The organism is Ekhidna sp., assembly GCF_965212185.1.
Lineage (GTDB): Bacteria > Bacteroidota > Bacteroidia > Cytophagales > Cyclobacteriaceae > Ekhidna.
Genome location: NZ_OZ243102.1, coordinates 1,926,273 through 2,156,958, shown reverse-complemented (window position 1 = coordinate 2,156,958; position 230,686 = coordinate 1,926,273). Strand labels below are relative to the sequence as shown.

At 38.9% G+C, this 230,686-nt stretch carries 200 protein-coding genes (2 of these 200 only partly in view); 105 read left to right on the top strand and 95 right to left on the bottom strand.

Annotated features, from left to right (window positions below):
* A protein-coding gene (locus ACOMC3_RS09380) for an NAD-dependent succinate-semialdehyde dehydrogenase (RefSeq protein ID WP_420319287.1) crosses the window boundary here: on the top strand, positions 1–56 show its 3' end. Its footprint begins 1,306 nt before the window's first position; 56 of the gene's 1,362 nt are visible here — the last part of the coding sequence; its start codon lies off the left edge, out of view; its stop codon occupies positions 54–56.
* A 165-nt stretch (positions 57–221) separates the two neighbouring features.
* Here ACOMC3_RS09380 and ACOMC3_RS09375 read toward each other — a convergent pair whose 3' ends face one another.
* Positions 222–2,591 carry an ABC transporter permease gene (locus tag ACOMC3_RS09375; protein WP_420319286.1) on the bottom strand — a complete coding sequence of 790 codons (2,370 nt, stop codon included), beginning with the start codon at positions 2,589–2,591 and terminating at the stop codon, positions 222–224.
* Positions 2,592–2,729: 138 nt separating this feature from the next.
* On the opposite strand from ACOMC3_RS09375, the gene ACOMC3_RS09370 reads away from it, so the two are divergent.
* From ACOMC3_RS09370 to ACOMC3_RS09360, 3 genes are all read left to right on the top strand, one after another.
* Entirely contained in the window at positions 2,730–4,481 is a 1,752-nt protein-coding gene (locus tag ACOMC3_RS09370) for a sodium:solute symporter family protein (protein WP_420319285.1), read from the top strand.
* Positions 4,482–4,657: 176 nt separating this feature from the next.
* Positions 4,658–5,584 (top strand): SDR family oxidoreductase, encoded by a 927-nt coding sequence (locus ACOMC3_RS09365; RefSeq protein WP_420319284.1) that lies wholly within the window; start codon positions 4,658–4,660, stop codon positions 5,582–5,584.
* A gap of 49 nt (positions 5,585–5,633) precedes the next feature.
* Positions 5,634–6,350, top strand: a complete 717-nt coding sequence (locus ACOMC3_RS09360) for a transposase (protein ID WP_420319283.1) — start codon at positions 5,634–5,636, stop codon at positions 6,348–6,350.
* 151 nt (positions 6,351–6,501) lie between these two features.
* Here ACOMC3_RS09360 and ACOMC3_RS09355 read toward each other — a convergent pair whose 3' ends face one another.
* From ACOMC3_RS09355 to ACOMC3_RS09340, 4 genes are read right to left on the bottom strand one after another with little or no spacing between them, the layout of a single operon-like run.
* Positions 6,502–7,950 (bottom strand): TolC family protein, encoded by a 1,449-nt coding sequence (locus ACOMC3_RS09355; RefSeq protein WP_420319282.1) that lies wholly within the window; start codon positions 7,948–7,950, stop codon positions 6,502–6,504.
* Positions 7,943–9,325: an ABC transporter permease gene (locus tag ACOMC3_RS09350; RefSeq protein WP_420319281.1), complete on the bottom strand. Its 1,383-nt coding sequence runs from the start codon at positions 9,323–9,325 to the stop codon at positions 7,943–7,945. The genes ACOMC3_RS09355 and ACOMC3_RS09350 overlap by 8 nt, the downstream gene beginning before the upstream one ends.
* A gap of 3 nt (positions 9,326–9,328) precedes the next feature.
* The gene (locus ACOMC3_RS09345; protein ID WP_420319280.1) at positions 9,329–10,669 is read right to left on the bottom strand and encodes an efflux RND transporter periplasmic adaptor subunit; all 1,341 of its coding nucleotides are present in this window, start codon (positions 10,667–10,669) and stop codon (positions 9,329–9,331) included.
* Between the two features lie 43 nt (positions 10,670–10,712).
* Positions 10,713–12,557 (bottom strand): peptidase M61, encoded by a 1,845-nt coding sequence (locus ACOMC3_RS09340; protein WP_420319279.1) that lies wholly within the window; start codon positions 12,555–12,557, stop codon positions 10,713–10,715.
* 125 nt (positions 12,558–12,682) lie between these two features.
* Between ACOMC3_RS09340 and ACOMC3_RS09335 the strand changes: the two genes are divergently transcribed.
* Positions 12,683–13,525 (top strand): SUMF1/EgtB/PvdO family nonheme iron enzyme, encoded by an 843-nt coding sequence (locus tag ACOMC3_RS09335; protein WP_420319278.1) that lies wholly within the window; start codon positions 12,683–12,685, stop codon positions 13,523–13,525.
* Here ACOMC3_RS09335 and typA read toward each other — a convergent pair.
* Positions 13,515–15,332 carry a translational GTPase TypA gene (gene typA, locus ACOMC3_RS09330; protein ID WP_420319277.1) on the bottom strand — a complete coding sequence of 606 codons (1,818 nt, stop codon included), beginning with the start codon at positions 15,330–15,332 and terminating at the stop codon, positions 13,515–13,517. The genes ACOMC3_RS09335 and typA overlap by 11 nt on opposite strands.
* Positions 15,333–15,430: 98 nt before the next feature.
* Between typA and metG the strand changes: the two genes are divergently transcribed.
* Positions 15,431–17,485, top strand: coding sequence for a methionine--tRNA ligase (gene metG, locus ACOMC3_RS09325; protein ID WP_420319276.1), 2,055 nt, complete (start codon positions 15,431–15,433; stop codon positions 17,483–17,485).
* Positions 17,486–17,558: 73 nt separating this feature from the next.
* Positions 17,559–17,807 (top strand): DUF6899 family protein, encoded by a 249-nt coding sequence (locus tag ACOMC3_RS09320; protein WP_420319275.1) that lies wholly within the window; start codon positions 17,559–17,561, stop codon positions 17,805–17,807.
* Positions 17,808–17,861: 54 nt separating this feature from the next.
* Here ACOMC3_RS09320 and ACOMC3_RS09315 read toward each other — a convergent pair whose 3' ends face one another.
* From ACOMC3_RS09315 to apaG, 19 genes are all read right to left on the bottom strand, one after another.
* Entirely contained in the window at positions 17,862–18,929 is a 1,068-nt protein-coding gene (locus ACOMC3_RS09315) for a sensor histidine kinase (RefSeq protein ID WP_420319274.1), read from the bottom strand.
* A gap of 374 nt (positions 18,930–19,303) precedes the next feature.
* Entirely contained in the window at positions 19,304–19,735 is a 432-nt protein-coding gene (locus ACOMC3_RS09310) for an SRPBCC family protein (protein WP_420319273.1), read from the bottom strand.
* Positions 19,736–19,803: 68 nt separating this feature from the next.
* A complete protein-coding gene (locus ACOMC3_RS09305; protein WP_420319272.1) occupies positions 19,804–20,337 on the bottom strand; it encodes an NADPH-dependent FMN reductase in 534 nt (177 codons plus the stop codon).
* A gap of 113 nt (positions 20,338–20,450) precedes the next feature.
* Positions 20,451–20,888: a YybH family protein gene (locus ACOMC3_RS09300; RefSeq protein ID WP_420319271.1), complete on the bottom strand. Its 438-nt coding sequence runs from the start codon at positions 20,886–20,888 to the stop codon at positions 20,451–20,453.
* Positions 20,889–20,994: 106 nt separating this feature from the next.
* Positions 20,995–21,648, bottom strand: a complete 654-nt coding sequence (locus ACOMC3_RS09295) for a DUF6048 family protein (RefSeq protein ID WP_420319270.1) — start codon at positions 21,646–21,648, stop codon at positions 20,995–20,997.
* The gene (locus ACOMC3_RS09290; protein ID WP_420319269.1) at positions 21,620–22,237 is read right to left on the bottom strand and encodes a hypothetical protein; all 618 of its coding nucleotides are present in this window, start codon (positions 22,235–22,237) and stop codon (positions 21,620–21,622) included. The genes ACOMC3_RS09295 and ACOMC3_RS09290 overlap by 29 nt, the downstream gene beginning before the upstream one ends.
* Positions 22,238–22,248: 11 nt before the next feature.
* Positions 22,249–24,726 (bottom strand): replication restart helicase PriA, encoded by a 2,478-nt coding sequence (gene priA / locus ACOMC3_RS09285; protein WP_420319268.1) that lies wholly within the window; start codon positions 24,724–24,726, stop codon positions 22,249–22,251.
* 103 nt (positions 24,727–24,829) lie between these two features.
* Positions 24,830–25,801 (bottom strand): two-component regulator propeller domain-containing protein, encoded by a 972-nt coding sequence (locus ACOMC3_RS09280; RefSeq protein WP_420319310.1) that lies wholly within the window; start codon positions 25,799–25,801, stop codon positions 24,830–24,832.
* A gap of 12 nt (positions 25,802–25,813) precedes the next feature.
* Entirely contained in the window at positions 25,814–27,391 is a 1,578-nt protein-coding gene (locus tag ACOMC3_RS09275; protein ID WP_420319267.1) for a hypothetical protein, read from the bottom strand.
* A gap of 26 nt (positions 27,392–27,417) precedes the next feature.
* Positions 27,418–27,804: a response regulator gene (locus ACOMC3_RS09270; RefSeq protein ID WP_420319266.1), complete on the bottom strand. Its 387-nt coding sequence runs from the start codon at positions 27,802–27,804 to the stop codon at positions 27,418–27,420.
* 144 nt (positions 27,805–27,948) lie between these two features.
* Positions 27,949–30,030 (bottom strand): thioredoxin domain-containing protein, encoded by a 2,082-nt coding sequence (locus ACOMC3_RS09265; protein WP_420319265.1) that lies wholly within the window; start codon positions 30,028–30,030, stop codon positions 27,949–27,951.
* The gene (locus ACOMC3_RS09260) at positions 30,027–30,980 is read right to left on the bottom strand and encodes a GSCFA domain-containing protein (protein ID WP_420319264.1); all 954 of its coding nucleotides are present in this window, start codon (positions 30,978–30,980) and stop codon (positions 30,027–30,029) included. Before ACOMC3_RS09260 ends, ACOMC3_RS09265 begins: the two co-directional genes overlap by 4 nt.
* 30 nt (positions 30,981–31,010) lie before the next feature.
* Complete coding sequence (locus ACOMC3_RS09255; protein WP_420319263.1) at positions 31,011–31,940, bottom strand: endonuclease/exonuclease/phosphatase family protein; 930 nt, start codon at positions 31,938–31,940, stop codon at positions 31,011–31,013.
* 76 nt (positions 31,941–32,016) lie between these two features.
* Positions 32,017–32,460, bottom strand: coding sequence for a 50S ribosomal protein L9 (gene rplI, locus ACOMC3_RS09250; RefSeq protein WP_420319262.1), 444 nt, complete (start codon positions 32,458–32,460; stop codon positions 32,017–32,019).
* A gap of 8 nt (positions 32,461–32,468) precedes the next feature.
* Positions 32,469–32,720, bottom strand: coding sequence for a 30S ribosomal protein S18 (rpsR, locus tag ACOMC3_RS09245; RefSeq protein ID WP_420319261.1), 252 nt, complete (start codon positions 32,718–32,720; stop codon positions 32,469–32,471).
* Positions 32,717–33,079 (bottom strand): 30S ribosomal protein S6, encoded by a 363-nt coding sequence (rpsF, locus tag ACOMC3_RS09240; protein WP_420319260.1) that lies wholly within the window; start codon positions 33,077–33,079, stop codon positions 32,717–32,719. Before rpsF ends, rpsR begins: the two co-directional genes overlap by 4 nt.
* A 138-nt stretch (positions 33,080–33,217) precedes the next feature.
* Entirely contained in the window at positions 33,218–34,147 is a 930-nt protein-coding gene (locus ACOMC3_RS09235) for a coiled-coil domain-containing protein (RefSeq protein ID WP_420319259.1), read from the bottom strand.
* A 45-nt stretch (positions 34,148–34,192) separates the two neighbouring features.
* A complete protein-coding gene (locus ACOMC3_RS09230) occupies positions 34,193–34,963 on the bottom strand; it encodes a hypothetical protein (RefSeq protein WP_420319258.1) in 771 nt (256 codons plus the stop codon).
* 6 nt (positions 34,964–34,969) lie between these two features.
* Entirely contained in the window at positions 34,970–35,356 is a 387-nt protein-coding gene (gene apaG / locus ACOMC3_RS09225; protein WP_420319257.1) for a Co2+/Mg2+ efflux protein ApaG, read from the bottom strand.
* A 63-nt stretch (positions 35,357–35,419) separates the two neighbouring features.
* Between apaG and ung the strand changes: the two genes are divergently transcribed.
* Positions 35,420–36,082, top strand: coding sequence for a uracil-DNA glycosylase (ung, locus tag ACOMC3_RS09220; protein WP_420319256.1), 663 nt, complete (start codon positions 35,420–35,422; stop codon positions 36,080–36,082).
* Positions 36,083–36,156: 74 nt separating this feature from the next.
* The gene (locus tag ACOMC3_RS09215) at positions 36,157–37,629 is read left to right on the top strand and encodes a S41 family peptidase (protein WP_420319255.1); all 1,473 of its coding nucleotides are present in this window, start codon (positions 36,157–36,159) and stop codon (positions 37,627–37,629) included.
* Positions 37,630–37,769: 140 nt separating this feature from the next.
* On the opposite strand, the gene lepB is transcribed toward ACOMC3_RS09215, so the two are convergent.
* The 11 genes from lepB to ACOMC3_RS09160 all read right to left on the bottom strand — a co-directional run bounded on the left by lepB (position 37,770) and on the right by ACOMC3_RS09160 (position 48,539).
* Positions 37,770–39,224: a signal peptidase I gene (gene lepB, locus ACOMC3_RS09210; protein ID WP_420319254.1), complete on the bottom strand. Its 1,455-nt coding sequence runs from the start codon at positions 39,222–39,224 to the stop codon at positions 37,770–37,772.
* A 4-nt stretch (positions 39,225–39,228) separates the two neighbouring features.
* Entirely contained in the window at positions 39,229–39,939 is a 711-nt protein-coding gene (dapB, locus tag ACOMC3_RS09205) for a 4-hydroxy-tetrahydrodipicolinate reductase (RefSeq protein ID WP_420319253.1), read from the bottom strand.
* Between the two features lie 3 nt (positions 39,940–39,942).
* A complete protein-coding gene (locus tag ACOMC3_RS09200) occupies positions 39,943–40,524 on the bottom strand; it encodes a DUF5683 domain-containing protein (protein ID WP_420319252.1) in 582 nt (193 codons plus the stop codon).
* A 55-nt stretch (positions 40,525–40,579) separates the two neighbouring features.
* On the bottom strand, positions 40,580–41,473 hold the full coding sequence (locus tag ACOMC3_RS09195) for a ParB/RepB/Spo0J family partition protein (RefSeq protein WP_420319251.1): 894 nt from the start codon (positions 41,471–41,473) through the stop codon (positions 40,580–40,582).
* 7 nt (positions 41,474–41,480) lie between these two features.
* A complete protein-coding gene (locus tag ACOMC3_RS09190) occupies positions 41,481–42,257 on the bottom strand; it encodes a ParA family protein (RefSeq protein WP_420319250.1) in 777 nt (258 codons plus the stop codon).
* A 157-nt stretch (positions 42,258–42,414) separates the two neighbouring features.
* Positions 42,415–44,229, bottom strand: a complete 1,815-nt coding sequence (yidC, locus tag ACOMC3_RS09185) for a membrane protein insertase YidC (protein ID WP_420319249.1) — start codon at positions 44,227–44,229, stop codon at positions 42,415–42,417.
* Positions 44,230–44,239: 10 nt separating this feature from the next.
* Entirely contained in the window at positions 44,240–45,859 is a 1,620-nt protein-coding gene (locus ACOMC3_RS09180; RefSeq protein WP_420319248.1) for a CTP synthase, read from the bottom strand.
* Positions 45,860–45,925: 66 nt separating this feature from the next.
* Positions 45,926–47,023, bottom strand: coding sequence for a hypothetical protein (locus ACOMC3_RS09175; RefSeq protein WP_420319247.1), 1,098 nt, complete (start codon positions 47,021–47,023; stop codon positions 45,926–45,928).
* An 18-nt stretch (positions 47,024–47,041) separates the two neighbouring features.
* Complete coding sequence (locus tag ACOMC3_RS09170) at positions 47,042–47,518, bottom strand: hypothetical protein (RefSeq protein WP_420319246.1); 477 nt, start codon at positions 47,516–47,518, stop codon at positions 47,042–47,044.
* A 2-nt stretch (positions 47,519–47,520) separates the two neighbouring features.
* Complete coding sequence (locus ACOMC3_RS09165) at positions 47,521–47,946, bottom strand: hypothetical protein (protein ID WP_420319245.1); 426 nt, start codon at positions 47,944–47,946, stop codon at positions 47,521–47,523.
* A gap of 35 nt (positions 47,947–47,981) precedes the next feature.
* Positions 47,982–48,539 (bottom strand): RNA polymerase sigma factor, encoded by a 558-nt coding sequence (locus ACOMC3_RS09160; protein WP_420319244.1) that lies wholly within the window; start codon positions 48,537–48,539, stop codon positions 47,982–47,984.
* A 115-nt stretch (positions 48,540–48,654) separates the two neighbouring features.
* On the opposite strand from ACOMC3_RS09160, the gene ACOMC3_RS09155 reads away from it, so the two are divergent.
* Entirely contained in the window at positions 48,655–49,104 is a 450-nt protein-coding gene (locus ACOMC3_RS09155) for a MarR family winged helix-turn-helix transcriptional regulator (protein WP_420319243.1), read from the top strand.
* Position 49,105: 1 nt separating this feature from the next.
* On the opposite strand, the gene ACOMC3_RS09150 is transcribed toward ACOMC3_RS09155, so the two are convergent.
* The 4 genes from ACOMC3_RS09150 to serA form a co-directional block, all read right to left on the bottom strand.
* On the bottom strand, positions 49,106–50,014 hold the full coding sequence (locus ACOMC3_RS09150) for a universal stress protein (protein WP_420319242.1): 909 nt from the start codon (positions 50,012–50,014) through the stop codon (positions 49,106–49,108).
* A 149-nt stretch (positions 50,015–50,163) separates the two neighbouring features.
* The gene (locus ACOMC3_RS09145) at positions 50,164–51,234 is read right to left on the bottom strand and encodes an aminotransferase class V-fold PLP-dependent enzyme (RefSeq protein ID WP_420319241.1); all 1,071 of its coding nucleotides are present in this window, start codon (positions 51,232–51,234) and stop codon (positions 50,164–50,166) included.
* A gap of 56 nt (positions 51,235–51,290) precedes the next feature.
* A complete protein-coding gene (gene ytxJ, locus ACOMC3_RS09140) occupies positions 51,291–51,677 on the bottom strand; it encodes a bacillithiol system redox-active protein YtxJ (RefSeq protein WP_420319240.1) in 387 nt (128 codons plus the stop codon).
* Positions 51,678–51,751: 74 nt separating this feature from the next.
* A complete protein-coding gene (serA, locus tag ACOMC3_RS09135) occupies positions 51,752–53,644 on the bottom strand; it encodes a phosphoglycerate dehydrogenase (protein ID WP_420319239.1) in 1,893 nt (630 codons plus the stop codon).
* 32 nt (positions 53,645–53,676) lie between these two features.
* Here serA and ACOMC3_RS09130 point away from each other — a divergent pair, with 32 nt between their 5' ends.
* From ACOMC3_RS09130 to ACOMC3_RS09035, 20 genes are all read left to right on the top strand, one after another.
* Complete coding sequence (locus ACOMC3_RS09130) at positions 53,677–54,960, top strand: serine hydrolase domain-containing protein (RefSeq protein ID WP_420319238.1); 1,284 nt, start codon at positions 53,677–53,679, stop codon at positions 54,958–54,960.
* A 151-nt stretch (positions 54,961–55,111) separates the two neighbouring features.
* On the top strand, positions 55,112–56,428 hold the full coding sequence (locus ACOMC3_RS09125; RefSeq protein WP_420319237.1) for a cytochrome c3 family protein: 1,317 nt from the start codon (positions 55,112–55,114) through the stop codon (positions 56,426–56,428).
* A 28-nt stretch (positions 56,429–56,456) separates the two neighbouring features.
* A complete protein-coding gene (locus ACOMC3_RS09120) occupies positions 56,457–59,561 on the top strand; it encodes a TAT-variant-translocated molybdopterin oxidoreductase (RefSeq protein ID WP_420319236.1) in 3,105 nt (1,034 codons plus the stop codon).
* Positions 59,561–60,934: an NrfD/PsrC family molybdoenzyme membrane anchor subunit gene (nrfD, locus tag ACOMC3_RS09115; RefSeq protein ID WP_420319235.1), complete on the top strand. Its 1,374-nt coding sequence runs from the start codon at positions 59,561–59,563 to the stop codon at positions 60,932–60,934. Before ACOMC3_RS09120 ends, nrfD begins: the two co-directional genes overlap by 1 nt.
* An 11-nt stretch (positions 60,935–60,945) precedes the next feature.
* On the top strand, positions 60,946–61,473 hold the full coding sequence (locus tag ACOMC3_RS09110; RefSeq protein ID WP_420319234.1) for a DUF3341 domain-containing protein: 528 nt from the start codon (positions 60,946–60,948) through the stop codon (positions 61,471–61,473).
* Positions 61,474–61,475: 2 nt separating this feature from the next.
* Positions 61,476–62,102 carry a c-type cytochrome gene (locus ACOMC3_RS09105; protein WP_420319233.1) on the top strand — a complete coding sequence of 209 codons (627 nt, stop codon included), beginning with the start codon at positions 61,476–61,478 and terminating at the stop codon, positions 62,100–62,102.
* An 8-nt stretch (positions 62,103–62,110) separates the two neighbouring features.
* On the top strand, positions 62,111–63,466 hold the full coding sequence (locus tag ACOMC3_RS09100) for a quinol:cytochrome C oxidoreductase (protein ID WP_420319232.1): 1,356 nt from the start codon (positions 62,111–62,113) through the stop codon (positions 63,464–63,466).
* 17 nt (positions 63,467–63,483) lie between these two features.
* Entirely contained in the window at positions 63,484–64,572 is a 1,089-nt protein-coding gene (locus ACOMC3_RS09095; protein ID WP_420319231.1) for a cytochrome c oxidase subunit II, read from the top strand.
* 6 nt (positions 64,573–64,578) lie between these two features.
* Positions 64,579–66,441, top strand: a complete 1,863-nt coding sequence (locus ACOMC3_RS09090; protein ID WP_420319230.1) for a cytochrome c oxidase subunit I — start codon at positions 64,579–64,581, stop codon at positions 66,439–66,441.
* Positions 66,425–67,444 carry a COX15/CtaA family protein gene (locus tag ACOMC3_RS09085; RefSeq protein ID WP_420319229.1) on the top strand — a complete coding sequence of 340 codons (1,020 nt, stop codon included), beginning with the start codon at positions 66,425–66,427 and terminating at the stop codon, positions 67,442–67,444. The genes ACOMC3_RS09090 and ACOMC3_RS09085 overlap by 17 nt, the downstream gene beginning before the upstream one ends.
* A complete protein-coding gene (gene cyoE / locus ACOMC3_RS09080) occupies positions 67,441–68,331 on the top strand; it encodes a heme o synthase (RefSeq protein ID WP_420319228.1) in 891 nt (296 codons plus the stop codon). The genes ACOMC3_RS09085 and cyoE overlap by 4 nt, the downstream gene beginning before the upstream one ends.
* Positions 68,328–68,897: a cytochrome c oxidase subunit 3 gene (locus ACOMC3_RS09075; RefSeq protein ID WP_420319227.1), complete on the top strand. Its 570-nt coding sequence runs from the start codon at positions 68,328–68,330 to the stop codon at positions 68,895–68,897. The genes cyoE and ACOMC3_RS09075 overlap by 4 nt, the downstream gene beginning before the upstream one ends.
* Before the next feature lie 17 nt (positions 68,898–68,914).
* A complete protein-coding gene (locus ACOMC3_RS09070; RefSeq protein WP_420319226.1) occupies positions 68,915–69,667 on the top strand; it encodes a cytochrome c oxidase subunit 3 in 753 nt (250 codons plus the stop codon).
* 20 nt (positions 69,668–69,687) lie between these two features.
* Positions 69,688–70,017: a cytochrome C oxidase subunit IV family protein gene (locus ACOMC3_RS09065; RefSeq protein WP_420319225.1), complete on the top strand. Its 330-nt coding sequence runs from the start codon at positions 69,688–69,690 to the stop codon at positions 70,015–70,017.
* Between the two features lie 3 nt (positions 70,018–70,020).
* Positions 70,021–70,446 (top strand): hypothetical protein, encoded by a 426-nt coding sequence (locus ACOMC3_RS09060; protein WP_420319224.1) that lies wholly within the window; start codon positions 70,021–70,023, stop codon positions 70,444–70,446.
* A complete protein-coding gene (locus ACOMC3_RS09055; protein WP_420319223.1) occupies positions 70,424–71,005 on the top strand; it encodes a DUF420 domain-containing protein in 582 nt (193 codons plus the stop codon). The genes ACOMC3_RS09060 and ACOMC3_RS09055 overlap by 23 nt, the downstream gene beginning before the upstream one ends.
* Positions 71,006–71,009: 4 nt before the next feature.
* Positions 71,010–71,261, top strand: a complete 252-nt coding sequence (locus ACOMC3_RS09050) for a hypothetical protein (protein ID WP_420319222.1) — start codon at positions 71,010–71,012, stop codon at positions 71,259–71,261.
* A 58-nt stretch (positions 71,262–71,319) separates the two neighbouring features.
* Positions 71,320–71,580 (top strand): DUF983 domain-containing protein, encoded by a 261-nt coding sequence (locus tag ACOMC3_RS09045; protein WP_420319221.1) that lies wholly within the window; start codon positions 71,320–71,322, stop codon positions 71,578–71,580.
* Positions 71,581–71,616: 36 nt separating this feature from the next.
* The gene (locus ACOMC3_RS09040) at positions 71,617–75,033 is read left to right on the top strand and encodes an ATP-binding protein (protein ID WP_420319220.1); all 3,417 of its coding nucleotides are present in this window, start codon (positions 71,617–71,619) and stop codon (positions 75,031–75,033) included.
* Entirely contained in the window at positions 74,951–78,415 is a 3,465-nt protein-coding gene (locus tag ACOMC3_RS09035) for a hypothetical protein (RefSeq protein ID WP_420319219.1), read from the top strand. Before ACOMC3_RS09040 ends, ACOMC3_RS09035 begins: the two co-directional genes overlap by 83 nt.
* Here ACOMC3_RS09035 and ACOMC3_RS09030 read toward each other — a convergent pair.
* The 4 genes from ACOMC3_RS09030 to ACOMC3_RS09015 form a co-directional block, all read right to left on the bottom strand.
* Positions 78,412–79,443 carry a PorP/SprF family type IX secretion system membrane protein gene (locus tag ACOMC3_RS09030; protein ID WP_420319218.1) on the bottom strand — a complete coding sequence of 344 codons (1,032 nt, stop codon included), beginning with the start codon at positions 79,441–79,443 and terminating at the stop codon, positions 78,412–78,414. The genes ACOMC3_RS09035 and ACOMC3_RS09030 overlap by 4 nt on opposite strands.
* Positions 79,443–83,294 carry a PKD domain-containing protein gene (locus tag ACOMC3_RS09025; RefSeq protein WP_420319217.1) on the bottom strand — a complete coding sequence of 1,284 codons (3,852 nt, stop codon included), beginning with the start codon at positions 83,292–83,294 and terminating at the stop codon, positions 79,443–79,445. Before ACOMC3_RS09025 ends, ACOMC3_RS09030 begins: the two co-directional genes overlap by 1 nt.
* 146 nt (positions 83,295–83,440) lie before the next feature.
* Positions 83,441–84,190, bottom strand: a complete 750-nt coding sequence (locus ACOMC3_RS09020; RefSeq protein ID WP_420319216.1) for an ABC transporter ATP-binding protein — start codon at positions 84,188–84,190, stop codon at positions 83,441–83,443.
* Complete coding sequence (locus ACOMC3_RS09015) at positions 84,187–84,930, bottom strand: MlaE family ABC transporter permease (RefSeq protein ID WP_420319215.1); 744 nt, start codon at positions 84,928–84,930, stop codon at positions 84,187–84,189. Before ACOMC3_RS09015 ends, ACOMC3_RS09020 begins: the two co-directional genes overlap by 4 nt.
* A 70-nt stretch (positions 84,931–85,000) precedes the next feature.
* On the opposite strand from ACOMC3_RS09015, the gene ACOMC3_RS09010 reads away from it, so the two are divergent.
* The 3 genes from ACOMC3_RS09010 (at position 85,001) to ACOMC3_RS09000 (ending at position 88,631) form a co-directional block, all read left to right on the top strand.
* A complete protein-coding gene (locus ACOMC3_RS09010) occupies positions 85,001–85,714 on the top strand; it encodes an SDR family oxidoreductase (protein WP_420319214.1) in 714 nt (237 codons plus the stop codon).
* Positions 85,715–85,877: 163 nt separating this feature from the next.
* A complete protein-coding gene (gene ispG / locus ACOMC3_RS09005) occupies positions 85,878–87,824 on the top strand; it encodes a (E)-4-hydroxy-3-methylbut-2-enyl-diphosphate synthase (protein ID WP_420319213.1) in 1,947 nt (648 codons plus the stop codon).
* A 351-nt stretch (positions 87,825–88,175) separates the two neighbouring features.
* Entirely contained in the window at positions 88,176–88,631 is a 456-nt protein-coding gene (locus tag ACOMC3_RS09000) for a hypothetical protein (RefSeq protein ID WP_420319212.1), read from the top strand.
* A 9-nt stretch (positions 88,632–88,640) separates the two neighbouring features.
* On the opposite strand, the gene ACOMC3_RS08995 is transcribed toward ACOMC3_RS09000, so the two are convergent.
* Positions 88,641–90,485 (bottom strand): cystathionine beta-synthase, encoded by a 1,845-nt coding sequence (locus ACOMC3_RS08995; RefSeq protein ID WP_420319211.1) that lies wholly within the window; start codon positions 90,483–90,485, stop codon positions 88,641–88,643.
* Between the two features lie 216 nt (positions 90,486–90,701).
* On the opposite strand from ACOMC3_RS08995, the gene ACOMC3_RS08990 reads away from it, so the two are divergent.
* Positions 90,702–92,483, top strand: coding sequence for an acyl-CoA dehydrogenase (locus tag ACOMC3_RS08990; protein WP_420319210.1), 1,782 nt, complete (start codon positions 90,702–90,704; stop codon positions 92,481–92,483).
* On the opposite strand, the gene ACOMC3_RS08985 is transcribed toward ACOMC3_RS08990, so the two are convergent.
* A complete protein-coding gene (locus tag ACOMC3_RS08985; protein WP_420319209.1) occupies positions 92,480–93,091 on the bottom strand; it encodes a hypothetical protein in 612 nt (203 codons plus the stop codon). The genes ACOMC3_RS08990 and ACOMC3_RS08985 overlap by 4 nt on opposite strands.
* 260 nt (positions 93,092–93,351) lie before the next feature.
* On the opposite strand from ACOMC3_RS08985, the gene ACOMC3_RS08980 reads away from it, so the two are divergent.
* From ACOMC3_RS08980 to ACOMC3_RS08970, 3 genes are all read left to right on the top strand, one after another.
* Complete coding sequence (locus ACOMC3_RS08980; RefSeq protein WP_420319208.1) at positions 93,352–96,567, top strand: VPS10 domain-containing protein; 3,216 nt, start codon at positions 93,352–93,354, stop codon at positions 96,565–96,567.
* Positions 96,568–96,680: 113 nt separating this feature from the next.
* On the top strand, positions 96,681–97,769 hold the full coding sequence (locus ACOMC3_RS08975) for a helix-turn-helix domain-containing protein (protein ID WP_420319207.1): 1,089 nt from the start codon (positions 96,681–96,683) through the stop codon (positions 97,767–97,769).
* 102 nt (positions 97,770–97,871) lie between these two features.
* The gene (locus ACOMC3_RS08970; protein ID WP_420319206.1) at positions 97,872–98,921 is read left to right on the top strand and encodes a serine hydrolase domain-containing protein; all 1,050 of its coding nucleotides are present in this window, start codon (positions 97,872–97,874) and stop codon (positions 98,919–98,921) included.
* 21 nt (positions 98,922–98,942) lie between these two features.
* On the opposite strand, the gene ACOMC3_RS08965 is transcribed toward ACOMC3_RS08970, so the two are convergent.
* Positions 98,943–99,113 (bottom strand): hypothetical protein, encoded by a 171-nt coding sequence (locus ACOMC3_RS08965; protein ID WP_420319205.1) that lies wholly within the window; start codon positions 99,111–99,113, stop codon positions 98,943–98,945.
* Between the two features lie 214 nt (positions 99,114–99,327).
* On the opposite strand from ACOMC3_RS08965, the gene ACOMC3_RS08960 reads away from it, so the two are divergent.
* Together ACOMC3_RS08960 and ACOMC3_RS08955 are read left to right on the top strand one after the other, a co-directional pair.
* The gene (locus ACOMC3_RS08960) at positions 99,328–100,932 is read left to right on the top strand and encodes a tetratricopeptide repeat protein (protein WP_420319204.1); all 1,605 of its coding nucleotides are present in this window, start codon (positions 99,328–99,330) and stop codon (positions 100,930–100,932) included.
* A gap of 155 nt (positions 100,933–101,087) precedes the next feature.
* Entirely contained in the window at positions 101,088–101,639 is a 552-nt protein-coding gene (locus tag ACOMC3_RS08955) for a GNAT family N-acetyltransferase (RefSeq protein ID WP_420319203.1), read from the top strand.
* 55 nt (positions 101,640–101,694) lie between these two features.
* Here the strand turns inward: ACOMC3_RS08955 and ACOMC3_RS08950 are convergent, their stop codons facing one another.
* The 3 genes from ACOMC3_RS08950 to ACOMC3_RS08940 form a co-directional block, all read right to left on the bottom strand.
* Positions 101,695–102,252: a VanZ family protein gene (locus ACOMC3_RS08950; protein WP_420319202.1), complete on the bottom strand. Its 558-nt coding sequence runs from the start codon at positions 102,250–102,252 to the stop codon at positions 101,695–101,697.
* A complete protein-coding gene (locus tag ACOMC3_RS08945) occupies positions 102,249–103,550 on the bottom strand; it encodes a M24 family metallopeptidase (protein ID WP_420319201.1) in 1,302 nt (433 codons plus the stop codon). Before ACOMC3_RS08945 ends, ACOMC3_RS08950 begins: the two co-directional genes overlap by 4 nt.
* A 73-nt stretch (positions 103,551–103,623) precedes the next feature.
* Entirely contained in the window at positions 103,624–104,679 is a 1,056-nt protein-coding gene (locus ACOMC3_RS08940; RefSeq protein WP_420319200.1) for a bestrophin family protein, read from the bottom strand.
* Between the two features lie 141 nt (positions 104,680–104,820).
* Here ACOMC3_RS08940 and ACOMC3_RS08935 point away from each other — a divergent pair, with 141 nt between their 5' ends.
* A complete protein-coding gene (locus ACOMC3_RS08935; protein ID WP_420319199.1) occupies positions 104,821–106,476 on the top strand; it encodes an AMP-binding protein in 1,656 nt (551 codons plus the stop codon).
* A 53-nt stretch (positions 106,477–106,529) separates the two neighbouring features.
* On the opposite strand, the gene ACOMC3_RS08930 is transcribed toward ACOMC3_RS08935, so the two are convergent.
* The 3 genes from ACOMC3_RS08930 to ACOMC3_RS08920 form a co-directional block, all read right to left on the bottom strand.
* Entirely contained in the window at positions 106,530–107,123 is a 594-nt protein-coding gene (locus tag ACOMC3_RS08930; protein ID WP_420319198.1) for a hypothetical protein, read from the bottom strand.
* Positions 107,124–107,195: 72 nt separating this feature from the next.
* Complete coding sequence (locus tag ACOMC3_RS08925; RefSeq protein WP_420319197.1) at positions 107,196–109,568, bottom strand: TonB-dependent receptor; 2,373 nt, start codon at positions 109,566–109,568, stop codon at positions 107,196–107,198.
* 1 nt (position 109,569) lies between these two features.
* Positions 109,570–109,986, bottom strand: coding sequence for a Fur family transcriptional regulator (locus ACOMC3_RS08920; RefSeq protein ID WP_420319196.1), 417 nt, complete (start codon positions 109,984–109,986; stop codon positions 109,570–109,572).
* A 78-nt stretch (positions 109,987–110,064) separates the two neighbouring features.
* Here ACOMC3_RS08920 and ACOMC3_RS08915 point away from each other — a divergent pair, with 78 nt between their 5' ends.
* The gene (locus tag ACOMC3_RS08915; protein WP_420319195.1) at positions 110,065–110,271 is read left to right on the top strand and encodes a DUF6728 family protein; all 207 of its coding nucleotides are present in this window, start codon (positions 110,065–110,067) and stop codon (positions 110,269–110,271) included.
* A gap of 133 nt (positions 110,272–110,404) precedes the next feature.
* Entirely contained in the window at positions 110,405–111,139 is a 735-nt protein-coding gene (locus ACOMC3_RS08910) for a transporter (RefSeq protein WP_420319194.1), read from the top strand.
* On the opposite strand, the gene ACOMC3_RS08905 is transcribed toward ACOMC3_RS08910, so the two are convergent.
* Positions 111,136–113,388 carry a TonB-dependent receptor gene (locus tag ACOMC3_RS08905; protein WP_420319193.1) on the bottom strand — a complete coding sequence of 751 codons (2,253 nt, stop codon included), beginning with the start codon at positions 113,386–113,388 and terminating at the stop codon, positions 111,136–111,138. The two genes, ACOMC3_RS08910 and ACOMC3_RS08905, sit on opposite strands and share 4 nt — an antisense overlap.
* Positions 113,389–113,525: 137 nt before the next feature.
* Between ACOMC3_RS08905 and ACOMC3_RS08900 the strand changes: the two genes are divergently transcribed.
* The 9 genes from ACOMC3_RS08900 to ACOMC3_RS08860 all read left to right on the top strand — a co-directional run bounded on the left by ACOMC3_RS08900 (position 113,526) and on the right by ACOMC3_RS08860 (position 131,604).
* A complete protein-coding gene (locus tag ACOMC3_RS08900; protein ID WP_420319192.1) occupies positions 113,526–116,402 on the top strand; it encodes a histidine kinase in 2,877 nt (958 codons plus the stop codon).
* 7 nt (positions 116,403–116,409) lie between these two features.
* A complete protein-coding gene (locus ACOMC3_RS08895; RefSeq protein ID WP_420319191.1) occupies positions 116,410–117,141 on the top strand; it encodes a LytR/AlgR family response regulator transcription factor in 732 nt (243 codons plus the stop codon).
* 624 nt (positions 117,142–117,765) lie between these two features.
* Positions 117,766–119,499: a LamG-like jellyroll fold domain-containing protein gene (locus ACOMC3_RS08890; RefSeq protein ID WP_420319190.1), complete on the top strand. Its 1,734-nt coding sequence runs from the start codon at positions 117,766–117,768 to the stop codon at positions 119,497–119,499.
* The gene (locus tag ACOMC3_RS08885; RefSeq protein ID WP_420319189.1) at positions 119,499–120,896 is read left to right on the top strand and encodes a hypothetical protein; all 1,398 of its coding nucleotides are present in this window, start codon (positions 119,499–119,501) and stop codon (positions 120,894–120,896) included. The genes ACOMC3_RS08890 and ACOMC3_RS08885 overlap by 1 nt, the downstream gene beginning before the upstream one ends.
* Entirely contained in the window at positions 120,893–122,371 is a 1,479-nt protein-coding gene (locus ACOMC3_RS08880; RefSeq protein WP_420319188.1) for a hypothetical protein, read from the top strand. Before ACOMC3_RS08885 ends, ACOMC3_RS08880 begins: the two co-directional genes overlap by 4 nt.
* Positions 122,368–123,990 carry a hypothetical protein gene (locus tag ACOMC3_RS08875; protein ID WP_420319187.1) on the top strand — a complete coding sequence of 541 codons (1,623 nt, stop codon included), beginning with the start codon at positions 122,368–122,370 and terminating at the stop codon, positions 123,988–123,990. The genes ACOMC3_RS08880 and ACOMC3_RS08875 overlap by 4 nt, the downstream gene beginning before the upstream one ends.
* The gene (locus ACOMC3_RS08870) at positions 123,983–126,847 is read left to right on the top strand and encodes a hypothetical protein (protein WP_420319186.1); all 2,865 of its coding nucleotides are present in this window, start codon (positions 123,983–123,985) and stop codon (positions 126,845–126,847) included. Before ACOMC3_RS08875 ends, ACOMC3_RS08870 begins: the two co-directional genes overlap by 8 nt.
* Positions 126,848–126,858: 11 nt before the next feature.
* Positions 126,859–131,118 carry a DUF6443 domain-containing protein gene (locus ACOMC3_RS08865; protein WP_420319185.1) on the top strand — a complete coding sequence of 1,420 codons (4,260 nt, stop codon included), beginning with the start codon at positions 126,859–126,861 and terminating at the stop codon, positions 131,116–131,118.
* 9 nt (positions 131,119–131,127) lie between these two features.
* Positions 131,128–131,604 carry a hypothetical protein gene (locus ACOMC3_RS08860; protein ID WP_420319184.1) on the top strand — a complete coding sequence of 159 codons (477 nt, stop codon included), beginning with the start codon at positions 131,128–131,130 and terminating at the stop codon, positions 131,602–131,604.
* 115 nt (positions 131,605–131,719) lie between these two features.
* On the opposite strand, the gene ACOMC3_RS08855 is transcribed toward ACOMC3_RS08860, so the two are convergent.
* The gene (locus tag ACOMC3_RS08855) at positions 131,720–132,052 is read right to left on the bottom strand and encodes a helix-turn-helix domain-containing protein (RefSeq protein WP_420319183.1); all 333 of its coding nucleotides are present in this window, start codon (positions 132,050–132,052) and stop codon (positions 131,720–131,722) included.
* A gap of 215 nt (positions 132,053–132,267) precedes the next feature.
* Between ACOMC3_RS08855 and ACOMC3_RS08850 the strand changes: the two genes are divergently transcribed.
* The 12 genes from ACOMC3_RS08850 (at position 132,268) to ACOMC3_RS08795 (ending at position 139,979) form a co-directional block, all read left to right on the top strand.
* Positions 132,268–132,816 carry an REP-associated tyrosine transposase gene (locus tag ACOMC3_RS08850; protein WP_420319182.1) on the top strand — a complete coding sequence of 183 codons (549 nt, stop codon included), beginning with the start codon at positions 132,268–132,270 and terminating at the stop codon, positions 132,814–132,816.
* Positions 132,817–133,419: 603 nt separating this feature from the next.
* Positions 133,420–133,971: an REP-associated tyrosine transposase gene (locus tag ACOMC3_RS08845; RefSeq protein ID WP_420319181.1), complete on the top strand. Its 552-nt coding sequence runs from the start codon at positions 133,420–133,422 to the stop codon at positions 133,969–133,971.
* Between the two features lie 232 nt (positions 133,972–134,203).
* On the top strand, positions 134,204–134,431 hold the full coding sequence (locus ACOMC3_RS08840) for a hypothetical protein (RefSeq protein WP_420319180.1): 228 nt from the start codon (positions 134,204–134,206) through the stop codon (positions 134,429–134,431).
* Positions 134,428–134,697, top strand: a complete 270-nt coding sequence (locus tag ACOMC3_RS08835) for a hypothetical protein (protein ID WP_420319179.1) — start codon at positions 134,428–134,430, stop codon at positions 134,695–134,697. The genes ACOMC3_RS08840 and ACOMC3_RS08835 overlap by 4 nt, the downstream gene beginning before the upstream one ends.
* Before the next feature lie 454 nt (positions 134,698–135,151).
* Entirely contained in the window at positions 135,152–135,361 is a 210-nt protein-coding gene (locus ACOMC3_RS08830; protein WP_420319178.1) for a hypothetical protein, read from the top strand.
* Positions 135,361–135,654, top strand: a complete 294-nt coding sequence (locus ACOMC3_RS08825) for a type II toxin-antitoxin system RelE/ParE family toxin (protein ID WP_420319177.1) — start codon at positions 135,361–135,363, stop codon at positions 135,652–135,654. Before ACOMC3_RS08830 ends, ACOMC3_RS08825 begins: the two co-directional genes overlap by 1 nt.
* A 581-nt stretch (positions 135,655–136,235) precedes the next feature.
* Positions 136,236–137,429, top strand: coding sequence for a hypothetical protein (locus ACOMC3_RS08820; protein ID WP_420319176.1), 1,194 nt, complete (start codon positions 136,236–136,238; stop codon positions 137,427–137,429).
* 664 nt (positions 137,430–138,093) lie between these two features.
* A complete protein-coding gene (locus tag ACOMC3_RS08815; RefSeq protein WP_420319175.1) occupies positions 138,094–138,336 on the top strand; it encodes a type II toxin-antitoxin system HicA family toxin in 243 nt (80 codons plus the stop codon).
* A complete protein-coding gene (locus ACOMC3_RS08810) occupies positions 138,333–138,668 on the top strand; it encodes a type II toxin-antitoxin system HicB family antitoxin (RefSeq protein ID WP_420319174.1) in 336 nt (111 codons plus the stop codon). Before ACOMC3_RS08815 ends, ACOMC3_RS08810 begins: the two co-directional genes overlap by 4 nt.
* A complete protein-coding gene (locus tag ACOMC3_RS08805; RefSeq protein WP_420319173.1) occupies positions 138,665–139,126 on the top strand; it encodes a hypothetical protein in 462 nt (153 codons plus the stop codon). The genes ACOMC3_RS08810 and ACOMC3_RS08805 overlap by 4 nt, the downstream gene beginning before the upstream one ends.
* 324 nt (positions 139,127–139,450) lie before the next feature.
* Positions 139,451–139,678, top strand: coding sequence for a hypothetical protein (locus ACOMC3_RS08800; protein ID WP_420319172.1), 228 nt, complete (start codon positions 139,451–139,453; stop codon positions 139,676–139,678).
* Between the two features lie 121 nt (positions 139,679–139,799).
* Positions 139,800–139,979, top strand: a complete 180-nt coding sequence (locus tag ACOMC3_RS08795) for a type II toxin-antitoxin system RelE/ParE family toxin (RefSeq protein ID WP_420319309.1) — start codon at positions 139,800–139,802, stop codon at positions 139,977–139,979.
* A gap of 165 nt (positions 139,980–140,144) precedes the next feature.
* On the opposite strand, the gene dapA is transcribed toward ACOMC3_RS08795, so the two are convergent.
* The 3 genes from dapA to ligA form a co-directional block, all read right to left on the bottom strand.
* Positions 140,145–141,020 carry a 4-hydroxy-tetrahydrodipicolinate synthase gene (gene dapA, locus ACOMC3_RS08790; RefSeq protein WP_420319171.1) on the bottom strand — a complete coding sequence of 292 codons (876 nt, stop codon included), beginning with the start codon at positions 141,018–141,020 and terminating at the stop codon, positions 140,145–140,147.
* Positions 141,021–141,705: 685 nt separating this feature from the next.
* Positions 141,706–142,185: a DUF6913 domain-containing protein gene (locus ACOMC3_RS08785; RefSeq protein ID WP_420319170.1), complete on the bottom strand. Its 480-nt coding sequence runs from the start codon at positions 142,183–142,185 to the stop codon at positions 141,706–141,708.
* Complete coding sequence (ligA, locus tag ACOMC3_RS08780; protein WP_420319169.1) at positions 142,178–144,259, bottom strand: NAD-dependent DNA ligase LigA; 2,082 nt, start codon at positions 144,257–144,259, stop codon at positions 142,178–142,180. Before ligA ends, ACOMC3_RS08785 begins: the two co-directional genes overlap by 8 nt.
* Positions 144,260–144,354: 95 nt before the next feature.
* Here ligA and ACOMC3_RS08775 point away from each other — a divergent pair, with 95 nt between their 5' ends.
* From ACOMC3_RS08775 to ACOMC3_RS08765, 3 genes are read left to right on the top strand one after another with little or no spacing between them, the layout of a single operon-like run.
* Entirely contained in the window at positions 144,355–144,999 is a 645-nt protein-coding gene (locus ACOMC3_RS08775) for a TetR/AcrR family transcriptional regulator (protein WP_420319168.1), read from the top strand.
* Between the two features lie 21 nt (positions 145,000–145,020).
* Positions 145,021–146,469, top strand: coding sequence for a CCA tRNA nucleotidyltransferase (locus tag ACOMC3_RS08770; protein WP_420319167.1), 1,449 nt, complete (start codon positions 145,021–145,023; stop codon positions 146,467–146,469).
* 35 nt (positions 146,470–146,504) lie between these two features.
* Positions 146,505–147,218: a tetratricopeptide repeat protein gene (locus ACOMC3_RS08765; protein ID WP_420319166.1), complete on the top strand. Its 714-nt coding sequence runs from the start codon at positions 146,505–146,507 to the stop codon at positions 147,216–147,218.
* Position 147,219: 1 nt separating this feature from the next.
* Here ACOMC3_RS08765 and ACOMC3_RS08760 read toward each other — a convergent pair whose 3' ends face one another.
* Together ACOMC3_RS08760 and ACOMC3_RS08755 are read right to left on the bottom strand one after the other, a co-directional pair.
* Positions 147,220–147,675 carry an SRPBCC family protein gene (locus tag ACOMC3_RS08760; RefSeq protein WP_420319165.1) on the bottom strand — a complete coding sequence of 152 codons (456 nt, stop codon included), beginning with the start codon at positions 147,673–147,675 and terminating at the stop codon, positions 147,220–147,222.
* Between the two features lie 30 nt (positions 147,676–147,705).
* A complete protein-coding gene (locus ACOMC3_RS08755) occupies positions 147,706–148,926 on the bottom strand; it encodes a cation:proton antiporter (RefSeq protein ID WP_420319164.1) in 1,221 nt (406 codons plus the stop codon).
* 101 nt (positions 148,927–149,027) lie between these two features.
* On the opposite strand from ACOMC3_RS08755, the gene msrA reads away from it, so the two are divergent.
* A complete protein-coding gene (gene msrA, locus ACOMC3_RS08750; protein ID WP_420319163.1) occupies positions 149,028–149,555 on the top strand; it encodes a peptide-methionine (S)-S-oxide reductase MsrA in 528 nt (175 codons plus the stop codon).
* On the opposite strand, the gene ACOMC3_RS08745 is transcribed toward msrA, so the two are convergent.
* Positions 149,552–150,082 (bottom strand): hypothetical protein, encoded by a 531-nt coding sequence (locus ACOMC3_RS08745; RefSeq protein ID WP_420319162.1) that lies wholly within the window; start codon positions 150,080–150,082, stop codon positions 149,552–149,554. The genes msrA and ACOMC3_RS08745 overlap by 4 nt on opposite strands.
* Before the next feature lie 152 nt (positions 150,083–150,234).
* Here ACOMC3_RS08745 and ACOMC3_RS08740 point away from each other — a divergent pair, with 152 nt between their 5' ends.
* Together ACOMC3_RS08740 and ACOMC3_RS08735 are read left to right on the top strand one after the other, a co-directional pair.
* The gene (locus tag ACOMC3_RS08740; protein WP_420319161.1) at positions 150,235–150,612 is read left to right on the top strand and encodes a rhodanese-like domain-containing protein; all 378 of its coding nucleotides are present in this window, start codon (positions 150,235–150,237) and stop codon (positions 150,610–150,612) included.
* Positions 150,613–151,014: 402 nt separating this feature from the next.
* Positions 151,015–151,578, top strand: a complete 564-nt coding sequence (locus tag ACOMC3_RS08735; RefSeq protein WP_420319160.1) for a carbonic anhydrase — start codon at positions 151,015–151,017, stop codon at positions 151,576–151,578.
* A gap of 52 nt (positions 151,579–151,630) precedes the next feature.
* On the opposite strand, the gene ACOMC3_RS08730 is transcribed toward ACOMC3_RS08735, so the two are convergent.
* Positions 151,631–152,374 (bottom strand): hypothetical protein, encoded by a 744-nt coding sequence (locus ACOMC3_RS08730; protein WP_420319159.1) that lies wholly within the window; start codon positions 152,372–152,374, stop codon positions 151,631–151,633.
* 323 nt (positions 152,375–152,697) lie between these two features.
* Here ACOMC3_RS08730 and ACOMC3_RS08725 point away from each other — a divergent pair, with 323 nt between their 5' ends.
* Genes ACOMC3_RS08725 through ACOMC3_RS08700 form a run of 6 tightly spaced genes read left to right on the top strand, consistent with a single transcriptional unit; the run spans position 152,698 to position 158,532 of the window.
* On the top strand, positions 152,698–154,122 hold the full coding sequence (locus tag ACOMC3_RS08725) for a sodium:solute symporter family protein (protein WP_420319158.1): 1,425 nt from the start codon (positions 152,698–152,700) through the stop codon (positions 154,120–154,122).
* Position 154,123: 1 nt separating this feature from the next.
* Complete coding sequence (locus tag ACOMC3_RS08720) at positions 154,124–154,570, top strand: GNAT family N-acetyltransferase (RefSeq protein ID WP_420319157.1); 447 nt, start codon at positions 154,124–154,126, stop codon at positions 154,568–154,570.
* Positions 154,555–155,691 carry an amidohydrolase gene (locus ACOMC3_RS08715; RefSeq protein ID WP_420319156.1) on the top strand — a complete coding sequence of 379 codons (1,137 nt, stop codon included), beginning with the start codon at positions 154,555–154,557 and terminating at the stop codon, positions 155,689–155,691. Before ACOMC3_RS08720 ends, ACOMC3_RS08715 begins: the two co-directional genes overlap by 16 nt.
* Positions 155,684–156,838, top strand: a complete 1,155-nt coding sequence (gene alr / locus ACOMC3_RS08710; protein ID WP_420319155.1) for an alanine racemase — start codon at positions 155,684–155,686, stop codon at positions 156,836–156,838. The genes ACOMC3_RS08715 and alr overlap by 8 nt, the downstream gene beginning before the upstream one ends.
* Positions 156,838–157,908, top strand: coding sequence for an alanine racemase (locus ACOMC3_RS08705; RefSeq protein ID WP_420319154.1), 1,071 nt, complete (start codon positions 156,838–156,840; stop codon positions 157,906–157,908). The genes alr and ACOMC3_RS08705 overlap by 1 nt, the downstream gene beginning before the upstream one ends.
* A gap of 45 nt (positions 157,909–157,953) precedes the next feature.
* The gene (locus tag ACOMC3_RS08700) at positions 157,954–158,532 is read left to right on the top strand and encodes an EF-hand domain-containing protein (protein WP_420319153.1); all 579 of its coding nucleotides are present in this window, start codon (positions 157,954–157,956) and stop codon (positions 158,530–158,532) included.
* A 195-nt stretch (positions 158,533–158,727) separates the two neighbouring features.
* On the opposite strand, the gene ACOMC3_RS08695 is transcribed toward ACOMC3_RS08700, so the two are convergent.
* The 3 genes from ACOMC3_RS08695 to ACOMC3_RS08685 form a co-directional block, all read right to left on the bottom strand.
* Positions 158,728–160,728: a urocanate hydratase gene (locus ACOMC3_RS08695; protein WP_420319152.1), complete on the bottom strand. Its 2,001-nt coding sequence runs from the start codon at positions 160,726–160,728 to the stop codon at positions 158,728–158,730.
* 39 nt (positions 160,729–160,767) lie between these two features.
* Entirely contained in the window at positions 160,768–162,348 is a 1,581-nt protein-coding gene (gene hutH, locus ACOMC3_RS08690) for a histidine ammonia-lyase (protein WP_420319151.1), read from the bottom strand.
* Positions 162,349–162,634: 286 nt separating this feature from the next.
* Positions 162,635–163,537, bottom strand: coding sequence for a histone deacetylase (locus ACOMC3_RS08685; RefSeq protein ID WP_420319150.1), 903 nt, complete (start codon positions 163,535–163,537; stop codon positions 162,635–162,637).
* A 72-nt stretch (positions 163,538–163,609) separates the two neighbouring features.
* Between ACOMC3_RS08685 and ACOMC3_RS08680 the strand changes: the two genes are divergently transcribed.
* Positions 163,610–164,533 carry an SRPBCC family protein gene (locus tag ACOMC3_RS08680; protein WP_420319149.1) on the top strand — a complete coding sequence of 308 codons (924 nt, stop codon included), beginning with the start codon at positions 163,610–163,612 and terminating at the stop codon, positions 164,531–164,533.
* On the opposite strand, the gene ACOMC3_RS08675 is transcribed toward ACOMC3_RS08680, so the two are convergent.
* The 3 genes from ACOMC3_RS08675 to ACOMC3_RS08665 form a co-directional block, all read right to left on the bottom strand.
* A complete protein-coding gene (locus ACOMC3_RS08675) occupies positions 164,534–166,459 on the bottom strand; it encodes a hypothetical protein (RefSeq protein WP_420319148.1) in 1,926 nt (641 codons plus the stop codon).
* Positions 166,460–166,818: 359 nt separating this feature from the next.
* Positions 166,819–167,712, bottom strand: a complete 894-nt coding sequence (locus ACOMC3_RS08670) for a mechanosensitive ion channel family protein (RefSeq protein WP_420319147.1) — start codon at positions 167,710–167,712, stop codon at positions 166,819–166,821.
* A complete protein-coding gene (locus tag ACOMC3_RS08665; protein WP_420319146.1) occupies positions 167,712–170,627 on the bottom strand; it encodes a hypothetical protein in 2,916 nt (971 codons plus the stop codon). Before ACOMC3_RS08665 ends, ACOMC3_RS08670 begins: the two co-directional genes overlap by 1 nt.
* A 211-nt stretch (positions 170,628–170,838) precedes the next feature.
* On the opposite strand from ACOMC3_RS08665, the gene ACOMC3_RS08660 reads away from it, so the two are divergent.
* A complete protein-coding gene (locus ACOMC3_RS08660) occupies positions 170,839–171,201 on the top strand; it encodes a DoxX family protein (RefSeq protein ID WP_420319145.1) in 363 nt (120 codons plus the stop codon).
* Here ACOMC3_RS08660 and ACOMC3_RS08655 read toward each other — a convergent pair.
* Entirely contained in the window at positions 171,189–171,569 is a 381-nt protein-coding gene (locus ACOMC3_RS08655; RefSeq protein ID WP_420319144.1) for a DoxX family protein, read from the bottom strand. The two genes, ACOMC3_RS08660 and ACOMC3_RS08655, sit on opposite strands and share 13 nt — an antisense overlap.
* A gap of 58 nt (positions 171,570–171,627) precedes the next feature.
* Between ACOMC3_RS08655 and ACOMC3_RS08650 the strand changes: the two genes are divergently transcribed.
* Positions 171,628–173,001, top strand: a complete 1,374-nt coding sequence (locus ACOMC3_RS08650; protein ID WP_420319143.1) for a hypothetical protein — start codon at positions 171,628–171,630, stop codon at positions 172,999–173,001.
* 52 nt (positions 173,002–173,053) lie between these two features.
* Here the strand turns inward: ACOMC3_RS08650 and ACOMC3_RS08645 are convergent, their stop codons facing one another.
* Both ACOMC3_RS08645 and ACOMC3_RS08640 read right to left on the bottom strand, forming a co-directional pair.
* Complete coding sequence (locus ACOMC3_RS08645; protein ID WP_420319142.1) at positions 173,054–173,521, bottom strand: DUF4199 domain-containing protein; 468 nt, start codon at positions 173,519–173,521, stop codon at positions 173,054–173,056.
* A gap of 71 nt (positions 173,522–173,592) precedes the next feature.
* Positions 173,593–175,107: a tetratricopeptide repeat protein gene (locus ACOMC3_RS08640; protein WP_420319141.1), complete on the bottom strand. Its 1,515-nt coding sequence runs from the start codon at positions 175,105–175,107 to the stop codon at positions 173,593–173,595.
* Between the two features lie 243 nt (positions 175,108–175,350).
* Here ACOMC3_RS08640 and ACOMC3_RS08635 point away from each other — a divergent pair, with 243 nt between their 5' ends.
* Positions 175,351–175,875 (top strand): CIA30 family protein, encoded by a 525-nt coding sequence (locus ACOMC3_RS08635; protein ID WP_420319140.1) that lies wholly within the window; start codon positions 175,351–175,353, stop codon positions 175,873–175,875.
* On the opposite strand, the gene ACOMC3_RS08630 is transcribed toward ACOMC3_RS08635, so the two are convergent.
* Together ACOMC3_RS08630 and ACOMC3_RS08625 are read right to left on the bottom strand one after the other, a co-directional pair.
* Positions 175,876–176,664, bottom strand: a complete 789-nt coding sequence (locus tag ACOMC3_RS08630; RefSeq protein WP_420319139.1) for a sensor histidine kinase — start codon at positions 176,662–176,664, stop codon at positions 175,876–175,878.
* Between the two features lie 149 nt (positions 176,665–176,813).
* Complete coding sequence (locus ACOMC3_RS08625; RefSeq protein WP_420319138.1) at positions 176,814–177,713, bottom strand: hypothetical protein; 900 nt, start codon at positions 177,711–177,713, stop codon at positions 176,814–176,816.
* Between the two features lie 85 nt (positions 177,714–177,798).
* Here ACOMC3_RS08625 and ACOMC3_RS08620 point away from each other — a divergent pair, with 85 nt between their 5' ends.
* Entirely contained in the window at positions 177,799–178,176 is a 378-nt protein-coding gene (locus ACOMC3_RS08620; RefSeq protein WP_420319137.1) for a response regulator, read from the top strand.
* On the opposite strand, the gene ACOMC3_RS08615 is transcribed toward ACOMC3_RS08620, so the two are convergent.
* From ACOMC3_RS08615 to ACOMC3_RS08590, 6 genes are all read right to left on the bottom strand, one after another.
* A complete protein-coding gene (locus tag ACOMC3_RS08615; protein ID WP_420319136.1) occupies positions 178,168–179,307 on the bottom strand; it encodes a response regulator in 1,140 nt (379 codons plus the stop codon). The genes ACOMC3_RS08620 and ACOMC3_RS08615 overlap by 9 nt on opposite strands.
* Positions 179,304–179,681 (bottom strand): response regulator, encoded by a 378-nt coding sequence (locus ACOMC3_RS08610; RefSeq protein ID WP_420319135.1) that lies wholly within the window; start codon positions 179,679–179,681, stop codon positions 179,304–179,306. Before ACOMC3_RS08610 ends, ACOMC3_RS08615 begins: the two co-directional genes overlap by 4 nt.
* Before the next feature lie 64 nt (positions 179,682–179,745).
* Positions 179,746–181,704, bottom strand: a complete 1,959-nt coding sequence (locus tag ACOMC3_RS08605) for an ATP-binding protein (RefSeq protein ID WP_420319134.1) — start codon at positions 181,702–181,704, stop codon at positions 179,746–179,748.
* Positions 181,701–183,674 (bottom strand): ATP-binding protein, encoded by a 1,974-nt coding sequence (locus tag ACOMC3_RS08600; protein ID WP_420319133.1) that lies wholly within the window; start codon positions 183,672–183,674, stop codon positions 181,701–181,703. Before ACOMC3_RS08600 ends, ACOMC3_RS08605 begins: the two co-directional genes overlap by 4 nt.
* 46 nt (positions 183,675–183,720) lie before the next feature.
* Positions 183,721–185,886, bottom strand: coding sequence for a sensor histidine kinase (locus ACOMC3_RS08595; RefSeq protein ID WP_420319132.1), 2,166 nt, complete (start codon positions 185,884–185,886; stop codon positions 183,721–183,723).
* Entirely contained in the window at positions 185,876–190,180 is a 4,305-nt protein-coding gene (locus ACOMC3_RS08590) for a sensor histidine kinase (protein WP_420319131.1), read from the bottom strand. The genes ACOMC3_RS08595 and ACOMC3_RS08590 overlap by 11 nt, the downstream gene beginning before the upstream one ends.
* Positions 190,181–190,942: 762 nt before the next feature.
* Here ACOMC3_RS08590 and ACOMC3_RS08585 point away from each other — a divergent pair.
* On the top strand, positions 190,943–192,478 hold the full coding sequence (locus ACOMC3_RS08585; protein WP_420319130.1) for a M20/M25/M40 family metallo-hydrolase: 1,536 nt from the start codon (positions 190,943–190,945) through the stop codon (positions 192,476–192,478).
* Positions 192,479–192,622: 144 nt separating this feature from the next.
* Complete coding sequence (locus ACOMC3_RS08580; RefSeq protein WP_420319129.1) at positions 192,623–193,054, top strand: c-type cytochrome; 432 nt, start codon at positions 192,623–192,625, stop codon at positions 193,052–193,054.
* 230 nt (positions 193,055–193,284) lie between these two features.
* On the opposite strand, the gene ACOMC3_RS08575 is transcribed toward ACOMC3_RS08580, so the two are convergent.
* Positions 193,285–194,703: a hypothetical protein gene (locus ACOMC3_RS08575; RefSeq protein WP_420319128.1), complete on the bottom strand. Its 1,419-nt coding sequence runs from the start codon at positions 194,701–194,703 to the stop codon at positions 193,285–193,287.
* 13 nt (positions 194,704–194,716) lie between these two features.
* On the opposite strand from ACOMC3_RS08575, the gene ACOMC3_RS08570 reads away from it, so the two are divergent.
* The 3 genes from ACOMC3_RS08570 (at position 194,717) to ACOMC3_RS08560 (ending at position 196,338) form a co-directional block, all read left to right on the top strand.
* Positions 194,717–195,295 (top strand): hypothetical protein, encoded by a 579-nt coding sequence (locus ACOMC3_RS08570; protein WP_420319127.1) that lies wholly within the window; start codon positions 194,717–194,719, stop codon positions 195,293–195,295.
* Between the two features lie 113 nt (positions 195,296–195,408).
* The gene (maoP, locus tag ACOMC3_RS08565; RefSeq protein ID WP_420319126.1) at positions 195,409–195,777 is read left to right on the top strand and encodes a DUF413 domain-containing protein; all 369 of its coding nucleotides are present in this window, start codon (positions 195,409–195,411) and stop codon (positions 195,775–195,777) included.
* A 69-nt stretch (positions 195,778–195,846) separates the two neighbouring features.
* On the top strand, positions 195,847–196,338 hold the full coding sequence (locus ACOMC3_RS08560; RefSeq protein ID WP_420319125.1) for a flotillin-like FloA family protein: 492 nt from the start codon (positions 195,847–195,849) through the stop codon (positions 196,336–196,338).
* Positions 196,339–196,346: 8 nt separating this feature from the next.
* Here the strand turns inward: ACOMC3_RS08560 and mnmE are convergent, their stop codons facing one another.
* Positions 196,347–197,711 (bottom strand): tRNA uridine-5-carboxymethylaminomethyl(34) synthesis GTPase MnmE, encoded by a 1,365-nt coding sequence (gene mnmE / locus ACOMC3_RS08555; protein ID WP_420319124.1) that lies wholly within the window; start codon positions 197,709–197,711, stop codon positions 196,347–196,349.
* A 1,027-nt stretch (positions 197,712–198,738) separates the two neighbouring features.
* Here mnmE and ACOMC3_RS08550 point away from each other — a divergent pair.
* The 4 genes from ACOMC3_RS08550 (at position 198,739) to ACOMC3_RS08535 (ending at position 202,660) form a co-directional block, all read left to right on the top strand.
* Entirely contained in the window at positions 198,739–199,065 is a 327-nt protein-coding gene (locus ACOMC3_RS08550; RefSeq protein WP_420319123.1) for a PadR family transcriptional regulator, read from the top strand.
* Positions 199,062–201,701 carry an ABC transporter permease gene (locus tag ACOMC3_RS08545; RefSeq protein ID WP_420319122.1) on the top strand — a complete coding sequence of 880 codons (2,640 nt, stop codon included), beginning with the start codon at positions 199,062–199,064 and terminating at the stop codon, positions 201,699–201,701. The genes ACOMC3_RS08550 and ACOMC3_RS08545 overlap by 4 nt, the downstream gene beginning before the upstream one ends.
* A gap of 113 nt (positions 201,702–201,814) precedes the next feature.
* Positions 201,815–202,126, top strand: a complete 312-nt coding sequence (locus ACOMC3_RS08540) for an ArsR/SmtB family transcription factor (RefSeq protein WP_420319121.1) — start codon at positions 201,815–201,817, stop codon at positions 202,124–202,126.
* Positions 202,127–202,138: 12 nt separating this feature from the next.
* A complete protein-coding gene (locus tag ACOMC3_RS08535; RefSeq protein ID WP_420319120.1) occupies positions 202,139–202,660 on the top strand; it encodes an SRPBCC family protein in 522 nt (173 codons plus the stop codon).
* Between the two features lie 357 nt (positions 202,661–203,017).
* Here the strand turns inward: ACOMC3_RS08535 and ACOMC3_RS08530 are convergent, their stop codons facing one another.
* Entirely contained in the window at positions 203,018–204,226 is a 1,209-nt protein-coding gene (locus tag ACOMC3_RS08530; RefSeq protein WP_420319119.1) for a sterol desaturase family protein, read from the bottom strand.
* An 11-nt stretch (positions 204,227–204,237) separates the two neighbouring features.
* Here ACOMC3_RS08530 and ACOMC3_RS08525 point away from each other — a divergent pair, with 11 nt between their 5' ends.
* The 8 genes from ACOMC3_RS08525 to ACOMC3_RS08490 all read left to right on the top strand — a co-directional run bounded on the left by ACOMC3_RS08525 (position 204,238) and on the right by ACOMC3_RS08490 (position 212,193).
* On the top strand, positions 204,238–204,702 hold the full coding sequence (locus ACOMC3_RS08525) for a hypothetical protein (protein WP_420319118.1): 465 nt from the start codon (positions 204,238–204,240) through the stop codon (positions 204,700–204,702).
* Positions 204,703–204,917: 215 nt separating this feature from the next.
* Complete coding sequence (locus ACOMC3_RS08520) at positions 204,918–206,795, top strand: DNA topoisomerase IV subunit B (protein ID WP_420319117.1); 1,878 nt, start codon at positions 204,918–204,920, stop codon at positions 206,793–206,795.
* Positions 206,795–207,295 carry a hypothetical protein gene (locus ACOMC3_RS08515; protein ID WP_420319116.1) on the top strand — a complete coding sequence of 167 codons (501 nt, stop codon included), beginning with the start codon at positions 206,795–206,797 and terminating at the stop codon, positions 207,293–207,295. The genes ACOMC3_RS08520 and ACOMC3_RS08515 overlap by 1 nt, the downstream gene beginning before the upstream one ends.
* Before the next feature lie 63 nt (positions 207,296–207,358).
* Positions 207,359–207,985: a SatD family protein gene (locus tag ACOMC3_RS08510; RefSeq protein ID WP_420319115.1), complete on the top strand. Its 627-nt coding sequence runs from the start codon at positions 207,359–207,361 to the stop codon at positions 207,983–207,985.
* Complete coding sequence (locus ACOMC3_RS08505) at positions 207,978–208,295, top strand: hypothetical protein (RefSeq protein WP_420319114.1); 318 nt, start codon at positions 207,978–207,980, stop codon at positions 208,293–208,295. Before ACOMC3_RS08510 ends, ACOMC3_RS08505 begins: the two co-directional genes overlap by 8 nt.
* Positions 208,296–210,884, top strand: coding sequence for a DNA gyrase/topoisomerase IV subunit A (locus ACOMC3_RS08500; RefSeq protein ID WP_420319113.1), 2,589 nt, complete (start codon positions 208,296–208,298; stop codon positions 210,882–210,884).
* Positions 210,884–211,543 carry a TrmH family RNA methyltransferase gene (locus ACOMC3_RS08495; RefSeq protein ID WP_420319112.1) on the top strand — a complete coding sequence of 220 codons (660 nt, stop codon included), beginning with the start codon at positions 210,884–210,886 and terminating at the stop codon, positions 211,541–211,543. The genes ACOMC3_RS08500 and ACOMC3_RS08495 overlap by 1 nt, the downstream gene beginning before the upstream one ends.
* The gene (locus ACOMC3_RS08490; protein WP_420319111.1) at positions 211,540–212,193 is read left to right on the top strand and encodes a SanA/YdcF family protein; all 654 of its coding nucleotides are present in this window, start codon (positions 211,540–211,542) and stop codon (positions 212,191–212,193) included. The genes ACOMC3_RS08495 and ACOMC3_RS08490 overlap by 4 nt, the downstream gene beginning before the upstream one ends.
* Here ACOMC3_RS08490 and ACOMC3_RS08485 read toward each other — a convergent pair whose 3' ends face one another.
* Complete coding sequence (locus ACOMC3_RS08485; protein ID WP_420319110.1) at positions 212,194–212,562, bottom strand: hypothetical protein; 369 nt, start codon at positions 212,560–212,562, stop codon at positions 212,194–212,196.
* A gap of 97 nt (positions 212,563–212,659) precedes the next feature.
* On the opposite strand from ACOMC3_RS08485, the gene ACOMC3_RS08480 reads away from it, so the two are divergent.
* Both ACOMC3_RS08480 and ACOMC3_RS08475 read left to right on the top strand, forming a co-directional pair.
* A complete protein-coding gene (locus ACOMC3_RS08480; protein WP_420319109.1) occupies positions 212,660–213,121 on the top strand; it encodes a hypothetical protein in 462 nt (153 codons plus the stop codon).
* Positions 213,122–213,191: 70 nt separating this feature from the next.
* Complete coding sequence (locus tag ACOMC3_RS08475) at positions 213,192–213,749, top strand: rhomboid family intramembrane serine protease (protein WP_420319108.1); 558 nt, start codon at positions 213,192–213,194, stop codon at positions 213,747–213,749.
* Here the strand turns inward: ACOMC3_RS08475 and ACOMC3_RS08470 are convergent.
* A complete protein-coding gene (locus ACOMC3_RS08470) occupies positions 213,737–213,907 on the bottom strand; it encodes a hypothetical protein (RefSeq protein WP_420319107.1) in 171 nt (56 codons plus the stop codon). The two genes, ACOMC3_RS08475 and ACOMC3_RS08470, sit on opposite strands and share 13 nt — an antisense overlap.
* 29 nt (positions 213,908–213,936) lie before the next feature.
* Between ACOMC3_RS08470 and ACOMC3_RS08465 the strand changes: the two genes are divergently transcribed.
* On the top strand, positions 213,937–214,986 hold the full coding sequence (locus ACOMC3_RS08465; RefSeq protein ID WP_420319106.1) for a PA0069 family radical SAM protein: 1,050 nt from the start codon (positions 213,937–213,939) through the stop codon (positions 214,984–214,986).
* Positions 214,987–215,057: 71 nt separating this feature from the next.
* Here the strand turns inward: ACOMC3_RS08465 and ACOMC3_RS08460 are convergent, their stop codons facing one another.
* The 3 genes from ACOMC3_RS08460 to ACOMC3_RS08450 form a co-directional block, all read right to left on the bottom strand.
* On the bottom strand, positions 215,058–215,414 hold the full coding sequence (locus ACOMC3_RS08460; protein ID WP_420319105.1) for a DoxX family protein: 357 nt from the start codon (positions 215,412–215,414) through the stop codon (positions 215,058–215,060).
* A 96-nt stretch (positions 215,415–215,510) separates the two neighbouring features.
* Complete coding sequence (locus tag ACOMC3_RS08455; protein ID WP_420319104.1) at positions 215,511–216,167, bottom strand: hypothetical protein; 657 nt, start codon at positions 216,165–216,167, stop codon at positions 215,511–215,513.
* Positions 216,164–217,084 carry an AMP-binding protein gene (locus tag ACOMC3_RS08450; protein ID WP_420319103.1) on the bottom strand — a complete coding sequence of 307 codons (921 nt, stop codon included), beginning with the start codon at positions 217,082–217,084 and terminating at the stop codon, positions 216,164–216,166. The genes ACOMC3_RS08455 and ACOMC3_RS08450 overlap by 4 nt, the downstream gene beginning before the upstream one ends.
* A gap of 101 nt (positions 217,085–217,185) precedes the next feature.
* Here ACOMC3_RS08450 and ACOMC3_RS08445 point away from each other — a divergent pair, with 101 nt between their 5' ends.
* The 3 genes from ACOMC3_RS08445 to ACOMC3_RS08435 are packed head-to-tail and all read left to right on the top strand — an operon-like array spanning position 217,186 to position 220,120.
* Positions 217,186–217,743 (top strand): RNA polymerase sigma-70 factor, encoded by a 558-nt coding sequence (locus ACOMC3_RS08445; RefSeq protein WP_420319102.1) that lies wholly within the window; start codon positions 217,186–217,188, stop codon positions 217,741–217,743.
* The gene (locus ACOMC3_RS08440) at positions 217,733–219,136 is read left to right on the top strand and encodes a carboxypeptidase-like regulatory domain-containing protein (protein WP_420319101.1); all 1,404 of its coding nucleotides are present in this window, start codon (positions 217,733–217,735) and stop codon (positions 219,134–219,136) included. Before ACOMC3_RS08445 ends, ACOMC3_RS08440 begins: the two co-directional genes overlap by 11 nt.
* A 57-nt stretch (positions 219,137–219,193) precedes the next feature.
* Entirely contained in the window at positions 219,194–220,120 is a 927-nt protein-coding gene (locus ACOMC3_RS08435) for a FecR family protein (RefSeq protein ID WP_420319100.1), read from the top strand.
* A 54-nt stretch (positions 220,121–220,174) separates the two neighbouring features.
* On the opposite strand, the gene ACOMC3_RS08430 is transcribed toward ACOMC3_RS08435, so the two are convergent.
* From ACOMC3_RS08430 to ACOMC3_RS08410, 5 genes are read right to left on the bottom strand one after another with little or no spacing between them, the layout of a single operon-like run.
* Complete coding sequence (locus ACOMC3_RS08430; protein WP_420319099.1) at positions 220,175–221,023, bottom strand: 1,4-dihydroxy-2-naphthoyl-CoA synthase; 849 nt, start codon at positions 221,021–221,023, stop codon at positions 220,175–220,177.
* Positions 221,004–222,641 (bottom strand): 2-succinyl-5-enolpyruvyl-6-hydroxy-3-cyclohexene-1-carboxylic-acid synthase, encoded by a 1,638-nt coding sequence (menD, locus tag ACOMC3_RS08425; RefSeq protein ID WP_420319098.1) that lies wholly within the window; start codon positions 222,639–222,641, stop codon positions 221,004–221,006. The genes ACOMC3_RS08430 and menD overlap by 20 nt, the downstream gene beginning before the upstream one ends.
* Positions 222,641–222,892: a PLDc N-terminal domain-containing protein gene (locus ACOMC3_RS08420; RefSeq protein WP_420319097.1), complete on the bottom strand. Its 252-nt coding sequence runs from the start codon at positions 222,890–222,892 to the stop codon at positions 222,641–222,643. The genes menD and ACOMC3_RS08420 overlap by 1 nt, the downstream gene beginning before the upstream one ends.
* A gap of 1 nt (position 222,893) precedes the next feature.
* Entirely contained in the window at positions 222,894–224,054 is a 1,161-nt protein-coding gene (locus ACOMC3_RS08415) for an isochorismate synthase (RefSeq protein WP_420319096.1), read from the bottom strand.
* Positions 224,055–224,492, bottom strand: coding sequence for a hotdog fold thioesterase (locus ACOMC3_RS08410; RefSeq protein WP_420319095.1), 438 nt, complete (start codon positions 224,490–224,492; stop codon positions 224,055–224,057).
* 28 nt (positions 224,493–224,520) lie between these two features.
* On the opposite strand from ACOMC3_RS08410, the gene ACOMC3_RS08405 reads away from it, so the two are divergent.
* Positions 224,521–225,132, top strand: coding sequence for a histidine phosphatase family protein (locus tag ACOMC3_RS08405; protein ID WP_420319094.1), 612 nt, complete (start codon positions 224,521–224,523; stop codon positions 225,130–225,132).
* A 50-nt stretch (positions 225,133–225,182) separates the two neighbouring features.
* On the opposite strand, the gene ACOMC3_RS08400 is transcribed toward ACOMC3_RS08405, so the two are convergent.
* Positions 225,183–225,644 carry a hypothetical protein gene (locus ACOMC3_RS08400; protein ID WP_420319093.1) on the bottom strand — a complete coding sequence of 154 codons (462 nt, stop codon included), beginning with the start codon at positions 225,642–225,644 and terminating at the stop codon, positions 225,183–225,185.
* Positions 225,645–225,884: 240 nt separating this feature from the next.
* Entirely contained in the window at positions 225,885–228,068 is a 2,184-nt protein-coding gene (locus tag ACOMC3_RS08395; RefSeq protein WP_420319092.1) for a helix-turn-helix domain-containing protein, read from the bottom strand.
* Between the two features lie 143 nt (positions 228,069–228,211).
* Between ACOMC3_RS08395 and ligD the strand changes: the two genes are divergently transcribed.
* The gene (ligD, locus tag ACOMC3_RS08390; RefSeq protein WP_420319091.1) at positions 228,212–230,518 is read left to right on the top strand and encodes a non-homologous end-joining DNA ligase; all 2,307 of its coding nucleotides are present in this window, start codon (positions 228,212–228,214) and stop codon (positions 230,516–230,518) included.
* A gap of 163 nt (positions 230,519–230,681) precedes the next feature.
* Here ligD and ACOMC3_RS08385 read toward each other — a convergent pair whose 3' ends face one another.
* Positions 230,682–230,686, bottom strand: partial view of a hypothetical protein gene (locus ACOMC3_RS08385; protein ID WP_420319090.1) — the 3' end only. It continues 3,070 nt past the right edge of the window; 5 of the gene's 3,075 nt are visible here — the last part of the coding sequence; its start codon lies beyond the right edge, outside the window; its stop codon occupies positions 230,682–230,684.

Here is a 230,686-nt window from a genome sequence, read left to right as displayed (position 1 = left end):
TATCACATCACGGCATTAAAGAGTTTGTGAACGTAAAAACGGTTTATATAAAGTGAAGACTGAAAAATTCATTTTGAAATGACCTTTAAATCTCCTCCTTGGAGGAGAAATAGAGGTGGGTTGAAAAATAAGACATTTACAAAATGAATTTGGTTCATCAAACCCACCCCAGCCCCTCCTAGGAGGGGATTAATACTGCTTATCAATTTCAGATCGTTTATCTACTCATTCCTTAATGACTGCACCGGATTGGCTTTAGCCGCTCTTCTGGCCTGGTCAGAGACAATGGCAATGGCAAATCCGAGTACAACCAAACCAACAAGCGGGAAAACCCACCAGGCAATGTTCACTCGAATGGTGTATCGGTCCAAATATTGATCCAATAGGTACCATGCTACTGGTGCAGCAAGAACAAATGAAATCATAACGAGTTTGGCGAAATCTTTAGAAAGTAATCCCATGAGACTTGAGATAGTGGCTCCTAATACTTTTCTAATACCAATTTCCTTAATTCGCTGCTCGGCAGTAAATGATGCAAGACCAAATAATCCCAATCCTGTGATGATAATGGCTAGAATTGAAAAGATACTAGCCAGTTTTCTAGTGAGTGTAATGGTGGTGAATTTTCTTTCGAACTGAACATCAGCAAAGTTGTACTCAAATGGATATTCAGGATTATGTTTCTCAAAAATGGGCTGAATGGCTTTCAGGGAAGCCTGAAGGTCATCCGTTTTTTTGAGTCGCACTGAAATGTATCCACCCCAGTTTTCGAGTATAACAAACATGGGCTTGACTGGCTCATAAGGTGAGCCCATAAGTACATTATCAACCACACCAATAAGTTTGCGTTTCTCACCCCAAAGATCAAGATTGGTGCCAATTGGGTCCTCCAATCCCATCAGATCAAGTGCAGCTTTGTTAATTACGATAGCGCTGGAATCACTGGCAAATTCTTTGGAAAAGTCTCTTCCCATCAGCACATCAATTCCCATTGTTTTGGCATAGTCATATTCTGAAGTGATTGTAGTAAAAATCACTCGTTGAGTTTCAGGCTTACCAGGCCAGCCCAAAAAGTTATTCGAATTGATCTGTGTTATCTGGGAATTGGATCGTGTCACGGCTTCCACATAGCCTGATGAAAGTAATTGTTGCTTGAGCACTTCATAATTATCAGTCAGATCATTTGTAAGGTCCACGGAAATTAGATTCTCCTGATCGTATCCCAGATCCCTTTTCTTCACCAAATCTATTTGCTGGAATATGACGATCGTGCTGACAATCAATACGATAGAGAATCCAAATTGGATGACAACCAATACTTTTCGAGGTGTGGTCGCTCCTTTACCTGCTTTCAATGTGCCTTTTAGGGTTTGTGCCGGTTTGAAAGCTGACAAGTAAAAAGCAGGATAGCTGCCAGCGATAATTCCCAAAACAAGCACAATACCCACTGCACTAAGCCAAAAAACAGGAGAGGAGTAATCAATGAAGAGCTCCTTATCGACGAGATTATTATAAGAAGGCAAGGTAAGTTCAGTTAAAATGACTGCTATTAGAAAAGCCAAAAAAGTAATGAATATGGATTCTCCTAAAAACTGAGAAATCAATTTTCCCCGATTAGATCCCAGGCTTTTTCGAATGCCCACTTCTTTTGCTCGCTTTTCAGATCGTGCAGTGGCAAGGTTCATGAAGTTGATGCAGGCAATAATCAATATCACGATGGCTATGACAGTGAACAGTTGAACGTAATCACTTCGCCCGCCCGCCTCTTCTCCATCATCATTAAAGTTTGAATAAAGTCTCCATCTGTTCATGGGATACAGAAAGAAATTTTTCTCCATCCCAATTTCCGGATCCTTTTCCATTGCCAGATCGAAAATGCTTTGCTCAACATCTATTTCACGTGATGGATCATTGAGCTCTACAAACACCTGAAATGAATAGTTACCCCAGTTGGTTTTGTTGTCTTTCACCCACTCGTTGACCGATTCACGATACTTCCAGGTTGCCAGATAATCCCATTTAAAGGATGAATTTTGGGGTACATCTTTTGCAATAGCTGTGACTTGCAATGTGCCCTCATCCTCCAGCCTTACTTGTTTGCCAATCGGATCTTCATCACCGAATAGAATTTTTGCTGTTGACTCGGTAAGTATGATTGACATGGGGTCTTTCAATGCTTCTGTGTGACTCCCGGAGATAAGCGGAAATTCAAACATCTCCAAAAATTCTTCGCTTACATAATAGCCATCCTTTAGTATGCGTGTATCATCCACAGTAAGCAGGCGCTCACCACCCCATCCGGTCACCACTGAATTGACGATATTACCGTCAATGGTTTTCATTTCTTCGTACGTCGGAAGAGGAACCGATTGCCAGTTATTGAACTTGTCATCATAGTAACCACTGATCCATAATTGGTATAAGCGATCGTACTTAGGGAGAAACTTGTCGTAAGACACCTCATCAGCTACCCAAAGGAGGATAAGTACGCTACAAACGATTCCTATAGATAAGCCACTTATATTAATGATTGAGTAGAGTCCATTCTTCTTTAAGTTTCGAACAGAGATCAGAAAGAAGTTTTTAAGCATAGTAGTAAAGGTTAAGAGCTTAGTTAAAGGATGGCAAAATGAAATAATAGTTGCAATTCCTTTAAGAATTACCTCAAAAACTGCTGATGGTTACATGCATGGTGTTATTTTCATGGCTCGTTACCTAATTTGAATCAAATGGTCTTAAACTCAATCGACTGGGTTGTCATCGTCACCTTTTTTGTAATTGTTTTAGGAATAGGAGTAGCTGCAAGTAAAACAGCAGGAAAAAGTTCGCTGGAGTATTTTTTAGCAGGTAAGTCCATGCCCTGGTGGCTGCTTGGAGTTTCTATGGTAGCTACCACCTTTTCTGCTGATACACCCAATCTGGTGACTGGCTTTGTAAGAGAAGGAGGAGTAGCAAAAAACTGGGCCTGGTGGTCGTTTCTTATTACCGGGATGGTTACCGTATTTATCTATGCAAGATTATGGAGACGTTCGGGTGTATTAACTGATCTCGAGTTTTATGAACTTAGATATGGCGGGAGAGCTGCTTCTTTTTTAAGGGGATTTAGAGCCTTATATCTCGGGATCTTTTTCAATTGCCTCATCATGGGTTCAGTGACACTCGCAGCAATAAAGATCTCATCAATTTTGTTTGGAATTGATCCAATTTACACGGTGGTCATCGCATCAATAGTTGTTGCTGCTTACTCAGCATTGGGAGGTATAAAAGGGGTAATCTGGACGGATTTTTTCCAATTTGGAATCGCTTTAATAGGAGCGATATATGCTGCGTATGTAGCAGTTTCTCAACCCGAGATTGGTGGATTTGATGGCTTGCTTTCCCATCAGGCATTGGAAGGAAAACTGGATATTATACCAGATTTCAACAACACCTCTCTCATTGTCTCTATGTTTATCATACCTCTGGCTGTCCAATGGTGGTCAGTATGGTATCCCGGAGCAGAGCCGGGTGGTGGCGGATACATTGCCCAGCGAATGTTGGCATCAAAAAATGAGAAACATGCAGTTGGTGCCACACTATTTTTCAATTTTGCTCATTATGCACTTCGACCATGGCCATGGATTTTGGTTGCATTAGCATCAATCATCTTATTCCCGGATCTTGATTCAATTCAACGTGCATTTCCAAATATCAATGAGCAATATTTAGGTGATGATATTGCCTATCCGGTAATGCTGACGTTATTATCTCCGGGTTGGCTGGGATTGGTGGTCGCTTCACTAATCGCAGCATATATGTCTACCATAAGCACGCACCTGAATTGGGGGTCTTCCTATGTGGTGAATGATTTTTATCAACGTTTCATCAAGCCGGATGCTTCAGAAAAAGAGTTGGTGAATGTGGGGAGATTGTCAACTGTATTGTTGATGATCATTGCTGGATTGTTATCATTAACTGTACTGGAGAATGCTACACAGGCCTTCAATATATTATTACTATCGGGAGCTGGAACTGGCGCAATCTTTCTTCTGAGATGGTTTTGGTGGCGCATCAATGCGATTACTGAAATCGTGGGGATGATTGTTGCCACAATCAACGCCTTTGTGTTGGTTTTGGTCGTCAGAGATGAGATGTTAGCAAATACTTATCTGGATTCATTTACCATGCGGTTATTGATTGCAACAGGTATTACTACAGTTGTATGGGTTGTAACAACTCTTATGACCAAGCCAGAATCCGAAGAAAAACTAAAAAGCTTTGTTGCCAAAGTGAACCCGGGGATCGGATGGAAGAATTATGAAGGAGATAGAAGCTCATCATTAGGTTTAAACATCCTATCTGTTTTTATTGGTACCATCGGTGTTTATTCTGCTTTATTCGCAATTGGAAATCTTATTTACGGAAATATTTTCTACGCTTTAGGCCTATTCGGATTGTTTGTATTATCTGTTTATTTGATCATAAGATGGTGGGAAAGTTAAGCCAGTGTTAAGATTGAAAAATACCCCAAATAGGGTATTGTTTATCAAATGATAATACTAGTACTTTACGACCGGATACTCACACCGCTCTATTCACTGCCTAATGTAGAGGCCTTTCTGGGCCTCTTTTTTTATGCTCCTTTGGCTATATTGCTCACTTAAATACTTAAATACTTATGAGTTACACACAAGGCATGCTTAGCCCGGAATCATTGAAGGGTAAAACTATAATTGTAACGGGAGGAGGAACGGGATTAGGAAAATCCATGGGAGCTTATTTTTCTGAGCTGGGGGCAAACCTGGTGATTACAAGCCGGAAACTTGAAGTATTGGAAGAAACGGCTAAAGAGATAACTGATAAAACGGGTTATCCGGTACACTGTGCGGCGTGTGATGTTCGAGAATATGAGCAGGTAGAAAAAGTCATAAGCGAAGCGAAAGAAAAATTTGGTAAGGTTGATGTGCTATTGAATAATGCTGCCGGAAACTTTATCAGTCCAACCGAAAGACTATCACATAGAGCATTTGATACGGTAGTAGATATTGTTTTAAAAGGCAGTTACAATTTTACCTTAGCGATAGGGAAGGACTGGATTGAAAATAAGCAAGGAGGTAATATCCTGAATATTGTAACCACTTATGCATGGACAGGGTCAGGTTATGTGGTACCTTCAGCGTGTGCCAAAAGTGGGGTTTTAGCCATGACACGTTCATTGGCTGTTGAGTGGGCGAAATATGGAATTAGAAGCAATGCCATCGCTCCGGGACCATTTCCAACAGAAGGGGCTTGGGATCGATTGTTGCCAGGTGATTTGAAAAAGAAATATGATCCTGCCAGAAAAGTGCCTTTGGGAAGGGTAGGAGATCATCAGGAACTGGCGAACCTGGCTGCTTATCTTGTATCAGATTACTCTGCTTACATCAATGGAGAGGTGATTACCATAGATGGTGCAGAGTGGTTAAAGGGTGCCGGAGAATTCAACATGTTGGAAGCCATCCCGGAAGAACTTTGGGATGCCATGGAAATGGGCCGAAAGAAGGGCGGCTCAAAGCTTAAAATGATGTGGCTCTATTTCAAAGGAATGAGGAAGCTAAAAATCTAGATTTAATCATTCAACGTGTAGAGCAATCTGTTATTAGCAAAGTCATAAAGTGTCAATCTACGCAGATCATAATATGCGATCCAATCATCCCCCTCAGAGTCACATAGTGTTGGGAGGGAGAGAAGGAAAGGACTCTGAGGAACAATCGGGTAGGTTTGTATATTTGATCATGCCTACACATCGCATTCACGAAGAGAAAGAGACCTTCTATTTCACCACATTTACTTGTCACAAATGGTTTCCTTTGCTAGAAAAGGCTGAGATCTATGCGTATCTGCCAAACTGGATAAATCAACTGTCAAGCCGTGGACTCATTACTTGTGGGTATGTAATGATGCCTAATCATTTACATCTGCTTGTGTACGTTCAAAAGGATTGTCAAGGACTTAACCGTGTGCTTGGAGAGGGCAAACGATTTATGGCTTATGAAATTATTTCCAGACTGAATGACAAAAATGAAAAATCAATTTTGGCACAACTGGCAGAAGGTGTTCAGGTAAATGAACGTTCAAAAGGGAAGAAGCATCAGGTATTTCGTTTGTCCTTTGATGCGAAAGCAGTTGTCGGGGATGAAAGCATCAACAAAGTGCTGGACTATATGCATCATAACCCCGTGAGTGGCAAGTGGAATCTAGTTGAAGATTACACAAAGTATGCTTATTCAAGTGCAGGCTTTTATGAAAGAGGAGAGGAAGGAATTGTTGAAATTGTAGATTTTCGAGATGTGATCTCAGAGTCCTCTGGGAGTGACTCTGAGCGTGATTAGAGTGGTTAAAGGGTGCTGGAGAATTCAACATGCTGGAAGCCATCCCGGAAGAACTTTGGGACGCCATGGAAATGGGCCGAAAGAAGGGCGGCTCTAAGCTTAAAATGATGTGGCTCTATTTCAAAGGAATGAGGAAGCTTAAAATCTAGATTTAATCATTCAACGTGTAGAGCAATCTGTTATTTGCAAAGTCATAAAGTGTCAATCTACGCAGATCATAATATGCGATCCAATAGGTGCGGAGTGCGTTGATGTAGCTTCTTCGGGCATTGTCCTTTTCTGTCAAGGCGATGTTCAAATTCGTGATGTCGATTTTACCAATCAGGTATCTATTCTGAGCTACCTCATATCTTTTTTGCGCTACCTCATCAGATTTCTTTGAGATTTCAATTTGCTGTTGGAGAACATCCAATTGTCGTACCTGAGTAATAATCTCCTGTTCGAAGTTTAACTCCTCCTGAGCAATCACATAATCCGTCAATTGTTTATTTGCCAATGCTGTCTTCATTCGTGCCTCATTTCGTCCCCAGTTTACAATTGGGATGTTTAGCGTCAAATTGGCGAACTGCTGACTTTGGGCATCCTGGTAAGATTCATCAAAAGTTGACCCTGCGCTATTCAAACCAAATGAAGCATTGAGGTTCATTTGAAAACGTTCACCCTTGGCTTCTGCTACCTGTGCATCAGCCTCAATTCGTCTTCTTTCAAAAGCGATAAAGTCTGACCGATTATCTTTTGCATATTGAAGCGCTAGTTCTTCATTGACAGGAAAAACCGGAATGTTTTCCGGGAGCGATAGATCAAAGTTTTCTCCTTCATTTAATCCAATAAACGTTCGCAGGCCTAATCGACTGGTTTGAAGGTCAAGCTCGGCTTGTGCCAAGTCTTGTTTTGAGCGAAGCAACTGTAATTCTACCTGCAGTAGTTTATCTTCAGAAGTGGTACCTATATTATATCTACCCTTCTCAATGTTATAAATGGTATCGTTGTTTGAAAGGTTAAATTGAGCGATCTGGTAATTAACCTGAGCATCCAGGTAATCAAAAAATCGTTGAACTGCAGTTCTGGAGACAAACTCCATTTCCTCTACATAGCTACGGCGAGATTCTTCATAGCGAATAGGTTCTGTCATTCGGTCCCATTTTAGATCATTGAATGCAAAAATCGGTTGATTCAGGGTGAGATCTACGATAGTACTCCTCCAGCGAGTATCGTTATTTACCAAATCCTGAAATTGGCTTGCACGAGTATTTACAGAAACACTACCTCCAGTAGGAGAGATGGGCTGAAATAACCCCAGGTTTAGTGAAGAATTGGTTTGCTCAACTGGCCTAAATTGAGTAGACCCATCTTCTTGTGTAACCGGGATAAACTGATTGCTATACGCAGGAAGGTTTCCACTTAGAGCAAGTTGAGGATTATAATTCGATTTGAACAAACGATACTGCCAAAACCTATTTTCTTTTCTAGTTTCTGCTTGCTTGGCTTGTGGGGATTGACCTTTGGCCAAACCAATGATATCATCAAGCGAGTAAACAATCTGAGCATTTGCTGATACGGACAAAGCAATCAGACAAATTGATACAATGAATTTATTCATATCTAAGAGAGGTAATAGGGTCTTGTAATGCTGCTTTTCGAGCCGGGGCTATTCCAAAGATTAATCCAATGGCCGTAGCTACACCAAAAGAAATGAGGATAGAGCCAAATGATATTACGGTTGGTATATCTGCAAATCGACTGACAGCCAACGCCATCATGATTCCCAAAACGATTCCGATAAACCCACCTGAGATGCTGATCATCATAGACTCAAACATAAATTGATTGATGATGTCCGTTTTTTTGGCTCCAATGGATAGCCTGAGTCCAATTTCTTTGATTCTTTCAAGCACTGATGCAAGCATGATATTCATAATGCCAATTCCACCAACAATCAGGGATATACCGGCAATGGCTCCAAGCACATAGCTAAAAATGTCATTGGTTCTTTGCTGCTGTTTCAAAAGTAGTTCAGGTATTTCTATTTCATAATCAACTACTTCGTTATGCTTACGCTCAAGCATTCGCACAATAACATCAGCTGTTGGATTGAGTAATTCTGTTTTATCAACCTGTACAACCAATCGATCCAGCTGATGGTAGTTAACAGCCTTTTGATTCTCATCAGAGCCATTGTTATTTCCACCACCACCACCAATCACTATGAAATTTCCGGATGATCCTCGATTGGCTCCCTGGATCATTTCTTCTGTCAACATGGCTCTGTTTTTATACCGGACCAATACCGTTTGTAATGGTGTATAAACGTCCATGTTGTAATCCCTTATTCCGAGCTTGCTTATGCTATTTTGGCTGATGTATCGTTCTTCCAATACACCAATGACTTTCATCCAATTGGAACCACATTTAATCATCTTGCCAATCGGATTTTGAGAGGGAAAGAATTTAGCTTTTATAGATTTTCCAATGATGCAAACTGCCTCGCCTTTTTCAAGTTGAACTCTATTAAACATCTTACCTTCTGCAAGCTCAAAATTGAAGATGTCAAAATAGGAGGGTTCCACGCCGACCAATTTGGCGCTTCTGCGGATACCGTTTTTAATAATGTAGGTTTCAAGTAGAATTTCAGGGCTGACTTTTTGGACACCAGGAATGGTTTTTACAATGGATTCCTTGTCAGCAAGTGTCAGTCCAGGTGAGAACTTCTTTTTTTCTTTATTCCCCGATTCTTCTTCTTCAGTGAGATTCTCTTCAGTTTGCTCGATGATAGGCTCAATGATGATATTATTGACACCTACAAGCTTGATCTGTTCCAGGATTTCTTGCTGCGCTCCATTGCCAATGGCAAGCATTGCAATTACAGCCGCTACACCAAAAATGATTCCCAGCGCTGTTAGAATAGAACGTACCCTGTTGGCAAATACAGCTTCAATAGCTATACTCAAGTTGGCTAAAATCCTCTCCTTATCCATGACTTATCTTCCTCCAGGTCTTCTTCTTCCCTGTGGTATTTCCGGTAAAGGTTCTGGTTCTTCTACTTCCTTTTGTTGGCGTTTGCCATCCATTTCAGGAATTAGAACGACTTCATCTTTTTCGTAACCTCTAAGACTGGAAAGGTATATGAGATCATTTGGCTCAAGACCAGCTAAAATATTAACATATTCGGTATTGGCATCACCTAGCATTACTTCTTGCTTTATGGTTCTTCCTCCCTGTTTTTTGAAAACATAGGTGATCGAATCATACTGAGAATGCAAGCTTTCCAACGGAACGAATATGGTGCTGTCCAATGCTTTTGTAATGATTCGGTTGCTAGTCGTCATTCCAGGTTTTAATACCGGATCAGTACCAAATACTTCAATTTCTACCTCAAACACCTTGGCGTCAGAGTTTGGTCTTTGTTCGCCTACATTAGCCACTTTGGTAACTCTCCCTTTCTGATTTTTGTCTGGGAATGCATCAAATCCAATCTCAACGGATTGACCTCTTTTTACTTTTCGTATATCTACTTCGTTGACATAAGTCTTAGTAATCATTTGCGAAAGGTCTGGCAAAGTAGCTACTGTAGGGTCCCAGGCACTAATTTGTGAACCTGCTTTTACAGGCTTGCCATCCCAGCTTCGTTCATAGATCAGCATGCCGTCCTGAGGTGCCAAGATGGTGAAGTCCTTTTGCAAAGACATAAGCCCCTCCAGTTCATTTTTATCACCTTTTAATTCGGCATCTGCCTCCTGCATTTTGGCAACATTTTGTTGCCTACGAATTTCATAATTCTCTTTTGCTTGTTGAAGTGCTCGTTTTGCTTTTTCAAGTTCTATCTCAGCTTTTTGAATAGTAGCAGGCGGTTCAAATTGAGATTGATCCAGTGTCAATTGCTTCTCTCTCACTGTATAGTCTAAGTTGATGAGTTCGTCGCGAGCTTGACGCATGGTAAGAGCGGTATCCAATTTTACCTGGGTAAACTGAGATTGAGTTTCCTCTACCTCCAGCTGAGCATCTTTGATTTTGCCTGTCAGTTCTGAAGGGTCTAATCGTGCGACATATTGCCCTTTCTTTACTTCCGTTCCCTCATCGATAATGTGCTGAACAGTCAGATTCCAAATCCGATAATTCCGGATTCCTTGGGGACCCTTGATAGGCACAGAGTTTTTGGCTTCCAGAGTGCCGGAGGTCATGATGTCCACAATGAATTCTCCTTGTTCCACCTCAACAACTACTTCTGCCTCAGCATCAGAGGAACTCCCTGAGAATACCAGGATTAAAATAGCGATAACAGCTACTCCTCCAATTAGAAAGAATTTTGTATTTCTCTTCATACTATTTTAGGTCTATATATTATACCTATTCAATTCTTATAAGTTACGACTTCCCCAACCAAATAGCTCTGATTTTTTGTTGTTCAGGCGATGGGTTGTCCATTACTTCAAGCAGATGCTTTTGTGATGATTTTACTTTTTTGGCCTTAGCCTTAAGTTTTACATCCTTTGTTTTACCTTTTACTTCTCTTCGAACCAATACGGTGATTTTATCACCAGCTTCAGTTTCCTCGTAAAAGGTTTGAATGACATTTTGGAATGTTTCAAGTGTAATTGGACTTCCATTCCACTCTAACAAAACATCACCAACTTTTAAATCCAGATCCTTACCAAAGTCATTCATGTCATCTGTGCCAGCAACATAAATCTCCTGATCATCATTGAGTGCTGGAGTAAACTTGCCTGCAGTAACGACCATTTCATCATTATCCTCTGCATATCTGATCCCTGCCCACCCAAGAATTTCAGTGTAAGGAAGTTTATTCGCAGCTCCTACATAAGTCCTTAGAAACTCACCAACTTCTGCATTTGTTAATTTTTCAATCTCACCAAATAGCTCTTCATCTTTAAAAGCTTTCATAGGGCCGTACTGTTTTGAGAGCTCTCTCAAAATGGATTGCAAATCTTTTTGACCATTCGTTGATTTGATTATAGTAAGGTCTAAACAACATGCAATCAATGCTCCACCAGCGTATACATCTCCATATCGACGCTCATTCTTTGGTTCAAGAATATTCTCGCTAAACTCAGTGTAAGGAATGTCTACATTATATTGATCCTGCTGATTCATCTTACTTCGCATTTCAGATAAGAAATCCTCAAGATTAAACAGATCATACTTCACCTGAACATGTTGAGAAGCGTATTCAGTGACGCCCTCATACAGCCATAAATGTTGGCTCATTTCAGGTTCTATGTAATTGAAATCATGGATCTCCTCAGAATGGATATTCAATGGTGTCACAATATGAAAAAACTCGTGTGCAGCCACATCTTTTACTGTTTGACTAATTCTTGCAGGATCCATTTCTGGAAGCGCATATAACGAAGAGTAGGAGTGCTCCAATGCTCCAAATGATCCGGAAATAGTTGGGCTATCGAAGAGATAAATCAAGTAAGCATACCTGTCAACTGGTAATTGTCCTCCAAGATATTTAGCCTGAGCTTCCATAAGCTCATCAATATTATCCATAACATCTGCTGCTGAAAGCACCTTATTTGGGGAGTATACTGAAACCAGAATTTCAGCTCCAGCAATTTCTTTAGTCACAATATCAGGCTTACTATACATGATCGGAGCATCGGCTAGGAAGTTATAATTAGCTGCAGTATAAGTGTCTGATGTATCAGAGGATGATTCTGTTTTTAGGGACGTAGCACCTTTAATCTCTTCATCATGAACAATGGTTAATTCATAAGGCTTGAATTTTGAGCCATCGATATATCCAATGAATCCAAATGTATTTATAACGAATACTCCTCTATCTGCCTCGATGCTCATACCCCCTGGTTCAAACACTTTGTTGATACCATAACCCTTGAAGTCATCAAAAGAATCATCTACCCAATAAGTTATTTTCTTCAATTTTGCTGCATCTTTTATCGCCCATCTGTTGGTTGAGATGTTTTCAACTTCCAAAAAGTTTCCGGCTGAATCAGTTGCTTTTAAATCGCTAACGAATCGACCAAAGTCAGAAATGCTATATGTGCCAGGAACAATCTTTGGCATGTGGTATTCTACAGATTCACCTTCAAGTACTGGTACTGTAATTTCCACAGGAAGTCTATCGTTTTTGGCTTGAGTGAGGTCGATTTTTACTTTATAGCTGTCTTGAGCAGATGCTAGAATCGAAACAATTAAAAGGGTGAAGGATAATAGTTTTTTCATAATGATGTTGGGTGTCAAATACCGTGCAATTCTACTATTTAAAACCGCTTTTGTTTGTTAAGAGCAGTTAATTTATATGAGTGGTAATGGTTGAATGTTTTATGGTTTAAACTATTATTGAAAGAATGAGAGTTTTCTTCATTCTTTTCCTTTGTGCCCATATTACCTATGGCCAAATCGAGCCACAGCATAGCGGGGTTAAAATTGATGATTCTCTCTATCTGGACGCAATGGAAGTGTCCAATCTACATTGGTTAGAGTATGAATATTACGCAAAGAAAGATTCTTCTGACGAATTTTATTCTTCTGTCCTGCCGGCTGTCCATCTCACTGAAAATTATAGATCTGGTTATTATCGACATCCAAACTATAGACACTATCCAGTGGTAGGTATAACGCATGCGCAAGCACGAAATTTTTGTTCTTGGAGAACATCAGTGGTTAATGAAATTTTGAGTGAACAAGGTGTGCCTTATAGAGTGTATTATAGGCTGCCAACAGAAAAAGAGTGGGAGCTTGCAAGCAAGTCCGTTGATTCACTCGCAACAATAATAAACAGAGAACCAACCGTTTGTAAGCTATTTGGTACAGCTAATAGGGATGAAATGGATAAGCTATTCCCAGATAAAGAAGTGGATATCAAAGAATTGAAACAAGAATGTAAGGCATATAAAAAAGGAAGTAGAACAGCTTTTATACTAGATCTTGATTATCCGTGGTTTGTGAGATCTGAGGAAAAATTACCCCTGGAAACAAGCTTTGATACTTATCCAAAAAAAGCCGATTTTATTCATTTATTAGGCAATGTTGCTGAGCTTGTTGCAGAGCCAGGTATAGTAAAAGGAGGAAGTTGGCGTCACAAGTTGGCAGTTTCATTTCCTTCTAATCAGATTTTAATAGACCCAAAAAAAGCCTACGATTGGGTAGGCTTTAGATGTGTTGCTGAAATAATTTCGGTTAAACCATAGCAGATTCTGCATTGGACATGCGCTTTCGCTGATTTTCATCCAGGTAAATCTTTCTCATTCGGATAGATTTAGGTGTCACCTCAACGTATTCATCTTTTTGGATGTATTCCAAAGCTTCCTCTAAGCTAAACTTCTTAGCTGGAATGATCTTCGCATTGTTGTCAGTACCCGAAGTTCGCATATTGGTAAGTTTCTTCCCTTTTTGGATATTAACTACCAGGTCATTACTTCTTGTGTGCTCTCCAATTACCTGACCTACGTAAAGATCTACCCCTGGGTCAACAAAGAAAGAACCTCTGTCCTGAAGCTTATCTATTGAATAAGCTGTGCCCGGACCATTTTCTATGGAAATTAATGAACCGTTAATTCTACTTGGGATATTACCCTTAAACGGTTGATATTCTTTTAACCGGTGTGTCATAACTGCCTCACCTGCGGTGGCTGTAAGCATATTATTTCTCAAGCCAATAAGTCCTCTTGATGGGATCTCAAATTCCAGGTGCTGAATGTTGCCTTTCGGCTCCATCACTTTCAACTCGCCTTTTCGCTGAGTTACTAGCTCAATGGCTTTTCCGGAGTATTCTTCCGGCACATCAATTACCATGTGCTCAATTGGTTCCAGCTTTTGACCATTTTCATCTTCTTTGAAAAGTACCTGTGGCTGACCAACCTGTAGTTCATAACCTTCTCGTCGCATGGTCTCGATCAAAACAGACAAGTGAAGTACACCACGGCCAAACACTAAAAATTTATCTTCTTTGTCTGTTTCTTGAACTCTCAAAGCAAGATTTTTTTCCAACTCTTTCATCAAGCGGTCACGCAAGTGTCGAGAAGTCACAAACTTTCCTTCCTTACCAAAGAATGGAGAATCATTGATTGTAAAAAGCATACTCATGGTAGGCTCGTCAATTGCAATTCGTTCAAGAATTTTAGGATTTTCAAAATCAGTTAGTGTATCACCAATTTCGAATCCCTCAATGCCTGTAACAGCACAGATATCACCTGCTCTAACTTCTGCAACCTTCTTTTTACCCAGACCTTCAAAAATATGTAACTCCTTGATTTTCACTTTTTTCATTGAGCCATCCTTTTTACTGATACCAAGGGAAGCACCTTCCTTAAGAGTTCCTTGCCATACTCGACCGATCGCTATTCGACCGGTAAAAGATGAATAATCAAGAGAAGTAATCCGCATTGCCGGTACACCCTCTTTGAATTCAGGTGCCGGAATCACTTCAATAATCTTATCTAATAGGGGAGTGATGCTATCGGTAGGCTTATTCCAATCTTCGCTCATCCAACCTTGCTTACTGGAACCGTAAAGCGTATGAAAATCAAGCTGCTCCTCCGTGGCATCCAATGAGAACATCAAGTCAAATACTTGTTCGTGTACCTCATCAGGTCGACAGTTTTCTTTGTCTACTTTATTAATTACTACAATAGGAGTAAGTCCTAAACCCAAGGCTTTACCAAGGACAAATCGTGTTTGCGGCATGGGACCTTCAAAAGCATCACAAAGAAGGATTACTCCATCTGCCATTTTCAATACACGCTCTACTTCACCACCAAAGTCAGCGTGACCAGGAGTATCAATGATATTTATCTTAACTCCCTTATATTCAGCGGATACGTTTTTAGAAAGGATGGTAATTCCTCTTTCTCGTTCCAGGTCATTGTTGTCAAGGATCAATTCACCCTTCTCCTGGTTCTCACGAAATTCCTGAGTAGCGTAAATGATTTTGTCAACGAGCGTAGTTTTGCCATGGTCAACGTGTGCGATGATGGCAATATTTCTAATTTCTTGCATGCAATACTTAAATGAGGCGCAAAATTAGACAGAATGATTGTGGAATACACTATAAGAGGTAAACACAAAACTTATATTTGCGGACTCTTATCGAATTTATGAGCAAACAATACAAACGACATACCATCACGGCAGCACTTCCGTATGCCAATGGACCTGTACATATCGGACATCTAGCGGGGGTATATGTGCCGGCAGATATCTATGTGAGATACCTCAGAAACAAAGGTGAAGATGTCGCTTTTGTGTGTGGTTCTGATGAGCATGGAGTTGCAATCGAATTAAGGGCTAGAAAAGAAGGAAAATCACCTCAAGAAGTGGTGGATTTCTATCACAACCAGATAAAGGACTCGTTCGACAAGTTTGGAATCGGCTTTGACATCTATCATCGCACATCTTCCGAACTGCACCACGAAACAGCTTCTGATTTTTTTGAGAAAATGGAAGCAGACGGGAAGTTTACCGTGGAGACTTCCGATCAGTTTTTTGATGAGAAAGAGCAGCAATTCTTAGCAGATAGATACATCAAGGGAACATGTCCGACTTGTAGTTTTCCTGAAGCCTATGGTGATCAGTGTGAAAATTGTGGCTCGACCTTAAGCCCAGCTGAGTTGAAGAACCCTAAGTCTATGTTAAGTGGGGAAGTTCCTGTGATGAAGGAGACGAAGCACTGGTATCTACCATTGGATCAGTATGAACCATGGCTCAAGGAATGGTTGCTAGAAGGGCATAAAGAGTGGAAGCCCAACGTATATGGTCAGTGCAAAAGCTGGATAGATAATGGCTTGCGCCCACGACCAATGACAAGAGACTTGAAATGGGGGATTCCTGTTCCGGTTGATGGAGGAGATGGCAAAGTTCTCTATGTGTGGTTTGATGCACCGATTGGGTACATTTCTGCTACAAAGCAGTGGGCAATGGATACCGGAAAAAATTGGGAAGATTACTGGAAATCAGAAGATACCCGATTGCTCCATTTCATTGGAAAAGACAACATTGTGTTTCATTGCATCATATTCCCGACGCTGCTGAAAGCTGAAGGCAGCTATGTGCTTCCTGATAATGTTCCTGCAAATGAATTTTTGAATCTTGAGAGTAACAAAATTTCTACCTCGCGAAATTGGGCGGTATGGTTACATGAATATCTGGAAGAGTTTCCTGACAAACAGGATGTATTAAGATATACTCTGACTGCTAATGCTCCTGAGACGAAGGATAACGATTTTACCTGGAAAGATTTCCAAACAAGAAATAACAGTGAGCTGGTAGCTATTTTTGGAAATTTCGTCAATCGGGCTGTGGTTCTAACCCATAAATACTTTGATGGGAAAGTTCCTACTCGAGGATCTTTGATGCCAATCGATGAAGACGTCATTGAGGCTGTGAGTGAAGCTCCAGCTAAAATCCAGGCTGCCCTTGACCAATTTAAGTTTAGAGAGGCGCTGAGTCAAATGATGGAACTGGCTCGAATGGGGAATAAATACCTGGCAGAAACTGAGCCATGGAAACTGATTAAAGAAGATCAAGAGCGGGTGGAGACCATCTTGAATATAGCACTCCAAATCAGTGCTAACCTGGCGATCGTATGTGAGCCATTTCTTCCTTTTACCGCTGAAAAGCTGATTGGGATTCTGAATATTGAAAGAAAAGGTTGGACTGAAGCTGGAGGTGTGGACTTCCTGCCTGACGGACACCAGTTGAATAAAGCTACCTTACTTTTTGAGAAGATAGAAGATAAGGATGTTGAAGCACAAGTGAACAAATTATTGGAAACGAAGAAAATGAACGAACAAGAAAATATAACTACTGATTTACCTGCTTTGAAAGATGAGATCGTATTTGATGATTTCATGAAGATGGACCTGAGGGTAGGAGAGATCAAGACTGCAGAGAAAGTAGAAAAGTCTAATAAACTGCTCATGTTCACTGTAGATATGGGACTGGAGACTCGTACCATCTTAAGTGGAGTAGCAAAGCATTTCAAACCGGAAGAAATGGTTGGAAAGAAGGTGACTGTGATGGCTAATCTGGCGCCACGTAAGATCATGGGGGTAGAGTCTCAAGGAATGCTTTTGTTTGCAGAAAATGCAGACGGCAAGTTGGTGGCTGTTTGCCCAGGTGAAGATGCCCAGAATGGCGCAACTATCGCTTAAGTTAGAATTTGAAAATAAAAGCTAAGAGCATTGGATGACCATTGCTCTTTTTTTATTTTAGGTAAAAATTCATATGCCATATATAAAACAAGAAGACAGAGCAAGGCTTGATAAGATCGTGCAGCAAATGCAAGAAGCTGGTATCACTGCAAATGGTGATCTTAATTACCTTCTTTATGCCTTTTGCAAACGACATGTGAGTCCGTCTTACAACAACTACAAAAATTTCATTGGGGAGCTAAATCAATGTGCTACTGAGATAGAACGAAGGATCTTAGCCCCTTATGAAGATGAGAAAATTCAGGAAAACGGGGATGTTTAAATGTAGACTATCAGTGAATTTCAAATAGGGTTAATTCATTCAGAGTTTTAACACTTACATGGTTTTAACCGTGAATATAAACTCTGTTCCTGTTTTAAAATCAGGGTTTAATTTTATGACCCCACCATTTTGCTCGACAATCTTTTTTACGATGGCTAAACCTATTCCCGTACTATCAGCTCTTTGCTTCAAATTTGCTGTTCCAAACATTTCAAATACAGTCTGATGGTATTCTTTGGGTATGCCAGGTCCATCATCTTTCACCTTTATTTCTACTTCATCTAAGGTTTGAAGGGCACTTATTTCAATGGTTCCATGCTCCTTATCATGATATTTAATCGCATTACCAATCAAATTTGACATGACCTGAAAAAGCTGGGTCTTTTGCCCCATGAAATTGATGCCTTCCACCTGGCTGATAATCCTGAATTCTTCCGGAATATTCAGGGTTTTGGACACCTCCTCAATAAGGTCAGATAAGTTGATCTCCTCAACATCCTGTGTGACTTTTCCTGCCATTGCATAGCTTAAAATGCCGTCGATCAAATCAGCCATTTTTATGTTTCGATCTTTAAGCATTTCAATGTATTGTGCAACTGGCTCGCTTAGCTCCTGCAGATGGTTTTCTTCTATATACTCAATGAGCTGTCGACTTGCGGAAGTTGGTGCTTTTAAATCGTGAGACATGATATATGCAAGTTGCTCGAGCTCCTTGTTTTTGGCCTCCAGAGTTTCATTGGTCTGCTGAAGTTTATTTTTAAGATCTACGAGCGGAGATATGTCTCGGATAACAGCGATATAGAGGGTATTATCTTTTGATTGATCATAGGTTAAAGATATCCCCACATAAAATTCTCGGCCCTTTTTGTCTACTGCAATGAAATTGCGTTCATGCGTTCTACCCATGGATCTGGTTTCCGGGTTCTGCTGATATCCTTCAAAATAAGAACCGTGATTTTTTCTAAACCTAGGAGGCATCAAAATATCAAATCCTTGCCCAAGGAGTTCTTTCTTTGAATATCCAAAAAGATTGGTCACACTGTTATTGATATCTACAACTTTACCTTGCTTATCAACCACGAGGATCGCATCACCAAGTAATTCAAGAATACGTTTTTCCATAGCTATTTCAGTGATGTAGGTTATTAGTCTCAGACATATCTCAATTCAACGCTCGCCTGTCTTTTCCAAACCCTATGAAATATGGCAGTGCTTTCTTTTTGATTGCCCAGACTTTCCAGGAAGTAAACGTATAGCACCGTAGGTATATCCAAGATCTCCGAATGCACTTACCTTAATAAAGGTTAGATACTAAGGATGAATTCAATTAAAGATAAGGCTTAGGAAATTAAAGTCAGAAAGAGTGTGAAATACTATTTCAATGGATCACCAAAATCTTAGTCAATAGAGATGATTCAGCATCAGAAGGAACTGGCTAAGTTCAATCTGAAGTAATTTTTTAAACTAACCCACAAAAGAAATTAGTGTTGGAGTTCTTACTTTTCCGCATACGCTTTAAACCCGTCCAGGTACTTCATGGATTGCTTTTTGAACATGCCCTTCATTAGTGGTCCTAGTAGTTTCATAAATCCTTGCAGCTGAAAGTAGCTGTGATTGATTTGCTTAGTCGAGTTCTCATCGATCGCTTCAAAAACCATTTCCACCTCATTGTAGCCCATAGAGCTGGTAAAACCAAACTTGATTTGATTAGGCATGTTTTGCTCCAGGATCGTTTCATCGATCACAAACGTCTTATTTTTATGCTTGCTATGAAACCTACTCTTAGCTCCCACTTTGTAGGGATTATCAGACAAGCGCTCTATTTTTTCAAGTCCTTCCATCCACTCCAAAGCACCATCCGGCTCCATAAACTTTGCAGCAACAACAGAAAGGGGTCGATTAATGGTGTTGGAAACGGTGTATTTCATTGGCACGGGTTTTGGAAATAATGCCTATGAAGGTAATGAATCTGTAGGCGCATACAAAATACTAATCATTACAGGTGCTGACTAAACTTCTTTACACACTCTTCATAGGCTGAGCGCAGCTCTTCATCTCGTATACCTTTTTCAGGATCAAAGTTTTGATGAAAAGAAGGCAAAGAAAATGTCACGAGCGGTGCTTTATTGGCATGCCCGTAAATCGTGATGGCATGCTCCAAAACGGTTTTCGCCCCTCGTCCGCCGGGGGATGTAGCAAGTAAAAACAATGGCTTGTGCTGAAAGACGCTTTTGTCTATTCGAGAGACCCAATCATAGAGATTTTTGTATGCTGCAGCAAAGCTTCCGTTGTGTTCAGCCAGTGATAAAACGATGGCATCAGCTTCGTCTAAGTGCTTTTTAAAAGCATGGGCCATATCCGGGATGCCTGAAGACTGCTCTAAATCTACACTGAACAATGGTACTTCAAAATCATTTAAATCAAGGATATTCACTTTCACATTCTTTAAAGCTTGAGCTGTAAAGGTGGCCAGTTGCTTGTTGATAGACTGCTTACTGCTACTTCCTGCGAATGCGACAATTTGTTTCATATAACATTGGACTTGGTTATAAGATTTTATGATTTAGTGAGTAAAACTTCCTATTTCTCTGGATGGTTCATTGTGTCTAGTGCCGAAAGAAGGGAACTCCTATGAATTAGAGATTAGTCCCACACAAATCTCCAGCTGCCATCTTCTTGCTTCTTCCATACTGTATGAAAAATGCCGGCACTTTCTTTTTGATTGCCCAAACTATCCAGATAGGTAAATCGATAGTCACCGTACGTATAGCCAAGATCACCTGAGGCGCTTACATCGATGAAGGTTGGAACCCATGCTAACGTATCTCCGGCTTTTGTATCTTCTTCATACCACGCCCTAATTGCTTCTTTTCCTTTTATGACATTTTTCCCTCGTTTTATGACCCCTGCTTCATCTGCGTAAAATTCAAAGGCAACTGGAATCCCTTTTGTTCGCGCCATTTCACAGAAAGCTTTTTCAGTTTCTGATATTTCTTTCTTCCACATTTCGACTTCATCCTGAGATGTACTACATCCCATAAAAGAGATCATTAGAATCAGTACTATTATTGAAAATCTCATTTTTTTAATCTGATTAGAATATTAAGCAGTAATAAAATTAAATGAAGACATGGATATTCCAATCAGTTGGAAAAACTCTGACTGTATATTTTGCAGCCAGTCTAAATTAGAAGGAGACTTTCAAAAACAAATTTGCGGCAGGAATGGTCTTGTCAAATGTTCTGCCGTAACCCGGGATTGCGAACACATCTATTTCTTCCTGTTCATCATAATTAGCAAGAACTCTTAATCTAAGATTAAGTCCAATACTGAACAGATCGGAGAGTTTTCTGTCAGAATACAGAACAGCTTCAAACCATGTGGCTGTCAGATTCTCCCTCTTGATATTCTGAACGTAATTTTCCTGTGCTCCACTTGGGCTCTCAATGAAGATTCTTCCAGATTCATTGAAAGAAGATGAAGCGTATCTAAGGCTAAAACCAATTTTGTTTTTGGGCTTAAACTGATTGACGATTCCAGCACCTATCCTATAATAGACACCTTCACTTTCGTAGGTCCCATTTGCATAAGCTCCTTCAGGAGATAAAGTAGCTTGGCCTATTTCTACTATCAATGGAAACTTTTCCAAAAACAAAAGCTCTAAGCCACCTTCATATTTAGTTTCAAAGGATACCGGAATAGTTAGAATCTTGCCATAATCCAGATAAAGTGAAGGCACCAATGTACGAGTGTACATAGTAGAATCTGTTTCATCAGACTGACCAAGACAGTAGCCTGAAAGAATAATCAGACTAGAAATAAAAAGTAAATATCGCTTCATCGTCTGTACAGTTTTCATCGCAATTTGATTTCACCGAATCAATGCGTGTATAGCTTTTTTCAATTACTCGTATATTTTCCGCTCTAACCAATACATTTCGGAACTCATCAATGCGCTGAATATTGTCAAAATCAAATTCAATAATCTCTGAAAAATCATCAATGGAAACTTCATACTGAGTAAAGGATTTATCATAGGCAAGAGGTACTTTCCATGTGGTGGCGCTATCTGTATAAATTGAGTCATAAGGAGAACCTAATATTTCAATCCTTTTAACTAATAACAATCCAGAATTGATTGTTGATTTGGTGGACGCATAAACAGCACTTGTACTATCAATTGCTGATTGCAATTCGTTTAAGCTGTCAATTTGGTCGGTTTCACTAACGTCAATTTCTTGCAATAAAGAATCAATTACATCTGATTGATTCCCGTTAACCATTAGTAGTGAATCAAGAGTTGTAATGCTATCCTGATTAATAAAAATCATTGTAACATTTGGTTCAAAGACTACTGAGGTACAATCATCACAAGGGTCACATGAGATAATTAAAAAGAAAATGATAGAAATACTTAGTAGTTGTTTCACTTGGTTCGCCTCTAAACTGGATCTACGTCAAATACCACGCCAACACTTTTAAATGCAGGCATCTGTTTCATCATCATCTCAACAGAGCGTAGGTACTCTTTAACAGCCGGCAAGTTAATGCCTTGCTTTTCAATTTTCAATGTGACTTCATGAAGATACATGTTGCGGATTTTTCCAATGATAGGCTCTACCGGGCCGATCATTCGCTGGTTGCCCAAATGATTCCTTACTTCTTTTGCAAAATAACTGGCTGCCTGAAATGAAACCACTTTTTCACGATGCTTAAAGGTTGTTTGAATGATTCGGGTAAATGGAGGATAATAGAACCTTTCTCGTTCGTTGATTTCCCATTGAAAGAAAGATAGGTAATCACCATTTCTCACGCGTTGCAATAATTCCTGATCTGGATCATTGGTTTGAACAATCACTTTTCCATCTTTTGATTTTCTTCCAGCTCTGCCACTTACTTGTGTTATTAAATTATATGCTCTCTCATGAGACCTAAAATCCGGAAAGTGGATCATTCGATCGGTATCGAATATTCCAACTAGATTAACTCTATCAAAATCCAGACCTTTACTTACCATTTGGGTTCCAACCAAAATGTCAATGTCGCCATCTTCAAATTCTTCGATGATTCTCTGATAACCATATTTACTTCTTGTGGTATCTAAATCCATTCGTTGAACGATGGCTTGTGGAAACATAAGCTTAATTTCTTCTTCCAACTCTTCTGTACCAAAACCCACATTTCTCAGTTCTTTACTTCCACATGACAGACAGTCACTGTACATGCTTTGATTATAACCACAATAGTGGCACACCAGCTTATTGTTATATTGATGATAGGTCAAACTGACTGAACAATTAGGGCACTTGGGTATTGTGCTGCAATTGTCACAGGTAATATAGGAGGCATAGCCTCTTCGGTTTTGAAACAGAATGACTTGCTCTTTTTTGTCAAGTGATTCTTGAATTGCTTCAAGCAATGTAGAAGTGAAATTTCCTTTAAGCTTTCTTTGTTTTCGTTCTCGATTAACATTAGCAAACTCCATTTTTGGATGGTAAGCCTCCCCGTATCTGGAGGTTAGCTCAACAAGTCCATATTTGTCATCCAATGCGTTTTGATAGGTTTCCAAAGCTGGGGTTGCAGTACCAAGTAAGGTGTTTGCATGATGGACAGTTGAAAGGTATATCGCTGCATCTCGAGCATGGTACCGAGGAGCGGGCTCAAATTGCTTATAAGATGGTTCATGTTCTTCGTCCACAATGATCAAACCCAGGTTTGAAAAAGGAAGAAACACTGCGCTACGAACACCCACTACAAACCTAAATTCATTGTTCAATACTTTCTTCCATACTTCTACTCGTTCATTGTCTGAATACCGGGAGTGATAGACTCCAAAGGAGTCACCAAATATTTTGTGGAGGCGAGCAATGATCTGAGTGGTAAGCGCAATTTCGGGTAGGAGATAAAGAACCTGTTTGTCGGTTTCAAGCTGTTCCTTAATGAGCTCAATAAAGATCTCAGTCTTGCCACTTCCGGTCACTCCGTGAAGTAGTACAGCATTGTGTGTTTCGAATGATTGTATTATTGCTCGTTTGGTTGATTCCTGGACCTGGCTCAGGGATACTTTACCCTGAATTTTTGATGTATCAGATGGTAGTCGTGAAACGATCTCTTCCCATTCGATGAGTACATTATTTTTGATTAGCGTCTTTACTGAGGAAGCACTAATATTCTGAGTGATCAAACTGGATTTTGTAATTCCTCGAACATTACTTTCAGGACTATCTAGAACTGGGATTTCTCTCAAGTAGGCAAGCAATACATCTTGCTGTTTTGGTTTCGATTCTAATTCATTGATGAGGCCTTCCAGCATTCCATCGTCTAAATAGACTTCTGAGATTCGAAGACGCTTAACTTTTTTTGGTTGGTACTTATCTTTTACTTTTTCAAAGAGATCAATAAGCCCACCTTCAGATAGCTTTTTCAGAACTTTTTGTGGCTGTTTCAGACCAAGCACTTCACTTACATCTTTCATTGTTAGATCATTGGTCTTCAGTGCTTTAAGAAGCTGCCATTCGCGATCTTCCAGGTCTTCACTATTAACATCAATTTCAGGATTAATACCTACAAAGGATTCACTTGAAAGCTTAAGAGCAGCTGGCAATGCTGCATTGATCACTTCTCCTAACGAGCACATGTAGTATCGACTCATCCATTGAAAAAACTTCAACTGTTGATCATTAACAATTGGTTGTTCATCCAATATCTCCAGAACCTCCTTTGGTCGATATTCTTCAGGTGTGTGATTGTGAATTTGTAATACAATTCCGGTATATATTTTTTTCTTACCAAATGAAACAACAACTCTTGAACCGGGGAAAATATGATTTCGATCCGCTGGAGAAATGAAGTAAGTAAACGTACCAGAAAGAGGTAAGGGGAGTATTATTTCACAGTATGGATTGCCATCACTGACCATTTTTCGAAGCTACCATTTTCGATTAAATAAATTACAAATCAGATCCATTTATGGAAGAAATGTTAAAATAGGTTGTTACGGGTGACAACTGAGTGATAATGTCTTAAGCTTCATTTTCCTTCAAAATATCATTGATGGAGTAAATAACCTCATCTAACTCTTTAACTGATTCTTTGAGTATTTGGATCGTGGCATCATCAACTTTTATTTCATCTGTTATGTCAAGCAAATGAAGAGCACTCATCATTTTAGTAAGTGGGCCTCTTAAATGATGAGCATTTACAAAGGCAGACTCCTCGAGGCGTTGGTTTTTATCTTGTAATTCTATCGTTCTTTCTTGAACTTTATTTTCCAGTTGTTGATTGAGCAGTGTGATTTCTTTGGTTCTGGCAAGAACTTCATCTTTAAGTCTTTTCTGCTTTCTGATGAGATACAGATATCTAAAATAGAAAATGACTCTTGCAATAATTGCAAGTAGAACGGTTGCTAGAATGATGAACCACCACTCAAAATAGAATGGCTTCTTAATACTTACATCAAAAGAGGTAATAGGACCCCATTCTCCATTACCAAATCGTGCTTGTATAGCAAACGTATATTTACCGGATTCAAGATTGCTGAAAATGATATCATTTGATGCGTCGTTTTTTTGAATCCAACTATTGCCTGCTGGATTGAGACTATATCGGAAATTTATTTTTCCCTCATCGACATATGATAGGCATTGAAAAACAATGCGGAGATTGTTTTGATCAAATGGCAAAGTTATTTTTTTGGAGGAATTGACTTTTTGGTTTTGATTCACCCACACTTCAGTGATGTCAACATTCAAATTTAATTCTTGAACCGACTCATTATTATCTTTAAAAACGGAAACACCTTTCTCTGTGCCAATCCAAATTTGACCATCTGAGTCCTCAATCAAAGCATTTCTGTTTATTTCATTTCCTGATAGTCCCTCATCGAGGTTATAGTGATCAAGCTTATTTCCATCAAACAGATAGATCCCATTATCTCCTCCGATCCATAATCTATTGTCTCGATCAACCAGGATACCGTACACGGGAGTTCGAATATTGAGCTTAGTCTATGGTTGAATTTCTTTGTCCTTTATTATCCCAATTCCGTCTCTTGTTGCAAGCAGGGTGTCACCTTTGTAGATGGCTGCCTGATACACGCTGGCCAGGTCAAAATTTAGAGAAGTATATTGATTGAAATTGGTTCCGTCATAAATAAAAATACCCTCTGAATTAGAAAGGAATGCCAGCTTGGTTCCAAGCAGGCATATATTTCGAATTCGCGAATTTGAATTAAACTTGACAATATCATTATTGATCAGATAGTATAATCCACTATTACTAGCAACGAATACTGTATCGCGATATACTTTTACTGATGTAATCTTAAGTTCGTCTCCGGAGAACTCTCTTATTGGTTTATCATAATTTCCTATTTCATAAACAAGGAGCCCTTTATCATTGGTGGCCATATAGAGCAGATTCTTATCCTTGTCTTCATCCATTGCTAGAATTCGAAATATTAGCGTTTTTTCTTCTTGATAGCTGTAATTGGAGAGGATACCATTTGAGAGGATATTGAAGTCTAATGGGTTTGCTAAAACAATATTGCCATTTTGAAGCTGAAGAATAGCTGAAACTTCATCATATGCCAGACCAGATGATTTGTTGTAATTCTGAAACTGAAGAATGTTGAACTTAAACAAACCTCTGGAATCACTTACCCAAATATTGTTTTCACGATCACAAAATATCCGTGTACTACCAATATTTAGGCTTTCACCTTTTATCAGAAGGTCATTCCAAGTCTTACTTTCATAATCTATCGTTCTGGCGGGAGTGGCAGATCCAAAAAAGACACGTCCACTTTTATCAATTGTTAGACTGCTTTGATTAGTTAATGACGAATTGGTAAGTCCAACATCATTCAGTAAGAATTCTACTTCTCCATCTCTGATTTCAGCGTACCAATTGAAACCAAGTAACAACAGCTTATTATCAGTAATGGCGAGCGATAGTAAGACAGTGGAAGGGAGCTCTTCATATGGCAATGATACTTTTTCTATATCCTTCATCCCAATATTTAATAACCACAAGCCATCGGATGATAATATGTAGCACTTTTTATCAATGATTTTTATGCCATTGATTGTGAATTCAAGGTCCATCTTATTCCACTCATGACTGGTGGTATTGTAGATGAAGAGTTGATTTTCAGCACCCAGGACAATGTTATACCCTGAATCAGAATTGATTACCGCAAAGGAAAAATGCCTGTTTAGTAAATTAGTAGAATAGGGAATCTCTATGGATTTCCAATCACTTTTATAATATTGAATGGTAAAAGCTGTTTTATTAAAGCCTGCAACCCATATGATGCTATCAAGTGAAATGATTTTTGAGTTAGAGGAGGAAGGGAGATTGAGTGAATCAGGAAATGAGTACCATTTCTTAGCATCAAAATATGTGGGACCAGACTTTGTAACAAACCACATCATTCCTGATGGATGTTGAGCAATATCAAAAACACTATTGCTAGGCATACCATCACCAGTCATGTATTGTTTTGATGGGAAGTATTGGGAAACAGCATGAGATGCGCAAGCCATACTCAAAGCAAAAACCAATAATAACTTATTAAAAATCACACCACAAGATAATATACCAACTGACTTCAGTTACTAATTAACTCGCGAATTTGCTTAACATCCTTAATTGATAGTGGTTTACTATAAAAGTCCGAGATTACTTGTGAACTGGATGCTTTTTCTTTATCCGCTGGGTTAATGGAAGAGCTGAGGATGATAATTTTGCTTGTTCTTGATTGTTGAGGTAGTTGTTCATATTTAGCTACAAATTCCCATCCATTCATTATTGGCATATTAATATCTAGAAGGATAAGGTTTGGAGATATTTCACCTCCAGATAGTTGAGCCAATGCTTCTGAAGCTTGAGTTCGATCACATACTACAGCCTGAATATCTGCTTTTTTAATGACGAGTTTATTCAAATAATTTATAGATGGATCATCATCAATAAGTAGAATTTTTAAATCACTCATCCTTCAATTGTATTTAATTACAAAACAGTATTCAGAAAAAATTGCATCATGGGATTATGAATTTAAGGTGAAAAAAATATAAACTCACAATGTATCGATGGCAATTGCTGATTGTTCTACGAACAGCCTTTTTTAAAGGCTTAATTAATTGAGTGATTTGAGCTCCTTTATTGCCTCCTCTAAAAGGTTGGTGGGTTGTTTACAAGATTTGTTATAACAGACATAAATTGTTGTCCCATCTTGTAAAGATTTCTTGTGATTGAAAGGGGGATGACTGGATTCTGTATGGCTTCCAGAAACAATCTTAGATGGGATAAATGATTGATTGATTTTGTTTACAAACTCAGATGCTTTTGGCCCAATAATGATAACCTCTGCGAATCTTCCTGAGACTTCCATTGCCAGTTGCCCCCAATTACTCATGTATTCTGGTTCAGCAATCATAAGGTTTTTAACCTGCCCAAGCATCGATTTTCCTTTTTCAATCAAACGATCGTCATAAAGGTGGGTACCCAGGTGAACCAGATTCCATGCCATTATTGAATTGGAGGAAGGTATTACATTATCAAACAACTCTTTCTTGCGTGCTATAAGGTTTGCTTCATTGTTGCTGGAGAAGAAGTAAAGGTTCTCACTTTCATCAAAGAAGGCTTCTTCTGTTCGTTCAATTAAGATTTTTGCAAGTTCCAGGTATTTCTGGTCAAGTGTGGTCTCATAATATTTGATAAATCCCTGAATAACTGCTGCATAGTCCTCCATAAAGCCTTCCATGTCCTTATTTGGAAATCGTAGGAGTTTGCCATCTTTTATAAGACTTTTAATAAAGAAAGCATTTTTATTAGCTAATTCAAGAATAGAGGAATCCTGCAATGCCTGATATGCATCAGATAACCCTGATAGCGTGAGTCCATTCCATCCTGCAATGATTTTATCGTCTAGCCCTGGTCGGACTCTCCTTTCACGCTCCGTCAATGCCTTTTGTTTAAAGGCCTTTACTCGCTTCAAGAATTCATCTTTCGACATGTTATATTTCTTAGCAAGCTTCTCTTCACCTTTAACTACTCTAAGGGCATTCTTACCTTCCCAGTTTCCCCCTGGTTGAACATCATAATATTCAATAATCATGTCAGAATCACCTTCCGCTAAGCTTTGAATTTCTTCATATGTCCACACATAGAATTTTCCCTCCTCACCTTCACTATCGGCATCCAAAGCGGAGTAGAATCCTCCAGAATTATCCAGCATCTCACGCGCTAACCATTCAGTAGTTTCCAGGATTGTCCGCTCAAACTTTTGATTTTTTGTGAGCTTATATCCATTTGCATAGAGGCTTAGAAGTTGCCCATTGTCATAAAGCATTTTTTCGAAATGGGGGACATGCCATTCCTCATCTGTACTGTATCTGGCAAATCCACCACCTATGTGATCAAAAATTCCACCATCAGCTATTTTCTCTAAGGTAAATTCGAGGTGCTTGAGTGCATCTTCATTTTTAGTTCGATGGTAATAAGTGGCCAAAAATTGCCATACGGATGGCATTGGAAACTTGGGTGACTTTTTAACGCCACCATCAATTCTATCAAACTTCTTTTCTAAAACTTTAAAAACCGTATCAATTTCTTCTTTCGAAAGGGTATGATCATCTCCTTCTAACTTATACTTCTCAGATTCCTTGGCTTGAAGGTTTTGAGTAAATGCATCGGCTGATTCATTGATCTTATCCCGATTATTTTCAAATGCCTGATTGATACTATTCAATAAGTTGATCCAACCTTGTTTAGGAAAGTAAGTGCCTCCATAAAAAGGCTTTTGATCAGGAGTTAGAAATACATTAAGAGGCCAGCCACCCTGCAGACCCATGGCATGAACGGCATCCATATACACTTGATCGACATCCGGTCGCTCTTCTCGGTCAACTTTGATGTTGATGAAATACTCATTCATGATATTAGCTACCGCAGTATCCTCAAATGATTCTTTCTCCATCACATGGCACCAGTGGCAGCTTGAATAACCGATGCTAACTAATATCGGTTTGTCTTCCTTTATTGCTTGATCCAAAGATTCCTGATTCCATTCTTGCCAATTCACTGGATTGTGAGCATGTTGTTGAAGATAGGGGCTGGTGGAATGTATGAGATTATTGGTGTATTCGTGCATTTCAGTTTGACTTTGTGATTGGCAGGCTACAGATAAAATTATAATAAGTATGATTTGAAATCTCATTGAATTTGCTGCTTCAATTGATTCATTTCAACACTTAAATCTACTTTTTCATTCAACTCTTCCATTTTCTTCAATGTAGACTTTAGAAATGTCTGGTGAGCAGTGGATTGCGGTTGGAATGGACGGTGATGAAGAGCCGCTTTTAATTTGGACCATTCCTCAATGATGCCTATTGCCTCTTTATCAAGGTAAGCCTCAATAAATCGATTCCATACATAATCTATTGCCTCATTAGTCGGATGAATTCTGTCTTCTTGAAAAAATCTATAATCCCTCAGCTCATCCATTGCTATTTCGTAGGAAGGAAAATAGGTGGTGTTTGGATAGTTCTCCGTTATAGAGCGAATGGAGTCAATAAGGATGGCTTTACTTTGGTTATTCTCAATGAGCCCATCGCGTATATGTCTTACAGGACTTACTGTAAAAACGATGTTAAGTCTTGGATTTATCTTTTCAAGATAAGTGTGAAGTGTGGAAAATTGCCTTTTAATTTCATCCTGGTTTAGAAACCTTTTCCTAAACTCACCACCCGGTACTTTATGGCAATTTGCAACTATGTCCCCATTCATTCTTTCATATACAATTGCAGTACCTAAAGTGATGAAAAGCCAGTTGGTCTGCATTAAGAAGTTTTGAGTTTCATTATTAATTTTCTCAAAGAGATCGATGGTTTCTTGCGGATTCAACCCTGAAATTTTCCCATGGGTATCCCAATGATATTGGACACCTTGACTCTCAACTACATTATTACTTTTAGAGAGATTACTTAGCAGTTTAAATATGGAGTGTGGATTATATATCGTTCCAAATGGATTGCAAAGAGTATTGAATTTTGATTCACTCAGTTTTAAACCAATCTCGTCCGAAAAACACGACCCAATCAGTAATATGGGATCACTCAGGCTAATCTTATGCTTGGATTCTGGGATATCGAATGAGAGCTTGAACAATGGATACAAGTTTTCTCAAAGGTATTAGAATTAATTGTCAGCTTTCAAGCTAATCATGACAGGTCTGTGATCCGAAACCTGAGACAGATAATTTTCGATGCAATCATCAAGTCGTGTGGTATTTGATGCGGTAAGGTTATCACATAATTCATTGGTGATAAGAATATGATCGATATGACTTGGGCAATAGGAAGCACCTGTGCAAGGATAACTGTAATCTTCTCCTGAACCCATTGATATGGGCATATCAGCAAAAATGTAGTTATCAAAGTCTTCTAAAAAATTGGTAAATGAGGATCCAGCTTCAAATGTCTCATTCCAATCACCAAGAATAATAACCTCATCTTCACTATAATTATCATCGATGTAAGCCTGTAGTTTTACGCTAGCATCAGTTCTTCTATCTTCCGAACCATCGCAGCATTTTAAATGAATGTTTATGAGTTTAACCTGGAGACCATTCGAATGAGTGATATCTACTTCTACTGGCTCGCGAGGAAAGGGACTTGTTTGACCATCGAATAATTCTACAGGTGTCCCAAAAGAAGTGATTTCCGAACTTTTATAAATATATCCTAATTCAATTCCGCCGCGTACATCATAGGCAATTCCATCATAGGCATCTAAACTTGAAACTAAAAGATTAAATGCATCGATCTCATCTATTTCCTGGATAGCATAAATGTCTGCGTCCAAATTTCTAATAATGTCTGCAACCACCCCCACAGAATTTGATTGCATAGGAAAATTTTCAATATTCCAGGTCACCACATCAAGTTGATCAGGAGATAGCTCCGGGCTGCATTGTATTGCACCTGCGGAGAATGACTCATCAGCACAAGTAATGGAATAGGTGATTGGTTCTACTTCCTCCTTTTCATCGGGAATTACGGTTGAATCACTCCCATCATCACAGGCAAATACAAGGAGCAAACTGATTAGGTAAATGCATTTTTTCATTGTGTAAATTTCAATAAAAAACCCTGAATCCGAAATCCGGAAACAGGGTTTAAAAATATATCTAAGAATTAAATGATTAGTCAGCTACCACTTTGATGGTGATAGGGTGGTGAACTTCTTTGTGCAGGTCAAGAACTGCAGTGTACTCACCTAGTTCCTTAATCTTTTGCTCAAAAGAAACTCTCTTTCTATCCACTTCATGTCCTTGGGCTGCTAAAGCCTCTGAAACCTGAATAGGAGTGATTGCTCCGAAAATTTTACCTTTCTCTCCAGCTTTCGTTTTAATTTCTAAAGTCAATTCACCAATTTTATTAGCAATTTCTTCAGCATCTTTTTTCGCTTTTTCAGCTTTATGAGCAGCTTGACGAATATTTTCTTCGATCATCTTCTTGTTAGAAGTGCTAGCAATAATCGCCATGCCTCTTGGAATGAGGTAGTTTCTGCCATAACCTGGCTTTACATCAACAGTATCGTTTTTGTAACCAAGTCCTTGTATGTCTTCTCTTAGTATTACTTCCATGTCAGTACTTATTTAAGTGAATCTCCAACATATGGCATCAACGCAAGATGTCTTGATCTTTTGATCGCCTGCGCCACTTTTCTCTGATACTTTAAGCTAGTACCGGTTAATCTTCGAGGAAGGATCTTACCTTGCTCGTTCACAAACTTTAGCAAGAAGTCAGGATCTTTGTAATCGATGTACTTGATACCGTTCTTTTTGAATCGGCAGTACTTCTCTTTCTTCTGCTCTCTGTTTATTGGTTCGTTTTGTAATGTCATTTGGCTACCTCCTTCTTGTTTTCCTTCTTATTGAATTCGCCTTTCTTTCTACGCTCGTTATAAATAACAGCGTGCTTGTCTAATGTGGTGGTAAGGAATCTCATCACCGCTTCGTCTCTCCTGTATTCTGTCTCTAGCTTAGCAATTAATTCAGGCTCTGATCGGAATTCAAACAGCTGATAAAACCCTGTGGTTTTGTGCTGAATAGGGTAGGCAAGTTTGCGTAATCCCCAGTTCTCTTCGTTAACAAGCTCTGCGCCGTTATCAATTAGAACTTTTTTGAATTTTCCGACAGTATCCTTCATCTGAGCTTCAGACAAAACGGGAGTCAAAATGAATACCGTCTCGTAATTCTTCATAGTTTAAAATAATTTAAGAACTAATGTTTTAAAAATGAGGTGCAAAATTAAGCAATCTTGAGTAACAGACAAGGGAGTTATTCAAACTTTAGTTAGCTATTTGTCTGTGGTCTAAAAGCATGGTGAATGTAGACTGGATCACTTCACCATGAAACTGCCACTACCCATCAGATAATCGTCTGTGTAAACCTCAACTTTATGTTGACCGATAGCATACTCAGAACCTTTATCATAGAGGAAGGAAACTAATTGGTTGTTCCGGTCATAAAGAATTTCTTGCTTAGCAGTGTAGAACATCTCTCTATTTTCGAACGTAAATGAGCCAGAGCCTCGTGTTACATCAAAGAGGACATTGCCATCTGGAGCGATTACTCTCAACAGCAACTCCTTCCCTTCGATAGGAGCAATTTCATTTTCAACAACTGTAAATTGGATTTTTAATTTATCAATGTGTCGATTTCTGTATTCACTATCAACTCTTTCCTTACCGCGATCATTGATTGCGATTATTTGCATTCCCTGAATCTGAAGCCGAGAAGCAAAAGCTACCTTGCTAGCTAATTCTTCTTTGTTCTTTTCCAGTTGCTGAACTGTTTGGTTTAGCTGATTCTTTTCAACCTTTAGTGTAGTGTTTTCTTCAGAAAGCTGCTCATTGAGCACCTTGAGTTGTTCAATTTCTTCGTCTTTGATAAGAAGAAGTTCTTTATACCCATCAACTCTATTGTTCAGTCTTGAAATTCTATCTCTCTGATATTTGGCATCTACAAGCAATTGTTTTTTATCTGCTTCTAATTGCGCTTTCAATGTCTCAAGTGTGTCAATCTCTCCACCAAGCTCTTTTATGGCTTGGATTCTGACCTCTAATTCATTTGCAACAGAGTCTAACTTGAGATAAGTAGCAGATATTTCTTGCTGCTGACGAGCTCTTTCTTCTTCTAATTGCTGATTCTGATAATAGAAAAAGACGATAGCAGCTAATAACAAGAAAGTTATTACGATAAATACTGGCGTTCGATTTTTCTTAGGTTTTAAGTAATCTGGTTGTTCTGATGGTTTTTGCTCTTCCATACTTATTGTTGAATTATGCCGCAAAAGTATGAAATCAATGCTGTTTTAAAAACGAAGTTTAAAGTGCTGTTTTGGCATTTCAAGGTTTGGGAATATGATCCCAGCTTGAAAAATATCTATGGATAGGGAAAATCTTTTATCGTTAACAATCTGAGTCCACTCTTTATTCATGTCTTCAGACCAATAGATGTCATGAATGATAATGCATTTAATGCTCGGGGCTTTTTCAATCAAAACGTTTATACACTTCTTCACTTCTGTAGACCGATGATCGGCATCAATGAAGCACAATTCAGGATCAAGACTTATCACCTCAGCTTCGAAAGTATCCTGTATAGTACCTTCTTTTAACTTGATTTTATGTTGGAAAACTTCAGTGAACTGCTTTCTTGCAATAGTTGCCAAAATTGGAGAAGCCTCAATTGTGACAAGCTTTTTAATACTTTCTGTACCTGCCATATAAAGCGCATTTATTCCGAGAGAGGTCCCTGTTTCCAGGGCTCTTACAATTTCTAAGTGATCAATCAGTCTATTTAGAAAGGCTGAAAATTTTGGAGAGCTTAGTGATGTTTTTGCTATCGCACCAATAGGTTTTCGATAATTAGATTTTGATTTTAAATCATACAAGTCAATGATTTTATCACTATTGATTAACTCTTTCCTGAGCTCCTCAAGTTTAGGAAGTCTGAAATTATTAGCCGGTTTTATGGCTTTATAGTACAGCTCAAATACGAAAGGAGAGTGTAAAGAATGAGGACCTACCGCATTAATCTTGTAGGCAAGATAATTTTTCAGTCTAAACCAAATGATATTCAAGAAGGACTAGTTGAGTTTGAAAGGAACGACCATCAAAAACTCAGGAATCTCAACGTTAAATAGTCGTCCATCCACAATTTTTTCCATGATATAATGTCCTTTCATTTTACCAATCCCAGACCTGAGATTGCATCCTGATACGTATTGATGAATCTCCCCAGGCTCTAATATGGGTTGTTTTCCTACTACACCGTCTCCATCCACTTCATGTTTGGGGTGAGCAGCATCTATAATGTCCCAGTGACGTGCTTTAAGTTGAACAGTATTATTGGAATTGTTTTCTATGGTGATTCGGTAGGTAAACACGAAATGTTCATTAGCCGGCTGAGAGTGCTCTGGCTGATAATTTGTTTCAACTGAAACTTTGATCCCTTTGGTTACTCCAGTAATCATTTCCTGGCGGACAATTTAATAGAATTTCAATTTAATTTACCAACTCAGGAATAAGATATTCGCATGAATGTAAAAATTGATGACAGTTGGATGCAGCCTTTAAACGCTGAATTTGAAAAGGAGTACTTTCAAAATCTTGTTTCATTTGTTAAGACAGAGTATAAAACCAAGCAAATATTTCCTCCAGGATCTCAGATTTTTAATGCCTTTAACCACTGCCCATTAGGAGATGTGAAAGTGGTTATTGTTGGGCAAGATCCTTATCATGGACCTGGTCAAGCAAACGGATTGTGTTTTTCAGTTGCTGATGGTATACGGCATCCACCATCACTTCAAAATATCTTCAAAGAGATTAAGGGTGATCTTGGAATAGATTCTCCTGAGAGCGGAAATCTAGAAAGATGGGCAGATCAAGGGGTACTTTTATTAAATGCAACACTTACTGTAGAAGCAAGGAAGGCAGGCTCGCATCAGAATAAGGGATGGGAGCAATTTACAGATGCCGTTTTACAGGTGGTTTCCAAAAAGAAGGAGAATGTTGTATTTATGTTGTGGGGCGCATATGCTCAAAAGAAAGGATCCATTGTGGATTCTGCTAGACATTTAATACTAAAAGCTCCACATCCATCCCCATTTTCTGCCCATTCAGGATTTTTTGGATGCAAACACTTTTCTCAAACCAACCAATACTTGGTTTCTAAGGGTCTTAGACCTATAAATTGGTAATTTTGTTAGATATAATATCAATATATCCTTGTCAAGGCGAATGACGATGATAGAGATTTACTAAAATGAAATTGATGAAATTGAGAATATTAGCGCTTATAATGATTTTAAGCGTAATTGTTGGGTGTAGAAAGGATGATGGAATAAGTGTTAATCTTGAAAATGAGGTGAATGAATTCATCTGGTTTGCAATGAGAGATTTCTATTATTGGGTAGATGAAGTAGAAGATCTTTCAAATGAAGAATATCCAACATATAATGCTTTATATACTTTCCTGAATGAGTATTCCGATCCGGAAGTACTTTTTGATGATCTCTTGGTAGAACAAGATCGATTTTCATGGATTGTGGATGATTTTGATGAGCTGGAAGCCACATTTCAAGGGGTATCGAAATCCTTTGGTTATGATTTGGGTTTGTTGAGGACGCAAAGTGGAAGCGATGATTTGATTGGATATATCAAATATATTGTCCCGGGGGGACCAGCAGAAGGTGCCGGTTTAAAAAGAGGTGATTTGTTCACTCATGTCAACGGAACGAAGCTGGATATTAATAACTACATTTCTATTCTCTTTGAAAGTGAAAGCTACACAATCACGTTAGCAGATATCGAGGGGAGTACAATCTCTCAGACGGACGAGCAGGTCACCTTAACAGCAATACAATTGGTTGAAAATCCAATTTTGAAGTCCGATGTGCTTGACACAGAGGGACAAAAAGTGGCCTATTTAATGTATAATCAATTCATTAATAACAATGACTATCATGAACAATTAAATAATGTATTCGGAGAATTTAAGGCAGCCGGAGTTTCTGATTTAGTCCTTGATCTTAGGTACAATGGGGGTGGCTCCTTAACTACTTCCAGAATATTAGCCTCTATGATTTACGGTGCGGCCACTGAGAATGATCTATTAGGAACAATTGTTTATAATCAAACGCTAGCCAATGCAGGGTTAAATGCCGATTTAACTTTTTTGGAAGAAGTTCCTGTTCTTGATGATAATGTCCAGACTTCATCTTACCCAATGAATCGCTTAGATGTAAATCGAGTATTCATACTTACAAGTGGAAGCAGTGCATCTGCATCTGAGTTTGTAATTGCTGGTTTACTACCGTATATGGATGTAACCTTGATCGGGACTACAACTGTAGGGAAGAATGTGGGATCTACTACATTATATGATTCTGAAGATTACCGAAAATCAGGCTCATTAAATCCCAATCATAAATACGCGATTCAACCTATCATTAGCCAGCTTGCTAATTCAGAGGGCTTTACAGATTACATCAATGGTTTGGAACCGAATATTGTCATTGACGAAAAGAATTTTTTAGGTGATTTTATGCCCCTTGGCGATCCTTCTGAACCATTATTGGCTGAGGCACTTGCCATTATTTCTGGTGTTGCTCGAATAAATAGAGTTACGGATAGTAGAATGGAGGTATTTAGTCATCGATCACCAATGAGTGATATTAAACAAACCATTTTAATCGATCATGAAATACCCCAGATCGTGAGAGAAAATATATTCTTAGCTGAATGAGCCACCATTTAGAGCACTTCTATAAATCCGACGAAGAAAAAAAGGCACTCATTCCTGGGTGCCTTGCTTTATTTTTCTTCTTAGCCCTCGGTACAGGCTTTTTCATTGGATTGTTTTTTCTGGTTCGCTGGATTTCCTGACTATTCAATTCCATCGAATAGTCTGCTCCATCTAATCTTGTTAATGAAACTTCCATTGGTGTTGTAAGACATCCAAATGAATGAGGCTTCTCCTACAATATTATCTTCTGGTACAAAACCCCAATACCTCGAGTCATCAGAAGCATGTCGGTTATCACCCATCATGAAGTAATAATCTTTATTGAAGGTATATTCTGTAACTTCTTCTCCATTGATTTTGAGCTTATCAATATCAATTTCTACGCTTTCATGCCCTTCATAGTTAGATATGGTTGTTCCATACATCGCCAAATTTTCCTCATTAACTTCGATGGACATTCCTCTTGCCGGTACAGTAAGTGGTCCAAAAAAGTCTCTGTTCCAAGGAAAATACCGGGCATCTGGAAAAATGTTTTGTTCAGATCTGTCTTCAGGAATTAACTGAAGTGTTACACTTTCCACAAATGGTAGTTTTTCAAACTCAGCTGCAACAGAAGCTGGCATTAAAACCGAATAACCTTCCGGATATCTTGTCACACTATTGTATGGATTGATATTCAGGTTCTCAAAAATTCGTTCACGAATGGATTCATTCGTGCGAACAAAGTATTCATGCTGCATCAGTGGTGGATTCTCTTGCTGTTCTCCATTGACAAAAATCTGAGTGGCCTTTATTTCTAGGGTTTCTCCTGCAATTGCAACACATCGCTTAATGTAATGCGTTTTCAAATCCATGGGATGATATTCACCACCCTTACGCTGATTGTAATGGTCATTTACGGGATAGTTGAAAACAACAACATCGTTTCTTTCTACTTCACCAAATGATGGCAGCCTGAGACTAGGTAATGCAACTCCTGGTATATAAGATGGGATTTCTGTACCCCAGATGGTTTGATGAGTTAGTGGGACTTGTAGTGGGGTTTGAGGTGTCCTTGGACCATATTCTGCTTTACTGACAAAAAGAAAATCTCCTACTAATAGTGATCGTTCCATTGATCCGGTTGGGATTACATACGCTTCCATGAAAATCCAACGAACGAAAGTGGCACAGAATACTGCGAATACGATTGCCTCAAACCATTCTTTCCCAAATGACTTTTTAGGCTTTGGCATCTCTGTAGCCTTACCTAAGTAAGTGGTGTCTATCCAAGCTATATAATTCATATAAATAGGAGCGAAGACCACCCCAAGAACCTGATCAAGGTATGTATACTTTCCATACGACTTCATTAAGTCTAAATGCATGGTCAAACCCACGAAAAAATTAATGACAGGTACAAAAAGAAGGACTACCCACCATTTAGGTCTTCCTACCAATTCCAGGTGTATGTAATAATTCAGTAATGGCACAAATCCTTTCCAGCCCTCTTTGCCTGCCTTTTCAAAAAACTTATAGTAGGCAGTTCCCTGTAAGACGTACCATAGAATGATGAACGTAATTACAAAGACAGGATTAAAATCATGAAAGTACATATAACTAGTTATCGTTTATAAAGTCAGACATTGTAAAAATTCCTTTTTTCGTATGTATCCATTCAGCCACTTTTATTACGCCTTCAGCAAAAACATTTCTATCATGTGCTGTATGGGTGATTTCAATGGATTCTAAAGGAGATGAATAGCTTACGGTATGAGTCCCGGGTACGTTTGGAATTCTTTCCGAAACTATTCCAAGTTTTTTATGGTCGGTAGATTGCTCATTTATCCAGCTACTTATAGATGGCTTTGATGAAATAATACCTTCTGCCAGAGTGATTGCCGTCCCACTGGGACTATCCTTCTTTTCGGTATGATGGATTTCTTTTAGGGCAGGTGTAAATGCTAAATGAGCCATTTTATGCGCCAGCCATTTGTTCATTTCGAAGAAAAGATTGACACCCACACTGAAATTTGAAGCATACAAGAAAGTACCGTTTTTCTTATTACACAGATCTTGAATCTTACCGAGATCATTGTTCCACCCGGTTGTTCCGGATATGACTGGGATTCCAGCATTAAGACAGTATGTTATGTTTTCAACAGCTGATTCTGGTTGAGTGAACTCAATCGCTATATCAACATTTGAATCTGAAATTAAATTAAGGTCTTGCTGTGATTTGATAATTGCAATTATGGAGTGTCCGGATTGCAATGCAAGCTGTTCAATGGCTTTCCCCATTTTTCCATAACCAATCAATGCAATTTTCATAAACTAAAATTTCAAAACAAATGAAACTCCGACAGCCTGCGAAAATAATGGAGTTGATTGAATTGAAGGTTCAATTCCTAAAGCAAGTCGATCATTTACTTTGAATTCATCCAGATGGGCAGATACATGGGCATCCACAATTTGAAGTAAATAGAACACGGACCCAACTATAATAAGTAGATCTCGATTCCTTCGAAAAGTATCTCTATTTCTTACAAGTGTACTTTCTGTACTAATTATATTTTGATAGGGGTTAGGCTGACCTTTAGCAGAAAGTAAGGCAGCATTTCGCAATCCATGATAGACTTTGTTATTGTAATTAATGAAGTGACCGAAGGTGATGATGCCAGTAAATACAAGCGGAACCTTCCAATATTGCTTATTGTAAACCTGGCCCATTCCTGGAAAAATAGCTGAAAGCAGAGCTGCACGTTCAGGATCAAGTTCAGATACTTCTTCAAACAGGTCAACATCATCGGTTGATTGTATGAAAGTTGAATCCTCTATTAGGGTTGGTCTATCCTGAGCGATTACGCATCCTAAATGCAAGGTGAAAGCAAAAACAAAAAGCAGTTTTTTCATCATCGGAAATTGCGTTACAAAGTTCGCGCCTAAAATCCGAAAATCGTGAAGATTTGGTTTAAATATCCAGAATATCCAGAATTCTATTTAAATCTTCAGTTGAAGTGTATGGTATTTTAATTTCTCCTTTATCCTGACCATTAGATTTGATGGCAATCTTTGAACCGAAATGACTTGAAAGCTTACTTTGTAATTTCTTGATTTCCGGATCAGCTTGAGAAGTTTGCTTTTCAGTTTTCTCCTCCTTTTTACCCTTTGATCTAACCAGTTCTTCAACTTTACGTACAGACAGATCATTTTTAATGATCTGATTGAAGATGTCAAGCTGAAGCGACACTTCATCAACAGAAATGAGTGCTCTGGCATGTCCCATACTTAGCCTTCCATCCCGTAGAGCAACTTGTATATCAGGTGGTAATTTCAAAAGTCGAAGATAATTGGTGACCGTACTTCTGTTTTTACCAACACGGTCACCAAGCTCTTCTTGCTTCAAGTTGCACTCTGCCAAGAGTCGTTGATAACTCAATGCAATCTCTATTGCATTTAAGTTCTCACGTTGAATGTTTTCTATGAGTGCCATTTCCAGCATTTGCTGGTCATCGGCGATTCGTATATATGCAGGAATGGTTTTTAACCCTGCCTTTTTGCATGCCTGAAGACGTCTTTCACCTGAGATGAGCTGAAATTCCTTCTCGCTAAGTGCTCGAACGGTAATTGGTTGAATAATGCCTTGAACTTTAATAGATTCAGCTAAATCATTTAAAGCATCTTCATCAAATTCTGTTCGAGGTTGCCATGGGTTGGTTTCTATTTTTGAGATTTCAATCTCACTAATAGCTCCTTTGGGAGTGGCTCCCGATCCGCTGATTTTTTCCTTCTCTCCTGAATCCTCCAGAAGGGCACCAAGTCCTCTTCCTAAACCGGATCTCTTCTTGAATTTACTCTCTGCCATGTTCTCTTCAGGCTGCTTTTACTTCGTTTCTTACTAATATTTCTTTGGCCAGATTAAGATAGCTGATAGATCCTTTGCTATCTGCATCATGGGTGATTGCTGGCATACCAAACCCTGGAGATTCACTCAATTTTATATTTCTTGGAATCATGGTTTCAAATACCAATGTTTCAAAGTGCATCTTCACTTCTTCAACTACCTGGTTTGCAAGATTAAGTCTTACATCATACATGGTTAAAAGTATTCCTTCAATTTCCAGATCTGGATTCAATCGTGTCTGAATAATCTTTATGGTATTCAAAAGCTTACCTAATCCCTCTAAGGCAAAGTATTCGCACTGCACTGGTACTATGACAGAATCAGACGCGGTTAATGCATTAATGGTAATAAGACCCAGTGATGGGGAGCAGTCTATAATTATGAAGTCATATTCGTCTCTAACTTCAACGAGTGCTTGCTTCATTTTTTCTTCACGCTCTTCAATATTCACCATTTCCACTTCAGCACCTACCAAATCAATGTGAGAGGGTATAAGGTCTAAAAATTTAATTTGGGTTTCAACGATGCTCTCTTTTGCGCTGGCTCCATCGACCATGCATTCATAAATACTCACTTCTACGTTTTTAGGATCAATCCCAACACCCGATGTTGCGTTTGCCTGGGGATCAGCATCTACAATTAGTGTTTTGAATTCAAGTGCAGCTAGACTTGCAGCGAGATTAATGGCTGATGTAGTCTTACCAACTCCTCCTTTTTGATTTGCAATAGAAATGATCTTACCCATATAATTTTCTTTTGAGATGTGATTTTAGGTAGTATAAAGAACACAAATATATCCAACCTACTCTCAAGATAATCATGTTGTGAATAACTTGTGTAAAAAAGAAAAACCTTGATTCATTTACGCTGAACCAAGGTTTTTAGTGTGGTTATCAACAATCTTATTTTTTCTTTTTCTTGTTCTTTTGTGCTTCCTGGCTAGCCTTCATGGCATCTTCCAGTCGAGTTTGGAATTTAGACTTCTTCTTATTGGCATTCTTTTTCTTGTTCTCCTGAAGCAAAGCGTGAATCTTATCTTCATCGATAATTTTTCTAAAAATGACGGTCTGTCCGAAAGTCACCATATTGGAAACAAAGTAATAAAAAGTAAGACCGGATGCATAGCTGTTCAAGACAAACAGGAACATGATAGGCATCATGTACTGTAGCGTTTTCATAGGACCCTGAACAGTGGTAATCTGACTATTACTCCAGGTATACAAGATAGTAGAGAGTGTCATCAGAAGCGTAAACAAACTCACGTGATCACCATAGAAAGGTATTTCAAACGGAAGATTTATCACACTGTCATAGGTTGATAAATCATGAGCCCACAAGAATGCTTGTTGTCTTAATTCTACAGCATTCGGGAAGAAGAAAAACAATGAGAACAAAATTGGCATTTGGAGCAACATAGGGATACATCCACTCACTGGATTAATGCCTACTTGCTGATATAATTTCATTTGCTCTTTCTGAGCTTTTTGCATGTCGCCATCATGCTTCGCTTTAATTTCATCAAGCTCAGGCTTCATGGCTCTCATCTTTGCCATAGACATATGAGATTTCCATGTAAGCGGAGCAAGAATTAGTCGTATAACAATTACGATCAGTAAAATAATAATCCCGTAATTGGAGATGAATCTTTCCAGAAAATGGAATATTGGAATGATTAAATACTTGTTGACTAAAGGTAGGGGACCCCAACCCATGTCTAAGTTTTCTTCAAAGTCTGGAGCTACTTTCTTAAGTACTCTGTAGTTATTTGGCCCAAAGAAATACTTCGCTTTAAAATTGCTTGCAAAATCTGAGTAAGGTATCAGCAATTGCATGGAAAGGTTTTTTACCGAAGTGGTATCACCAAAATCGACAGTCTGACTTACATATCCTGATTTGAAAGCTTCGTTAGCTATAATTCCAGCGGTGAAGAACTTTTGTTTAAAAGACACCCATTTGATCTGACTATCTAATGTTTCATCTTCAAAATCAGTAGATCTTTCAGCTAATTCATCATAATCTTCATTTGCAAGTAGATAGCGAACGTTGCTATTATACCTGCCATCTTCAAGATTATTTTCAGCCCTGTTAATGGCGTGATTCCAATTGAATTGTATGTCTGATGGATTCAGTACTGTGTTTAGGTTTTTTGACTCAACACTGTATGCAACCTGGAATCCTGAAGGTGGAAGTAAATATTTTTGAATGATCGAGAAACTTCCGTTGGAAAGCACATACGATATTTGAGTAGTGTCACCAAAGGTTTTGATTGTCGGTACAAAAGAGAGGTCTGAAAGATTGATCATTTTGCCATTGTGATCTATCATCATCTCTGATCTGGATTTTGATCCATCTACCAAAACCAAAGGGTTGCCTAAGTAATCCTTATGATTTTTAAGAATAACTTCTTTAATTCGTCCACCTTTATTGGAAAATGAAATGAGAATCTCCTCATTTTCAATCGTTTTTTCAGTTTCTCCTCCATCTGCAGCAAATGCGAAAGCTCCAAATTGCTGTGTGATTAATGAGGCCTGAATTGAATCTGGTATCGTCGGAAGAATAAAAGTACTGTCTACAGGCGCTGCTTCTTCAATAGTTTCGGAAACTGGCTCCTCTTGAGTAGATAACTCCTCAATGGGAGGTTCAGGTGCAAACCATGTAAAGTAAACCGCCAATAAAGCGAACATTAGGATTAGTCCTATAAATTGATTTCTGTCCATTTATTTTGAATTATACTTCTTGACTTTTCTTAAGATCAAGAGATGCTTTAACAAATTTCACAAAAAGAGGGTGCGGATCCATTACCGTGGATTTTAACTCAGGATGATACTGAGTTCCAACAAACCATGGGTGGTCTTTTATTTCCATTATCTCTACGAGATTCGTTTCAGGATTGATTCCTGACGCAATCATTCCACCATTTTCGTATTCTTCCAAATACTTGTTATTGAATTCGTATCTATGCCGGTGACGCTCCATGATCTTCTTTGATCCGTAAGCTGCATAAGCTTTGCTTCCTTTTTTGAGCTCGCAAACATAAGCCCCAAGACGCATGGTTCCACCCATATCTTTGATGTTTTTCTGACTTCCCATCAAATCTATTACCGGGTAGGAGGTCTTTGCCATCTCAGTACTATTGGCTTTTTTCTTACCAAGTACGTTTCTTCCAAATTCTATTACCGCGCATTGCATGCCTAAACAAATTCCGAAAAATGGAATTTTATTTTCCCTGGCATATTGAACTGCATATATTTTTCCTTCAATACCTCGCTCACCAAAACCCGGTGCAACCAAAATGCCATCTAGCCCTCTTAGTTCTTTCTCCACATTATCTCCATCCAGTTCTTCAGCATGCACCCACTTAAGATTCACTTTGCACTCATTGGAGGCTCCTGCATGAATGAATGCCTCAGCTATAGATTTATATGCATCTTGCAATTCTACATACTTACCTATAAGTCCGATGTTTACAGAGTCCGTCGGGTTTTTTAAACGACCTAAGAACTCTTTCCATTTGATGATTTTTGGTTCCTTCTTGTAGGGCATCTTGAACTTGGTGAGTACTCGCTCATCAAGTTTTTCTTTCCGCATCAAGATTGGAACGTCATATATTGTAGGTGCGTCCAACGCCTCTATGACAGAATTGATTGGTACGTTGCAGAAAAGCGCTAACTTTTTTCTAATCTCCTGAGTGATAGAGTATTCAGAGCGACAAACAAGGATATCTGGTTGGATTCCAGCTTCTAAAAGCTCTTTAACAGAATGTTGTGTAGGCTTTGTTTTTAACTCTCCTGAGGCCTTGAGGTAAGGGATCAAGGTTAGATGAATGGAGATACTATTCGTTGGTCCAAGCTCGAATTTGGCCTGACGCACAGCTTCAATAAATGGTAAAGACTCGATATCCCCCACACATCCACCTATTTCTGTAATCACTACATCGTACTTTCCTGTTTCACCAAGTCTGTAAATGTTGTCTTTGATTTCATCAGTGATGTGCGGAATTACCTGTACGGTTTTACCTAAAAACTCGCCCTGACGCTCCTTCTGAATAACGTTGTAATAGATTCTTCCTGTTGTAACATTATTAGCCTGAGAAGTTTCTATACTGAGAAATCGCTCGTAATGTCCTAAGTCCAGGTCTGTTTCTGCTCCATCATTGGTTACATAGCATTCGCCATGCTCGTATGGATTAAGGGTGCCCGGATCAATATTGATGTACGGGTCGAATTTCTGAATGGTTACGGATAATCCCCTGGCTTGCAGCAATTTACCAAGAGAAGCTGCGATAATTCCCTTTCCGAGGGATGATGTTACACCGCCCGTAACAAAGATGTATTTCGTTTTAGACATGAAGCGCTTTTACCTATTTCTTGTTACGGGATGCAAAGTTAGCTTTTTATTCTTTTCCAGAACGGATTATTTGAAAGGAATACGATAAGAAATTGAAGCACCAAAATATCCCAGCGGTTCCACATCAATAAATTCACCAGGTAGTTTAACTGGTATGCTGTAGGTATAGCTGAATAAGAAGTACAAACGGTTCGTAGATAAAGATATTGGAATAGTAAATGCGTAATTAAGAACACCAAATTCATTGCTGTCAACATATTCAGTTACTTCGTATCCTTGTGTTGCAATTTGAAATAATGCAGCTTGATCTTCAGCTGATAAGTCAGCCGAATTTCGCAGATCACTCAATAACTGATTTCGGGTTTGTTCTGTAATGACACCATTTCTATAAGCTTTCAATATCATTAGACCTACTTGTTTTTTCTGCTCTTCGTTGAGCATGGAAAATGTTGTTAATCGTTGAATGCGTTCTGCATTACGATCGCTGATTTGTCGGTTTGTTATTCTTAGCTGAGTAATATCACTGTTCCCTGCCATCATATTGACTGTCGGGTAGAGGGTAATGGTTTTAAATACCCACCATTTACCAAGATTAATTTTCCCTGATAGGTTAGTAATTATTCTGTTGGCCGTTTCATCACCAAAAAGGAATGAATAGTCAACAGAAGTAAATCCCCACTTAAAGTCATAACTTATAGAACCACCAATCGAGTATGTCAAAGGATTTTCAGAGGAATCTTTGGGATTATAAAACCATTTCTCTGTATCGATGGAATAGCCCCATTTTGGATTATCAAAGTTTCCTAGATATCCTGCGGAGAGTACGGTAGGATTGTAATTAGGTTCTATGCCACTATTCCAGTAACCTGCTAAATCACCATAAAGTCCAGATTTGTGATAGTATGAAATACCAGGTGAAATACCTGACTGGCTAATATTATAATCCCTACCTGCACTTGTCACATTGGTTGTAAATCCAAAACGAACATTTAGCTCACTTTGGGGAGTAAAATCCAATGCAAAAAGGCTATCAATAAGATTAAAAATGGACAATGAATCCATTTCCTCTTCTATTATCTTTAATTGCTCTTCATAACTAAGTGCATCTTGTGAAAAAGAGGGGATAGTTATGAGTAGCACCAATATGGTGGCTATTCGACGCATCAGGTAGGGTAGGTTGGTTTAGTTGCGTCGGTCGTTTAGTCTCCCATCATTTCTACGTTGCTTTTGACGTTTCATTTGTTCTGCTCTTATCCTTCTCAATAGCATCTCTTTAAAATCATTTTCGGCTTTTCTTAGATTATTGAGTTGTCGAGAACTAATGACCTTAAGAATTCGATCAGAATACTCACGTTCAAGTTTAAGTTGACGTTCCTTGACTTGATTAGCCATCTCCAACATTTTCTTATTCTCTTCCTCTGAGGCTTTATTCGGATCAAAATTTCTTCTTGCCTGATCAAAATCGCGCCTGACTTCTTGCCGCTGCTTACCGAATTCACGATAGATGGGCCAGAATTTTTCAGCTTGCTCAGGACTGAGCTCCAATCGTTCAGTTATCAAAGCAATTTTTGCAGCCTCAATTTTTTTCATCGCTTCCGGGCTTTGAGCCAAAGAGGCAATCGACGCAATCATAACTATAAGTCCAATAAATTTTTTCATATCTATAAATATTCGTCTTCTAAATCGTATTCTAATAACACATCATCAAGCGATTGATCTCCAATGTCAATCCCTTCTAAAACGTTGGGGTCATCATATTCAAAAATCTCATCGCTATCATCGGCAATAGATGCAATATCATACTCGTCAATCTCAAGCTGTCCCAGATAAGCGATTAGTTCATCCTGAGAAACGCTTGCAAGCAATTCTTCAGCACTTAATTGCTCTTTTGGTAATACAAAAATGAATGTGACAATCAACGCCAAAGATGCTGCTAAGGCGAGACCCCAATTCGGAACTGTTCTGATTGAACGAGCGGGCTTCTCCTCTGCAATCCTGGTTTGTATTTTTAAAGGAAGGTCTTTAAAGTACCCCTCAGGTGTTTTAAAGATCTCTTTTTTGTCAATATCGTCGAGTTTGTGTTTCATCACGTACAGCTTAGATTCTTTTTAATACTAAAGGTTTAATCACCATTAATAAATTCTTCAATTTTTTTAACAGCATGATGATAATTTGCCTTCAATGCTCCAACGCTAGTGCCAGTGATTTCAGCGATATCATTGAATTTCATATCATCGAAGTATTTCATATTAAAAACCATTCGTTGCTTCTCTGGCAATTTCAATAAGGCCTTTTGAAGTTTCAATTGAATTTCATTTCCAGACGGCTCAACACTGCTTGTTAATTTTTCAGCCAATTCACCCTCAATATCATGGATAGGCATAAAAAATCGCCTCTTCCTCTTTTTCAAAAAATTAAGACACTCATTAGTAGCGATACGATATATCCATGTGTAAAGCCTCGAATCTTCTCTGAATTTGTCCAGGTTTTTCCAAACCTTCACAAAAATTTCCTGCACCAGATCATCTGAGTCATCATGATCAATCACCATCTTACGGACATGCCAATAAATACGCTCTTGGTATTCCCGTACCAATAGGTTAAACCCATAGTTACGGGTTTCCGCATCGCGGATCTTCGCTATTATTTGTTCTTCCAATTTGTTTTCAGGTGGATTCACCACTTAGATACTAAAGATAACCGATGGTTTAATTTCTTCTTATAAAATTTCAATGGAACACAACCTTTAACTATTATTGTTGTTACATTTAATGTTATTGTATTTAATTTAAGAAATGGGAATAGCTGAAGAAATTAAACAGGAGAAGTTCAAGAGTGAATTTTCTAAGGTGATTGTAAATATAATTTATACTAACGCCTGGCTACAACAGCAGCACCTTAAATTATTGAAAGAGCGAGGTTTGACTATCCCACAATTTAATATCTTAAGAATATTAAGAGGCCAACACCCGAAACCTGCAACAGTCAATTTATTGATTGATAGAATGCTGGATAAAAGCTCCAATGCATCTAGAATTGTTGATAAATTAGAACAAAAAGAATTGGTGATCAGGAAGCAATGTTCCAATGACCGCAGAGCTGTAGATGTCTTAATCTCCAAAAGGGGGCTTGATCTTTTAAAAGACTTAGACGCTTATTTGGATGAATGGGAATCAAACAATGATAAGCTTTCAGAAAAAGAATCTGAAAAACTCAATGAATTACTTGATAAATTAAGAAGCTGATCTATAGATCCTTCAAAGTCTCTAATATTCCTGCAACAGCACCCTTCTTTCTAATAATCATTAAAGGAATACTATCGTTAATTCTAATCATTCTTTCTGATTTACTTCCAATAAATATGGCTGAAGTAGCAGTTCTACCTTTCGCACCCATTACGATCATATCTACTTTCTTTTTAGAAGCAGTATCAATAATTAAGTCAATCACTTTTCCATTTTCATCAAGCGTTGTAACAGGAAGTAATTCTTGACTCTGAACTTCCGCTTTTTTAATCAAGATTTCCAAATCTTTATTTCCATGTCCCTTCATGATCTCTGCAAATTCCTCATACGTTTTACCAGAGTATCTATAGCTGGAGGGAACATTGTAAACGTTCTGAAGGTAGATTTTCGATTTTAAGTCTTTTGTCAGAAGTAAAGTTCTTTTCAATGAAAGTGACGAATAATCAGAAAAGTCAACCGGGATAAATATCTTATCAAATTTTAGCTTAGAACCTTCAGGAATTACAAGCAGATTACATGGAGAACGTCTGGCGATCCGTGTACTTAATACTGAGTCACTTACTTTTTTTCTTCCAAGAATGATCAAATCAGACTTGAAATCATTAGCAGCTTTTAGTATTTCCTTTGTTTCACCACCTTGTCTAACATCTATTTTTGTTTGTATATCACATTTGAAGTGCTTTTCAATAAGGCCGTGAATTTCATTTCTTCTTTCTTCTAATGCTTTATCCAGAAGGTCAGGAAACTCCTTAATAACTGTGTCAGGCAGATTAAAATCCTTAATTATGTTTAAAAAGGTGATTTGAGTGGTTCCGGCAATCTTACTTAAAGTGCAGGCGTTCTCGATCAATCCCTGGTCCATATTCGTATGGTCCAGACAAACGATGATATTTCTTAGCGGTGCTATCAACTTCTTGGGTGTTTATTTAAATGCAAAATTACCAATGAATAACATTTCATCAATAAGTATTTTCTTAATTACGGAATATTTTTTCTTTAAATATTCTATTTGGTGAATAATACTCTGATTTTCAAGAAATGTTACGGCAAAACAAAATTTTATTTTACTTCTTTAAGTAAATCACACACCATCTCAACCGATTCTTTGGAGTGAGTGGGGAAGTTGGCTATTCTGATCTGATTGCTTTTATATTTGCCATACCCTGTTCCAATAATGATTTCCTTTTTTTCGAAACTTGAAATAATTTGTTCTGCGTTTTTAGCATTCGCTACAATCGTCGTTTTAGACCGATGATTTTTTGATGTTACAAAATGCTCCAGCTCTGAATGACTTTCTACAGCTTGATTTAAAAGAGTAGCCTTATAAATCGTGTCATTTCTAAGACGTTTTAATCCAATTTGTAACATGTCTTTCGCGATCTTACCAAGAGTATAAATAGCAAGCATATTTGGAGTTTCTGGTGTTTGATGCTTGTCTCCAAATTTTTTCAGGTTAGGTAGCGCCCGGTATGAACCTATTGATGTGCTGCTAGCTCTTCGTTCCGCTATTTCATGGCATCTTTCATTCACTATCCAAATACCAAGACCAGCTGGTAGTCCAAATGCCTTTTGAACAGATAGGTATGCAGTGTCCACATTTGTGAAATTGACAGAGAGCGAAGGTGATGCACTTACTACATCCAAGGCAATCAGTTTATCGGGGTTATTTTTTCTAAGAGTAGCGATTTCTTCTTCAGTAATGGTAAAACCTACACTCGTTTCATTCTTAGTGATTCCTATTAGTTCTGCTTCACTTGGTATGGTCCAATCTGTAAAGACTTGCCCATCAGATACTTCATGGATAGTGCTTGATTTGTTTTGAGCTTTCGCAAAATCGTAAAACTTCTTACTGAAAGCTCCATTAGCAAAATGATGAGAGCTGTGTTCGACAAGGTTTTGGATGATTCTATCCCAAGCTTCATTGGCTGAATTTAGAAAGTAGATGTTATATCCATCTGGCAATTCTAAGAGTTCTTTCAGGGCTTCAGTAGTTTCCTCAATGGTTTTGATGAAAACACTGCTTCTGTGTGAGATTGACGGAATATCTAATGAAAGTGCTCTTTTGAGATGCTCTTCAAACGTATAAAATAATTGAGCGGGACCAGGTGTGAAATAGATTTTATTGGACATAAAAAAAGCTCTTTATAAAGAGCAATTATAATTTGATTGAGTACGGATAAGTTCCTTCAAACACGGGTTTCCATCCACTTAAATGTTCGATTGATGATTTTTAAAGCAAGTTTAATTTTCTTGACACTAATCATCTCTCTTGATTCATCATACATAGTCACTCCGTCTGCAAACAATAATACCTGTGGGTATTCATTGATAACACCGGCGTTTTCAGTGACAGTTTCAGAAATTTCTTTTTCCTTCATGACATCCAGCATGTAGATATCAAGGTTTTCAGGAGAAATAGACCAATCATTTTGGAGTTGTTCCAGCGCATGTTGACTCTCAGGAGATGATGGCCTGTGCTTAAAAATAAGTGCAGGCTTTTCCCGTGAGTTCTCTACTAGGCGATCAAACTCCTCTATAGTATTTAGCGATTTCCAATTAAGCGGATAACTCATTCTCTACAATTTAGCTTATAAACGTCAAAATAAGCTCTTCAGGTTGGGTGGTGTAACTAAAATTTGACTTAAACTTAATATAAAACTCTGAATCTTATGGTACCTCGGACCATTTTCAAGTCTTTTATTACATCTTCATGATAATTCTTGTCTATATCCGTAATAACATACCCTATGGTATCATTGGTTTTGAGATATTGACCTCCAATATTAATGCCATGTTTTGCCAATACATTATTAATATCAGCAAGTACGCCCGGTTCATTTCGGTGAATATGGATAAAACGATGTGCCTGGCTTAAAAGAGGAAGGGTAATGTTAGGGAAATTGACACTGTTCGTAGTAGATCCGGTGTTGATATATTCAATCATCTTTGATGGTACGAAATCTGCAATATTTTCTTGCGCTTCAAGTGTACTTCCACCAACATGAGGAGTTAAAATGGTATTTCTTAGGCCTGTTAGAGGCGATTCGAATGAATGATTATTGCTTAATGGTTCCTCTGGAAATACGTCAATACTTGCTCCGTGAATTTTACCATTTTCAATGTTAGTCTTGAGTGAATTGATGTCAACTATGTGTCCTCTGCTAAGATTAATAAATACTACCCCATCTTTCATTAGATCAAATTCCTTGGAACTAATCATCAGATCATTTTCTTCTCTACCATCAACGTGTATGCTGATGACATCAGAGTTCTTCAGCAAATGTTCTAAAGTGGGACAGGGGGTAGCATTGCCTAAGGCCAACTTTTCTTCCAGATCAAAATACTGCACATTCATTCCCACAGATTCTGCTAATATGGATAATTGAGATCCAATCTTCCCATAGCCAACAATGCCAAGCGTTTTGCCTCTGACTTCAAAGCTTCCGGAAGCTGACTTGTTCCATTTCCCCTGGTGCATTTGAATCATTTTATCAGGCAAATTTCTCATGAGCATGATAATCTCTGCAAGAGCAAGTTCGACTACAGAACGGGTATTAGAAAATGGGGCATTGAAAACTGCAACGCCTTTTTTTAAGGCTGAGTTAAGATCAATTTGATTAGTACCAATACAAAATGCTCCGATCGAAAGTAGTCGTTTTGCATTTTTTAAAACTTTATCAGTGACTATAGTTTTTGAGCGAATGCCTAAGACACTCACCTCTTTAATTGCCTCAGACAGTTCTTCCTCTGTCATTCCTGCAGGATGAACCTCTACTTGATAGCCTTCTTTTTTGAGTCTATTGATTGCTCCTTCGTGGATATTTTCCAGAAGAAGTGCTTTGATTCTGTTTTTAGGATAGGAATGTGCCCTTTCCAGCTTTTGAGTGAATAAAAACTCGTCTAAAGACGGAGCTTCATGATCTGCTTCATTTAAAATCTTCTCTCGTCGAACATTTTCTGTGAAAGCATAGAACTTATGTGCAAGTCCTTCTTTCTTGATTTCATAATCCGTATATCCATCACCTAAAACAAACACTTCTCCGTCTAACTTTAGATTTTTGATTTGCTTAGGTTTTCCATTATTTCCGGAAAGAATGTTGGACTCATCAAATCCAACGATGTTTTCATCCTGATCATATTCGAACTCATTGGCAAAAACATGATCTTCCTTAATTCCGTACTTTTTTACAATTGGTACAATAAAGTCTTTGAAGCCATTTGAGACAATAAATATTTGCTCTTTATATTTCTCTATAAATTCCGTATTACGCTTAAAAGAGGGAGAAACCTGTGAATGAAGTCGATCCACAAGTTCAGGAAGATGTTTTTTATTCGCCTCAAGAATTTCGACACGTTTTTTCAAGGACTCACGGAAAGACATACCGCCTTCCATTCCCTGATCAGTAATATCCTTTATATCCTTAATAGCTTTCGCTTGATTTTCATTATCCTTGAGAGCGATTTCCGCAAGGATGTCCAGTGCCTCTACTTGCGTAAAAGTGCTGTCAAAATCAATGATGAAATATTTGGTTTGCTTCATGCCATAAATCAGATAAGAGCCAAAAATAGAACATGCTAAAACTTCAACACACGTTATTCACTCTTTTCTTTTTTGCAAACGTTTTCGTCAATGCTCAAGACTATTATTCATTACGAAATAACATTGATAGTATAGTTTATGATGCAATTAATGCAAAAGCATTTCCGGGATGTGTGGTATATGCAAGTAAAGGTGATAGTGTGTTTTTCTTAAAATCATATGGTTTTCACACTTATGATTCTTCAAGAAGAGTAGCGGTGAATGACATATATGATTTGGCATCTGTAACGAAGGTCGTTGGTGGAACCCTGGCGATGATGAAACTTTATGAAGATGGTCATTATAATCTTGATGATCCAATTGGGAATTACATTGATAAAATAGGTAGGAGGGTCGGTGAAGTAACTTTTCGTGAAGCACTTGCACACCAGGGAGGGCTCTATCCATGGATACCCTATCATTTAGAATCCCGAAAGAAAAATGGAGAATTCAGAAGTAAAACGGTTTCAAATAGCTTGGATAAAGATTACAACTTTCCACTTACGGATAGTTTATACCTTCATAATGACTTCTATTCTAAGGTTAAAAAGATGATTAGAAAGTCAGAAGTGAAAAAGGAAAAGCAGTACCGCTATTCAGGGTTGTTTTTCTATTTGATTCCTGAATTGGTAGAATCCTTGACTGACACTTCATACCAAGATTATCTGCAAATTCATTTTTATGATCCTTTAGGAACTGAAACACTCACCTTTAACCCATTAGACAAATTTGAAATGGAGCAGATTGTCCCCACTGAAATCGATACCTTCTTTAGGATGACTCCAATCCATGGTAAGGTCCATGATGAGGGAGCCATTATGATGAGAGGAATTTCTGGAAACGCCGGATTATTCAGTAATGCCTCCGACCTGGGGAAGGTCTTTCAAATGTTGACGAATGATGGACTGAATGATACGCTTCAGTTACTCTCTCCGCAGACCATTCAGCTTTTTACTACTGCTCAATATCCAAATAATGAAAACAGGCGAGGACTGGGTTTTGACAAACCGCTGTTGAGGTATGATTCACTTACAAGTAGTGTTGCGAAAGATGTAAGCTTTCGAAGTTTTGGTCATACAGGATATACCGGTACCCTAGCATGGGCCGATCCTGAAAATGATCTCGTTTTTATCTTTTTGTCAAATAGAGTTTATCCAACAAGGTTGCAGCGAGCACTGTATGAGCTTAATGTAAGACCAACCATTCATCAACTGTTATATGATTATTTCAAGGTCAATCTTAATGAAAATGAAGACCCTGTCGTAAAAGCCAAATAAACAATGGTAATTGGTTATTTAAAACAATTCTAAATAAGCTAATTTTTTAGAAATATTTTATTATTAAAAACTTGATTATCAAGTACATATGAATGTGTGTGTGGGATGGGGTAAGTAGTGTTATAACCCACCTTTGAAAAACAACTACCCAATGTTACTTTTGTACCCGTTTGATCTCAAGCCATCGGAATACATGTTTAAAACAACACCGAATCTGACCCGAATTTTCCTAAGTTTAGCACTAGGAATTTCATCTATCCTGAGCTTGTCTGCACAGGAAATTCCCACAGACGAAAGCATAATAGCAGCCGGGGAGTCCACCTTTAAAACCAATTGTTCTACATGCCATGAAATATGGGATGTTAGGATTGGACCTGCTCTCGGTGGAGTAACTGAAAGAAGGTCTGTGGAATGGTTGATTCCCTGGATTAAGAACTCTCAAGCAATGATTGCAGCTGGAGATGAGCAAGCAGTTGCACTATGGGAAGAATACAACCAGACGGTTATGACCGCTTACCCATCATTCTCGGATGATGATGTTTTAGCGATTTTGGCTTATGTCAAAGCAGAAACAGCAGCAGGACCTCCAGTTGAAGAGGTAACAGTTGCATCGGGAGGTGAAGGACAGGGTGATTCAGTATCTTCTACATATCTGATGGCCATCATTATTATCCTTGTGGTTGTACTAGTTCTTGCCGTGGTAGCCTTAATCATCGCGGCACAAACGCTCGTAAAACACCTGAAAGAAGTTAAAGACCTTGATGAAGCTGAGCGTGATCTTGTTTCACAGCAATTTGATGTTCCAGCATTCTTAAAGAGTAATTCATTTGTGGGCACTGTCATTTTTATCTTCACAATCATCGTTTTAAAAACATTGATTGATGGAGCCTTTACCATAGGAGTGCAGCAAGGTTATCAACCTACACAGCCAATTGCATTCTCTCACGAATTGCATGCAGGTCAATATGAAATTGATTGTCAGTACTGCCACACAGGAGTTAGAAAATCTAAATCTGCGAATATCCCTTCTCCAAACATTTGTATGAACTGTCACTCTCAGATCAAGAATGTAGGCGGTGAAGATGGTGTTTCTGAAGAAATCGCAAAGATTTATGCAGCGATAGATTACGATCCGGATACACAGACCTATGGCACTAACACCAAGCCAATCGAGTGGGTTAGAATTCACAACTTACCAGATTTGGCCTACTTCAATCACTCTCAGCATGTTAAAGTAGCCGATTTGGAATGTGAAACTTGTCATGGTCCAATCAAAGAAATGGAGGTAGTCTATCAATACTCAAACCTGACTATGGGATGGTGTATAAACTGCCACAGAGAAACTGATGTAAATACTAAAGGAAACGAATATTATGACAGACTTGTAAAGCTTCATTCTGAGCAAAGTAAGGAGCCAATGAAGGTCGAAGATATTGGAGGTCTCGAGTGCTCTAAGTGTCACTATTAATATTCGATAAAAGCTGATCTAAAGTATAATGAACGAAACTAAGAAATACTGGAAAGGATTGGAGCAATTGGAAAACACTGAAGATTTCCAAGCCAGAGCTTCAAAAGAATTCCCGGAATATCTACCGGTCAATGGTGGAGATAATGGTGAGCCGTCACGACGGGATTTTCTTAAATTGATGGGCTTTGGAGTAGCTGCGGTTTCTTTAGCAGCGTGTGAAGCCCCTATAAGAAAAGCTATCCCTTACGTAAATAAGCCAGTTGATGTTGATCCTGGTGTTGCAAATTATTATGCTTCAACCTATGCGATGGGTAATGACGTTGCATCTGTGGTTGTGAAGACGAGAGAAGGTCGCCCAATTAAGATTGAAGGTAATGAGCTTTCGATGATCAGTCAAGGAGGGACAACCACACAGGTCGAATCTTCAGTTCTTTCATTATATGATCAGGAAAGGTTACAAAATCCTAAAATTGGAGGAGAAGATACAGATTGGGAAACAATTGATAATCGAATAAAAACGGAATTAGCAGCGAATGCTGGAAAAATTTCAATTGTTTCTTATTCTAATTGTAGCCCAAGTACAGCTCGTGCAATTCAAGCTTTAAGTGATAAATATGGTGAGGTAGACCATATTCAATACGATCCTATTTCAATGAGTGGTCTATTGGATGCATATGGAGAAGCTACTGGTTCCAGAAGCTTGCCAATGCATGATTTCTCAGAAGCAAGCACTATCGTTTCTATCACTGCTGATTTCCTTGGCAATTGGCCAAATCAAGCACTGAACAACAAACAGTTTGCTTCAAACAGAAAATTAGGTCCTGACAAGAAAGAAATGTCAAGGCTGTATGCTTTTGAGTCCAACTTATCATTGACTGGGTCAAATGCAGATTATAGACAGCCAATTAAGCCATCACAGGAAGGTCTTTATGTAGCTAACCTATATAATTTGGTTGCTCAAAAAGCAGGAGCAGCGACAATCGGTGTTGAAAGATTAGAGGATTCAGTGATGCTTGAAAAAGCAGCAAATGACCTGTGGAAGTCCAGAGGTAAATCACTGGTTGTTTCAGGCTCCAATGACAAGAACGTACAACTTCTTGTCATTGCTGTTAACGACCTTCTTCAAAGCTATGGATCAACGATTGATCTTTCAAAAAGCATCAATACAAGAAAAGGAAGTGATAGCGCTTTCAATCAGTTAGTTAGTGATGTTAAAGGTGGAGCTGTTGGTACAGTCATCTTTTACAATTGCAACCCGGCGTATGATCATCCAATGGGTGCTCAGCTTGTCAGTTCATTAGGAAAGGTTAAAACCACCATTTCTACATCTGATAGAATGGATGAGACGTCAAGTTCTGCGAAATACATTGCTCCGGATCATCACTACCTTGAATCATGGAATGATTTCGAGCCGGTGACTGGTCACATGACGCTTTCACAGCCAACAATAAAGAATATTTTCAATACTCGCCAAGCTCAGGATTCATTCCTGAGATGGTCGGATGTTGACACTTCGTACTACGAATTCATTAAAGCAGGTTGGCAACAATATGCAGATGGAGAGGTAACAAGCTTCTTGGATAAATGCCTGCATGATGGTGTTTATAATGTTGAAGCTTCATCTGATGCTGCAACAGTTTCTGTTGATGCAGTAGTCGTTGCAGGAAATTTAAAAGGTTATAGCGCTAAGTCTAGTGGACTTGAGTTAGCACTGTATACCAATTACTCAGTAGGAGACGGTGTTCAAGCCAACAACCCTTGGTTACAAGAAATGCCAGATCCGATTACAAAAGCTTGTTGGGATAACTACTTTACTGTTTCTCCTCGTTTAGCGCAAGAAAATGATTGGGCTGTAAAAGGTGGAGATATGGATTACAAAGTGGCGACACTTACTGTTAATAGTAAGTCAGTTACCGCTCCAGTTATCCCTCAACCAGGTCAGGCATATGGTACCATTGGATTGGCTGTTGGATATGGAAGAACCAAGTCAGGAAAAGTAGGTAATGGAGTTGGAGTAAATGCTTACGAGCTCGTTGCTGCATCTGCTGATGGACTTAGATTCAATGCTAAAGGGGCTACTTTAGAGCTTACTGGCGAAGTAAGAAAAGTTGCTCAAACTCAAACCAGTCAAACTTATGCTGGTAGAGAAACTGTTATTCAAGAGACAACTTTAGATGCATACCAAAAAGATCCTCAGGCAGGTAGATACATGCCTATGATCTCGAAAGCGGATGGATCTAAGGTTAGACCTCATGCCGTATCCTTATGGAAAGGTCACGAATATCCAAATCATCATTGGGGTATGATCGTCGACTTGAATTCTTGTACAGGTTGCGGAACATGTACAGTAGCATGTCAGACAGAAAACAACATTCCGGTCGTAGGGAAAGAGGAAGTGCTGAATCGAAGAGAGATGCACTGGATTAGGATAGACAGATATTATAGCTCTCGACCTGAAAATGAACTTACTTCAGATGATAAGAATCTGATGGAGGTTAAGCAGAAAGAGCTTGCTGCAGTTGAAAATCCGGAAGTTACTTTCCAGCCAATGATGTGTCAGCAGTGTAACAGTGCTCCATGTGAGACTGTATGTCCTGTTGCTGCAACCACTCACTCGAGTGAAGGACTTAATCAAATGACTTATAACAGATGTATTGGTACAAGATATTGTGCCAATAACTGTCCATATAAAGTTCGTCGATTCAACTGGTTCAAGTATCACGACAATGCTAAGTTCGATAAGAACACGCCAATGAATAATGATCTTGGTAAAATGGTATTGAACCCGGATGTAACAGTGAGAGCGAGAGGGGTGATGGAAAAATGTACATTCTGTGTACAACGAATTCAGTCTGGTAAGCTTGATGCTAAGAAAGAAGGCAGAAGACCTGTTGATGGAGAAATTCAAACGGCATGCGCTAAATCTTGCCCTACAGATGCTTTGGTATTTGGAGATATGAAAGATCCGGAAAGCAGAATTTCCAAGACATTGAAATTGAAGTACAAAGAGAAGAGTGTTGAAGCTCAGGAAGATCGTGCATACCACGTATTGGAAGAGCTTCGAGTGATGCCGAATGTGTGGTACTTGACGAAAGTAAGAAACAAAGACAACAACGATAAAATAGAAGCATAATGCACGCAGAATCAGAAGTACGGATACCCTTAGTTACAGGTGGAAAAACCGTCCACGATGTTTCTGAGGATATTGCTGGAAGAGTAGAGGAGCGACCATCGGTTACATGGATGCTCGCAATGGCAGTCTCTTTAGCACTTCTCCTTGCCGGAGGGTATGCAGTAGCAATTACTCTTTGGGATGGAATCGGAATGTGGGGCCTAAACAAAACTGTTGGATGGGCATGGGATATCACCAACTTCGTATGGTGGGTAGGTATCGGTCATGCAGGAACACTAATTTCTGCAGTACTCTTGCTTTTCCGTCAGCGATGGAGAATGTCAATAAACAGAGCTTCTGAGGCGATGACCATCTTCGCTGTTATCTGTGCTGCAATGTTCCCTGTCCTTCACATGGGTCGTCCATGGCTTGGATTCTACTGGGCACTTCCGCTTCCTAATACATTCGGGTCACTTTGGGTGAACTTTAATTCACCACTACTTTGGGATGTATTTGCGATCTCAACTTATTTCTCAGTTTCATTGGTTTTCTGGTATATCGGTTTAATTCCGGATTTTGCTACGATTCGAGATAGAGCTAAAAATAAAGTCTCAAAAGCCATTTATGGAGCTTTGAGTTTTGGGTGGACCGGAGGAGCTAAAACCTGGTCTCATTACGAAACAGTGTCACTGGTGCTTGCAGGACTTGCAACACCACTAGTACTATCAGTACATACAATTGTATCCTTTGACTTTGCTACTTCAGTTATTCCTGGATGGCACACGACCATTTTCCCACCATACTTTGTGGCAGGAGCGATCTTTTCTGGGTTTGCAATGGTGTTATCACTTTTATTGGTTACCAGAAAGGTTTATAAACTAGAAGATTATATCACGATTCAGCACATTGAATTGATGAACATAATCATTATCGTGACAGGGTCTATCGTTGGTATCGCATATATCACAGAGTTTTTTATAGCATGGTATTCTGGAGTTGAGGCTGAGCAATATGCATTCATTAATAGAGCAACAGGACCTTACTGGTGGGCATACTGGTCAATGATGACCTGTAATGTAATCTCACCACAGTTATTCTGGTTCAAAAAGATTAGAACAAACCTTGCTGCTACATTCATTATTTCAATTATCGTAAATATTGGAATGTGGTTCGAGCGATTTGTAATTATTGTAACATCTCTTCACAGAGATTTCTTACCATCAAGTTGGGCAATGTTCTATCCAACGATGTATGATGTTGGAGTTTATGTGTTCACCTTTGGATTGTTCTTTACAGCGTTCTTCTTATTTGCGAAGTTCTTCCCTGTAATCAACATGGCTGAAGTAAAGAGTATTATTAAAGCAACTGGAGAAAAGCCGACTAAGTCGGAGTAAATAGAAATAATATGTCTCAAGGAACAAACTACATATTGGGCGTTTATGACGATGAAGATGTTTTGATGGATGCCATCAAAAATGTTCGTGAGTCCGGTGTTAAAATTGAGGAAGTTTATTCCCCTTTCCCTGTTCATGGAATTGAAGAAGTCCTAGGATACAAGAGAAGCTGGCTTTCTATCGCAGCATTCTTGTTTGGTGTCACGGGTACTTGCCTGGCATTGACCATGATGGTAGGCATGATGGGTATCGACTGGCCAATGATCATTGGAGGAAAGGATTACGTTCCGATACCATCATTTATTCCTGTAACTTTTGAGATGACGGTATTACTGGCATCATTTGGAATGGTGGGTACATTCTTCGTGACATCAAATTTGAAACCATGGGGAAAGCCGAGAATTTATGATATCCGAATCACGGATGATAAACACGTAATGGCTATCGATCTGGATAAAAATGATAAATCTGAAGCAGATATCAAGAAGGTAGTGCAGGGAAGTGGAGCTACAGAGGTAAACAACAAAAAGTTTGATTGATAATGAAACTAAAGACATTTAGATATTTAGGAATTATCACGCTTGGAGCTTTAGTGGCTTCATGTGCTGCAGGTGTTGACGACACTGGATTGGAATATGCTCCGCAGATGTATCACTCAACTCCTTATGAGCCTTTGACTCAAATTGTAGAAGAGGATGCAGGTAGCTGGCTGGATTCAAATGATGAAGATGGACACGGAGAGTTTTATAATACGAATCCATACAATAAGTTCAAAATGAACATGCGTGAACCTGTCGCTAATACAGTTAGAAGAGGTCAGCCGCTTCCAGTAAGACTAACAATTGATGATTTGGAAGTTGCCGCTACAACATTGGAGAGTCCATTCTCAATGGATGACGAAAGTGTTATTAAAGAAGGTAAAGCACTATATGATAGTTACTGTAAGCATTGTCATGGTGAAAAAGGAAATGCCGACGGTAAAGTTGCTGATAAGTATGCAGGTGTAGCCAATTTACATGGTGCAGCATACTTGGAAATTACAGAAGGTCATATTTATCACGTGATAACCTTTGGAAAAGGATTAATGGGCGCTCATGGATCTCAGGTTAGTTCTGATGATCGATGGAGAATTGCCAGATACGTTAAAGAATTGCAAAAGTCGAACTAAATCTACTCATGGTATCAGAAGAAAGATTTGAATTTACTGCCACTGCTAAGAAGCGACTAATCATTACACTATTAGTAGGATTAGTGCTATCGATATTCGGCTATTTTACATTAGGTTCAGGTGATCATGGCGGAGGTCATGGCGAAGAAGGTCAGACAGAGATGGTTGCTGATGGTCATGGAGAGGAACCTTATGGTGCAGAGGATCACGGTGAGGAAGCGGATGGTGAAGAAAGTGAGCATCACGGAAGCAGTACTTCAGTTAAAAGACTACTATCCAATTTATGGATCAATAATGTATTCTTTGCCGGATTAGCAATAATAGGAGTTTTCTTCTTTGCTATTCAATACGCATCTCAAGCGGGATGGTCAGCAGGAATCAAGCGAATCCCAATGGCATTTGGTAATTGGTTGCCGATAGCATTTGTGCTAATGCTCGTCGTTTTCATGATCGGAGGTCATGATATTTTCCACTGGACACATGCAGATTTATATGCTGAGGTTGGTGGAGATAAGATTGTAAAAGGAAAAGCAGCTTATTTCTTTTGGCCTTTAGAAGGTGGAGCTACACCTGTTTTCTGGATAGGAAGAATGGTGATCTTTTTTGGCGTTTGGTACCTACTATTTAGAAAATTACGATCACTTGCTTTTTCAGAAGATCTTGAAGGCGGAACGAAGCAGTGGTACAAGATGCGATCAACATCTGCCATTTTCCTAGTCTTCTTTGCTGTGTCATCATCAATGGCAGCATGGGATTGGATTATGTCAATCGATGTGCATTGGTTTAGTACCATGTTCGGCTGGTATTCATTCGCTAGCTGGTGGGTAGCAGGACTTGCCCTAACTCTTTTCATTGTGGTTATGTTGAAGGATAAAGGATATTTATCTGTAGTAAATGCAAACCACATTCACGATCTCGGGAAGTTCGTTTTTGCATTCAGTATTTTCTGGACGTATGTCTGGTTTTCTCAGTTCCTTTTGATTTACTACGCGCACATTCCTGAGGAGACAGTTTACTTTCTGGAGCGATGGAAGGATACGCATTATGCTCCTGTATTTTATATTAATTTAATTCTAAACTTCTTCTTCCCATTTTTAGTTTTAATGACTAGAGATGCGAAGCGACATACAAGGATTTTGAAAGTCGTTTGTCCTGCAGTTATTTTTGGTCACTGGCTAGATTTTTATCTAATGGTCTCTCCAGGAACAGTGGGACACAATGGAGGTTTTGGATTCCTTGAAATTGGCTTGATTCTGGTTTACTTAAGTGCCTTCTTGTTTGTGACTTTTAATGCACTAGCAAAAGCACCTCTTTATGCTAAGAACCATCCAATGTTGAAGGAAAGTTTGCATCATCATATTTAATAAGTGAGGGATAGGTTATGCTTAATTTAATAATTGTACTTGCGGTCATTTTAATTCTAGCTGTGATATTTACAGCTTACCGCGTCACGACATTAGTTGGTGTTGTAAAGAAGAAAAAAAGCGAAGGATACGTTTCAAAGAACAACAGTTTTCAGGGAGTATTGATGCTATTATTCCTTGTGGGTGGAATTTTTGCATTCTTCTACTTTTCTATCAAAGAATATGATACCTATAATTTGCCAATTGCTTCCGAGCATGCAGTAATTACAGAAAACCTTTTCTGGATTACCATGTGGATTACGGTAGCTGTTTTCATTATTACACAGATTTTTCTTTTTGGATTCGGATTTAAGTACCGATATAAGGAAACCAATACTGCACACTATTACCCACATAACAACAAACTAGAGATGATCTGGACATTGGTTCCAGCAGTCGTTCTAGCTTGGTTAATTATTTCAGGGTTGAAGCAATGGACGGTAATTACCGGACCTGCTCCTGAAAATGCTGAAGTAATTGAAGTAATGGGATATCAATATGCATGGGCCTTTAGATACCCTGGTAAAGATGGTGCTCTTGGTGATTATGATTTCCGGAAAATTGATGCGATCAATTCAATGGGAATTGACCTGACAGATCAGAGTGGACATGATGATTTCATGCCAACTCAACTGGTATTGCCAAAGGATAAGCCTGTTCTATTAAAGATCAGAGGACGAGACGTAATTCATAGTGTATACAATCCACACTTCAGAATGCAGATGAACGCTGTTCCGGGTATGCCAACACAGTTTTGGTTTACACCAACTGTAAGTACAGCTGAGATGAGAGAGATAACTGAAAATCCAGATTTTAATTACGAATTAGTTTGCAATAAAATCTGTGGAAAGAGTCATTATGGAATGAAGGGTATCATCACAGTACTTGAGCAGGATGAATATGATTCTTGGTATAAAGAGAATCAGGAAAACACTTTCTTGAAGCAAAACCCTGGTTATATAAGCCAGGTTCCAGAAGATCTTAAAGAAGCTGCGAAAATTGCTGCAGGAATCGAAAACATTGAGAAAGAACAAAAAGTTACAACTGCTGCAAGCAGTTTTAAATAAAAAAACATGTCAGTAACAGATATACAACTACAGGAGGATTTAGCCCATGATGATCATCACGATGATCACCATGAGCAAGGGTTTGTAAGCAAGTATATTTTCTCGACTGATCATAAGACAATCGCGAAACAGTTCTTGATTACAGGAATTTTTTGGGCGCTGATAGGAGGAGGACTTTCAATTATCTTCCGTCTGCAGCTAGGGTTCCCAGAAATGAGCCTAGAGTGGATGAGACCTATCTTGGGTCAATGGATCACTGAGACAGGTAAGTTAGATGCAGAGTTTTATCTCGCTCTAGTAACGATGCATGGTACCATCATGGTATTCTTCGTGTTAACGGCTGGCTTGAGTGGTACTTTCTCAAATTTCTTAATTCCACTCCAAATAGGTGCGCGTGATATGGCTTCAGGTTTTATGAACCTGCTTTCATACTGGTTCTTTTTTGCATCCAGTGTGGTGATGTTCATTTCATTGTTTATTGAAACTGGGCCTGCCGGTGGTGGTTGGACGGTTTATCCACCTTTAAGTGCTTTGCCTCAGGCAATTCAGGGATCCGGTTTAGGAATGACGTTATGGCTGGTTTCAATGGCTTTATTTATTGCGTCATCTCTGCTAGGAGGGATCAATTATATCACGACAGTAATCAACTTGAGGACAGAAGGTATGTCCTTCTCCAGGTTACCACTTACTATTTGGGCATTCTTTATTACGGCTGTACTGGGACTATTATCATTTCCTGTATTGTTGTCAGCTGCATTATTGCTGATCTTCGATAGATCCTTTGGAACAAGCTTCTACCTTTCGGAAATTTATATTGCGGGTGAGGCGCTACCAAACATAGGAGGTAGCCCGATTCTTTATCAACACCTTTTTTGGTTCCTGGGACACCCTGAGGTATACATTGTAATTCTACCTGCTTTGGGAATTACCTCAGAAATAATAGCAACGAATGCGAGGAAGCCGATTTTTGGTTATAAGGCAATGATTGGATCATTGCTTGGAATTGGTTTCTTATCTTTTATTGTATGGGCACACCACATGTTCGTAACAGGCATGAATCCATTCCTAGGGTCAGTATTTACCATTCTTACATTGGTGATTGCTGTACCATCAGCGATTAAAGCATTCAACTACATCACCACATTGTGGAAAGGAAATATTGTCTTTACACCTGCCATGTTGTTTTCAATTGGTTTGGTATCCTTCTTTATCTCAGGAGGTTTGACTGGTATTTTCCTGGGAAACTCTGTACTTGATATTAATCTTCATGACACTTATTTCGTGGTAGCTCACTTCCACTTAGTAATGGGAAGTGCTTCCTTCTTTGGTTTATTGGCAGGAGTATACCACTGGTTCCCTAAATTTTTTGGAAGAATGATGGATGATAGACTGGGTAAAGTTCATTTCTGGCTATCATTTGTAGGAATATACCTTGTATTCTTCCCACTTCATTACATTGGAATTGCGGGTTTCCCAAGAAGATATTATTCATTCACATCATTTGAAACTTTCAGTATTTATGGTGATTTGAATGCGTTGGTAAGTATAGCAGCTATCTTGACATTTGCTGCTCAGTTTATCTTCCTATTCAACTTTTTCTACTCAATCTGGAGAGGCAAGTTGGCACCTGCGAACCCATGGAAGTCTAATACGCTAGAGTGGACAACTCCACGATTCCCAGGTCACGGAAACTGGATTGGGGCGATCCCTAAGGTGTACAGATGGCCATATGATTACAGTAAGCCAGGAGCGAAGGATGATTTCATCCCGCAAACAGTGCCTTACTCTCACACTCCTGAATCTAACCTTGAGCATGAAAATGAGCTAACAAAGGATGAAGATTTAACAGGAGTTGAAAAAGCTAATTAATCAAAAGAATTTTCTTAGAATCAATGCAATTACACTAGGATCAGTGTTACTACTGATCCTGGTGGGAAGCATTGTACGTGTGATGGGAGCAGGGATGGGATGCCCTGATTGGCCTAAATGTTTTGGCTCATATATACCGCCAACCAGCTCGGCCGGACTTCCGGATAATTATCAAGATATTTTTAGAGAAAAGAGACTTTCTAAAAATGAGCGTTTAGCCGCTATGTTTAGCAAGTTGGGTTATGAAGAACTAAGCGATAGAATCACGAAAGATCCTTCCATTTTAATAGAGCAGGAATTTGATGCGACCAAAGCGTGGATTGAATATATCAATCGATTAATAGGCGTGTTGATTGGGTTGCTCGTCTTTTTGAATATGATCTTTTCATTCACTTACCTAAAAGAATCAAAATGGATCCCCATTGTTGGTGTTTCAATATTTGTCTTGACTGGATTTCAAGGCTGGGTGGGCTCCTTGGTCGTTTCTACAAATCTTTTGCACGGTTTTATAACATTTCACATGCTTTTGGCTTTACTCATAGTAGCATTACTTATATGGATGAATGTTAAAGTCAGAGATCTAGCAGTTATTAAGGATAAGAAGCTTTTCATAATAGGATTGATTACAACTCTACTCTTTATCCCTCAAATCATTCTTGGAACAGAAGTGAGAGGTGTAATTGATGACTTACTAATTTCATCCATCGGAAGAAGTGAATGGGGGCTCGAATTATCGAATACATTTTACATTCACCGAACGTATTCATGGTTGATTCTAACAGGGACTGTTAGCATGTATTACTATGCGAAAAAATCTCAAGAACAATGGTTGATAAAGCAAACCATACAATTAGTGGCACTTGTCTTTTTAGCCATGGTTGCAGGTATTGCTATGGTTCAGTTCAATTTTCCATTTTGGGTTCAGCCGCTTCATTTAATTCTTGCGGTAGGTATTTTTAGCCTTCTGTTTTACTTAACTTTGCGCATCAAATTAGTGAAATGAATACCACGGTTTCACATATCGATATCAGCACAGGAGTAAAGGCAAAAGCCTATTATGAGTTGCTTAAACCAAGATTATCATTTCTTGTAGTTTTTTCATCTGGTTTTGGATACGCGCTTGCGAATCAATCTTCAATTAACTGGTTGAATTTCATCGTATTTCTAATTGCCGGCTTTTTTGTGTCAGGCTCATCTGTAACAATTAATCAGGTAATAGAGCAGAAGTATGATGCGATAATGAAGCGAACAAGAAATCGTCCATTACCATCAAATCGAATTTCTGAATCAGAAGCAATATGGTTTAGCATCCTTACCGGTATTGTCGGATTAGTTCTAATGTTTTTAGCCACCAATTTGTTGGCAACTTCATTGGCTTTTCTTTCACTGTTATTATATGCATTTGTTTATACACCACTTAAGCGAGTGGGATCAATTGCTGTTTTTGTTGGTGCCATTCCGGGGGCGTTACCTCCATTAATCGGCTGGGCAGCTGCAAGTGGATTATTGACATATGAGGCCATGATCATTTTTGGGATTCAGTTTATTTGGCAGTTTCCGCACTTTTGGGCAATTGCATGGGTGTCTGATGAGGATTACAAAAAAGCTGGATTTAAGTTATTACCGGGAGGTGGTGCTAAAGATTTAAACACGGCGATTAACATCATGGTTTACACGCTGTTTTTGTTACCGCTTGGTTTACTTCCCACCATATTTGGATTAACAGGACTGACTAGTGGGGTAGTCGCTACAATTTGTGGTATACTATTCTTAGCAACCACATTCAGCCTGATGAAAGATACATCTAATCAAAAAGCCAGACGAATCATGTTTGGCTCATTTATCTACTTACCTATTGTTCAAATAACATATTTAATTGATAAGCTATGACAGGAGAAGTGCAGGCAGTTAAGGTAAGGTCAATGCACCCACAGAAATTTGCCATGTGGTTGTTTTTGGTATCTGTGATTATGGTTTTTATATCGTTATCCAGTGCCTATATCGTAAAGAAATCGGTTGGTGAATGGGTATATGTGGATTTTCCACCTTTGTTTCAGATAACAACAGTTATCATTATTTTGAGTAGCGTCTCTATGCACTTTGCTTACATTTCTGCTAAACGAAATAATATTAAGAATATCCGGATAGGGTTAGTGATTACAGGAATACTAGCCGTTGCTTTTATCATAGGACAGATTAATGCTTGGGGACAGCTTGTAGATGGTGGATATCATTTTGTCGGAAATCCTGCAGGATCATTCATTTATATCTTTACTGGTCTGCACGTAGTTCACCTGGTAGGAGCTGTGATTTTCCTATTAATTGTTCTTTCAAAAGCATTTAAATATAAAGTTCACTCCAAGAGTATGGTACGAATTGAAATGTGTACTACTTTCTGGCATTTTCTAGGTGGACTTTGGTTGTATTTATACTTATTTTTGATTTTCAATAATTAAACCTAAAACCTAAAATAATGGCTGAATCGGCTGTAATAGTAGAAGAAAAGAAAAATATCTGGAGCGGTGGCGTTTCTCCAATGAAAGCTAGCTACGGCAAACTGATGATGTGGTTTTTCCTTTTATCAGATGCCTTCACCTTCTCTGCATTATTGATCACTTACGGGTTGATCAGATTTAGCCATCCGGCCTATGAGGGATCGATTGCTGATTTTAAATTTTCTCAGGAATATTGGCCGGTTCCGGAAAAGGTATTTGAAGCATTTCCAGGCATGCATGCGCTCGGCATTGATAGTGCGCCACTTGTGTTTGTGGGTATCATGACATTCATCTTAATCGTGAGTAGTGTAACAATGGTATTAGCAGTTGAAGCCGGAGAGCGAATGGATCGAAAGGGAGTAGAAAAATGGATGCTTTGGACCATTTTAGGTGGATTAACTTTCTTGGGTTGCCAAGCTTGGGAGTGGGGTCACTTCATTCACGGATCTGACATGTCAATGAATGCCGTAGGTAACTTTTTTCAAGGTGCTGGTTTAAGCCAAAACCAATACGGTCCACCAAACTTTGCAGCTTTATTTTTCTTTATTACAGGATTTCACGGCTTCCACGTATTTAGTGGAGTAGTTATCAATTTCATCATATTTTATCAAGCCACAGTTGGTGTTTTCGAGAAAAGAGGACATTATGAGATGGTTGAAAAAGTCGGACTTTACTGGCACTTTGTAGACCTTGTTTGGGTCTTTGTATTCACATTCTTTTACTTAGTATAATCGCATAATAGATATATAACATGGAGCAGCAAACGCAACAAGTTGAGGTAAAGCCAGTAGACAAGGCTAAGGTTAAGAATTTCATCAAAGTGATGTTGTACCTGGCCGCTATTACTGCGATTGAATTTGGTATCGCTTTCACGGTACCGCATGAGCACAAATGGTTGAGAATATGGGTATTCATAGCATTAACGATCCTGAAAGCTTACTACATCGTAGCAGAGTTTATGCACCTTGGGCATGAGAAGAAATCACTTAAGATGTCAATCGTGCTTCCAATGCTATTTGTAGTTTTCTTCATCTTCATCATGATTTATCAGGGTGGAGCGATACTTGAAGCCCTTTATTGAGCATTGCGAAGTAAGGGACTCACTCGACTCATTTTCTTCCTTGTATTTTTAATACCAGTCGCTTGGTATTTATTCTTACAGCTGTTTGGAAGCAATAGCTTCTCTTTGGTATTGATATCGGAAGCTTCAGATGATTGTCAACAGTTTAGAGAAATAACCATCGTAACCAAAAGGGATTCTCTGTCTACGGTAGAGTCAAACTACATGAACCGTGTGAGTTATGCCATTGACAAGCGATCCGTTGAGTTAGTCAACTCAGATGAAAATTATTTCGATTGTATAAATCAAATTCAAGCTGATTTAGTTCTAGTTAATAATAAAGGTATTTGGGGGGCTTACAATCTCAATCGAGAAGATGTAGATCGCTTGATTACTGAACTAGACATTTTAAAGCTTCAACAGTCTTATGGTAAAGGAACAAGCAGATAGTAAAAAATATTTAAGGATCATTTATTTGATCTCCATTCTCATTCCGCTGGTTGTTGCATTCCTGATCTTTTTTCCAACAAAACTTTCCATGTCAGGGGACTGGGTGAAAATGCTACCAGGTCTTCACGCAATGGTAAACTCATTGACTGTCGTTACGCTTATTGCAGCACTAGTCGCCATAAAAAAGGGCAATGTAAGAGTTCATCGTTCATTTATGTTTGCTTCTCTGTTCCTGGGTGTATTATTTCTTCTTTCTTACGTAACATACCACTCAAGTGTAGAATCAGTAAAGTACGGGGATTTGAATCATGATGGTAATGTGGATGAGAGCGAATTAGCAGTAGCTGGAACTAGTAGGGTAGTGTATTTGGTTATTCTGGCAAGTCATATTTTACTTTCGATACTTGTCGTCCCATTTGTCCTGTTTGCTTTCTATTACGCACTTTCAAACCAAATTGAACGGCACAAGAAGATGGTGAAATTTACTTATCCTGTTTGGTTGTATGTATCCATTACAGGAGTAATTGTTTACTTTATGATAAAGCCTTATTACTTCTAAATCGATGAAAAGAGGAATTGTACTTCTGTTTACATTTCTTATCCCAATGATTAATTGGGCACAGTGTGCGATGTGCAGAACTCAAATCAAAAATAATGTAAGTGCTGGTGATACTTCTATGGCAGAAGGTTTGAATAATGGGATTATGTTCTTGTTCTTCACTCCATACATTGTAGTTTTTGTTCTTATTTTCCTTTGGTATCGATATAGTAAAACCACAAAACGTGTCAGTATTAGCGAGCGTCTTAAAGGCTAAATGTCCCCGTTGTAAAGAAGGTGAGATATTCACTCATTCTCATCTGAATTTAAAGAAGATGGGTTCCATGCACGCCAATTGTCCCAATTGCAATTTGAGATATGAAAAAGAGCCCGGCAATTTTTATGGCGCAATGTACGTGAGTTATGGATTTTCAACTGCCATCTTTTTAGTTACTGCATTCGTACTTTATCACTTCTTTAATGATCCAGGATTGAATGTCTATCTAATTACTATTCTTATAGTGGCCCTCATTTTGTTCCCACTAAATTTCCGGTATTCGCGAGTTATTTTTCTTTATTTGATTTGGAAAAGCTAGGCCTGATTCAGGTCTGATTATTGTATATTCAGGCTTGTGAAGCATAGAATTTCATTAGGATTATTAATAGGCTGCTTTGCTGCATTAGTTGTCAATCATTTTCTAGTAGATTGGGAAGCGAATACTAGACAAAATGCTGAAGAAAGTTTTGAGTCTTTGATTGATGACCAGTATAAGGATTTAATTTCCTGGAAAGAAGATATTCCTTCTGATAAAGCCTTTAGAAAACGAACAATCTGCAGAGGAAGGTTAGTTAACTGGAGTGACGATCGACCATTTGTATCAAATGTATCCAAGGACTCAATTCAGATCATCGAAAATGAATTAGGTATTTTTATTGTGCAGCAGATTTCAGAAGAAAACTGTACCTATGTTTCGTGCCATCAACTTCTTGCTCAATATTCGATAACGAACCAATATCTGGAAGAGCAGATGAGTGACCTTCTTCATCCCGGTATCGAAGAAATCGTTATTCAACGAACTGCTAATACGCGATCAGATCTAGTTTTTTTTCAAGTATCTGAAATGCCGAGTAGAACGATTGATACAATTGTTTCTGTCATCATTATCATTTTGTTATTGATTGAATATTGGCATTACGCTCACAAAAATCTCAGATCTTTTTGGATAGCAAATGCTGCCCTATTCGTTTTAAGGTATCTAACGCTAGAGTTTGATGTATTCCAGTTGGTGTTCAGATTCGATTTGTTTGATCCTATTAAGTACACCTCATCAGTGGTGAATCCAACCCTGGGAGATTTATTAATTAACTGTATTCTCCTAAATATCTTCATACTGGCTTCATCTCCTTATTTAGAGAAACTCTATAAATCTCGTAAGTGGATTTTTACCCTTAGCGCTATTAATACCATTTTATCGGGGTTAGTCCTTCATATTGCATGGACGATAATTAGTCATTCACAACTATCCTTAGATGTTGGTCAATCTATTCGTTTTGACCTGTTACGTGCAGTAGCGTATGCTTGCATACTTCTAGCCAGCAGTAGCTATTTCTACTTTACCTATCTAACGTTAAAACTAATTCGAAGAAGTAGAAGAATATTAATAGCGATCATTGGAGCACTCAGTGCAGCAGTATTAATGGGTTTCCTGGATGTATTGTCAATAACTTTTAGCGTTGTTCACCTATCTGTTTTGTTCATCTCTATGCGGTATGATTGGGGAAGGTCATTTAAAGAGTTTACCTATTCGAACCTACTTTTCATATTACTTGTAAGTTTGGGTATTGCCTCGGTTTTAGCATTTTGCATTTATAAATACGAAGAGGGAGCTGTACTTGACTCTAAGCGAAAGTTTGCCAATTATCTTTTACTCAAACGAGATGTTCTTGGTGAATATTACTTAAATCAGACCATTAATAAACTTTCCTCGGATGAAAACCTGGCTTTGATTGCGAGTGAGAGGAGTAGGAAGGTTTTAGAAGATCAAATACGTAGTGAATTTCTGACTCCTTATTTTAATAAGTATGATCTTGATATTGTTTTTCAAGATTATCAACAACTGCAGCTTAATACCAGGTTTACTCGTGAGTACAGCTTACTAACCCCTGAAAGTCAATCAGATTACGAGAACATTTATTTTATCGATGAAGGGACAAACTATAAATATGTGTGTAAAATAAATGTAGGCGATCTGGTTGGTCTTATCATTTTACAAATCAAAAAACGAGTACCATCTAGTGTATATCCGGCACTTTTAACTGATAATAAGTATTTCTCAGTAACCAACGACTTTGATTACGCGGTATTTGCTGGTGATGACATCTTGTTCCATCGAAGTAAGTTTGGTCAGGGAGAGTGGCCACAACATGAGGACTTTGAAAAGGAACAACTTTATCGTTCTGGCATAGAAAAAAATGGCCGCCATTACTATGGAATTAAAACACAGGATGGCCGAACGATTTTGATTATTTCTGATAAATATGAAGCACGTGATAGGCTTACAAATTTCTCATTTTTCTTTCTTTTGCTGTTATTTTCATTTGGAACATACAGTGTAATTAGTTCGGCCGTTGAACATGGCTTAAAACTGAATTTCACAGGAAAGATCCAGCTTTACTTAGGTATGGCGTTTATTCTGCCCCTCCTTATTACTGGGTTTGCATTATTAAATACACTTAATACCTCCTATAGAGAAGAAATAAATAGAAGTTACATCAAGCAGGCGCTGTATATCTCTGAAATATTATCCAATCAAATTGAAGAAGTTAATAATGAATATGGTGCTTATCGACTGGCTGAAATAAGCAGTTTCATCCAATCTGACCTTAGTTTCTATAATGAATCCGGTTATTTGGTAGCGACCAGTCAGCCAGAAATATTCAACTTGGATCTATTGAGCAATCTTATTAATCCGATCGTATTTGAGGAACTAGTGGCAAAGGAAAACCAAAGCCTGATCGCGGATGAATCTGTTGGGAATCTTGATTATAAGGTATGCTATGCGGTGGTGAATACCATTGACAACCAAGTAGCTGGTTTTATTGCAATGCCGTTTTTTGATTCCAAAAACCACCTTCAAAGACAGCAAATTGAGGTATTTGGTAATCTCATCACCATTTTCGGATTCATTTTCGTGATTGCCATTGTCTTTGGAAATGTTATTCTGAATAATCTAATGCATCCATTACGAATGGTGGCAGCTAAGATTAGAAGAGTAACACTCCAAGAGGTAAACAAGCCTATTGAATACGAATCTTCTGATGAGATTGGCTCACTGGTTAAAGATTATAATCAAATGCTGGTAAAGCTGGAGGATAGTAAGCTTGCACTAGCTAAAAGTCAGAAGGAAACGGCCTGGAAAGAGATTGCAAAGCAGGTAGCACATGAAATCAAGAATCCATTAACCCCTATGCAATTGAAAATTCAACAAATGCTCAGGAAACATGAGGATGGATCAAAGGAATATGAAACATTAACTTCCTTGTTGACTCAAGTCGATACTTTAAGTCAGATTGCAGAATCATTTTCAGCCTTTGCAGAAATGCCAGCACCTGATAATCAAGTATTTAATTGGGGGGTACTTATAAAAGAGGTGACTGAATTATACAGCGCAGAAGATGTTTCTTTTGAGTTTGAGATTGCTTCTGAAATTCTGATTGAAGCAGATAAGGATATTTTCAGAAGGATTCTAAATAATGTAGTGCTTAATGCAATACAATCTGTTTCTGAAGGGAGGGCTGAAATAAGAATCCAATTGCAGGAGCGCTCTGGAAAGGGCTTGTTATCTGTGAGTGATAATGGTAAGGGTGTTCCTGATGAATTGAAGGATAAGATATTCCTGAACTATTTTAGTACAAAATCGACGGGTAGCGGCATAGGTCTGGCGCTTGCAAAAAAAGGAATAGAGAATGCTGGAGGTAACATTTGGTTTGAATCAGAGCAGGGGAAGGGAACTACCTTTTTCATTTCTATGCCGCTTGATAGCCATTAGTACTTTTACTCTTCTATCTACAAAGCTATCTGGTCAAAACTTAAGATGTTACTCCATACCTTCTAATGTAGAAGTATCTCTAGACTCATTAGTAATAGAACCTAGCTCCATCTCGTCTAAAGAAGATTTTACCTGGGATGAATCAAGCAGCACCATTGTCGTCAACTCTAATTTCAGTCAAGCTGAAGTTTGTTTCAGAGTGCTGTCTTCATTATTGACCGAACCCATTCGTTTAAGGGATACTGCACTTTACGATGATTCTAGATTTTCAAAAAACAATGTTCCTCCTAATCCAGCGGTAGAAAAGGAGGAGTTATTTGATTTTGGAGATGTACAGAAGTACGGTGCTATCTCGAGAGGTGTTTCTTTCGGCAATCGACAGAACCTTTTCGTTAACTCAAGTTTAAATCTTCAACTAGATGGAAAACTGGATGAAAACCTCTTTTTATCTGCAGTAATAACCGATCAAAATGTGCCATACCAACCAGAAGGGAATACTCAGCAACTACGAGATTTTGACAATGTCTTCATCAAACTTTATAACGATCAATTTGATGTTACCGCAGGTGATATTGTTCTTAAACAACCAGATGATGCTGGTTATTTTCTAAAATACTACAAGAATATTCAAGGCTTGCAAGCTAGCTATCGAGGGAAGTCTGGCTATTGGAAGCATGAATCGCGGGTTTCTGGAGCTCTTGCCAAAGGAAAGTTTAATTCTGCAATTCTTGATGCAATTGATGGATTGAACGGTCCTTATAAATTGAGAGGACCTAATGGCGAGCGATTCATTATTGTCCTGGCAAATTCTGAAAAAGTTTTTATAGATGGAAAGCTTTTAGAGAGAGGTTTTGATCGTGATTATGTCATTGATTACAACCTTGGTGAGATCACTTTTAATAATCACATATTAATCACCCAGTTTACTATACTTCGAGTTGACTTTGAATATGCAGAACAGTTTTATAGCAGATCTAATTTGTCAGCTTTTCAATCCGTTTCAAATGATGAAGTCAAGTTTTACACCAACTATTATAGAGAAAGAGATAATCCAAATAGCACTTTTGGTTTTTCGCTTGATCAAAATGACCTGGATCAATTGAAAGCAATTGGTGACAATCAAGATCAGGCTTTTATTACCGGATTCGATACCACTCTATACTCTGAAAACAGGATTTTGTACCTGAAGAAAGACACCATTGATAATGACGGTATCAACAATACCATATTTGAATATTCAACAGATCCATCTGCTGAGCTATTCAGTCCAACATTCTCAGAGGTGGGTTTTGGTAATGGTGATTATGTGTTGAGACAGTCATCGGCCAATGGAAGAATTTACGAATGGGTATCACCACAAGGTGGTCAAAAACAGGGAAATTATGAACCTGGCGCCTTTATTCCATTACCTAATAGCAGACAAATTTTAACCGTAGGAAGTGAAGCAAACATATCCTCCTATGAATCTATAAAGACAGAAGTTGCTTTTTCTAATACCGACCAAAATCTATACTCTGATATTGATGATACTGACAATACAAGTAAAGCTTATTATGCTTCAATAGAGACAAACGATCGACCATCTATTTTTGATGGATATTCGTGGATAGGTTCAATTTCACTGGAATATGATGAACAAGATTTTACGTATATCGATCGGTATCGCTCCATCTTATTTGATAGAGACTGGAACTATGTATCGGATAGAAATGAGCAGTCTCAGGATCTAATTTTATTCTTAAAGGCAGGTTTCAAACAAAATGAAAGCAACCAATTCATTGCATCTGCCAATAGGAGGAAGCGGGAGGAATTCATAGATGGCTGGCAATACACAGTGGACTATAATCAGGAAGTAGCTGATTTGAAGTTTGTTTCATCACACTTTCTTCTTTCTAATACCCAGCTAAATAGAACGACTGATTGGTTACGATCAAAATCAGATATAAGCTACAATAAATGGAAGGTAGTGCCCGGATATTCATTTGAAATGGATGAAAATGAGATATTTGAAGGAGATAGCATTGTGAGTTCTTTGATGCATTATCAGGCCCATGAATTCTATCTTTCAAGTGCTGATTCTGCAAATTCCATTTATCGGATTGGTTACCAATTGAGAAATGATAAGCTTCCTCAAAATGGAAGGATGGAAGATTACTTGTTCTCTAAAAACATTAACGCTTCCTACAACTTCAGTAAAAATAACGGAAGCTTAACGGCCGACTTTAACTATCGAAAGGTGGAAGACAGGTTAGAGCTTAACCTTGGTGAAGATGAAGTGATCAATGGTCGCATTGGCTGGATTCAATCTTTCTTAAAAAGGAGTTTAAGATCAAATTTCAATTATTCTACGGGTAACAGCAGAGAACTTAGAAGAGAGTTTGTATACCTGCCTGTTGCCACTGGTGAAGGTACGCATACTTGGCGCGATACAAATGAGGATGGGGTACAGGATTTGAATGAATTCTTTGAAGCAATCAATCCGGATGAACGTAACTACGTAAAAATATTTACTCCTACTGATGATTATATCACATCATTTCAGACTTTTTACTTACACACAATTGATGGACGATTCCCATTAAGATGGCGAAAAACAGGTGGTATAAAGCGATTTGCATCTAAACTTTCTGTGAATGTCAATTTCAATATTAATTTTAAAACCACTTCAAGTGACTATACTGATCGATTGAATCCGTTCATTATAAGTCTAAATGATTCAAGCTTACTTTCTGCTCAAAACAGCAAACGATACACCTTTTTCTATAATCGAAATGGGAGAGGGTTTGCCGGTGACCTAACCTTTCAAAACTCAGATAATAAACAGCTGCTAACTCAGGGGTTTGAGACAAGAGAAAAGCAAGAATGGATAACCAATGCTAAGATAGATTTAAGCCCGGAATATACCTTTAGAGTTACAACAGCACTTGGAGATTTATTGAATCAATCAGATTTTCTTGATTCTCGTAATTTTGAAATCATATCCTATTCTTACCGACCTCAATTGATCTGGCAGCCGAATAATGTACTTAGGGCTATTGCAAGTTTTGAAAGAAAGACCAAAAGAAACGAATTTCTTGAATCGTCTTCTGAATCAGCTCATTCCAAAATCTATCAAACTGAGCTAACGTGGAATCAAGCAGGGAAAGGATCGCTTAGAGGATCATTTTCAATCGTGCAGATTGATTTTATCGGAGACGTGTCTTCATATCTGGGGTACCTTTTACTTGACGCTTTGCAACCTGGTAGTAACCAAACCTGGCAAATCAACTGGCAGCAGAAGTTATCAAAAGGCATGCAGCTTTCATTGATCTATAATGGAAGAAAATCGGAAGAGAACTCAGCCATTCACACAGGCAATGTCCAGGTTACTGCATTCTTCTAATTATTTAGCTTTTTCACAAATACAGGACAACTTAGCTTACGCTGAGATTTTGGAGGTTTGTATTTACTCCTTGGTATCTTGAAATTGTAAATGAGAGAAAATTCATGTGCACCACCACCAGCTACAGGGTCGAGTTTAGATAGATTAAGATCAAAACTATAGCTCAGTTCGAAATTATAATACTCAACTCCAGTTAGTAAAATGATTGCATCTTGATTAATCCGATTTGCTGAATTACTGACGAATGGCAATCCTCGATAATAAAGCCCGATAATTACTGGTTGTAAGTGTACAGATGCACCCGCATCCAACTGTTGAAAGTTACCCTGCCTACGATATAGAATGCTTGGAGCAATCGTTGGAGCAATCGTTCCAATAGGTATAAGTTTTTGTAATGGATATCTGCTTCCAATATGAAAAGAGTATCGTATGGGTAGGACGTCATTGCCCTCCAGTAATGATCGATTAGGACGAGTAAGATGATCGATCCCAACACCAAACCAATACTTATTCGTGTAAATGAGAAATCCAGCTCCTATATCCCAATGGTTTTTAAGCCGAATTGAATTGACTTGCGGATCTTGAGATGGTGTTCCATCTACTCCAAAATCTACCTGATCTCCAAGGACAAGTTTTGTACGGTCAATATCTCTAAATGTATAACCAAACTTTAACGCAGGCCGGAAGACAACTTTGTCATTGATATTGGCCTCATAGGTATAGATAAATGATCCTGTGGTACTTGTTAGGGATGCAGATCCTTGCTGGTCAGTAGTAAAAATCAATCCAAAACCACTATTTATGTTACTTGCATTATAGTCTAATGAAACTGTTGAGTTCGAGAAAGCTTGCGGCAGAGTAGGCCACTGAATTCGATGAATAAAAATAGCTCTTGTATCTGTGGATGTTCCTGCAAAGGCAGGATTGAGATAAAGTGGATTGGAGTAGAACTGAGAATATTGAGCATCCTGAGCAAAACTGAAAGTAATGGTGCAAAAAGCAGCGATATGTATCCAATACTTTTTCACTAGCGAATCAAAGTTACATCTCCGACTTTGACATCATCTCTGCCATCTGAATATCGGATTTCAAGCTTGTAAACATACACACCAGATGGAGCTAACTTGCTTTTATAGTACCCATCCCAGCCTTTATTTTGGGAACTACTCTCAAAGATTAACTCTCCCCACTTATTATAAATGAACATTCTAAAACGTTCCACACCCTCTAGTCGTGGAAGGAAAACATCATTGATTGACGATGGATCATTGGTGCCATTTACTACGCCTCCTGAAGGCCCATTTAGATTGGGTGTAAATGCGTTAGGCGTTTCAACTTGTCCTCCGGAGACAGCTTCGACCTCAGCAGATCTAAATAAGGTATCTACACACCCCAAATCATTGGTAGCTATTAAAGTGATGTCATAAAATCCTTCCTCCGTGTAAGCATGTCGTGGGTCTGAATCTGTTGAGGTGGTTCCATCACCAAAGTCCCATATATAGGTGCTTGCATTTTCACTCAGATTCTTAAAAATAGCTTCCTGATCAGGAATGTACAAGACGCGAGTAGAAACCAGAAAATCCGCAAAAGGACGTGCGTAGACTGAAATATATTGTTCTTTTTCGATTTCCGAATTCTCACCCACTACATTTTCACCTCTTAGTCTAATTGTAAAATCACCTGAAGCAAAAAAGGTATGAGTAGGATTATCTGATCGTGAGATACTACCATCACCAAACTCCCATACATATTGGCCAGAAACAGCGAATTGAGAAAGATTAGTAAACTGTACAGTTAGTGGGGCACAGCCCTCAAGAGTATCTGCTTGAAAGTCAAGAATTGGATCGGCGGGTAGTACGGTAACTGTCTGTGAAGATTCTGTCGTACAGAATTCATCGGTAAGCTCAAGTGTTATTTCAAAGGTTCCAAACTGATTATAGCTATGCGAGCCGGGATTAAAGCCTGAGAAAGTGTTACCATCACCAAAGTCCCACTCGTATGTGATTCCTGTACCTGTAGTACTATTATTTGTAATCGACACTGTACTGTCAGGTAGTTGGAGAGTGGTTGAGGACAGAATGAAATCTACCACTGCAGCCGGACGCAATTTTTCAACCGTCTCGTTGACAATTTCTGGATTACTTTGACAACTCGCCAGATTGGTGGTAACAAGGGTGATTTCTAAATTGATATCATTCCCTGCATTTGGTTCTCGATTATATAAAACCTGAATTTCATCATCGCCACCAGTCATTTGATTAGGAGTAGGATCAAAATTCCAATTATAGTTCGATAAGCCCTTCTGTGTAGCTTCAAATGCTAGCACTACCTGATCACATTCGTCTGTTCTATTTATTGTGAAAGCCGCAGAGGGCTGAGGGCTTATTTGAATGTTAAAAGTGTCATTGGAAATGCAAATACCAGTCTTATCAACTTCGAGCACCATTGCATAGTTCATGATAGTTGCTGATGTGTTTAGTATTTCGTAATCAAGCTCATGGAAGTCAATGTCACCACTATTTTTAACGATTGGGTACCCTGCGATAGCACCATTAATATCCATCAATGTCCAACGATAAAGATCAGGTGCAAGCGCTTGAGTACTTGGATCCACAATCATGGTGCTGTTCCAAGGAGAGCAGTTCGTATTAAAAAAGTTATAGGTTGGATCATCAAAAGCCGCCTCCTCATTAGGAGAAACCCTGAACGTCTCAGTCGAGCTTAGTGTAAAACAGCCTTCGGTGGTTTCAGCGCGAATCTGTGCTTGATAAGTTCTGGTAGTGTCATCTGGATTATCGAAAGATAATGGAGTATTGGTGTCTGTTAATGTAACGGAACTGACAAAGCCGGAAGGCGGATGAGTTACTTCTAATTGGTAGGTGGTTCCAGGAAGGGTGGGGTTACTGGAGTTGTTGGTAAAGATGATTGTTTCGTTTGGGCAAATGTCACTCGTTGCATCGTGTGAAAGTTGCGCATCAGGATTATCATTAATTGTTACAGTTTGAGTGATTATATCCGAACATCCTCCTTTTTCAGTTGTCGTGCGTAGTGCGACAGTATACGTACCGGCTATTGATGATCCTGGTTCTACACCAGTGAATATGTTGGTTCCATCAAGGTACCAATCAAAGTTCGTGTTGTCTGTTTGCACTAATTCAACATTGAATGTGCCATCATAGCTAAAATCCCATTCGTACAGATTTACTTCGTCATTATTTACTTGGGTAGTAAGACTACCTATTGGATCTGAAATGGCACTAAATGTAGTTCTGGATCCTTCACAAACTGCGATTGTGTTGAAGTCCGGCTGTGGTCTTCCATATACGAAGACCGTATCTTGTGCTTCACTACCACACAGAGTTGACGTGTTTATGGCTACTAATCTTACTATAGTAAAAGATTCTACAGAAAAGTCTCTTGTAAAATCAGGTACCGGATCGGGAAGGAAGGAACCGTCTGTTGGCTGAGTGCTGATGAGTGCATTGCTTTCATCGTAAAATTCAAATCTAAACTCTGTATTGGGCTGATCTACAGTATTGTCTCTAAAGCCGACAGTAAAAACATCTGTTCCTGTTTGACAATAATTGGGATCAATGATGGAGGTGAAAGATGCATCATAAAAGTCAAAATTTGCCACTGCATCCGGTGAAAGGGTAACAATATCCTCATAAACCACATCACAAACTCCATCAGCATTTGCATCCGAGGCAGTTAGTCGTACGAGTTTATCCCCTCCGCTGTTAAATGCAAAGGTTGGGTTTTCCGCATTAGATGTACCAGCAAGAGGATCTGAATCAGCTGGACCATCAAAAAATTGCCAAAAGTAAGTAAATGGACCACCAGCTGTTTGATTATCAAAGTAGATATTTGAATTGATACAGAATTCTGCTGGTGTAGCACCCCCGGGCCCATCTTCTCTTGCAATATATGACGGGTTAGGAGGAGGTATTATTTCAATGATCAACGTTTCTGAAACCGCATCTTCATAATTTGGATCAATGGGATCACCGTTGTAAGGATTACATGTATTCCAATTGAATAATGTGACTTCAAAAGTGGTTCCGATAATATTTGCTGCATTGGCTGGTGCTGAAAGCGGAAAGGTTGAATGAATGGGTTCATCCGCTGGGAAAGGCACTTCTTCAACAGGTCCAAAATACCCAGCAGTGATCATAACCGCTCCTGTACCACGAGTTTGTGGAGTATTGAGATTACCTGCATTATCAGTTACGGTTACTATACCTCCATCATCTAAAGTTACATCTCTTAGTCTTCCCACCGCTGGTGCTGGATCTGAACCATAGACGAATTGCACCCATCTAGATATTTGATTCGGATTGTCAGGGTTGTCATTGATGTTGCAGTTGAAGGTGCTGGCATCATCGAAAATCACATTGACTAATTCTGTATTTTCACATAAATTATATTGACCCGGGTCAAAAGCGATGACACCTCCGTTTTCATCGTCCAAATTCCATGATGGAACAATTTGTGTCTGTTCTGAAGTTTCACACATATCTCCGGCAACTATAATGAACGCTTGTGCTTCAAAAAAGCATTCAGGACCGGTATCTGGATAGGAATAAGGAGTGGCTGTAGCTTGGTAAGTTCTGTCACCATTCGAAACGGTAAGCCCAGCACCTGCCACAGTTTCCGTTGTGTTTGCAGGATCGTTCCAGATAAATTGTATTTCAATATCTGCCGGGTTTTGAGGAGCGTTGAATGTATATGTGACTGTAAACGTATTCACTGTCACAGGAGCACAAGTACCATCTGCGCTGAAATCAACACTGATTGTGGTACTTAGCAAACTACATTGAGAGTATCCATGCAGTCCAACCAAGGCTAACAGAAAGGTGATTAAAAGCCTGGTGATCATATTGATTGAATATAATTATTCAAAGATATAATTTACTCTTTTGAATAATTAAATAATGTTTATAACGATGAAATATTGTGCTACTTCATCATTAAGTTAACAGATATGCCTTAAAAATTCATTGTAGTGTAAGATGAATGATAAGGTCACTTGCCCTTAACCAACTTCATTAACCTGCCTGCAAAAACAAAATCATTGAGTTCTTGCACATCTGAGTCACCAATCTCAGAGCTAGGACCTGTCCAAAGGATGCGTCCTTCATGCATGAAGTTTACTTTATCCCCAATTTCCAGCACGGAATTCATATCATGAGATACTACTACCGTAGTAATTCCATATTCATCTGTGATGTCTTTGATGAGATTATCAATTTTGATGGACGTTTGTGGATCCAAACCTGAATTAGGTTCATCACAAAACAAATAATTGGGCTTTGTAACGATGGCTCGAGCAATCCCAACTCTTTTTTTCATTCCTCCGGATATTTCAGAAGGCATTTTGGAGTTTACATTTTCTAATCCCACTCGCTCCAAGCAGAAATTGACTCTTTCCAATTTCTCTTCCGGCGATTGCTTCGTTAAGACATCAAGCGGAAACATGACATTTTGTTCAACTGTCTGACTGTCAAATAATGCACCTCCCTGAAAAAGCATGCCCATTTCCCTCCGTATCTCTGTTTGTAGTTCTTTATCTGCTCTGGTAAACTCTCTATTGTCATAAGAGACATCCCCATTGTCAGGTTTTATCAATCCAACGATACATTTAAGCAGGACGCTTTTACCTGTACCACTGGCGCCAATAATCATATTAATCTTACCTTTTTCAAAAAGCGTGTTTATCTCATGTAAGACTTTCTTATCACTAAATGATTTAGATATGTTAGATACTTCAATCATGCAGTTAAGAGTGGGGCCAAGAGATAAGCTAAAAGGAAATCTGCAGCTAGCACCGCTATACAACTATTGGTGACAGCACTTGTCGATGATTGACCAACTTCCAATGCTCCACCTCGAGTGAAGAAACCCTGGTAAGCAGAAATTGCGGCAACTAAGAAGCCATACACAACTGCTTTAATCATGGCGAAAACTACCGTGAACGGAATAAATTCAATTTGAATACCGATAAGGTAATCTGTTCCAGATATAACACCTGTTGACAATGATGTAAGGTATCCACTGTAAATGGAGATAAAAGCCGATAATATTACAAGAATCGGGAACATTAGAACAGAAGCCAATATTTTTGGAAAAACCAGGTAAGAGGTTGCATTGATTCCCATGACTTCCAAAGCATCTATTTGCTCGGTTATTCTCATGGTACCCAATTCCCCCGCGATATTAGATCCTACTTTTCCGGCATATACAATTGCTGTAATGGTCGGAGCAAGTTCGAGGAGTGTCATGTCGCGAACTACCCAGGCTATGGTACTGTCAGGGATTAGCGGTGAGACCAAATTATACGCTGTTTGTACAGTAGTAACTGCTCCGATAAATGCGGAAACAATAGCCACAATAAATACGGAGTTAAATCCTACCTTAATACTTTCATCAACTACACGGGTTACATACGTGGCAAAAGCTTCTCTTCGAACGAATAGTTGTCCAATGAATATGATGAATTTTCCTAAGCTCTTCATGTATTGCGTTCGATGCAAGTGTTAGATTTGTCAAACATAACACCTTAAGGAATAACCAGAAAAAAGAAACATGAATAATTCAGAGAGGATGGTAGTGATTACGGGAGGAACAAAGGGAATTGGCAAAGCTTTGGTACACAGATTTGCTTCTGAAGGATGGCCTGTGGCTACCTGTTCAAGGAACGATAATGACCTGGCAGAGCTTAGAAAAGAGATTCATGAGCAACATAATGTATTGATTCATACCTTTTCAGCGGACTTATCGAATAAAGAAGGGGTTAAGACATTCGTTGAGTTTATTCGAATGACCGCAAAACCTGTTGAAATTTTGATCAATAATAGTGGGGTGTTCACTCCAGGTCTCATCTGTGAAGAACCGGATGGAGCTTTGGAAAAAATGATAGACACGAATCTTTATAGCGCTTATCACCTCTCCAGAGCTTTAATACCTCAAATGAAGCATGATAGACGAGGACATATTTTTAACTTATGTTCGGTAGCAAGTCTGAAAGCATATCCAAATGGAGGTTCATATTCTATTTCAAAATTTGCTCTTTATGGTCTTTCACAGGCATTGCGTGAAGAATTAAAGGAATTCGGAATCAGAGTAACTTCTATTTTGGCCGGAGCGGTGAAAACTCCGAGCTGGGACGGTGTAGATATTCCTGAAGATCGCTTTATGAAACCTGAAGATATTGCCGAAACCATCTATACCAGTTATCGGTTGAGTGAACGAAGTGTAATAGAAGAAGTAGTCCTAAGACCACAATTGGGAGATATATGATGCAAAATCCATCGATTAAAACTTGTCATGTTGAGTGAAACGAAACATCTATCTCAATCAATTCAATGTTCATTTAAAGCTATGAATTCATCGTTAATGAATATTTCTCCACCGTCGAAAAGACAAGTTTTAAGTTATTGTTAAGTCAAAATAGGATTGACAAATGAATTTTAAATATTGTAACAGTCTTACTCATTATTCAAGAAGGAAAACCCGAGAAGTTTTCATTGGGGATGTTCCAATGGGTGGTAATAACCCAATCAGGGTACAGTCCATGACCACTGTAGATACCATGGATACTATGGGATCTGTAGAGCAAACATTAAGAATGGTTGAATCCGGATGTGAATACGTGAGAATAACAGCTCCAAGTATTAAAGAAGCTCAAAACCTTGAGAACATTAAGAATGAATTGAGAAAGCGTGGCTGTGAGGTACCATTAGTTGCAGACATTCATTTCACTCCCAATGCAGCTGAGCTTGCAGCAAAAATTGTAGAGAAGGTTAGGGTCAATCCGGGTAACTATGCGGATAAGAAGAAATTTGAGCAGATTGAGTATACCGATCAGGCCTATGCAGATGAATTAAAACGTATCGAAGATAAGTTTTCTCCGCTGGTAGAAATATGCAAGGCCAATAAGACAGCCATGCGAATTGGAACCAATCATGGTTCACTCTCTGACCGGATTATGAGTAGGTATGGGGACACCCCGCTGGGAATGGTAGAATCTGCATTGGAATTTATCCGGATCTGTGAAGCAATGGATTATAAAGACCTGGTGGTATCTATGAAAAGTAGCAATCCTCAGGTGATGGTTCAGGCCTATAGATTGCTTGTCAATAAACTAGATGAAGAGGGATTGGAGCCCTACCCATTGCATCTTGGAGTGACAGAAGCAGGCGAGGCTGAAGATGGGAGGATTAAGTCCGCTGTTGGCATAGGAACCTTACTCGAAGATGGACTGGGAGATACCGTTCGAGTGTCTCTTACTGAGGAGCCCGAGGTTGAAGCACCTGTTGCTCAGATCATGGTTGATCGACTACAATTCAAGGCTCAGCAAGAAAAAATAGAACCAGCCAATGGCTGGCCAATTAACCCCTTTGAATATCACAGGAGAAAGACGAGTGAAGTGTTGAATTTCGGTCATGAAAATGTGCCAAGAGTAATTGCTGATTTCTCTAAAATGGAGAAGGTTGAGATCAAAGATTTGAAGTCAATCGGGCATTCATATTTACCTGAGTTGGACAAGTGGGGGATGAATGATCTAGGTGCAGACTATATTTATACAGGATCAAATCCGATCCAGTTCATGCTTCCGAATGGTCTGAAAGAGGTCATGAATTATGATGTTTGGAAATCTTGTAGTGATCAAGTCAATAGGTATCCATTACTAACTGATTTGAAGGAAGTTAATGGAGTTCATGATAAGTTAAACTTCATATCAATAAATACAGATAACTACGACCAAACAATCTTTGGTTTTCTGGAAAAAACAGCCAATACAGTCCTTATACTACATTCTGAGCAATCTCATTCCACTGCAAGCATCCGAAGGTTTGTAGTAGAGCTAATGAACCAAAATATTGAGGTACCTGTGGTCTTGCAACAATCATATCCTGATCTTTCGGAAGATGAATTAATGATCCATGCGTCAACAGATGCTGGTGCTTTATACATTGATGGTATTGGTGATGGTCTGATGCTGTCGCCAAAATTTGTTCCTTCTGTTGCGACCTTGAAGCTGTACAATAACACCGCCTTTGGGATACTTCAGGCAGCTCGCACCCGGATTACAAAAACGGAGTACATCTCCTGTCCATCTTGCGGTCGAACACTCTTTGATTTGCAGGAAACGACTGCAATGATTCGTAAGCGAACTGACCATTTGAAAGGGGTGAAGATCGGCATCATGGGTTGCATTGTAAATGGTCCCGGGGAGATGGCTGATGCCGACTTTGGATATGTCGGTTCCGGCAAAGGAAAGATCACTTTGTATAAAGGGCAGGAAGTAGTGAAGCGTAGCGTGCCATCAGAACGAGCATTGGACGAACTCATTGACTTGATCAAAGAGCATGGACGATGGGTGGAGCCGGAGGGAGTGGAGGTTTAGTAATTCCCTCTTTGAGGACGGTCCGACGTTTCCCGAGTTGTTTCGTTTAAAGTGTCTGTTATTTGTTGGTGTTATTCGAAACTGAAGGGTTTAACACGTCTGACGACTCTTAAGCTTGATCTTTTTAGCTAGAACGTCACCCTGAACTTGTTTCAGGGTCTATGATCTCAGGTTTGTGCTTCATTAACCTATTTCTTACGATTCGTGAGGACACGAACCGAGGCAATAGATCAAGAAGCATGGCAAATGGATCGAACCGGAAGGCGTAGAGGTTTAGTTGATGTAATCGTTTAAAGTATGGCTTCTTAAAAAAGTGTGATTCTTAGTATCTTACTTGATACACTTAATCACATGAAGTCTTACTTGTTATTCGCCTTTTTAGTGCCATTTCTAATTTCTGCTCAGATGAAAGAGAGTGGGGTAGCGCCCGGAATCAGTACCGTTGTTGGAGATCACACAGGGGTCAACTTACGGTTTCATTATTTTCCCAGTCATAAAATGTGTTTCGGTTTGGAGAGTAATCTGTTTCCTCAAAATGATCATGCACTTTCAGAGGGAATGGAAGTTACTTTTAATGGTCACTTTATTTTTGAATTGTCACATCACTGGGGAGTGTATCCTTTAGTTGGTGCCGGATGGAAAAATCTAAAACATGAATCAGGATTTAGAGCTTTAACCGGAGGCGGGTTTCATGGAATGTATGGGAGATTTGCGCCATACTTTGAGTACATCTACAGTAGTGGTTTTGAACCTGAAGGGATTGTTATAATAGGTACTTTTTTCACTTTTGAATTAAGTAAAAAATAGGTCCTTGAATCAAATACCTTTCACAAATTCAGTAAATACTTCTTTATGTCTTTCCAGATCCAACTCAGGAGAAACAGATACCCGTGCAATGTAATCCTTGTCTGATTCCTTGGTTGTACCTTGAGTAGAAGTAGCAGGAATGGTCCAATAGCACCCTTTTAATTGTCCATAACTCACGCAGTATTTGCTGTCGTTTGGAAGCTCGCTGATCATCATGGTGATCAACTTGTTATTCAGTCCTCGTTTATAGGCTTCTCTCTCCTCTTCGGCCTCACCTTTGGTTGGCAGATCCAACGAAAACACCGACGGTGTAAATCCTTCCTTTGCAAGTTCTTCAGATACAAAGTTGATCTTTGCGGTAGGCAATGTTTGCTTAATGAAGTTCACAAATTCCCGTGTATTTAAATATGCTTCGGCAATCCGTTGAATCATGGAAGGCATCTGCTCTGCAAGAATCGCTATCTGAAGATCAGTAGCTTCATTGTCACAAAGGATCAGATGCTTTTCAATGGCATCCACTAATCCCTCTGCCTCTTTATTGGCCACACAGTATCCGGCGGTGCATTTTCCTCCACTTGGAAACTTAGATCCACTTACATATGAGATGGCTTTTATGGATTCAAAGTATCCTTCTTCTTTTAAAAATTGGATATTAGGACAGAAGGTCTGATCCAAAATAAATACCGGATCTACTGCGGTATGATTATCCGCTGTGGTTCGAGTCTGGCTCAATACTTTTTTCAATTCATCCATATTCGGGACCTCTACACGTGGATTGGTAGGTATCTCTGCGATGATGAAAGGAATGGCATCTGCTTTGGCCACTTGATCAAGAATATGATTCAGGCTTTGCACCATATCGGAATCACCATCAACACGCCAATCCAGAACCTCTACTTGATCGATGCATGCTGCAACACGTCTGGCTTGATCGTTGGTGCCTCCATAGCAATTGGTTGGGACTATGAATTTAATAGCTTTACCGGAATGAGACTTGAATGAGTTATCAATCAATCCCATCATAATGGCATATTGAATAGATAAACCACTTGATCCAATGATTGCTTTTGATTGTGTGCCAGTAATCGATCGAATGGTCTCAACAACTAGCGCTTGATCTTTCGCTGAATCAAATTGTTTTGTATCGGATACTTGAGAACCACTTAAATGTTGAAGGGCGGTCATGCAGTTGGCAGGTGTCATAGCGATGGTTTCTCTTCTCCTGACGTGCTGAATAGCCGCAACATATTCTTGATTGCGATCGCCGTTTATAAGTAAAACACTTCCCCAATCCGTGTGATTATTGATGTAAAAGTCAACGTTATCATTCAGATCAAAGGAATCTGGATTTTGACTATTTGAAACAAATAGGGTACTCCCATCAAAAGCTTCGAGCTCTCTTAGATCATTCGCTTTTTCCAACTTAAAAGAATAGCCATACACTCGTTTAATTTCCTCAGGATCAAATGATGAAGGCAACTGATCAATGTAAACGATACGTGTATTCTTATTATCAAGTTGATTTTTTCTCAAAACAGCCATTATTGGAATCGTCCGAGATGAAAAGCTGATGACTCGTTCAGCATTTGTGTGGTTCAGCTTAGCAATGAACCATTCTAAAACGGTAGATAGTGGATGACCCAATCGAATGTAATCATATGCTGTTGGGAGTTTTTGGAGGGCTTCAGGCGATGAGTGATTTGAGGAATACAAGTTTTCGAATGCTTCCAGAAATTCAGTTTTGGCCAGTTCTTCGTTGTAAATATCCAGACGATGGGTTGTAAGGTTAAGCCAATCGGACGGAACGTTATTCAGAAGTTCTTTGAGGTAGTTCAGTAGCTTATCTTTATTCATCGTCAAGGAGAAGTCTTTTTTCTGTATTTATTTAATCAATGCTATAACCCAAGCAGCCCACAGAATAATTCCATAAAAGCCGCATTTAGCGGCCGCAAAGATATAGTTCTCGATTAAACACACATTGATAAATTCATGCGCTTTTAGTTGTGCCCTCTATCATGGATTGCTCATTGTCAGTAGTTTGATTAATTTAAATTTCTAACCAATCACCATATGCAATACTACGATCCTAAAACCCTTTCTTTTATTCTGAAAGAAGTTCATAATCTGGAAGACTTGTTAAAAGCTGAACGCTTTGCTGCCTATGACATGCAATCCATTGACATTTTACTTGATGCGGTAAAAGATTTTAGCGACAAGGCTCTATATCCATTCGTAAAGGAAATGGACGAGAAACCTTCTTTTTTTAAGAATGGTCGGGTCTCTATTCACAAGCAATTTGGTACCATTTTTCAAAAATCCGGTGAAATGGGATTGGTAGGAGCATTTATGGATGAGAAAGATGGTGGAATGCAATTGCCCCTGGTAGTTTTTAATGCACTTTATTTTATTACTGAAGCTGCCAACAATCATGTTTCAGGCTACATGGGGTTGACAGCCGGTGCTGCTAACTTGATCATTAATTTTGGGACTGAGGAGCTAAATCAAAAGTTCGTACCCAAGATGCAAGAAATGAAGTGGGGCGGGACCATGTGCTTGACTGAGCCACAAGCGGGGAGTTCCTTGTCAGACATTACTACATCTGCAAAACCAAAGAAAGATGGGACCTATTCCATAAAAGGACAAAAAATATTCATTTCCGGAAGTGACCATCAGTTTGCAGAAAATTTCGTTCATCTGGTATTAGCCAGAAAAGAAGGATCACCTGCCGGGACCAAGGGCGTTTCTCTATTTGTGGTCCCGCAATATTTGGTGAATGATAATGGAGATATTGGTGATTATAACCATGTGGACATTGTAGGTGAACATGAGAAACTTGGGCAAAGAGGATATTGTACCAATCACCTGGCATTTGGAGATAGCGGGGAAAGTGTGGGGTACTTGGTAGGTCAGGAAAACAAAGGATTATCCTATATGTTTCAGATGATGAATGAGGCACGCATAGCCGTAGGTCGTGTGGGTACCGGCATAGCATCAGCTGCTTATTATACTTCGCTACAGTATGCCAAAGAACGGCCCCAAGGACGAAAGCTACAAGGTACCGGAAAGAAGGATCCTAGTCAGGAGCAAACCCTCATCATCAATCATCCGGATGTGAAACGTATGCTGCTACATCAAAAAGCAATCATGGAAGGTTGCCTGAGTTTAGTGCTTCAATGTGCGTGGTATGTAGATAAGCAGATGACCACAACTGGAGATGAGAGCAGTAATTATCATTTACTTGCAGAGTTGCTTACACCAATAGCCAAAACCTATCCGTCTGAGAAAGGCAAAGAGGCTGTCGATACCGGACTTCAGGTACTAGGAGGATATGGGTTCACTATGGATTTCATACTGCAACAATATTTACGAGACATTCGCATTTGCTCGATCTATGAAGGGACCACAGGTATTCAGTCACTCGATCTGTTGGGTCGCAAAGTGACGATGATGGAAGGGGCTGCATTAAAACTTTTGGCTCAAGAAATTGAATCAACAATAAATTCTGCAAGTAACAAAGATCAGCTTAAAAACTATGCCATTACATTGGGTGAGGGTGCTAAATTGATCGAAACATGCCTCGCCCACCTGATGAAGTATGCAATGGAAGGGGATCATGAACGGTATTTGGCAGACGCAACCATATTTATGGACTTATTTAGCACAGTGGTGATTGGATGGCAATGGTTGAAAATGGGAGTCGCTGCATTCGATAAGGATGAAACATTTAAGCAAAGTAAATTTCATACGATGGACTATTTCTATAAGTATGAGATGTCTCGATGCAAAGGCCTGCAAAAAACAATTTGCCACGACTCAGATGTGACGGTTAAGGTATCAGCAGAGCTGTTTTAGAGATAGGTTGGATCTGTAATTTTTTTGAATAAGATGGTATCTGTCATTAACTGATACTGCTCACCATCTGAAATGGTAATGTTTGCCTCAAAAAGTGCAGATAATGGAATTAGTGTATCCGGTTCCAACTTTATACTAAAGGATGATACAACTTGTCCGTTAAGAAATTCACTCAAGGTTGTTGGTTCATGGGAATAGGCGTAATCGATAAAAAAATAGGGAATCGCATCGATTCTTTTATTTGTCACTGTGTTGATGACATCCAACTGGAAATCTACAATTTCCTCTCCTTCTATATACTCATACCCACAACAACGTTGTTCCGGGTGTTTAATGACAAAAGTTGTTTTGTATAAAGTCATCTCTATTCCAAATTTGACCATATCAATACTGTCATTTATTTGGTATGATTTAGAATCATTGGTACGCTCATAAGGAGTCATATCAGCATTATAAATATAATACTCCTGGATGCCGTGACTTGTGCTTGTACAATTAGTAATACACTTTGTATAATCTTCTTGACAAGAGAAAAGAAATGAGATCGTCAGAAAAAGGAAAAAAGTAATGAGTGATCTAAGAATGGGTAATTGGGTAGTGAGATTCATGGTGATTAACAGTAAACGGATTAGTAGTTTTGGTTAGACAAAAAATCAGTGATTAACCCCCAATTTCAAAATGATAGATCTAAAGATGTGGTAGTTCTAGTCAATAAATGATTTGTTTGGAAATCAATGAACGTGTCTAAATAATCCAACACATGTAAGCAGTTTATTTTAGAGACTTTGCTTATTGTAAACCCAATTTTATGCCTTAACTTTTCATTCATACCCTACATTCTAAACCCAGACCCTTAAACACCATTCTTATGAACCTAACCAAATCACTTCTCGCATTATTTATCATAAGTTGCACGGTATTCATTAGCCATGCTCAAAAGCTAGACAAAGAATCATTTCAGCCGCTGAAATTTCGTCACATAGGACCCGTGGGAAATCGATTGATCTCTGCCGTAGGTATCCCAGGAGATGAGCTGACGTATTATGTGGGTGCTGCATCCGGGGGAATATGGAAGACAACAGATGGAGGTCTGAACTGGACCCCAATATTCGATGAACAACCCGTTCATGCAATTGGAGCATTAGCTTTAGCTCCATCCAATACAGAAATTGTTTATGCCGGTACCGGAGAGAGTTTCATTCGTTCTAATGTCTCCATTGGAAATGGAGTATGGAAATCGGTAGACGGAGGAGATAGCTGGAAACAAATGGGGCTGGAAAAAACCGGAAGGATTGGAAGAATAGTGGTTCATCCATCAAACCCTGACATTGTGTATGTCGCAGCGCTGGGACATGCCTATGCTCCCCAAGCCGAACGAGGAATTTTTAAGAGCATGGATGGAGGTAAAACTTGGCAACATGTATTGAAAGTGGATCAAAACACAGGAGCTTCTGAAATTGTCATGGATCCATCGAATCCTTTGATACTATTCGCGGGAATGTGGCAATTGTCTTTGAAAACATGGAACCGAACAAGTGGAGGGCCTGGAAGTGCTATTTATATGTCAAAGGACGGAGGAGAAACATGGAATAAACTGGGAGGAAATGGTTTGCCAGAAGGTCCTGTTGGAAAGATTTCTATGGCTATGACACCTGCAGACCCTAATCGTGTATATGCACTTATAGAAACAGGAGATGGGGTTGAATCGATCAATGGTAAAAAAGAAAATGGAGAGTTATGGAGGTCTGAAAACAAAGGAAAAAGCTGGAGTTTGATCAATTCAAACAGAGATCTTGGAGGCAGACAGGCATATTACACCAGAGTAGAAGCTTCACCTGACAATGCCAATGAGGCATATTTCATCGCAGCTAATTTTTATACCAGTATTGACGGTGGCAAGTCCACCGATGACGTATCAATGACCCAACCAAACTGGGATCACCATCACATGTGGATTGATCCAACAGATGGTAATCGGATGATTGTAGTGGGTGATGGAGGCTTGTCAATATCAAAAAATAGAGGTAAAACCTGGTATCGGGTACAACTTCCAGTAGCTCAGCTGTACCATGTGACCACAGATAATGCGATTCCATATAATGTGCTAACCAATCGGCAAGACGGTCCCAGTATGAGAGGACCAAGTCGAACCAATGAATTCGGGCTGTTTGGACCGGGCATGATACCAACAGGCGCGTGGAGAGATGTAGGTGGAGGTGAAAGTGGGTTTGCTACCGCTGATCCAACTGATCCTAATATTGTGTGGTCTACAGCATCCGGCTATGGTGCTTTAGGTGGCGTGGTTACAAGATATGATGTGAGAACTGGGCAGTATAGACAGACAGAAATTTGGCCAGAATTAACCGCAGGTCACACGGGTGAAATGGTTAAGTATCGTTTTCAGTGGACGTTTCCGTTGCTCATATCACCGCATAACAACAAAAATGTATACGTCGCGAGCCAATTCATTCACCGAACCATGGATGATGGTCAATCCTGGGAAGTTATAAGTCCGGATTTGACACTAAACGATAAGTCAAAACAGCAAAAGTCCGGCGGTCTTACTCCGGATAATATAGGTGTGGAATATGCCAATGTTATTTATGCTTTCGAAGAGTCACCACTTAAAGAAGGTCTCTTTTGGGTGGGTACCAATGATGGGCTGGTCCAAATAAGTCAGGACGGAAGCCAAACCTGGACCAACGTCACGAGTAACATCAAAAATCTACCTCCTTTAGGTACGGTTAGGAATATAGAAGCCTCCCGATGGAAAGAAGGCAAAGCTTACATAACTGTGGATTTGCATGAGGTTGGGAATTTTGATCCGCATGTCTATAAGACAGAGGACTATGGGAAAAGCTGGAAAAAGATCACCAATGGAATTGAGGTTGGAAACTTGAGCTATGCAAGAAATATCAAAGAAGATCCGAAGCGTGAGGGGATGTTGTATCTCGGAACAGAAAACAAACTCTATGTCTCTTTTGATGATGGAGAAAATTGGCAGCCATTTATGAATGGTCTTCCTGCTACTCCAATGTATTGGATCGATGTGCAGGAGCATTTCAATGATTTGGTTATCGGTACTTATGGACGTGGAATATGGATATTAGATGACCTGTCTGCTCTGCAGCAGCTTCCATCTGATATTGCTCAAAGAGAAGCGGTTTTATTCAAGCAAAAAGATACCTATCGTTTCCAGCCACTCACTGCAAACATGCAATTTTTTCCGGAACCTTCATGGGGTGAAAACCCTCCATTTGGTACCTCAATTGATTATTGGCTAAAAGAGAAAAACGATTCCATCAAAATCCACATCATAAACACAACGGGTGATACCATACGCACAATAGAACAAAGTGGAACAGCAGGCCTTAACAGGGTGTGGTGGGATTTTTCTGTTGATCCGGTTACACCACTGGCATTGCGCACCAAAGCTGAAGGCGCAGAGTGGATGCAATTGGATTCGAAGCGCACACGATTTTCTCCTTATTCTTTTGGGAACTCAGCCTATTGGACAGCTCCTGGAAAATATACAGTGAACCTTGTGGTCGGAGAAGAGAGTTTTACTGAGGGCCTTACGATTATTAAAGATCCCAGCTCGGAGGGATCGTTAGCTGATATTCAGGCTCAAGATGCTCTTATGCGTAAGATTCACAACGATTTGGATATATCTCATAAGATGGTCAATGAACTTGAGATTTTAAGAAGGCAGCTCTATGACATGCAAGCCATCCTTAAGGTACAGCGGAAAGATGAGAAAGAGCTATTGGCTGAAGTATCGAAACTGGATTCCATGTTAACTGGACTTGAAGGGAAACTTGTCCAGCTTAAAACATCTGGTACAGGTCAGGACATAGTTCGATGGCCGGCAATGCTCGTACAAAAGCTCAGTTATTTGGCTGCCACTACCCAAATTTCAGACTTCAAACCTGCTGATCAGTATGTAGAGGTTTACAATAAGCTTCATGAAGAACTAGAAGAATTCAGTAGTCAACTGAGATCAATCAAGAGTGTTACATTGCCAGCCTTTTATCAGTTGCTTCGTGAGAAAGAGATTGGATATTTGATTACCGAGGAGGATTGACATTAATAAAGAATTTAATGTTGGCGGAGAATCAATAATCACTGAGAGGTGACATGCTGATTTTTATTAAAATATTAGTCATTTTACAAGACTGATCTTTTAAAATAAATGTAGTGCTGCTAGATTATACAGATTTATTGGTAATGGCCGGACTCTTCCTGGCGGTGATCATGGCTGTGGGAATTGGGATTAAAGCCAAAAAGAATGTTGCCAATTTATGGTTGGTCTGTTTTTTACTGAGTAGTGGCGGAGTGCTCATTGTAAAGTTTCTGTATAGTACCGGCTATATCATTTATTATCCTCATTGGTTCAAAATAAACTACCCTGCAGGAATCTTGCGGCCTGTGTTTATTTATCTATACATTCATTACCTCATCAAAGGAATCAATAAAGTTCAGATTAAGCATTTCATCCACTTTTTGCCTTTTGTGCTTTTAATGATCTACCTCTTTCCATTTTTAACACAGAGTGCCGAATACAAATTAGCAGTTCTTAATCGGGAGGTAATAAATACATATGGACTGATCCCATCCTGGTTTGTGTACTTTCAGATTTCATATTCAATGCTCTACATAATCGCGATATTTTTTGATCTAAGAGCATTCAGCAGGCAATATTCCCGACCCAGTAAACAACAACGAGTGCTGGTAAAATGGATACGATTCATTCTATGGGGTGGTTTGATTTATATAGGTGCTGCGTTGATGCTTAAACTGCTGGGAATGACACAAGATTACAATTATTACTTATACGAAATATTCTCACTAGGATTGATTTTACTATGCATCAAATTACTTACTCTACCTGAACTTGTGAACAGTTTTCCGGAGAAGAAGTATGCCAAATCTTGGCTGACTGATCAGAAAATTGATAAGTACTATGCTTCAATCATTGAGTTGATGGTAGGGAAAGCTATTTATAAACGTGAGGATTTAAAACTTAATGACATTGCTCAAGAATTGAATTTACCTGAATACTTGATTTCCCAAATTATAAATCAGAAAACAAGTGAATCGTTTAGGAATTTTGTCAATGCTTACAGAGTTGAGCAAGCAAAACAAATGCTTGCATCATCTCACAAACAATATTCCATTGAAGGTATAGCAAAAGATGTTGGTTTTAATTCACGCGCGTCTTTTTACAACGCATTTAAAAGAGAGACTAATCTTACACCTACCGAGTACCTAAGCTCAATCAAGTAGGTTGTCCAGCTTTGCTTAGTTAGACAACTACTTTTTGATATTAAAGATTATGGGGTACACTTTTGACTCGTTCAAAATGTGTCACTCTTAAACAACAATGTCATGGGAAAAAGTTATAGCATCTGTATCGTTTTGTTTTTAATCAGTTGTTCATTTAGTGGAAATACTCAAACCAATCCAGATCTTTCGAAGGTTTTTCCTGAAAAAGAATGGCAGAAAATTACACCCGAAGAAGTTGGATACTCATCCAAAAAGCTGGATCGCGCTAAAACCAAATTTGAAGAAATCGGAGGGGTGGCAGCTCTTATCGTAGTAAAGGGATATGTCATTGCAGATTGGGGAATGACCGAGAAAAACTTTGACTGCCGATCTTTTCGTAAAAGTTTCCTTAGTTCTCTTTATGGAATCTATCAGGAGGAGGGAGCCATCGATATAAATAAAACTTTGGGAGAATTACAGATAAATGACGGAGGCAAATTGAATGCCAATGAGCTTCAGACACAAGTCAAATACTTAATGTCTTCATCTTCTGGAATTTACCTGCCAGCAGCTTTTGAAGAAGCAAGCAATCGAGCTAAGCCTGAAAGAGGTTTACATCAGCCTGGTGAGCATTTTCAGTATAACAACTGGGATTTTAATGCCCTATCAAACATCTTCAATGATCAGACAGGCAAAGATTTATTCTTAGAATTTCAGAATCGTATTGCTTCTCCGATTGGTATGGAGCATTTTGATGCAAGCTACAATACTGGCTATTTCTATCAGCCGGCATTATCGGAATACCCTGCGTATATTTTTCAAATTTCAACGAAGGATATGGCCCGATTTGGGTTGCTTTATCTCAATGAAGGAAACTGGAATGGCAATCAAATTGTGCCAAAAGAATGGGTGATTGAAAGCACAAAAGCGCAAATCGAAACGGGAGATAAATATTATTACAATTATGGATACTTATGGTGGGTAACTAAAAGCGAAAGCAATACCGGAAGGGCACCATTTTTGGCACGTGGCGCACAATCGCAATACATGTACATTGATCCGGCTAATGAATTAATTGTCATTTTCAGAGACAATCCTGATGGTACGCTCAGGGTGAAGAAATCAGATGCTTATCCATTAATTGGTTCGGTTTACGGTGCGATGTTAAGGTAAGAATGGGTACAACAATAGTCCCTAGTATCCCACTGCTGCACCTTCTGGTCGTGATGAATCACATGCTCCAATTATAATACCATTTGCTTGATCTACTTGTATTCCCAAGAGTGCTCCTAAGTTATTTCGTGGTTCAGGGGTGTGATTCATTGCTTCAAGGGCCTTATCTACTTGCATATTGTACTTGTGCAAAAAGGGATTTAAATGATAGGCAGCAAATGATGACAACTATAAAAAGTTGGACGATGGAATTCATAGATTACTCAATTTTGGTGTTGATCAGGTATTAAACCATTCACTTTAAATCAGGTGATAGCAGTGACTCAGTTGAATTCTAAGGTAATTAGTAATCAAGAAATGGAGATTGATCAATTCATTTCTAGCTTCAAGTTGAGTAGATTTAATTATGAATTTGAAAGTCACCAAGCTTCGATTGATGATTTTTCTGTTCCCCGTACTAAGTTTTTCACAAGCGGATACACTTCAGCAACAATTTAAAAGTAGGGAACAAACTCGTGAGACTGTAGATTGGATACACAAAGAGCTAATTAAAATTCAAAGTAAGGCTCCACAGGATGCAGAGATATTATCACGTCTTTCCTTAGACCTGGCAGAGAAACTTAATTATCGCGAGGGAATTGCCCAGGCTTACTTCAATCTAGGCTTATCATATTGGTACAGAGACCTTCATGATATGGCAATGGAGAATTACCTGGAAGCACTCAAAAGATTTGAAGCATTGGAAATGAAAAGTGAGGCAGCCCGTACACGGATGAATATAGGGAATACATATGACGAACTGGGCCAAACGAATAAGGCTAAAACTTTCATCAAGCAATCGTTGAAAAGTTTTGAAGAGTTAGGTGATTCATCAAGAGTACTTTCCGGATATCTGAATTTAGGTGTCATTTTCTTTTACGAAAGCAATTACGATTCAGCATTGGAAAATTTTGAGATAGTACTAGCTCATCATGTGGCAAGAAAGGATACAGCTAAAATGGCATTACTGCATTTAAACATTGCGAATGTGTATGAGTATATGGAAAACCTTCCGAAAGCCATCGAGCATTATCAATATGCGAGGAGCTATGTTGATCCAACCATTCTATTGGCTATTAATGTAGATATGGGATTGGGAAACGCATTATTGCTAAATAAGAATCCCGATGGTATAGATCTGATTCAGGAGGGATTACAAAAGGCCATTCAGTTAGAGCAGCAGAAGATGGAACAGTTTGCTTATGAATCTTTGAAAGAATACTATGTGCAACTTAGCGATTATCAAAAAGCATATGAATACTTGACCAAAGAAATCGAGATAGAACGAGAATGGAGGGGTAAAGATGTTCAGGAGCAAATTGAAGTATTGCAATTGAAATATGAAGACGAAAAAAAAGCCCGACAGCTATCATTACTAGAAGCAGAGCAAGCAGAAGATAAATTTCGCTTAGCTATTGCATTAAGTATTGGTTCAATTGTTTTGGTTGGTGCCATTTTACTATTTGTCATTTTGAAGTTACGAATAAAAAATGCCAGACTTAGAGAGATTGAACTCAAACAAAAAGTTGAACATAAGAGCAAAGAAGTTACTTCTTACGCTCTGAATTTTATTCAAAAGAATGAATTGCTGAATGAATTAGCTGAGAAGGTGAAGCAAATCAAACAAAATGCTTCAGAGAAGACCTCAAAGGAATTGAATCAACTCAACAATGTCATCAGGAGTAACATGAAAATTGATCAGGATTGGGAGAACTTTAAGGTCATGTTTGAAGAAGTTCATGAAGGATTTTTTATGCGGTTAAAAGACCAATTTCCTGATTTGGGTAATTCAGAATTGAAACTTTGTGCTTTACTGAAATTAAATATGAACCTTAAAGAATCTTCTCAAATTCTTGGAATTTCCTCTGATAGCGTTAAGACAGCACGGAGTAGATTACGAAAGAAACTAGGTCTTAAAAGTGATGAAAACCTGGTTGACTTTATGATAATGTTTGACAGCCCTTCTAATTGACTATTAAATCTATTTAACTGATTATCAGTGATATAACGTCTTTTGTTTACCTCATGTAAACATGATAATTGCTTGTGTACACCTTTTGTTTACCTACAAAATCACATGTCATCTATCAGTGTCCGTTGATTTGCGAAACAATGATTTCAAAAATTATGGACAAAACTTCATCACTAGAAAAAAGCTATGGATTTGGAAACTTGATGACCGCCATTCACTCGGTATCCAACAAGTTTTCAGACACACTATTTTATAACACTGGTACCTATAGTGTTAAAAAATTGTCACCAAAAGACAATGCAGATGCTAAACTATTTATTCAAAAAGAATTGGTAAAAAGAGGAGGTATAGGCCTTGATCATCTATACTATGACGAAGAGCTATTGGACCTTCATTCCTCATATGGCGCCAAAGGAAAATTCTTTTGGATATTAAAATTTGAGGGAGAGATTGTGGGAACCCTAGGGTTAGTAATTCACTCCGATAAGCGTGAAGCAGTCATTAATAAGTTCTATGTCAAAAATGATATTAAAGACCATGCACAAAGCTTAATTAAAATAGCACTAAGCATGGCCAAAAAATCAGGCTGTAGAGCCTGCAATATTTCTCTTTCTCAGCGAGAGGAACAACTTCAGAAATTATTTGAGAAAGCATCATTTAAGATTTCTGATCGCAGTTTGATGATGGCGATGACATTTTTCTTTTAGGTTACTAATCTGGACCTCACCGTAGTGTGGGGTCTAGTTCTTTCTTTACTATCAGTTATTTCCTTCTTTCCTTCTTCATTTTTCGTATCCATTGAATACCAACATGTGAACCAATGGCGCATGCGGAAACAAATCCATTAAAGACAATATCATTGATATCAAACACTCGGTGTGGTAAGAAAAGCTGGATACTTTCGTCAATGACTCCAACGCTAAAGGTGCAGAGAAAGGCAAATAGTGCGAGCTTCCCATGTTGCTTTTCCAATCCCATTCGTTCGATTAGGGCATTGTGGATGAAAATGGCTAAAACACTGTATTCAATAAGATGACTTCTTTCCGGAATGCCTAGCCGAAGGAAAAGCATCATGTAAACAGCCGCTAATCCAATCCAAATAAGCCACTCATACGTATTGGGTTTGTTTCGTATGCCATTAACGAGCATCAACACACCAACCAGGATCATTCCTGAAACGAATATCATGGCCTGAATATCCTGATCGCCTAATAGGTTTTGTAATGGTCTGCCAATGAATAAAGTCGAGAAAATCGTTAAGGTGACAATCAATGACCAAAACCAGAATCTTTTTTCCTTGGCAGTTTTAAATTGAATCATTTGATCAGTAATACCTTCGGATTGATAGGGTACAACCACTCAATGCCTCTTGAAGTAATTACGGCATCATCTTCAAGCGGTACACGAAGCTTTTTACCTCCCCATTCCGGCACTTTGGTATAGGCAAAGAACTCAATCGATATCAAATTAGAAGGTTGTAAAGTGTAGCCCATACGGACCGGATTCCAATATGCAATGGAGGGACCAATGCCATGCCCCCAATTACCAACTGAGTGACATCCAACAATCACGTCAGTCATATCGAGATCGGTTGATTGATTAAACCCCTTCATTCGGTTGAATCCAGCAGCTGTTAGTTTCTCATAAATCGCATCTTCTGCTTGCTGGGCGGTTACACCGGGTTTAATGGTCCGCTGAATGACGTCTCTGACCTTGATTGCTTGGTTAAATGCATTTTGAATGCCAGGCGGAACAGCTGTTTCGCCTTCTTTGAGTACATAGGCCATTCGCTTCATGTCGGTAAACATGTTCATTAAACTTACTCCCCAGTCGATCATGAGGACATCACCTCTCTGAATAATCCTGTCGGTAGAGGTGGCAATGATTCCCTCCGGGCCAGTTAGGTAGACGGAAGGCATGCCAAAAGAAGAGCCGAGGTTGTTTTTGAATTGTTGCTCTTTCATCCACCAGGCCACATCTTCAAGGGTAGTGACTCCCGGTGTAATCACCTCATTTGAGAAAGCTCGCTCTGCTATCTGATACGATAATTCACCTGCTTCACCATATACCGCAATTTCACTAGCTACTCGTCGAGACCTAAAATCGGAGACAAGCTTCTCTGCAGAGACAAATCGAGCTTCGTATTTCTCACCCAGAATTTCTGCTAGTTCCAGATAGCCGGAGTAGGAGAGGCCATCTGCACCACCGATGGCCCGTGAGTAGTTCAAACCGATACGCTTAGGATCTCGTGTCTCAACAAACTCTTTCAACTCATCTACCGATCCAAAATAGTCATAAGCTCCTCCTTCTTTGAGTAGGTATCCATCATTGCCAAGGGATACGCGCTCGATTCGGTCACCACCACGATCAGTGAAAATGTAGTAGCTGCCGAATGATCCGACATATCCTTCTCCCATATCTGAATAAAGGGGATCAAGGTGCCCCTCTCGATTCATAATGATCCACATGTCGATGTTGTTTTCCCGCATGACCTCAGGTAGTACCAAATTAAATTTGTCTCTTCTGATTTGATTCATTTTACGCCAACGACGTTTGGCTTCCTGAGAAAAAGTAGCGAAAGAAAGTATTAGAATAAGGAGGGTAGATATTAATCGCATCGGTTAGTCTATTTAGGTTTGACTAAGCTACTGAAAAATGCATTCAGATGGATTGAAATAGGTACCAGCCACACTAAAATTGCACATTGTATTTCACCTCAAATTGTGCAGGGATATCCTCCTTGTTTTCACCAAGGTTTTGTCTCAGGTCGATCTCAATGCCTCTAGCAATGGTTGATATTGGTACATCATTAGACGTTCCTTCAAACGGATTATCTCCTGTTCGTCCTATTCGTTCCATGGTATGAAAGACCCAGCCTACAGCTGTGTAAACCGGGATCGAAAACCATATGAAAACCTTTCCAATCACAGGGTATGAATCAGAGAGATTGGCACCTATTTCCATAAACTGTGGGACTAGAGCAACCGGAAGAAAGAACAATAAGATCCACATGAACCAATGGTTGAGTGTTGCAAATTGGCGTGGATAGGGGAAATTCTTGATACGTTCACTTTTGCCTTGAAGGTCAAACATCTCTTTAACTACTCCTTCTAATTCCAGAAAGGCAAATTCCCAAATCAGCCCTGATTCTTTGAGTCGCCTCAAATGATGAGATTGCTGATATAACAATGCTGTCTGCTTATTGTCTTTACTCAATACGTCTTCCATATCTTCTTTGCTTAGATATGGTTTCAGATCATCTTCAAGCGTAGAAAGTCTTTCTGGCGGACGAATGCCCCATTCTTGGTTGGTTCTTTGATTTACAGTGGTTTCCCATTGCTTTTGTTGTCGCATGGCATGTCGAAGAGCAGTCATCCAGGCTATGTTTCTATAGGTGAGGGATTTCACTTCTTTTGCAAGCGCCTCATCACTTTGCTTTTCTTTCGCATGCTCATTGGTAATCATATCCTGCAGAAACATTCCGAATGAACGTGAGGTGTTAACAATTCCACCCCAAATTTTGCGTGCTTCCCAGATTCGATCATATGTAACATTATTCTGAAACCCAATGATGAAGGCTACTGCGGTACCAATTAGTGCAATGGGCGTCCATGGAATTTGTAACCAGGCAATGTCAAGAAAAGAATAGGCAAAGACCCAAATTACAATGATTAATAGTATTCTCAGTGTGTCAAAACGAGTCCATATAGCGAGTTCAGAGAATTTGTATGTCCGTCGGGTGTACATGGTTGGTTGTAATTAGACCTTTCAACAGGTAGCAATATCTCAATGGTTCAACCATACTAAAATAGTGAGGAATTCATTGATGCTCTTATCAAATGGTAAGAAATGAATATCTTAGTTTAAACTAATTAACCACCGAATAACATGCAGACTTTTAACACCCCGCTAGAAGCAATAGACTACTGGCTAAAGGAAAACCCAAATAAAACATTCCTTAAACAACCCATTAATAGAAAGTACATTGACTATAGTAGAGTTGATGCTTATGACCAAGCTTGCAAGGTAGCAGCCTCCCTTCAGGAATTGGGCTTAAAGAAGGGTGATCATGTGGCCATTCTCTCCAAGAATTGTGCTCATTGGTTTATGGCAGATTTAGCCATTATGTTGGGAGGATTTATCTCCATTCCCATCTACCCAACCTTAGATGCAGATAGCATTAATGAAATTTTGGTTCATAGTGAAAGCAAAGCAATCATAATTGGCAAATTGGATGATTATAGCACTCAGCAGTCAGGTATTCCGGATATTATAAGAATAGGAGTGGAACTTTATGGCATTACAGAGCAGCATGCTTGGGAGGGATTGATAGAGAAGGATGTTCCAGATTTTGAACCGGCTAAACAAAACCCGGAAGATTTAATCACGATCATGTACACCTCAGGTACTACAGGCAACCCTAAGGGTGTAATGCACAAAGTGAAGTCCTTTAATATCATTGCATCTACCGGACTTGATTCACTCGAAATCCCCATGAACAGCAAATTCTTTTCTTATTTGCCATTGTCTCACATTGCGGAACGAATAGGTATTGAGATGGGGGCGATTTATAAAGGTGGTACTGTTAGCTTTCCGGAGACGCTTGACACTTTTGCAGAAGATTTGGCAAACACCGGTCCTGATGTTTTCCTGGCAGTACCACGAATCTGGCAAAAATTTCAGGAAAAGATTCTGGAGAAAATGCCACAAAAAAAGCTGGATAAGCTATTGTCACTACCGATTATCGGAAATATTGTTAAGAAGAAGATTCGCACAAAGCTTGGCTTAAACAACGCAACCTGCTTTTCTGGTGCGGCTCCCTTAGCCCTCAGCCTCCAGGAGTGGTATGCAAAACTGGGAGTGGAGATCAAGCAATGCTATGGGATGACAGAGGATTGCATCCTTTCACATTTCAGTTTACCTAATGCCAATAAATTTGGTAAAGTAGGTAAACCACTTCCAGGTGTAGATTCCAAACTATCAGCCGAAGGAGAGATATTGATTAAAAATGACTGCCTCATGGTTGGTTATTATAAGGAGCCGGAAAAAACAGCAGAGATGTTTGCGGATGATGGCTACTTGAGAACCGGAGACATTGGAGAGTTTGATCATGATGGCTACCTATCAATCACCGGACGAATTAAAGATCAGTTCAAAACGGACAAAGGAAAATACGTAGATCCATCAGGAATTGAGTTACAGATTTCAAAAAACACCGATGTAGAGCAAATTTGTCTGGTAGGAATGGGTATAGCTCAACCCATGGCATTGATCGTACCTACGGAAGCGGCAAAAGAAAAAACCAGGGAAGAACTAAATCAGTCGTTAATTGAGACCATTGAAAAGCTCAATCCAACACTTAAGGCATATGAAAAAGTGGAGAAAGCTGTAATTATGAAGGAGCAGTGGACGGTGGAAAATGGATTGATGACGCCTTCGCTTAAAATCAGAAGAAATAGGGTAGAAGCCATTCATCAGGAATACTATCCGGTTTGGTTTGAAAGAGAAGAGCGCGTGGTGTATGAGGAAGATCTTGAAGCATAAAAAAGGAGCCGTAAAGCTCCTTAGTACCAAATTATGAGAAAATTAATAATGCTTTATTCAGAGATATTAATCGTCCATGTGATATCGATATCAGTCTCTCCATCATTAGATGTTGAAGTTGCTGATTTGACATCCGGCTGATGCTTTAGCAAGATTCTAAATTCACCATCTCCAGGTGACGCCCCTGCAGTGAACCAAGTGGTAGAAAGACCAACAGGATTATCATTAGTATCGTAATCATCATAATTCACAGTTCCTTCACGATCGGCTATATTACCATTACCTGAAGGGTCGCTGAAAATGCCATCAGTGAATGAAAAGAAGAACATATGCTCTTCGGCTTCTGCTTCAATCTCTTCTGTAATATTCTCACCTTCTTGAGTGTTTTCTATTGATATAGCCAGATCATATGAGGTATTGATCGCAAGGTTGATTGTTTGAGTTTCAAAGTTTTCAACACCCTCACCATCTGGGTCTGTTGCGGTAGCTACTACTGTGGTTCCACCATCGTCTGGTGTGAATGTAAGTGTTACACGATCAATAACCTCTTCCTCGTTTTCTTCAGGAGGTAGATCATCGTCTCCACAGCTGCTCAGGACCAAAGTGAATACGAGCCCGAGTATCCAAAACTTTCTAATTTCTTTCATGATGTTTTTGTTTATGCAATACTATTGCAAGTATATACCTTCATTTTTATAAATGCAACAATGTTGTAATAATTAGAAAGAATAGCTTAAAAAGACCTTGATATTGATACCTAAATCATCAGCGAAGTAGCGGGATTGATCGGTGTATCGACGATAGGAGGTATTGAAGAGGTTCTCTCCTGAAAGCTTTGCAGTGAAGCGGTTCTTCTGATATTTGACAGAAGAATTCATCAAGAAGAACGCATCTGGAGCGGGGAGGAAATCAAATGTACCAGAACGATCAAATTGTATTTGTTCGGACTCAGCAATGGTACCTGCTGATATTACTGGTGGCTGGTGGGTTTGCCTTGCCGTCCAGGATGGATTAAGCAGAATAGTGAAATTACCAAGGGTTCGAACAAGTTCAATCTGAAGGTTGAGTGGTGGGATTCCCACAAATGACTGATTGTTGGATACATCTCTTGCATAAACATAGGACAGCTTAAATTCACCAGTTAGATCTTCACCCCAGGTTTTACTTATATCAATATCTAATCCGGTGTAAAAAGCATTTGTTTGGTCATGGATAAAGTAGGGGAAGGTGCCTCTTACGGTATTGGTCAGACCATAAGGCCGAATGAAGAAATAGTTCTCAATCCAATTGATGTATGGAGTAAATTCAGCGCTTACTGCATCCCCTTGAATCCTCAGTGTGTTTATCCATTTGATGCCTCGCTCACTTTTAACTTCTTTTAAATCTTGTGTTAGCACCCCTGATGTTGAAATGCTATCATTAGCAGGAAACAATTCGTATCTCCAAAGCCCATATTCAATGATGTTCTGGTGCTTTCCAAAGCTGTACAGTTCATTGATATTTGGTGCTCTCCAGGCCGTCCCAATATTTGATCTTAAGGAAACACGATCACTAAATTTATGGATGAATCCTGTCGTGAAAGTGAAATTCTGATAGTTAAGGTCATCCCTATAAACGTCGTTACTCGAATCTCTTCCACGGACATTCATGTTAAGAAAATCGAAACGAATGCCAGCTTCATAGGTGGTTTTGTTGGTTGAGTAGGATTCTACTGCGAACATTCCAATGTTCGTGTTATTGTAATTAGGTACAAATGGGATGGTATTTGTTCCCGGAAGATTATCATTGTTTTGCGAAAAGAACTGAAGTCCTACAGTACCCGCCCAATTGCCAGAGCTAGGGTGATCCCAGTCAAAATCTATTGTGTGCGTATTTAAACTCAGATTAATGGCTGGACGATCATTATTTGTTCCTCTTCTAATATCAAACTCGCGGCGTTTATTTTGTTGAAAGGCATATTGAAGATCAAACTGCTGATCTCCAAGAAATATGGCCGTTTTAATCTTAAATAGATCGTGTATCGTTTCTTGTCGTGGTGTTCGAATTTCATAAGAGAACGGTCTTGTTTCATTGGGTACTTCCGCTCCAATTGCATTGGCAAAGTCATCGAGATTCCCATTTACAGATCCTCTTAAAATGCCAAGTTCTTGCTCAAAATGGCTGAAGTATAAATCGATATCAATCCATGAAAAATGATGACGTGTCGCTGCTGAATAGCCTATTTCTCTCTTTCCTGTATTTGTCAGTTGATAGTTGGGTGCATGCAGGTCTCCTTGCTTTGTTCCGTTCACGCTAATCATCCAGGCGTTACGCTCATAGCCAGCTTGAGTCGTGAATTCTGCACTATATGCCCGACCATTCGTCTGAAAACCGGTACTGATATCTCCACCAAATTTGGTGTTGTAAGAAGGTGTTGGTGCATTAAAAAGAATAACACCTCCCAGCGCGTCGGGTCCATATCGAACGGTGGATGCCCCTTTGATCAGCTGGATTCTTTCAATTTGCGAAGGGTCTATTTCAGGTGCATGTTCAGATCCCCAGGCTTGATAGGAGTGACGTACTCCGTTATTAATGATTAGCACACGGTTTGAGTGTAGTCCATGAACAACAGGCTTTACCACATTTTGTCCGGTTCTTAAGGTGTATACTCCGGAAGCTTTGGAGAGCAGTTCTCCTGCCGTCGTTCCCAAACTTTCAGATACATCGATATCAATATCTTTAGGATCTAAAGTTTTTAGTTCGTGAGCATTAAGCTCTTCTTCTACAACCACGCTTTCAAGTAGCGTCTCCTCAGAGGCCATATAAATCACTGGAGAGGGGTGATGGAAATCGTGATGGTGAACCACTTTCTTATACCCAAGAAAGCGTACTTCCAGATCGATTTCATCCTCGCAAATTCCAGTTATTTCGAAAAATCCTGAATCATCAGCAATGGCGCCTATATCTGAATTTTGAATTTTAACTGTTGCATATGAGAGTGGCTCGTTGGTGTCGATATCAAGAATCCGCCCGGTAACAGAACGGTCGCAAGGTTTTTGACTAAAAGAACACCATGCATTTAAAGACAATAACGCGAATATCAGATATTTCATATCAGGCACAATTGGCACACTTGCCGTCTACAATGAGGTTGATTCCTTCTGTTTGATAACCTTCCGGTAAGGATACTTTCGGCATGGGTTGTTGTTGGTTCAGGCATTCAATCTGTCCGCAGGTGTTGCACTTAAAGTGAATGTGATTGTGATCGTGATGATCGGGTGAGCAGGTATCGTGACACAATCCGTAAGTAGCACTGCCAGTCTCATTGGGGATTTTATGAAGGATACCAGAGTCAAGAAAGCTATTTAATGTTCTATAAAGTGTGACACGATCATATTTTGTTAACCTGTTTTCCAGATCTCCTTGCGAGAGCGCATTCTTTTCATCCAGAAAATATTGCATCACGTCCAGCCGGCAATCCGTTATCCTTAGGCTGTGATTCTTTAGTATTTGTTTCAGGTTTTCCTGCATGACACAAATATACTTTATGCAACTTAATTGCATTAAGAATTGGTAAACACTTTTCTTATGTTTGTAGTTTATTGAAATATGGAAAACCGAGAGCAGCATAACAACAATGAGAAAGTCAACTATTTTGACTTCAGTGAGGTATTGACTTATTTTTTCCGAAAGAAAGACCCCAATCGCCCAAAAAGCTTCAATCTTAAAGCGATGCATACCATTAATAAGATATCTATTTTGATGTTTTTGGGAGCAGTGATCGTGATGATTGTACGAGCCATCTCCAGGGCGTAAATTTTCAAATACAGATGTTATTGCGATCAAAGGAAATTTGAGTTTTTGATTGCGCATTTTCCCGTATAGTCTAAAATAAAAATGAAGAAGTTATTCTTCACTTCTTCTAATAATTCACTGTTAAATTAGCTACATGAAAAATGTATTAACCTTCCTTTTTGTGTTGGGTACTATGGTATCTATGGCGCAAGATTCTGATCCAATGGTAACAGACAGACCCACGCAATCAGCTGCTTCTATGGTGGTGCCAAAAGGAAATGCCATTATTGAATATGGATTTATCCATGAATCAGCAGGCGATCTTAATAATTTAACGTTTGCTAATCTACATGCACGTATCGGCCTTTTTCAAGGCGTAGAATTTCGAGTTACCCAGAACATTCAACAAACAAAAAATACGGTAACAGATGTGAAAGTAAGTGGATTATCGCCGCTGACTTTAGGTACTAAAATTCACGTGATAGGGGAGCAGGGAGCGGTTCCACAGACCAGTGTAATTGCACAAGTCACTTTGGATAATGGCGATGATGCGTTCCGTCCAGGAGAGGCCATTCCAGAAGTACGTTTTAACTTTTCCAATACACTCTCGGAGTTTTTATCATTAGGCTACAACATTGGATTTGCATTTCCAGAGGATAACACAACCACCATTTATACGGCCGTATTGGGATATTCATTCCAGCCTGGATGGACCGTCTTTGCTGAACCATATGGATTTATCTATGATGGTGGATCAGATCATCGATTCAATGCAGGGTTTATCTATTTAGTAAAGAACAACTTTCAAGTTGATCTGACAGGAGGAATTGGACTTTCAGATATATCACCTGATTCCTTTTTTGGATTTGGTGCCGCGATTGGTTTTTAGTTTCTAGCAAGACTCCAACTGATTCCAAGGTAAATCTCGCGTCCATGGATAGGAGAGTATGCATATGCCGTATCGAAACTATCGCTAAAGCCAAGATTCGCATTTGGATCATTGGTGCCGGTCAGTGGTGACCATGGTTGGACATAATCAAAGATGTTTTGAACACCACCATAAATCGACCACCCTGATTTCAATGTTTTAGCTATTTGAAGGTTGTGAATGGCAAATGTCGCAGATGAAGTGGGCCTGGGATCCGGTAGCGGGTCACCATTTTCATCCAGATCAAAAACGACAGGCAAAGCCATTGGACCGGTCAAACGCGCAGTATAGCCAATTTGTGTGTTCCATGCTTTGAGGTTGTAATTAGCCGTCAATATTCCTGTCCATTCAGGCGCAAACTCAATTTGTCTTGATTCATTATTTTCTATTTCTGTTACATCCTGAATATTAAAGCCCAGGTTGAAGGCTAAAGGAAACTCGAATTCTTGCTGCAGGTTCATCCCAATGCCTTTACTAACAGCAAATCCATCTGTGTTTGCATACCGAATTTGACCATCGGTTTCATAATCCGGAGTGATCTTATTGGTGAAGTAGGTGTAGTAAGCATCAATGTCTAACATTCCCTGGCTTGTGCCGATGGTATAAATGTGATTGAGATTCAGTGAGAAGTTATAAGATTCTTCGGGCTGAAGCTCTTCTTCTATGATTACTTCACGTTGACCCGTAACAAATGCATGATCCTCTGTAAATAAATTCACGATTCGAAAACCCGTACCAAAGTTAGATCTAAGGGTGGTCCATTGACCAGGCTTGTATTTGAGGTTTAATCGTGGAGCAGCAATCAGTCCGTGATCTTGGTAATGATCAAGTCTGGCTCCCGCTAAAGCTGTAAAAGAATCAGACATTTTCCATTCATCTTGCATGAATAGGCCAGGAATGAATTGATTATCCGGATGGTTGGATCCATTATTCTCTGTGGCAATCGTATTGTCATCATACGTTTGGTAACGAGAAGTAATACCTGTCGTTACCTGATGGCCTCCTCTGCTCTTGTCCCAAATTAAGTTGGCAAACAAAATGTCTTGCGATGCTTGATAATAATCAGCACCGTAATATGAATCTTGCTCGTGGGTACTTAAGGAATAATCGACTCTTATCTTTTCTGAGAACGGGAGTTCATAAGTGCCAAATATTTCCAATCGATTGGTGTAGATACTTTCTCCATAAATTTGATCGCTTCCTCTGAGCTCTCGATAATTTCTGTCTTCTAGAAATTCTTTCACTCCGTTTCTTCGATCTTCATAGTAGTATTTGCCAGATAATGAGAATTTTTTACCGGAAGGTCTGTGGATATCCCATTTTGAAAACAGTGATATTCTGTCCAGATTGATATTGTCCCCAAAACCATCCCCATTTCTATCATCAAAGTCATTGATGTAAGCATAATTTAATCCTATAAAACCATTGCTATTACCAATTTTTGGTGCGTATGAAAAATTACCGAATGACTCGTAGTGTGACGTGCCCATCACATCGGCAGATAGGAGGGGTTGGGTTGAAGGGTCTTTGGTGATGATGTTGATTACACCAGCAACGGCCTCTGACCCATAAAGTGTGGAGCTCGGTCCTTTGATCACCTCAAACCGATCGATGATCATACTGGGGATTCCGTTTAATCCATAAACAGAAGCTAAGTTTCCATAAATAGGAGAGCCATCCATGAGTACTGCGGTGTAAGGTCCCGGAAGACCATTGATAGAGATGCTATTAGTAAAGCAAACACCACAGGCCACTACTTCCTGTACACCATTAACAAGAGATATCCCTTCCACAACACTTGTTGCTGCCGCAGGGATGTAGGTATTTAAGTGCTTTGAAGTGATTACTTCTACCTTAACAGGGGATTGTGATACGAAAGTGGGCTGCATAGTCCCAGTAACAACCACTTCGTCCATTGTAAGTGTGCTTTCTTGTAATTCAATTTGTAAATTCTGCGTGGTAGGAACAGCTACTTCTTGCTTTTCCATTTTAAAACCAACAGATCGTATTTCTAGTGTGTAGGTCCCTTCCGGCAAATCCGTAATTGTAAAGTCTCCAGCCGCATCGGTAACAGCACCATAATCTGTTTCTAGTAGGCGTACAGTCGCACCGGGAAATCCTTCACCGTGAAAGCTAACATTCCCTTTTATGGTATGTTGGCCGATTGTCATGACTGGTAATAGAAGACAAATGATTATTCCAAATTGCATTGACTCGCTTTATATATTACGATTATGCAAAACTATAAATTAGTTAAAACAAAACAAAAATTTAGATTAGTCTAAAAATATGAGATCCCTTTAAATTTCAATTTGATCTGATGATGTAATATTCATAATTTGCTGATGTGCGGCGAATTACTTGCTTTCTTATCCTTCAGCTATTGCTAGACAGTTTGGTCTTTGGTCAATTATCATTATCTAATGCGGTTAATTACACCATTAAAGACGGATTACCTTCTAATACAGTCTATGCCGTCATTCAAGATGACCAGGGATTTATTTGGTTTGGGACAGATGCAGGACTTAGTCGATTTGATGGACTGGAATTTAAAAATTATGGATTAAAAGAAGGATTACCCGATATGGACATCCTTAACTTTTTTAAGGATTCTCAGGGTCGTATTTGGATGTATACGTTTAATGGTAAAGTCTGCTATTTGAAGGATGGTCGAATTCTCAACTCATCCAATGATCCATTTTTAGCTGGTGCCGATTTAGAATCAAGACTTACAAGCATTGTAGAAGATGAAAATGAAATTTTTATAAGCTCATTATGGGAAGGAGTTAAAATATTAAATCCCAATAAACGAATAAAAACTTTAAGTTCTGAAAATGATAAAAATTATTTAGTCATAATTAATAATAAATGTTACTGGCTGCTTATCAACAGTACTTCAATTAAATATTATTTAGTATCTGATCTTATTTCTAACTTGGATTCTGATTCAATTGAATTTCAAGAATTAAGTAACAGGAAAGGTTTCGCCAATTTTTCATATGTTAATGTTTTTAAAGACGAAATTTTTGGTGTCTCGAGAGGTACAAATTCAACACATCAATTTTTCAAGATTAATTTAGATCAACAGCTCTTTCATATTCAGAGTGTACATGATTATGTGGTCTATAATATTGAGGCGATTAGAGATCGAGTTTTTCTCTATACTAGTGATGGAATAAAACTAATCGATCCAGAAAATTTGACGACTTCCGACTTTATTGATTTAGAAGAGGTTACGAAATTTATTTATGACTTTGATGATAATATCTGGTTCTCAACCCTAAAATCGGGAGCATTTTTCATACCAAACCAGCCTGTAAAAAAGAAGTATCCTGTTCAGATTAGAAATGTTGAAAAATTATATTCAACACCTAATTATTTATATATCGCATACAGAAATAGATTGATCGCCAGAACGAACCAATTTTTAAAGGATGAATTAGAAAATATAAGCACGCTCGAATTATCATATATTAAATCATTCTATGTTGACCCATTGCAAAACATGTGGGTTTTAAGCAGCTCAAGTCTATTAAAAAATGAAAAACCTAGCACTAGTGGATTTACTGTAGACCTTTTTTATAGTCTGTTAAAAGACAGTGAGTTTATTTATCATTCATTTGATGAACTAATTTATACCAATTTAAAAAACGACGAATTATACAATTTTGATTATGAAAACGTTGGTAAAATTTGGGATTTTATATTGTTTGATCACTCGATTTTATTGGCTGGTTCAAATGGGTTGTTCTCACTGAACCTTTCTGATTTGACCGTCAAAAGATTTCCTGAATTTGATCAAATAAGAGTGACAAGCATTGCTCTTGATAAATTTGATAAATTATGGCTGGTAACCAATGGAAACGGGTTATTAAGACTTCCTAAACAATTAATTTTCACCATTCCATCTAATGAAATCTCTGGCTATCGCATTGAAAATTATTCAGATGTTTTTAACAAAGTCTTACTAATTGATTCTACTCTTTATTCATCCACCCCAAAAGGGATTAGTAAATTCATTTTTAACAAGGAAGAGGTTGTCGAAACTACCCACATTACAGAATCACATGGATTGGAGCCAGCACGCGTGGTTGACGTTGTTTATTACTCAGGTGATGTTTACATGGGACAAGATAACGGATTGTTTTCGTTTAAACATTCGGAAAATTTTAATGATACAATCAGGTTTCCTGTCATCGTAGATGAGCTTCGAACCTCAGATACTGTAATCAATACACTTGATAAAGACATTACATTTCCTTATGACGTTGGCATTATTCAAGTCAATACCAAAACAATTTATTTCAAGGATCACAACAATTTATCATATCAATTCAAATTATATAACCAAAATGAATCAGCAGAGAGCTGGACAACTAGTCCGAACAATGAGTTTCTGTTCTCGAACTTAGAACCCGGCAATTACACATTTGAAGTAAGAGTCAAATCATTAAATAGTGACTGGACCGAACCATCATCGATTTCATTTTCCATAGAAAATGTTTTTTGGAGAACCCTTTGGTTTAAAATACTTATCGCTTCGATTTTACTCTTTTCGATCACTTTAGCAACTAACAGTATTAGCAGGTCTAGAAAAAGAAAGCAATTGCTGAGCAGGCAAAAAATCGAATCTGATTTGAAAGCCTTAAAAGCGCAAATAAATCCACATTTTCTTTTCAATTCTCTTAATTCAATACATTCATATATCCTGGAAAAGGAGAATGATCTTGCAGAAGATTACTTATTGAAATATGGCAAATTGATGCGAAACATTCTAAATCATTCAAATGAATTGTCGATTAGAATGGATGATGAACTTGAGGCTATTAAACTTTATATAGAACTAGAGAAAATAAGAATTAATAAGCCAATTGATTTTCAGGTTGATACTAGCAAGATTGATGTAACTGAACACAAAGTTCCATCCATGATTATTCAGCCATTATTAGAAAATGCAATTTGGCATGGAATACAGCCTTCGGCTAAAGAAGGCAAAATCCTATTGAAATTCGAACAAAAAGATGATGTTGTAAAGGTCGAAATTCATGATAATGGAACTGGATTCCAAGATCAAAATTTTGATGATAGACCCTCAGGTCTTCAGCTGGTGAAAGAGCGAATAGAATTGATTAATCAGCTCAAGGGAAGAAAGAGTAGTTTTAAGATTGATTCTGATGAGACAGGTACTAAAATCATATTCGATTACCCAAATGAATTAACTTAACAAGAATATGATAAGGTCATTGATTGTAGACGATGAACCAAGAGCTGTTCGTGCACTTGAGATTACTTTAGAAAGGCATTGTCCTGAGATAGAGCTAGTTGGGATAGCGAATAATATAGAAGAAGCATTCCAGCTTATTGTTGCTCAAAATCCCGACCTAATATTTCTAGATATAAACATGCCGAAGGGCACTGGACTGGATCTTCTGGAACGGATTAAAGATACTGAATCAGCTAAAGTCATATTCACAACTGCACATGAAGAATACGCGATAAAGGCTTTCAGATTATCAGCCATTGACTATCTATTGAAGCCTGTCGGTAAAGAAGAATTAATTATTGCAATCAATCGGTTTAAAGAAACCTCAACAGGAAAGGAACGCATGGAGCTTTTAAGCGAACTTCTGGAAAAGAAAAACCCTCAACGAATGGCGATCAGCACGCTTGATGGTTTTCACATAATCGATTTGGATAAACTGCTATATCTATCCTCTGAAAAGAACTATTCAAATTTCCATACCACTGAAGGAATCGTATTAGCGTCCAAATCAATAGGCGAGTTTGAAAAATACATGGATCCAGATCGATTCATCAGGGTACACCGATCGTATATCGTGAACATTGACAAAGTACGTTCATACGATAAAAAGAAGGGTGTATTAATTTTACACAACCAACAAACCATCGAAGTTTCCAGGAATAGGAAAGAGGTTTTGTTGCAGAAATTGAAAGTCCTTTGAATGTCATTCGTTCAGCCAACCCTACCACTTATCCAAAAAAATGGGGTCTTCGTTCATTGGATGTGATTTTCCTTTATCCTTATTCACGCATTAGTTTTCTTTGGAGGATGGATAGATTCCAACTGGCTTTAAAAACTCACTTAATAACTCCTAATGCTAGACTCATTTTGAAGGCCGTACTGGTCATCAATTTGTTGTGGCTTTTATCCAATTAGCATAGAATTTTCTGAATCTTAATGAAACAAACTACCCAATGAAAATATTCACAACCAATCCCGCAAACGTTTTAACTCATCTCATTAATAGCAAATGATGATGATATTTTTCATTGAATATTTGCTCATAGTAAATGGTCGTATAACCAATTGAAATAAAGGCATTTACAGTGAATATTTGAATTAGCAATTGATAATAAAATTAATAATTAGCTCATGTCGCTATTTGCAAAACCTAACAAAAAGTGATTATTCTTGCAGATATTTTAAGAACCTAGCCAACTCACAATGAAGATACTCACCACCCTCTGTGCACTCATTGCACCGTACGAAATGACCCTTTTATTACTCAGCATTTCCTATAAAAAATTTATAATTCAGATTTGTTAAAGCACCCTAAATCATCATTATGAAAACCTACTCGAAATATTTTAAGATTCTATTCTTAACATTGATATTCAACCTTAATTCTGCCTTAGGTCAAGATATTCATACAGATCTTCAGGCTTATTTAAAGGCAGAGAATAATTTGACAGATGAATCTTCCAATGGTCATACTGCAAGTGGAGCAAATATCAGCTATGACGATGGAAAGTTCGGAACATCTTCATTTAGTTTTAATGGCTCCAATTCAAAGATTGACATAAATGGTTTGATTAGTAACACATCTACCTCGACGGGGACATTTTCATTATGGGTAAAGCTGTCAGATGTAACACCATCAAGTAATTCAACATTATTAGCAGCAGGAGATGCTAGCTCGAGGTATTGGGTTGGAGCATATCTTACCACTTCAGGAAAGTTAAGGTTAGCAGGTGTAAATAACGGAAGTACACAGTTCTTAATTGAATCACAAAATACTGAGTTGTTAAATAACACTTGGCATCACCTTTCTTTTGTGCAAGATGGTGTACAACCAAAAATATATGTCGATGGAAATTTAATATTTACCAATAATTTGACAGGAACTAATCTTGCATATTGGATCAATGGTTCATCCACCTATGATGTTTTTGGATTAGGCTACTTAAATCAAAATAATATCACTCAATGGTGGCTTAATGGACAAATGGATGAAGTGAGGGTTTATTCTAGGGCGTTAACGAGTAGTGACGTGCAAGCGCTGGCTCAGTTTAATCCAGACAACTCCGGAGGGGGTGGGGGTGCCACTTCCTTGTGGACTCAAAATGGATCGGATGTCTATTATAATGATGGAAATGTAGGTATTGGAACTGCCGATCCTGAAGAAAAACTGCACATCGAAAAAAGTGGCAACACTTTTATTAAGCTAGTTAATACTGCGACAAATGGTTCTACTGTAAGATTTGGTCCCGTGAGTACAAACGGAAAAGTAGAAACACAACTTCAATTTGAAAAAGAATTAGGGTTTTATGATCATTCACAAAGTGCCTGGCGATTTAATATTAAATCTGATGGAAATGTTGGAATCGGTATTTATGATCCTAACGCTACACTTCATATAAAAGGTGCAGCAAGAGAATCATTTAGAGTAACTGGTGTAGGCAGCACTTCAAAATACCTAAGTGTTTGGCAAGGGACTGGATCTCCAGTAATAGATGCAATTGGTTCCCCCAGTCTTTACTTGGGTTATGATTATGAATCAGATGTAATTATCAATAGAAATGGTTCAAAAGGAGTAGCTATAGGAACATCTTCTGTTCCATCCGGCTACAAACTTGCTGTTGATGGTAAAGCCATCATGGAAGAGGTTAAAGTTGAATTGTCTGGTACCTGGCCAGACTATGTCTTCGAACCCACCTACAACCTCCGCTCTCTCGAAGAAACAGAAGCCTACATCCAATCAAATAAGCACCTCCCTGAGATTCCTTCCGCTAAGGAAATGGAAGCCAATGGCGTACAACTAGGAGAAATGAATATGCTGCTGCTAAAGAAGATTGAGGAATTGACGTTGCATACCATAGCCCAGCAAAAAGAAATCGAACAACTCAAAGCAAATCAATTCCCCTCCTCGGAGCGGTCAGACGCATCTGGGCTAGGGGTGGGTTCAGATATCCAAACGAATGAAAAGAGAGGGGAAGAGACTGAAGATCAAAGGGGTGAGTTAGAGAAGAAGATCGAGGAGCTGCTTAAACGAATTGAAAAATTGGAAAAAACTAAATAATGAAAAGTCTCTTAAAAGTTTGTATTGCCTTGGTATTTTCAATATCACTAAAAGCTCAATCTCAATGGTCGAATAGCGGCAATAATTATACGGTAGGAAATCTGGGGATAGGCATTCAAAATACCTATTCCCAATTTCATGTGGCTACCAGTGGCGATGGATTATTGTGGCCAGCAGTGATTAATAATACGCGTAATTCTTCATCGGTTACCGGCTATGGAGTGGGACTAATGCTGAAACATTCCCACAATGGAGAAGGGTATAAATGGGGTGGAATAGCCTCTGTTCAAGAAGGATCTTGGGCAAATAATTCAGGTCTCGCACTATTCGCAAATGAGACTGAGTACATGCGAATCAAGTACAATGGTAATGTAGGCATAGGCACCAATAATCCCGATTCTAAGCTGAAAATTCTAAGCTCCCAGGTGAATGACCTTACAATAGAAAAATCAAATACTTCTGACTGGGCGCGACTAATCTTGAAAAGGTCAACTGATCCCAATTATGCATTTTTCCAGTATTATGGAAATACAACGTCTGGTATGACATTAGGTGTGACTGGTGATAATCCAATAAGGTTTTATAGTTCAGACAATGAAAGAATGCGAATTGCAGGAAATGGTAATGTTGGGATCGGTACAGTTAATCCATCAAGCTTGTTAGAAATAGAATCAAATGATCAACCATCTATAACCATAAATAACAAAAAAAATGGAAATTGGCAGGTTGATGAGTCTTATGGGCAACTTCTTTTTAATTCAAATGATGGTTCTGGGCTTGGGTCTGGTACTCGGGGATTTATAAAAGTTGTTTCACATAATGCCTATGGTGCACACGGCACAATGGTATTTGGAACGCGAGATGCTACAAGTTTGGATGAAAGAATGCGAATTGACCGTTTAGGCAATGTCGGCATAGGCACAACTTCTCCGTCTCATAAACTCGAAGTAAATGGCACCATCCGCTCAAAAGAAGTAAAAGTAGAGGCTGCCAACTGGCCTGATTATGTCTTCGAGCAAGATTATAATCTTCGCACACTCGAAGAAACAGAAGCCTACATCCAATCGCACAAACACCTCCCTGAAATTCCATCCGCCAAGGAAATGGAAGCCAATGGTGTGCAGCTTGGAGAGATGAATATACTGCTTCTGAAGAAGATTGAGGAGCTGACGCTGCATACGATTGAGCAGCAAAAATTGATCGAACAGCAAGGCACAATGCTTGAAGAACAGCAAAAGGAAATTGATCGCTTAAAGAACTCACCCCGTCAGCCACAGGCTGCCACCCCTCTCTTTGAAAAGAGAGGGGAAGAGACCGAAGGTCGAAGGGGTGAGTTAGAAAAGAAGGTTGAGGAGCTGCTTAAACGAATTGAAAAATTGGAAAAAACTAAAAAATGAAAAGTCTCTTAAAAGTTTGTATTGCCTTGGCATTTTCAATAACACTAAAAGCTCAAGGGCAATGGTCCGAAAGTGGGAATAATTATACGGTAGGTAATCTCGGTATAGGTATTCAAAATACCTATTCTCAATTTCATGTGGCTACTAATGGAGATGGGCTACTATGGCCCGTAACCATTAACAATACTCGTAATTCATCTTCTACAACAGGTTATGGTGTTGGAGTCATGTTGAAGCATTCCCATAATGGAGAAGGGTATAAATGGGGAGGGATTGCATCAGTGCAGGAAGGCTCATGGGCAAATAATTCAGGGCTCGCACTATTCGCAAATGAGACTGAATACATGAGAATAAAATACAATGGAAACGTTGGTATAGGTACATCAAATCCGAATTCGAAATTCGAAATTTTAAGCTCTGAAGTAAATGACCTCACAATAGAAAAATCAAATACTTCTGACTGGGCACGACTAATCTTGAAAAGGTCAACTGATCCCAATTATGCATTTTTCCAATACTACGGTAATACAACCTCTGGTATGACTTTAGGAGTAACCGGTGATAATCCTATAAGACTTTATAGTTCAGGAGCTGAGAGAATGCGCATTGCTGGAAATGGAAATGTCGGAATTGGAACAACAAATACTGGTAATGGTAAGCTGACTATAAATGGATCTAATAATAACTTATTGAGGCTCGAAAATGAGGGTTATGGAAATGAATCAACTTTAAGATTTAGAGCTAAGAGTAGTACAGGAGCAACTTTGCATGCAGATATTTCTGTGCTATCAACAGGTAACGATAAGGGCTATCTAGGCTTTAAAGTCCCTCATAACAATTCAACTAACACTGGGTATGATATGATCATCAATGATGCTGGAAACGTGGGCATTGCCACAACTTCTCCAGATGAAAAACTCACCGTAAAGGGGACAGTTCACGCTCAAGAAGTAAGGGTAGACCTCTCAGTTCCAGGTCCAGACTATGTCTTCGAACCTACCTACAACCTGCGCACCCTCGAAGAAACAGAAGCCTATATCCAATCAAACAAACACCTCCCTGAAATACCTTCTGCTAAAGAAATGGAAGCCAATGGCGTACAGCTAGGAGAGATGAATATGTTGCTGCTGAAGAAGATTGAGGAATTGACCTTGCATTTAATAGAGGCGAACAAAACCAGCCAACAGCAAATAGCCAAAGCTAAAAGCCAAGATAAAAAAATTGAGGAATTGACACTGCATACCATAGCCCAGCAAAAAGAAATTGATCGCTTAAAGAACTCACCCCGTCAGCCACAGGCTGCCACCCCTCTCTTTGAAAAGAGAGGGGAAGAGACCGAAGGTCGAAGGGGTGAGTTAGAAAAGAAGATTGAGGAGCTAACGCTGCATACGATTGAGCAGGAGAAGAAAATTAAATCCCAAAAGTTGTTCAATGAGGAGCTTCTTAGAAGATTAGAGAAACTAGAAAAGAAATGAAGAATCTATTATTAATTGGTTTATTGGTATACACATTGAACGGATATTCTCAATGGGACACCACAGGAGCCAACATCCATTTTAATGGAGGAAATGTTGGGATTGGAACGACAAGCCCATCCGAAGCGCTTGAAGTAATTGGAAAGATCAAGGCAGATTATTTAAAACTTGACGCACTCTCAGGTTCAGAGGGGGGTGAGCTTCAATTAGCAGGTCCCTCCGGATACAATGCTTGGATGGTTGACAATAGACTTGGACATTTTAGACTGCATCACTCTGGCAAGCTTTATTTTCAAGTTAATTCGAATGGTCATGTTGGCGTTGGAACAGCCACGCCGGCCTCCAAGCTTCACGTTTCATCTTTAACAAACGGGGATGCAGTTCTTCGTATTGAATCAGATACTGACAACAGTAATGAAGCTGATAATGCGCGAATCGAGTTGCTTCAAGATGGTGGTTCTCTAGGCGCTTATATTGGATTTAGTCAAGAGTGGAATGGAGGGTCTGGAACACCTGGCCAACAAGCTGACAATCTTTTCCGAATAGGTAGTAGGTATTCAAACGTAGATTATTATGATCGGCTAGTAATTAATACCAATAATGGAAATATTGGAATAGGAACCTCTACTCCCGTAGCTAAATTGGATGTTAAAACACCATCTGGTAGCATTAGAATTGCAGAGCTTGGGTCAGCAAGTGCTAAAATATCTTCAACAGCAGCATTAGGATTGGAAGCGACTTCAGGAAGTTTTATTCAATTTCTAGCATCTGGAAATGAAATTGGCAGGTTTACAAGCGATGGAAAATTCAGTATTGACAATGCTAATCCCAAAACCATTCTATCAATAGGAAATCACAGCAATAAGACACTATCCACAACAGGAATAACATTGGGTTCCAATCACAAATCAATTGAATTGCTCCATTCCGGATCTGTGAATGGATATGGTTCAAAATTATATGGGGTTGATGAGGGAAATGGGATTACCAGCTTGAGATTTGCAGTAAGGGGTAATTCTACAACTTGGACTGATGCAATATATGTTAAGGCATCAAACAATTCTTCTGTAGGCAATGTAGGCATAGGCACCACCACACCATCTCACAAACTAGAAGTTAATGGCACCATACGTTCCCAAGAAGTAAAAGTAGAAGCTACCAACTGGCCAGACTATGTTTTCGAACCAGACTATAATCTTCGTACCCTCGAAGAAACAGAAGCCTACATCCAATCAAACAAGCACCTCCCGGAGATCCCTTCCGCCAAAGAAATGGAAGCCAATGGCGTTCAGCTCGGAGAGATGAATATGTTGCTGCTGAAAAAGATAGAGGAGCTGACGCTGCATACGATTGAGCAGGAGAAAAGGCTTTCTGCCCAGCAAAAAGAAATTGATCGCTTAAAGAACTCACCCCGTCAGCCACAGGCTGCCACCCCTCTCTTTGAAAAGAGAGGGGAAGAGACCGAAGGTCGAAGAGTTGAGTTTGAGAAAGATGCGAAATATAGTGAGTTAGAAAAACAACTTGCTACTTACCAGAAAAATCAAAATGAAATGATGGAGATCATCACTTCGCTTAAAAAAGAAATTGAAGCACTGAAAACCACAAACGATCATGAATAAAAAACTGATTATATCACTTCTATTTATCTGGATTGGGCATTTTTCAATGTCTCAATATACAGACGAATTTTTTATGACAGAAGTGACACCACCATCCCCGGAAGCAGCTTCTCTCGGAAAATATGCAGAGCAACCGGTAGATTTATTTTCAGGACGTGTTAAAGTTGAAATACCAATGTTTACCGTTGAAACAGGAAGGATTAAACTACCAATTTCACTTAGCTATCATGGGTCAGGAGTAAAGGTTGAAGAAATTGCATCTCGAGTGGGTTTGGGGTGGACGTTAAACGCAGGAGGTGTTGTCACAAAATCTGTTGTTGGATTCGCCGATCATGTATATGCATTTGAATCTTGCCCAGATGGCGATTATTCGCAAGATAGGTGTGAAGTTGTGGGATATTTAAGAGATGATCAAGGAGAACGAATTACTTATTTAGATCAAGGCCCTGATAAATACTATTACAATTTCCCCGGAGGTTCTGGTGGATTTTATTTTGAAAAAGGTTTTAATATGAAAAAAACTAATTTTGATAACCTTCTCATTTCTCCCACGATATCTAATTATTCCCCAACAAAATTTAAAATCATTGATGATAATGGTATAGAATATTATTTTGAAGAAGAAGAAGAATCTTTCGTTTTATCAATGGACTTACCAATCATTGATTGGTACAGATTTAGTTCATCTTGGTATCTGACTAAAATTTATGATCCGGTCACCAATAGAACAGTAACACTCAACTACAAAGATCTAGGCACTTATTCTCTGGATGAACACCGTTCAGAGATGTTTATTCCTGGCCCTACTACTTGTAATTCTATTTTAGGTGTTCCATATGGAAATTATACACCAACAAGAATCCAAAATTCAATTACGGCTAAAGTCATTGAAAGCATTGTTTATGATCAGGGAAAAGTTGTTTTTACATCAGACCTGGCCAGACAAGATGTGGTCGGTGACTATGCGATTACCCGTATTGAGCAATTCGATAAGGATAATAATAAGACGGGTCGATTTGATTTAAGTCTAAGTCATGTAGGTGGAAGTACATCAAAGGAAAAAAGACTTGTACTTAATCAAGTAAGACAAAAAGGTATTGGTGGACAATTGGATATACCACCCTACATATTTTCTTACGAAAATATGAGTCTGCTTCCGAGTAGAGAGTCAGTTGAAAAAGATATTTGGGGATATTTTAACAACAACAATGCAACTACTTATAATCCTCAGATTTGGATTTATGAAGGTGCTGGAAAAGCCACCTATTTACCAATAAGAAGGGATGAAGGAACAGCAAGTGCAACTGTATCGGGAAGCGATCGTAATTGTGTACCACAATATGTAACATACGGTAGTCTCAAGAAAATAGAATTTCCAACTGGAGGCTATGTAAAGTATGAATATGAACCTCATGAATTTTACCATCGTGAAAATGGAGTCTTTCAAACCAATCAAAAATTTACGGGTGGTGGAATTCGTATTGCTTCAGTTAAGCATTATTCGTCAACAGGAGAATTGGCTAAACATGCTGAATATTCCTATGGTAATGGATTCACAACAGGCTCTATCCCTCAGGCTGGAATACCTATTGAAGTAGTGAGCAATAGCAATTACAACAACAAGATACTTAGATACGACAAAAACCAATCGGCATTAGGCTCTAATGATGGTATTTTCATTGGTTATGAGAAGGTTATTGTTAAAAAAAGAGATCAATCTGGAAATTCGATTGGAAGTACGGAGCTCACATACAATACTGTTCAAAATGATTTGCCATCTTATACACTTAGCTTGGGAGGTTCGTGTGGTACTCTAGCTAGTCATTTGTTAACTACTACATATTGGCCATTTCATGATCCGGTGGATAGGTCACCACTGAGGGGTAAACTGCTTTCTGAAGTGATTAAGAATGTGAATAGCCAAAAATTAAGAGAAATAACATATGTCTATCAGGATAATTATAAAAATCCAAATACTCGAATAAGACCTCTAGGTACCACTGTGCAGGATGGTGCATCCTATTATGTAGAGTCCTCTATTACAACCACAGAGCAGATATCTCTATTGGATAGCAAAACTGCTCATATGGAGGGTTCTAATACTATTTTTAGCAGATCGGATTACACATATGATAATATAACCTATTATCTCACCGAAGAGCTTACTACTTCTAGCGAAGGTCAGGTGAAATTAAAATATTTCTATCCAAATAATTTTAGTTCAAACTCTACCTGTTCCAAAATGATTTCCATGAATTACATTTCACCTATACTAGCAATTCATAAATATCGTGTAATCAATGGTGCGGATTTTTTAGTAGGGTCTAAAGTCTTTGAATACAAAAACTTCAATGGAATAAAAAAGATATTGCCATTTAGACTTTTTAATGCCAAAGTAGCTACTCCACAATCATCTACTCCAACATTAAGTTATGGCACGAATCCTCCAGCGAGTATTTACGATCTAGATCATGAGTTTACAAGCTATACCACGCACTCAAAGATTTCTAGTGAAACAGATGGTAGTGGGATCACGACTTCATATTTATGGACATATGATTACACGTATCCATCAGTAATAGGGGTAAATATATCAGCAAGTACACTTCAGTCTCATCACAGTACGGCCACAGCTAATACGTCTACCGTAGATGCATATGAGGATTATTTTAGAGGTCTACTGACAAGTGATCAGCACGTTCAATTTTATAACTTCTCACCTTTGATTGGAATCAATAGAATGGTTGATCCCGGCGGGATAGATAGTGAATACTATTACGACCCCTTCAATCGCTTAATTAAAACCACCGATTCTGATGGTCATATTGTTAACCAGTTCTTCTACAACTTCCGATAATCACCTAACAAATGAAAGTATTACTTAATATTTCACTATTCGTTTGTGTAATAAGTGTTTATTCACAAACATCCACTCAAAACTACATTAAGGTTCAAACCTTAAGACAGCCTAAACTAAACGGAAGTTTATTTCAGGTAAATAAAGATGCTACATCTCAGTCAATCCAATATTTTGATGGATTAGGTAGGCCAAATCAATCAATCATTAGGTGGGGATCGGCTTCTGGATATGATTTGATTTCAATGATTGACTATGATGCATATGGAAGGGAAGAGAAAAGTTATTTACCCTATCAAAAATCCCAGACAAACGGATACTATGATACAAATTCAATTAATAACCAAAATAGCTTCTATGACAACAAGTTTGGTGGTATAAATGGAAATTTTGCTTTTTCGCAGAATAGATATGATGAGTCACCATTAGGTAGAGTGATTGAGCAAGGAGCGCCAGGTCAAGATTGGCAACTAGGGGCCAATACAGTCAATACTTCATACGATGTAAATCAAGCATTTGAAGTTATTCATTGGGATCACACTGATCTTGTAAATATGTCAGGAGTATTTTACAATGCTGGGGAATTGACTAAAACAACCACTACAGATGAAGATGGCAATATTACCGTGATATTTCAGAATGCCGGAGGTCAGACTGTACTTAAAAGAGTGAAAGCTGGCACCAACGAATGGGCCGACACTTATTATGTTCATGATGATTTTGACCAACTCGTTGTTATTCTGCAACCTGAAGCAATAAAAAGAATAAATGATGATCTAGAGATTGTAGATTTAAATAACTACACATTAAAGTATCAGGATTATACGGCTGATAATAATGACGATGGCACCAAAATAGCGTACATCAATTCCATGGTTACAATTCCTGCTGGTGTCACATTAGGCCCTGGATCAGAAATCACCGGAGTAGATGTGACACTCTCTGCCCAAACAATTAACGATTTTGCTTTCAAGTATACCTATGACGATAGAGGTCGTCTAGTTGAAAAGAAAGTTCCGGGAGCTGATCCTATATATATGATCTATGATAAATGGGATCGACTCGCTTTAACTCAAGATGGTAACCAACGTCAGCAAAATGAGTGGTTGTTCACCTCATATGACTATCTAAACCGACCAGTAATAACAGGGATTTTGACTCAAAATAAAACAAGGAGTCAGATGCAAGCACTAGTTGGTCCCGTTGGTTCTGGTAACACGAATCGATATTTAAAATTTATAAGTTCAGGTTCAAATCATGGATATAATCAAAACTCCTATCCTTTTAGTAATGCATCTGGAGCTGTGATTGATGAAATTCTCACGATTACCTACTACGATAGCTATGACTTTGTGAGCACTTCAGAATTGTCAGGTACATCATTTCAGGAAGTATTTACCACTTCTGATGATTGGCACATATTACCTGATGACATTGTTAAACCAAGAGGACAAATCACTGGTACGAAAATAAGAGAAGAAGGAAATGACTTTATTACCTCAATCACCTATTATGACAATAAGTATCGTCCGATTCAAATTGTATCGGAAAATCACCTAGATGGCACGGATATAACAAGTTTCCAATATGATTTTGGAGGGAATATCCGAAAGTCGCAAACCGAGCACTCGGTAACTGGCTACTCTTCAACTGTAAAACGCCGTTTTACTTATGACCACTTAGATAGATTGGAATACGTATTTCATGAAGTTGATGACAATGGGGAGGTACTACTTGCACACCATGAGTATAGTGATATTGGTGAGTTAGAAAAGAAGAACCTATTTGAAAAGGCAAGCCCACTATATCAAGGTAATTACGAGCAGACGTTGGATTATGAATACAACATGAGGGGATGGCTAACACGTATTAATGATGCCAGTCTTTCGGATACACAAGATTTGTTTGGCTTAGAGCTTTTTTATAATGAGTCTTCAGGATTGTCAGGACAAATCAACAGATATAATGGAAATATTGTTGCCATGAAGTGGAGTAATCAGGATATCGGTGGTGATGAAATTGATAGCAGAGCTTATACATTCGGATATGATAAAATGAACAGACTATCTGCTGCTAATCATTTTCAGAATAATATTTCTACTAACAAATTTGGAGTGTCAGGTTTAAGTTATGACCTTAATGGTAATATCATTGGTCTCAAACGAAGAGGCGAAAGTAATTCAGCATATATGGATAATCTTTCATATGCATACTCAGGGAACCAATTGACAAAAGTAGATGATTCTGGCGATGACAGTGAAGGATTTACTGAGTCAGGATCAGGCACAGACTACACTTATGATGCCAGTGGCAACATGAAATCAGACGCTAATAAAGGCATCACGAACATTGACTACAACCACCTGAACTTACCCACTACGGTAACCATGAGTGGGTCAGGCAACCAAATCGAATACCTCTACGATGCAGCAGGCATCAAACTGCAGCAAAAAGTATACGAAGGAGGAAGTCTTATGAAGACCACCGACTATGTAGGCGAATTCATATATGAGGATGGAGAACTACAACTGATCCAGCACGAAGAAGGAAGATTAACTCCCCACACTGAAGGTTCAGGTGGTGAGTTCGACTATCAATACCACCTCAAGGATCACTTGGGTAATGTCAGGGTGACGTTTAGTACCACACCAGTGAACTATACCAGAGTTGCAACTTTTGAAGATTCGAATTTGGCCACCGAGAGTGTGGAATTTGGCAATGTAGACACGCCAAACAGGGTCTCACATCCGTCACTTTCTAATTCAGGAAAGGCCGCACGACTCAATAATGGTAGCCCGGCAGGACCATTCGCCGTGATAAGTATAAACAAGGGAGATACACTCAACCTGAGTGCAAAGGGTTACTATGCTGGTGGGTCAGGTTATAGCAATGCAATAAACCCAGCTACATTTGAAACAGCCTTAGGAGATGCATTTAAAACCTCTCAGTCACTCGTTGAAGGAGGAGTGTTACCAACCCAAATTGAAAGTGGAGTGGCAGCTGCCATAGCTGCATTAGGAGTAGGAGGCAGTAACAATGATAACATTCCAGGAGCATATCTCAATTACCTGGTATTTGATAGAGACATGAACTATCAAAACATAGCAGGATTTGTTCAGATTGGATCTGCAGCCAATGGAAGTGAACAAACAATCGCTCTTAATAACATCGTTGCAGACCGTGAGGGCTATATCATTGTGTATCTAAGTAATGAGAGTAACACCTCCAATTATGTATACTTTGATGATCTAACGATATACCATGGTAAGACCAACATTGTTTCGACGCAGGATTACTATCCGTTTGGGCTCACCTTTAATGAATCGGTTAGAACTGCTTCAACAGCTCAAGGATTTAAATTCAATAGTAAGGAGAGACAAACAGACTTCAATTTAAATTGGGACTTTTTTGGTGCTAGAGTACATATGCCAGAGATAGGAAGATTTATGAGTATTGATCCTAAAGCCGAACAGTATGGTGCACAATCACCATATGTGTATGCCGCTAATAATCCTATACGATACAGTGAATTTAATGGCATGAACCCTGAGGATGAGGTCAAGAAACAATCTGCAATAAGCTCAATGGACGCTAATGGTGGAACTTATGTATCACAAACTACAATGACTACATCTACTTCACATAATGAGGATACAGGTGAAACTACAACAACTACAACAACCTCAGTAACAACAAACTTTGTAACAACAAATGAGGATGGTGAGGTTGAGACTACTCATTTTGAAACCCTTTCTGCAACAAATACTAGTGTAACTGATTCTGAAGGAAATGTTACTACTACGAATGGTGAATGGAAAGGTACAGGTAGTACTTCAAAAGGTAATAGTGAATTTGGTGCACTTAATAAATGGACCAGTCATATTGGTAATTTCAATGCCAATAATGAATCTACATTCAATCAGACACTTAAATCAGAAGGTCACTTTGGTGCTTTATCCTCTTTGAGCGGTCCTTTAGTAACTGGAATCGCTGCAGGATTGACTACATTGTATGCTGCTGGAGAATCATTTACTATGCCATCATCTTATGGGTTAAGTGCTTCAGGAGGGACCATAGGAGCAGCAAGTGCTAGTACGGTAGGTCAGATTAATAATCCTAGTAATGTTTACGTACACGGAATAAGCCAGAGTAAAAATGGTGTTCCACTTAAAATTATGAAAACACCTGATTCAAAAGGAAATAGATACGTCGGACCTAGTAGCTTTGGAGAGCTGAAAGATTCAATTATTAATTTTTTTGGAGGTAATTAAGTATTAGATATGAACCACAATTTGAAGAGATTTCTTCTACTAATTTTGGTTATTTTGGTCATTTACGGAGGTAATTATTTAGCATTTAACTGGTATTATCTACCTCCATTCTACGAGGGTTATGATCGAAATTTCAACGCTGAGAGAGTAAGGATTGAACAACCAATAATTGAAGACTATTTTGTTCCTAAGTTTAAAGATGCTAAACGAAGACAAATTTGGCTTACTCCAGATTCACTGAAAGACAAGAAGTTGCACAGGTCAAAAAACTATGATACAGAAAAGGGAAAGATTGTATTTGAAGCTGACTTTTTTGTTTTGGGTAAAGATTCAATTGATTACATAATCAAAAGGAGCTACTACTATAATGATGAATACTTGAAGTTTGAACTTACCAAAGAGTTAAATAATGAGGTATTGAGCAGAGATGAAATTGATTCCTTTACATATGATAGCTTGATAACAAGTTGGGAGAAGAATTTTTGATGAATCCTTATCAGCCAGCATCCTATCCATTTTGGTGAAACACAAGACTCGAAGTAATCACTTACGAATGTAAATACAGCATACAGCCCAGAGGAGACAATTTTCTGGGCTTTTTTTACGAATAAGCTTTACGGGTTTTAGCATCACGGAGCATAGCATCAATCGTAAATAGGATGTGATCCTTGTCTTTATCATTGAGGCTGAGAATATCATTGATCCTTTTTAGCATGTTTTGATCCTTCACATAGTCCTGTGAGTTGCCAATCAGATAATCCAGAGAAACTTCCAATACAGCAGCAATCTTGGCAGCCATCTCAATCGAAGGCTTTACCTCATCACGCTCATATCTACCCACAGTTGTAGGTGTTGCCTCAAGGGCTTTAGCCAATGCATCTTGAGATAGGTTTTTATCCTTCCTGGCTTGGATCATCCTGCTTCCAAAACTCATATATGTACTATTATGATACAAAAAAGGCTCATTAGAGCTAAATAATGACTCAAATATATGTTATGAAACACATATCAGCCTTGGAATTGATAACCCCCCGCTACCGCAAGTTTGCAACTTGCGGAATACCTTAAGAAGTACTTAAATAAATCGTGAAGTGTCGTTTTGCATAGGCTTGTTAATCAATAATGATCGTAAGTTTTTAACTTACTGGTGTGAGTCGGAATTACAAGATTCAAAATAAAGAAGGTGTCTATTTCATAACATTTTCGACAGTTGAGTGGGTAGATGTTTTTACACGGAAATCTTACAGAGATATTTTAATTGAAAGTATCAAGCATTGTCAGAGAGAAAAGGGTTTGGTTGTGTATAGCTGGTGCTTAATGAGCAACCATGTACATATGATCGTCAGGTCATCAAACGGTGACTTGTCAGGAACTATTCGTGATCTGAAAAAATTTACCTCGAAGCAGATCTTAAATGAAATACAACATAGCAATCAGGAAAGTAGAAAAGACTGGATGCTAGAAATTTTTAAGAAAGCGGGAGTAAATAATAGTAATAATCAAAACTATCAGTTTTGGAGGCAAGATAACCGGCCGATTGAAATATTCAGCAATGACGTGATTGATCAGAAAATGAATTATGTACATCAAAATCCAGTAGAAGCTGGGTTGGTAGAAAATGCCGAAGATTACTTGTATTCAAGCGCAAGGGACTATGCAGGTATCAAAGGACTTATAGATATTGAGTTCTTGGATTGAAAGAGCCACAAGTTGCAAACTTGCGACAGCATGGGCAAGGGACTATGCAGGTATCAAAGGGATAATAGATATTGAGTTCTTGGATTGAAAGGCCACAAGTTGCAAACTTGCGGCAGCATGGGGCATTATCTATTTAGCTCAGCAACGGATTATGCTGGAGGTAAAGGTTTGATTGATATCAAATTCATAGAATAAGCACGGAAGTAACTTCCGCGCTAGGTAAGGGGATTCAAGATTAGCTTACATTCATTCCAATCCTGTAGAGGCCGAAATTGTAGACAATTCAGCAGATTACTTATACAGCTCTGCAAGAGATTATTGTGGCATTAAAGGATTGATTGATGTTGAATTGTTGGATTGAGGCACTTAGTTGGATTGAGGCACGCGTTGCAAACGCGCGCCAGCATTGATTATGCTGGAGGTAAAGGTCTAGTTAAGATTAGCTATTTGAGTTAAAACTCAACGAAAAAGAATCCTCGTTACAAACGAGGACTAAAAAGGGTTTACCTCCCCTCTGGCGCGGAAGTTACTTCCGTGACATGATAGGTAGTGAGTTGTGAAACTTCCGTGTCAATTAAACATTGAGATTCCTATTTTTGGTATGTGACCGAAAAATACAAAATCAGAGATCAAGACAAAATCTACTTTGTGACATTCAGCGTGGTACAGTGGATCGACGTTTTTACTCGTCCTGACTACAAAAACATTCTTATTGAAAATCTCAATTATTGCCAGAAAAATAAAGGACTAGAGATCTATGGTTGGTGTTTGATGTCCAATCATATGCATTTAATAGTAGGTAGGAATGGTCAAGAAAAGATTCAGGATATTATTCGTGATTTTAAGAAGTATACTTCAGTTAAAATAACGAATGCAATAGAAGAGAATCCCAAGGAGAGTCGCAGAGAGTGGCTGCTATGGATGTTTAGAAAACTGGCAGAAAAGAGCAATAAGCATCAGAAATATTGTTTCTGGCAAAATGAATATCATCCAATTGAGCTTTCTGACTCGATGATAATGCAGCAAAAATTAGATTACATACATAATAATCCGCTGGAAGAGCAAATTGTAAACAATCCAGAGGATTATCGGTACAGTAGTGCTGTCGACTATGCTGGTGGTAAAGGTTTGATTGATATTAAATTCATAGAATAAACACGGAAGTAACTTCCGCGCTAGGTAAGTTTGGTTTTTTAGGGGGTGGGATTAGTTTTCTATAATCTCAGAGAAGTTCAATACTTAGCAGGTCATCGAGACATTAGCAACACAGAAAGCTATTTAGAAAACGAAATGGAAGGGTTGATCGAAGAACTTCAACAATTTCATCCTTTGGGATAATCTATCAAGAATGTTTTACGTTAAATCAATAGTATTTATCTTTATGATAATGGAAGGAGTAAACATCAAATCGGAATTAAGGACATTGATCGATCAAGAGACTGATCTCAATGTTTTAGAAGCTATTAAGACTTTATTGCAAAAGACTGGATTGGATTCTAACCTAAGAGAAAAATTGACTTCCAGAGCTCTGAAAGCAGAACAAGACATTGTAGAAGGTAGAGTGATGAATAGGCAAGAGCTTGAACAAAAATTGAATGCTCGTTTGGGTATATGAAAGTAATCTATACCGATCAATCCTATGACAGTCTGGATGATCTTACACAGTTTTTGATAAATGAACTTGAATGGAATTTAGAAAAGGTACTAGAGCTAAGAATCAAAGTACTGGATAAAGCTGATAGTCTTGAATCCAACTACAACCACTATCAAGAAGAAGAATATCTTGATCATTTAGAAAAAGGTCATAGAAGAGCCATTGAAGGATCTGTTAAAATAATTTATCGGGTTGATGGGGATGATTTATATCACAGACTTCTTTGACACCCGACAAGATCCATCTAAGATGAAAGACTAAAACCCACCCTTCGTTCCTCGCTGTGCTCGTCACCCATTCCACCGTAGCTACACTATGTTGGAATCAGATAAAATGGTGTGCTGGGCTATAGCTTGGGGCGCTGTTCCCTTACTAAGCGTAGTTTATAAAAATAGGAACACTAAACATAGCTTGTAGCTATGCTTTTTATATTTTGGTTGCTTACATAGCAATATAACGTAACCAACCACATAACATCTCGCGCTAATGAATAATCTATTGGAGATAGAAATAATATGATAGCGTAGGTACAACCTACGCTTAGAAACGATTGATGTTGAATTGTTGGATTGAGGTACGCGGGAACTAAAATACGCCCTCTTCGTGTACACCATAAAAGTATAAATTGTTAATTTGTAGAAAAGAATGCCGATGGACTTACAAGCTGCAAAACTAGATGTTATGCAAAAAATCATGAATGTTTCAACTGAATCTTTGATTGCAAAGGTTGACAAACTGCTAGAGGAAGAAATGATAGTTGGCTACACTGTTAAAGGAGAGCCCTTGACAAAGAAGGAATACAATCTTCGTCTTGAAAAAGCTGAACAACAAATAGCTTCAGGGGATTTCATTACTCAGGAAGACTTGGAAAAAGAAGTTGAGGGTTGGTAATGTCTAAACCCAGAATTGTTTGGTCGATAGAGGCTAAAAACACACTCAAAGAAATTTACGATTACTATAAAGACAAATCACTTCAAGGTGCTAAGAATGTTCGATATGATCTTTTAAAAGCTCCAAAGAAAATCGTCTTTGCGAAACAGTACCAAGAAGATGAAATCAATCCTAAGTACAGAAGGATTGTCGTAAGACATTACAAGCTCCTTTACTTAGAAAAAGACAATAGGGTTGAGGTTATCGATATTGTCAGCAGTTTACAATCCCCAGATGTATTAAAAGAGAAGTAGTTGGTTTCCAATCTACGCAAAGATGATGTCTAGATAAGGTTAGCTGTTTGAGTTAAAAACTCTACGAAAAAAAATCCTTGTTACAAACGAGGACTAGAAAGGGGTGACTCTGAGCGTGATTATATCCCAATCATCCTTCCCTGTCATTTCGACGCAGGAGAAATCTTTCTTCTTAATTTTGATAGATTCTTAGCTTAACATTCATAAGAAATGCCTTTTCCCCTTTGAGGGGGCTAGGGGGTGACTGGGAAATCTTCACGTTAGGTCAGCTCAGCTAATTCATTATAAAAAGATTCCTTCACCATCGTACCTCAGGTTCGGAATGACGATTAAAATGGATCTCTTTCCCCTTTAGGGGTTAGGGGTCTCATACCTTTTTAGTAATCTATTGTCATTTCGATGCAGGAGAAATCTTTTCTTCAGATTAAAACAAATCCCTCTCCGCAAGCCCACAATTCTTAAAGACGTTCTGAATTCTCTCTTTTTGGTGATCATTTAATCTCCCTTAATTCATACTAAAAACACCCTTAATTCACTCTTTTTCAAACAATTATAGCTACTTTTGCAGTTGTAATTTAGCTATGCGTTCACTACTCATTATTCTATTTATTTTCTGCATTTCACCAGCCATCTCTCAGGTAAAAGTAGATGCCAAACCGACTGGGAAACATGCTCGAGCAATCAATCAAGCCAAAAGTGCTAAGCAAACCGCCAAACAGCGTAAAGCACAACTTGAACGTCTGCAGGAACAAGCCAAAGCTCGCGAAGTTTATAAGGAAAAATATGACAGCATCAAGCAATTAAGGCTGGATTCAATTCATCTGGATTCAATTAAAATCAAACCCTTCTCAAAAGAAGATTCGCTAGCTATTTCAGAGGAAGTCTTTGAGCAAACAAACATTCCAGCAGAGTACAGAAAACTGATTCTGGAACCAATAATCATCCAGCCTGAAATCAGCAAAGAAGATGCCGATAGTATTGCCCTAGCTGAAGCTACGGCTGTACTCGAAGAACAGGCGAAGAAATTTATGCCCGATGAGCTCGGTGGAGTAGAGGACCCATTGTCACAATTCAAAAATCCGGCAGCAGGATTGGACCCGACGAGCACACCAACAAGGCCTAACCCAAATATTGTGAATCCTGAGGAAGCACAAGAGCTATTTAAGCAAATAGACCCTGAGCAATTTCAGGAGGTGCAGGCAGATCTTCAAAAACTCAAACAGAAATACAGCAAACTCCCAGACACGCGCTTCCCGGAGAAAGGAGTCAAGCGTAATTCATTGGAGCAAGTGCCATTTAAAAAGCGGCTGTATTTCGGTGGTAATTTTTCCATTCAATCAACAGACCCATTCATCATAGACAGCAATCTGCAACTCGGGTATTGGATCAATAAGAAGTGGGTAGGAGGTGTTGGTATTATCTTACGTGAGCAATTCAATGATCAGGACACTACTTCTACGTTGACAGGTGATGGTTATGGGTACAGTTTATTCACCAGGTATGATATTCCCAAAGGATTTTTTGGTTGGGCTGAAGTAGAACGACAGATCAATCAATCGTTTTTTAATAGCGAAAACACAATTACTGCAAGGTGGCAATCTGCGTATCTTTTAGGCATTGGCAGGGAGTTCAAAGTAGGTTTTGTTCAGATGACATCCATGATTCTCTATGACTTTAACTACCAAAACAATGACCTCAATGCCCGTCCATTGGTGTTCAAGTTTGGGGTAAGATTTGATAAGAAAGACAAGTCAATTCCTTCAAATTCAAAATAGAGAGTTCCTTCCTGAATACCCCAAATACTTCTTCCGCTACATCTCCAATCCATCAGATACTTCAAAGATGCATCATAGACAAAATCGTCTTTGTCATTTCGACGTAGGAGAAATCTTTATCCTATGTTCTATTCCCCCTTGAGGGGGTTAGGGGGTGACAGGGAAATCTTCACGTTAGGTCAGTTCAGCTAATTCATTATAAAAAGATTCCTTCACCATCGTACCTCAGGTTCGGAAAGACGATTAAAATGGAAGACCATTCCCCCTTCAGGGGGCTAGGGGGTGACTGGGAAATCTTCACGTTAGGTCAGCTCAGCTAATTCATTATAAAAAGATTCCTTCACCATCGTACCTCAGGTTCGGAATGACGATTAAAAAGGAAGACCATTCCCCCTTTTTAGGGGCTAGGGGGTGTCGGGAGTTTTACTACTCTTTTGTCATTTCGACGTAGGAGAAATCTTTATCCTATGTTCCATTCCCCCTTGAGGGGGCTAGGGGGTGATAGGAGAAATCTTCACACTATGTCAGCTCAGCTAATTCATTATAAAAAGATTCCTTCACCACCAACCTCAGATTCGGAATGACGATTAAAAAGGAATTTCATTTTCCCTTCAAGTGTTAAAACATCTTGTTATTTGTAACTATATTTAGTTACTTTGAGTTTATGTCTAAAAAAGATAAACTGATTAGACGCTTTCTGAGTATGCCCTCAGATTTTCATTTTGATGAGATGGTCAAACTCTTAGGATATTTCGAATTTAATGAAGTAGCGAAAGGTAAGACCTCCGGATCAAGAGTGAAGTTTGAAAATTCAGAAGGTGTTCCAATCATGCTTCATAAGCCACATCCAAGTGGAATAATGAAGCGATATCAAATGAAACAAGTAAAGGAAATATTGGACTTATGAAAAATCTAGAATACAAAGGATACACTGGAAGTATTGAGTACAGTCCAGAGGATAGTTTGCTTTATGGTAAGGTGCTCGGAATACAAGGACTGATTTCTTATGAAGGAGAAACAGGAAGAGATTTAGAGAAAGATTTTCATGAAGCGATTGACACTTACTTAGCTGATTGTGAAGCGAACGGAGTTAAGCCTGAAAAACCCTTTAAAGGAAGTTTTAACGTCAGGGTTTCACCATCACTTCATCAGAAAGCTGCTTTATTGGCTAAAGAGGCAAAAGTGTCATTAAACAATTTTGTTGCAGAAGCTATCCGATTAAGGGTTCAGAAATCATGAAGAAGTTTAGACTTCCTAGGAAGGAAAAGAAATCATTTATGAGGAAATTTTTATTGTATCCGGCAGATGAGAAAGGAAATTCTGTTATGGCTCAGCCTACTAGGTTGCAAGAGGACTATGATGCTTGGAAAGAAGGAGTTCTTAGAGATTTAATGGATAGAAAAGAATCAAATGAGCATAGCATAGAAAAGCTTGATACCGAAGTTGCAGTTTCTGATGAACAATTGAAGGAATATGTTGATGATCTTTTTAGAGAGGATTTACGATCTTTTGCTTACCGAACCTTCATAAGAGCAAAAAATAGCCAAACAGCTACAAAAGCTTATTACAATTTCGTGAATGCTTATAAACTTTTTGAAAGTGGTGATCATTCCTATAGGAATATTTGCTGTCTAGCTCTTGACCATGCAGAAGAATTACTTCGAAAAGAAAATTCGATTGGTAAAAATCGAAAATAATCCATAACCTTCGCTCTGGCGCGGAAGTTACTCCCTAATGGCGCGGAAGTTACTTCCGTGACAAGAAAGAGAACTGAAACACATATTATTTTGATATGTAAGTGAAAAATTACAGAATCAGAGATCAAGACAAAATCTACCTCGAACAATGATCTCAGAGTCCTCTTCGAGTACGTGTTGTAAACGTGTTCCAGCACTTTTTTTGCAACATTGAATAATTTATCGTAGGAACAACCTGCTCATAGAGAACGGTAAAAGAATTATTACAAAAATTTGAATGTTATAATCTCCAATAAATCGTTAATTTGTAGAAAAGCAGTCAAAATGGATAGTGTAGCTGAATTACAATTACAACTTCATCAAGTCATTGATACAATCAAAGACGAAGAAAAGCTTTCGGCTGTTTATACAATCCTGAAAGGCTCTACAGGTCCATTTTCGCCTATGAGTTTGGATGAATATGTCAGTGCAATAGATGAATCCAGACAACAAATTAAAGATGGAAAATCTACTGATGTTGAAGATCTCGAAAAGGAATCTGAAAATTGGTGAAGAAAAAAGTCATTTGGTCTGATAGAGCCAAAGAATCCCTAAAGTATCATCACGATTTCATTAAGAAGGATTCTGTTGCTGCTGCTAGGCAAGTGAGAAAGGAAATTATTCAGGCTTCCAAATCTCCAAATCACTAAACCTGAACCCAGAGAAGTATCAACTTGATGAGTACTATTCGAATAATCCGGGAAATATTCGCAGATATTTTAGATGGAGCTACAGAATTGTGTATCAGGTAAATGAAAAGACCATTGACATTCTCAATGTAATTCATACTAGCCAAGAGCCTAATACCACTTAATCCACTCTTCGTTCCTCGATGAACTCATCACTCTTTTCTCCTGCTCGTCCGCAATGGCCCCAACAGGCGCCCAAGTTATTTCGTGACAAATTGTTGGATCCTATTTTTCAACCTTCAGCCCTCGTGAGTACGCGTCTGAAATGAAGCTTTCAAATATTCCATGGATTAAGGAGTGAAAAGTAATTCCCGCCACCTCTCCACCAATCCATCCGAAGCATCAAATAGAGGTGGCTTCACAGTCCGTTTACAAATACCAATCGCTTCCAGTCCGGCTTTGAGTGAACTGGGATTGCCTTCTTCAGAAAGCATGCTATAAGCAGATCGAAGATCTTCGTTAAGCTTACCTGCCGTTTCATAATCACCGTTTAGAGCATGGTTCACCATTGTAGTAAACGCTTCAGGCATCAAATTTCCGATCACGGAGATGACTCCTTCTCCACCCATTTTGATAATGTCACAAGCCAGTCCATCATCACCCGAGAGCAGCATAAATCCTTCCGGTCGGTTGTCAGCGATCTCTTTGCATTGATCCAGATCACCTGATGCCTCCTTCATGGCGATGATATTTGGATGTTTAGCCAGTTCGAGAGTAGTTGCAGCTTTCATATTGGATGCTGTTCTCGAAGGAACATTATAAAGAATGATCGGGTGGGGGAATGCATTAGCAAGTAGTTGATAATGTCTGATTATACCCGCTTGTGAAGGTTTGTTATAATAAGGACTTGCAGAAAGAATGGCAGCTAAATCGAATGATTTGAGATCATTCGATTTCTCAATCAAATCGAAGGTATTGTTACCACCAAGACCAAATACAACTGGTTTGTTACCCTTGAGGTGATCAATTACAAATTGCAGAATATCAAGCTTCTGCTCCCAAGAGAAAACTGGTGATTCTCCGGTAGTTCCTTGCACGACTATATAATCAGCGTTACCATCAACGATATGATCCAAGAGCTTACCCAATGACGGGTAGTCAATTGAATAATCTGCATTCATTGGTGTCGCCAGTGCCACACCTGTTCCTTTCAATTCCGCTTTCATTTGTTACAAAGGTATGAATCGTTAGAGATAGTTTTATATCTGAATTTGGATTATAAATTTTCTTCAACCATTCTCCTTTACTACCATTTTATACATTTATTGATGCCAAAATAGTAGGCATTAAATCATGAGTGTTAAGAAAATTTGAATAGGTAAAACCAACTGCAAAACCACTGTTTGATCCGCCACGGCGGTGAGTTTGGTTTTGCATGCACAGCACATTCCAATTTTTAGCGAAGGATTTATGTCCCGGCGAGGAACCGCTTGATCTTTTTGGCGGAACGTCGCTCCGATTCGTTTTTGCATCAAGGCAAAAATGAAGTGTTACCTCCTCTGGCCGGATAGGCCCCTCAATTACTGAAGCATTCTCTTAAATAGCCAAGGCTGAACGAAATCTGAAATAAAGAAGGTGGTGTGATGGGAGTGAAACCTCGGCGGGCCAGCGTCAGGCTTTGAGGGATGATAGCTTTCGAGGTTTCTAGATTTTTGATTCCTTTTCATCAATGGAAAAGGAATGGCTTTTCGGTCTTAGGAGTAAAAAGCTAAATCATAGACCTAATTTCAAGTAGCATATTATAAAAGTATATTTTATACGAATCGCTGATTTGTTTTTAAAGTCTCTGGAATTAATGGAACCGTCGCAAGCGCATCGAAAAAGCTTAAATTAGTAAGTAGAAAGCTTTACTCAAATCATTTTAAGATACCTCACCATATTCGTAATAGCCTTCGGCTTACTCTCATCCATCTTAAGTGAAAGCTGAAGTAAATCATAATACTGATCAGCTTCAAAACCAACCTTGCATATCGCCTTGCTGAGAGCCAGAACATATTTGTAATTCATATTTTCAGACGTATCGAGCGAGATTAAAAAATCGAATGGCTGTTTGATGAAAAACTCAAGATTGTCCTTTTTAATGGTGCCTGTTCCGGAGATGTCTTTTTTACTAAAAATGAGTTTTTCTATTGATTGTTGCTCGGTAAAGCCCATTTTAGCAACATCCTTCCCATCATTTTTTAATAGCTCTTCCAGCTTACTGACAGACTCAGCATTGAAATCATCTGCATTATATAGCACCCCGATACTGGTTGCAGCAGCATATGTGCAGTGTTCCTTATCGGCAATGGTTGGCTTGCCTTTATGCTTAAGGAATAGGTTCTTAATCATTTTGTAACAGTTCTCTAAATGAAGATTCGTCCAAAATAGTAATTCCTAACGAATCTGCTTTTTCTTTTTTAGCTGGTCCCATGTTTGCACCGGCTACCAGGTAATTGGTTTTAGATGAAATACCGCTTGCAACTTTACCTCCATGTTGCTTGATGACGTTCTTTAGCTCATCTCTTCCAAAATCTTCAAATACACCTGAGACCACAAAAGTGAGACCTTTTAATTGATCGTCAGTACCTTCTTTTTTCACCACTTCAAAAGAAAGTCCTGCTTCTTTTAAAGCTTCAATCATGTGTTGATTCTCTTCATTTTCAAAATAAGAAACCACACTTTCAGCAATACGATCTCCAATTTCATGAACGGATACAATTTCATCAAATGTCGCATTCATTAGACGTTCTATCGTGGCAAAATGTTGAGCCAATTTTTCAGCTACCGTCTTACCAACATATCGAATACCCAATCCAAATAGGACTCGTTCAAAGGGAATTTCCTTTGACTTTTCTATGGATGAAATAATGTTTTTAGCTGATTTCTCTTTGATCGAACGTTTGGTTACTTCTCCGGATAATTCATCTACTTCTTCAAATTGAAGATTATTGATGTCATCAAAGGTCAATGTGTAAAGGCCAGCCAAATTTTTAATCAAGCCTTTACTCAGAAATCCTGCAATGGTTCGTGGGCCAAGGGATTCAATGTTCATCGCATTTCTGCTTATGAAATGCTCAATCCTGCCCTGAACTTGGGGTGGACAGGTTTCTTGATTAGGGCAGTAATGCTGAGCTTCTCCTTCTTTTCGTATGAGCGCGGTATTACACTCGGGGCATGCTTCAATGTATTGGACTTCCTTTGAATCTGAAGGCCTTTCTTTCAGATTCACTCCAGTGATCTTAGGAATAATTTCACCACCTTTTTCCACATTTACACTATCCCCAATTCTTACACCAAGTCGTTCAATTTCATTCGCATTATGGAGGGATGCACGTTTGACTGTTGTTCCTGCAAGAAGTACTGGTTCAAGTTCGGCTACCGGCGTGATCGCTCCGGTTCTGCCCACCTGGTAGGAGATATCATTGAGCGTTGTGATTGCAGATTCTGATTTAAACTTATATGAGATCGCCCAGCGTGGATTTTTAGCTGTAAATCCTAGCTCCGATTGTTGAGCAATGCTGTTGACCTTTAGAACGATTCCATCTGTTTCTACGCTGAGGTTATGACGCTCCTGATCCCAATGATTGATGAATTCTATTACCTCATCTATTGATTTACACTTCCGATAGGTTTGAGATACATTGAAGCCAACCTTTTCGAGAAATTTCAATGATTGCTCATGTGTTTCAAAGGTATTGGAATCATCGAGGTACGAATACAGAAAACAATCCAGCTTACGACCTGCAACGATGCTGGAATCTTGCATCTTTAGTGTTCCGGAAGTAGTATTCCTGGCGTTCGCATAAAGTGTTAGTGGCGTCTTTCCCTCATTTTCACGCTGCTTATTTTCCTCAATAACCTGTTCATTCAATTTAATAAACTGCGCTTTAGGCATGAAAACTTCCCCTCGTACTTCAAAATTTGCGGGGTACTCTGAGCCTTGCAATTTGAGCGGGATGGAACGTATCGTCTTTACGTTTGTAGTAATGTCATCACCTTTTGTTCCATCTCCACGAGTTATACCTCTGGTCAGAATTCCATTCTCATATTTTAAGCTGATCGCTACACCATCGAATTTTAATTCACAGATGTATTCATAATCATCGGTACCTAGTCCTTTTTTTACTCGCGAGTCAAAGTCAGTGAGTTCTTCCTTTGAATAGGTATTCCCTAGAGAAAGCATCGGATACTTATGAGGGATGGTCTCAAAGTCCTTGGTAATATCTCCACCTACTCGAGTAGTAGGAGAGTGGGAGAGTTTTAAATCGGGAAAGTCTGCTTCTAGCTGTTCCAATTCTTTTAGCAAAGAATCAAATTCATAGTCGGTTATAGTTGGTTGACTTTTTTGATAGTAGAGGTAATTATGATGATTTAACTCCTCGGTAAGTGATTGAATTCGTTTTTTGGCTTCTTCGTTTTCCATCAAAAACAAATCTATTTCATTCACCGGATTTCTCTTTCTAATTTTTTGTCAAGTCTTCACACTCCCTCTATTTTCGTGCATTCGAAAAGACTACCGTGTATAAAAAAGATATCATTCTCTCACATGCGTTTAACAGATTTATGTCTGATAGCATAAAAACCACCACTATTGACAGTATCGCGAATGACCTTCATATGAGCAAAAAGACCATTTATTTGCTCTTTCGTACCAAAGAAAACCTGATAGTAGAAGCATTTAGATGGAAGTTGGACAAAATGGCAAATTACGGGTCCAGAGTGGTGAAAATGGAGATTTCAGTGATCGATAAATTTCTTAAACTCTTGCGAATCATTCAAATAGAATTAAAAGAAATGACCATTGAAGGGTTAAAAGGCACGTACAGATATAAAGATCAAATGAATGATTTTTTGGAGGCCTATTTAAAGGGAGCTGTTTTTGATAGGTTTAGGGTGTTGATAAAGTGTTGTGAACAGGAGGGGTTCTTGAAAAGTAAAATGGACATAAATTCAATGATGCTGATGTATTGGGAGACGCTTAGTTCATTTATAAATGCACGGCCATCAGGACAATTAATGGAGACTACTTTATCTCGTCCATTCAGCGAGTTTTTGAATGTTCAGCTTATCAATTTTTTCAGAGGATTTCTCAATGAGGCCGGTATTCGACAATTCGACCAGGCTTTATCAAAAGACCCGATCCTTCAGGAGTATTATGCTTGATCGAAATCCTATCTTTGCTGCATGAGCACTTTCAAAGACCATTTGAAGTCATTGCCCATTTTTTCAACAGTGTCTTCAGCTGCAAGAGAGCTGGGATACGAAACATATGTTGTTGGTGGCTATGTTCGAGATCTGATTTTAGAAAGACCTTCAAAGGATATTGATTTTGTATGTGTTGGTAGTGGAATAGAACTGGCTAAAGAAGTAGCCAAAGGATTAGGAGAAAACGCAAAACTTTCCACCTTCAAAAACTTTGGTACTGCAGCCATTCATTATGAAGGCTTTGAGTATGAATTTGTCGGCGCAAGGAAGGAATCTTACAGGAAAGATTCAAGAAATCCGATTGTTGAAGATGGCACTCTTGAGGACGATCAAAAACGTAGAGACTTCACGGTAAATGCAATGGCCATTAGCTTAAATGAGGCCAATTATGGCGAATTGATTGATCCTTTTGATGGCATGAAAGATCTTGGAGAGAGGCTTATGCGCACTCCTTTAGATCCGGGAGTTACCTTTTCCGATGACCCACTTCGAATGATGCGTGCCATTCGCTTTTCAAGCCAACTCCAATTTGATATTGAACCAGATACCTTTCAGGGCATTATCGATCATGTGGAGCGGATTGAAATTATTTCTCAGGAAAGGATCAGTGATGAGCTTAATAAAATCATTCTTTCAGATAAACCTTCATACGGGTTTCAGCTACTCTTTCATAGCGGATTGCTCAAACTCATTTTTCCTGAAATGACTGATCTGCAAGGAGTGCAGAAGATCAACGGGAAAGGTCATAAAGACAACTTCTATCACACGCTACAGGTGCTGGATAACATTTCTCTTATGACGGATGATCTTTGGTTGAGGTGGGCTGCAATCCTCCATGATATAGCCAAACCAGCAACTCAGCGATTCAATGAAAAGGCAGGATGGACGTTTCATGGTCACGAGGATTTGGGTGCTAAATGGGTGCCCAAGATCTTTAAGCGGATGAAATTGCCAATGGATGAGCGTATGAAGTATGTGCAAAAGCTTGTTCGACTGCATTTAAGGCCGATTGCTTTAGTAAATGATAAAGTGACAGATTCAGCCATACGTCGGATGGTTTATGAAGCTGGTGAAGACGTTAACGATTTGATGACTTTGTGTAAAGCTGATGTAACTTCCAAAAATCCAGAGCGTGTCAAAAAATATCAAGCAAACTTTAAAAAGGTTGAAAAAAAGATACAAGAGGTAGAAGAACGCGACAGAGTCATGAACTTTAATCCACCAATATCGGGGGAACTGATCATTGAAGTGTTTGAAATAAAACCATCAAAAATAATTGGGGATATCAAGAATCAAATCAAAGATGCAATTCTTGATGGATCAATTAAAAACGATGAAAAGGAGGCATTTCAGTTGATGCTTAAGCTCGGTAGAAAACATGGTTTAAAACCATCAGAAAAATACCTTTCTACCTCTAACAACGATTAACTATGTTTGCAGCCCTAAAAGCGAATAAGAATACTATGAAAAAAATATTTTTTGTACTGATGATTATATCTGCGGGATTTTTAAATGCGCAGAGTTCCGAAATAGCACCTGGAGATTCCATTCCTTGGGAGCTTAGAAAGCAGTCATTCATTTACAACTCGGCTAAAATTTTTAATGACCCGGTGGTGGCAAGAACAGCACTCTATAGCCTACTTGCGGAGAATCCAGGCAATGTTGCACTTTATGATTCGCTGGCTTTGATTTATTTCCAGTATAATCAGAATGCTTCAGCAGCTCTTGTGGCTCAGCAGGCATTACAAATAAACCCTGATGATCAATTTGCACTTGAAATAGCAGCTACAAGCCTAGATAAATTAGGAGCGAAAGACCGATCATTAAACTTCTATGAAAAACTCTACCTGGCAAGCGGAAATGTTAATACACTCTACAAGGTGTCGTTTTTGCAGTTTGAACTTAAGCGATACAATGAGGCAAATACGTCACTCGACTTAATTATTGAAGACCCACAGTCTGAAGGTATCGCCATCGGATTTCCTACAGAAGATGGTCAAGGTCAAAGTGTTAACTTAAAAATTGCTGCGCATCGAGTAAAAGCAATGATCCTTGAAGATAAAGGTGACATTGAAGGAGCTAAAGCGAAATACTTAGAGGTTTTAGAAATGAAACCTGGTTTCCAGATTGTACAACAACAGCTTAGAGAAATGACAAAACCTAAAACAGGAGAGTAGTTTACTCTTCTGCTTTTTGTTTGAGGAGTTCTAACCAGTTTAAAAGCTCATTGTAGACTTTCTGATGGTTTTGAGCAAGAATGACCAGGACTCCTTGAAACGAAGCACTTACTGTAGCAATGGTTTGTCCTTCGTCAGACTCGAGAGCCCATACATAAATCCGCTTGACCCTCTTGGCTTTACTTGTCCAGGCTAAAAGATTTGGTTTCTTAACCGATTGAATTTCTGAGACGCCATGAGTGCGTCCCTGAGTCCAGGTAAAAACGGTTCCTTCAGCAATATCTCCGTTAATTGTTACTTTTTTTACTTCAGGATTCCATGAAGGCCATTCTTCCATATTGGAAAGAATGTCCCAAACTTTATCAATGCCAGCATTAATTATGGTTGAATGCGAATCACGGATGCTCGCATTCTCATTAATCATTCCTTTTTTGGCAAGCTCATTAAGTTTTTTCATTGGATCTTAGGTAACCTGTGTGTAGCTAAGTTATTCAACTTCCGAAATTTCTTCCTCATTTTTTACATCCTTCTTCACAAGACCGGAGGTCATTACCAGGCTAGTAACGATTATTATGAACAATAAAATGCCTGATTTGAAACCTTCAAACTGAAATTCCTCTGGGATCGAATAAAATAGAAGTAATGTGATTAAACCACGTGGCGCTATCGTAATGGCCCTTTTCAGGTTTTCGTGCTTATAAGGTAAAAATGAAATATAGCGCACCGCATAAATAGCAATTAGTATTAATGCACTTACGATAGCTACTTTTAAATCCACCAACGCAGAAAGTGCAATTGAAAAACCAAAAATCACAAAAAAGAAGGTTCTTACGACAAATGCAGATTCGATTGTAATCATCAGGAATGTTTCCTTAATGTTTTCAATGGCCATTGGTCTCAAATATTTTTTCAGTTTGCCAACGAAGAATAATTTGTAATTATTTAGAATAAGACCAAAAACTAGAATGATCAATAGTGAGGATAAATGCATCAGTTTTCCAACACTAAAAAGGAGAAACAACACACTAATCATAAGAAACAATTTGACCTTCGTCTCCAGGTTTTGAAATACATAAATCAAAATGTAGGACAGAAGAATAGATGTAACGATTGTTACAACTAATCCGAACGTAAAATCACCCAGTGCCATTACACTACTTGAAGCAGTCCCAAGCTGCAATAAAAAGTAGAAGACCATGATTCCGAGAATGTCAGAAAAGGTACTCTCATAGATGTGGAATTCTTCATCCTTCTCACCTAAGTTGACGACAGAAGGAATAACGATTGCACTACTTAAAATGGAAAGGGGTGTAGCATATATTAGAGCTGTGAACCAGTCGAGATTCTCGAGTGAGAAAACCAAAATTCCAGCAATTGAAAACATACAAAGCAGTAATCCAATAATGGCTATTACAAAAGACTTTCTGATCAATTTAAGTTTTTCTTTTGCAATCTTTAGCTCAAGTGCAGCTTCTAAAACAATCAATATCAGCCCTAAAGTACCAAGTACTTCTAGAATTCTTATTCTGGAAAATATTTCCAGAATCCTTTCTTTTTCGATACCGAATAGACCAATCACTTCTCTGCCTATAATACCTAAAAATATGAGTAACAAAACTGATGGAATGCTTGATTTGTCAGAAATGTGATTAAACAAATATGACAGCACTATTATGACTGATGCTGCAATGATTATATAATATTCCATTATGAATGGTTGGCTGTGAAAATTATAACTCAAACCTAGTACAGTTAGTGGAACTAATTGAATCAATTAGAAGTTAGATTTGCTTCATTATTTAGAAGTTTATGCAAAAAGCTACATTCGGATCTGGATGTTTTTGGTGTACTGAAGCGATGTTTCAGCGACTAAAAGGTGTTTTTAATGTCAAGTCAGGGTATTCAGGAGGAAAGACCAAAAATCCTACCTATAGAGAGGTCTGTTATGGAAAGTCAGGACATGCTGAAGTCATTCAGTTTGAATATGATCCGTCAATTATATCATATGACGAACTCCTTGAGGTTTTTTGGAAGACACATGATCCAACAACACTTAATCGGCAAGGTAATGATGTAGGTACGCAGTATCGCTCTGTTGTATTTTATCATGATGAGGAGCAGAGAAAACTGGCCGAAGAATATAAGGCAAAGCTCGATGAAGCTAAGGTTTGGCCTAATCCGATAGTAACAGAAATTTCTCCATTAACTGAGTTTTACCCAGCTGAGATTGAGCATGATGATTACTACAATCAAAACAAAAATCAACCTTATTGTAGCTTTGTGGTAGCTCCAAAGGTCAAAAAATTAAAGGAGATATTTTCAGATAAGTTAAACTAGTTGTAGTGCTTGCTTAGATGATGTACGTGTATCCGTATCTTGTCCACTCTTGCTGTTACATGCTTCACATACTTGTAAAGTTCAGTTTCCAGAACATATACTTGGCCTGAGTAAGAGTTTATACCCACGTCATTCGCTGTTTTTTCCGAGTTTTTCTCAATTTCCTTCATCGCACGACACTCTTCATTCATAAAATGAACGAAACTTCGTGTATTGTACTCTTCTTCAAATTTTCGAATATCACTAAGTGTTTTCTTCACTTCTCTGTCTTTGGTAGACTTTGAAATCTTAATCAATACACCATATAGGACCGTATCGTAGTGGTGAATATCATCTAAAAGTTGGAGAATCTTTGATCTATAAGCTTCATCGCTACACAAAAGCTGCAAGCCTGCATACGTGGATAGCTTATCTGCTTCTAAATCCCAATCATATGTGATTTCATCAATTTTCTCATCCAAGCGTTCATCTTGCGAGAAAGCAGAAATTACAATGAACATTAATAATATGCTGAATACTGATTTCATTGTTTTAATTGTAACTGAATTGATCAAATTTCGTTCCAAACTTGTTTTTTTAACTTTTTTATAACAATTGCTAAGTTAGTGGATAAATAAACTCATTTTTCTACGTATAAAACCTGATTTTTTACTCACTTTTATTGCCATAATTACCTAATATGATGATCCGAACCATCTATCTAACCCTCTTATTTGTAAGTTGTGCACCTTCAAATCAGTCTTCAATTGAACAGATAGATTCTAAAAAAGTTGTTCAATTAATCGAACAAGGTGTTACCGTTATCGATATCAGAACCCCCGATGAATATGCTAGCGGACATATTCCTGATGTTATTCATATTGATTTTTACGATGATTCTTTTCTGGAAAAAATGAAAGCAAATGATATTGATAAACCCATTGTCATACATTGTGCAAGCGGAGGTAGAAGCGCAAAAGCCGCAAAAATGCTCAATGAAGCGGGATTTAGTAAGATTTATGATTACACGGGCGGTTTCTCTGATTGGTCTTCAAAAGGTCTTAAAATAGAGAAATAGTGGACTGTGTGTCAAGGAAAAGAGTTTTTGAGAATGAGAGTTTAGCAATTGAGGCTCTTGTTCAAAATCATATAAGAAACGAGTATAAACCGGGGGAAGGACCCAGAAACATATATCAGTGTACTGAGTGTGGGTATTGGCATTTTACATCAAAAGGTGCTGATCATGAGCTATTTAGAGATTCGGAAATCATCAGCAGAATCAAAAACGAACGAAGAAGTTATATGTGGGAACACAGATTGAGGTAAAAAAAGAACCGCTTCGTTGGGCCGAAGCGGTTCGGATTCAATGTATTTATTATGAGAAGATTAATAATTAGTCTTGAATCCTAATGCAAATAGAACGAATTTTATTGAAATAGTTATATATTTTACATTAACGGTTGTTAAATAATTTATGAATATGAATCAAGAGCAAGTATTACAACGATTAAAAGAAGGTAATGAAAGATTTGTAGCAAGTAACCTCAACGGAGAGCTACAAGATGATGGTAGAAGATCAGAATTAACCACCGGCCAAGCACCCTGGGCCATTGTTTTGAGCTGTGCTGATAGTAGAGTAGTGCCTGAATTAGCATTCGATACAGGATTAGGAGAGCTATTTGTACTTAGAGTAGCTGGTAATATTGCGAATACTGACACTATTGCAAGCATTGAATATGCTGTTGCGCATTTGGGTACCGGTGTGATTGTTGTTATGGGACATGAAAGTTGTGGTGCTGTAGGAGCAGCATTGGCAGGAGGTGATAATGGATATAACCTTAACCACTTGCTCGCACAAATTGAGCCTGCAAAAGCTCAAGCCGGAAGCTCTGATGTAAATGTTGTTGTTAAGAAAAATGCAGAACTTTCAGCAAAAGACCTTTATGATCGATCAATCATTATAAAAGGTGCGGTCGATGGAGGTAAACTACAAATCGTTACAGCATTTTATAACCTTGGAAGTGGAAAAGTAGATTTTCTATAGAAATAATCCCTTTTTAAAGTGTAGTAAAAGGCCTGTGGAAATACAGGCCTTTTTATTTGGTTAAGGATTTTCTTGAATTGAGATCTTGCACAATGAAATTTACTCTTTGCATATCGTTAATAAGTTCGTTCATATGCGTTTTCTCAAAGTCAATCATCTCTTTTGTAGTAAAGCTTTTTGTGATTTCCTGCTCTACCAATATTAAGGTTTCTATAGACTTAGATAATTGATTAACCAGATTTTTTGTTCGAAAAAGTCGTTGATAAAATTCTGTCAACATTCTATTGTGCATGGTGTAGTATTCCAATGGAGGTGTGCTTGAATTAATGCTTGCAAGCAGTATTTCGAAATCATTGATGGACTTCTTGTCTATTTCATTAAGCTTAGGAAGATACACGGTATTGATGTAGTTTTTCAGTATTCGAAGGGATTGAATAAGCGAAGTTTCGCTGCTGAGTATATGAGCCTGAATTTTCCTTTTTTTAGTTGGATTCAACCCGTTTATATTATTAGGAAGTACACTGCTTACTACACTTCCAAGACCAAAAAGACCACCTATTGTCTCTGTAGTACCCTTTAATGCACGATAGAGGTTAAAACCATTTGGAATAAGTAGGTAGTAATTCTGAATGTATTTTTCAATCACCTTTGTATGTGCCAAGATGCTATCAGGAATCTGCATTGCTGACTCATACTCATTGATTGATTTGATAATTGTTGCAATCCTGATAGAGTCTGATTCATGCAATGAGCTTTCCAGATTTTGAGCTTCCAGGTTTAGGTCAGCTACTCTCATATTAAGCTCCCTATAATAATGGGGATAATTAGTTATTGTCTGAAAATAAGTATGAGACATCTTGAGTTGACTTTTACTTAGAGGAGCGCAACTGGAAAGCAGAGCAACGGATATCAAAAAAGTGAAAACATATTTCATGGTTTAAATCTCAATATAATTGGGATAACAAACTGATAATGGTTGCAAAACTTTTATGCGAGAGCTCGTTGTTTTACCTTTGTAATTCCATTAAACCAAAAGCATCGAGAAGTTATCTTCTTAAACAAAGACCAAAAAAACTCAATACATCAAATTGAACGTCTCCTTAAAGAAAGGAGTGGTCTGTGATTCTTGATATAGCAATTTTTGCTATTTATGTTGTTTTGGTTTTCCTCGTAGGACTTTACTTCTACAGAAAAAATAAAACCAGCGACGACTATTATGTCGCAGGTCGTAATGTTTCCTCGTGGCATATTGGACTGTCTGTTGTTGCCACAGACGTTGGCGGAGGATTTTCCATTGGTCTTGGAGGTCTTGGTTTTACTATGGGTTTATCAGGATCATGGTTACTCTTTACTGGCTTAATTGGTGCTTGGATGGCTGCAGTGCTATTGATTCCAAAAGTTTTTCAGCTTCCAGGCATACAAAAGCTGACAACACTCCCACAGATATTTGAATTTTTCTATGGCAAGCGAGTTGCGGTTTTAGCTGGAATTATTACTACTATAGGATATCTAGGTTTTACCAGTTCGCAGATCATTGCAGGAGCAAAATTAGCATCTGGGACCTTCGAAGGGTTCTCTGTTAATCATGCTGTTCTTTTGATGGGTATTGTAGCGGTTGGTTATACCATTCTGGGAGGTTTGAAGGCTGTTATTTATACTGATACATTTCAGTGGATCATTTTAATGGCTGGTTTACTGTTTGCAGGCGTTCCGTTTGCATTTGATGCCATAGGTGGATGGGAGGCAGTCAATTCCATTGTTAATCAAGACTACCTTACCCTTACAAATCTTACATGGAAAGATTTGGTTAATTGGGCAATCACGATCATTCCAATCTGGTTCGTGGGGATGACACTTTATCAGCGAATATTTGCGAGTCGAGGAGAAGCACAGGCAAAAAAAGCCTGGTTTATAGCAGGACTATTTGAATGGCCAATGATGGCGTTTTTAGGTGTAATTCTGGGCTTATTTGGTCGAGTTGCTTACGAACAGGGCATGTTTGAGTCTATTGGATACGCAGCAAGTATGGAAATGGACCCTGAACTAGGATTACCAGTTTTACTCAGAACAGTACTACCACATGGGCTGATGGGATTAGTGCTTGCTGCCTATTTCTCAGCAGTAATGTCAACCGCAGATAGCTGTTTGATGGCTTCATCCGGATCATTGCTTACTGACATTTTGGGCTATAAGGGTGGGGGATCTGATGAGATGGATAAGAAATCGCTTAAAGCTTCTCAATTAATTACTTTGAGTTTAGGTATTATAGCCCTTGTCATAGCATTATTCCTAGAAAACGTTCTTGACGCAATGCTTTTTTCCTATGCATTTATGGTATCCGGACTATTCATACCTATCGTAGGCGCATTTTATTGGAAAAGAGCATCTAAGGAAGGAGCTTTTGTTGCAATGATTGTTGGAGGATTAGTAACCACATGTCTTACACTCCTGAATATCAAATGGTTTGGGCTTGATCCTAACCTTTATGGAATTATATGCGCATCGATTGTATTTATAACCTTTGGATTATTTAACACTAGATAAAATGAAGATATCTATTAAAAAATATGCTCCAGCACAAACTGTGGGCCTTTATGAAAAAGAAGAGATTGTAAGTTTTCTACATCGGTTTTTGGATGAATTTGGAGATCCAAAGGATGATATCAGAAAATGTATAGAATACGCCTTGAATGCAGGAAAACATCCAGGAGGTTTAATCCTCTCTGCATGGGATGGAGATACCATAGTAGGGGCAACTATCATTAACAAGACTGGAATGGAGGGTTATATCCCTGAGAATATCCTGGTTTACATTGCCACTCATTCAGAATATAGAGGAAAGGGAATCGGGAGGCAGCTCATGGAAAGAGCTTTTAAAGAAACAGAAGGGGACATTGCCTTACATGTTGAGCCAGATAATCCTGCCAAGAAGCTTTACGAAAAGCTTGGATTTACAAATAAATACCTCGAAATGAGATGGAAGAGATCATGATCAATGATTTAATTGAATTTAGACACGAGTTACATAAGCATCCCGAAGTATCAGGTAATGAGTCTCAGACTCAGCGTAGAATAATAGAATTTTTGAAGGAGCTGGGAGTGGAAGGGAAGAAGATTGGTGGGACAGGTGTCTTTGTTGTATTCGATTCTGGCAAGCAAGGGAAAACCATTATGTTGAGATCTGATCATGATGCACTTCCAATTCAGGAAATCAATTCATTTGAATATAAATCAATCAATGAAGGAGTTTCTCACAAATGTGGGCATGATGGCCATACCGCAATTATGTGTGGAGTGGCGAGATATTTTAAAGAAAATCCAATTGATCAGGGAAAGGTCATTTTGGTATTCCAGCCTGCTGAAGAAAATGGAGAGGGAGCGAAAGCGATTCTGGCGGACAGTCAATTTGATTTTCAACCGGATCTAGTATTTGCATTGCATAACATACCGGGTTATTCACTTAATAAGGTTGTTTTTAAAGAAGGAAACTTCACTCCAGCGGTGAAGAGCATTATTGTCAAGTTGGATGGTAAAACATCTCATGCAGCTGAGCCTGAACTGGGAATCAACCCTGCTGCTGCCATCTCCGAACTCATTGCAATGTTTGATGAGGAAAGCCAACCGAATCTTGATAAGGATGATTTTGCCCTTACGACTCCCATTTATATAAAAATGGGCGAATTATCGTACGGTGTTTCTGCTGGACATGGCGAAGTTCACTATACGTTAAGAACCTGGAGTAGTGAAGTAATGACTGATTTCTGTGATAGAATATTAAAGAGAATTGATGAGATCGCAGAAAAATATCAACTTTCACCAGTCATAAGTTGGACGGAAGAATTTGATTCCAATAAAAATGATGCAAAGGCGGTGAATTACGTCAAACAGGCTATTTCAATGAATGCATTTGAATCAGAAATTCGAGAGTGGCCTTTCAAATGGGGTGAAGACTTTGGGTTATTTACACAAAAATATCCGGGAGCAATGTTTGGCATTGGTTCCGGTGTAGATTGTCCAGCCCTTCATAATCCAGACTATGATTTCCCAGATAAGATCATTGACACAGGAATCAAAATGTTTACGACAATAGTAGAGAAAGCAATAGATGAATAGTCCTTCTTATATAGAATTAAGCAAACAGGCATATGAAAATAATCTACATTTCCTTAGGTCTTATATAAAGGCAGGGACCAGGATTTCGTCTGTTGTAAAAGGGAATGCCTACGGTCATGGGATTATTGATTTTGTGCCAATGGCAGAATCCCTTGGTATTGACCATTTTTCTGTCCATAGTGCAGATGAGGCTATGGAGGTGCTAAAAGCCAAGAAAAACAAGTCGACAGACATTATGATTATGGGGTATATCTCTAATGAAGATATTGAGTGGGCCATAAAAAATGACATTTCCTTTTTTGTTTTTGAATTTGATCGACTGCAAACAGCTGCTAAGACAGCTCAAATGATTGGGAAAAAAGCTCAGATCCACATTGAACTTGAGACTGGAATGAACAGAACCGGATTTGATGAGGAAGAGCTTAAAAGACTTATTCCATTATTAAAAGAATACCAGGAATATTTGATAATTGAGGGTGTATGTACACATTATGCCGGAGCGGAGAGTATTGCTAATTATCTGCGTGTTGAAGAACAGAAAAAGAACTATCAAAAAATGGTTCAATTGTTAGTCGATGATGGGATTGAACCCAAAATGCAACATTCTTGTTGTTCTGCAGCTACAATCAGACTTCCTGATATGCATGGTGATATGGTAAGAATCGGTATCCTTCAATATGGATTTTGGCCTAGCCGAGAGATCTTTATCGAGTTTCTAAAAGGACGAGAGGATAAGACAGAACCACTCAATAGATTGATCACATGGAAAAGCAGTGTCATGAGTGTGAAAAATGTTGTTATGGGTGAGTTTATTGGGTATGGAACCACATTTCTTGCCCAGAAAGACATGAAGATCGCCATTGTTCCAATAGGTTATTCTCATGGGTTTAGCCGTTCGCTTAGCAATACCGGAAGGGTCTTAATAAACGGTATTAGAACATCTGTTGTTGGAATGGTTAATATGAACAACCTTGCCATAGATGTTTCTGAACTTGATGAAGTTAAAAAAGGAGATGAGGTAACATTGATTGGAACGAATGGCGAAATTGAAATTAGTGTTTCGTCCTTCAGTGAGTTAAGTGACCAATTGAATTATGAACTCCTGACAAGATTACCTTTGAAAATACCTCGTATAATAAAACAGTAATGGCATTTATAGAATTATATAAAGACAAGCTGAAAAAGAACTATCATTTTCTTGATAATCTGTTTAAAGAGAATAACATAGAGTGGGCGGTAGTGTCAAAACTATTGTGCGGCAATGAAAAGTACCTAAAGGAGGTAATTGATCTTGGTACTAAGGAAATTTGTGATTCAAGGATCAGCAATCTGGAAGTAGTCAAGAAGCTTGATCCAAGTGTTCAAACGGTTTACATCAAACCCCCTGCTAAGCGAAGCATTCATCGCTTGGTAAAATACGCAGATGCCAGTTTTAATACAGAATTCAAAACCATCAAATGGATTTCAGATGAAGCTGTCAAGCAAAAAAAGAAACATAAAGTGATCATTATGATCGAGTTAGGTGATCTCAGAGAAGGTGTCATGGGCGATCATTTAATGGACTTTTATGAATCTGTTTTCAACTTGCCTAATATCGAGGTAACTGGAATTGGCTCTAATTTGAACTGTTTATATGGGGTGATGCCTTCAGAAGATAAGTTAATACAACTATCTCTATATGAGCAACTTATAGAGGCTAAGTTCAATAGAAAAATCCCGTGGGTTACCGGAGGCACATCAGTTGTAGTTCCATTAATATTCAAAAAACAAATCCCGGATGGAATTAACCATTTTCGTATTGGTGAGATGTTGTTTTTCGGGTTAGATCTGTTTACTCAAAAGACGGTTCAAGGTATGGAAAGTGATGTTTTTAGGTTGTACTCTGAAATTATAGAGATTACTGAAAAACCACGAGTACCTATAGGTTATATGGAAACCAACCCATCAGGAGAATCCTTTGAAATAAATGAAGAAGATTATGGAAAAATGTCCTATCGAGCGATTCTCGATATAGGTCTGTTAGATGTTTCAGAGGATTTTCTAATCCCGGATGATGAATCAATCAAGATAACCGGAGCAAGCTCAGATATGCTGATTGTAGATATTGGAGAGTCTAGCGAAAAATATAAGGTAGGGGATCTCGTTTCATTCAAGCTAAAGTACATGGGTGCACTAGGAATTTTCAATTCAGATTATATTGAAAAACGAGTAGTGTAGAATTAGTGATAGAGTGCATACTTTTGCAGCATAACCTAATCGATAATGTCTGCAGATTTTCAAAAGAAAAAGCTTGGATACTTTTTCAAAATTCTTGATCTAAATAGTAACGGGACCCTTCAAATGGATGACTTCACCGAATTGGTGGAGAAAGTGCGTGTTACGATGGCTTATGAACCTGAAGGGACAGGACACAAACGTATTACTGGCAAAGCAGTCAAACTATTCAACTCTCTGGTTGATGACATTAAACCCTCATCTTTTAATGAAATTTCAGAAGAAGAATGGATCAATTTCTTTTTAGAGAAGGTGATTCTTTCCCGTGATGAAGAAACACTTGATGACTACAAAGAGCTGATCTTTAATTTCATGTTTGATTTCTTTGATCAAAACCGCGATGGATATATCTCAAAAAAGGAATATGAAGACTTCTATGATATTTTCGGGATCGATCGAGCGTACTGTGATAAGGCTTTTTATCTGCTGGATAATACCCAGAGTCATCGCTTGTCAAGATATGATCTAATGAATGCCGTTGAAGAATTCTTCTCAACTAGTGACCCAACACTTCCTGGAAATTGGATTTTTGGAAATTGGGATTCTAATCCTCATGCAGTTCTGTAATCTTTAGATGTTAACCTAAGATCGACGTTAGGGATTTGAAAGTACCACTCTTAAATCATTGATGGACGCATTTCGGGCTGATTCCTCCCATTAGGGAGGTTAGGAAGGTGTTTCTTGACAGGATTTTGTTGAAATCTAATAAAACACCCCTTTAATCTCCTAAAGGGGATAATTCGCCCTTAACTTATATCAAATTCAGGTTAGGTCATTTAACAACTCATCATCTACCAGATTTGGTAGAGTCACTTTCAGTTCAGGCGTACGGTCCATTTCTCTTTTAATTGCAAAAAGAGCTTCTTCATTTCGTGCCCAGCTTCTTCGCGCAATGCCATTGTTCACATCATAAAAAAGCATGGCCTTGAGTCTTCTGTCTGCTTCAGCAGACCCATCCAACAGCATTCCAAAACCGCCATTGATCACTTCTCCCCAGCCAACACCTCCACCATTGTGAATCGATACCCAGGTTGCGCCTCTAAAACTATCTCCAATAACATTTTGTATGGCCATATCAGCAGTATATCTGCTGCCATCATAGATGTTACTTGTCTCACGGTATGGAGAGTCTGTTCCACTCACATCGTGATGATCTCTTCCCAATACAATAGGTGCCGAAATCTCACTAGCCTTAATTGCCTTATTGAATGCTTCAGCAATTTTTGATCTGCCTTCGGCATCAGCATATAGAATCCTAGCTTGGGAGCCCACTACCAATTTGTTGTTTTCTGCTTCCTCAATCCATCGGATGTTGTCTTGCATTTGCTGCTGTATCTCAGAAGGGGAGTTGGATTTGATTTCTCTCATTACATCCAAAGCTATCTGGTCTGATTTGTTGAGATCTTCTGGCTTTCCTGACGTACAAACCCATCTGAAAGGCCCGAATCCATAGTCAAAACACATCGGTCCGAGGATGTCCTGAACGTATGACGGATACCTGAAATCGATCCCATTTTCTGCCATAACTTCACCACCAGCCCGCGAAGCTTCCAATAGAAATGCATTCCCATAATCAAAGAAATAGGTACCCCGCTCAGCGTGCTTATTCACAGCAGAAGCATGTCTTCTAAGTGTTTCTTGAACATGCTCCTTGAATTTTGCAGGGTTGTTACGGATTAAATCATTCGATTCATCAAAACTCAACCCAACAGGATAATACCCGCCGGACCATGGATTGTGCAATGATGTTTGATCGGATCCAAGTTCAATAAGAATTTCTTCTTCAAAGAATCGCTCCCACACATCCACCACATTACCAACGTAAGCAATGGATATAACCTCTGAATTTTCTTTGGCTTTTTTGACTCGTGAGACTAACTCACTAATGTTCTCAATAATTTCATCTACCCAGCCTTGTTCGTGACGTTTATATGCCGCATTTGGATTTACTTCCGCACATACTGTAATACACCCTGCAATGTTTCCGGCTTTAGGCTGAGCACCACTCATTCCTCCAAGCCCTGCTGTTAAGAAAATCTTTCCTGCAGGAGAAACACCAGCTCCCAACTTTTTACGAAAAGCATTCATGACGGTGATGGTAGTACCATGCACAATTCCCTGCGGGCCAATGTACATGTAAGATCCGGCCGTCATTTGACCATATTGGGAGACCCCCAAAGCGTTAAATTTTTCCCAATCATCAGGTTGAGAATAGTTGGGTATCATCATGCCATTGGTAACAACCACTCGTGGAGCTTCTTTATGTGAAGGGAATAACCCCATCGGATGACCTGAATACATATGAAGCGTTTGATCATCTGTCATTGTTGCCAAATACTGCATGGTAAGCAGGTATTGAGCCCAGTTTTGAAAAACAGCCCCATTTCCACCATATGTAATGAGTTCTTCTGGATGCTGCGCTACTGCCGGATCCAAATTGTTTTGGATCATCAACATAATAGCAGCGGCTTGCTTTGACTGAGCAGGATATTCATCAATGGGTCTAGCATACATGTCGTATTCAGGCATGAATCGGTACATATATATTCGCCCAAACTGATTCAACTCATCTGAAAATTCTGGAGCTAATTCCTTGTGCCAGTTTTTAGGGAAGTATCGTAATGCATTACGTATGGCTAATTTCTTCTCTTCAGGAGTCAGAATGTCCTTTCTCTTAGGAGCACGATTGACACCCTCTTTTAACGTTTTCTTGTTTGGTAGGGTATCCGGAATGCCTTGAAGTATTTGTTCTTGAAATGTCATTTTTATTAGCCTTCTCGGTGAACTTTGTGGTTAAAAAACTTAGTATCTATCAAATTCGTCACTAAATGATGTTTCCAGGGTAACACCTTCCTTTTTAGCTGTCTCAGAAGCCACAGTTATCAATTCCTTATTTTTCACCATTTCAATGGCTGTTTCCATTGTTTCATTCATCACTCCATCTTTAGTAATGTGCTCAATTTTCGATCGAACATGATTATGAATGGCTGCCATGATCTTGCTGGATTTTAGTGGTCGATGAAAATCAAGTGCCTGAGCAGCGCAGAAAATTTCCACACCAATAATCTTTTCAACATTCTCAATTACTCGAAGTGCTTTCCTTCCCCCAATAGAACCCATACTCACATGATCTTCTTGCCCCAGGGAAGTAGGAATACTGTCTGCGCTTGCCGGGAAACAAAGTCCTTTATTTTCGCTCGCCAATGCTGCTGTAGTATATTGAGGAATCATAAATCCGGAGTTAGTTCCAGTTTCCTTCAAAAGAAGCTTTGGAACTCCTGGCGTGTCACCTTCCAGTGATAGGTAAATTCTTCTATCCGAAATATTTCCAACTTCTGCTGCTGCAAGGCATGCATAGTCAATGGGCAGTGCCATCGGCTGACCGTGAAAATTACCGCCACTTATTGTATGATCTTTGCTAAATACGATTGGATTATCTGTAACCGAATTGATTTCTATTTCCAGCATTTCCTTCACATGTAACCACGCATTTCGAGAAGCACCATGTACTTGTGGCATACACCGGAGAGAGTAGGGGTCTTGAACTCTGGCACAATTAGCATGCGAGTGCACCACCTCAGATCCATTGAGCAGGTGATTGATAAAGGCGGCCACATGTCTATTGCCTTTGTAAGGCCGTACTTCATGGAGTTCAGGAGAAAATGGTTTTACGGAAGCAAGAAGACCTTCCACCATCATTGCCCCGGAGATATCTGCATGAGTTAGCACATTCTGTAGCTTTTCCACTATAAGCACAGCATGAGCAGCAATGAATTGAGTGCCATTGATCAATCCCAAACCCTCTTTGGCTCCTAATTCAATCGGTAAGATATTCTCTTTCTTCATCCATTCCTTTGTGTCCAGGAAATGGCCATTTACCCGTACTTTACCTAATCCTAGTAATGGAAGAAAAAGGTGGGACAATGGTGCCAGGTCTCCAGATGCACCTACAGAACCTTGCTCTGGAACCAATGGAATTATATCATTATCAATGTGATGAATAATTCGGTTGATCGTTTCCTCTCTGACACCAGAAAATCCTTTCGCCAACGCATGAACTTTGAGAATCATCATCAGCTTTGCCAAAACATCTCTGATTGGATCTCCTAGCCCTACAGCATGGCTCATTAATAAGTTTTTCTGGAGTGTGCTTGTTTCCTCTTTTGATATCTGTGTTGTACACAGTGGACCAAAACCAGTATTTATTCCATATACAGCCTTGTCTCCATCTGCAATCGCTTTAACCTCGCTTGCACTTCTATTTATTTCTTTCCTTACTTTATCGGTAAGGATACCTTTAGTATTCCCGTGAGCTATTGAAAGTGCAATTCCTGCGGTCAAATGGTCTTCACCATAATGAAATACCTCTGGAGTCTGTGTCATAGTGAAAGGTTGTTATAGCAACAAAGTTAAATACAGTCTTCATCAATTTTGATTTTGAATCAGATTAATAATTTCTCCAGGTTCTGGAAGGTTAAATGAGCTTATAACGACATCAGAGTTGATGTGCAGCGAAGACATAAAAAAACCGGGTGATCCTTTGATCACCCGGCATGTAACTTAATTTTTCCTCCGTAAAGTATGAAGAGGAAGTACATATTATAACTACTAACCCTTCATTAGGTTCTGTGTATTCTTACAATTGGTGAAATAAATCGACCAACGGTAATTAATAATAGATTTCTTGTGCCAAACGATAGGTATTTGAGTGAGCTTCTAAGATATCTTTGATGTCTTCGGAATATCCACCGCCCATAGAAGCCACTATTGGGAGGTCGTTTTTCTTTGCTTCCTCTATAACTAATCGATCCCTTGACTTGCAGCCATCTGTAGTTAAGGCTAGACGTCCGAGCTTATCAGTTGCAAGTACATCCACCCCAGATTGGAAGAAAATAAAGTCGGGTTCTAGATCATTAATGAGACGCTTCACAGTTCTGTCAAGAATTGAAAGGTATGTTTTGTCGTCTGTCCCATCTTTTAGTGGGATATCCAAATCCGATGCTTCTTTTTGCAATGGATAATTATGCTCTCCATGCATGCTAAAAGTAAATACCCGATCTTCTTTCTTGAAGATTTCAGCAGTACCATTACCCTGATGAACATCCAGATCTACGACCAATATTTTGCTGGCTTTGTCATGATCGAGCAAGTATTGAGCTGCGATTGCGATATCGTTTAAGAGACAAAAGCCTTCAGCTCTATTGGTGAAAGCATGATGGGTACCACCTGCAATATTCATTGCAATTCCATATTCCAACGCATAATCTACACATTGTATGGTTCCAGCATTGATAGTAATTTCTCTTTGGACAAGTTCTTTTGAAATTGGAAAACCACTCATCCGTTCTTCTTGTCTTGTGAAATTAAGAGTTTGAAGTTTCCTCCAGTATTCCTGAGTGTGAACAGATAGAATCTCTGATTCAGTCAGTATACGGGGTTTGAAAATGTTCTCTTCATGAATTGTACCTTCATAAAGCAGTTGTTTTGGTAGCAGGTCATACTTTTCCATTGGGAACCTGTGTCCATGTGGAAGTGGATGATTATAAATCGGTGACCATGCTATTTTCAACATTTCAATTCAAACAACATTTGTTCATTAATGTTAGCATATTATCTTGTATTGATAAATCATTAAATACTAAGCATGCCAAGACTTCAGGTAGAACGTTCGATCAAAATTAATGCGCCTATTCAAGTCGTATATCCTGCAATTAATGATTTTAATAAATGGGTAAAATGGTCACCTTGGCTTATCATGGATCCGGATGCGAAAGTTACTATTGCTGAAGATGGGAGATCTTATGAATGGGAAGGCAAAAGAGTGGGTGCTGGAAAGATGAAAATCCGACAAGAGCGAGAAGACGAATACATCCACTTTGATTTACATTTTCTAAAGCCTTGGAAGTCGATTAGTAGTACATCCATGCATCTCAAAAGTATCGATGAAGGAACAGAAGTTACCTGGACTATGGATTCATCACTTCCATTTTTTATGTTTTGGATGAAGAAGATGATGAGTGCATATATTGAAGCTGATTATGAGAGAGGATTAGATATGTTGAAATCTTTTGTTGAGCAAGGTGAGATTCACTCAAAACTGGAATTTGAAGGATCTTCAGATTTCATTGGTTGTAATTGGATTGGAATTAAAACGGACTGCTCATTGGAGGTTGTTGGTACCAGCATGGAAGCAGACTATGGCATGCTTAAAGCATATTCTGAAGAAAATGATGGTTTGGTCAATGGCCCATTTTTCACGATTTACCATCGGTGGGATATTGTAAGGCAAGGTGTATCTTATGTTGCAGCTATGCCTGTGAATAGTATTCCAAATGACTTACCACAGAACTTTACATCTGGTACAATTGCCAAAACTGAAACCTATAAATTAAAACATGTAGGAGCATACAAACATCTTGGAAATGCATGGAGCACACTCTACGCGATGCATAGAAATAAAGAGCTTAAGCCGCGAAAAGGATTAATGCCGTTTGAGGTCTATCAAAACGATCCGCAAAGCACCCCTGAAAAGGATTTAATAACTGAAATTCATTTTCCAGTTAAATAGCTAATCTAAGCCTACAACCTCTGGCTTACCTACATTCAGATTCTTGAAGAATTGAGGTGCTGAAAGGGTTACTTTAAAGTAAAATAATTGCCCTTCTGTTGGTGCATTTGGAAACATCGAAAGGCGAAATTCGAATGTGTCAAACACTAAACTTTCATTTCTAATACGAACCCCTCCTCCAAATGAATAGTAGGTATTCGAATAAGGATTCTGAATCCTGTTCTCTTCTACATATCCAATTCCTGCATGTGCATAAGTGGCGAAGCGAAAGCCATAAAAATACCACGGCTGGAATACAACATATTCTGTCGTAAACGATAACAATTTGTTGCCTTTAATTCTAACACCTTCAATATTTCGAATTCTGTTTTCTCCAGCTAAAGATTGAGAAATGGGTATGGATAATTGCTCTCCATTAAAATAATGGATGCGGTTAAATATCCTTGAAGATGCGACTCCTAGATTGATTAGAGGCGTAAAGTGTCGGGCGTCTATCTCGATGATATTATCCGTTTTTTTAGATTGAGAGATGAAATATCCTGACTCTAAGCTTGCAACAAAATATCCCAGACTTTTATTATAAGTTGAAAAACTTGTTTGAAATCCACGATAGTCTCTGTCTCCAAATTCTGTCCAGTCTTTACCAATCAAAATAGAATAAACGAATCCAATCGGAACATCCTCAGTAATATTGAATGAAAGGATATTTTTCGTTTTCAAAAATTTGATTTTGGTATATGACAATCCACTAATTAAGAAGTGATGATTGTGATAGATGGTGTTGCTATCAGGCTGTACTTCAGGTCTTTGATCGAAGTAATCGTGTTGTAACCGTATTGCAACACTGATATTTTTTCTGTCATCCAGTATGAAGGATCTGGCTCCCCATATATCATAGCTTTTTCTATCAATCGAAGCATTTTCTTCATATACAGAGTCAGCGAATGTAAGATCACTGATGGGCTCCTCGTGTTCAAAAATTGCTTCGCCGTAGTACCTGAATTCAGGTGAAATGAATTTTCGTTGGAATTTGATGCCTTTGCTTTTGCCAAGGTAATTGTCAGAAAGGAATACGGTACCGTCAATGAATGAATCCTTGATATTTCTGATGGTATAGTGTGAATCAAAACCATGCATTGGCGATTCATTTCGACTATGCAGATATCCAATCCCAAATTCATTCCCTGTACCCAAGATGTTTTTATTGGCGAACCCAAGTCTATATGCGCTATTTTCATTCAGTGAGACCTCAACTGTCCATGGAAAACGATCTTTCACTACCACAATAGCTTGTGCTCCATTTGAGTTTCCAGCATCATTCTTAAGAATAATTCTAGCATCTTCAATATAAGGTAGTGATCGGATAATTCTTTCTGAATCGGCAATCTGGAAGGGGTCAACTACATCGCCATTGTGGAAAAGCAGTTGTTTATAAATGACAGATTTGGAAGTATTCTTATGTAGTTCATTGGTCAACCGTCCGATATTTGATTGAGCTTTTTGAGTGGTGTCATTCACAGATCCTCCAAATAAGTCAACAGAAACGTATTTGACCGACGTAATTGTTTTTCCCTCGAATGGTTCAAAGTAGGATTCACTTCTTACAGGTTCTTTTTTATCTAATCCATTTTCTTTTGGTTTATTGGTAATAAGGAGGTTATAAAGTTCTTTGGTGACTTTACTTTTTTGTGCTACTGAATAAACAGAATCATAAAATCCATCAGAGAGCACATACTTATTATCATACACTTCATATTCAGCGTTTTTTGGTATTGCAATGGTGGTGTCATTTTTTGCAATAATGAGTGAATCTGCAATTACCAAAACATGATTTTTTTTGAGGATAATGCTCTTTGTTTGAGCAAAACTCAAAAAGGACAAAGCCAATAAAAAGATAAAGAATATGCCTCTTTGTGTTCCGATCAATCTGATTTTAATGATTATATAAAACAAGTATAGTTAATAACTGACTAGGGTTTTTCTATGAATGAATTCGAAGGTTAAAAGGGCCTAATAAAATTGAAATCTAATGAAAAAGGCTATTCAATTTATTATGCAGATTTGGTAAACCATGCTGTTTTTGTGGCGCATTGATTAATAAAAATGAATAGCGGAAAGATTAATTGTGTCAAACATTCTTTAGAATCATGACTATACCACTTAGAACCATCATTACGATTACAAAAGTCTAAATCGCGAAGTTTTCAGTTTCTTTAAATAGCCCTTTACCAATGATAGCACCGTTATTCGCACCTAAGAGATATCCATTTCTGTTACGTAAAATCTTATTCGAAATCCGCTTTAGAAATTAGTCCATGCTCAAAAAATGCAGCGACCACCAGTTCAGTCATCTCACTTTTGAACGTAAACTCCTCGCGAATATCAGTGACATAAGCGGATAATTTCATTTTCAAATAGGATTTACGATCCTTCACTTCATTGAAGAACAACACTTTTATGGGTTTTTTCAAATACACCAATTTCGATACTTGCGCCGCTTGTATTGCAAGTGATCTGGCTTTCAATGTATCTATATGCATTGGTAAAAGAATTTCTGCGATAACCTGACAATAAGCACTCCCACTATTGGTGTTTGATACGGATCCATTCATAATCTCACTATTTGGAATGGAGACCAATGAATCACCTGGTGTAACAACTCGGGTGGACCTTAAGCCAATGTTTACAACCTCCCCGTAATAATCTCCAACTTCAATTTTATCACCGACTACAAAGGGACGATCAAAAAGGATGACGATACCGCCAAAAATGTTTTTTAGAATGTCTTGAGCAGCAAAGCCTACAGCTACACCTATAGATGCACTTAAAGCCAAAATAGTAGCTGCCGGAGGTCTGAAAATTCCAGCTATAATGATGGTTAGTAACAGCACCCAGGATAAAATTCGAACAACAGGTACAAAGCCTTTTAAAGTAATTCGATAAGTTGTGCTACGCTCTGCGATCAGCTCAAGTACTTTAGTTAGTATTCGGATGATGAAATAGCCGGCGATTAGAAATATGATTGACCAAATGATTTTAGAAATGGAGAAGATTTCTGAAAGATTAGGAGCTTCCTCGGCAACTTTTTTTAAATCATTGTCTGATTGAGTGTCTAATACCTGAGAGTGACTGTATCCTATAATCAATAACCCCCATAAAAAAAGTGAGATCTTTTTCATTAGAGTAGATTTTTTGAATTTAGAAGTGATATTACGCTTCGATAGATGAGCGGATTGACCATGAAATAGTCATTCTTCTTGAGTAGGATTCCATCTTCATGCATACTTGATAGAAGTATCTGGCTATGATGAATCTGCACTCGTGCAAGTGAAGCGTGTTGCTCAATTGTTAAGCCATCATGCAGAATCAGCAAATGAAGCGTTGAAATCTTATCATCGGGTAGGGTGGTTATGAAATTGAAATCGGGTTTTTTAAATTGTCCAATGACGATGGAGTCATTCGTTACTTCCTCGGTAGAGAGGAGCCAGAACATTAAGGCCATGCTAATGTTACTGGAGGAAAAGTCAATTAAATTTTGAAAGAACGCTTTCTTCAAGTGGTTTTGTTTTTCTGACTCTGAAAGTTTATTAAATCTCTTGGAATCTAGATCAGATTCAGATGGCTTGAAAAAGAGCTTATACCCGCTGATTCGATTCCTTTTTTGAATGATATCCTCAATTTCAGTTTCTGTAGGCTCATTCATTTTAATTTCAAACCTGAATACATCTTCTAATTGAATCGTCTTTTGAAAATATTGCCAGCAATATAGGTTGCAAGTTACGACCCATAGCACTTTCCGGGAGGTGTTTTGAATCAATCGTGAGAGTTCGATTATCATTTCAAATCCACCAATTTTTCGGAAATACATTCGCTGCAGGTCCTCAATGATGATTACCTTCTTTACACCTGAATTAATTTTTTCAGCTACCTCCCCCCAGGAAGTTTCGTCATTGATAGATTCGTCAATGGTTTTAGCAAAAAATTGAAATAAGGCCTTTTTACTGTTTGAAGTAGCAGCAAACCGATTACAGCGATATTTAAAAACACCTTTTTCTTCAACGAAGTTGACAAAAGAGGTAAGTCCGCTCCATTTTTCGCCAATGATGGCTATTGAGGCTTGCTTATCACTAACCCAATAGCTGTAAGCCTGCTCCAACAGAGCTAGCTCTTTCGATCGACCTACATAAAGTTCCTGATCTGTAATGGGAGTAATTTGGTAAAGGTTACGATAGATCAGAGGTAATGATTCTATTACTTTATCTGTATCGATCAGAAAGTTAGAAACCTCAATATCTACGTCTTCTTCTGTATCAATAGAAAGCGATCTGGTAAGTTTATCTTTCCAGTGTATCAGGATATCGAATTTGCTTTTCGTGTAAGAACGTAATTGGTTGTACCTCTGAAGTACCCGTTCTTTCATTTGTGCTTTGTATTCTTCAGTAGACTGAAGCGCTTTTGCACGCATGATTCGAATACGAATTTCTCGTACGTTTTCTGTTTTGGTTAAATCCTCCAGAGAATCAGTATACTCCTCAATAGTGTTAGAGACCTTCTCGTTAGCAAATTGCATTTCCTGCTTTAAAGCCTTCTTTATGTCATCCAACCTTGCTGCAGATCGGTTTAAACTGGCTATTGCTATACTTTTTGCTTCTTCAATATCCTGACTATTATCAAGTTCTTCTAAGGCTGTTGTGAAACCATAAATAATCATATGATCCAGATCTTGAGCGATCAGTAGGTTTTCATTTAGCTTTCCTACTAATTCAGCTTTAATGGCATCACACTTTTCACTGAATGAAGGGGCGGTCTCAAAAACGATAAGGTCGTATGGTGATATTGTTGTTATTTCATCCTCACTTATAGGCGCAAGGTAATCGGTAGGCACTTTTGGTGTTCTTCTTTCAGTGGTGAGTTTTTCTATATGATTGATGGTGTTAGCCTCTATTCTTGCAACTCCATTTATCAATTTATTGTTGCTGAGCTTCTGTAATAGCGAAGGAATTAACTCTTTATCCAGAGTTTTTTGAGAGTGATAAATCTGTTTTTTTAGAACAGAAGAAAGATCATCATCTGTTTGCTGAATTTGCTTCAGGGATTCACCAATGAAATTATTAATGGCATCTAATTCTTCTCCAATGTACTTGCTTAGGAGATCCTTTTGATTTTCATGAAAGAGCTCAAGATCTTTATTTGCCTGAAATACCAAGGCATGAAGTGCTAAATCAGAGCGCCAGGACTCAAGAAACAAATCAAACGTATTGACCCAACCCTGATCGGTTTCCAGCCAGACATCATCAAACTCTTTGAACTTCTTTTCTATCCTCTTTAATGAATATTTACGGTTGGACAATTCAATGGTACCGGCTCGCTCGATCGTCTCATTCATATCCTCGAGAGCGGAAGCTAATTGCAGTTTCAGCTCCTTTTTATATAATCTTTTTAAAGAGGAAAGCTCTTTTTTTAGAGATTCTGTTCGATCAAAGTCAAAATCAATTTTCCCAGGAGTCTTTTGTTTGGTTTCCCATTGATACAGATCAATGTATGCTTTCATTATCACCTTGTTGTAAGACTCAGTGAAGGGTTTGAAATGTTGAGCAAACTGATTGATGAGGCAATGCCTAATGATACTCCTTAAAGATACTTTATGCTTCCAGTAGGTTTTTTTACGGCCTATGATTCGTCGTGGTAATTGTGATAAGATCCATATCAACCATTTGAAAGGCTTCACTATTTTGATAAACAAAGGATCATCCTTCACTATTTTAAACCGTTCGGGAGATTGCCCGAGGCTTATTGAAACAGGAAGCTGCTCCAGCTGTTCATAAAATGCGGATAGAAAGTTATCAGCTAATGAGCTAAAGCTTTCGGGCTCATAAGTATTGCCAATATCTTCGGTGTACTTTAATAGTTCATGCTTACAGGTTATCAGATCGTTCCAATCTCTTTTTGAAGACTGGTAGGTTTTTGAAATGACTTTCTCTAACTCTTCGAATTCTTTTAACTCGCTTTTGATGTTACTGTCAAATGCAGAGAAAAGCTTATTTAATACCAGGTGCTCAAAATCACTTTTAAATTGCTCCAGTTTTTTGCTCATAGTGATTAGGTGATCACAGTTTTTATGAAGATAAGTGATTTACTTCATTGCAGAAAATTGAATGATTAAAACCTGCCAAAAGTCGATTAGCTAACTTCAGAGTAGCGGTTAAAAGCACTCAGACATTGATGATTAATACCTGTGAAATTGTTATCACCTAAAACATACCGGCTTTCAATGTGTTTAATCTGTCCCAACAAACAATGGTATTATGTATTATCTGGAAGTCGTTTTAAAACTAATCATAGGTTTAAGTATCCTTAATGTATGGTTAGTAAGAGCTAAGAATTCAACACCCTTCAGAGGTGGATCGGCTTCTAACATTAAAGAAGAATTTGAGGTTTATGGTTTACCATCATGGTTTATGGTTGTAATTGGATCAGTTAAAGTTCTTTTATCGATCGGACTAATTGCATCTATTTGGTATCCGAGCTTAGAGATGATCACATCTCTTGGAATTGCTGCTTTAATGACGGGAGCTGTGTCTATGCACTTTAAAATAGGAGACCCAATTAAAAAGGTATTTCCTGCTGCATTATTCTTATTGCTATCAGTTATCGTTTATTTGATATAAGCACTGAGAAATAAGTTGTAGAATAGATGTGCATTTATAAGCATAAATGCAAATGATGGAATTGATTGCTTTGCACTATCACCCATCCTCACACGAATGATAAATCCTAGGAGCATTAAAAAGGATAGACCCATTGTTGCAATCAAACCAGCAAAAGGAAACTGTATCCCAACGATAATACCTATCGCACCTAGTAATTGAAAAATGCTTGTCATAATTCTTTTTTGATCAGTAAGGCCGAATCGTAAAAATTCTGCCACCATTAGATCAGAAAAAAGACACATAATTCCATAGTAGAAGAAAGCTAATGCTGTAACCACAGCTATCCAGATATTGATCGTCATATAGGACATTAACCAGTCTTTCATGCAATAGTTTAGTTTGTGGCTTGTTGGATATTACTATTTCTCATTAGTTTTATCTGTGATGGATACACCTAACCAATCACCGATTCCAAAGTGGCTTACAAAACTTCAGCAAAATAGCTGGGAGCCGGAAATTCTTCTTTCAGGTATTGTTTTGTATGGAATGTTTAAAGTGCCAGATATTTTGGATGAATTTCTTGTGTTTTTTAAACTGAATGTATTTGGAAATTCTCAGGATGTTGATAATCTGGTAGCCCTTTTTAAAATGGGAATCTACTGGTTGATCACCGGGCTTATTATGCATTTAATATGTCGGGGTGTATGGATTGGAATGGTTGGTTTGAGCTACACATTCCCCAATGGAATTCAACTTGATAAAACAAGGTACAAATCAAAGTTTCAGGACAAGGTTTCCAGAACTCCTTCTTTTGAGCAAATTGTAATCAAGTTGGAAAAGATTAGCAGCTCGTTGTTTAGTATTTCATTCATGCTTTTTATGAGTGTCATCGGTGGATACATGTTTTTCCTGGTGTTGATTGTGCTGCCATTCACTATTTTGTATGTGTACTTTGATTTAGGATTCACAGGGCTGGCTTTTGAAATTTTTCAGGTATACGTAATAGCAATTGTAGCAATCGCCTTGATTGGTTTATTAGATTTTGTAAGTCTAGGATACCTCAGAAGGTTTAAATGGTTTGTAAAAATCTTTTGGCCCTTTCATAAAGTAATCAGCATTCTTACTCTTTCCAGATTCTACAGACCCATCTACTATGGGGTGGTTACTAACTTCAACAAGTGGGTGTTTTTTCTATTTTTAATGGTATTCACATTTATCAGTATTGCAGGTGCTGGGTCTATGACAGGCGCCACTTATCCAGGCGATCCTTATTCACGTCTGGACTTTTGGGGAAATGCAAGAGGATATACCGCTTATAGTGGATATTATGATGATCAAAATCAAGATGAGTTTTCCATGAGAGCTCATATACCTTCGGATGTAATCAACGGAAATGTTTTAAGATTATTTGTGGTTGCCAATATCACCTCTGAGGAACCAATGATGGAATTCATGCCTCTTGATTCATTAAGAGAGGTGTATCCAGACACAGCCAGAGCTGCATTGAACTTAATGATAGTTAAAGGATTTTATACTGCTAAAATTGATGATAAAGAGGTGAATATCGATAGGTGGTACTATCATTATAAAACTCAAACTAAGCAAAGAGGATATTTAACTTACATAGATATAAGTACCTTATCTGAAGGTATGCATGCCTTGGAAGTGAGAGGGCCAATAGAGCGGTATTCTTCACCTTTTGCTGTTATTCCATTTTACCGAGATATTACATTGAAGCAAAACCAACCTGTGTCTCAAGAAAAATCCGAAAAGAAGGATGCAGATTTTCAGCCTAAACCTTTTGGAATAAGGGAATAAAAAATCAAAACTTATAAAGTCTTGATTTTTCTTGAAGTACATTTCTAATTTCTTAAGCCTTGGATGCTTTCGTTAGCGGCACTATTTCATCCGATTTAAGCCATTGCATACTTATGTAAGAAAAAAGGAATCCTGAGGCCATTGCTTCAACAAAAATCACACCCGCGATAGTGAACTGATTTAAGAATAGTTTTTGATTCTGACTTTCAATGATTGATTGCATGAAAGCACCGTCAATGAATAAGTAGACCAAAATGAAAGCCGAAAATATTGCTGCTGTCATTAAACCAACGGCAAATCCAGTTCCTATTCCCGACAGGTAGTTGTATTCCAGATTCGATTTGTTGTTTTTAAATTTCTTAATCGCTGCGAATGTACCTGCAAACATTATTAATGCATTGAAAGCTCTCAACTCTGTAATGTAAATGAGTCCAAACAGCTTCATTATAAAAAAGAAGGCGATAAGCCCAAGAGTGGTGTAAATACCGTAACGTAAAATATGTTTTTCCAGCGTTTCCATATTGATGGAACAAAAAAAACGGATGACTGTTTTAAAAAATTAAAATAGTGGTTTATTGACGGTTAATGTAACTAACCATTGTTTTGATTGTCTCCACTGAGTAAATCATTGATCTCCCGCAGCGCATTGTCTAATTCTATTGCTGAAGCATGCAGATTTTTGTTGATGAACGTTAAATTATCAGATTGTTTAGGTTCGTATAAATCCACCAACCCAAGTATACGAGCTAGAGGTGCGCGCACAATGTGTGAATTCGATGAAAGATACTCTTGAAGTTGCTTGTTTTTCTTTTCGACTTCCATGGTTCTCTGTTCTACCAACTCCTCCAGATTGCTATTCATCTTTCTTATCTCATCATTTGCCTTTCGAAGTTCTAACGCCTGTGATTCTATTTGACGGTTAAGTTTTTGAAGTGCTTCATTAGCTTTTCGCTTACGACTGTAATTGATGTAGAGAAGATAAGAGATGATTATCATTCCAACCAATCCAGCTAGTAGGGTATTCCTTACCCAAACCGCATTAGCTAACGCTTTTTCATTTTCAATTTCGATTTTACGTCGTTCTATTTCCTCCTGCATTCGCTGCTGTTTAAAAGCATCTTCTGCTTCTTTGAATGCCGTACGTCGAGTCAAATCTATATTGATGAGCGAGTCATTCAGTGCTTTATATATCTGTAAATAACTGTATGCTTCTTTAAAATTTTGAGACTGACCGTATAGTTCTGCAAGATTCTTAGCGGCCTCTCTCGTTTCCGCACGTAATCCAGCTTTCTTTGCAAGATTATAGGCCTTTTTGAAATACAATTCTGCCTTTATGGGTTGATCCAGTTTGTAGTGCATCATCCCTAGGTCAATGTAGGTTAGACTTAATACATATTGATCTCGATATTGCTCTGCTAATTCTGCTGTGAAGTTCAGGTATTTGAATGCTGAGTCAGGTTCATTCAAGTACATGAATGTACTTCCAATGTTATAGGTTGCATAAAAGGCATTATCAATAATGTTTAATGAATTTGCTCTATGAAGCGATTTTCTCAGATACTCTAACGCAAGATCATAGTTCTTCTTCTGTTTGTGGATATGACCTATGTTGTTTAGAAGCACTCCTTGTCTGGCCTTATTATTTAATTCATCATATAATTTTGCAGCCTGCTCATAGTAGTTCAGTGCCAGCTTGGTATCTCCAATAAAATTATACGCCCGACCGATGTTGTTTAAAATTTTAGCCTGACTATTTTTATTATTCAGGTCTTCATACATCTTCAATGCCACCATAAATTCCTGTAGTGCTGGATAATATTCACCTAAAGAAGTATGGCCAATGCCTCGATTCATGATAGCGTCAGCTTCTCCCAGTGGATAATTCATGGAACGGGCTAGTTGCTCAGCCTGAACAGAAAGCAGGATACTACTGTCTGGATTACTGTTTCTAATGATGTAGCTTAATTCGTTCATTGCCTCCACCTTACGGATTAAATCCGAGGAATTTTCAATGACATCAATAAGCTCTTCAATATTATCCTGAGCAATGAGGCCACTCGAACAAAGACATAAGATGGTTAATATGTATGCGCTACTTTTCGGCAAGTAAAAAGACGATTAAATCAAAAATTACAATAAAAAAAAATACCGGAACAACACCAAATTATTTAATAAAGCACGAAAAAATGTATTGTAAATAACTTTATTAGGTGTCATTCAATTACATTAAACTTCAATCCCATTACAGTTTTTAACCTCTTATTCAAGTTTTGATTGGAGACCTCCCATTAATTCTTAGAGTTGTTAATCGGTATTTGAACACTTCGTAATAGAAATTGTTTATAAATCATGATTCATCTGATACTTGTTTTCATTATTCCAATTTCTAGCGCACTCATGATCAATTTTACATCCGCTGACAATGATTGGTATATCATAAATGATGGTGTAATGGGAGGGTTATCTAAAGGCAATATGGTAGAAACGGATGATGGCGTACTTTTCTACGGTGAAGTTTCACTTAAGAATAATGGTGGCTTCTCTTCTTTCAGAAGTCCATGGGAGTCATATGATTTAACCAATTATAGTAAGGTATCCATCAGATACAAAAGTGAAGGAATCAAAAAGGCGTTTGTGATGGAGACGGACAAGAGATTTTACATACCCAATTTTAAGGTGTCATTACCTTCAAGTAGTGAATGGGTCACCAAAGAGTTCAAGCTGGTTGATTTTAAGCAGTATAGGTTAGGAAATCCTACAGGTGAATCTTTGCAGAAAGATCAAAAAGAGGACATCATTCGTATTGGATTTATTACTGATGAAAAGAGGGCAGGAGATTTCAGATTTGAAGTGGACTACATCGAATTTGAGTAGCTAAGAATTCGTCTCCTTCGGCGCTTTTGAAGGAAAGGTAAGTGTAATAGATGTGCCCTTGCCTTCTTCACTTTCGACTTTTATTTCACCATTATTCAGGGATACAAAACCTTTAACTACTGGTAATCCAAGACCAATTCCTTGTTCTCCATTTGTACCAGGCTTTACTCTTTCTTTGTTTGCCTCAAATATCTGATCCATATTATCTGATGGAATTCCCGTACCGGAATCTTTTATTTCAATGATAGCAGAATCATTTTCTTCTGTTGCTGAAAGACTGATTATTCCTCCTGCTTCACTGTATTTAATGGAGTTATCCAATAAATTCTTGATAATTACATTGAAAGTTGTGGCATCCCCAAAGCAAGTAAGATCCTCATCACCACTTACTTCAACGGTGATTTCCTTCTTTGTTGCATTAGGTTCAAGTTCAGTTTTTAGCGCTTCCAACGTTTTAATAATCTTGATCTCAGTAGCTCTATATGGGACTGATCCGTTTTCTATCTTTACCCAGTTAACCAGATTCTCTAGAAGTGTAAGAATCTTATTCTTGCCATCGTTTAGGTACCCTTTGATTTGAGCGAGTTGCTGATCATCTTTCGTATCGTATGTATCATCTACATGCCTCATCAACACATCCGCAAACCCAACAAGAATGCCTAAGGGCGACTTGATGTCATGAGAGACAATGGAGAATAATCTGCTTTTCATCTTATCTAAACGGACTTTCTCGTCTTTCAACAGCTGTATTTCTTCCCTTAGAACATCTATTTCGTTAGATTCTTGCATTGGTCTTTTGAATTGGTTAGTAGGTTCACTCAGTGAACTAGGTGGTATAAATTCAAACCTAAAACATGTTTGCAATTAACAGCTATTTTATCTTGCTGTTTTCGTTGAAATTGGTATTTCAGCAGATATGAGAAATTTTTGGCTAGTTATCAAGTGTTCATCCAACGCCACCATTTACCTAACCACGTTTTAGGCTCAGGCCGACTATCGTTTGCTGTCTCGATTTTAGCTTCGGTTTGCTTAGTCTTTGGAGTTGATTTCTTTTTCTTATTTACTTGCTCATTTTTAAGTTTCTGTTCGTAGTGTTTGGCTTTTAATTCTTTTAATCGCTGCGTTTCCTGTTCTTTTCTTCTTTTTTCTTGGCGAGCCTCATAAGCTTCTTTCTTGCGTTTGGCTTTCAGTCGTCTTTGTTCACGTTCTTCATCAGTAAGAGGAGACCTTTTGTTTCGTCTGTTACGATCCGAGGCGGGAGCTTCTTCCTCTTCGTTCACTATTTTCTTTTTAGGCTCAGGTAAGTCCACTTTACCTAAGACCTTAAGACCTGACAGCTCTTTTTTTGGAGCCTTGATAAGTTTGATTTTTTCCAGATCCACTGGTGTTTCTTCAGATTCCAAAAGTTCAAGCAGCCTATCAGTTTGGATTACCTCATCTTCACTTGGTCTAGGTTTAATGTCTTCAGTCGATGTTTCTTGAACGGGTAATTCTTCAATCGTTGTTTCAGCTCCGGAGATTTCTAGCTCACCATCTACTGATGCTATATCATCAGCAGCCGATGTGGGTTCATCATTAATTTGCTCCTCTTCAACAACCTTATTCAAGGTATCAACTGCCTCACTTTCTGCATCAGTTGGATCTATTGCATCCGTTTGATCCTGGGGCTCAACAACAGGCGTCTCTTTAATTAGATTGAAATGCTTGAAAATCTTTTCTTCAATGGCATCAAATAGCTTTGCATTTGCATGGAATTTCTCGCCTGTTTCTTCATTCAGATAGGTTAGGATTTCCTGAACAGGGATGTCATGTTTTCGTGCTAACTGTCCGAGTCTCATTGAGCTATTGGTTTCTAATGCAAAACTAAAATTATTACCCATCAGCAGCACCTCTAAAATCAATTAATTGTTGTACTTTAAAAACATGAAGCCACTATCATGTATTTCCATAGATGACAATCCACTTTTCACTCGAAAGTTAGAGGCCTTCACCGAAGGGCTAGATTGGATTTCCATTATTGATTCTTATGATAATCCTATTCAAGGTGCCACCGCCGTTGTAAATTCAAATCCGGATGTATTATTTCTGGATATCGAAATGCCGTACATTGATGGGGAATATCTTGTTGATTGGATTAAACCTCGACTCCAATCAATGGAAAAGCAACCTCGAATCATTGTGATATCATCAGTTTCGGAACCACCAGAAGAATTGCTTGCTAACTCCGACGGATTCATCAATAAATCAGATGTTACTGATCCGGAATCATTTGAAAAGAAGCTGAGAGAAATTCTAGGATGATTTTATGGGTAAGCTTACGTTGAAAGTGGTACCTTGACCTTCCGTACTAGTGACCTTTATCTGACCTTTATTTAGCTTAGTAAATTCATTGACCAATTGTAAACCTAGACCTATTCCCTTTTCACCTTTAGTACCGTAAGTACTGGACTTTTCAGTAAGAGTGAAGAGATTATCAATTCGTTCATCATTCATTCCAATCCCAGAATCATTTACTGAAACATCAACAAAATGGCCATTTTTTGATGATTTAATAGCCACTTTACCGCCTTCTGGAGTGAATTTTAACGCATTGTGAATCAGATTTCGGAAAATGGTCACAGTGCTGTTTAAATCTACAAATACCTCTGCAGTGGTGTCCATGTGCGATTCAATCGAGATATTTTTGCTTTTAGCTGCTAGCTCAAAACTATCAATCACTTCTGTAAGCATTGAAGTAACCTTAATTTTTTCAGGATTATAGGGGATCTGACTCAATTCTGTAGTCGCCCAATTCAGTAGGTTGTCGAGCAATTTGGATAAATGATCGGTTGCCTTATCAACTTCTACCATCATCTTCTCCAGGTCTTCATATTTTGCCTGTTTCAGATATAGGGAAATAACCTGGCTGATTCCACTAAAAGCACTAACAGGTCCTCTGAGGTCGTGTGAGATAATGGCGAAAAAGCGATCCTTTAAACGTTTCTGTGCTTTTATTTCTCTCAGATAAATTTTCAATGTATCATTCTCACGGAGTGTCTCGGCATTCTTCCGCAGCTGGAGAATGTGTTTGATGGTTTTAACCATAGTTATCTCCAAATCTTTGAAATCGATGGGTTTGGTGATGAAATCAAAAGCACCCAAATTCATTGCTGTACGGATGTTTTCCATGTCACCATACGCTGAAACAATGACAGTTTTTAGAAAATAATTTTGCTCATTCAGTTTTGATAATAGCGTCAGACCATCCATTTCTGGCATATTGATATCTGTCAGCACCAGGTCTACTTCCGTTTCTGCAATCAAATCCAATGCTTTTTGACCATTTTCTGCAAAGTAGAACTGGTATTCGCCTAATCGTATATTCTTTCTAAATTTTTGTCTGACTAGTGCTTCTAAATCCGGCTCATCATCGACTACTAGAATTTTGGTCATACGTTCAGGGATTTAATTTTTTCTTTCAGCAGACTGAAGTCTAGCGGTTTGGTAAGAAAATCATTTGCACCTAGTTTTTGTGCGGTGTTTTTATTTTCCTCATCACCGTATGCAGAAATCATCATAACCACAGGAGGAGGGGGGGTGGACGATTTTTGAATCTTGTCTAGCAACTCCAAACCACTCATGCCAGGCATATTGATATCGGATAAAATGAGCTTGTCACGATAGCCGTCTGATTCCAGATATTCAATGGCCTCTTCACCTGAATGAACAAATTTCATTTCAAGTTCATTGGATTTTATTTCTCTACGGAATCGCTGTTGAAATAGTGGTTCAACATCTAATTCATCGTCTACAATTAAAATCTTCATGGTGTGGCGGTTAGTTGGTTGAGCAAATTAAATATAATAGAGGATTATCAGTTTTTTTTAATTTTTAGGTATTTCCTTTAATGGGAAGCTTAATTTCAAAGAAGGTACCGTACCCTTGGTTACTTTCTACCTCAATGGTTCCTCTGTGACCTTGAGTAATGATCTCATGGCTCATTGATAATCCCAAACCGGTTCCTTCTCCAGCAGCTTTAGTTGTAAAGAAAGGTTGAAATATTTTGTCCTTTATCTCATCAGGAATGCCAATCCCATTGTCTTTGATTATGATGATTATTTCGTTCTTGCTTGACTGTGTAATCACTTTAATCTGAGGGTTATATTCTCCTTCGGCCACTTTCGATTTTTCTGCTACAGCATAAAACGCGTTATTAATCAGGTTTAAAAGGACACGACCAATGTCCTGTCTTACCACATGTGTTTTAGGTAAATGTGGGTCTGAATTCAATACAAAATGTGCCCTAAACTGATTGTTTTTTGCTCGAATACCATGGTAGGAGAGACTTAGACATTCATCAGCGAGGGCATTGATGTCTGTTTCCTCTTTTTCGGATGTACCAGTGCGTGAGTGCAGCAGCATGCTCTTCACGATCTCTTCAGCACGTTTACCGTGATGTGTGATCTTCTTCTCATTTTCCTTTAGGTCCTCAATCAGTTGATTTATTTCGCTCTGATCACCTTTATTGATTGTTTCTTCAATCTCATCCAATAACTCTCTGTTCAGGTCTGAGAAATTATTCACGAAGTTCAGTGGGTTCTGGATTTCATGGGCAATTCCAGCAGTGATTTCACCTAAAGAAGCCATTTTCTCTGCGTGGATAAGCTTTTGCTGAGCAGTCTTTAGTTTATCATAGGCCTTTTCTACTCGCTTTTTTCCCCGTTGCTTGATGCGGTTGTTTCTCCAAAGTGCAAATGCTATAACTAACAGTGTGAAGGTGCTTCCAATAAAGGTATTCTGTCTGATTTTAGCACGTAATTCATTTCTGCTTTGCTGAATTTCAAGTTCCTTTAATTTTTGGTCAAAGTCATTGAAACTCTTGATGGATTGTTCTTGAAGAATGAATTTAAGACTGTCTCTGGCTGCATTACTTTCATTTGCATAAGCCAAAGCTTTTCTCAGATCAATTGCTGTATAAAGATTAGCCAGGTATTCACTTACTTCAATGATGAGAACAATACTTCTTGATTTTTTCGAATTTAATAAAGCTAAATCTGCATAATAAAAGGTGGAATCAGTCAAGCCATTTTGATGGTATAGCCTGGAAATGTCCAGATATGCTTTGGTTAAACTGACATCATCATCCTTGTTGAACGATGATTTCACCGACTGTTTATAGAATGATAAAGCCAGATTTTTAGCACCTAATCTACGATGCATATTCGCTACAATTCGTAGCGGGTAGGGTGGATTCAGTATGTCTGGATTGATCTCATTAAAAGTCTTTTTCCCAAAATAATTAGCTGAGTCAGCCATGTTCAATCTTGCATAACAATCAGATAGCTGTGCATAATTTGCCATCAGTTGTAATGGATCCTTGCTTTTGAAGGTTAATGCTTTTTTAATAGCTCGGATGCTTTCTCTGTATTTCCCCGAGGAAGAGAGCGCCTGGCCGAATGCAGAGTAAGATTTACTGAGTAGGTGTTCATTTTTCAACGCTACGGATAGCTTGATGGCCATTGATGAGTATTCATAACCCTTTACCACATCTCCAATGACAGAGCTAACCAGTGAGAGCGTGAGTAAAGAATTTACTTCGCCTGCTTGATAGTTACTTTTTCGGGCTATAAGAAGACCATTTCTTGCATAGAAAATACTCGAATCGTATTCCGACATCCAATAAGATTCTGCCAATGAATTTAAGATTTGTACTAGCGTGCTGTCATTATCCGCTACAAATAATTGAGATTTTAAACTGTCACGATAGGCTCTGTCCGTGTTGATATTTTGTCCTATGCTATTCACAAGAAAGACTGTCAGTATTAGCAGTATCAGAAGTGATCTTTTCATGTGAGTGGGAGAGTAAGGATGAATGTTGTCTCTTGGCCTTCTTTACTTTCTACTTCAATCGTCCCTCCATGCCCTTTGGTCACAATGTCATAGCTCATACTCAAACCTAATCCGGTTCCTTCTCCAGCAGCTTTGGTGGTGAAGAATGGTTGGAAGATCTTGTCTTTGATATCGTCTGGGATGCCCGGACCATTGTCGGAAACGGTGATTTGGATACTCTCGGCTGTCTTTTTTGTTGATACAATAACTAAAGGTTTGTAATCTGCTTTCATGGTGCTGACGCTGCGGTCACCACCTGCGCCTATAGCGCAGGCCTGAAAAGCATTATTGATCAAATTCAACAAGACTCTTCCAATATCCTGCGGAACGACATTGATTTTGGGCAGGGAAGGGTCTAGCTCAGTTTTAAAATCAGCGTTAAAGGACTTGTCCTTAGCTCTTAAACCATGATAAGCGAGACGCAGGTACTCATCTGCTAACTGGTTGATATCAGTAAGCTCCTTTTCGTCATTGCCACTACGAGAATGCTGGAGCATGCTTTTTACAATTTCTTCAGCACGTTTGCCGTGATGAGCAATCTTCGTTTCATTCTCGAGTAGGTCTTTCAGAATGGCCTTGACTTCTTCCTGATCATTTTTAGCCACTGCATCCTTCAGCTCCTCAATAAGCTCTTTATTGAGCTCAGAAAAATTATTCACGAAGTTGAGTGGGTTCTGAATCTCGTGAGCGATTCCTGCAGTTAGCTCACCAAGAGAGGCCATTTTTTCCGAGTGGATGAGTTGGTTCTGAGTTGATTGGAGTTTTGAAATAGACTCTTTTAGTGCTCGATTTGCTTTCTGCTTTTGGCGATTATTCCTAAAGAGAATTAATCCAATAAGTACAAGAATTAAGGATCCTGTAAGTAGTGCTAATTGTCGATTTCTACTTTGATTGGCAATTCGCTGAATATTATCCTCCTTATTTCTTTCTTGCTCGTCTAGTATTATTTGCTGCAATTCCTGCAATTTTTTTGTCCCGGCTATATCTTCTTGTACTTTGTTTGCCATTATGAGATAACTATAAGCATCTTCATAGTTCTTTCTCTCTTTGAATACGCTACTAATCAGTAAAGCAGACTCACGAATAATCTTCTTGAATGAAATTTTTTCAGCCGTTTGAATTGCATTTTGGGCGTAGTTAAGAGCTGAGTCTGTAATTTGAAGTTCAAGATAAAGTTCCGCTATTGAAAAATAGCTCATAGCAAGATTTCTTAAATCGTTATCAAATTGAGCCTCTTGAATGGCCCTCTGATAGTAAAAAAGAGCACTGTCCAAGCTTTTCTTAAGCTTAAATGCATTTCCATACCTAAACATGATTTCTGCAAATGTGTAATCATATCTATCAGTTGCACTTAATGATGCCTGATAAACAATTTTTTGATAATACAATGCTGAATCTGGCTGATTCATTAAGGAATAAATGTTTCCAATATTTGAAATTTCATTGTGATACATTCCAGTATCGCCTATCGCCCAAAACTGAGCTTTTGATAATTCATAATATTCTATAGCTCTATGGTAGTCTGCTAACTCCATGTATACATTTCCAATTCTGTTAAGCGCATTACTAGTTACAACTGTATCTCTTAATTCTTCGCCAATTCTTAATGCTTCGAATTGATAAGCCAGTGACTCAGGCAGTTTGCCATTCTCTAAAAAAACTGCCCCAATTAAAGAAAGTAGATACGCCTTCTGATTTGTTAAATTCAATCTATCAGCTATTCCTAATGATATATTGTAGTAGTGTAGTGATGAATCAATATTTGAAAATCGATATCCAGTTGCTATGGCGGTGCTAAGCCGAAGTTTAGTTGAATCATGTTTCGATTCGGAAAATTTCTTTTTGATTACGGACAGTTGATCAGCGGGTACTTGGGCGCTGTTTGAAAAGCTGCAGGAAAACAGAATAATGATAAGTACTACTCTTATCATATGGTAATCAAGTATATGTTTTAGTATGGCACACATATTAATTCAATTATGTGTTTCCCTTTACAGGTATTTTAATGACAAATGAAGTTCCACTCATTGGTATTGATTCAAACAGAATTTCTCCATCATGACCCTTGGTCACAATGTCATAGCTCATACTCAACCCTAACCCAGTTCCTTCACCAGTTGCTTTGGTAGTAAAGAACGGTTGGAAGATTTTATCCCGGATGTTGTCTGGGATGCCTGGTCCATTGTCGGAAACGGTGATTTGGATACTCTCGGCTGTCTTTTTTGTTGATACAATAACTAAAGGTTTGTAATCTGCTTTCATGGTGCTGACGCTGCGGTCACCACCTGCGCCTATAGCGCAGGCCTGAAAAGCATTATTGATCAGGTTAAGCAATACACGCCCGATATCCTGTGGCACAACTTTGATCTTGGGTAGGGAAGGGTCTAGCTCAGTTTTAAAATCAGCGTTAAAGGACTTGTCCTTAGCTCTTAAACCATGATAAGCGAGACGCAGGTACTCATCTGCTAACTGGTTGATATCAGTAAGCTCCTTTTCGTCATTGCCACTACGAGAATGCTGGAGCATGCTTTTTACAATTTCTTCAGCACGTTTGCCGTGATGAGCAATCTTCGTTTCATTCTCGAGTAGGTCTTTCAGAATGGCCTTGACTTCTTCCTGATCATTTTTAGCCACTGCATCCTTCAGCTCCTCAATAAGCTCTTTATTGAGCTCAGAGAAATTATTAACGAAGTTGAGTGGATTCTGAATCTCGTGAGCGATTCCTGCAGTTAGCTCTCCCAGGGAAGCCATCTTTTCAGAGTGGATTAGCTGGTTTTGCGTGGCTTTTAGATCTTCAATTGACTGGTTCAGTGCAGCAGTTCGTTCATTTACTTGCTGTTCAAGTAGTACATTTTGATTGGCCAGTAATTCCCTTTTTTCTTCGTTGACTTTTAGCACCTTCCGGCTTTCTTCATACACTTCCTTTAAGCTTTCATTCAATCGTGCAGAAACATAACCGAGTAGGAATAACGGGGTAATCAGATTAGCCAAGGAAATAATTGGCTTATCATACTCATTGTAAAAATCGAGCAAATACTTGTGTATACTGATGTATTGTAGGGTAGCAAGTGTTGAAGCAATTACTCCAATAACAACCGCCCATTGAGCTCCTTTAATCGATTTCCAATGTTTATATAACAAACTTCCATAATATCCCAGCATGAAAGTAAATGCGATTCCAAAAGGCAATGAAATGGAAAAAAGATGCGCAGGAGTATTTGTTATTAACAAAGCACAGAAGATCACTTTAGACCAAAGTGAATTCTTTTGAGTGAGCATCCATTCCAAAATGAACAATCCAAGAATGGTTGTTATTGCTTGCAGGTTGATCAGAAACAGGAATCGAATCTTCTCTACAACGTAAGAAATCTCAAAAAACGAATTGTAAAAAATTGCGATGGAAGTGAGTAAAACAAATGTGATCAACCAGGCAATGAGTTTGAAAAGTGTTTGATTCTTATTTAGAAAGTAGAGAAACCAAAACAAAAAGAATAAAAGGGCACTTAACCCGATGCTTAATGAGCCAAAGATGTATGATGATTTGGAGTTTCGATCCACATAATCGATATATGCCGGCCCTGTGATAGCAATGAGACTCTTGAGATTATCGGGTTTCAACCTGAGCTCTCGCTGCTGGAAGGTGCTCTCATAATCAACAAAATGAATGGCTAAAAGATACGCTTTCCCAACCTCCAGATTGATGGGTTGGGGATGTTTTAGTATTGGATTGTAAGGTTCGTATGGATTGCACGTATCACCGAACGAATGAATCAACTCGCCATCGATGTAGATGTCTGTAGCTGCCCATAGATCTCTGCTGATCGCCAGTGGCATGCCATCAAATGACTCATTTAATTTGATTTTAATTCGAAACCACCCTTCCAATCTTCCTGAAGCATCTTCCATCTCGGCATTGAGTTGGTTAGGTCTGAATGATTGCCAGTCGGATACATCCAGATCAGTTTGAGCCCACTCAGGATCATGTCCTTGTTTATATAGCCATCCATCTAAAGGTGTTAAAAACAAGCGTTGATGGGAGTGAAACATGGTGGCATCAAGTACGACTACTTTGTTCTGACTGAAAGCCGATTGACAAATGCCAAAAAGGAGAATGAAGAATATGAAAAAGGATCTATGACGCATGGATTGGCAGTCGAATGGTAAACGTGGTTCCCTTTCCTATTTCACTCTCCAACTCTATGGTGCCACCATGTCCTTTGGAAATGATGTCATGGCTGAGAGATAAGCCAAGTCCAGTACCTGTTCCGGTTGCTTTGGTAGTGAAAAATGGTTGGAATATTTTGTCTTTAATTTTGTCAGGGATGCCGGCACCATTGTCTTTTACCTGAATTTTGATGTGGTCCTCTTCCTTTTGGGTGACAACTTCTACTGTGGGCTTGTACGATGCATCTTTCTTACTTTGTTCGGCAGTTGCATGAAAGGCATTATTGATCAGATTTAGGAAAACCCTTCCAATGTCCTGAGAGAGCACTTCAATTTTAGGAAGGTTCTCATCAAGAGTGCACTTAAATTTGGCATTGAACGACTTGTCCTTTGCTCTTAAACCGTGGTAGGAGAGGCGAAGAAATTCATCTGCCAATGTATTGATGTCTGTCAGCTCCTTCTTGCCATCACCCCCTCTGGAGTGCTGAAGCATCCCTTTTACAATGCCCTCTGCTCTTCTCCCATGATGGATGATTTTTTCTTCGTTCGATTTTAAGTCATTAAGAATTGCTTTTGCCTCTTCTGTGTCACCAGAATCAAGTGCTTCTCTCAATTCTTCTACTAACTCAGTATTCAGGTCGGAGAAGTTATTGACAAAGTTTAGTGGGTTCTGAATTTCATGCGCAATTCCGGCGGTTAACTCTCCAAGAGACGCCATCTTTTCTGCGTGAACCAATTGGCTTTGCGTTGAACGTAATTCTCCAAGAGCATCTTCAGCCATACGCTTGGCCTTTTCAAGTTGCACAAAATCCTCGTACCGAGTATAGGCAATAGAAAATGCATCCGCTACATCCTGAACAAGATCCAGATCATTTTCGATTAGAAAATCTTGTGTGCCAACATAGAGCATCCCTTGCTTGAAGGGCACAAACTGTAAGCAAAGCTGTTCAGGAGGAGTTTCAGAATGTTGATAGCTCTCAGAGCTAATAACTAATCCCTGATCTTCTAATCCCTTAGACCACTCGATAAATTGGTCCTTGTCCCACTTCTCTCTAAATATATGTTGATTCTTCCAATGTTGACTGGCGGCAAGTGTAATGTCACTATTATCAAAGTCAAGCGTGACAGTGGCTATTGACTCTCCCTTTGGAGTTGAGAGGTACATGTTTATTTTTTTTGACTGTTCATTCATTATAAAAATTCCACATCTAAAAAATGAAATACCCAGTGAGCTGAGTTCTGTCCAAATAAATGGTGTCAGTTTCTCCAAATCAGTTTGGTTTCTCATTGAAGCTATTTCAGCTCGTATTCTATCCAAAGAGGCTTGTTTTCGTGCTTCTGTTGCTTGCTCTGCAGCTTTTTGCAGATCGTCAAATCGCTGATAGGCCAGATCAAACGTTCGGGCCATTTTGATGACGATTAACTCCGTGTCCTCATCAGGTTCTGTCAACATATCCAGAGTTAGTAAACCGCTGGAAAAGCTACCAAAAGGATTCCATTGTGTTTTTAGTTTGTTATTTTCAATGGCACGTTTGAGATTCAAATAATTCTCTTCATCTACCAATTTCCATTCTTCCAACTCCTTTTTGTTTTTCTCTAGGTCGTATTCAATGACAAAGTACTCTTGACCATTTTTCCACTTACGCCAGAATTCACCCAGCATATTAAATTCTTTTGGATCATAGGTAGACTTATGGTCTCGGGTATAGCCCATATTGCCGGGATCGGAGATATCCCACATGGTCACAATGTCATTTTCATCTATGAGAATAAATGCTGCCCCCGTAATGCCTTCTATGCCAAGGTTGGTGATCTCCATGATCAAAGTTTGAGTCACTTTGACTAGATCACTTGGCAGATGCATGGCCATAGCTTCTGCTCTTACACGTTCTACTGCAGCTTCAATCTGAGCTTCTCTTGCCTGAGCTTCTGCCTTTTTTAAATCAAGAAAGCGAGTGTAAGCTCTTTCGAATTCTATAGAAAACCTTTTAAGTATAGCCTTTTCATCAGCAGAAAGCTTGCGCCGGATATTTATCCCAAAGCAACCATATCTCATATAGGCCTCCGAATAGTAAAGTCCATCTGGAAAATAATTCGACTTTAAATTTTGAGCACCATCCAATAGTTCGTGCCAAACGTCAAAAAAACCCACGACATCTGAAGGTTTGATGAATTCTTCTAGAATTACATCCGGATTAGCCCAGGCTTTAAAACAGGCAGCCGTGTAAGGTTCCGATTTGTCTAACGGATAGGTAATTTGTTTGCTTTCAAGGGCTCTTTTCTTCCCTTTTTCTTCATGCCAACTTGCCCAGAATTGATGAGATTGATTCTCTTCATCTGGAAGCCATACATAGGAAAATTCTGAGGGTATATCCAGGAAGGTGATTTGCTCATGAAATACATTTGAAACATTATCTATTTCATCAGAGTGCTGCATCATCATGCTTTGAGCACGAGCTCGCTCTAACGCAGCTTCAACTTTCACCTCTCGTGCCTGCTGCTCTGCTTGTTTTAAATCTTCGAATCTCTTGTACGCCAAATCAAAGGCGCTAGCAAATCGTCGGAGTGTCTCAATTCCTTCTTTTGGTGGCTCATGGATGTTGCCCGGCAAACTGTAACCAATTTCACCATGAGTGGTTCGGGCCATGATGAAGGTCAATCCACCAAGATTTCGTACGTCTTCCAGACTAGGCGCATTGGGATCCAGCTGTTCGAAATCTCCAAGGGAGATCATTTTGTCTACATAGGTTACTGCTGTTTCAGCATCCATTGGAAAAACCAGCGTAGGATCCTTCTTTTTTTCCCATTTGGCCACCAGAGGAACATCACCATGGATATGCCGAGGCAGTTTCATTACCATGCCGATGCGTGCGCCATCACCGGCGGTCATTGCTTTTTCATATCGATCCGGTAGCCATCTCATATGCCAGAAATAATTCGCTTCGTATCCCAGGTTTACAAACTCTTTTCGCATGGCCACCACAATGTCTTGCAGGTCGCTCGACTCTTTCATGGCAGTTGCCTGTGCTCTTATCCGTTCCAATGCCAGTTCTATTTGGGCTTCTCTGGCTTGTTCTTCAGCTTTCTTAAGGTCCAGGAAACGGGTATAGGTTTGTTCAAATACTTTCGCAAACCGCATGAAAATGTTATGTGACTCAAGTACTGATTCGATCGTGATAAACAGGAGGTATCCGTATTTAAAATAGACGACATGGTCGATCTGATATTCGGGAAAAGAGCCGTTTGATTCTTTTAGTTTCTTGAGCACATCTCCAATGACGGGCAGTGTGCTCATGTATTCATAATGCTCGATGCACTTTTGGCCTTTAAATTCCTGTACGTGTATAGAACTTCCCTTTTGTCCCAGGTCATAGTATTTTTTAAAGATGCCTTTTCTCGGGATCGTGTAGGTTGGCAGGACGCCTTTTTCATTTCCGAACCATTCGATGGAGTCTTTCTCACGATAAATGTTGAATGCACATCCCCACGTCTTAATGCCCAGGTTTCTAACTTCCTGATCTAACAGAAATGAAGCCTCCGATAGCTCATCACTGCTTTGCATAGCCATCGTTCTGGTACGCACCCGTTCGAGTGCCGCTTCGATATTTGCTTTTCTGGCTTGTTCTTCAGCTTTTTGAAGGTCTAAAAAACGCTGGTATGCAAGACCAAATGCATTGGCCATTTTAATCGTAATAACCCTGATTTCATCATCGGGAGGATTGAGTAAATCCAGCGTTAGGAGTCCGCTAGAGAATTTACCAAAAGCATTCCACTGAGTATCAATTAAACCTTTATCGAAGGGGCCCTTAAGGGCTTTGTATACATCAGAATTGATTTGCTTCCATTCCTCAAGGCCCTTTTTCACCTTTTCAGAATCATATTCAATGGTGAAGTATTCTTTTTTTTCCTTCCATTTTTTCCATGTTTCACCTAGTTGGGGATATTTCTTAGGCTCCCAGGTCGCAACTTTATGATCCGGTTTGCCCATATTTCCTGGATCTGAAAAGTCCCACATGGTAGTGGTTCCATTCTCCTCAAATAAAAGAAGGGACACACCTGAATACCCCCGAATCTTTAGTTTTGAAAACTCATCGTTCAGAACTTTTGCAACTTTGCTCAATTCACTCGAGTCATGCATCGCCATGGAAGCTGCTCTAACCCGCTCTAATGCTGCTTCTAATTCCTGCTTTCTTTCAAGTACTTCTATTTTGGTCAATAGAGCTTTATCCTTTTTCGAGGAACTTTTAGATGTTGGTGCTTTTGGTGAAGGCATATAGTTGACGGAACCGAAGTTCTCATTTTGAAATTAACTAGGCAGTGTAAACCCTTAATTTACCTGAGTTTAAGGAATGAAACAAGTGCATGATCTGAAGTATCTGATGAATAACCCACCCCTTACCCCTCCAAGGAGGGGAATTTTCTTCCTGAGTCCAGTCTTCCCACCTCGTTCCGACGATCGGGGATGACTGTATAGTCGTAACTAATAACCTAAGATGTTTTCGGTAGCGGGTGTCATCCTGAATTTATTTCAGGATCTGGGCTAAGCAGAGGGTTGTTACCAACTCACCCCGGCCCCTCTCTAATATTAGAGAGGGGAGTGGTTCGTCGTTCCGGCGATTAACTTTGGTCATTTCTTTGCCTAAGGCATTGGGTGATCGAAAAAAAGGCCTTAAATCATTAGCGATAATAAAAATTGAACACCGGTAATTGAAATTCAAAATCACTGTTAGAGCGTAGCGAGTTTGATTTTGAATACGTAAACGATTCAATTTTTTAGCGAAGGATTTACAGCCTTGATCTTTTTGCTTCGTTTTTGCATCAAGGCAAAAATGAAGAGCCATAGCAGTTTGAGCGAAAATGGTAGGTTTATTTTAGACATCCAGTCTTTCATGATACCTGTCAGCCTTAGGACTTTGAATACCGTATAATCAAACCTTATCTACAACCCCAAACCTCCACTTATCACAAAATCCATTACACCTTCTAGGCAGATGAGTATATTTATGATCTTGATTTAAATCTAACCCTTATACTAATGAAGAGATTACTACTTATTCCAGTGTTGCTATTCGCATTTGTTTCGTACGCTCAGGAAAACATTGATGCAGTAGCCATCGAAAAAATCAAAAAGGAAGGTCTTGAAAACTCACAAGTAGAGCAAATCGCCTTTGAACTGATTGATAAAGCCGGACCAAGGCTGTCTAATTCAGCAGGATATGAAAGAGCTGCACAATACGCCATAAATCAGCTAACTGAGTGGGGTTTGGAAAATGCACAGAAGGAGGCCTGGGGTGAATTTGGTCGCGGATGGGAAGTAAACAAAAGCTACATCGCAATGACCAAACCATATTATATGCCATTCATAGCTGTACCGGAAGCATGGACAGAAAGTACAGATGGTGAAGTTTCTGGTGAAGTACTTTTCGTAGAGATTAATAATGAAGAAGATTTTGAGAAGTACAGGGGAAAGTTAAAAGGGGCGATTGTCGCATTCAAACCAAGAGGGGACCAGTCGCCTACTTTTGAGGCAGATGCGTTACGATATACTGAAGAAGACCTGGATGAAATGAATGAACCACGTACAGAAAGAAGGCAATGGACAGAAGATGAAATTGCTGCCTTTCGTAAGCGAAGGGCTTTTGGCACTACATTGAATACATTTCTTAAAGATGAAGGGGTTGCTTTGATTATCAAAGGAGTGAGGGGGCGACACGGCACACTTTTTACCAGCAGCCCGAGAAGCTACGATAAAGATACACCAGCGGGTGTTTGTGAATTGGAGACAGCCCCGGAGCACGTCAATCTTATGGCGCGCCTTGTTGAGAACGGAGTATCAGTGGAAGTGGAAGCTGAAGTGAAAACCACGTTTAAAACGGACGATCTTACAGGATATAATGTAGTAGCAGAGATACCCGGTTCTGATCCTGATTTAAAGGATGAAATAGTAATGTTAGGTGGACATTTAGATTCCTGGCATGGAGGGACTGGTGCAACCGATAATGGAGCAGGATGCATCGTGATGATGGAAGCAGTTCGTATTCTTCAAGAAGCTGGTCTTCAACCTAAACGCACAGTACGCATTGCCTTATGGGGTGGGGAAGAACAAGGAATTTTTGGGTCTCGCAACTATGTGAAAAACCATTTTGGTGATGCTGAAACGATGGCTTTAAAGCCAGAGCATAGCAAAATATCCGCTTACTACAACATCGACAATGGTACAGGAAGAATCCGAGGCATCTATTTGCAAGGCAATGAGGAAGTAGGTCCCATTTTCAAGGATTGGTTTGGCTCATATGATGACATCATGGAGAATACTACCATTACCGTAAGAAATACGGGAGGAACAGATCATTTAGGTTTTGATGCAATCGGCATCCCGGGATTCCAGTTTATTCAGGATCCGGTCGAGTATTGGTCTCGGACGCACCATACCAACATGGATACCTACGAGCGTTTGGTTATTGACGATCTCCAGCAGATTGCTACTATCGTTGCAGGATTTGTTTACAACACTGCAATGCGCGATGAGATGTTACCAAGGGAAGAGATAGAGGCCTCAGAAACCGACTGAGATAAATACCATTGTTTTGCTTTTATAAAGGAGGATTAATAGCTTTAGTTGGTATTGATTTAAATCAATACTTCCTCCATCTAATCTCATTGTGACCTTCAGTTTATTGGTGCAATTTGTTTTCCATTAATCAAACTTTAGATCATGAAAAAGTCAATATCTTCCCTTATTTTTTGCACGACATTGTTTTGTGCATTCATATTATGTCAGTCTACACTTATGGCTCAAACGTCCAGTCAAGTAGTGCCTTGGATAGCAGCTCCTGAGGCAGATAAGTTAGTCAACCCTATAAAAGATAAAGAAGCTGCCCTGAAACTTGGAAAAGAGATATATACCGACGAATGTGTCGTTTGCCACGGCACATATGGCAATGCAGAAACAAACATTGCGAAGACCTTAGAACAGAAACCCAAAAATTTCACGAAAAAGGATTTTATGCAACAATCTGATGGTGCGATATTCTGGAAACTTTCCGAGGGACGTGGCTTGATGCAACCCTTTAAGACGATGCTCACAGAAGAGGAGATTTGGAGCGTAGTAGTGTATGTAAAAGAATTGGCTCAAAATGAAAACTAACTATGATTGGTAATCTCCATTTTTAAGCTTGGGTTTAGATTAAGCAATTGAATTTTGTGCAACAGATACTTACTCACGAAAGGTACTGGTGCAGGCTTGTATTGTAGTAAAGGAAACATTATCACCTAAGGTATAGGCAGGTAGGGTACATTTCTGACCATCTTTTTCATCCAAAATTTTTATCAGGAATTGAAGTATGAATAAGATGGCATTCCTTTATTGAAGAAGTTTTACTGATTTAAAAGCTTAGGAGGATTCGTTAAATAAACCAAAACAAATACTGCTATTGCTCCCCCAGCTTTTACAATACCGGATATTTCCACACTTATCAAACCAGAAATGGTAACGGCAACTCCGGCTGCAGCTATTGAAATCACCACTCGCAAGAGCCATTGTGAAAACGGATTTAAATTGATATTAATGAGTGCTATGATAATCATGGCAATCAAAGTTAATATCCCGAAGGTTATAGCGATAACGTCATAAATAGGCATACAGATATTAAAAATATTAAGTTTACTTCCTGAACAAGATTCGTCCTCTTTACAATTAAACAAGGCTTCCAATTCTGCTCTTTTCGAGTTGATTTCATCCCGCTTTTCTATCATACCATTGCGGATGCCACGCTCGATGCGGGTGATTCTCGCTAAATGATCACCGGACAACAATGTGTCACCATACTGATGATTTAAGTTAATCAAACGTTCAATAGATCTTATCATAAACTCAGAACTCTTTAATTGCTGCGCTATTTTAAAAGCCGAGTCATAATAGGAAACGGCAAGATTGACTGCCGGAGAAGAAACAGAATCGCCTTTAAGGAGAAAATGCATGTAGCGTAAGTTGTCTTGCTGAATCACATCTTCGTATGAAACTGTGAGATCATTTGTGATGATTGGCTGAGTGGTTTTCTCAGATTCATATTTCAATATTTGATAAACCATCCGGCTTTCAAGGAGACTCACTTCATCTTTCGCACGCTTAAATGCCTGAATTGCCTTTATAAAAGCCTCCTCAGTTTTTTCGTTGAACGATTTATCGAATTTATGAAAGTAAATGATTCCTTCATTTAAAAAGTGATTCCCTAATTGACTTTGTTTGTATGCATCATTCGGATCTGAAAATACAATATCCATATCATTTTCCGCACATTCGATCAACTCCATTGCATCATCAAACAAAAACTGATTCCTGTAAAGCTGTGCAACGTCCATTTGTGTACTGTATTTTCCAGTTACATCTTGCGTTTCAATATAAATTGAAAAAGCTTCCAAGTAATTCTCAAGTGCTGAAATAGTATTCCCTTGACTGTAACTCAACCAGGCTAAACTTCTATATATATCACCAAATTCTTTCTCAACTTCAAATGAAGAAGACTCTATTAGTGAGATTCCCCCCAAATATGCTTCACGTGCTTTTCTAAGATCATTCGTTTCTTCAAAAAGAACGCCTTTTAAATTATACAAACTAATTACTCGGGAATCATTTTGCTCAATCAAATCAGGAATGACAAAATCAACACAATGAAAGGCTGAATCTATTTCATTCTCGTAATAATAATTGTAGCAATCGTCGATGGTTGGTTGTGAGTAGCTCTTTACACTTAATAAACTAAAGATTAAAAAAAAATAGATAATTTTATAGAGCATCACCTTGAGCTTTATGCGAAAATATACTCAATCCTCATCAGTAATTTTAGCAATTGTCTTTTTAATTCTGGCTGGAAGTTTTTCTTCACTAATCAGTTGTAATGGAGATATCGATGATTGCCTCTCGTGCAATGATCAATGTACCAATTGCGAGTGCACAACATGTATTCCAATTGACAATTTGAAAATATTTTTTGAAGAGCTGCAGGGAGAATGGGAATTGGAAGAGGCCTTTAAGTGTGATTCAATTGATATACTAGATTACTATGCTGGATTCAACTTGGACCTCTACGACGATGAGGAAACAGAATCAACATATATAGTATTTTTTGCAACAGAATTCGCTTCTCCCGCTTTTCCTGATTCAGGTTTCATTTCTTTTTCAAAGAATCAAAGCATAACAAATATTAACTATAATGCTACGAGAAGCGACGATGTTGACATGGTTTTTCTTGACGTAATAGAAAATGCCCAGATAGATCGGCTGGTGTTTGAAATGCTTGAAGTGGTTGAAGATTGTGATGCTGATGAAGGAAGAATTAGAGACAATACTTTTGGCAAGCGCTCATTTAAGGTTCGAAAACCTAGATAAGAATCTCACTTTTTGTTTAAGGAATAAATTGTTTACAGTGCGTGTACCGTGCGTGTAAATAGATTGTTAGACTAGGCACATTATCGTTTGGTGGGTGTTTGTTAGATTTAAGAATGCCCAGCACGAAAGAAGACCATCTTTACTATTTGCATGAGAAAGGTACATACGTGATTGACAGCAAAATCAAGAACCTACCAGCCTTTTCTGATGAAATGATTGCCATTCTGGAAAAATACGGTCATTGGTTTGAAGCATTGTTAGAAGGAAAGTTGGAGCCGATCAGTGAAAAACAAAAGATGTTTATTAAGGCAGTAAAAAACGAACATCCTTTTTCAATAGAAGAACAAGCATGGGTGCTTTATCAAAAAAGAAAGAGCCTGGAAAAAGGACTCAGTGAGGCATTGAAACGAAGACCTAAAATTTCAAACGATACATTCTATGCTCGGGAAGATGTTACTGATGTAAAAGAATCTCAAGAATAGATAACATGTAGATTCAAAACTCAAGTATTTTGATGCTAATTAAAACATTTATTAAAATCACTATCTAGTATGATTACAGAACTACTCATTTTAATCCTATTCGGAGCTGTCGTCTTATTTATCTTTTTCTACTTAGTTCCTTTCAATCTTTGGCTCACTACGGTTTTTGCAGGAGTGCGTATTAGGCTCTTAGAACTAGTCTTTATGCGCATCAGAAAGTCCCCGGTAAAGGATATTGTTTTTGCACTTATCACCAGTACAAAAGCAGGACTGAGACTTACAAGTGTGGATTTAGAGTCACATGCACTTGCAGGAGGGAATGTCGCTGAGGTGGTAAAGACGATGATCAAGGCAAAGAATAAGAATCTAGCAGTGACTTATAAGGAAGTATCAAGCGCAGACCTGGCAGGAGAGGACTTAGATAAGTTTTTGGAGTTAAAGACGAAACAATCTTCACCAGGATACAAGGAGAAGAGGGAAGCATTAGCAAACAAGATAAGCCATAAGCTTACAGATGATCAAATTGATGACGTGGAGCGATTTCTAGAAAGAATGGCTTAGTCATTTTCCTACTTCCCGATACAAAACTTCGAAAAGATATTCTCCAGCAAATCATCGGTAGTCACCTCGCCAGTAATTTCGCCTAAGTGGAAGAGAGCAGACCGGATGTCCTGAGCTACCAGGTCGTTGCTCATCTGCATGTTGATGCCCTCGATTACACGGTTGAGTGCCTCGTCGGTTAGCTGTAGGCTTTGAAGGTGTCGGGCGTTGGTAACTATCACATCGCTGGAACTTTTAGTTTCCTGAACAAAGACCTTGAGTCGATTCTTCAATTCATCCAGGTGTGTTTTACTTTTAGCAGAGATGAAAACAGGTGATTCTTCTTGAATAGCTTCTTTCAATTCCTTTCTTGCTTCATCTTCTTTATTACCAACTATAAGGTAGGGGACGTTCGATTGCTTTAATCCTTTTATCTGTTCAATAATATCGTGGACATTATCGTTCGCCAGATCAATCATATAGATCACAAGGCTGGCTTGTTTCATCTTCTCCAGCGTACGTTTCACACCGATGCTTTCCACCTTATCTTCCGTTTCACGAATACCCGCTGTGTCTATAAACCGGAACGCAATCCCATCCAGGTAGATGGAGTCCTCAATGAAGTCACGAGTGGTGCCAGCCACATCCGAGACAATGGCTTTTTCTTCATTTAGCAGTGCGTTAAGTAGGGTAGACTTGCCTGCATTGGGTTTACCAGCTATCACGGTAGGGATGCCATTTTTAATCGCATTACCATATTCAAAACTTGAAATAAGCGATTGAATCAATGTCTGGATCTTATTAATCAGATCAGTCAGTCCCTGCCGGTCAGCAAACTCTACATCTTCCTCTGCAAAGTCCAATTCAAGCTCAATCATGGAGGCAAAGTGTACCAGCTGCTCTCTCAGGTTTTTGATTTCATCAGAGAACCCACCTCGCATTTGCTTCATAGCTGTTTGTTGCATGCTGGCATTCTCTGAGGCGATCAGGTCTGCTACTGCCTCAGCTTGTGCCAGATCAAATCGACCGTTCAGAAATGCTTTTTGGGTAAACTCTCCGGGCTTAGCCAGCCGAGCTCCTTTGCGAACTAAAAGCCCAAGGATTTTCTGCAGGATGTATTGCGAACCATGGCTGGAAATCTCGATGACATCTTCTTTGGTGTAGGAGTGCGGCCCTTTGAATAGGGTTACTAAAACCTCATCAATGATCGTGTTTTCATCGTCCCGAATAGTCCCCAGGTGTACGGTATGCGAGTTTACTTTGGTCAAGTCCTTTCCTCGAAATAGCCCGTTCACAATAGGTATCGTTTCAGAACCGGAAACACGGATAATGCCCAAGGCACCCTGCCCGGGAGGAGTGGCTAGCGCTGTGATCGTGTCGTTGATGTGAGACATGGGTGCAAAAGTATAGGAGAAATGGAGATGTTTTTCTTTACTTTCTTCCTTAATGAAGAAAGTGTCTATCACTATCGCTGCATCGCAGCGAATTACTAAAATATCGTGTAGGCTAGCGGGTTAACTTGATTAATGTTGTCGGGTATCGCTGTACCGTCGAATAGGGGGCGTGTATTCCAATATTTCCGCAAATCTACCCGTCTCTAAGCTAGAGAGGGGCTGGGGTGAGTTTGTAATTCAGGAGGCTCTTCATTTTTCTTTAGATGAAACAAGTATCGCAGAGGGAAAAAAATCAAGGCAAAATCAAATCCCGGCCCTTGCACGGGCCTTCCCCGTGATTTTGCCGTGTTTCGTCGTTCCGACGATTAGGATAAGGAAGTATTTCTTATCCTTAGGGTTGTGTAATTATAATAGTTTAAGGTGCGGAGGAAATGAAACCTCTGCGGGCAAGCGACCGGCAATGCGGGCTGATAGCTTTAGAGGTTTCTAGATTTTTCATTTCTTTTCATCAATGGAAAAGGAATGGCCTCCCGGCCTGAGGGAAAGCCGTCAACGTTTCTCGCGGTTGATCCTATGCTGGATAATAGATTTCTAGCTTTTTAGACTTTAAGAATGCTTATGGGTCTGGATAAGTAAAATCAAATCCCGGTCCCTACACAAGTCATCCCCCGTGATTTAGCCGCTTTTCTCCGTACTGGCAATAATGAAGTGTGTTTTCTATAGTTACCGCAAATGCTCTCCTCTCTAAGCTCGAGTGGTCCGATGGATCAGGGGCTGGAGATGAGTTTATCTTTAGTTCTATAAGATTCCCAAGTCTCGCTTTGTTCCTCACTCGCAAGGGAATAGCGGGTAGTTCATGGTTTAGAAGTAGAAAGAGCCCTAGAAGACGACATTGCAGTTCTTAACTCTTATGTGTATTCTGTATCCTTCGATTCTACGATTATGCTAGTTTTTACTCATTTCATTTGCAAATAGGAAATAAATAAGTTTATATTTGTTTTGTAAATAGGAAATAAATAGGACTAAAATGAAACTCGGAGCTTTTGAAGAATTGGTATTGCTGGCAGTAGGGGTGCTGGGTGAAGATGCTTATGGCGTCACCATCAAGGAGATCCTTAAGGAGAAAACCAAGAAGAACCCAAGCATTGGCGCATTGCATTCAGCATTGTATCGCCTAGAGGAAAAAGGTTATTTAGAGGCTTCTGAAGGAGGAGCTACCAGTGAAAGAGGAGGAAGACGGAAGAAATACTATCGTCTTACTACTCACGGCATCAAAGTATTGGAAGAAGCAAATGAGCTACGGATGGCCTTCTCAAGAGAAGTGCCAGGACTAAATCTGAAACCAAGCTCATGAAAAACCAATCCAATCCACCAAAGCTTGCTCGAAAACTCCTTCACTGGTTTTGCTCAGAAAATGTGCTGGAGTTTCTACAGGGTGACCTGGAGGAGCTGTATCATCTTCGGATGGAGCGAAACGGAAGATTCAAAGCAGCCCTTCATTATTTCCTGGATGTATTCAGTGCAATACGTCCCTTCGCATTCAAACAATCAAGGTCAAACTCAAATATTGCTATGTTTAAAAACTTCTACTTCACTTCAGTCAGGAATTTCGCAAGGAATAAGCGCTATTTCCTCACCAATCTCACAGGACTAACAATCGGTCTAACCAGTTTTGTGCTGATTGCCTTCTATATTATAAATGAGCTCAGTTACGATCGTTTTCATACAAAGTATGAACAGATCTATCGGGTGAGTAACGTCGCGGTGATCAATGGCAAGCAGAACAGGGAAGCACCTGCAAGTGCACCACTAGCTGCAGTGGCGGTGAATGATTATGCCGCTGTTAAAAGTGCGGTGAGAATCGTGCAAAGTGATCCAGTCTTGCTAGAAGAAGGTGATCGTAAATTCATAGAAGATGGTCTTTTTTATGTAGACCCTTCCTTTTTTGAGTTTTTCGATTTCAACTTAATCGAAGGAAAGTCGAAGGAGGTCTTTAAGCATCCTCGATCACTTGTTCTTACTACATCTTATGCGGAAAAATTCTTTGGAGACCAGCGAGCGGTAGGCAAGCAAATCCAGCTTGATACCGATTCGTCATTCTATATCATTACAGGAATAGTCGCAGACCCACCACCCAATTCACACATTCAGTTTGATATGCTGGCTTCCCTTAATTCACTTCCGGATGTTGACAAAGGCAATAACTGGATTGGAAATGGAGCACACACGTACTTATTGCTTAGTGAAGGGACAGATATCAAAGATTTGGAAGAAAGCATGCGTGACATCTTTTACAATCACATGGCACCTCAGATTGAATACTATACAGGGCAAACCATCGGTGAGTGGGAGGCTTCCGGAAACTGGGTAGGGTATGAGCTCATGTCGATGAAAGACATTCATCTTAAATCCGATTTCACAAAGGAGCTAACACCAATTGGGAACCTGTCCTACATATACATTTATGCCGTCATTGGTTTCATCATTCTCTTTATTGCCATCTTCAACTATGTAAACATGGCTACTGCTCAATCAGCTACTCGAGCAAGAGAGGTCGGTATTCGAAAGGTAATGGGGTCCAGCTGGTCGCTGTTAGTAAAGCAGTTTATCTTTGAATCTGTTCTATTAGCACTTTCAGCCGGTATATTAGCAGCCTTCCTATCCTATACATTACAGCCATCATTTGAATGGATGTTACAAAAAGAATTGGCATTCGGCATCCTCTCCAGTTTTTGGGGACCTATAGCGCTTATCATCTTTGCCACACTTGTTGGAATTCTGTCTGGTAGCTATCCAGCATTTGTACTTTCCAGATTTCATCCGATTTGGGCAATGAAGAACACCTTGTCACCAGTAGGTACCTCAGGTTGGCTTAGAAATGGGCTCGTGGTTATCCAGTTTGCCGCTTCCATTGTGATTATTATCGTAACACTGGTTGTCTACAATCAGATCGATTACATGCTTACCAAGAATTTGGGTTTTGATAAAGAGCAGGTAATGGTGATTAGACGTCCGGATGCCCTTCAGAATCATCTGGAGACGTTTGAAAACGAATTGATTGCAATGAGCAATGTCAAACAGGTGTCACACACCAAAACCCTGCCCGGAAAGGGGTATGATATTCGATCATATCGTCCTAAGGATAAAGGTGAAACGTTTTTGTTTCCAAATAATCTGGTAGATCAGAACTATCATCAGGTGATGAACATTGAGCTGGTATCTGGTCGTTTTTTCACGGATGAACATAAGCAAACAGATATTCATTCGGTAGTCATAAATGAAACTGCAGCACAAGCTTTAGGATATGATGACCCTATTGGTCAAAAATTGACATCACCCTGGCACATGGATGACTTGGTTACGATCATCGGAGTTGTAAAAGACTATCATGTCGAATCGCTTCATCAGCCGGTATTACCCGTATCGATGGAACTGCTAATGGATGAATCACCACAGTATATCAGTATTCGGCTTACAAGTGATCAGGACGTTAGAAAGACCATTGAGCGTATTGATGAATTATGGGCAGGCTATACCAATGATCATCCGTTTCAGTACTTCTTTATGGATGAGGAATATGAAAAGTTATACCAGAATGAAGCAGCTACTGCAAAGATATTTCTGGTTTTGGCGTCATTGTCCATCTTAATCGCTTGTTTAGGATTGGTTGGACTTATTTCATTCAATATCTCTACACGTAGACAGGAAGTAGGCATTCGTAAAGTACTAGGAGCAAGCACTGCAACACTTGTTTGGTTATTGTCAAATAGTATGGTGCGTACCACGCTTATAGGAACATTGGTTTCATGGCCTGTTGCATACGTTGCTACGGATTATTGGCTTCAGAACTTCGCTGAACGAACCACTATTAATGCATGGATTTTCATTCTTGCCACCGGGATTGTTTTGTTAATAGGTGCATTAGCCATCAGCTTTCAGACAATTAAAGCATCACTTACTAATCCTGTAGAGAGTTTGAGACAGGAGTGATTATCAGTCACTAATGTCATGCTCTTTGATACAGGCTTTTAGAATATATTTTTAATTTAAATGTAACCAATTGGTTTCTTTTTAGTATACTTGTAACCGAAAGGTTTCATATTATGCGAAGAGATGTATTTCAAGCGGTAGCAGATCCAACAAGGAGGGGAATATTAGATATATTATCTGATCAACCACAAAATGTAAACGAGTTGGCAGACAATTTTCAAATGAGTAGACCAGCTGTTTCCAAACATCTGAGAATACTTAAAGAATGTGGATTAGTGTCGACAAAGAAGAAAGGCAGGGAGCGCTATTGTCATGCCAATTTGGATAAACTAGGAGAAATAGCTCTTTGGGTACATCAATATCGCAGATTCTGGAATACACGTCTGGATAAGCTTGAAGCCTTGCTGAAAGAAGAAAACAAATAATTAATTACTACCATGGAGAAATACGGAAAACTTATAGAGGATCACACTTTACAGTTTGAACGCATCCTGCCAGGCCCAATAGAAAGGGTTTGGGAATACCTAACCGATGGAGATAAACGAGCCTTGTGGTTTGCAGGGGGACCTATGGATACAGTTCCTGGTGGAAAAGTCGAGTATCAATTTGATCACAATCGACTCTCGCCAGAAAAAGAAGTAATACCAGAAAAGTACAAAGACCTGGAAGGAGGCATGACCTCCTTGGCAGATGTTCTGACCTACAATGAACCTCATTTGTTAGTTATTGGCTGGGAAGGAGGTGAGGTGACTTTTAAGCTGGAAGAGCAAGGTGATGATGTAAAGCTAACACTAACACATTCTAACCTTAACAGAGATCGGGATGCCCGCATTGGAACTTTCGCGGGGTGGCACACGCATTTAGATATACTGACAGATCGTCTAAATGCAATTGATCCTAAGGCATTTTGGAAAGCGCATAATCGGATGGAAGAAGAGTATGAGAAGAGGGTAGGTTGATAATTATTTTTTAATTCTGACAATCAGTTTATTGGATATTACCTTGAGGTTATCGAAGGATCTAGGCTAAATCAAATCCCGGCCATTGTTTCAGCCAACCCCGTGATTTTGCCGGGTATCGCCGTACCGTCGATTGGGTGGTGTGCATTTCAGGAGTTTTCCCCCTTGAGGGGGTTAGGGGGTGACTTACCGTTAACTCTACGAGATTCCCAAGTCTCACTCGTCCCTCGTTCGCAAGGGAATTAGGATCTATTCCCCCTCGCGACAGTCCGACGTTTCGGGCGGTCCGACGTTTCGGGCGGTCCGACGATTCGGTAGGGGGTGACTTCTATATGGTATTTTCACTTGACAAGGTACCTACTCTGTCCTTCGAGAAGCAGAGTAAAACCAGAAGCCAAACAGCAATAAAAATGCCCCTGCAATGCCATAAGAAAGCGTTCCGCCAATCATAAATACGATCAGCACTCCTGATGCTATCAATCGTACGTATTCGATTGGAATCCAACTTTTGCGATTCTCCATCAAAATACCCAGCTGAGCGATTGACCACATAATGAACCCGGCCATGGTTAACTTGACAGTGAGTGCATAATTGGAATGAGTAAAGAGAAATAACGATGTAAATCCTATTGCAAGGATAAACTGCATAAATACGTACCGAATCATCGGTATATGCGGATGCACATCAAATTTCTGATAGGTTTTCTTATTTACCTCTGGTGCCATTTGATATCCTCCCAATTCAACAGGTTGCCAACCAGGCTTATAGAAAAGCACTTTCAATTTGTTCCAAAAGCCAGGGGTAGCTTTGAACTGATTCGTCATATCCACAATGGGTAAAACATTGGCCCAAACCGGATTCCAGGTGTTTGTTGGCTTAGTGACACCATAGGTCGGTTTTTCTTCTTCTGCCTGAAAAGAACCAAACATCCGATCCCAGATCATCAGCGTTCCAGCATGATTCTTATCGATGTATTTTGGATTCCTACCATGGTGTACCCGATGGTGGGAGGGTGTGTTAAACACATACTCAAACCACCTGGGAAGCTTATCAATTGCTTCGGTGTGTATCCAGAACTGATAAATTAGATTCAACCCTTTTACTATTAGAAAGGCATAAGTATTAAAACCCATCAAAGCCAGGGGTAGATAAAAGACCATAGCAAATGCCCCGCCAAATGAAGCCTGTCGAAGTGCGACAGACAAGTTGTAATCCTCACTTTGATGATGGACTACATGAGCGGTATTCCAAAGAAAATTAATCTCATGACTGGAACGGTGAAACCAATAGTACATCAGGTCCACCAGTAAGAATAAGAGTATATAACTCCACCATGCATTAGGAATGGTGGTAAACGACCAATGCTCATAAACATATTGATACATGGCTATGGAAAGCACACCCCATAAAGCATTCGTCACCTGGGAAGAAATACCACAGCTAATGTTAGATATCGCATCATTGGTTCGATACACTTTCACCTTCTTTACGAGCTGGTAAATGAGCTCAAATCCAATGAGGGTGAAGTAGAGGGGGATGGAAAGTATAACTGGGTTGAAATCCATATTCAAAATTAATGATATGGTCTAACAATTTCTTTCATCGGCTGGTTAGTTTTGCAGTCATGGTAAAAGCGATCAAAGTTCTCAATCGAATTTCTGTACTTCTATTTTCGGCAATCTTTCTCTTGGTGTATGCCTACCTTCCTATAGCAGTTGACTTAGCTATCGATGGAGTAACTCAGGTACATAAACAGAATTTCTTTTATTACTTTTTTGGAGCTTTTGTTGTGATCAATATTCTTCTTCGCATAACAACCAGTCAAGGTACTAAGAACATGAATGAAGAGCTATCAGCTTGGATCAGATCAATAGTATTTATTGTCAATTTCTACTTAACTACGATTGTAGGATTCATCGGAGTACTAAACAATACAAACCATATCAACCCGGAGAGCTATGCATATCTCTCTTATCTTGGGCCCACACTTATTGGAATATGGATTATTGGCTTGATTTTTTTGATAATAAAAAATAAGTAGCAAAGCGCTCAATATCAGCTTATTAAATTGACTTATTTCAAGTAAAACTACCTGATTGCCTTAAGTTGTTACGTGTAAGTATTGGATTTTTATCATTACTTTGGATTCTGAAGATTACTAAATTTATTAGTTAATCTTAATTTCTTAAATAACTGATTTAAAATCAATACTGCCTGAAAATTAGAGGGCATAATAAATTAAAGATAGACATCTGTATGGCTGAAGCGATTTATACCGAGGATAGTATCAAGTCACTTGATTGGAAGGAGCATATTCGTCTACGTCCAGGTATGTACATAGGTAAGTTGGGTGATGGTAGTTCACCCGACGATGGCATCTACGTGTTGGTAAAGGAGATCATAGACAACAGTATCGATGAGCACATGATGGGACATGGCAGAACCATCGATGTGAAGGTGACTGATCATCGGGTCACAGTACGTGATTATGGCCGAGGGATTCCACTTGGTAAAGTGGTTGACTGTGTGAGTAAAATCAACACCGGTGGTAAGTATGATTCAGGAGCATTCCAAAAATCCGTAGGCTTAAATGGGGTAGGAACCAAGGCCGTAAATGCGCTATCCAATTACTTCAAAGTGCAGAGCTATCGGGATGGAGAAACGAAGGTTGCAGAGTTCGAAAGAGGAGAAGTCACCAACGATGCAAAGGTTCAAAAAGCAGAAGGGCGTAATGGAACTCAAATCATTTTTGAACCGGATGATACCGTCTTCAAAAACTATCATTTCATTCCGGAGTACCTCGACAATTTAATGTGGAATTATGCCTACTTAAACTCAGGCTTAACTATCGTTTTAAATGGTAAAAAATACCATTCTGAAAATGGCCTTAAAGATCTACTGACTCGAAAGGCAGATGTCGAAAATCTTCGCTATCCAATCATTCATTTAAAAGGAGATGATATCGAGGTGGCATTGACGCATGCCAACCAATATGGTGAAGAATATTACTCTTTTGTAAACGGTCAATACACCACACAGGGTGGAACGCATCTGGCTGCATTTCGGGAGGCGGTAGTTAAAACTGTTCGGGAATTTTACGGAAAAACATTTGATGCAGCAGATGTACGATCTGCGATCATTGGTGCGGTTGCCGTCAGGGTTCAGGAACCGGTTTTTGAGAGTCAGACCAAAACAAAGTTAGGCTCACAAAACGTAGGACCGGATGGCCCTACCATGCGAACGTTTGTAAATGATTTTGTAAAGAAAGAATTAGACAACTTTTTGCATCGAAACTCAGATACTGCTGATGCTTTACTAAAACGAATCCAGCAATCTGAACGTGAACGTAAGGAGATTGCAGGAATTAAGAAGTTGGCCAATGAACGTGCCAAGAAAGCAAACCTTCACAATAAGAAACTACGAGATTGCCGCATCCATTTCAACGATAAGAAAGGCGATGAAGACAAGAAGAACGAAACGATGATCTTCATCACTGAAGGAGATTCTGCCAGTGGTTCAATTACTAAATCAAGAAATGTGCAGACTCAGGCGGTTTTCTCACTGCGTGGTAAACCTTTTAACTGTTTTGGTCATACAAAGAAGGTAGTGTATGAAAATGAGGAGTTTAATCTACTTCAGCATGCTCTGAATATCGAAGATGGATTAGAAGGATTGCGCTATCGTAAGATTGTCATAGCTACAGATGCTGATGTGGATGGTATGCACATTCGCTTGTTGCTATTGACCTACTTCCTACAGTTTTTCCCTGAACTGGTTAGAAACAATCATATTTTCATTCTTGATACACCGCTTTTTAGAGTGAGGAATAAGAAAGAGACCATCTATTGCTATTCTGAAGAGGAGCGAAGGAATGCGATCGCTAAGCTGGGGAGTAAGCCAGAGATTACAAGGTTTAAAGGGCTTGGAGAAATCAGTCCTGGAGAGTTTGCGGCTTTTATTGGTGATGATATTCGTTTGGATCCTGTTATTCTTCAAAAGGATACCAGTATTCATGACTTGCTCACCTTTTACATGGGCAAAAACACACCGGACAGACAGCAATTCATCATTGATAAGCTAAGGGTAGAAAAAGACCTGATAGCAGAAGTGGAGAAAGAAGTTGAAGTTGCCTAATGGAACGATCTAAATCTCTGACAACACGTGCTTTCCTGATCTACAAGATTACAATAATCGGTTTCCTATGCTTGTTCGTTGGGTTTTATGTATTCACTCATATTCAAAGAGGAGGATGGTTTGGGTATATAATTGGTTTTGGATATCCGATTTTTCTATTGGCTTATTGGTACCCGTCCTTCCTGAAGCGTATGAGATCAATGAAAGAGGTTGCTTATGATTCAGAGAATCTATACGTGAAGGAGAGGGATTATGAGATTCAAATCCCATATCATAATGTAAAGGATGTTGAAATAGTAAGTCTGGACGGACTATACAAATTTAAGCTTTACCAGCATGATCAGTTTGGAGACGAAGTAGTCTGCAAACCATCGATTTGGTACCCTTTAAACTTTAAACGTATAGACGCTGAGTTAAACCGAATTAGATCGTATGTACGAAAAGCACATCACGAGTATAAGGAAGAAATAGACTCTAATAGATCATTGCCAAGTAATTAATTGTATAAATAATGCAAAAAATGATATTTTGTAAAAAATATGCAATAAATTAGATCTTGCATTATGGAAGCAAAAAAGAAATTCATATTAATGGCAGATGTAGTAGATAGTCATGACAAAGATGGCCAGTCACTCATGTCTGACTTTCAGGTGCTTGTTAGCTACACCAATAAGATTTATAGTGAGTCCATTGAGTCACCACTAACCATAACACTTGGCGATGAGTTTCAGGGGATTGTTTCTTCTGCTTCGATCGGAATTGATATCATTTTAGCAATGGAGGAATACATTTTGGAGGAAGAATTTGACTTCAAATTGCGATATGTGCTTTATGAAGGCGTAGTAGAGACCCCAGTGAATCCGGATAAAGCGTATGAAATGCTAGGGTCTGGCTTAACAAATGCGCGAAAGCGGCTAAATGAGATGAAGAAGGATACAGGTCGTTTTTATGTTTCAACCAAATCTTCAACAGTAATCAATAAAATGATGAAGGTTACTCAACATTTCATTGATAGCTGGCATCCTAAAGATCGAAGCACAGTCTCTGGATTTCTCCAAGGACATGATTATAAAGCTCTGGCAAAAATTCACCAAAAAGATGAGTCTACGCTATGGAGAAGAAGAAGAAGCCTGGCGATAGATGAGTATCTAACATGCAAGGATTTAATTCATCACCTGATAAATGGATAAATACCTAATCCATATCACCATTTTCGTTGTTGGAGAGCTTGGATCATTGCTGGCCTTCTACATCATTACGAAGATGTTTAAGCGTGACCTAACTCTCAGTAGTGTGTTAAGAGGTGCATTAGAACGAGGATTTTTATTCATCATTCTGTTGGTGGATTTACCTCAGGGTTTGGCCTTTTTTGGAGCACTGAAAATTGCCACTCGTCTGAATGATGACGACAAGATTTCAAATGACTATTTCCTGACAGGAAATTTAGTCTCTGTATTAATAGTAATTGGATATTACCTAACAAGTCAATATTGTTTTTAAATGGGAGAAGAACACGAAAACGAGCGAGAGATACATGATGTAATTCCTATATCAGGGATGTATGAAAACTGGTTTTTGGATTATGCTTCATATGTAATCCTGGAACGAGCGGTACCGGCAATCAATGATGGCCTGAAACCAGTACAGCGTCGGATTTTGCACGCAATGAAGGAGATGGATGATGGGCGTTACAATAAAGTGGCTAACATCATTGGTAGCGCAATGCAATACCACCCCCATGGAGATGCATCAATTGGGGACGCAATCGTGAACCTGGGACAAAAAGACCTATTGATTGATACACAGGGTAACTGGGGAGACGTTCGTACAGGCGACTCTGCAGCTGCACCAAGGTATATTGAAGCCAGACTGTCTAAGTTTGCATTAGAGGTAATTTTCAACCCACAAACAACTGAATGGCAGTTATCATACGATGGGCGTAAAAAGGAACCTGTTACTTTCCCCGTAAAGTTTCCGTTACTTCTTGCTCAAGGCGTAGAAGGAATCGCTGTAGGGCTTTCTACGAAGATGATGCCTCACAACTTCTGTGAGATCCTGGAAGGATGTATAGCGACGCTAAAGGGCAAGAAAGTCAAGCTGCTACCGGATTTCCTGACAGGAGGAAAGATTGATGCTACAGACTACAACGATGGAAAGCGTGGCGGTAAAATCCGTGTCAGAGCGACGATCGAAGAGTTGGATAGCAAGACCTTGGTGATCAAAGACATTCCATACGGAACCACAACAACTTCTTTGATAGAATCGATCGTCAAAGCCAATGATAAAGGTAAGATTAAGGTAAAGCAGGTAATTGATAACACTGCGAAAGACATTGAGATCCTGGTAAATCTGGCCCCAGGCACATCACCTGATATCACCATAGATGCTCTTTTTGCATTCACCGATTGTGAGGTTTCTATTTCGCCCAATGCATGTGTGATCATTGAGGATAAACCTCATTTTATAGGGGTAAGTGAGATTCTGAAGCAATCAGTAGATCAGACAGTTGACTTGTTAAGACAAGAATTGGAGATAGAGAATGCTGAATTGAAAGAAAAGATTTTCTTCAGTGATTTACTTCGGATTTTCATCAATGAAGGGATGTATAAAAATCCTGAATATGAGAATTCCGGTGATCTTCAGAAGTGTTATCAAGTGCTTGATACCTTATTCAGTCCATTCTTTGATCAATTCTATCGTGAGATCACGAATGAAGACTACAAACGCCTTATAGACAAACCTCTAAGTAGTATTACCAGGTTTGATACCAGCAAAGTTGATGCACAGATTAAGGAATTACAGGAGAAAATCGAAAAGGTTGATTTTAATCTGGATAATCTCACGGAATTTGCCATTGACTATTACAAAAATCTGTTAGACAAATACGGTAAGGGACGTGAACGTAAAACGGAGATCACCAATTTTGATACCATCAATGTAAACATTGTGGCAGCAAATAATGCCAAGCTATATGTAAATAGGCAAGATGGTTTCGTAGGTTTTGGCTTGAAAAAGGATGAATTTGTTTCTGAATGCTCGGATATTGATGACATCATTGCTTTTACTAAAGATGGGAAATGTGTGGTAACCAGGATTCAAGATAAAACCTTTGTAGGCAAGGATATACTCCATGTAGGTGTGTTCAAAAAGAACGATGAGCGAATGGTCTACAACATGGCATATGTAGACGCAAAGTCAGGAAACTCTTACGTGAAACGTTTCCAAGTGCTATCGGTAACAAGGGATCGTGAATATGACCTTACCAAAGGGGGTAAAGGAAAAGTGCATTACTTCACCGCAAATCCGAATGGAGAAGCAGAGATCGTAACAGTTTCTTTAACTCAGGCGAGTAAAGCCCGCAAGAAGGTGTTTGACTTTGACTTTGCTGAACTGGAAATAAAAGGACGTGGTGCCGGTGGTAATATTCTAACTAAATACCCTGTTCGTAAAGTAGTGCTGAAAGAAGAAGGTCGATCAACGCTGGGAGGAGTAGATATCTGGTATGACCCAACCGTCGGTCGATTAAACAGAGAGGACCGAGGTGATCTTTTAGGTAACTTCATGTCAGACGATCAGGTGGTTGCATTCTATAAAGATGGAACCTATGAAACAACCTCTTTCGAGCTAACCAATCATTACGATTTCAATAGCCTAATGGGAATCTACAAGCTTGAGCAGGATACTTCATTTAATGTCATCCATTATGATGGTGATTCTAAGACGTATTACGTCAAGCGATTCATTATTGAGACCAATACACCAAACAAGAAGTTTTCTTTTGTTACAGAGGCTAGGAGCTCGAAACTGATCTTTGTCTCCAAGGGGATTGAGACGGATGTTGAGGTCGTATTTAAAGATGGACGCAAGCATGAGAAAAAGAAGCTTGATTTAATGAACCTGATAGACATCAAAGGATGGAAAGCAATAGGTAATAAGCTTCCTGTACAAAATGTGATTTCTGCAAGCTTAATCAAAGAGGAAAAACCAAAACAAGCAGCGATAGATTTGGATGAGATAAAGAATACGATAAAAAGTGAGGTGGAAGAGGAAGAGAATCAGCTGGGATTATTTGGTGAAAAGAAGGAGTAATGGATCATCAGCGAGCCATTGATATTCTGGAGGAGTTTGTCTCTGAAAACAAGCAGGCACATGTTGGAAGGGTACTCTCGCAGCGTACAAGACATGTTACGCTCGTCTTCGAGGATATTGATAAGTCGCATAATGTGAGTGCAGTCCTGAGAACGGCTGAATGTATGGGTATTCAGGACTTACATTTCATTCAAAACAAGAACAGCTACAACGTCAATCCGGGTATTACCCAAGGGGCAGCAAAATGGGTTTCTATGCTTCATCACAATAAATATGGCAATAATATTGATGCTTGTTATGATGAGCTTAGAAATAATGGATACAAGATTTTTGCTACATCATTGAACCATACATCCCGATCTATTCATGAATTAAATCCTTCAGATAAAACTGCCTTTGTCTTTGGGACTGAATCTGATGGAATAAGTGAAGAAGCTGGGGAAAAGGCAGATGGGTTTGTTCATATTCCGATGCAAGGATTTACTGAAAGCTTTAATCTTTCTGTTAGCGCAGCAATATGTCTAACTATATTTAAGTTAAAATTGAAAGAATGGCCACCACTTACTGATCAGGAAAAGCTGGTTCTTAGATCTGAATGGTACCGAAAAATTGTACGAGAGGCAGACTTGATACTGAAAACGAAAGGACTGACTGTATGAAGATAACACCGCTGAAATTTCTTCGCCTGGGATTTTGGATTTTACTTACACTTACAATGTTCGTAACTGGATCGAATATTTGGGTAGTGATGTCAACCAAAGACTTAATATTTGATCCAGAATCAGCTCCTATAAATGATGTTGCTTTAGTACTTGGCACCAGTAAGAGAACGTCGGAAGGTAAACCTAATCGCTTCTTCGCTGAGAGAATGCAAACAGCAGCTACTTTACATTTTGACCAAAAGATCCAACACATTTTAGTAAGCGGTGATAACAGGACAAAATATTACAATGAACCACGTGATATGCTTCAAGCACTTGGAGATCTTAATATACCTGAAGATCATATATCCCTTGATTTTGCCGGTTTAAGGACATTGGATTCAGTAGTAAGATGTAAGGAGGTCTTCGGACAGAATGATGTAACCATTGTGACCCAGGAGTTTCATTGTTACAGGTCATTATTCATCGCCCAATATTTTGAAATGAATGCGGTGGCAGTATCTGCTGATGATGGTGGTCCTATTGGAAATATGCTAGCCTTGCGGGAGATACTCGCACGCTCGATTGCCGTACTTGATCTTTATGTTTTGCAGCGAAAACCCAAATTTCTTGGAGAGAAAGTATCCTTGCCGTTGGCATCAGAATAACTATTTACCCGCCCACTCTTTAAGCTGTGCAAGTGCATTCTCACATTGCATATTAATATCTGCGATCAGTTCCTCAGAGGCTTTCTCCGGATGATACTGAAGGTCTTCCAGCGTATCTGAACAGGGTAATGCAATCATTTTAGTAGATGGTTTAAGCTGATGAGCAGATTTGGATAATTTGTCCATTTCACCATTTGCCAGCTCATCTCTCATTTTTTTTATTAATGACACATAAGTTGTTTCAAATGTCACGATAAACTCGTCTTTGAAGTCATCGTCATCTTCGCTAAGTACCTCTAGGTAGGTAAAATCAATCTTTTCCATAATTTGTGGAATCGTAGATATAAATCTAACATCTAATCCTTTCATCTAGGTAATAATCATAGCCAAAATTTAGGGTTGCTGTCAGCTTTATAGCAGGAAATATTTTAGTATTTTCGAGCCGAAATTTGAATAACAAAAAAGGATGATCCCAGAATTTGAACCACTAAGAGAAGATGAGATTGAGGTTTTAACCAAAGCCCCGGTTTATGTTGCAATCTTAATTGCAGGTGCTGATGGTAAAATCGATAAATCTGAAAGAAGAGAAGCGATTGATGTTGCTCGAACCAAGCAGAGTAGGTCACGAGAACAACTCTCAGATTATTACAAACATGTAGGAGAGAAATTTGAAGAAAACTTTAATACTTTGGTGGATACCCTACCATCTGGAACTGATGCAAGAATCTCAGCGATAACCACTGAATTAAGGAAATTGAATTTCATTCTAAAAAAAGTAGACAAGAACTTTGCCATTAAACTTGTTGCAAGTTTAAAAGATCTGGCTAAGAAAATTGCTGAAGCTTCAGGAGGAGTACTTGGTTACTTATCTGTAAGTTATGAAGAGGCTCGCTTGATGGATCTGAAAATGATTAAGGATATCGAATAAGCTTAAAAGACTATCATTGAGACCCTGATCAGCCAAATGGCAGGTCAGGGTTTTTTATTTACTTTACTTAATGCACAAGTCAGGAATCGTACCCCCATTGAGATTATGTTTTTTCATGTGGCTTGCATTCTCCATTGAGCATTACTTAAACATGGACTTGGGCTATTTAGGAATCTATCCAAGAGATTTAACCGGTTTGATTGGAATTTTATTTGCACCTATGCTACATGGAAATTTCAATCATTTAGCATCTAATACTATTCCATTGTTGGTGTTAGGCGGAAGTCTGTTTTTCTTTTATCCGGCAATAGCTTCTCGAGTATTTCTACATGCCTATTTTTTTACCAATATACTGGTTTGGGTATTTGCGAGACCCTTTTATCACATTGGAGCGAGCGGATTAGTCTACGCTTTGGCATCCTTTCTGGTATTTTATGGATTATTCAAAAGAAATTTTAAATCGGTCTTTATAAGTGCGATTATCATTTTTCTGTATGGAGGAATGGCTTATGGATTACTATCGCTAGATGATAGAGTTTCATGGGAATCTCATCTGATGGGAGCGGTGGTTGGACTGGCAAGCGCATTTACTTTTTCAAAAGTTAATACAAGGCATTATTCTTCCTGACAATCAATTTCATCATATCTCTTTTTGAGATCTTCCAGATCAAACGCCTTCATATTAGAAGATTGTGCTTTTTCATAGACCATTTTTACATGTTTGAGAAGTGACTGTTTCTGATCGTCATTATCAAAACGATAAACAAAGGCATCTCCACGATTCATAATACTAAAAATATTAGTAATTTTAAATTATGGATTATTTTAAAGGTAAGGGTGCACAAATAAATGTTGAGAATAAATTTTCTGCTTTACATGTAAGTACAGAATCAGTTGATGGGATTGATGAAGAACTGTTACATGAAAAACCAAAAACGGAGGTATTCAAGGAAACACCTAAAAAGATAATTTCAACCAATAAAAGTCCGGATATAGGACTTTCAGCATCGATTAATCCTTACCAGGGATGTGAACATGGGTGTGTGTATTGCTATGCTAGGAATTCACATGAGTATTGGGGATTTAGCGCTGGTTTGGATTTTGAAACGAAGATCATTGTTAAACCCGAAGCACCACAACTTCTTGAAAAAGAGTTTCTAAAACCAACTTATCAGCCGAAAACTATCATGTTAAGTGGCAACACGGATTGTTATCAGCCTTTAGAGAAAAAATATGAGTTGACACGTCAGCTTCTATCGGTATTTAATAAATACCAGCATCCTGTCGGTATTATCACAAAGAATGCATTAGTTACCAGGGATCTTGCTATTCTTAAAGAGTTGGCAGCCAACAACCTTGTTCACGTAATTTTTTCAATTACTTCATTGGATGAATCATTAAGAAGAAAATTGGAACCTCGAACTGCAAGTGCTATGAAAAAGCTAAATGCAATGGAGCTATTAGCTAAAGAAGGGGTGCCTGTTGGTGTGATGAATGCACCTATCATCCCAGGACTCAATCATCATGAGATACCCGATATTTTGAGAGCCGCTTCTGAATCAGGAGCTTCATTTGCTAGTTATACGGTTGTAAGACTTAATGGTCAGGTGGGGAAGATATTCAAAGATTGGCTCGAGAAGAATTTTCCTGACAGGGTTCAAAAAGTGTGGAATCAAATTCAAGAGCTTCATGGCGGCAATGTAAATGATACTGAATTTGGGAGGCGAATAAAGGGAGAGGGTAAGATCTCAAAAATTATTCGAAACCTCTTTGATGTGAGTAAGAGAAAATATTTTGATGGTAAACAAATGCCTTCTTTAGAAACATCACATTTTAGAAAGGGAGGTGCGTACAGTTTGTTTTAATAAAAAATCCCCAACCGCCTACTTGCGGATCAGGGATTCTCTTCATACTTATCTGGGATGCTAGGTTAATTTTAATCATTCAGATGAGCACTCATAAACCAGGCCGAGCCTGCCAGAGCTATATCTTTTAAGAACATAGATGAACTTATCGGGTCCTGGCTTAAAAATCCTGGTAAGTGTATCAATACGGCAAATAATGCCAGCATTAAACCTAATAACTGAGTGGCTAATTTGGCCTTTTTACCAATTATAACAGCGACAGCTGCAAGTATCAATGCAATGCCGGTTAAATAGACAAAAATCACCGGAGCAGGAAGAAAGTCAGGTACCATACCTGTCATATCATTTGCTCCCATAAGGTGAAAAATGCCAAACATAGCCATTGGCCCAGCGAACATGAGTTTTCCAAGAAATCCTAAGCTTTTCATTTAGTTGAATTATAAGGTTGAAAATGTTTATCAATCTCTTTCAAGATAGCTTTTTTCAGATACTCAAAAAAATTCAACTTCCTAAATGAAGTATTACTATAGTAATTGATTTAATTTTTTTACTACCGATTTACTCAAAGGATACCAAAGATCTCCATCACTGCTAAAGCAATCACCTTTGGCCTTTTTTAATGGGTTTTGTGTTTCAAAATCAATAGAATAGATTGTTTTCATTAGTTCTCTGCCTGTTTCCCATTCAAGAGACTCTGGATTGCTATCATCATTTTGCGCGCTAAAAGTTCTTTCAGAAAAGACCCATTTAAGTAAATATTTAGTTCCATTTTTTTGAAGAGAGATTTCCAATGGCGCCTCTAAATTGTCCTTTTCCAAAATGGCTTGCAAAAGCTCATGGAATAGCGCATCTGCACGATTGATCTCAACTGGAAATCCACTGATAGTATCTCTTGAGATATGAAGGTAGATTTCATTATCAGAATCAAGGGCTAACTTCATCTCAAAAAATGATAAAATATCCTCCTTCCAATTTTCATCAATGATGCCTTTCCAAGAATAATCATCATTTTCAGTGAAACCTAGATCTTTTAACGCTTGAATGCTCATTGAATCTCTGCCAACATACTCTACCTCCAATTGTATTAAAACACCTTCATCTTTAAGTTCGATATCCATCACAGCTGCGTACGCATATGGAGCGGATAGATCTAGTGGTTGATATGAAATCTTAGCTTTCATCGTTTCTCTTCAAAGCATTTTTTTGTTCTTAATCTATCAATCTTATCAGAATCTGTTTTAAGGATCGTTTGATTAAAATGGATTTCTTTCGGTGCTGAATATTTAGGTAACCTGGAAAAATCTATTGTTTTTTCGTCATCGCTACTTAAGAGAATGATCTTTTCACCTAATGTATCATCCGGCAAAGAGCTGATCATAAAGTCTCCACTCAGTTGTTCTTTTAGCAGTTCTTCAATTGTTTCTGGATTCACTTTTATACCACCAGAATTGATGACAAAATCTTTTCTGCCATGCCATTCAAAAGTAGTTGAATCATGAAGTGTAACTAAATCATTCGTGTTTAGCCACTTGTTATCGGTTATCGTTCCTCTAATCTTCAGTGTTCCATCTGCATTAGTACCTGCAATAGCATCTCCTGTTGTGGTGAACAATACTTCATTTAGTTTCCTTAAAGCAATATGAGAGACTGTCTCAGTCATTCCGAAGGTAGAATAGATATTCGCAGTACAAGTGATGTCTAACCTGGGCATAGGTCCACCACCGATAAGTATGGTGTTGAATTTGTTTAATGCGGCCGTGTCAAACTTTTTGAACTGAATAGGAGCAACCGAAATAAGATCGAATGAATCATTTGCTTCAATTGATTCCATTAAATCCATGGATGGACCAATAATCGTCAGGTCATGATCATATATCAATGCTCGATACACCACCATGGCTCCACCAATAAAATCAGTATTCAAGCAAAGTAATGAGCTCTTGAAACTTGCTTCAGGGTCAATCTCCTTCATGGTAGCCTGAGCACTATAAATGATCTTATCCCTACTAATTTTGATTTTCTTGGGTCTACCAGTAGAGCCGGAAGTTTGATGAACAAAGTGGGATTGATCAGAATGCCAGCTTCTGATGATTCTCAACACATTAATTTCTTGCTCGTTAAATCTTTTCGTTGGAAGTTTATCTTTTAGAATTTCTTCTAACTTTAAAACGAAATTTTTAGATTTTATAATCACTGCACTTGGAAAACGAAGGGGTAATAGTCAACCGATTAATTAACAAAGATAAACGGGCTTTTGAACTCGTTTTCAATCAGTACTACAATATTATGGTTCTTTATGCTTCCCGCTTCATGGATACCAGGGAAGAGGCTGAGGAAATCGCTCAGGATGTATTTGTTAAATTCTGGGAAAAATGTGAATCACTGTCAGAGGATTCTTCAATAAAAAGCTACTTGTATAGATCCGTGCATAATTCTTGCTTAAATGCCATCAAACACGATAAAGTAAAAGACGGCTATCGGCAGCATGTCATAAATGTTATGGAATCATCCTATCAAACTGAGATTGAAGTAAATGATCCAGATGAACTTAGAAATCGCATTCATCAGGAAATTGATAAGCTTCCACCAAGATGTGCTGAGATCTTCAAACTTAGTCGGTTCGAAGGGTTGAAATATCAGGAAATTGCCGATCATTTAGATATCTCTGTAAAAACAGTGGAAGTCCAAATGGGCAAGGCGTTGAGGGTTTTAAGAGAAAGCCTTCAAGATTTGAAAAACCTTAGAGATGCGAGCTAATTTACTGTTCGTATTACTTGCTTACAGTTTAATATCGCTGGGACAATCCAGAAGAGATGATGAAGTTAATCTTGCATTCAACAATGAACCACTTGAAGTAATATTGGACTCATTGAGTGCTCAAACCAATTACTTTTTCAGTTATAATTCTGACTTATTACCAAAAGGTAGCTTATATACAATAAAAGCTGAAAATGAACCAATCGATCAATTCCTATCAAGATTGCTTGTAGGGACAGGATTAAAATATTCATTCTTCAAAGATCAAATCATCCTTAACTATGAACCACCACAGCAAATAATAAAGAAGAAAAACTTATTTACTATTTCAGGAAATGTTAGCGATGAAAATGGAAAACCACTAAGCGGAACCAACATATTTCTGGATGGAACAACTATTGGAGTAGCTAGTGATATTGATGGAAATTATAAACTTGAATCCATACCACCTGGGTTTTATAACCTGGTATTCTCTTACGTGGGATATGAAAATGGAGTCTATCAAATATCGGAATCAAATGGTGGATCTAGAATCCAAAATCATCAAATGACGCCAGATTTGGGTCAACTGGAAGAAGTTGAGGTTATCTCAACTCGAATAAGAAGAGCTCAAGATAGCTGGCTTTCCCATTACATGGTTTTCAAACGTGAATTGATTGGACTTTCAGAAAATGCAGAGGCATGCGTCATTGAGAATCCGGAAGTGTTAAGCTTTAATTACGATAAACCCTCCAACTCATTGCGTGCATATGCAAAAGAACCTCTCCAGATACGAAATGATGCACTTGGCTATAGAGTTAGCTATTTCCTGGAATCTTTCTTAAAAGAGGGGGATGACTTACGATTTCGGGGAAAGATGCGATTTAGAAACCTGGATCCTATTAATGGTACTGAGAGAAGGGAATGGAAGAAAAATAGAAAAGAAAGCTACAATGGTTCATTGAATCACTTTAAAAAGTCACTCCTTGAAGGAAATTTAAAAAAACAGGGGTTTAGAATTTATTCACTCAGAAGTTTAGATGATTTTGAAATCGATAGGGATAACCAAATGTCTGAATCAGACATATTAATTTTTAAAAGGGATCATTATGCGTTGGACTTTAGGAATTATTTGATTGTGGAGTACCGAAAAGAGAAAGAAAGTGTAGGTTTTTTACTTCATAGTGGATTCACTCAACTATTGCATGCAAAACACCTAACGAATGAAGGAGTTTTATTGAAAGATCCAGGCTATCAAATATCAATTATTCAATTACTTAGAGGATCTGTAAGGATAGATTTGTCAGGGGAAGTGATGGATCGATTTGGTCTTACTACTTTTGGGTATTGGTCCTGGGAAAGGACGGCTGATTTGGTGCCTATAAATTATGATCCAAAATATGATAATTTGTAAAAAAGACTTAGGGGGATTGGCACTGTAAGTTGTTAATAACCAGACGATAAGAAGAAAATGGAAGAAGTACTAGCAAAATATTTTTCTGGTGAAGCAACCAATGACGAAATTAGATTGGTTGAAAGTTGGAGAACGGAATCGAAAACAAATGCAAATGAATTTTTTGAGGCTAAAAACGTTTGGTTAGTCTCACAGCCTGAAAGCACACCACCGCAACATGTTTTAGATGAAATTTTACGTGAACCACAAGCAAAACAAGTTCCTTTTATTATGAGGAACTGGGTGAAATACGCAAGCGCCGCAATTCTTGTTCTTGCGATTTCCTTGCTTTTTGTTTTAAATAATGGCAATAACACCGATGGTGTTTATACAAGCCAAGAACTGAGTGATGGTAGTGAGATAGCTCTTCACGGATCATCTGCTATTGAAGTTTTACGAATAGATGAATCCGTCAGGGAAATAAGCGTTAATGGAAAAGCTTATTTTGATATTGAGAGAGATGAATCCCGGCCTTTCATCATTTATACTGAAAATGCCAAAATCGAAGTTTTGGGGACCTCATTCCTCGTAAAAAGTACGGATGGAGCTACGGAAGTTTGTGTAGAATCAGGATTGGTTGAATTCTCTAAAAGTATAAATGGATCTGATGCGGTTTCAGTAAAACTTACGAAAGGAGAAATGGGAATGATCTCTGACCACAATGTGGGAATAGTAAAGCGAAATAACAATGACATCAATTATTTAGCCTGGAAAACCAAGGTGATCACCTTTGAAGGCAATACAATGGCTGAAGTGGAGAAAATCATTGAGGATGTTTATGGGATTGATATGCAGTTTGAAAATCCAGCATTCAAAAACTGTAAACTCACAGCCAAATTCAACAAAAAGAAGCCTAAAGATGCCATTGAGATTATTGCAAGAACATTCAATGTTCAATATGAGTACTCAAATGGAAAAGTGATATTGAAAGGAAAAGGGTGCTAAACAATCTCAATCCTTAAAAAAATTGAAGCCCAACAATTTATTGCTGGGCTTTTTTTATGGTATCCACTTTATGTCATTGAAGTTAGGCTTTCGCTTCTCCAGAAATGCATTTCTTCCTTCCTTAGCTTCATCCGTCATGTAAGCCAGTCGGGTAGCCTCACCAGCAAACACCTGCTGCCCAACCATGCCATCATCGGTCAGGTTAAAGGCAAATTTGAGCATCTTAATAGAGGTTGGAGATTTAGCCAATATTTCTTGTGCCCATTGATAAGCTTCGTCTTCTAGCTGATCATGCGGAATGACCGCATTGACCATTCCCATTTCAAAAGCTTCCTGTGCAGAATAGTTTCTACCTAGAAAGAAAATCTCCCTGGCTCGTTTCTGACCAACCATTTTAGCCAGATAAGCAGAGCCGTATCCACCATCAAAACTCGTAACATCAGCGTCGGTTTGCTTGAAAATTGCGTGCTCTTTACTTGCCAGCGTTAGATCGCAGACCGTGTGCAAGCTGTGTCCACCACCAACAGCCCATCCGGGAACAACAGCGATAACCACTTTAGGCATAAACCGAATAAGCCGCTGAACTTCTAAAATATTCAAGCGAGGCATTCCGTCTTCATCCACATATCCCTGATGTCCTCTGGCATTTTGATCACCACCGCTACAAAATGCCCAGCCACCATCTTTAGATGACGGACCTTCACCACTTAAAAGCACCACGCCAATATTCACATCTTCCCGTGCATCATGAAACGCCTTGTACAATTCAGCGACTGTTTTGGGGCGAAACGCATTTCTAACTTCGGGCCTGTTAAATGCGATTCGGGCAACTTTGCCACTTTTTTTATAGGTGATATCTTCAAAGCCTTCTGCTATTTTCCAATCAATTGTTGATTCGCTCATGTATATGTTTTTTTAACTCTTTATAGACTTTCTGATTGATCTCTGGACTAGTGAATATTTCTAAAACTTTGGCTGATTTAGAGTTATTAAAGAATGTTTCTAAATGCTTTAATAATGAAGGTTCATCTTTTGCCGTGAAATACTCAAATCCATTTTCAGCACAAATATATTCTGCTGTTCGATTATGTCTGGTCTCAAAGTATTCTTCTAACTCAGGAAGTCTTGACGGGCCATCAATTAATCGGAAAATACCGCCACCTTGATTATTCAAAACAATGATTCGAAGATTTGGCAAATCATAGTTATGAAAGAATGCATTACGATCATACTGAAAGGCTAAGTCTCCCGTAATCAAAACGTTCATTTGGTCTGAAACCAGACTGGTACCAACGGCTGTTGAAGTGCATCCATCTATTCCGCTTGTGCCTCTGTTACTGAAGCAGTTTATTCCATTTTTCACTCCAAATAAATCCGCATAACGAACTGGCATTGAGTTACTTAAATGCAGGTTGATGTTGGCGGGAATAGCCTCTAGAACTTTCCTGGTCGCTGCTGTTTCACTGAAAGATCCAGCTGGAAAAGCATCAATGACAAGCTTGGTCTCAGATTCAAATGATTTCCATTTTTGGATGTATCTATCATCAACATGATCAAAACTAAGGTTCTCCAGAAATCTACTCAGGGGTTGTTTGATGTATTCCGGATGTGTCAGATAGGTATCAACTTCAACACCAGCAGGATCTAAGTGAAGATGCTTTTCAGGCGTATGTTTTCGTAGGTAGTTTTTAAGTTTCTTGGATAAAACAGATAAACCACTGGTGATTAATAAGTCTGGTTTTAACTCATCTTGATCATTGATAAATCCATCTACATGTTCAATACCAACAGTCAGGTTATTCAATGGCGATTTAATAATAGGAACCTTATCAGCTAGTTTTTCTAAGACTTGATCTAGTTCAGTATCAGGATCTTGCTGACCGACTAGTATGAGAATTCTTTTATATAGCGAAATGTCTTTGTCAATGGAAGCTCCAACAAACCCGGGTGCATATTTTTCAATATCTATGGGACTGTATTCTAACTTCTGATCAGTAGTGGGATAGAAGGGTTCTTGAAAGGGAATGTTTATATGAATTGGTCCAGAAGGCAGTTGCATGGATTGCTTAATACCATTGACCAGCTGATTTTGATAATCTGAAGCTGCTGCTTCATTAAGAACTACAGGAAGATTATAGGAAGCTTTCACATGGTTTTTTAGTGCCTCATATTGCCTGATTGTTTGTCCGTCACGTTGATCAATAAGTTCAGGAGGCCTGTCTGCGGAAAGTATAATCAAAGGAATTTCACGATAATAGGCTTCTGCTATGGCTGGAGCATAGTTGAGTAACGCAGAGCCACTCGTGCAGCACAATACAACTGGTGACTTGGTTGTCTGAGCAATGCCTACAGCAACAAATCCGGCTGATCGTTCGTCAGGAATGACCCATTTTTTAATATTATCATGCCTTGCGAATGAAATGGTTAAAGGGGCATTTCTGGATCCGGGAGACATGACCGCATGCTTTACTCCCAATTGAAAGCAAACCTGCGCAGTGTTGAAAACGGTGGGATGAAGCACTAACGTTGATTAAACTTTGGGTCGAAAGTACGCTTGTTATCCTTCATGCGTTTTTTACCAATCTGAAAGAATAAGATGGAGCCAAGTATTGGGAACAAAATGATCAGCAATAACCATGGAGCAGGACTTTCAGTGCTTTTTCTGCTCAAACGGAAAATGTCAATCAAAGCCCATATCCAAAGAACGACAGCTACCCAAAAGAGACCACCTAAAATCATCATGGTACGATTACTCAATTCAAATAATTCCATATTAATGTAAGTTAGATTTAAGAACATCGATCTTCATCTCAGTCTCCTCGTATTCCTTATGTGGATCAGAATCTTCTGTAATGCCAGCACCGGCAAAGAACCTGACCATTCCATCACTGACCTTCATGCATCTGAGATTTACATACAAATCCGAAGAGTTATCAACATTTACAGGGCCCAAAAAGCCTGAATAGAACTCTCTATCGTACTGTTCCTCCTTTTCAATCCAAGGTTTGGTTTGATCTATTGGCATCCCGCAAACTGCCGAAGTAGGATGGAGGAGTTCCAACATTTGATCAGCTAATTCCTCAAAGTTCACCTCATTGTAATTGACAATAAACTCAGTTTTTAGGTGAGCAAGATTTCCGGCTTTGATGGTTTTCGGTCCATGCTCATGAAATTCTCGTAGACGAATCTTTTTAAAGCAGTTGATCACATACCTACTGACCATTGCTTGTTCTTCAATTTCTTTCTGGGTCCACGCTATTTCATTCAAAGGTTGGCCATTGCTTAAAGATTTAGTGCCAGCTAAGGAAACTGTCTTAAATTGATCTTGGTTATTGGATATCAATAGTTCTGGAGTTGCTCCAATCCAGATCCCTTTACCAGGAATATGAGCAATGCTGCAAAAAGCGTTGACATATTTATCACAAATTGTCTGGAAGAATGACCAAATTGAAAAACTCTCAGGGAGTGTTGCATCACGGTATCTTGATAATACCACTTTTTCAAAAGTACCGTTCTCAATTTCTGTCAATGCTTTGCTAACAGAACTCTCAAACCTATTGGAAGCATCATTGCTTTCAATAATTTTATTCGGCCTGTCATTTTTAGTCGACTTGATACGTTCCTTAAATTCATCGATCTGTGAATCACTTACACCAGGAGCAATAGAAATTTCATTTGACTTTATGATCAAATCAGCATTTATGTAAAAGGGCCTGATTGGGTGATTATCGCTGTAAGTATTAAATAAAAATCCTGTATCAAGATCATTAAGTCGTGGGCTATCTATTTGTTTGGACTCCCGCAATGAGATAAATGTGTGTATTTCATCTTCATCAGGTTTTTTCCAAACGGCGAATGAGTATTCAGCTTCTTTAAGCTGGTTAATTAGAATGTCTGGTGTTTCAAGTTTCAGTATGGTCTTTAACTCTTTCACTTATTCTTTTCTATCTAAAATAGCCATTGTAATCCTACTGATTGAAACTAATTGTCCCTCCTCATTGTGAATTTCTATTGACCATACCTGAGTTCCACGGCCTAAATGAATTGGTTTTGCCGTACCTGTCACTAAACCGCCTTGGGCAGATTTGATATGATTGGTGTTGATTTCTAACCCTACAGGATATTGTTTAGCTAAGTCAATACACAATGTTGCACCTACGCTTCCCATCGTTTCTGCAAGAGCTACTGAAGCTCCTCCATGTAACAACCCCATGGGTTGCTTTGTTCGATGATCTACAGGCATTGTAGCTTTCAAATAATCAGGGCCTATTTCGGAAAATATGATGCCCAGATGTTCTACCATACAGCCCTTCGACATACTATTTAACGCATCCAGCTCGAGGTAGTCAGGAAAAATTCTTTCTTTTGCCATCTATTAAGCAAACCAACGCAAACAGAGTTTGAAAAGCAAGACGATTTACATACTAAGACACGGAGAGACAGATTTTAATAGAAAGGGCATGGTACAGGGCCGTGGTGTCAACGCTTCACTTAATGAAACTGGTAAAACCCAGGCACAAATGGCTGGACGTTCATTTGAGGATATCCATTTCGATCATGTGTTTACTTCAGCCTTGGTACGTACCAAAGAGACCGTAGGACAGTTTATCCACAATGGAACACCCGTAACAGCTCTTGAAGGATTTGATGAGATCAGTTGGGGCAATCAGGAAGGAAAAGAAGCGTCTTACGATGCGAAAAACCTGTATGCAGATACCGTAAACGGCTGGCGTAGGGGAGAGCTTCACCTGAATGTAGGAGGTGGAGAAAACCCAATCGAAGTGATGGAGCGACAGCAAACAGCAATGCAACAGGTATTGGAGACCGATGGTGAAGATATCCTTATTTGTATGCACGGAAGAGCCATGCGCGTATTATTAAGCTGGACACTCAACTATCCGCTAAATTTCATGGATGGCTTCCCACATGCCAATTGTTCTTATTACGTGCTGGGATACCGTGGTAGCTCGTTTTACCTGAAGGATTTTAACCGGGTGGGGCATTTGAGTTGAATAGACTAAATCCTGACAGGTTTTCAAAACCTGTCAGGGCTAGCGTTGTATCAATACAAGTCATCCGGGTCCTGATCATGAGGACCCACTCCGGGAGGGTTAAACAACCCCCATCTGTCTATGATATAATTCCAGGGATCAAACGTTTCAATCCAGTCGATAAATAATAATCGATATTCTTCTACAGCATCTCGTAAGAGTTGGAAATACTGTGTTTCTTCAAAACCATGCATTTCCAGACTGTGCGTCTGAACCAATAGCTCACGAGCAGATCTTCTAATGATCGAAGCGCATTCCATTTTTATGTCATAAAGGTCACCGGCCTCAGCCCCTGAAATTTTCACTGCTAGATTGTGAGCGTCATTCATCATCCAAATTCCTACCTCTTTTAGTATTTCATTGTCTTCAGGAATCAAGTCCACCAATGCGCGAACCAACTCAGCGATTTCCATTCCTTTCTTGAAAATGGGTAGGTTTCTGCTGTCTGGTATGTCATCTTCTTCTTCAAACATTGCTTTTCTTTTAAGTAGGTTCAAAAATCTAAACTCACGGCCTAAAGAATATGAAAACCTGTCAGGATTCCTTCGACTTTGCATGCGCAATCCCCATCTTTATTTCCCTCACTAGTCCAAGTGTCCGCTTGAACCTTTTTATTAGAATCGAATATAATTGATGAGATTGCTTCTTCGTTCCTCATCGCAATGATGGTTTTAAATTGAGAACGTCATCGCGAGTACACCGAAGCGATCTCATTATCTTTTACCTGACTCAGTTTTTGACATTGCATGCGCAATCCCCATTCTAATCTCACCCCAGGTGTAGCTGTCGGGGAGAGCTCCTTTGATCTCACCTGATTTGGTTAAGCCTTCATCGTAGCACTTTAGGATCGCTTTTAGCCTGGTTGGTTTTACAAACTGAGTAGCATCCAGATCGCCACTCTCAACGTACTTCGCTAAATGAGACTCGATGGTTCCCTCCACCAAACCACGCTCTTCGGCAATGACCTTAATCGATTTTCCTTCTTTGTACATCTCATAGGTGATCTCGGCTGTGGGCGTTTTGTCTTTGGAAGCAGCCTCATTGACTTGCTTTGTCGATGAATGTTTTTGCAAGGCTTCCTTTGTTAGTGGCTTGCCTTCGTTGATGTGCTGGATCAGCAGGTTGAGTTTCACAATCTGTCTCAGTTGATTGCTAAAAAGATCTTTTAGCTCCACCAACTCAGCCCGATAGGTCTTGGCCTGTGATTGGGTTTTCAATGTTCGATGTTGTTGGGTCACCCGATCAATTTTATCTGTGAGGTGCTCTGTGAAGTAATCAGATGCTTTTGTCATCCGCTCCGCAAGCTGGTGCCATTCTCCTTTGGATAGCAGTGAATTGACTTGTCGTATGAAGGTTTCTCCGACCTCTTTCAATGGAAAGGTATCGTTGATAAGCTCATCTGTCCAGGGGAGCTGCTTCTGCTTCAATGATCGGTTCTCATCTTTATTGAACGTCTTTTTATGGTTAACCAATTCCCTCAATAACGAATCAAAGAGGAAGGCACGTTCCGCAAACATCCGAATGAATCCAATCCGATCGTTTTCGAATTGCTTCTCCAGCTTCTGCGTATCCTCAAAACTCTCAATGAAGTACTTGAGTTGATCATCGATGGAAGGCGATCGCATGGGTAGCGGACTTGAAAGTATTAAGCCGTCTAAAGAAGTGAGCCTGGAAAGTGCCACATATAATTGACCTGCAGCAAACGTATTTTCCAGATCAAGTATGGCTTTCTCGAAGGTGAGACCCTGGCTTTTATGGATGGTCACCGCCCACGCCAGCTTTATTGGATATTGTTTGAAGGTACCTAGCACCTTCTGTTCTACTTCTTTTGTTTGTTTATCCAATACATAGCGAATGTTTTCCCATTCATATTGCTCCACCTGCACTTCTGTTCCATCTTCAAACTTCACTTTGATGCCATCATCAAGATTGGAAACCCTTCCGATTTTCCCATTGAAGAACTGTCCTTTACCGCTTGGGTCATTTTTAATGAACATCACCTGAGCATCTTCTTTGAGCCTTAGATTTACTTCATTGGGGTATCCATTTTCAGGAAATTCACGATCAATATCAGCGGTAAAAAGTTGATCAGTACCATCCAGATCAGCGAGTCTGGTAGCATTGATTTTATCTGCCTTTTGATTGTGTGTAGTCAGGTGAATGTATCCTTCCAGGTTCTTACTTGCTACCTCAGCATCATAATGCTCATTCAGCAGTTCCACATCATCCTCCAGTAGCTCATTGTGCCTCAGTCGGTTGAGTAGCTTAATAAATGTCTCATCCGTTTGACGGTAAACCTTATTCAGCTCAACCCGAATGGGAGGGTTGTCTTTAAGCACTCGCGCATCAAAGAAATAGGGAGACGCATAAAACTGCTGCAAAAGTCCCTGCTCTTCTCGCTTGACCACCGGGGGAAGCTGCATCAGGTCGCCAATGAATAAGACCTGCAGCCCACCAAAGGGATCAAACCTTCTTTTTCTTAAATGTCGCAAAGTAGCATCAATGCAATCAAGGAGATCTGCCCTTAGCATACTCACTTCATCTATGATCAGGAGTTCAAGTTCATTGATGAGCTTGCGTTTTTGCGCTCCAAACTTAGCTTCACGGAAAAGCGAAGAGGGGGTATTTACCTGGATGTTTCGCTCCGCAAACGGAATCTCTTCCGGTACAAATGCACCGAATGGTAACTGTAGTAATGAGTGAAGCGTAACTCCTTCCGCATTGATGGCTGCAATGCCGGTAGGAGCTGCTACGACAGCATTTTTATACGTGTTTTTAACAATGTTTCGGAGAAAAGTCGTCTTGCCGGTACCGGCTTTTCCTGTGAGGAAAATGTGACGATTGGTGCTGTTTACGTAATTGGCAGCTAGCTCTGCAGCATCACTGAATTGGTTCATTGGACGAAGATAATTCATCCCGCACTTGTTGCGGGATCTTCCGATTGATTCTATTTCGAATATCCCGGATTAAACCCGGGATATGAATTGCAATGGACATATTGTTGCAATGAAGTAATAAAAAGAAAGTGCTAATATTACTTATGGCCAAACAGAAGATCCATGCGGAGGTAGGGAAGCGTGTCATCGAGCTTTCTAATCTGGATAAAGTCCTTTATCCGGAGGATGAGATCGTAAAGGCCGAAATCATTGAATATTACCTGAAGCTGGCACCCACCATCCTGAATCACATCAGGGGTAGGGCTTTGTCGCTCGTAAGATATCCGGATGGAATTTATGGCGAGCAGTTTTTTCAAAAACATCGCCCGGACTGGACGCCTGATTGGATTGACTACAAACGACTTGGGCAGGAGCGAAAGAAAGAATATGTAGTGGCTAAAGAAGAAGCCACTTTGGTTTGGCTGGCTAACCTTGCCTGCCTGGAGATTCATCAGATACATAGTTTCTCAGAACACAGTGACAAGCCGGATTATATCGTGTATGATCTGGATCCTCCTGAGGATGGGTCGTTTCCATTGGAGGATTTAAAACAAATCGCTTTTGCCCTAAAAGAACATCTTGAGCGATACAACTATCATGTGTTTGTAAAGACTACAGGAGGTAAAGGATTGCATTTAGTGACTCCAATAGAAGCCAAGTATTCGTTTGAAGAATGTTTTCAGGCAGCCAAGAAAGTGGCATCAGATTTCATCCAAAAGCATGATCAAACCACACTGCATATTAAAAAAGAGGCCCGAAAGGGTCGAGTATTGGTTGATATTTATCGTAATCGTCCTTCTCAGACAATAGTGTGTCCTTACAGCCTAAGAGGTAAAGTGGGTGCAACAGCTTCGACACCCATAGAATGGGAGGATTTAGTGCAACTGAAAGACTTAAATCAGTGGAACATCAAAACTACTCTTGCACGCGTAATGGAAGAAGGAGATGCCTGGGAGCAAATCCGAGGTTGGGCAGTTCCATTACATACAGATAAACGGGCAGTTGTAGCTAAAGAATTACCACCGAATAAGCGTCATAAAACACCGGAGCAGTTATCCGATTACGAAAAGAAGCGGGATTTCAATAAAACTCCTGAACCATTACTTTCAGAAAACGAAGCTCCCGGAAGTAGATTTTGTATTCAGCGACATCACGCTTCGCATCTTCATTATGATTTGAGGTTGGAGCAAGATGGAGTCTTAAAATCATGGGCCATCCCGAGAGGTATGCCTCCGGTTCCCGGAGTAAAACGACTGGCAGTCCAAACAGAAGATCATCCCTTGAAGTACTTGACCTTTGAAGGAGAGATTCCAAAAGCAGAATATGGAGGTGGTATGATGTGGGTCTATGCAACCGGACGCTATGAAATTACGAAGGAGAAAAAGACCGGCTTTTACTTTAGACTTTCAGGAAAGCAGCTAAGTGCTGAGTATCGCATGCACTTAATGAAAGACAAAGAATGGTTATTGGAAAGAGTAGATGCTCCACAACAAAACCTACTGGATCAGGTGATGAAGCCGATGCTGGCAGATGCTGCTAAAAGGGTTCCAATAGGAGATTATTATTATGAACTGAAGTGGGATGGGATTAGGGCCCTGATATATCTGAATGAAGGACAATTAAAGATCTATAGTCGAAATGGCAATGACATAACCGAACAGTTCCCTGAACTTGATGTGCCTGAGCAGGCATTCCGAATCAATAATGCCATTTTTGATAGTGAAATCGTTTGCCTGGATCAGGAAGGAAAAGCCAATTTCAAAAAGGTCATCAAACGCTTGATGAGCAAAAAAAACTTTGACTATGAGTCGAAGCGATCACCTGCCTATTGCTATTTATTTGACTGCCTGTATTTAGATGGGCGCTCATTAATGAATGATCCACAGGATCGGCGAAGGTGGTGGATGATTGATTCTACACGGGTAGGAGAGACCAACTACCGCATCAGTCAATCTGAGGAAGATGGCCGAGCACTCTTCACTGCAGCTAAAGCACACGGTATTGAAGGAATTGTGGCCAAACGGATAGATGCTCGCTACACACCCGGAAAACGAAGTGATGCCTGGATCAAGGTCAAGGTAAAAGAGACAATGGATTGCTTCATCATTGGATTCACTCAGGGAGAAGGCAAACGAGAGCGTTCATTTGGCTCGCTTCAATTGGCTGAACAGGATGGAGATGGGCTTATTTATCGAGGCAGGGTAGGAACAGGTTTTGACGATGCACTACTTAAATCTCTCACCAAGCAGTTCGTTGAACTAGTATCAGCAGATAAGCCTGTAGAAGGAGAGGTGCATGAAGAAAAGAAGACCGTCTGGTTGACCCCTGAATTGGTTTGTGAAGTAGAGTATTCGATGATCACCGATAATGGAACCTTCAGAGATCCTGTTTTTAAGAAGTTGATTGATTAGCATAAAAAAAGAAGCTGTCTCAAAAGTGTCATTCTGAACGTATGTGAAGAATCTTTAAATTTTAAATAACTGAATTTAAAATATTTGAGATTCTTCGTCCCTCAGAATGACAAGCCAATTAGGGCTTTTGAGACAGCTTCTTATCGGTTTAAATCAATTTAACCTATT

Coding starts and splice junctions, on each gene's coding strand:
- ligD (WP_420319091.1), top strand. CDS start 228,212: ATGGCCAAACAGAAGATCCATGCGGAGGTAGGGAAGCGTGTCATCGAG.
- ACOMC3_RS08925 (WP_420319197.1), bottom strand. CDS start 109,568: ATGAAATATCTGATATTCGCGTTATTGTCTTTAAATGCATGGTGTTCT.
- ACOMC3_RS08735 (WP_420319160.1), top strand. CDS start 151,015: ATGAATCAAGAGCAAGTATTACAACGATTAAAAGAAGGTAATGAAAGA.
- ACOMC3_RS09370 (WP_420319285.1), top strand. CDS start 2,730: ATGGTCTTAAACTCAATCGACTGGGTTGTCATCGTCACCTTTTTTGTA.
- ACOMC3_RS09165 (WP_420319245.1), bottom strand. CDS start 47,946: ATGAAACACAAACTCGACGATATTGACAAAAAAGAGATCTTTAAAACA.
- ACOMC3_RS09195 (WP_420319251.1), bottom strand. CDS start 41,473: ATGGCAGAGAGTAAATTCAAGAAGAGATCCGGTTTAGGAAGAGGACTT.
- ACOMC3_RS08660 (WP_420319145.1), top strand. CDS start 170,839: ATGTATTATCTGGAAGTCGTTTTAAAACTAATCATAGGTTTAAGTATC.
- ACOMC3_RS09235 (WP_420319259.1), bottom strand. CDS start 34,147: ATGGAAGAGCAAAAACCATCAGAACAACCAGATTACTTAAAACCTAAG.
- ACOMC3_RS08945 (WP_420319201.1), bottom strand. CDS start 103,550: ATGCGATTAATATCTACCCTCCTTATTCTAATACTTTCTTTCGCTACT.
- ACOMC3_RS08740 (WP_420319161.1), top strand. CDS start 150,235: ATGATGATCCGAACCATCTATCTAACCCTCTTATTTGTAAGTTGTGCA.
- ACOMC3_RS09335 (WP_420319278.1), top strand. CDS start 12,683: ATGAGAGTTTTCTTCATTCTTTTCCTTTGTGCCCATATTACCTATGGC.
- ACOMC3_RS08630 (WP_420319139.1), bottom strand. CDS start 176,664: ATGCAAGAATCTAACGAAATAGATGTTCTAAGGGAAGAAATACAGCTG.
- lepB (WP_420319254.1), bottom strand. CDS start 39,224: ATGTACTTTCATGATTTTAATCCTGTCTTTGTAATTACGTTCATCATT.
- ACOMC3_RS08480 (WP_420319109.1), top strand. CDS start 212,660: ATGATCCCAGAATTTGAACCACTAAGAGAAGATGAGATTGAGGTTTTA.
- ACOMC3_RS08855 (WP_420319183.1), bottom strand. CDS start 132,052: ATGAGTTTTGGAAGCAGGATGATCCAAGCCAGGAAGGATAAAAACCTA.
- ACOMC3_RS08910 (WP_420319194.1), top strand. CDS start 110,405: ATGAAAAATGTATTAACCTTCCTTTTTGTGTTGGGTACTATGGTATCT.
- ACOMC3_RS09255 (WP_420319263.1), bottom strand. CDS start 31,940: ATGAAAAAATGCATTTACCTAATCAGTTTGCTCCTTGTATTTGCCTGT.
- typA (WP_420319277.1), bottom strand. CDS start 15,332: ATGCAAGAAATTAGAAATATTGCCATCATCGCACACGTTGACCATGGC.
- ACOMC3_RS08635 (WP_420319140.1), top strand. CDS start 175,351: ATGATTCATCTGATACTTGTTTTCATTATTCCAATTTCTAGCGCACTC.
- ACOMC3_RS08980 (WP_420319208.1), top strand. CDS start 93,352: ATGAACCTAACCAAATCACTTCTCGCATTATTTATCATAAGTTGCACG.
- ACOMC3_RS08890 (WP_420319190.1), top strand. CDS start 117,766: ATGAAAACCTACTCGAAATATTTTAAGATTCTATTCTTAACATTGATA.
- ACOMC3_RS08510 (WP_420319115.1), top strand. CDS start 207,359: ATGGAAGCAAAAAAGAAATTCATATTAATGGCAGATGTAGTAGATAGT.
- ACOMC3_RS08860 (WP_420319184.1), top strand. CDS start 131,128: ATGAACCACAATTTGAAGAGATTTCTTCTACTAATTTTGGTTATTTTG.
- nrfD (WP_420319235.1), top strand. CDS start 59,561: ATGCACGCAGAATCAGAAGTACGGATACCCTTAGTTACAGGTGGAAAA.
- ACOMC3_RS08695 (WP_420319152.1), bottom strand. CDS start 160,728: ATGACATTTCAAGAACAAATACTTCAAGGCATTCCGGATACCCTACCA.
- ACOMC3_RS08805 (WP_420319173.1), top strand. CDS start 138,665: ATGAAGAAGTTTAGACTTCCTAGGAAGGAAAAGAAATCATTTATGAGG.
- ACOMC3_RS08540 (WP_420319121.1), top strand. CDS start 201,815: ATGCGAAGAGATGTATTTCAAGCGGTAGCAGATCCAACAAGGAGGGGA.
- msrA (WP_420319163.1), top strand. CDS start 149,028: ATGCAAAAAGCTACATTCGGATCTGGATGTTTTTGGTGTACTGAAGCG.
- ACOMC3_RS09070 (WP_420319226.1), top strand. CDS start 68,915: ATGGCTGAATCGGCTGTAATAGTAGAAGAAAAGAAAAATATCTGGAGC.
- ACOMC3_RS08930 (WP_420319198.1), bottom strand. CDS start 107,123: ATGAAAGAAATTAGAAAGTTTTGGATACTCGGGCTCGTATTCACTTTG.
- ACOMC3_RS08570 (WP_420319127.1), top strand. CDS start 194,717: ATGCGAAAATATACTCAATCCTCATCAGTAATTTTAGCAATTGTCTTT.
- ACOMC3_RS08820 (WP_420319176.1), top strand. CDS start 136,236: ATGCGTTCACTACTCATTATTCTATTTATTTTCTGCATTTCACCAGCC.
- ACOMC3_RS09320 (WP_420319275.1), top strand. CDS start 17,559: ATGCCATATATAAAACAAGAAGACAGAGCAAGGCTTGATAAGATCGTG.
- ACOMC3_RS08495 (WP_420319112.1), top strand. CDS start 210,884: ATGGATCATCAGCGAGCCATTGATATTCTGGAGGAGTTTGTCTCTGAA.
- ACOMC3_RS09100 (WP_420319232.1), top strand. CDS start 62,111: ATGGTATCAGAAGAAAGATTTGAATTTACTGCCACTGCTAAGAAGCGA.
- ACOMC3_RS08500 (WP_420319113.1), top strand. CDS start 208,296: ATGGGAGAAGAACACGAAAACGAGCGAGAGATACATGATGTAATTCCT.
- ACOMC3_RS09000 (WP_420319212.1), top strand. CDS start 88,176: ATGAAGTCTTACTTGTTATTCGCCTTTTTAGTGCCATTTCTAATTTCT.
- alr (WP_420319155.1), top strand. CDS start 155,684: ATGAATAGTCCTTCTTATATAGAATTAAGCAAACAGGCATATGAAAAT.
- cyoE (WP_420319228.1), top strand. CDS start 67,441: ATGAATACCACGGTTTCACATATCGATATCAGCACAGGAGTAAAGGCA.
- ACOMC3_RS08435 (WP_420319100.1), top strand. CDS start 219,194: ATGGAAGAAGTACTAGCAAAATATTTTTCTGGTGAAGCAACCAATGAC.
- ACOMC3_RS08810 (WP_420319174.1), top strand. CDS start 138,333: ATGAAAAATCTAGAATACAAAGGATACACTGGAAGTATTGAGTACAGT.
- ACOMC3_RS08830 (WP_420319178.1), top strand. CDS start 135,152: ATGCAAAAAATCATGAATGTTTCAACTGAATCTTTGATTGCAAAGGTT.
- ACOMC3_RS08655 (WP_420319144.1), bottom strand. CDS start 171,569: ATGAAAGACTGGTTAATGTCCTATATGACGATCAATATCTGGATAGCT.
- ACOMC3_RS08880 (WP_420319188.1), top strand. CDS start 120,893: ATGAAAAGTCTCTTAAAAGTTTGTATTGCCTTGGCATTTTCAATAACA.
- ACOMC3_RS08615 (WP_420319136.1), bottom strand. CDS start 179,307: ATGACCAAAATTCTAGTAGTCGATGATGAGCCGGATTTAGAAGCACTA.
- ACOMC3_RS08745 (WP_420319162.1), bottom strand. CDS start 150,082: ATGAAATCAGTATTCAGCATATTATTAATGTTCATTGTAATTTCTGCT.
- ACOMC3_RS08835 (WP_420319179.1), top strand. CDS start 134,428: ATGAAAGTAATCTATACCGATCAATCCTATGACAGTCTGGATGATCTT.
- ACOMC3_RS08940 (WP_420319200.1), bottom strand. CDS start 104,679: ATGTACACCCGACGGACATACAAATTCTCTGAACTCGCTATATGGACT.
- ACOMC3_RS08670 (WP_420319147.1), bottom strand. CDS start 167,712: ATGAAAAAGATCTCACTTTTTTTATGGGGGTTATTGATTATAGGATAC.
- maoP (WP_420319126.1), top strand. CDS start 195,409: ATGCCCAGCACGAAAGAAGACCATCTTTACTATTTGCATGAGAAAGGT.
- ACOMC3_RS08475 (WP_420319108.1), top strand. CDS start 213,192: ATGCACAAGTCAGGAATCGTACCCCCATTGAGATTATGTTTTTTCATG.
- ACOMC3_RS08825 (WP_420319177.1), top strand. CDS start 135,361: ATGTCTAAACCCAGAATTGTTTGGTCGATAGAGGCTAAAAACACACTC.
- ACOMC3_RS08720 (WP_420319157.1), top strand. CDS start 154,124: ATGAAGATATCTATTAAAAAATATGCTCCAGCACAAACTGTGGGCCTT.
- ACOMC3_RS09345 (WP_420319280.1), bottom strand. CDS start 10,669: ATGAAGAGAAATACAAAATTCTTTCTAATTGGAGGAGTAGCTGTTATC.
- ACOMC3_RS09145 (WP_420319241.1), bottom strand. CDS start 51,234: ATGTCCAATAAAATCTATTTCACACCTGGTCCCGCTCAATTATTTTAT.
- ACOMC3_RS08685 (WP_420319150.1), bottom strand. CDS start 163,537: ATGTTGAAAATAGCATGGTCACCGATTTATAATCATCCACTTCCACAT.
- ACOMC3_RS08560 (WP_420319125.1), top strand. CDS start 195,847: ATGATTACAGAACTACTCATTTTAATCCTATTCGGAGCTGTCGTCTTA.
- apaG (WP_420319257.1), bottom strand. CDS start 35,356: ATGATTACTGGAGTAACCAAAGGGATCAAAGTTTCAGTTGAAACAAAT.
- dapA (WP_420319171.1), bottom strand. CDS start 141,020: ATGAAAGCGGAATTGAAAGGAACAGGTGTGGCACTGGCGACACCAATG.
- ACOMC3_RS09155 (WP_420319243.1), top strand. CDS start 48,655: ATGGGAATAGCTGAAGAAATTAAACAGGAGAAGTTCAAGAGTGAATTT.
- ACOMC3_RS09175 (WP_420319247.1), bottom strand. CDS start 47,023: ATGCGTCGAATAGCCACCATATTGGTGCTACTCATAACTATCCCCTCT.
- ACOMC3_RS08590 (WP_420319131.1), bottom strand. CDS start 190,180: ATGCCTTCACCAAAAGCACCAACATCTAAAAGTTCCTCGAAAAAGGAT.
- ACOMC3_RS08840 (WP_420319180.1), top strand. CDS start 134,204: ATGGAAGGAGTAAACATCAAATCGGAATTAAGGACATTGATCGATCAA.
- ACOMC3_RS08800 (WP_420319172.1), top strand. CDS start 139,451: ATGGATAGTGTAGCTGAATTACAATTACAACTTCATCAAGTCATTGAT.
- hutH (WP_420319151.1), bottom strand. CDS start 162,348: ATGACACAGACTCCAGAGGTATTTCATTATGGTGAAGACCATTTGACC.
- ACOMC3_RS08785 (WP_420319170.1), bottom strand. CDS start 142,185: ATGATTAAGAACCTATTCCTTAAGCATAAAGGCAAGCCAACCATTGCC.
- ung (WP_420319256.1), top strand. CDS start 35,420: ATGAATGTAAAAATTGATGACAGTTGGATGCAGCCTTTAAACGCTGAA.
- ACOMC3_RS08485 (WP_420319110.1), bottom strand. CDS start 212,562: ATGAAAGGATTAGATGTTAGATTTATATCTACGATTCCACAAATTATG.
- ACOMC3_RS08985 (WP_420319209.1), bottom strand. CDS start 93,091: ATGAATCTCACTACCCAATTACCCATTCTTAGATCACTCATTACTTTT.
- ACOMC3_RS08650 (WP_420319143.1), top strand. CDS start 171,628: ATGGATACACCTAACCAATCACCGATTCCAAAGTGGCTTACAAAACTT.
- ACOMC3_RS08680 (WP_420319149.1), top strand. CDS start 163,610: ATGCCAAGACTTCAGGTAGAACGTTCGATCAAAATTAATGCGCCTATT.
- ACOMC3_RS08610 (WP_420319135.1), bottom strand. CDS start 179,681: ATGAAGATTTTAATTGTAGACGATGAATTAGATGTTGAACCACTATTT.
- ACOMC3_RS09010 (WP_420319214.1), top strand. CDS start 85,001: ATGAATAATTCAGAGAGGATGGTAGTGATTACGGGAGGAACAAAGGGA.
- ACOMC3_RS08550 (WP_420319123.1), top strand. CDS start 198,739: ATGAAACTCGGAGCTTTTGAAGAATTGGTATTGCTGGCAGTAGGGGTG.
- mnmE (WP_420319124.1), bottom strand. CDS start 197,711: ATGTCTCACATCAACGACACGATCACAGCGCTAGCCACTCCTCCCGGG.
- ACOMC3_RS09200 (WP_420319252.1), bottom strand. CDS start 40,524: ATGATGAAAAAACTGCTTTTTGTTTTTGCTTTCACCTTGCATTTAGGA.
- metG (WP_420319276.1), top strand. CDS start 15,431: ATGAGCAAACAATACAAACGACATACCATCACGGCAGCACTTCCGTAT.
- ACOMC3_RS08535 (WP_420319120.1), top strand. CDS start 202,139: ATGGAGAAATACGGAAAACTTATAGAGGATCACACTTTACAGTTTGAA.
- ACOMC3_RS08595 (WP_420319132.1), bottom strand. CDS start 185,886: ATGCGTCATAGATCCTTTTTCATATTCTTCATTCTCCTTTTTGGCATT.
- ACOMC3_RS08865 (WP_420319185.1), top strand. CDS start 126,859: ATGAAAGTATTACTTAATATTTCACTATTCGTTTGTGTAATAAGTGTT.
- ACOMC3_RS08490 (WP_420319111.1), top strand. CDS start 211,540: ATGAAGATAACACCGCTGAAATTTCTTCGCCTGGGATTTTGGATTTTA.
- ACOMC3_RS08950 (WP_420319202.1), bottom strand. CDS start 102,252: ATGATTCAATTTAAAACTGCCAAGGAAAAAAGATTCTGGTTTTGGTCA.
- ACOMC3_RS09375 (WP_420319286.1), bottom strand. CDS start 2,591: ATGCTTAAAAACTTCTTTCTGATCTCTGTTCGAAACTTAAAGAAGAAT.
- priA (WP_420319268.1), bottom strand. CDS start 24,726: ATGGTCAGTGATGGCAATCCATACTGTGAAATAATACTCCCCTTACCT.
- ACOMC3_RS08815 (WP_420319175.1), top strand. CDS start 138,094: ATGTCTAAAAAAGATAAACTGATTAGACGCTTTCTGAGTATGCCCTCA.
- ACOMC3_RS08585 (WP_420319130.1), top strand. CDS start 190,943: ATGAAGAGATTACTACTTATTCCAGTGTTGCTATTCGCATTTGTTTCG.
- ACOMC3_RS09180 (WP_420319248.1), bottom strand. CDS start 45,859: ATGTCTAAAACGAAATACATCTTTGTTACGGGCGGTGTAACATCATCC.
- ACOMC3_RS09315 (WP_420319274.1), bottom strand. CDS start 18,929: ATGGAAAAACGTATTCTTGAATTACTTGGTGATGCGATCCTCGTGGTT.
- ACOMC3_RS08990 (WP_420319210.1), top strand. CDS start 90,702: ATGCAATACTACGATCCTAAAACCCTTTCTTTTATTCTGAAAGAAGTT.
- ACOMC3_RS08515 (WP_420319116.1), top strand. CDS start 206,795: ATGGAACGATCTAAATCTCTGACAACACGTGCTTTCCTGATCTACAAG.
- ACOMC3_RS08525 (WP_420319118.1), top strand. CDS start 204,238: ATGATATGGTCTAACAATTTCTTTCATCGGCTGGTTAGTTTTGCAGTC.
- ACOMC3_RS08875 (WP_420319187.1), top strand. CDS start 122,368: ATGAAGAATCTATTATTAATTGGTTTATTGGTATACACATTGAACGGA.
- ispG (WP_420319213.1), top strand. CDS start 85,878: ATGAATTTTAAATATTGTAACAGTCTTACTCATTATTCAAGAAGGAAA.
- ACOMC3_RS08545 (WP_420319122.1), top strand. CDS start 199,062: ATGAAAAACCAATCCAATCCACCAAAGCTTGCTCGAAAACTCCTTCAC.
- ACOMC3_RS08885 (WP_420319189.1), top strand. CDS start 119,499: ATGAAAAGTCTCTTAAAAGTTTGTATTGCCTTGGTATTTTCAATATCA.
- ACOMC3_RS08895 (WP_420319191.1), top strand. CDS start 116,410: ATGATAAGGTCATTGATTGTAGACGATGAACCAAGAGCTGTTCGTGCA.
- ACOMC3_RS09190 (WP_420319250.1), bottom strand. CDS start 42,257: ATGGGTAAGATCATTTCTATTGCAAATCAAAAAGGAGGAGTTGGTAAG.
- ACOMC3_RS08605 (WP_420319134.1), bottom strand. CDS start 181,704: ATGAAAAGATCACTTCTGATACTGCTAATACTGACAGTCTTTCTTGTG.
- ACOMC3_RS08955 (WP_420319203.1), top strand. CDS start 101,088: ATGGACAAAACTTCATCACTAGAAAAAAGCTATGGATTTGGAAACTTG.
- ACOMC3_RS09125 (WP_420319237.1), top strand. CDS start 55,112: ATGTTACTTTTGTACCCGTTTGATCTCAAGCCATCGGAATACATGTTT.
- ACOMC3_RS08625 (WP_420319138.1), bottom strand. CDS start 177,713: ATGAGACTCGGACAGTTAGCACGAAAACATGACATCCCTGTTCAGGAA.
- ACOMC3_RS09170 (WP_420319246.1), bottom strand. CDS start 47,518: ATGAAAAAATTTATTGGACTTATAGTTATGATTGCGTCGATTGCCTCT.
- ACOMC3_RS09045 (WP_420319221.1), top strand. CDS start 71,320: ATGGGTTCCATGCACGCCAATTGTCCCAATTGCAATTTGAGATATGAA.
- ACOMC3_RS09120 (WP_420319236.1), top strand. CDS start 56,457: ATGAACGAAACTAAGAAATACTGGAAAGGATTGGAGCAATTGGAAAAC.
- rpsR (WP_420319261.1), bottom strand. CDS start 32,720: ATGACATTACAAAACGAACCAATAAACAGAGAGCAGAAGAAAGAGAAG.
- ACOMC3_RS08410 (WP_420319095.1), bottom strand. CDS start 224,492: ATGGCAAAAGAAAGAATTTTTCCTGACTACCTCGAGCTGGATGCGTTA.
- rplI (WP_420319262.1), bottom strand. CDS start 32,460: ATGGAAGTAATACTAAGAGAAGACATACAAGGACTTGGTTACAAAAAC.
- ACOMC3_RS08575 (WP_420319128.1), bottom strand. CDS start 194,703: ATGCTCTATAAAATTATCTATTTTTTTTTAATCTTTAGTTTATTAAGT.
- ACOMC3_RS08430 (WP_420319099.1), bottom strand. CDS start 221,023: ATGAGCGAATCAACAATTGATTGGAAAATAGCAGAAGGCTTTGAAGAT.
- ACOMC3_RS08400 (WP_420319093.1), bottom strand. CDS start 225,644: ATGTTTGAAGAAGAAGATGACATACCAGACAGCAGAAACCTACCCATT.
- ACOMC3_RS08530 (WP_420319119.1), bottom strand. CDS start 204,226: ATGGATTTCAACCCAGTTATACTTTCCATCCCCCTCTACTTCACCCTC.
- ACOMC3_RS09355 (WP_420319282.1), bottom strand. CDS start 7,950: ATGAATAAATTCATTGTATCAATTTGTCTGATTGCTTTGTCCGTATCA.
- ACOMC3_RS09025 (WP_420319217.1), bottom strand. CDS start 83,294: ATGATCACCAGGCTTTTAATCACCTTTCTGTTAGCCTTGGTTGGACTG.
- ACOMC3_RS08620 (WP_420319137.1), top strand. CDS start 177,799: ATGAAGCCACTATCATGTATTTCCATAGATGACAATCCACTTTTCACT.
- ACOMC3_RS08600 (WP_420319133.1), bottom strand. CDS start 183,674: ATGATAAGAGTAGTACTTATCATTATTCTGTTTTCCTGCAGCTTTTCA.
- ACOMC3_RS08520 (WP_420319117.1), top strand. CDS start 204,918: ATGGCTGAAGCGATTTATACCGAGGATAGTATCAAGTCACTTGATTGG.
- ACOMC3_RS09055 (WP_420319223.1), top strand. CDS start 70,424: ATGGTAAAGGAACAAGCAGATAGTAAAAAATATTTAAGGATCATTTAT.
- ACOMC3_RS09065 (WP_420319225.1), top strand. CDS start 69,688: ATGGAGCAGCAAACGCAACAAGTTGAGGTAAAGCCAGTAGACAAGGCT.
- ACOMC3_RS08470 (WP_420319107.1), bottom strand. CDS start 213,907: ATGAATCGTGGAGATGCCTTTGTTTATCGTTTTGATAATGACGATCAG.
- ACOMC3_RS09300 (WP_420319271.1), bottom strand. CDS start 20,888: ATGAGATTTTCAATAATAGTACTGATTCTAATGATCTCTTTTATGGGA.
- ACOMC3_RS09015 (WP_420319215.1), bottom strand. CDS start 84,930: ATGAAGAGCTTAGGAAAATTCATCATATTCATTGGACAACTATTCGTT.
- ACOMC3_RS09105 (WP_420319233.1), top strand. CDS start 61,476: ATGAAACTAAAGACATTTAGATATTTAGGAATTATCACGCTTGGAGCT.
- ACOMC3_RS08715 (WP_420319156.1), top strand. CDS start 154,555: ATGGAAGAGATCATGATCAATGATTTAATTGAATTTAGACACGAGTTA.
- ACOMC3_RS08935 (WP_420319199.1), top strand. CDS start 104,821: ATGCAGACTTTTAACACCCCGCTAGAAGCAATAGACTACTGGCTAAAG.
- yidC (WP_420319249.1), bottom strand. CDS start 44,229: ATGGACAGAAATCAATTTATAGGACTAATCCTAATGTTCGCTTTATTG.
- serA (WP_420319239.1), bottom strand. CDS start 53,644: ATGAAGCAAACCAAATATTTCATCATTGATTTTGACAGCACTTTTACG.
- rpsF (WP_420319260.1), bottom strand. CDS start 33,079: ATGAAGAATTACGAGACGGTATTCATTTTGACTCCCGTTTTGTCTGAA.
- ACOMC3_RS09110 (WP_420319234.1), top strand. CDS start 60,946: ATGTCTCAAGGAACAAACTACATATTGGGCGTTTATGACGATGAAGAT.
- ACOMC3_RS09305 (WP_420319272.1), bottom strand. CDS start 20,337: ATGAAACAAATTGTCGCATTCGCAGGAAGTAGCAGTAAGCAGTCTATC.
- ACOMC3_RS08870 (WP_420319186.1), top strand. CDS start 123,983: ATGAATAAAAAACTGATTATATCACTTCTATTTATCTGGATTGGGCAT.
- ACOMC3_RS08915 (WP_420319195.1), top strand. CDS start 110,065: ATGGAAAACCGAGAGCAGCATAACAACAATGAGAAAGTCAACTATTTT.
- ACOMC3_RS09090 (WP_420319230.1), top strand. CDS start 64,579: ATGTCAGTAACAGATATACAACTACAGGAGGATTTAGCCCATGATGAT.
- ACOMC3_RS09050 (WP_420319222.1), top strand. CDS start 71,010: ATGAAAAGAGGAATTGTACTTCTGTTTACATTTCTTATCCCAATGATT.
- ACOMC3_RS08440 (WP_420319101.1), top strand. CDS start 217,733: ATGCGAGCTAATTTACTGTTCGTATTACTTGCTTACAGTTTAATATCG.
- ACOMC3_RS08420 (WP_420319097.1), bottom strand. CDS start 222,892: ATGGAATTATTTGAATTGAGTAATCGTACCATGATGATTTTAGGTGGT.
- ACOMC3_RS09265 (WP_420319265.1), bottom strand. CDS start 30,030: ATGAGATTTCAAATCATACTTATTATAATTTTATCTGTAGCCTGCCAA.
- ACOMC3_RS08645 (WP_420319142.1), bottom strand. CDS start 173,521: ATGGAAACGCTGGAAAAACATATTTTACGTTACGGTATTTACACCACT.
- ACOMC3_RS08970 (WP_420319206.1), top strand. CDS start 97,872: ATGGGAAAAAGTTATAGCATCTGTATCGTTTTGTTTTTAATCAGTTGT.
- ytxJ (WP_420319240.1), bottom strand. CDS start 51,677: ATGAGTTATCCGCTTAATTGGAAATCGCTAAATACTATAGAGGAGTTT.
- ACOMC3_RS08580 (WP_420319129.1), top strand. CDS start 192,623: ATGAAAAAGTCAATATCTTCCCTTATTTTTTGCACGACATTGTTTTGT.
- ACOMC3_RS09340 (WP_420319279.1), bottom strand. CDS start 12,557: ATGAAAAAACTATTATCCTTCACCCTTTTAATTGTTTCGATTCTAGCA.
- ACOMC3_RS08905 (WP_420319193.1), bottom strand. CDS start 113,388: ATGCAATTTGGAATAATCATTTGTCTTCTATTACCAGTCATGACAATC.
- ACOMC3_RS08770 (WP_420319167.1), top strand. CDS start 145,021: ATGAGCACTTTCAAAGACCATTTGAAGTCATTGCCCATTTTTTCAACA.
- ACOMC3_RS08730 (WP_420319159.1), bottom strand. CDS start 152,374: ATGAGAGTAGCTGACCTAAACCTGGAAGCTCAAAATCTGGAAAGCTCA.
- ACOMC3_RS09215 (WP_420319255.1), top strand. CDS start 36,157: ATGAAATTGAGAATATTAGCGCTTATAATGATTTTAAGCGTAATTGTT.
- dapB (WP_420319253.1), bottom strand. CDS start 39,939: ATGAAAATTGCATTGATTGGTTATGGAAAAATGGGGAAAGCCATTGAA.
- ACOMC3_RS08460 (WP_420319105.1), bottom strand. CDS start 215,414: ATGAAAAGCTTAGGATTTCTTGGAAAACTCATGTTCGCTGGGCCAATG.
- ACOMC3_RS08395 (WP_420319092.1), bottom strand. CDS start 228,068: ATGAACCAATTCAGTGATGCTGCAGAGCTAGCTGCCAATTACGTAAAC.
- ligA (WP_420319169.1), bottom strand. CDS start 144,259: ATGGAAAACGAAGAAGCCAAAAAACGAATTCAATCACTTACCGAGGAG.
- ACOMC3_RS08455 (WP_420319104.1), bottom strand. CDS start 216,167: ATGAAAGCTAAGATTTCATATCAACCACTAGATCTATCCGCTCCATAT.
- ACOMC3_RS09365 (WP_420319284.1), top strand. CDS start 4,658: ATGAGTTACACACAAGGCATGCTTAGCCCGGAATCATTGAAGGGTAAA.
- ACOMC3_RS09130 (WP_420319238.1), top strand. CDS start 53,677: ATGCTAAAACTTCAACACACGTTATTCACTCTTTTCTTTTTTGCAAAC.
- ACOMC3_RS08465 (WP_420319106.1), top strand. CDS start 213,937: ATGGATTATTTTAAAGGTAAGGGTGCACAAATAAATGTTGAGAATAAA.
- ACOMC3_RS09350 (WP_420319281.1), bottom strand. CDS start 9,325: ATGGATAAGGAGAGGATTTTAGCCAACTTGAGTATAGCTATTGAAGCT.
- ACOMC3_RS08665 (WP_420319146.1), bottom strand. CDS start 170,627: ATGAGCAAAAAACTGGAGCAATTTAAAAGTGATTTTGAGCACCTGGTA.
- ACOMC3_RS08705 (WP_420319154.1), top strand. CDS start 156,838: ATGGCATTTATAGAATTATATAAAGACAAGCTGAAAAAGAACTATCAT.
- ACOMC3_RS08760 (WP_420319165.1), bottom strand. CDS start 147,675: ATGAAAAAACTTAATGAGCTTGCCAAAAAAGGAATGATTAATGAGAAT.
- ACOMC3_RS09035 (WP_420319219.1), top strand. CDS start 74,951: ATGCTGGAGGTAACATTTGGTTTGAATCAGAGCAGGGGAAGGGAACTA.
- ACOMC3_RS09270 (WP_420319266.1), bottom strand. CDS start 27,804: ATGAGTGATTTAAAAATTCTACTTATTGATGATGATCCATCTATAAAT.
- ACOMC3_RS08960 (WP_420319204.1), top strand. CDS start 99,328: ATGAATTTGAAAGTCACCAAGCTTCGATTGATGATTTTTCTGTTCCCC.
- ACOMC3_RS08995 (WP_420319211.1), bottom strand. CDS start 90,485: ATGAATAAAGATAAGCTACTGAACTACCTCAAAGAACTTCTGAATAAC.
- ACOMC3_RS09095 (WP_420319231.1), top strand. CDS start 63,484: ATGCTTAATTTAATAATTGTACTTGCGGTCATTTTAATTCTAGCTGTG.
- ACOMC3_RS08700 (WP_420319153.1), top strand. CDS start 157,954: ATGTCTGCAGATTTTCAAAAGAAAAAGCTTGGATACTTTTTCAAAATT.
- ACOMC3_RS08920 (WP_420319196.1), bottom strand. CDS start 109,986: ATGCAGGAAAACCTGAAACAAATACTAAAGAATCACAGCCTAAGGATA.
- ACOMC3_RS09295 (WP_420319270.1), bottom strand. CDS start 21,648: ATGAAGCGATATTTACTTTTTATTTCTAGTCTGATTATTCTTTCAGGC.
- ACOMC3_RS09020 (WP_420319216.1), bottom strand. CDS start 84,190: ATGATTGAAGTATCTAACATATCTAAATCATTTAGTGATAAGAAAGTC.
- ACOMC3_RS09075 (WP_420319227.1), top strand. CDS start 68,328: ATGACAGGAGAAGTGCAGGCAGTTAAGGTAAGGTCAATGCACCCACAG.
- ACOMC3_RS08505 (WP_420319114.1), top strand. CDS start 207,978: ATGGATAAATACCTAATCCATATCACCATTTTCGTTGTTGGAGAGCTT.
- ACOMC3_RS08755 (WP_420319164.1), bottom strand. CDS start 148,926: ATGGAATATTATATAATCATTGCAGCATCAGTCATAATAGTGCTGTCA.
- ACOMC3_RS08765 (WP_420319166.1), top strand. CDS start 146,505: ATGAAAAAAATATTTTTTGTACTGATGATTATATCTGCGGGATTTTTA.
- ACOMC3_RS09310 (WP_420319273.1), bottom strand. CDS start 19,735: ATGAAATACACCGTTTCCAACACCATTAATCGACCCCTTTCTGTTGTT.